General features: G+C 65.4%; 195 protein-coding genes, 1 tRNA gene, 3 pseudogenes and 1 riboswitch. Of the genes and pseudogenes, 53 read left to right on the top strand and 146 right to left on the bottom strand.

The genetic code is table 11. The features are described 5' to 3' along the window. Positions 1-316: 316 nt before the first annotated feature. A complete protein-coding gene (locus ACTJLD_RS33915) occupies positions 317-1,093 on the bottom strand; it encodes an enoyl-CoA hydratase (protein WP_059699742.1) in 777 nt (258 codons plus the stop codon). Between the two features lie 129 nt (positions 1,094-1,222). Here ACTJLD_RS33915 and paaN point away from each other — a divergent pair, with 129 nt between their 5' ends. The 5 genes from paaN to paaK all read left to right on the top strand — a co-directional run bounded on the left by paaN (position 1,223) and on the right by paaK (position 6,847). Then, positions 1,223-2,929: a phenylacetic acid degradation protein PaaN gene (gene paaN, locus ACTJLD_RS33910; protein ID WP_049097931.1), complete on the top strand. Its 1,707-nt coding sequence runs from the start codon at positions 1,223-1,225 to the stop codon at positions 2,927-2,929. Positions 2,930-3,016: 87 nt separating this feature from the next. Continuing rightward, positions 3,017-4,219, top strand: coding sequence for a 3-oxoadipyl-CoA thiolase (gene pcaF / locus ACTJLD_RS33905; protein WP_440660878.1), 1,203 nt, complete (start codon positions 3,017-3,019; stop codon positions 4,217-4,219). Positions 4,220-4,264: 45 nt separating this feature from the next. Continuing rightward, the gene (gene paaG, locus ACTJLD_RS33900) at positions 4,265-5,056 is read left to right on the top strand and encodes a 2-(1,2-epoxy-1,2-dihydrophenyl)acetyl-CoA isomerase PaaG (RefSeq protein ID WP_226190497.1); all 792 of its coding nucleotides are present in this window, start codon (positions 4,265-4,267) and stop codon (positions 5,054-5,056) included. 1 nt (position 5,057) lies between these two features. Further along, on the top strand, positions 5,058-5,510 hold the full coding sequence (gene paaI, locus ACTJLD_RS33895) for a hydroxyphenylacetyl-CoA thioesterase PaaI (protein WP_042973051.1): 453 nt from the start codon (positions 5,058-5,060) through the stop codon (positions 5,508-5,510). A 38-nt stretch (positions 5,511-5,548) separates the two neighbouring features. Beyond that, positions 5,549-6,847, top strand: coding sequence for a phenylacetate--CoA ligase PaaK (gene paaK / locus ACTJLD_RS33890; RefSeq protein ID WP_059498650.1), 1,299 nt, complete (start codon positions 5,549-5,551; stop codon positions 6,845-6,847). 105 nt (positions 6,848-6,952) lie between these two features. On the opposite strand, the gene mltA is transcribed toward paaK, so the two are convergent. Then, complete coding sequence (mltA, locus tag ACTJLD_RS33885; RefSeq protein WP_124840726.1) at positions 6,953-8,185, bottom strand: murein transglycosylase A; 1,233 nt, start codon at positions 8,183-8,185, stop codon at positions 6,953-6,955. A gap of 81 nt (positions 8,186-8,266) precedes the next feature. Next, complete coding sequence (gene apaG, locus ACTJLD_RS33880) at positions 8,267-8,641, bottom strand: Co2+/Mg2+ efflux protein ApaG (RefSeq protein WP_011350820.1); 375 nt, start codon at positions 8,639-8,641, stop codon at positions 8,267-8,269. A gap of 178 nt (positions 8,642-8,819) precedes the next feature. Here apaG and rpe point away from each other — a divergent pair, with 178 nt between their 5' ends. From rpe to ACTJLD_RS33840, 8 genes are all read left to right on the top strand, one after another. Beyond that, positions 8,820-9,506 (top strand): ribulose-phosphate 3-epimerase, encoded by a 687-nt coding sequence (rpe, locus tag ACTJLD_RS33875; RefSeq protein ID WP_011883156.1) that lies wholly within the window; start codon positions 8,820-8,822, stop codon positions 9,504-9,506. A gap of 4 nt (positions 9,507-9,510) precedes the next feature. Beyond that, the gene (locus ACTJLD_RS33870; RefSeq protein ID WP_440660874.1) at positions 9,511-10,275 is read left to right on the top strand and encodes a phosphoglycolate phosphatase; all 765 of its coding nucleotides are present in this window, start codon (positions 9,511-9,513) and stop codon (positions 10,273-10,275) included. 357 nt (positions 10,276-10,632) lie between these two features. Further along, positions 10,633-12,126: an anthranilate synthase component I gene (gene trpE, locus ACTJLD_RS33865; RefSeq protein ID WP_027788470.1), complete on the top strand. Its 1,494-nt coding sequence runs from the start codon at positions 10,633-10,635 to the stop codon at positions 12,124-12,126. 13 nt (positions 12,127-12,139) lie between these two features. Beyond that, the gene (locus tag ACTJLD_RS33860; RefSeq protein WP_027788471.1) at positions 12,140-12,730 is read left to right on the top strand and encodes an aminodeoxychorismate/anthranilate synthase component II; all 591 of its coding nucleotides are present in this window, start codon (positions 12,140-12,142) and stop codon (positions 12,728-12,730) included. Positions 12,731-12,743: 13 nt separating this feature from the next. After that, positions 12,744-13,775 carry an anthranilate phosphoribosyltransferase gene (trpD, locus tag ACTJLD_RS33855; protein ID WP_027788472.1) on the top strand — a complete coding sequence of 344 codons (1,032 nt, stop codon included), beginning with the start codon at positions 12,744-12,746 and terminating at the stop codon, positions 13,773-13,775. Between the two features lie 29 nt (positions 13,776-13,804). Next, complete coding sequence (gene trpC, locus ACTJLD_RS33850; protein WP_027788473.1) at positions 13,805-14,590, top strand: indole-3-glycerol phosphate synthase TrpC; 786 nt, start codon at positions 13,805-13,807, stop codon at positions 14,588-14,590. Further along, a complete protein-coding gene (locus ACTJLD_RS33845) occupies positions 14,590-15,216 on the top strand; it encodes a CYTH domain-containing protein (protein WP_048026371.1) in 627 nt (208 codons plus the stop codon). Before trpC ends, ACTJLD_RS33845 begins: the two co-directional genes overlap by 1 nt. Before the next feature lie 12 nt (positions 15,217-15,228). Next, positions 15,229-16,134, top strand: a complete 906-nt coding sequence (locus ACTJLD_RS33840; protein ID WP_059688471.1) for a uracil-DNA glycosylase — start codon at positions 15,229-15,231, stop codon at positions 16,132-16,134. Positions 16,135-16,267: 133 nt separating this feature from the next. On the opposite strand, the gene ACTJLD_RS33835 is transcribed toward ACTJLD_RS33840, so the two are convergent. The 4 genes from ACTJLD_RS33835 to ACTJLD_RS33820 all read right to left on the bottom strand — a co-directional run bounded on the left by ACTJLD_RS33835 (position 16,268) and on the right by ACTJLD_RS33820 (position 20,915). Further along, positions 16,268-16,864 carry an FMN-dependent NADH-azoreductase gene (locus tag ACTJLD_RS33835; RefSeq protein WP_027788476.1) on the bottom strand — a complete coding sequence of 199 codons (597 nt, stop codon included), beginning with the start codon at positions 16,862-16,864 and terminating at the stop codon, positions 16,268-16,270. 147 nt (positions 16,865-17,011) lie between these two features. Continuing rightward, positions 17,012-18,811, bottom strand: a complete 1,800-nt coding sequence (locus tag ACTJLD_RS33830) for a M61 family metallopeptidase (protein ID WP_060373197.1) — start codon at positions 18,809-18,811, stop codon at positions 17,012-17,014. A gap of 106 nt (positions 18,812-18,917) precedes the next feature. Continuing rightward, positions 18,918-19,646: a DsbC family protein gene (locus ACTJLD_RS33825; protein ID WP_021156966.1), complete on the bottom strand. Its 729-nt coding sequence runs from the start codon at positions 19,644-19,646 to the stop codon at positions 18,918-18,920. Positions 19,647-19,736: 90 nt separating this feature from the next. Then, positions 19,737-20,915: a UbiH/UbiF family hydroxylase gene (locus tag ACTJLD_RS33820; protein WP_027788478.1), complete on the bottom strand. Its 1,179-nt coding sequence runs from the start codon at positions 20,913-20,915 to the stop codon at positions 19,737-19,739. A gap of 246 nt (positions 20,916-21,161) precedes the next feature. On the opposite strand from ACTJLD_RS33820, the gene ychF reads away from it, so the two are divergent. Beyond that, on the top strand, positions 21,162-22,256 hold the full coding sequence (gene ychF / locus ACTJLD_RS33815) for a redox-regulated ATPase YchF (RefSeq protein WP_027788479.1): 1,095 nt from the start codon (positions 21,162-21,164) through the stop codon (positions 22,254-22,256). Between the two features lie 166 nt (positions 22,257-22,422). On the opposite strand, the gene gabP is transcribed toward ychF, so the two are convergent. From gabP to ACTJLD_RS33800, 3 genes are all read right to left on the bottom strand, one after another. Beyond that, on the bottom strand, positions 22,423-23,814 hold the full coding sequence (gene gabP / locus ACTJLD_RS33810; protein WP_021156961.1) for a GABA permease: 1,392 nt from the start codon (positions 23,812-23,814) through the stop codon (positions 22,423-22,425). Between the two features lie 412 nt (positions 23,815-24,226). Continuing rightward, the gene (locus ACTJLD_RS33805; protein ID WP_440660870.1) at positions 24,227-24,571 is read right to left on the bottom strand and encodes an MmcQ/YjbR family DNA-binding protein; all 345 of its coding nucleotides are present in this window, start codon (positions 24,569-24,571) and stop codon (positions 24,227-24,229) included. An 86-nt stretch (positions 24,572-24,657) separates the two neighbouring features. After that, entirely contained in the window at positions 24,658-25,971 is a 1,314-nt protein-coding gene (locus ACTJLD_RS33800) for an MFS transporter (RefSeq protein ID WP_440660869.1), read from the bottom strand. Positions 25,972-26,164: 193 nt separating this feature from the next. On the opposite strand from ACTJLD_RS33800, the gene gcvA reads away from it, so the two are divergent. The 3 genes from gcvA to ettA all read left to right on the top strand — a co-directional run bounded on the left by gcvA (position 26,165) and on the right by ettA (position 29,350). After that, positions 26,165-27,082, top strand: a complete 918-nt coding sequence (gene gcvA / locus ACTJLD_RS33795) for a transcriptional regulator GcvA (protein WP_027788483.1) — start codon at positions 26,165-26,167, stop codon at positions 27,080-27,082. A gap of 101 nt (positions 27,083-27,183) precedes the next feature. Beyond that, positions 27,184-27,492, top strand: a complete 309-nt coding sequence (locus tag ACTJLD_RS33790; protein WP_048023599.1) for a DUF3761 domain-containing protein — start codon at positions 27,184-27,186, stop codon at positions 27,490-27,492. Between the two features lie 190 nt (positions 27,493-27,682). Further along, on the top strand, positions 27,683-29,350 hold the full coding sequence (ettA, locus tag ACTJLD_RS33785) for an energy-dependent translational throttle protein EttA (protein WP_440660868.1): 1,668 nt from the start codon (positions 27,683-27,685) through the stop codon (positions 29,348-29,350). Between the two features lie 134 nt (positions 29,351-29,484). Here ettA and ACTJLD_RS33780 read toward each other — a convergent pair whose 3' ends face one another. Genes ACTJLD_RS33780 through ACTJLD_RS33765 form a run of 4 tightly spaced genes read right to left on the bottom strand, consistent with a single transcriptional unit; the run spans position 29,485 to position 32,798 of the window. Then, on the bottom strand, positions 29,485-30,108 hold the full coding sequence (locus ACTJLD_RS33780; protein ID WP_321883459.1) for an HAD family hydrolase: 624 nt from the start codon (positions 30,106-30,108) through the stop codon (positions 29,485-29,487). Beyond that, positions 30,105-30,656, bottom strand: coding sequence for a cysteine hydrolase family protein (locus tag ACTJLD_RS33775; protein ID WP_321883462.1), 552 nt, complete (start codon positions 30,654-30,656; stop codon positions 30,105-30,107). The genes ACTJLD_RS33780 and ACTJLD_RS33775 overlap by 4 nt, the downstream gene beginning before the upstream one ends. Positions 30,657-30,710: 54 nt before the next feature. Further along, positions 30,711-32,525 carry an aminopeptidase P family protein gene (locus ACTJLD_RS33770; protein WP_027788488.1) on the bottom strand — a complete coding sequence of 605 codons (1,815 nt, stop codon included), beginning with the start codon at positions 32,523-32,525 and terminating at the stop codon, positions 30,711-30,713. An 18-nt stretch (positions 32,526-32,543) separates the two neighbouring features. Continuing rightward, entirely contained in the window at positions 32,544-32,798 is a 255-nt protein-coding gene (locus tag ACTJLD_RS33765) for a hypothetical protein (RefSeq protein WP_027788489.1), read from the bottom strand. A gap of 171 nt (positions 32,799-32,969) precedes the next feature. Here ACTJLD_RS33765 and ACTJLD_RS33760 point away from each other — a divergent pair, with 171 nt between their 5' ends. The 7 genes from ACTJLD_RS33760 to ACTJLD_RS33730 all read left to right on the top strand — a co-directional run bounded on the left by ACTJLD_RS33760 (position 32,970) and on the right by ACTJLD_RS33730 (position 39,073). After that, entirely contained in the window at positions 32,970-33,731 is a 762-nt protein-coding gene (locus ACTJLD_RS33760; RefSeq protein ID WP_027788490.1) for a response regulator transcription factor, read from the top strand. Between the two features lie 26 nt (positions 33,732-33,757). After that, positions 33,758-35,056, top strand: coding sequence for a glutamyl-tRNA reductase (hemA, locus tag ACTJLD_RS33755; RefSeq protein WP_027788491.1), 1,299 nt, complete (start codon positions 33,758-33,760; stop codon positions 35,054-35,056). A gap of 82 nt (positions 35,057-35,138) precedes the next feature. Continuing rightward, entirely contained in the window at positions 35,139-36,221 is a 1,083-nt protein-coding gene (gene prfA / locus ACTJLD_RS33750; protein ID WP_027788492.1) for a peptide chain release factor 1, read from the top strand. 7 nt (positions 36,222-36,228) lie between these two features. Next, on the top strand, positions 36,229-37,071 hold the full coding sequence (prmC, locus tag ACTJLD_RS33745) for a peptide chain release factor N(5)-glutamine methyltransferase (RefSeq protein ID WP_027788493.1): 843 nt from the start codon (positions 36,229-36,231) through the stop codon (positions 37,069-37,071). 67 nt (positions 37,072-37,138) lie between these two features. Next, on the top strand, positions 37,139-37,450 hold the full coding sequence (gene grxD, locus ACTJLD_RS33740; protein ID WP_021161789.1) for a Grx4 family monothiol glutaredoxin: 312 nt from the start codon (positions 37,139-37,141) through the stop codon (positions 37,448-37,450). Positions 37,451-37,470: 20 nt separating this feature from the next. After that, a complete protein-coding gene (locus tag ACTJLD_RS33735) occupies positions 37,471-38,067 on the top strand; it encodes a UbiX family flavin prenyltransferase (protein ID WP_059688460.1) in 597 nt (198 codons plus the stop codon). 214 nt (positions 38,068-38,281) lie between these two features. Next, the gene (locus ACTJLD_RS33730; RefSeq protein ID WP_042976606.1) at positions 38,282-39,073 is read left to right on the top strand and encodes a DODA-type extradiol aromatic ring-opening family dioxygenase; all 792 of its coding nucleotides are present in this window, start codon (positions 38,282-38,284) and stop codon (positions 39,071-39,073) included. Between the two features lie 110 nt (positions 39,074-39,183). On the opposite strand, the gene ACTJLD_RS33725 is transcribed toward ACTJLD_RS33730, so the two are convergent. Next, positions 39,184-40,782 (bottom strand): APC family permease, encoded by a 1,599-nt coding sequence (locus ACTJLD_RS33725; protein WP_021161792.1) that lies wholly within the window; start codon positions 40,780-40,782, stop codon positions 39,184-39,186. Between the two features lie 420 nt (positions 40,783-41,202). Here ACTJLD_RS33725 and ACTJLD_RS33720 point away from each other — a divergent pair, with 420 nt between their 5' ends. Next, the gene (locus tag ACTJLD_RS33720) at positions 41,203-41,406 is read left to right on the top strand and encodes a cold-shock protein (protein ID WP_006477070.1); all 204 of its coding nucleotides are present in this window, start codon (positions 41,203-41,205) and stop codon (positions 41,404-41,406) included. Positions 41,407-41,505: 99 nt separating this feature from the next. Here the strand turns inward: ACTJLD_RS33720 and ACTJLD_RS33715 are convergent, their stop codons facing one another. The 3 genes from ACTJLD_RS33715 to ACTJLD_RS33705 form a co-directional block, all read right to left on the bottom strand. Continuing rightward, the gene (locus ACTJLD_RS33715; RefSeq protein ID WP_027788496.1) at positions 41,506-42,756 is read right to left on the bottom strand and encodes an Hsp70 family protein; all 1,251 of its coding nucleotides are present in this window, start codon (positions 42,754-42,756) and stop codon (positions 41,506-41,508) included. A gap of 186 nt (positions 42,757-42,942) precedes the next feature. Continuing rightward, positions 42,943-43,548, bottom strand: coding sequence for a nitroreductase family protein (locus tag ACTJLD_RS33710; protein WP_021161795.1), 606 nt, complete (start codon positions 43,546-43,548; stop codon positions 42,943-42,945). Between the two features lie 167 nt (positions 43,549-43,715). Continuing rightward, complete coding sequence (locus ACTJLD_RS33705) at positions 43,716-44,999, bottom strand: MFS transporter (RefSeq protein WP_027788497.1); 1,284 nt, start codon at positions 44,997-44,999, stop codon at positions 43,716-43,718. A 220-nt stretch (positions 45,000-45,219) separates the two neighbouring features. On the opposite strand from ACTJLD_RS33705, the gene ACTJLD_RS33700 reads away from it, so the two are divergent. Further along, positions 45,220-45,840, top strand: a complete 621-nt coding sequence (locus tag ACTJLD_RS33700; RefSeq protein WP_027788498.1) for a TetR/AcrR family transcriptional regulator — start codon at positions 45,220-45,222, stop codon at positions 45,838-45,840. A 76-nt stretch (positions 45,841-45,916) separates the two neighbouring features. Continuing rightward, the gene (locus ACTJLD_RS33695) at positions 45,917-46,489 is read left to right on the top strand and encodes a DUF1415 domain-containing protein (protein ID WP_060194591.1); all 573 of its coding nucleotides are present in this window, start codon (positions 45,917-45,919) and stop codon (positions 46,487-46,489) included. Positions 46,490-46,548: 59 nt separating this feature from the next. Here ACTJLD_RS33695 and ACTJLD_RS33690 read toward each other — a convergent pair whose 3' ends face one another. The 4 genes from ACTJLD_RS33690 to ACTJLD_RS33675 form a co-directional block, all read right to left on the bottom strand. Next, the gene (locus ACTJLD_RS33690) at positions 46,549-47,439 is read right to left on the bottom strand and encodes a class I SAM-dependent methyltransferase (protein WP_021161799.1); all 891 of its coding nucleotides are present in this window, start codon (positions 47,437-47,439) and stop codon (positions 46,549-46,551) included. An 89-nt stretch (positions 47,440-47,528) separates the two neighbouring features. Next, complete coding sequence (locus tag ACTJLD_RS33685) at positions 47,529-48,662, bottom strand: methyltransferase (protein WP_027788500.1); 1,134 nt, start codon at positions 48,660-48,662, stop codon at positions 47,529-47,531. Positions 48,663-48,818: 156 nt separating this feature from the next. Then, positions 48,819-49,151, bottom strand: a complete 333-nt coding sequence (locus tag ACTJLD_RS33680) for a YegP family protein (protein WP_027788501.1) — start codon at positions 49,149-49,151, stop codon at positions 48,819-48,821. Positions 49,152-49,323: 172 nt separating this feature from the next. Further along, positions 49,324-49,818 (bottom strand): LEA type 2 family protein, encoded by a 495-nt coding sequence (locus tag ACTJLD_RS33675; RefSeq protein ID WP_027788502.1) that lies wholly within the window; start codon positions 49,816-49,818, stop codon positions 49,324-49,326. A 639-nt stretch (positions 49,819-50,457) separates the two neighbouring features. On the opposite strand from ACTJLD_RS33675, the gene ACTJLD_RS33670 reads away from it, so the two are divergent. Further along, complete coding sequence (locus ACTJLD_RS33670; RefSeq protein ID WP_440660862.1) at positions 50,458-52,626, top strand: M1 family metallopeptidase; 2,169 nt, start codon at positions 50,458-50,460, stop codon at positions 52,624-52,626. A gap of 154 nt (positions 52,627-52,780) precedes the next feature. On the opposite strand, the gene ACTJLD_RS33665 is transcribed toward ACTJLD_RS33670, so the two are convergent. Continuing rightward, entirely contained in the window at positions 52,781-53,701 is a 921-nt protein-coding gene (locus ACTJLD_RS33665; RefSeq protein WP_021161804.1) for a LysR family transcriptional regulator, read from the bottom strand. A 161-nt stretch (positions 53,702-53,862) separates the two neighbouring features. Here ACTJLD_RS33665 and ACTJLD_RS33660 point away from each other — a divergent pair, with 161 nt between their 5' ends. Then, positions 53,863-54,840: a quinone oxidoreductase family protein gene (locus tag ACTJLD_RS33660; RefSeq protein ID WP_060082861.1), complete on the top strand. Its 978-nt coding sequence runs from the start codon at positions 53,863-53,865 to the stop codon at positions 54,838-54,840. A 24-nt stretch (positions 54,841-54,864) separates the two neighbouring features. Continuing rightward, positions 54,865-55,014: pseudogene (locus ACTJLD_RS33655) on the top strand (DUF1427 family protein); the annotation flags it as partial. 16 nt (positions 55,015-55,030) lie between these two features. Here ACTJLD_RS33655 and ACTJLD_RS33650 read toward each other — a convergent pair. Further along, complete coding sequence (locus tag ACTJLD_RS33650; protein WP_124536123.1) at positions 55,031-56,056, bottom strand: transporter; 1,026 nt, start codon at positions 56,054-56,056, stop codon at positions 55,031-55,033. A 206-nt stretch (positions 56,057-56,262) separates the two neighbouring features. Next, on the bottom strand, positions 56,263-57,213 hold the full coding sequence (locus ACTJLD_RS33645) for a phage tail protein (RefSeq protein ID WP_440660859.1): 951 nt from the start codon (positions 57,211-57,213) through the stop codon (positions 56,263-56,265). Between the two features lie 121 nt (positions 57,214-57,334). Here ACTJLD_RS33645 and ACTJLD_RS33640 point away from each other — a divergent pair, with 121 nt between their 5' ends. The 4 genes from ACTJLD_RS33640 (at position 57,335) to ACTJLD_RS33625 (ending at position 64,346) form a co-directional block, all read left to right on the top strand. Further along, positions 57,335-58,180 (top strand): M15 family metallopeptidase, encoded by an 846-nt coding sequence (locus ACTJLD_RS33640; protein WP_021161809.1) that lies wholly within the window; start codon positions 57,335-57,337, stop codon positions 58,178-58,180. A gap of 301 nt (positions 58,181-58,481) precedes the next feature. After that, complete coding sequence (tssM, locus tag ACTJLD_RS33635; protein WP_059699707.1) at positions 58,482-62,426, top strand: type VI secretion system membrane subunit TssM; 3,945 nt, start codon at positions 58,482-58,484, stop codon at positions 62,424-62,426. Beyond that, the gene (tagF, locus tag ACTJLD_RS33630; protein WP_027788508.1) at positions 62,423-63,412 is read left to right on the top strand and encodes a type VI secretion system-associated protein TagF; all 990 of its coding nucleotides are present in this window, start codon (positions 62,423-62,425) and stop codon (positions 63,410-63,412) included. Before tssM ends, tagF begins: the two co-directional genes overlap by 4 nt. A gap of 4 nt (positions 63,413-63,416) precedes the next feature. Then, positions 63,417-64,346, top strand: coding sequence for an OmpA family protein (locus ACTJLD_RS33625; RefSeq protein ID WP_059688450.1), 930 nt, complete (start codon positions 63,417-63,419; stop codon positions 64,344-64,346). 85 nt (positions 64,347-64,431) lie between these two features. Here the strand turns inward: ACTJLD_RS33625 and tssA are convergent, their stop codons facing one another. From tssA to ACTJLD_RS33580, 9 genes are all read right to left on the bottom strand, one after another. Next, positions 64,432-65,553, bottom strand: coding sequence for a type VI secretion system protein TssA (tssA, locus tag ACTJLD_RS33620; RefSeq protein WP_059699704.1), 1,122 nt, complete (start codon positions 65,551-65,553; stop codon positions 64,432-64,434). Between the two features lie 39 nt (positions 65,554-65,592). After that, the gene (gene tssH / locus ACTJLD_RS33615) at positions 65,593-68,262 is read right to left on the bottom strand and encodes a type VI secretion system ATPase TssH (protein WP_301826858.1); all 2,670 of its coding nucleotides are present in this window, start codon (positions 68,260-68,262) and stop codon (positions 65,593-65,595) included. Positions 68,263-68,305: 43 nt separating this feature from the next. Beyond that, positions 68,306-69,406 carry a type VI secretion system baseplate subunit TssG gene (tssG, locus tag ACTJLD_RS33610; protein WP_048023630.1) on the bottom strand — a complete coding sequence of 367 codons (1,101 nt, stop codon included), beginning with the start codon at positions 69,404-69,406 and terminating at the stop codon, positions 68,306-68,308. After that, positions 69,370-71,205, bottom strand: coding sequence for a type VI secretion system baseplate subunit TssF (gene tssF, locus ACTJLD_RS33605; RefSeq protein ID WP_021161817.1), 1,836 nt, complete (start codon positions 71,203-71,205; stop codon positions 69,370-69,372). The genes tssG and tssF overlap by 37 nt, the downstream gene beginning before the upstream one ends. Before the next feature lie 77 nt (positions 71,206-71,282). Continuing rightward, positions 71,283-71,768, bottom strand: coding sequence for a type VI secretion system baseplate subunit TssE (tssE, locus tag ACTJLD_RS33600; protein ID WP_021161818.1), 486 nt, complete (start codon positions 71,766-71,768; stop codon positions 71,283-71,285). 344 nt (positions 71,769-72,112) lie between these two features. Further along, complete coding sequence (locus ACTJLD_RS33595; RefSeq protein ID WP_006477093.1) at positions 72,113-72,616, bottom strand: Hcp family type VI secretion system effector; 504 nt, start codon at positions 72,614-72,616, stop codon at positions 72,113-72,115. A gap of 70 nt (positions 72,617-72,686) precedes the next feature. Continuing rightward, entirely contained in the window at positions 72,687-74,177 is a 1,491-nt protein-coding gene (gene tssC, locus ACTJLD_RS33590; protein WP_006477094.1) for a type VI secretion system contractile sheath large subunit, read from the bottom strand. A gap of 15 nt (positions 74,178-74,192) precedes the next feature. Then, positions 74,193-74,708 carry a type VI secretion system contractile sheath small subunit gene (gene tssB / locus ACTJLD_RS33585; protein WP_027788514.1) on the bottom strand — a complete coding sequence of 172 codons (516 nt, stop codon included), beginning with the start codon at positions 74,706-74,708 and terminating at the stop codon, positions 74,193-74,195. Positions 74,709-74,752: 44 nt separating this feature from the next. Continuing rightward, complete coding sequence (locus tag ACTJLD_RS33580) at positions 74,753-75,391, bottom strand: tetratricopeptide repeat protein (RefSeq protein ID WP_060194599.1); 639 nt, start codon at positions 75,389-75,391, stop codon at positions 74,753-74,755. Positions 75,392-75,764: 373 nt separating this feature from the next. On the opposite strand from ACTJLD_RS33580, the gene tssJ reads away from it, so the two are divergent. The 3 genes from tssJ to icmH all read left to right on the top strand — a co-directional run bounded on the left by tssJ (position 75,765) and on the right by icmH (position 78,604). Continuing rightward, the gene (gene tssJ, locus ACTJLD_RS33575) at positions 75,765-76,376 is read left to right on the top strand and encodes a type VI secretion system lipoprotein TssJ (RefSeq protein WP_027788516.1); all 612 of its coding nucleotides are present in this window, start codon (positions 75,765-75,767) and stop codon (positions 76,374-76,376) included. Between the two features lie 102 nt (positions 76,377-76,478). Continuing rightward, a complete protein-coding gene (gene tssK, locus ACTJLD_RS33570; protein WP_011350756.1) occupies positions 76,479-77,825 on the top strand; it encodes a type VI secretion system baseplate subunit TssK in 1,347 nt (448 codons plus the stop codon). Beyond that, complete coding sequence (icmH, locus tag ACTJLD_RS33565) at positions 77,822-78,604, top strand: type IVB secretion system protein IcmH/DotU (RefSeq protein ID WP_440660852.1); 783 nt, start codon at positions 77,822-77,824, stop codon at positions 78,602-78,604. The genes tssK and icmH overlap by 4 nt, the downstream gene beginning before the upstream one ends. A gap of 92 nt (positions 78,605-78,696) precedes the next feature. Here the strand turns inward: icmH and ACTJLD_RS33560 are convergent, their stop codons facing one another. The 6 genes from ACTJLD_RS33560 to ACTJLD_RS33535 form a co-directional block, all read right to left on the bottom strand. Then, positions 78,697-79,392 carry a DUF7716 domain-containing protein gene (locus tag ACTJLD_RS33560; RefSeq protein WP_440660850.1) on the bottom strand — a complete coding sequence of 232 codons (696 nt, stop codon included), beginning with the start codon at positions 79,390-79,392 and terminating at the stop codon, positions 78,697-78,699. Next, entirely contained in the window at positions 79,389-79,754 is a 366-nt protein-coding gene (locus tag ACTJLD_RS33555) for an immunity protein Imm33 domain-containing protein (protein ID WP_060082856.1), read from the bottom strand. The genes ACTJLD_RS33560 and ACTJLD_RS33555 overlap by 4 nt, the downstream gene beginning before the upstream one ends. Beyond that, a complete protein-coding gene (locus tag ACTJLD_RS33550) occupies positions 79,738-80,247 on the bottom strand; it encodes an SMI1/KNR4 family protein (protein WP_440660848.1) in 510 nt (169 codons plus the stop codon). The genes ACTJLD_RS33555 and ACTJLD_RS33550 overlap by 17 nt, the downstream gene beginning before the upstream one ends. Next, on the bottom strand, positions 80,244-80,732 hold the full coding sequence (locus ACTJLD_RS33545; RefSeq protein ID WP_440660846.1) for a DUF4265 domain-containing protein: 489 nt from the start codon (positions 80,730-80,732) through the stop codon (positions 80,244-80,246). The genes ACTJLD_RS33550 and ACTJLD_RS33545 overlap by 4 nt, the downstream gene beginning before the upstream one ends. A 103-nt stretch (positions 80,733-80,835) precedes the next feature. Further along, positions 80,836-81,435 carry a hypothetical protein gene (locus ACTJLD_RS33540; protein WP_440660844.1) on the bottom strand — a complete coding sequence of 200 codons (600 nt, stop codon included), beginning with the start codon at positions 81,433-81,435 and terminating at the stop codon, positions 80,836-80,838. 269 nt (positions 81,436-81,704) lie between these two features. Beyond that, on the bottom strand, positions 81,705-82,028 hold the full coding sequence (locus ACTJLD_RS33535) for a DUF7716 domain-containing protein (protein ID WP_091924951.1): 324 nt from the start codon (positions 82,026-82,028) through the stop codon (positions 81,705-81,707). A gap of 278 nt (positions 82,029-82,306) precedes the next feature. Here ACTJLD_RS33535 and ACTJLD_RS33530 point away from each other — a divergent pair. Further along, positions 82,307-82,438: pseudogene (locus ACTJLD_RS33530) on the top strand (IS256 family transposase); the annotation flags it as partial. Between the two features lie 344 nt (positions 82,439-82,782). Then, positions 82,783-83,583: a transporter substrate-binding domain-containing protein gene (locus ACTJLD_RS33525; RefSeq protein ID WP_021161832.1), complete on the top strand. Its 801-nt coding sequence runs from the start codon at positions 82,783-82,785 to the stop codon at positions 83,581-83,583. A gap of 57 nt (positions 83,584-83,640) precedes the next feature. On the opposite strand, the gene ACTJLD_RS33520 is transcribed toward ACTJLD_RS33525, so the two are convergent. Together ACTJLD_RS33520 and ACTJLD_RS33515 are read right to left on the bottom strand one after the other, a co-directional pair. Next, positions 83,641-83,844, bottom strand: a complete 204-nt coding sequence (locus ACTJLD_RS33520; protein ID WP_027788527.1) for a hypothetical protein — start codon at positions 83,842-83,844, stop codon at positions 83,641-83,643. A gap of 354 nt (positions 83,845-84,198) precedes the next feature. Then, entirely contained in the window at positions 84,199-84,741 is a 543-nt protein-coding gene (locus ACTJLD_RS33515) for a hypothetical protein (RefSeq protein ID WP_440660828.1), read from the bottom strand. 414 nt (positions 84,742-85,155) lie between these two features. Between ACTJLD_RS33515 and ACTJLD_RS33510 the strand changes: the two genes are divergently transcribed. From ACTJLD_RS33510 to ACTJLD_RS33500, 3 genes are all read left to right on the top strand, one after another. Next, positions 85,156-86,241: a sensor histidine kinase gene (locus ACTJLD_RS33510; protein WP_440660826.1), complete on the top strand. Its 1,086-nt coding sequence runs from the start codon at positions 85,156-85,158 to the stop codon at positions 86,239-86,241. Position 86,242: 1 nt separating this feature from the next. Next, entirely contained in the window at positions 86,243-86,977 is a 735-nt protein-coding gene (locus ACTJLD_RS33505; RefSeq protein ID WP_060082852.1) for a LytR/AlgR family response regulator transcription factor, read from the top strand. Positions 86,978-87,141: 164 nt separating this feature from the next. Then, positions 87,142-87,756: a hypothetical protein gene (locus ACTJLD_RS33500; protein ID WP_124536112.1), complete on the top strand. Its 615-nt coding sequence runs from the start codon at positions 87,142-87,144 to the stop codon at positions 87,754-87,756. Between the two features lie 121 nt (positions 87,757-87,877). Here the strand turns inward: ACTJLD_RS33500 and ACTJLD_RS33495 are convergent, their stop codons facing one another. The 7 genes from ACTJLD_RS33495 to ACTJLD_RS33465 all read right to left on the bottom strand — a co-directional run bounded on the left by ACTJLD_RS33495 (position 87,878) and on the right by ACTJLD_RS33465 (position 95,461). Further along, positions 87,878-88,135 (bottom strand): PAAR domain-containing protein, encoded by a 258-nt coding sequence (locus tag ACTJLD_RS33495; RefSeq protein ID WP_081076294.1) that lies wholly within the window; start codon positions 88,133-88,135, stop codon positions 87,878-87,880. A gap of 14 nt (positions 88,136-88,149) precedes the next feature. Continuing rightward, positions 88,150-89,493 (bottom strand): virulence factor, encoded by a 1,344-nt coding sequence (locus ACTJLD_RS33490; protein WP_440660823.1) that lies wholly within the window; start codon positions 89,491-89,493, stop codon positions 88,150-88,152. A gap of 641 nt (positions 89,494-90,134) precedes the next feature. Further along, entirely contained in the window at positions 90,135-90,323 is a 189-nt protein-coding gene (locus ACTJLD_RS33485; RefSeq protein ID WP_060173904.1) for a pyridoxal-phosphate dependent enzyme, read from the bottom strand. Positions 90,324-90,326: 3 nt separating this feature from the next. Next, on the bottom strand, positions 90,327-90,527 hold the full coding sequence (locus ACTJLD_RS33480; protein WP_440660821.1) for a hypothetical protein: 201 nt from the start codon (positions 90,525-90,527) through the stop codon (positions 90,327-90,329). Between the two features lie 472 nt (positions 90,528-90,999). Continuing rightward, positions 91,000-92,046, bottom strand: coding sequence for a hypothetical protein (locus ACTJLD_RS33475; RefSeq protein ID WP_157379556.1), 1,047 nt, complete (start codon positions 92,044-92,046; stop codon positions 91,000-91,002). A gap of 1,024 nt (positions 92,047-93,070) precedes the next feature. Beyond that, positions 93,071-93,961, bottom strand: coding sequence for a DNA adenine methylase (locus ACTJLD_RS33470; RefSeq protein WP_059636803.1), 891 nt, complete (start codon positions 93,959-93,961; stop codon positions 93,071-93,073). A 21-nt stretch (positions 93,962-93,982) separates the two neighbouring features. Then, positions 93,983-95,461, bottom strand: coding sequence for a hypothetical protein (locus tag ACTJLD_RS33465; RefSeq protein WP_440660818.1), 1,479 nt, complete (start codon positions 95,459-95,461; stop codon positions 93,983-93,985). Positions 95,462-95,760: 299 nt separating this feature from the next. Between ACTJLD_RS33465 and ACTJLD_RS33460 the strand changes: the two genes are divergently transcribed. Beyond that, positions 95,761-96,489, top strand: a complete 729-nt coding sequence (locus ACTJLD_RS33460; RefSeq protein WP_440660816.1) for a hypothetical protein — start codon at positions 95,761-95,763, stop codon at positions 96,487-96,489. A gap of 339 nt (positions 96,490-96,828) precedes the next feature. Here the strand turns inward: ACTJLD_RS33460 and ACTJLD_RS33455 are convergent, their stop codons facing one another. From ACTJLD_RS33455 to ACTJLD_RS33395, 13 genes are all read right to left on the bottom strand, one after another. Then, positions 96,829-97,284 carry a hypothetical protein gene (locus ACTJLD_RS33455; RefSeq protein ID WP_124885216.1) on the bottom strand — a complete coding sequence of 152 codons (456 nt, stop codon included), beginning with the start codon at positions 97,282-97,284 and terminating at the stop codon, positions 96,829-96,831. A gap of 2 nt (positions 97,285-97,286) precedes the next feature. Then, a complete protein-coding gene (locus tag ACTJLD_RS33450) occupies positions 97,287-98,426 on the bottom strand; it encodes a type IV secretion system protein (protein ID WP_059636791.1) in 1,140 nt (379 codons plus the stop codon). 10 nt (positions 98,427-98,436) lie between these two features. Next, entirely contained in the window at positions 98,437-98,733 is a 297-nt protein-coding gene (locus ACTJLD_RS33445) for an EexN family lipoprotein (protein ID WP_232429263.1), read from the bottom strand. A gap of 79 nt (positions 98,734-98,812) precedes the next feature. Then, a complete protein-coding gene (locus tag ACTJLD_RS33440; protein WP_041489594.1) occupies positions 98,813-99,043 on the bottom strand; it encodes a hypothetical protein in 231 nt (76 codons plus the stop codon). After that, entirely contained in the window at positions 98,980-99,714 is a 735-nt protein-coding gene (locus tag ACTJLD_RS33435; RefSeq protein ID WP_080401592.1) for a helix-turn-helix domain-containing protein, read from the bottom strand. The genes ACTJLD_RS33440 and ACTJLD_RS33435 overlap by 64 nt, the downstream gene beginning before the upstream one ends. A gap of 624 nt (positions 99,715-100,338) precedes the next feature. Next, positions 100,339-101,382, bottom strand: coding sequence for a tyrosine-type recombinase/integrase (locus ACTJLD_RS33430; protein ID WP_440660813.1), 1,044 nt, complete (start codon positions 101,380-101,382; stop codon positions 100,339-100,341). Between the two features lie 97 nt (positions 101,383-101,479). Further along, positions 101,480-101,555 (bottom strand) — tRNA-Thr (locus tag ACTJLD_RS33425). 18 nt (positions 101,556-101,573) lie between these two features. Beyond that, on the bottom strand, positions 101,574-102,101 hold the full coding sequence (locus ACTJLD_RS33420; RefSeq protein WP_027788532.1) for a ClpXP protease specificity-enhancing factor: 528 nt from the start codon (positions 102,099-102,101) through the stop codon (positions 101,574-101,576). A gap of 71 nt (positions 102,102-102,172) precedes the next feature. Next, complete coding sequence (locus ACTJLD_RS33415) at positions 102,173-102,784, bottom strand: glutathione S-transferase N-terminal domain-containing protein (protein ID WP_006400565.1); 612 nt, start codon at positions 102,782-102,784, stop codon at positions 102,173-102,175. Positions 102,785-102,877: 93 nt separating this feature from the next. Then, positions 102,878-103,636 (bottom strand): cytochrome c1, encoded by a 759-nt coding sequence (locus tag ACTJLD_RS33410; RefSeq protein WP_440660811.1) that lies wholly within the window; start codon positions 103,634-103,636, stop codon positions 102,878-102,880. Between the two features lie 21 nt (positions 103,637-103,657). Continuing rightward, positions 103,658-105,040, bottom strand: a complete 1,383-nt coding sequence (locus tag ACTJLD_RS33405; protein ID WP_091924937.1) for a cytochrome b — start codon at positions 105,038-105,040, stop codon at positions 103,658-103,660. Further along, the gene (petA, locus tag ACTJLD_RS33400) at positions 105,037-105,657 is read right to left on the bottom strand and encodes a ubiquinol-cytochrome c reductase iron-sulfur subunit (RefSeq protein ID WP_011350741.1); all 621 of its coding nucleotides are present in this window, start codon (positions 105,655-105,657) and stop codon (positions 105,037-105,039) included. Before petA ends, ACTJLD_RS33405 begins: the two co-directional genes overlap by 4 nt. 218 nt (positions 105,658-105,875) lie before the next feature. After that, on the bottom strand, positions 105,876-106,622 hold the full coding sequence (locus ACTJLD_RS33395) for a Nif3-like dinuclear metal center hexameric protein (RefSeq protein WP_027788534.1): 747 nt from the start codon (positions 106,620-106,622) through the stop codon (positions 105,876-105,878). A gap of 21 nt (positions 106,623-106,643) precedes the next feature. Here ACTJLD_RS33395 and ACTJLD_RS33390 point away from each other — a divergent pair, with 21 nt between their 5' ends. Continuing rightward, on the top strand, positions 106,644-107,849 hold the full coding sequence (locus tag ACTJLD_RS33390; protein ID WP_200060218.1) for a Do family serine endopeptidase: 1,206 nt from the start codon (positions 106,644-106,646) through the stop codon (positions 107,847-107,849). Between the two features lie 203 nt (positions 107,850-108,052). On the opposite strand, the gene tatC is transcribed toward ACTJLD_RS33390, so the two are convergent. The 29 genes from tatC to ACTJLD_RS33245 all read right to left on the bottom strand — a co-directional run bounded on the left by tatC (position 108,053) and on the right by ACTJLD_RS33245 (position 129,629). Further along, positions 108,053-108,841, bottom strand: coding sequence for a twin-arginine translocase subunit TatC (gene tatC, locus ACTJLD_RS33385; protein WP_021161848.1), 789 nt, complete (start codon positions 108,839-108,841; stop codon positions 108,053-108,055). 41 nt (positions 108,842-108,882) lie between these two features. Then, complete coding sequence (gene tatB / locus ACTJLD_RS33380; RefSeq protein WP_059698108.1) at positions 108,883-109,413, bottom strand: Sec-independent protein translocase protein TatB; 531 nt, start codon at positions 109,411-109,413, stop codon at positions 108,883-108,885. A gap of 26 nt (positions 109,414-109,439) precedes the next feature. Beyond that, positions 109,440-109,670, bottom strand: a complete 231-nt coding sequence (gene tatA, locus ACTJLD_RS33375; protein WP_021161850.1) for a Sec-independent protein translocase subunit TatA — start codon at positions 109,668-109,670, stop codon at positions 109,440-109,442. 93 nt (positions 109,671-109,763) lie between these two features. Beyond that, positions 109,764-110,129, bottom strand: a complete 366-nt coding sequence (locus tag ACTJLD_RS33370) for a histidine triad nucleotide-binding protein (RefSeq protein WP_021161851.1) — start codon at positions 110,127-110,129, stop codon at positions 109,764-109,766. Between the two features lie 31 nt (positions 110,130-110,160). Continuing rightward, on the bottom strand, positions 110,161-110,553 hold the full coding sequence (locus tag ACTJLD_RS33365) for a DUF4870 family protein (RefSeq protein ID WP_060082836.1): 393 nt from the start codon (positions 110,551-110,553) through the stop codon (positions 110,161-110,163). Between the two features lie 69 nt (positions 110,554-110,622). Next, positions 110,623-110,988, bottom strand: a complete 366-nt coding sequence (locus tag ACTJLD_RS33360; RefSeq protein ID WP_006485344.1) for a phosphoribosyl-ATP diphosphatase — start codon at positions 110,986-110,988, stop codon at positions 110,623-110,625. Beyond that, positions 110,985-111,401, bottom strand: a complete 417-nt coding sequence (gene hisI / locus ACTJLD_RS33355; protein WP_039366640.1) for a phosphoribosyl-AMP cyclohydrolase — start codon at positions 111,399-111,401, stop codon at positions 110,985-110,987. The genes ACTJLD_RS33360 and hisI overlap by 4 nt, the downstream gene beginning before the upstream one ends. Then, on the bottom strand, positions 111,401-112,174 hold the full coding sequence (gene hisF / locus ACTJLD_RS33350; RefSeq protein WP_011350732.1) for an imidazole glycerol phosphate synthase subunit HisF: 774 nt from the start codon (positions 112,172-112,174) through the stop codon (positions 111,401-111,403). The genes hisI and hisF overlap by 1 nt, the downstream gene beginning before the upstream one ends. 108 nt (positions 112,175-112,282) lie before the next feature. Next, positions 112,283-113,038: a 1-(5-phosphoribosyl)-5-[(5-phosphoribosylamino)methylideneamino]imidazole-4-carboxamide isomerase gene (hisA, locus tag ACTJLD_RS33345; protein WP_021161854.1), complete on the bottom strand. Its 756-nt coding sequence runs from the start codon at positions 113,036-113,038 to the stop codon at positions 112,283-112,285. 163 nt (positions 113,039-113,201) lie between these two features. Beyond that, complete coding sequence (hisH, locus tag ACTJLD_RS33340) at positions 113,202-113,843, bottom strand: imidazole glycerol phosphate synthase subunit HisH (protein WP_027788537.1); 642 nt, start codon at positions 113,841-113,843, stop codon at positions 113,202-113,204. Further along, positions 113,840-114,460, bottom strand: a complete 621-nt coding sequence (locus ACTJLD_RS33335) for a MarC family protein (protein WP_027788538.1) — start codon at positions 114,458-114,460, stop codon at positions 113,840-113,842. The genes hisH and ACTJLD_RS33335 overlap by 4 nt, the downstream gene beginning before the upstream one ends. Positions 114,461-114,526: 66 nt before the next feature. Next, positions 114,527-115,114, bottom strand: coding sequence for an imidazoleglycerol-phosphate dehydratase HisB (hisB, locus tag ACTJLD_RS33330; protein WP_011350728.1), 588 nt, complete (start codon positions 115,112-115,114; stop codon positions 114,527-114,529). 65 nt (positions 115,115-115,179) lie between these two features. Continuing rightward, on the bottom strand, positions 115,180-116,253 hold the full coding sequence (hisC, locus tag ACTJLD_RS33325; protein ID WP_021161857.1) for a histidinol-phosphate transaminase: 1,074 nt from the start codon (positions 116,251-116,253) through the stop codon (positions 115,180-115,182). Between the two features lie 145 nt (positions 116,254-116,398). Further along, the gene (gene hisD, locus ACTJLD_RS33320) at positions 116,399-117,715 is read right to left on the bottom strand and encodes a histidinol dehydrogenase (RefSeq protein WP_059698110.1); all 1,317 of its coding nucleotides are present in this window, start codon (positions 117,713-117,715) and stop codon (positions 116,399-116,401) included. 24 nt (positions 117,716-117,739) lie between these two features. After that, a complete protein-coding gene (gene hisG, locus ACTJLD_RS33315; RefSeq protein WP_027788540.1) occupies positions 117,740-118,393 on the bottom strand; it encodes an ATP phosphoribosyltransferase in 654 nt (217 codons plus the stop codon). Positions 118,394-118,401: 8 nt separating this feature from the next. Beyond that, positions 118,402-119,751, bottom strand: a complete 1,350-nt coding sequence (gene murA / locus ACTJLD_RS33310; RefSeq protein WP_027788541.1) for a UDP-N-acetylglucosamine 1-carboxyvinyltransferase — start codon at positions 119,749-119,751, stop codon at positions 118,402-118,404. A gap of 14 nt (positions 119,752-119,765) precedes the next feature. Next, entirely contained in the window at positions 119,766-120,005 is a 240-nt protein-coding gene (locus ACTJLD_RS33305) for a BolA family protein (RefSeq protein ID WP_006477131.1), read from the bottom strand. A gap of 56 nt (positions 120,006-120,061) precedes the next feature. Beyond that, positions 120,062-120,916 (bottom strand): ABC transporter permease, encoded by an 855-nt coding sequence (locus ACTJLD_RS33300; protein WP_226113712.1) that lies wholly within the window; start codon positions 120,914-120,916, stop codon positions 120,062-120,064. Beyond that, positions 120,913-121,839 (bottom strand): ABC transporter ATP-binding protein, encoded by a 927-nt coding sequence (locus ACTJLD_RS33295; protein ID WP_027788543.1) that lies wholly within the window; start codon positions 121,837-121,839, stop codon positions 120,913-120,915. The genes ACTJLD_RS33300 and ACTJLD_RS33295 overlap by 4 nt, the downstream gene beginning before the upstream one ends. Positions 121,840-122,031: 192 nt before the next feature. Then, a complete protein-coding gene (locus ACTJLD_RS33290) occupies positions 122,032-122,307 on the bottom strand; it encodes an STAS domain-containing protein (RefSeq protein WP_027788544.1) in 276 nt (91 codons plus the stop codon). Further along, complete coding sequence (locus ACTJLD_RS33285; RefSeq protein WP_027788545.1) at positions 122,304-122,933, bottom strand: MlaC/ttg2D family ABC transporter substrate-binding protein; 630 nt, start codon at positions 122,931-122,933, stop codon at positions 122,304-122,306. The genes ACTJLD_RS33290 and ACTJLD_RS33285 overlap by 4 nt, the downstream gene beginning before the upstream one ends. Before the next feature lie 111 nt (positions 122,934-123,044). Beyond that, complete coding sequence (locus ACTJLD_RS33280) at positions 123,045-124,010, bottom strand: MlaA family lipoprotein (protein WP_027788546.1); 966 nt, start codon at positions 124,008-124,010, stop codon at positions 123,045-123,047. Positions 124,011-124,041: 31 nt separating this feature from the next. Next, positions 124,042-124,593, bottom strand: coding sequence for an outer membrane lipid asymmetry maintenance protein MlaD (gene mlaD, locus ACTJLD_RS33275; protein ID WP_124673552.1), 552 nt, complete (start codon positions 124,591-124,593; stop codon positions 124,042-124,044). 24 nt (positions 124,594-124,617) lie between these two features. Next, positions 124,618-125,385, bottom strand: coding sequence for a lipid asymmetry maintenance ABC transporter permease subunit MlaE (gene mlaE, locus ACTJLD_RS33270; protein WP_021164333.1), 768 nt, complete (start codon positions 125,383-125,385; stop codon positions 124,618-124,620). After that, positions 125,382-126,203, bottom strand: coding sequence for an ABC transporter ATP-binding protein (locus ACTJLD_RS33265; protein ID WP_014898316.1), 822 nt, complete (start codon positions 126,201-126,203; stop codon positions 125,382-125,384). The genes mlaE and ACTJLD_RS33265 overlap by 4 nt, the downstream gene beginning before the upstream one ends. Positions 126,204-126,287: 84 nt before the next feature. Then, positions 126,288-127,412 carry a thiamine phosphate synthase gene (gene thiE / locus ACTJLD_RS33260; RefSeq protein ID WP_027788548.1) on the bottom strand — a complete coding sequence of 375 codons (1,125 nt, stop codon included), beginning with the start codon at positions 127,410-127,412 and terminating at the stop codon, positions 126,288-126,290. Continuing rightward, on the bottom strand, positions 127,409-128,224 hold the full coding sequence (locus ACTJLD_RS33255; RefSeq protein WP_021163925.1) for a thiazole synthase: 816 nt from the start codon (positions 128,222-128,224) through the stop codon (positions 127,409-127,411). The genes thiE and ACTJLD_RS33255 overlap by 4 nt, the downstream gene beginning before the upstream one ends. Before the next feature lie 38 nt (positions 128,225-128,262). Further along, entirely contained in the window at positions 128,263-128,460 is a 198-nt protein-coding gene (thiS, locus tag ACTJLD_RS33250; RefSeq protein WP_011350713.1) for a sulfur carrier protein ThiS, read from the bottom strand. A gap of 32 nt (positions 128,461-128,492) precedes the next feature. Then, positions 128,493-129,629, bottom strand: a complete 1,137-nt coding sequence (locus ACTJLD_RS33245; RefSeq protein ID WP_440660798.1) for an FAD-dependent oxidoreductase — start codon at positions 129,627-129,629, stop codon at positions 128,493-128,495. Between the two features lie 225 nt (positions 129,630-129,854). Further along, positions 129,855-129,978: riboswitch (TPP riboswitch) on the bottom strand. A 269-nt stretch (positions 129,979-130,247) separates the two neighbouring features. Between ACTJLD_RS33245 and ACTJLD_RS33240 the strand changes: the two genes are divergently transcribed. From ACTJLD_RS33240 to ACTJLD_RS33225, 4 genes are all read left to right on the top strand, one after another. Beyond that, positions 130,248-132,020, top strand: coding sequence for an ABC transporter ATP-binding protein/permease (locus tag ACTJLD_RS33240; RefSeq protein WP_060373227.1), 1,773 nt, complete (start codon positions 130,248-130,250; stop codon positions 132,018-132,020). After that, positions 132,017-132,793, top strand: coding sequence for an SDR family NAD(P)-dependent oxidoreductase (locus tag ACTJLD_RS33235; protein ID WP_059698117.1), 777 nt, complete (start codon positions 132,017-132,019; stop codon positions 132,791-132,793). Before ACTJLD_RS33240 ends, ACTJLD_RS33235 begins: the two co-directional genes overlap by 4 nt. Positions 132,794-133,022: 229 nt before the next feature. Beyond that, positions 133,023-134,285: an MFS transporter gene (locus ACTJLD_RS33230; protein WP_027788552.1), complete on the top strand. Its 1,263-nt coding sequence runs from the start codon at positions 133,023-133,025 to the stop codon at positions 134,283-134,285. Between the two features lie 25 nt (positions 134,286-134,310). Beyond that, complete coding sequence (locus tag ACTJLD_RS33225) at positions 134,311-135,645, top strand: D-amino acid dehydrogenase (protein WP_440660796.1); 1,335 nt, start codon at positions 134,311-134,313, stop codon at positions 135,643-135,645. Between the two features lie 132 nt (positions 135,646-135,777). Here the strand turns inward: ACTJLD_RS33225 and thpR are convergent, their stop codons facing one another. The 5 genes from thpR to ACTJLD_RS33200 all read right to left on the bottom strand — a co-directional run bounded on the left by thpR (position 135,778) and on the right by ACTJLD_RS33200 (position 145,412). Next, entirely contained in the window at positions 135,778-136,356 is a 579-nt protein-coding gene (gene thpR, locus ACTJLD_RS33220) for an RNA 2',3'-cyclic phosphodiesterase (protein ID WP_440660794.1), read from the bottom strand. After that, positions 136,353-137,843, bottom strand: coding sequence for an alanine/glycine:cation symporter family protein (locus tag ACTJLD_RS33215; RefSeq protein ID WP_048025754.1), 1,491 nt, complete (start codon positions 137,841-137,843; stop codon positions 136,353-136,355). Before ACTJLD_RS33215 ends, thpR begins: the two co-directional genes overlap by 4 nt. A gap of 311 nt (positions 137,844-138,154) precedes the next feature. Further along, entirely contained in the window at positions 138,155-139,621 is a 1,467-nt protein-coding gene (locus ACTJLD_RS33210) for a glutamate synthase subunit beta (protein ID WP_021162703.1), read from the bottom strand. An 85-nt stretch (positions 139,622-139,706) separates the two neighbouring features. Continuing rightward, positions 139,707-144,410 carry a glutamate synthase-related protein gene (locus tag ACTJLD_RS33205; RefSeq protein WP_027788558.1) on the bottom strand — a complete coding sequence of 1,568 codons (4,704 nt, stop codon included), beginning with the start codon at positions 144,408-144,410 and terminating at the stop codon, positions 139,707-139,709. 288 nt (positions 144,411-144,698) lie between these two features. Next, positions 144,699-145,412 carry a transposase gene (locus tag ACTJLD_RS33200; RefSeq protein ID WP_006477151.1) on the bottom strand — a complete coding sequence of 238 codons (714 nt, stop codon included), beginning with the start codon at positions 145,410-145,412 and terminating at the stop codon, positions 144,699-144,701. Positions 145,413-145,605: 193 nt separating this feature from the next. Between ACTJLD_RS33200 and ACTJLD_RS33195 the strand changes: the two genes are divergently transcribed. Further along, on the top strand, positions 145,606-146,337 hold the full coding sequence (locus ACTJLD_RS33195; RefSeq protein WP_059698123.1) for an OmpW/AlkL family protein: 732 nt from the start codon (positions 145,606-145,608) through the stop codon (positions 146,335-146,337). 165 nt (positions 146,338-146,502) lie between these two features. Here the strand turns inward: ACTJLD_RS33195 and ugpQ are convergent, their stop codons facing one another. The 12 genes from ugpQ to ACTJLD_RS33135 all read right to left on the bottom strand — a co-directional run bounded on the left by ugpQ (position 146,503) and on the right by ACTJLD_RS33135 (position 158,613). Continuing rightward, positions 146,503-147,267: a glycerophosphodiester phosphodiesterase gene (gene ugpQ, locus ACTJLD_RS33190; RefSeq protein WP_059698125.1), complete on the bottom strand. Its 765-nt coding sequence runs from the start codon at positions 147,265-147,267 to the stop codon at positions 146,503-146,505. A 28-nt stretch (positions 147,268-147,295) separates the two neighbouring features. Continuing rightward, positions 147,296-148,381, bottom strand: coding sequence for a sn-glycerol-3-phosphate import ATP-binding protein UgpC (locus tag ACTJLD_RS33185; RefSeq protein WP_042977269.1), 1,086 nt, complete (start codon positions 148,379-148,381; stop codon positions 147,296-147,298). Between the two features lie 32 nt (positions 148,382-148,413). Continuing rightward, positions 148,414-149,259 carry a sn-glycerol-3-phosphate ABC transporter permease UgpE gene (gene ugpE, locus ACTJLD_RS33180; RefSeq protein ID WP_027788562.1) on the bottom strand — a complete coding sequence of 282 codons (846 nt, stop codon included), beginning with the start codon at positions 149,257-149,259 and terminating at the stop codon, positions 148,414-148,416. Continuing rightward, a complete protein-coding gene (ugpA, locus tag ACTJLD_RS33175; protein WP_027788563.1) occupies positions 149,256-150,140 on the bottom strand; it encodes a sn-glycerol-3-phosphate ABC transporter permease UgpA in 885 nt (294 codons plus the stop codon). The genes ugpE and ugpA overlap by 4 nt, the downstream gene beginning before the upstream one ends. Before the next feature lie 97 nt (positions 150,141-150,237). Further along, positions 150,238-151,572 (bottom strand): sn-glycerol-3-phosphate ABC transporter substrate-binding protein UgpB, encoded by a 1,335-nt coding sequence (ugpB, locus tag ACTJLD_RS33170; protein ID WP_048025746.1) that lies wholly within the window; start codon positions 151,570-151,572, stop codon positions 150,238-150,240. Positions 151,573-151,662: 90 nt separating this feature from the next. Continuing rightward, a complete protein-coding gene (locus ACTJLD_RS33165; RefSeq protein ID WP_021162708.1) occupies positions 151,663-152,871 on the bottom strand; it encodes a deoxyguanosinetriphosphate triphosphohydrolase in 1,209 nt (402 codons plus the stop codon). A 42-nt stretch (positions 152,872-152,913) separates the two neighbouring features. Continuing rightward, a complete protein-coding gene (gene aroB / locus ACTJLD_RS33160) occupies positions 152,914-153,993 on the bottom strand; it encodes a 3-dehydroquinate synthase (RefSeq protein WP_027788565.1) in 1,080 nt (359 codons plus the stop codon). Further along, positions 153,990-154,544, bottom strand: coding sequence for a shikimate kinase AroK (gene aroK, locus ACTJLD_RS33155; protein ID WP_027788566.1), 555 nt, complete (start codon positions 154,542-154,544; stop codon positions 153,990-153,992). Before aroK ends, aroB begins: the two co-directional genes overlap by 4 nt. 40 nt (positions 154,545-154,584) lie before the next feature. Continuing rightward, positions 154,585-156,228, bottom strand: a complete 1,644-nt coding sequence (gene pilQ / locus ACTJLD_RS33150) for a type IV pilus secretin PilQ (protein ID WP_124919746.1) — start codon at positions 156,226-156,228, stop codon at positions 154,585-154,587. Next, complete coding sequence (locus ACTJLD_RS33145; protein WP_440660789.1) at positions 156,225-157,091, bottom strand: pilus assembly protein; 867 nt, start codon at positions 157,089-157,091, stop codon at positions 156,225-156,227. The genes pilQ and ACTJLD_RS33145 overlap by 4 nt, the downstream gene beginning before the upstream one ends. Beyond that, the gene (locus ACTJLD_RS33140; protein ID WP_226182741.1) at positions 157,088-157,696 is read right to left on the bottom strand and encodes a fimbrial protein; all 609 of its coding nucleotides are present in this window, start codon (positions 157,694-157,696) and stop codon (positions 157,088-157,090) included. Before ACTJLD_RS33140 ends, ACTJLD_RS33145 begins: the two co-directional genes overlap by 4 nt. Beyond that, a complete protein-coding gene (locus tag ACTJLD_RS33135) occupies positions 157,693-158,613 on the bottom strand; it encodes a competence protein ComA (RefSeq protein WP_124535689.1) in 921 nt (306 codons plus the stop codon). Before ACTJLD_RS33135 ends, ACTJLD_RS33140 begins: the two co-directional genes overlap by 4 nt. A gap of 225 nt (positions 158,614-158,838) precedes the next feature. Between ACTJLD_RS33135 and ACTJLD_RS33130 the strand changes: the two genes are divergently transcribed. Further along, positions 158,839-161,226, top strand: coding sequence for a penicillin-binding protein 1A (locus ACTJLD_RS33130; protein WP_440660787.1), 2,388 nt, complete (start codon positions 158,839-158,841; stop codon positions 161,224-161,226). A 79-nt stretch (positions 161,227-161,305) separates the two neighbouring features. Here the strand turns inward: ACTJLD_RS33130 and cyaY are convergent, their stop codons facing one another. Next, positions 161,306-161,632, bottom strand: a complete 327-nt coding sequence (cyaY, locus tag ACTJLD_RS33125; protein WP_021161744.1) for an iron donor protein CyaY — start codon at positions 161,630-161,632, stop codon at positions 161,306-161,308. Positions 161,633-161,668: 36 nt separating this feature from the next. Between cyaY and lptM the strand changes: the two genes are divergently transcribed. Beyond that, positions 161,669-161,947, top strand: coding sequence for an LPS translocon maturation chaperone LptM (lptM, locus tag ACTJLD_RS33120; protein WP_021161743.1), 279 nt, complete (start codon positions 161,669-161,671; stop codon positions 161,945-161,947). Positions 161,948-162,023: 76 nt separating this feature from the next. On the opposite strand, the gene msrQ is transcribed toward lptM, so the two are convergent. From msrQ to ACTJLD_RS33095, 5 genes are all read right to left on the bottom strand, one after another. Next, entirely contained in the window at positions 162,024-162,710 is a 687-nt protein-coding gene (gene msrQ, locus ACTJLD_RS33115; RefSeq protein ID WP_176100919.1) for a protein-methionine-sulfoxide reductase heme-binding subunit MsrQ, read from the bottom strand. A 20-nt stretch (positions 162,711-162,730) separates the two neighbouring features. After that, complete coding sequence (msrP, locus tag ACTJLD_RS33110) at positions 162,731-163,726, bottom strand: protein-methionine-sulfoxide reductase catalytic subunit MsrP (protein WP_027788573.1); 996 nt, start codon at positions 163,724-163,726, stop codon at positions 162,731-162,733. Positions 163,727-163,884: 158 nt separating this feature from the next. Further along, complete coding sequence (gene ccsB / locus ACTJLD_RS33105; RefSeq protein WP_060082823.1) at positions 163,885-165,075, bottom strand: c-type cytochrome biogenesis protein CcsB; 1,191 nt, start codon at positions 165,073-165,075, stop codon at positions 163,885-163,887. A 4-nt stretch (positions 165,076-165,079) separates the two neighbouring features. Continuing rightward, positions 165,080-167,296 carry a cytochrome c biogenesis protein ResB gene (locus tag ACTJLD_RS33100; RefSeq protein WP_060060524.1) on the bottom strand — a complete coding sequence of 739 codons (2,217 nt, stop codon included), beginning with the start codon at positions 167,294-167,296 and terminating at the stop codon, positions 165,080-165,082. A gap of 122 nt (positions 167,297-167,418) precedes the next feature. After that, complete coding sequence (locus ACTJLD_RS33095; protein WP_027788576.1) at positions 167,419-168,072, bottom strand: c-type cytochrome; 654 nt, start codon at positions 168,070-168,072, stop codon at positions 167,419-167,421. 214 nt (positions 168,073-168,286) lie between these two features. On the opposite strand from ACTJLD_RS33095, the gene yihA reads away from it, so the two are divergent. Next, on the top strand, positions 168,287-168,946 hold the full coding sequence (gene yihA, locus ACTJLD_RS33090; protein WP_021161737.1) for a ribosome biogenesis GTP-binding protein YihA/YsxC: 660 nt from the start codon (positions 168,287-168,289) through the stop codon (positions 168,944-168,946). A 253-nt stretch (positions 168,947-169,199) separates the two neighbouring features. Beyond that, positions 169,200-170,198 (top strand): porphobilinogen synthase, encoded by a 999-nt coding sequence (hemB, locus tag ACTJLD_RS33085; RefSeq protein ID WP_021161736.1) that lies wholly within the window; start codon positions 169,200-169,202, stop codon positions 170,196-170,198. A gap of 95 nt (positions 170,199-170,293) precedes the next feature. On the opposite strand, the gene dsbD is transcribed toward hemB, so the two are convergent. The 32 genes and pseudogenes from dsbD to ACTJLD_RS32925 all read right to left on the bottom strand — a co-directional run. Continuing rightward, the gene (dsbD, locus tag ACTJLD_RS33080; protein ID WP_175865100.1) at positions 170,294-172,144 is read right to left on the bottom strand and encodes a protein-disulfide reductase DsbD; all 1,851 of its coding nucleotides are present in this window, start codon (positions 172,142-172,144) and stop codon (positions 170,294-170,296) included. Then, positions 172,137-172,463 carry a divalent-cation tolerance protein CutA gene (gene cutA / locus ACTJLD_RS33075; protein ID WP_440660880.1) on the bottom strand — a complete coding sequence of 109 codons (327 nt, stop codon included), beginning with the start codon at positions 172,461-172,463 and terminating at the stop codon, positions 172,137-172,139. Before cutA ends, dsbD begins: the two co-directional genes overlap by 8 nt. A gap of 208 nt (positions 172,464-172,671) precedes the next feature. Continuing rightward, positions 172,672-173,067 (bottom strand): 50S ribosomal protein L17, encoded by a 396-nt coding sequence (rplQ, locus tag ACTJLD_RS33070; RefSeq protein WP_027788579.1) that lies wholly within the window; start codon positions 173,065-173,067, stop codon positions 172,672-172,674. Between the two features lie 148 nt (positions 173,068-173,215). Then, positions 173,216-174,193 carry a DNA-directed RNA polymerase subunit alpha gene (locus ACTJLD_RS33065; RefSeq protein ID WP_006477176.1) on the bottom strand — a complete coding sequence of 326 codons (978 nt, stop codon included), beginning with the start codon at positions 174,191-174,193 and terminating at the stop codon, positions 173,216-173,218. 124 nt (positions 174,194-174,317) lie between these two features. Then, complete coding sequence (gene rpsD / locus ACTJLD_RS33060; protein WP_021161733.1) at positions 174,318-174,941, bottom strand: 30S ribosomal protein S4; 624 nt, start codon at positions 174,939-174,941, stop codon at positions 174,318-174,320. 154 nt (positions 174,942-175,095) lie between these two features. Next, positions 175,096-175,497 (bottom strand): 30S ribosomal protein S11, encoded by a 402-nt coding sequence (gene rpsK, locus ACTJLD_RS33055; protein ID WP_004197937.1) that lies wholly within the window; start codon positions 175,495-175,497, stop codon positions 175,096-175,098. A gap of 28 nt (positions 175,498-175,525) precedes the next feature. Further along, complete coding sequence (rpsM, locus tag ACTJLD_RS33050; RefSeq protein ID WP_006400641.1) at positions 175,526-175,891, bottom strand: 30S ribosomal protein S13; 366 nt, start codon at positions 175,889-175,891, stop codon at positions 175,526-175,528. A gap of 38 nt (positions 175,892-175,929) precedes the next feature. After that, on the bottom strand, positions 175,930-176,046 hold the full coding sequence (rpmJ, locus tag ACTJLD_RS33045) for a 50S ribosomal protein L36 (protein WP_004199844.1): 117 nt from the start codon (positions 176,044-176,046) through the stop codon (positions 175,930-175,932). Between the two features lie 20 nt (positions 176,047-176,066). Further along, positions 176,067-176,285 (bottom strand): translation initiation factor IF-1, encoded by a 219-nt coding sequence (gene infA / locus ACTJLD_RS33040; protein WP_004521905.1) that lies wholly within the window; start codon positions 176,283-176,285, stop codon positions 176,067-176,069. A gap of 8 nt (positions 176,286-176,293) precedes the next feature. Next, positions 176,294-177,643, bottom strand: coding sequence for a preprotein translocase subunit SecY (gene secY, locus ACTJLD_RS33035; protein ID WP_006482915.1), 1,350 nt, complete (start codon positions 177,641-177,643; stop codon positions 176,294-176,296). Between the two features lie 42 nt (positions 177,644-177,685). Continuing rightward, the gene (gene rplO, locus ACTJLD_RS33030; RefSeq protein WP_006482880.1) at positions 177,686-178,120 is read right to left on the bottom strand and encodes a 50S ribosomal protein L15; all 435 of its coding nucleotides are present in this window, start codon (positions 178,118-178,120) and stop codon (positions 177,686-177,688) included. 26 nt (positions 178,121-178,146) lie between these two features. Next, positions 178,147-178,329 (bottom strand): 50S ribosomal protein L30, encoded by a 183-nt coding sequence (gene rpmD / locus ACTJLD_RS33025; RefSeq protein WP_006400644.1) that lies wholly within the window; start codon positions 178,327-178,329, stop codon positions 178,147-178,149. A gap of 15 nt (positions 178,330-178,344) precedes the next feature. Then, complete coding sequence (gene rpsE / locus ACTJLD_RS33020; protein ID WP_006482895.1) at positions 178,345-178,863, bottom strand: 30S ribosomal protein S5; 519 nt, start codon at positions 178,861-178,863, stop codon at positions 178,345-178,347. 14 nt (positions 178,864-178,877) lie between these two features. Continuing rightward, positions 178,878-179,243 carry a 50S ribosomal protein L18 gene (gene rplR, locus ACTJLD_RS33015; protein ID WP_006477183.1) on the bottom strand — a complete coding sequence of 122 codons (366 nt, stop codon included), beginning with the start codon at positions 179,241-179,243 and terminating at the stop codon, positions 178,878-178,880. Positions 179,244-179,255: 12 nt separating this feature from the next. Beyond that, positions 179,256-179,786 carry a 50S ribosomal protein L6 gene (gene rplF / locus ACTJLD_RS33010; RefSeq protein WP_006758786.1) on the bottom strand — a complete coding sequence of 177 codons (531 nt, stop codon included), beginning with the start codon at positions 179,784-179,786 and terminating at the stop codon, positions 179,256-179,258. Between the two features lie 18 nt (positions 179,787-179,804). Next, positions 179,805-180,200 carry a 30S ribosomal protein S8 gene (gene rpsH, locus ACTJLD_RS33005; protein WP_006477185.1) on the bottom strand — a complete coding sequence of 132 codons (396 nt, stop codon included), beginning with the start codon at positions 180,198-180,200 and terminating at the stop codon, positions 179,805-179,807. A 14-nt stretch (positions 180,201-180,214) separates the two neighbouring features. Continuing rightward, a complete protein-coding gene (rpsN, locus tag ACTJLD_RS33000; RefSeq protein WP_011350676.1) occupies positions 180,215-180,520 on the bottom strand; it encodes a 30S ribosomal protein S14 in 306 nt (101 codons plus the stop codon). A gap of 7 nt (positions 180,521-180,527) precedes the next feature. Then, positions 180,528-181,067, bottom strand: coding sequence for a 50S ribosomal protein L5 (rplE, locus tag ACTJLD_RS32995; protein WP_006482882.1), 540 nt, complete (start codon positions 181,065-181,067; stop codon positions 180,528-180,530). 16 nt (positions 181,068-181,083) lie between these two features. Further along, the gene (gene rplX / locus ACTJLD_RS32990) at positions 181,084-181,392 is read right to left on the bottom strand and encodes a 50S ribosomal protein L24 (protein WP_006477187.1); all 309 of its coding nucleotides are present in this window, start codon (positions 181,390-181,392) and stop codon (positions 181,084-181,086) included. Positions 181,393-181,401: 9 nt separating this feature from the next. Beyond that, positions 181,402-181,770: a 50S ribosomal protein L14 gene (gene rplN / locus ACTJLD_RS32985; RefSeq protein ID WP_006482918.1), complete on the bottom strand. Its 369-nt coding sequence runs from the start codon at positions 181,768-181,770 to the stop codon at positions 181,402-181,404. A 316-nt stretch (positions 181,771-182,086) separates the two neighbouring features. After that, positions 182,087-182,359, bottom strand: a complete 273-nt coding sequence (gene rpsQ, locus ACTJLD_RS32980; RefSeq protein WP_006477189.1) for a 30S ribosomal protein S17 — start codon at positions 182,357-182,359, stop codon at positions 182,087-182,089. Beyond that, positions 182,356-182,550: a 50S ribosomal protein L29 gene (gene rpmC, locus ACTJLD_RS32975; protein ID WP_006400652.1), complete on the bottom strand. Its 195-nt coding sequence runs from the start codon at positions 182,548-182,550 to the stop codon at positions 182,356-182,358. Before rpmC ends, rpsQ begins: the two co-directional genes overlap by 4 nt. 9 nt (positions 182,551-182,559) lie before the next feature. After that, entirely contained in the window at positions 182,560-182,976 is a 417-nt protein-coding gene (gene rplP / locus ACTJLD_RS32970; protein ID WP_006482873.1) for a 50S ribosomal protein L16, read from the bottom strand. 2 nt (positions 182,977-182,978) lie between these two features. Beyond that, the gene (gene rpsC / locus ACTJLD_RS32965) at positions 182,979-183,779 is read right to left on the bottom strand and encodes a 30S ribosomal protein S3 (protein ID WP_006482899.1); all 801 of its coding nucleotides are present in this window, start codon (positions 183,777-183,779) and stop codon (positions 182,979-182,981) included. An 11-nt stretch (positions 183,780-183,790) separates the two neighbouring features. After that, positions 183,791-184,120 (bottom strand): 50S ribosomal protein L22, encoded by a 330-nt coding sequence (gene rplV / locus ACTJLD_RS32960; protein ID WP_440660781.1) that lies wholly within the window; start codon positions 184,118-184,120, stop codon positions 183,791-183,793. 12 nt (positions 184,121-184,132) lie between these two features. Then, complete coding sequence (gene rpsS, locus ACTJLD_RS32955; RefSeq protein ID WP_004199273.1) at positions 184,133-184,408, bottom strand: 30S ribosomal protein S19; 276 nt, start codon at positions 184,406-184,408, stop codon at positions 184,133-184,135. A 10-nt stretch (positions 184,409-184,418) separates the two neighbouring features. After that, positions 184,419-185,246: a 50S ribosomal protein L2 gene (gene rplB, locus ACTJLD_RS32950; protein ID WP_006482900.1), complete on the bottom strand. Its 828-nt coding sequence runs from the start codon at positions 185,244-185,246 to the stop codon at positions 184,419-184,421. 2 nt (positions 185,247-185,248) lie between these two features. After that, on the bottom strand, positions 185,249-185,563 hold the full coding sequence (gene rplW, locus ACTJLD_RS32945; protein WP_004199275.1) for a 50S ribosomal protein L23: 315 nt from the start codon (positions 185,561-185,563) through the stop codon (positions 185,249-185,251). Further along, the gene (gene rplD, locus ACTJLD_RS32940) at positions 185,560-186,180 is read right to left on the bottom strand and encodes a 50S ribosomal protein L4 (RefSeq protein ID WP_006477192.1); all 621 of its coding nucleotides are present in this window, start codon (positions 186,178-186,180) and stop codon (positions 185,560-185,562) included. The genes rplW and rplD overlap by 4 nt, the downstream gene beginning before the upstream one ends. Continuing rightward, positions 186,180-186,830, bottom strand: a complete 651-nt coding sequence (gene rplC / locus ACTJLD_RS32935) for a 50S ribosomal protein L3 (protein WP_006482922.1) — start codon at positions 186,828-186,830, stop codon at positions 186,180-186,182. The genes rplD and rplC overlap by 1 nt, the downstream gene beginning before the upstream one ends. 178 nt (positions 186,831-187,008) lie before the next feature. Further along, complete coding sequence (gene rpsJ / locus ACTJLD_RS32930; RefSeq protein WP_004199280.1) at positions 187,009-187,320, bottom strand: 30S ribosomal protein S10; 312 nt, start codon at positions 187,318-187,320, stop codon at positions 187,009-187,011. A 285-nt stretch (positions 187,321-187,605) separates the two neighbouring features. Continuing rightward, positions 187,606-187,770: pseudogene (locus tag ACTJLD_RS32925) on the bottom strand (elongation factor Tu); the annotation flags it as partial.

Raw genomic sequence — 187,770 nt, 5'->3', positions numbered from 1 at the left:
AACCGTGTTTCGCAGCTCGTCAACAACTTTTTACACTACATCGTTGCGACTGCGGGGCTCAACTTCCAGGCCAGCCGCGCGCCCGACACTGCGGCACACCACCAGCTTTGCTTCCCTCTCCCGCGCTGCGTTTCCGTTAGCGCGAAAGAGGCGTGATTCTAAGCACCCGCCCCCATCTGCGCAAGCCCTTTGTGAAAATATTTTGAAAAGCCCCCGTGCGCTGGCGCGCACGGGGGCTGGGGCTCGGCAGGCCGAGGATTATTACATCGACAACCGATACCAACCAGGCACCGGCCACCTACTTCGGGCAGCGCAATCAGCGGTGCTTGAACACCGGCTTCCGCTTTTCAACGAATGCCGCCATCCCCTCCTTCTGATCTTCGGTCGCGAACAGCGAATGGAACAGCCGGCGCTCGAAGTGAACGCCCTCGGCCAGCGTCGTCTCGTACGCACGGTTCACCGACTCCTTGACCATCATGACCGCCGGCAGCGAAAACTCGGCGATCGTCGCCGCAGCGGCAATCGCCTCGTCAAGAAGCGTCGCGGCCGGCAGCACGCGCGACACGAGCCCCGCACGCTCCGCTTCGGCTGCATCCATGAAGCGGGCCGTCAGGCACATATCCATCGCCTTCGCCTTCGACACCGCGCGCGGCAGACGCTGCGTACCGCCCGCACCCGGCATGACGCCCAGCTTGATTTCCGGCTGGCCGAACTTGGCCGTGTCCGCCGCGAAGATGATGTCGCACATCATGGCCAGCTCGCAGCCACCACCCAGCGCAAAGCCCGACACCGCCGCGATGATCGGCTTGCGGATTTCGCGTACCGTCTCCCAGTTACGTGTGATGTAGTCGCCCCGGTAGACATCCATATAGGAATAGGTCGCCATCATGCCGATGTCCGCGCCAGCCGCGAACGCCTTCTCGCTCCCGGTCACGACGATCGCGCCGATGCCATCGTCCGCATCGAACGCCTTCAGCGCATCACCCAGTTCATCCATCAGCGCATCGTTCAGCGCGTTCAGCGCCTTCGGACGGTTCAGCGTAACCAGCCCGACACGCCCCCGGGTCTCCACCAGGATGTTCTCGTAAGCCATCTATTTCTCCTCGATCAATGAAATGAGAAACGCCTCGCACATGCGAATAGTTTGATGCTACCATTCTCCGACCAACCGGTCGGTTAATTAATCGATCCAACCCCTCTCATCGTCCATCAGGCTGCCGCCATGACCCATGCACTGTTCACGAAGCACGAAGACACGCTGAAGCACGCACTCGCCGCCATCGAGAGCCGCGGGTACTGGAGCCCGTTCGCCGAAATGCCGAGCCCCAAAGTGTACGGGGAAAGCGCGAACGCAGATGGCGAGGCCGCGTTCAAGTCATACCTCGACAAGACGTTCGCGCTCGACCAGCCGGCGTCCGGAGAAACGGTCGGCGCGGAACGGTCGCCGTACGGCATCGCGCTGGGCATCCGGTATCCGAAGTCGACGCCAGACGAACTGATCGCCGCCGCTGCCGCCGCGCAGCGTTCGTGGCGTGAAGCCGGCCCGAGCGCCTGGATCGGGGTCAGCCTCGAAATCCTCGCGCGCCTGAATCGTGCGAGCTTCGAGATCGCCTACAGCGTGATGCACACCACGGGGCAGGCATTCATGATGGCGTTCCAGGCCGGCGGCCCGCACGCGCAGGACCGCGCACTCGAGGCAGTTGCCTATGCGTGGGACGAACTGCGCCGCATTCCGGCCGATGCGCACTGGGAGAAGCCGCAAGGCAAGAACCCGCCGCTCGCGATGCACAAGCGCTACACGATCGTCCCGCGCGGCACCGGCCTCGTACTCGGCTGCTGCACGTTCCCGACCTGGAACGGCTACCCGGGATTGTTCGCCGATCTGGCCACCGGCAACACCGTGATCGTCAAACCGCATCCGGGCGCGATCCTGCCTCTCGCAATCACGGTCCGGATCGCTCGCGACGTGCTGCGCGAAGCCGGCTTCGATCCGAACGTCGTCACGCTCCTCGCGACCGAACCCAACGACGGCGCACTCGTTCAGGATCTCGCGCTGCGCCCCGAGATCAAGCTGATCGACTTCACCGGCAGCACGCAAAACGGCACGTGGCTCGAGCGCCATGCCCACCAGGCACAGGTCTATACGGAGAAGGCAGGCGTCAACCAGATCGTGATCGACTCGACCGACGACCTGAAGGCCACCGCCAAGAACATCGCGTTCTCGCTGGCGCTGTACTCCGGCCAGATGTGCACGGCGCCGCAGAACATCTACGTGCCGCGCGACGGCATCCGGACGGCGGACGGCCATGCCAGCTTCGATGAAGTCGCACAGGCAATCGCCGTTGCAGTGCAGAAACTCACCGGCGATCCGGCCCGCTCGGTCGAACTGATCGGCGCGATCCAGAACGAAGGCGTGACCGCACGCATCGACGACGCCCGCCAGCTCGGCCGCGTGCTCGCCGACAGCCTTACACTCCAGCACCCCGCGTTCCCCGATGCCCGCGTGCGCACACCGCTCGTGCTGCAACTCGACGTGGCCGATCGCGAGAAATTCACGCAGGAGTGGTTCGGCCCGATCTCGTTCGTGATCGCAACCGACTCGACCGCGCAGTCGCTCGATCTCGCCGGTGAGATCGCGGCAGAACATGGCGCGCTGACGCTCTCCGTCTACAGTACCGACGAAGCCATCGTCGATGCTGCACACGATGCGGCGGTGCGCGGCGGCGTCGCGCTGTCGATCAACCTGACCGGCGGCGTGTTCGTGAACCAGTCGGCAGCGTTCTCGGATTTCCACGGCACGGGCGCGAACCCGGCAGCCAACGCGGCGCTGGCGGACCCGGCATTCGTCGCCAACCGGTTCCGCGTCGTGCAAAGCCGCGTCCATGTTGCGCCGAAAGCGGCACCCGCGGAAGCCGGTCAACCTGCATAACCCGAATGGTCGACGTGCAAACGCCGCCACGTTCTCTACCATGAACGAATCCGCCACCCGGCGGGTTCGTTGCTCATCGATACGCCCATGACAGACGCCTATATCTGCGACGCGATTCGCACCCCCATCGGCCGCTACGGCGGCGCCTTGAAAGATGTCCGCGCCGACGACCTCGGTGCGGTACCGCTCAAGGCGCTCGTGGAGCGCAACCGTGACGTCGACTGGTCAGCGATCGACGACGTGATCTACGGCTGCGCGAACCAGGCCGGCGAGGACAACCGCAACGTCGCGCGCATGTCCGCGCTGCTCGCGGGGCTGCCGACCGACGTGCCCGGCACGACGCTGAACCGCCTGTGCGGCTCCGGGATGGACGCGGTCGGCACTGCTGCGCGCGCGATCAAGGCCGGGGAGGCACGCCTGATGATCGCGGGCGGCGTCGAGAGCATGACACGCGCGCCGTTCGTGATGGGCAAGGCCTCGAGCGCATTCGCGCGCCAGGCAGAAATCTACGATACGACGATCGGCTGGCGCTTCGTCAATCCGTTGATGAAACAGCTGTATGGCGTCGATTCGATGCCTGAGACGGCCGAGAACGTCGCGGTCGACTACAACGTCAGCCGCGCCGACCAGGATCTGTTCGCGCTGCGCAGCCAGCAGAAGGCCGCGCGTGCACAGCAGGACGGCACGCTCGCCGAGGAAATCGTCGCGGTCACGATTCCGCAGAAGAAAGGCGATCCGCTGGTCGTCTCGCGCGACGAGCATCCGCGCGAAACGTCGCTCGAAGCGCTCGCGAAGCTGAAAGGCGTCGTGCGCCCGGACGGTTCGGTGACGGCCGGCAACGCATCGGGCGTCAACGACGGTGCGTGCGCGCTGCTGCTCGCCAATGCACAGGCAGCGGACCAGTACGGCCTGCGCCGCCGCGCACGGGTCGTCGGAATGGCGACGGCCGGCGTCGCGCCGCGCGTGATGGGCATCGGGCCCGCACCGGCCACGCAGAAACTGCTGCGCCAGCTCGGGATGACGATCGACCAGTTCGACGTGATCGAGCTGAACGAGGCGTTTGCGTCGCAAGGTCTCGCGGTGCTGCGCATGCTCGGCGTCGCCGACGACGATCCGCGCGTGAACCCGAACGGCGGCGCAATCGCACTGGGCCATCCGCTCGGCGCATCGGGCGCGCGACTCGTGACCACGGCGCTCCACCAACTCGAGCGTACGGGCGGCCGCTTTGCGCTCTGTACGATGTGCATCGGCGTCGGCCAGGGTATCGCGCTCGCGATCGAACGCGTGTAACCCATGCACCGCGAGCCTATAACGAAGTCATGAAGGAGACACTGCATGTCCTATCAGGCGATTCAGCTGGATATCGATCGCGCCTCGAACGTGGCCACGATTACCCTCAACCGCCCCGACAAGCTGAACAGCTTTACGCGGGCGATGCATCGCGAACTGCAGTCGGCACTCGATGATGTCGAGGTGGCCGGCGCGCGCGCGCTGATCCTGACTGGCGCGGGGCGCGGCTTCTGCGCGGGCCAGGACCTGGCCGATCTCGACTTCACGCCGGGCGCGTCCACCGACCTCGGCGCGCTGATCGACGAGCACTTCAATCCGCTGATCCGCCGCCTGCAGCGTCTGCCGATTCCGGTCATCGCCGCCGTCAACGGCACCGCGGCCGGCGCCGGCGCGAACCTCGCGCTCGCGTGCGATCTCGTGTTCGCCGCCCGCTCGAGCAGTTTCATCCAGGCCTTCGTCAAGATCGGGCTCGTACCCGATTCGGGCGGCACATGGTTCCTGCCGCAACGCGTCGGCATGGCACGCGCGCTGGGGCTCGCGCTGACCGGCGACAAGCTCGGCGCCGAACAGGCCGAGCAATGGGGCTTGATCTGGCGCGCGGTCGACGATGACACCCTCGCTGCGTCAGTCCGCCAGCTCGCCACCCAGCTTGCGCAGCAGCCGACGCTCGCGATCGCATCGATCAAGCAATCGATGCGCGACAGCGTCACGAACACGCTCGACCAGCAACTCGACCAGGAACGCGACCTGCAGCGCAAGCTCGGTCAGTCGTACGACTATGCGGAAGGCGTGAAGGCGTTCATCGAGAAGCGCGCACCGCGCTTCGAGGGGCGTTGACATGACGGACGCCACTGCCACGCTCGACCCCGACTCGCTCGCCCGTGCCGCCGCGCGAGCCATGTACGACGCCGACGCATGCAGCCGCGCGTTCGGGATGGAAATCGCCGAAGTACGCGCCGGCTACGCGCGCCTGCAAATGCGCGTGCGGCCCGAATTCCTGAACGGGCATCAAACCTGCCATGGCGGGATCATCTTCACGCTGGCCGATTCAACGTTCGCGTTCGCATGCAACTCGTACAACGTGAACGCAGTCGCGGCCGGCTGCTCGATCGAATTCCTGCGCCCCGTGCACGGCGACGACGTGCTGACGGCCGAGGCGATCGAGCAGGCACGCGCCGGCCGCCAAGGGATCTACGACATCCGCGTCACGAACCAGACCGGGGAAACCGTCGCGATGTTTCGCGGCAAATCCGCCCAGATCAAGGGTACGGTCATCCCGGAAGACCGCTGACGTCGACGGCTCGCACATAACAAACACTGGAGACATGCATGACTACCCCGCTACCGCTCGAGCCGATCGAGACCGCCTCACGCGACGAGCTGACCGCGCTGCAGCTCGAACGCCTCAAGTGGTCGCTCCGGCATGCGTATGACCACTCTCCCGTCTATCGTCGCAAGTTCGACGACGCAGGCGTCCATCCGGACGACCTGAAGACGCTCGCCGATCTGTCGCGCTTCCCGTTCACGACGAAGAGCGACCTGCGCGACAGTTACCCGTTCGGGATGTTCGCGGTGCCGCAGGACCAGATCTCGCGCATTCATGCGTCGTCGGGCACGACCGGCAAGCCGACGGTCGTCGGCTATACGGCCGGCGACATCGACACATGGGCGAACCTCGTCGCGCGCTCGATCCGCGCCGCCGGTGCGCGCCGCGGCGACAAGGTGCACGTGAGCTACGGCTACGGCCTGTTCACAGGCGGGCTCGGTGCGCACTACGGCGCCGAACGCGCGGGGCTGACCGTGATCCCGTTCGGCGGCGGCCAGACCGAAAAGCAGGTGCAGCTGATCCAGGATTTCCGGCCCGACATCATCATGGTGACGCCGAGCTACATGCTGTCGATCGCCGACGAAATCGAGCGCCAGGGTCTCGATCCGGTGCAGAGTTCGCTGCGCATCGGCATCTTCGGCGCGGAACCGTGGACCAACGACATGCGCGTCGCGATCGAGCAGCGGATGGGCATCGACGCGGTCGACATCTACGGACTTTCCGAAGTGATGGGCCCCGGCGTCGCGTCCGAATGCGTCGAGACCAAGGACGGCCCGACCATCTGGGAAGACCACTTCTATCCGGAAATCATCGACCCTGAAACCGGCGAAGTGCTTCCGGACGGCGAACTCGGCGAGCTCGTGTTCACGTCGCTGACGAAGGAGGCACTGCCGATCGTCCGCTACCGGACCCGCGACCTCACGCGGCTGCTGCCTGGCACTGCCCGCACGATGCGCCGGATGGAGAAGATCACGGGGCGTTCGGACGACATGATGATCGTGCGCGGTGTCAACGTGTTCCCGACGCAAATCGAGGAGCAGTTGCTCAAGCAGCGCGCGCTCGCACCGCACTACCAGATCGTACTGACGAAGGAAGGCCCGCTCGACGTGCTGACGCTCAATGTCGAGCCCTGTCCGGAGACTGCGCCCGATACGGCGGCGATTCATGCGGCCAAACAGGCGCTCGCACACGACATCAAGTCGCTGATCGGCGTGACGGCCGTAATCAACGTGCTGCCCGTGAACGGGATCGAGCGTTCGGTCGGCAAGGCGCGACGCGTCGTCGACAAGCGCAAGGGCTGACGGCAATCGCTGCGCGTGCACGACGTGCGGTGAATCCGCGGCTGCAAATGAAACAGCCCGATCGGCCAACGCCGATCGGGCTGTTTCATTCCGGGCCGCCTCAAGTCACGAGTTCGGGAACAGCAGCCACATCCGGCCGACCTGCTTCATCCGCCCGGCCTGATCGCCTGCGTCGTCGCCGAGCCCCCAGAAATAGTCGGCCCGCACGCCGCCCTTGATCGCGGAGCCCGTATCCTGCGCGAACACGAGCCGGTTCATCGGCGTATTCGTCAGCGGGCGCGTGGTCTGCAGGAACACCGGCGTGCCGAGCGGGATCGACGACGGGTCGACCGCGATCGAGCGTTCCGGCGTCAGCGGTACGCCGAGCGCGCCGATCGGGCCGTCCGCGCCGCCGTGCGGCGCATCCTCCTTGGTCGGCATGTCGCGGAAGAACACGAACCGCGGGTTCGTGTCGAGCAACGCGTCGACGCGATTCGGGTTCGCCTTCGCCCACGCCTTGATGCCCTGCATCGTCGCCTGGGCGGGCGTCAGTTCGCCGCGATCGAGCAGCCACTTGCCGATCGAACGGTACGGCTGGTTGTTGGTGCCGCCGAAGCCGACCCGCATCACCGAACCGTCGTCGAGCAGCACGCGCCCCGAGCCCTGCACCTGCAGGAAGAACGCCTCGATCGGGTCGTCGACCCACACGAGTTCGTTGCCGTTCAGGATGCCGGCGCGTTCGAGCTGCGCGCGTGCCGGCAGCGCGGCGCCCGCGCGATAACCGGCCGGCCAGCGGTACAGCGCGTACTGATACGGGCCACGACGCACGCGCGAACCATGCAGCAGCGGCTCGTAATAGCCGGTCACCAGCCCGTCGAGCGTACCGTCGGTGTTCGCGAACTGGAACGGCGTGAAATACGTTTCGAAGAATGCCCGCGCACTGCTGACGTCAAGCTCGTCGAGCCGGTCGGCAGCCGCACACGCACGCTGCCAGGCCGGCTGGCGCGCGAGCCGCGCGCAGTTCTGCCGCAACGCGGCCGTCGCGCCGATCAGCGAATCGTCCTGCCAACCCGGCACCTGCTGCCACGCGACCGGCGTGAGTCGCTTCGCGGCGACCTGCCCCGGCACGATCGCCGCGCCGGTCGGCGGCTTCAGCGACGAAGTCCGCGTCGGCGCGCTGCCGCACGCCGCAAGCAGCGCCGCCGCCGCGACCGCTGCCGCCCACCCGGCCAACCGGGGCCCAAACCACATACAATGTCCGTTCTTGATGGAAACCGCCATGTCAGATTTTCTCGACCAATATCCGATGCTCATCTTTGCGCTCGAAGCCTTCGTAGCGCTTGCCCTGCTGATCTTCATCGTCGTGTGGACGTCGTCGGGCAGAAAGAAGCACGCCCGCGGCAACAACGACCGCCAGCCGCGCTGACGCGCTTCGCACGCTCAATGCAGCGTGCGCGGCATGTGGAGTGCGAACTCGTCGACCGGCGCCTCGAAACGCTCGCCGTCTTCCGCCACGCAGAAGTACGCGCCCCGCATCGTACCGACCGGCGTCGCGATCACGGCCCAGCTCGTGTATTCGAAGTGCTCGCCCGGCTGCAGCAGCGGCTGGTGCCCGACGACGCCGAGCCCCTTCACCTCCTGCACGTGGTTCTCGCTGTCCGTGATGATCCAGTGACGCGCGATCAGCTGCGCCGCGACTTGTCCCGTGTTGCGGATCGTCAGCGTGTACGCGAATGCGTATTGACGGCGATCGGGGTCGGATTGTTCCGGCAAGTAGCTGGTTTTCACCGAAACGGTGAACTGATACTGACTCATGATGTTTCCGGTGGAAGGTGACTGTCCGTGCCGGCATGGGCAACGGGGCCGCGGGCGCGCCGCATTGGTTCGGCATTCTATGCGCAATCGGGCCTGGGCCGCACGGCCCGCCGCCGCGCACGGGGTCGCCGGACGGTAGAATGTCGGTTTTGCGCCGCAACGTCCCCGCTCCCCTGCCATGACCCAATTCCGTATCGCTCCCAGCATCCTGTCGGCCGATTTCGCACGGCTCGGCGAAGAAGTCCGCAACGTCGTCGCCGCCGGCGCCGACTGGATCCACTTCGACGTGATGGACAACCATTATGTGCCGAACCTGACGATCGGCCCGCTCGTGTGCGAAGCGATCCGCCCGCACGTGCAGGTGCCGATCGACGTGCATCTGATGGTGCGCCCGGTCGACCGGATCGTGCCCGATTTTGCGAAGGCCGGTGCAAACCTGATCAGCTTCCACCCGGAAGGCTCCGATCACATCGACCGCACGCTGTCGCTGATCCGTGACCACGGCTGCAAGGCCGGTCTGGTGTTCAATCCGGCGACGCCGCTGAACTACCTCGATCACGTGATGGATCGCCTCGACTTCGTGCTGCTGATGTCGGTCAACCCGGGCTTCGGCGGCCAGTCGTTCATCCCGGAAACGCTGAACAAGCTGCGCGAGGCACGCGCACGCATCGACGCGTACACCGAGCGCACCGGCCGCGAGATCCTGCTCGAAGTCGACGGCGGCGTGAAAACCGACAACATCGCGGAAATCGCGGCGGCCGGGGCCGACACCTTCGTCGCGGGTTCGGCGATCTTCGGCAAGCCCGACTACCGCAAGGTGATCGACGAGATGCGCGCCGCGCTCGCTACCGTCGAGCGGAGCTGACGCCGTGGCCGATTCGTCGCTCGCCGGCCATGCGCCGGCCGGGGCTGCAACCGAAGCCGCCCCGATCCGCTTCGCCGCGCCGCGCATCGACGCGGCGCTGATCGATCTCGACGGCACGATGGTCGACACGGCCGACGATTTCACGGCCGGCCTGAACGGGATGCTCGCGCAGCTCGGCGCGCCGGCCACGTCGCGTGACGAGGTGATCGGCTACGTCGGCAAGGGCTCCGAACACCTGATCCAGAGCGTGCTGAAACCGCGCTTCCCGGCCGACGAAGCGCACGCGCGCTTCGACGACGCACTGGCGATCTACCAGACCGAATACGCGAAGATCAACGGCCGCCACACGCGCCTCTATCCGGACGTAGCCGCCGGCCTCGACGCATTGCGTGCGGCCGGCATCCGGCTCGCGTGCGTGACGAACAAGCCGCATCGCTTCGCCATCGAACTGCTCGAGCAATACGGGCTGGCCGATTGCTTCGGCGTCGTGCTCGGCGGCGACAGCGTCGCGCGCAAGAAGCCCGATCCGCTGCCGATGCTGACGGCCTGCAGCGCGCTCGGCGTCGCTCCGGATGCGGCAGTCGCGATCGGCGACTCGGAAAACGATGCGCTGGCCGGCCGCGCGGCCGGGATGGCGACGCTGACTGTGCCGTACGGCTACAACCACGGCAAAGCTATACAAACGATAAATTCGGATGGTATAGTCGATTCGTTGCTGGTCGCAGCTCGCGCAATTACCGCGCACAACACCGGCCGGCCAACCATCTGATTATTTCTTCCATCTGCATGTTTCTGAATAAAAAACGGAGTCTGAGCAGCATCGACCGGGGAGCCTGGCCCTGGCGTCGCTGGTCGCGCTAACCTCTTCGATGAGGTACGCTGAAGCACGTCTTCAGCGCCGTTTTTTATCTCGTTGCGCATCCGCGCGCCGACCGTCGCACCACCTCGAGTTCCACCGCGTCCGAACGCTTGCGTTCAGGATCGGCCGCAGGCTCGCGACGTTCACGCCCGGAGTGCCGGCCGGCAACAGGCACTTCTCGATCGACCGCCCTTTCGCCGACGGCAACCCGCGCAGCGTCAAATGATCCCTGGCGCACGCGCCGCTCGTCCCGAACAGGACCGGAACATGACCGAACTCGAATTCCAATCGCTCGCGAACGAAGGCTACAACCGCATCCCGCTGATCGCGGAAGCCCTCGCCGATCTCGAAACGCCGCTGTCCCTCTACCTGAAGCTGGCCCAGCCCGAACGCGCGGGCGCCAACTCGTTCCTGCTCGAATCGGTGGTCGGCGGCGAACGCTTCGGCCGCTACTCGTTCATCGGCCTGCCGGCCCGCACGCTCGTCCGCACCCGTAACGGCGTGTCGGAAGTCGTGCGCGACGGCCAGGTCGTCGAGACGCATGAAGGTGACCCGTTCCAGTTCATCGAATCGTTCCAGGCGCGCTTCAAGGTGGCGCAGCGCCCGGGCCTGCCGCGCTTCTGCGGCGGTCTCGCCGGCTACTTCGGCTACGACGCGGTGCGCTACATCGAGAAGAAGCTCGCGAACACCGCGCCGCGCGACGATCTCGGCCTGCCCGACATCCAGTTGCTGCTGACCGAGGAAGTCGCGGTCATCGACAACCTCGCCGGCAAGCTGTACCTGATCATCTACGCGGACCCGAGCCAGGCCGAAGCCTACACGAAGGCGAAACAGCGCCTGCGCGAACTGAAACAGCGCCTGCGCACGACCGTGCAGCCGCCCGTCACGTCGGCGAGCGTGCGCACCGAAACCTTCCGCGAGTTCAAGAAGGACGACTATCTGGCCGCCGTGCGTCAGGCGAAGGAATACATCGCGGCCGGCGAGCTGATGCAGATCCAGGTCGGCCAGCGGCTGACGAAGCCGTACCGCGACAATCCGCTGTCGCTGTATCGTGCGCTGCGTTCGCTGAACCCGTCGCCGTACATGTACTACTACAACTTCGGCGATTTCCACGTGGTCGGCGCGTCGCCGGAAATCCTCGTGCGCCAGGAGAAGCGCGGCGAAGACCAGATCGTCACGATCCGTCCGCTCGCCGGCACGCGCCCGCGCGGCAACACGCCCGAGCGCGATGCCGAACTCGCGACCGAACTGCTCAACGATCCGAAGGAGATCGCCGAGCACGTGATGCTGATCGACCTCGCGCGCAACGACGTCGGCCGCATCGCGGAGATCGGCTCGGTGCAGGTGACCGACAAGATGGTCATCGAGAAGTACTCGCACGTGCAGCACATCGTCAGCTCGGTCGAAGGCAAGCTGAAACCCGGGATGACGAACTACGACGTGCTGCGCGCGACGTTCCCGGCCGGCACGTTGTCCGGCGCGCCGAAGGTGCGCGCGATGGAACTGATCGACGAGCTCGAGCCGGTCAAGCGCGGGTTGTACGGCGGCGCCGTCGGCTACCTGTCGTTCTCGGGCGAGATGGATCTCGCGATCGCGATCCGGACGGGCCTGATCCACAACGGCAACCTGTATGTGCAAGCGGCGGCCGGCGTCGTCGCGGATTCGGTGCCCGAATCCGAATGGCAAGAGACCGAGAACAAGGCGCGCGCGGTGCTGCGTGCGGCCGAACAGGTCCAGGACGGCCTCGATAGCGACTTCTGACCGGAGACTGACCATGCTGCTCATGATCGACAACTACGACTCGTTTACCTACAACCTGGTCCAGTACTTCGGCGAACTCGGCGAGGACGTACGCACCTACCGCAACGACGAAATCACGCTCGACGAGATCGCGCGCCTGAATCCCGACGCGATCTGCCTGTCGCCCGGCCCGAGCAACCCGCAACACGCGGGCATCACGCTCGACGTGCTGCGTGAATTTTCGGGCAAGAAGCCGATCCTCGGCGTCTGCCTCGGCCATCAGGCGATCGGCGAGGCATTCGGCGGCCGCGTCGTGCGCGCGAAGACCATCATGCACGGCAAGGTGAGCAAGATCGAAACCGACTGCCGCGGCGTGTTCGCCGACCTGCCGAAGCATTTCGACGTCACGCGCTACCACTCGCTCGCGATCGAGCGCGAATCGCTGCCCGACTGCCTCGAGGTGTCCGCGTGGACCGACGACGGCGAGATCATGGGTGTGCGCCACAAGACGCTGCCGATCGAAGGCGTACAGTTCCACCCGGAATCGATACTGTCCGAGCATGGCCATGCACTGCTCGAGAATTTCCTGAAACAGGCACGCGCCGCAGCCGCGCAAGCCGCCTGACGGGAGCCACACGATGACGATTACCCCGCAGGAAGCGCTGCAGCGCACGATCGAACACCGCGAGATCTTCCACGACGAGATGCTGCACCTGATGCGGCTCATCATGCGCGGCGACATGTCGCCCGTGATGGCGGCCGCGATCATCACCGGGCTGCGCGTAAAGAAGGAGACGATCGGCGAGATCGCCGCGGCCGCGACCGTAATGCGCGAATTCGCGAACCACGTCGAGGTGCAGGACAACTCGAACTTCGTCGACATCGTCGGCACCGGCGGCGACGGCTCGCACACGTTCAACATCTCGACCGCGTCGATGTTCGTCACGGCCGCGGCCGGCGCGAAGGTCGCGAAGCACGGCAACCGCGGCGTATCGAGCAAGTCCGGCAGCGCCGACGTGCTCGAGGCGCTCGGCGTGAACATCGACCTGCAGTCGGAGCAGGTCGCCGCGTCGATCGCCGAAACCGGCATGGGCTTCATGTTCGCGCCGAACCATCACCCGGCGATGAAGAACATCGCAGCCGTGCGCCGCGAACTCGGCGTGCGCACGATCTTCAACATCCTCGGCCCGCTGACCAATCCGGCCGGCGCACCGAACCAGCTGATGGGCGTGTTCCACCCCGACCTCGTCGGCATCCAGGTGCGCGTGATGCAGCGTCTCGGCGCACAGCACGTGCTCGTGGTGTACGGCAAGGACGGGATGGACGAGGTTTCGCTCGGCGCCGCGACGCTCGTCGGCGAATTGCGCGACGGCAAGGTGCACGAATACGAGATCCATCCGGAAGATTTCGGCCTGCAGATGGTGTCGAACCGCACGCTGAAGGTGGAAAATGCCGACGAATCGCGCACGATGCTGCTCGGCGCGCTGGACAACCAGCCGGGCGTCGCGCGCGAGATCGTCACGCTGAACGCGGGCACCGCACTCTATGCGGCGAACGTCGCCGAATCGATCGCGGACGGCATCCAGCTCGCCCGCGAAGCGATCGCGAGCGGCAAGGCCCGCGCGAAGGTCGACGAACTCGTGCGCTTCACGCAGCAGTTCAAGCGCTGACTCCCCTTACGAATCAAGCAGGAATCCACATGAGCGACATTCTCGACCGAATCATCGCCGTCAAGCGCGAAGAAGTCGCGGCGGCCATGCGCAGCGCGCCGCTCGAGGCACTGAAACTGGAAGCCTCCGCGCGCGACCTGCGTGACTTCGTCGGCGCACTGCGCGCGAAACACGCAGCCGGCCACGCGGCCGTGATTTCCGAAATCAAGAAGGCCAGCCCGTCGAAGGGCGTGCTGCGCGAGCATTTCGTGCCGGCCGACATCGCCCGTTCGTATGCGGAGCACGGCGCCGCGTGCCTGTCGGTGCTGACCGACGAGCAGTTCTTCCAGGGCAGCGTCCGCTATCTCGAGGAAGCGCGCGCGGCCTGCACGCTGCCGGTGCTGCGCAAGGACTTCATCGTCGACGCGTACCAAATCGTGGAAGCGCGCGCGATGGGCGCGGACGCGATCCTGCTGATCGCCGCCGCGCTCGACACGCCGCTGATGCAGGATCTCGAAGCGTATGCTCACTCGCTCGGCCTCGCGGTGCTGGTCGAAGTGCACGACCGCAACGAGATGGAACAGGCGCTTACGCTCAAGACGCCGCTGCTCGGCATCAACAACCGCAACCTGCGCACGTTCGAGACGTCGATCCAGACCACGCTCGACATGCTCGACATGATTCCGGCGGACCGCATCGTCGTGACCGAGTCGGGGATCCTGTCGCGCACCGATGTCGACACGATGCGCGCGGCGAACGTGAACACGTTCCTCGTCGGAGAAGCGTTCATGCGTGCCGACCAGCCGGGCGAGGAACTCGCACGGATGTTCTTCTGATGGCGATCGAAAAGGAAATCAAGCTCGCGCTGCCTGCCGGCCAGGCCGAGGCCGCGCGACGCTTCTTCGAGACGCTGACCGGCGAACCCGGCCACGACATCACGCTCGCGAACGTCTACTACGACACGCCCGATCTCGCGCTGGCCCGCTCGAAGAGCGCGGTGCGCGTGCGCCGCGCGCCGCAGGGCTGGCTGCAGACGTTCAAGACGGTCGGCAGCGCGGAAGGCGGCCTGCACCGCCGCCACGAATGGGAGCTGCCGGTCGCCGGCGACGCGCTCGAGATCGATGCGCTCGTCGCGGCCTGCGACGTGCCGGAGGCCGCCGCCGCGCTGAATGACGCGGCCGGCGCGCTGCGTGCGCTGTTCCGCACGGATTTTTCGCGTACGCTGTGGCGCATCGCAATCGGCGGCGCAACCGTCGAAGCCGCGGTGGACATCGGCGAGATCGTCGTCCAGGCGGAACACGAAACGCGCCGCGAACCGATCAGCGAAATCGAACTCGAACTGATCGACGGCCCGGAAGCGGCGCTCGCAACGCTCGCCGCCGAACTGCAGCAGGCGCTGCCGGGCCTCGCTCCCGAAAACATCAGCAAGGCGCAGCGCGGCTACCGGCTGCGCGCGCAATAACACGCATCACGCATGGCAACCCGCAAGACTTCCCGCGCGCCGCAACAGGCGTCGCTGTTCGACGATCCCGTGCCGGAAACGGCACCGGCCGATCTTCCGTCCCCGCCTTCCGAGCCACCCGCGGCCGGGCGCAAGCCCGCCAAGAAAGCCGCCGCATCGGCTGCGGCACCAGCGGCACCGCAGCCTGCCGCCGCCAACGTTCCGCACCTCGCCGCGCAATTCGACGCGCTGCCTGCCGTCTGGCGCGACGTGCTGAAACCCTTTACCGACAGCGACGCGTATGCGCCGCTGTGCCGCTTCGTCGACGACGAGCGTGCGGCCGGCAAGACGGTCTACCCGACCGACGTGTTCCGCGCGCTGCGCCTGACGAGCCCGGACGACGTGAAAGTCGTGATCCTCGGCCAGGATCCGTATCACGGCGACGATCGCGGCACGCCGCAGGCGCACGGGCTCGCATTCTCGGTGCCGCCCGCCGTGCGCACGCCGCCGTCGCTGCGCAACATCTTCAAGGAAATCGCCGCGAACTTCGGTCATGACACACCACGCCACGGCTGCCTCGACACTTGGGCGCGCCAGGGCGTGCTGCTGCTCAACACGGTGCTGACGGTCGAGCGCGGCGCGGCCGCGAGCCATGCGAAGCGCGGCTGGGAGCAGTGCACGGACACGCTGATCCGCGAACTCGCCGGCCGCCATCGCGGGCTCGTGTTCATGCTGTGGGGCGCACACGCGCAGGCGAAGCGCGCACTGTTCGACGCAAGCGCGCATTGCGTGCTCGAGGCACCGCATCCGTCGCCGCTGTCCGCGCACCGCGGTTTCCTCGGTTGCCGCCATTTCGCGCTCGCGAACGACTATCTGGTCGATGCCGGCCGCGAGCCGATCGACTGGCGCCTGCCGGAAGTCGCCGAAACGCTCGCGTAACGCGCTGCCGGTTCCTTCGTGCCGGCAAGCATGCAAAAACGCCGCGTCCCTTTCGGGAACGCGGCGTTTTTTTATCGGGCGATGCAGCAGGTGCGTCGCACCCGCGTCGGCCTTCCTTACGCGTCGGCCTTCCTTACGCGGCGGCGATCGCTTCGCGTGCGCTGGCGAGCGCGGCGCTTTGCGCGTCCGGCCCGAGGTTCAGGCCTTCAGCGTGAATGAAGTTCACGTCTGTCAGGCCGATGAAGCCGAGGAACGAGCGCAGGTACGGCGTCTGGCTGTCGTTCGGCGTACCCAGGTACTTGCCGCCGCGGGCCGTCACCACGTGAACCTTCTTGCCCTTGATCAGGCCTTCCGGACCGTTCTCGGTGTAGCGGAACGTGACGCCTGCACGGGCGATCCAGTCGAAATACGCCTTCAGTTGCGACGACACGCCGAAGTTGTACATCGGTGCGCCGATCACGACGATGTCGGCGGCTTGCAGTTCGGCGATCAGTGCATCGCTCTTCGCGACGATCGCATTCTGTTCCGCGGTGCGCTTGTCGGCCGGCGTGAAGAACGCGCCGAGCACCGATTCGTCGAGGTGCGGCAGCGCATCGGCCAGCAGGTCACGAACCACGACCTTCGCGCCGGGGTTCGATTGTTGCAGCTTTGCCGTCAGTTCGTTGGCCAGCAGCGTGGATTGCGCACCTTGCGAACGCGCCGCGGAATTGATTTGCAGAATGGTCGTCATGTCAGGCTCCAGTAGGGTTGCGCTTCGGTAGCGCGAGTGACGCCATTGTGCGTGGCCGCATGACCGCGAAAAAGCGGGTTCAGGGCGACGGATTGTTGCAACAACAGAACAATCCTCGATCGCGCCCCGATACCCGCCTTCGTACGATCAGCCCTTCAGCCAGGCTTCCCGGGCCTTCGATACCGCCGCCGGCTTCGCGGCCGCCGTCAGCCGGTAGCGCGTGACTTCGGGGCCGTCGAGCTTCAGTTTCGCGGTGCGCAGCTCGTCGCGCCGGAATGCGTGAACCTCGACCTTGTCGCCCGGCCGGTAGCGCGCAAGCAGCGCGTCGAGGTTGGTGCCCGTGACGCGCAGCCCGTCGACCGCGATCAGCGTGTCGCCGGCCGACAGCCCCGCGCGATGCGCGGCACCGCCTTCGTAGACCGCCGCGAACGTGCAGTCCGCACCGCCGCGCAGGCGTGCGCCGATCGTCGGCTTCGCGGCAGCGCCGTTCGCGACATCCGGCGTGAGCGTCACGCCGAACGGTGCGAGCAGTTCGGCGAGCGGCAGGTCGCGCGTGCCGTGCACGGCATCGGTGAACAGGCGGCCGAGCGCGACGCCCGTCGCTTCCTCGATCAGCGTCTCGACTTCGTTTTCCTCGACGCCCGCCTGCTTGCCGCGGTAGAAATCGCGGCCGTAACGCTGCCACAGCAGGCGCATCACGTCGTCGAGCGACTTCCGGTTGCGCGTCTGCGCGCGGATCGCGAGATCGAACGCGAGCGCGACCAGCGAACCCTTCGTGTAATAGCTGACGATCGCGTTGGTCGCGTTCTCGTCCTGGCGGTAGTACTTGATCCACGCGTCGAACGAGCTTTCCGCGACGCTTTGCTTGAGCCGGCCCGTGCCGCGCAGCACGCCGCCGACCGTGCGGCCGAGCGCCGCGAAATATTCGTCCTGCGACATCAGCCCGCTGCGCACCAGCATCAGGTCGTCGTAATACGACGTGAAGCCTTCGAACAGCCACAGCAGCGACGTGTAATTCTCGCGCGTCAGGTCGTACGGCACGAACGCCGCCGGCTTGATGCGCTTCACGTTCCAGGTATGGAAGTACTCGTGACTGCAGAGACCGAGGTACGTGCGATAGCCTTCCGTCGTTTCGGGTCGCCCCTTCGCCGGCAGGTCGGTGCGGTTGCAGATCAGCGCGGTCGACGCGCGATGCTCGAGACCGCCGTAACCGTCGCTGACCGCAAGCGTCATGAACACGTAGCGGTCCATCGGCGCCTTCTTCGATTTCGGCTCGAACAGCGCGATCTGTGCTTCGCACACGCGCTTCAGGTCGGTGCGCAGGCGCTCCATGTCGAGCTGCGTCACACGCCCCGCGATCACGATGTCGTGCGGCACGCCGTGCGCGTCGAACGTCGCCAGCGCGAATTCGCCGATCGTCACCGGATGGTCGGAAAGCTCGTCGTAGTTCGCTGCGCGGTACGCGCCGAACCCGTAGCGCTTCGTGCCGCGCGCCTCGGGCAACGCAGTGCCGACGCGCCACGTGCGGAACGCCGCGCCGGCCGGCTTCCCGATGTCGACTTCACACGGCGCGTCCTCGCGGCCGGCGACGCTCAGGAACACGGCCGTCGCATTGAAGAAGCCGCCCGATTCGTCGAGATACGCGGAGCGCACCGACAGGTCCCACGCGTACACGTCGTAACGCAGCGTCAGCGTGCCGTTCACGGGCGCGGCCTGCCACGTGTGCTTGTCGGTCTTTGCGATCCGCACCTTGCGGCCCGCGTCGTTGAATGCGCCGAGCGTCACGATGTTGCGCGCGAACTCGCGCACGAGGTAGCTGCCCGGAATCCACACCGGCAGCGAAAAGCGCTGGCCTTCGGGGTCGGGATCGGTGACCGTCACCGACACTTCGAACAGGTGCGCGGCAAGATCTTTCGGGACAATCGAATAGCGGATCGGCTGGGTCATCGTGGGAATCGGACGGTCGAATACGGCGGCGGAAACGAAGAGAGGCGCCGGCAGGTCACGCGGGCGCCCCTCGCTGGCCGGGCCATGCGGCCCGGCGGGTGGTCGGTTACTTGCTCGACGCGAGCGCCTGGTTGAGCTGGTCGGCCGATACGGCGCCCGGCAGGCGGCGGCCGTCCGGCAGGAAGATCGTCGGCGTGCCCGTGACGTTCATCCCGCGGCCGAGCGCGAGGTTCTTGTCGAGTGCGGCGGTATCGCAGGTACCGGCGCCGGTCGGTGCGCGATGGTCGAGCATCCAGCTCTCCCACGTTTTCGCGCGATCGGTCGCACACCAGATCGCCTTCGACTTCGCGGTCGAATCCGGCGACAGCACCGGGTACAGGAACGTGTAGACGGTCACGTTGTCGACCGACTGCAGCGTCGTCTCGAGCTTCTTGCAGTACGGGCAGTTCGGATCGGAGAACACCGCGATCTTGCGGGCGCCGTTGCCCTTGACGACCTTGATCGCATTCGCGAACGGCAGGCTCGCGAAGTCGATCTTGTTGATTTCGGACAGGCGGGCGTCGGTCAGGTTCTTGTGCGTCTTGGTGTCGACGAGATCGCCGAGCAGCACGTAGTCGCCCGCCGCATCGCTATAGATGATCTGTGAGCCGAGGTTCACTTCGTACAGGCCCGCGACCGGCGATTTCGACACGCTCTTGATCGGCGCATCGTTGCCGAGGCGGGCCTGCAGCGTGGCTTTCAGCTTGTCGGTGGTCTGGTCGGCCTGCGCGGTGCAGCCAAGCGTCGCCATCGTGACGGCCAGCGCCAGCGACGCGATGCGGATCGTTTTTTTCATCGAAATCTTCCTTCAGCTCAATCGGTGTTCACGGCACAGTGTACGCCGTAACGGAACCGTGTCCGACCGGCGAAGCGGCCGAAGGTTCGATCAGCCGAGCGCAGCCGACACGAGCCAGCGCTTCACGAGCGGCTGCGCACCGACGAAGGCCATGCCCGCATTGCGCACGGCCTTCGCGAGCGAGCCCGGCACCGCGAACAGCCGCTGCAGGCCGTCGGTTGCGACCATCAGCGCGCGGATGTCCTCGCGGCGCGAACGCTCGTAGCGGCGCAGCAGCACCGTATCGCCGAGGTTGCGGAAACTTTCCTTGCCGGCGATCGCGTCGGCAAGCGCCGCCACATCGCGCAGGCCGAGGTTCATCCCCTGTCCCGCGAGCGGGTGGATCAGGTGCGCGGCATCGCCGACGAGCGCGACGCGCGGCGCGATCAGCTTGTCGACCGTCTGCAGCGCCAGCGGGAAGCCGGCGGCCGGCGTCACGCAGTCGAGCGTGCCGACCTGGCCATGAGACACGCGCTCGACCTCGGCCGCGAGCTGCGCCGGATCGAGTGCGAGCAATTCGTCCGCATGCGCGGTGTGCGCGGACCAGACGAGCGACACATGGCCGTCCGGCAGCGGCAGCAGCGCGACGATCTCGCCTTCGTGGAACCACTGGTAGGCCGTCTCGCGATGCGGCAGCGACGCCTTGAAGTTCGCGACGACACCGGTTTGCCGGTAGTCGCGCCGCTCGACTTTGGCCCCCATTTGCGAGCGCACCCACGAATGCGCGCCGTCCGCGCCGACGACGAGATCCGCTTCCAGCACCTGCCCCGACGACAGCGTGAGCACGGCTGCGTCGTCGTGTACGTCGAAGCCCTGCGCGCGCGCCTCGAACCACGTGAGGTTCGGCTGGAACCGCAGCGCGGCGTCGAGCGACGCCTCGACCAGCGACGATTCGGCGATCCACGCGAGCTGCGGCACGGATGCCTGGTACGCGGAGAAATGCAGTTCCGCGTGCGCATCGCCGTACACGCGCATGTCGTAGACCGGTGCGAGGCGGCCATGGTCGAGCGCCTGCCAGACCCGCAGCCGCTCGAGCAACGCCTGCGAACTGGAAGACAGCGCGTAGACGCGCGTGTCGAATACGAGATCGGCGGGGCGCGGCGCGGCCGGCTGGGCGAGCAAGGCAGTCTTGTAGCCGGACTGGGTCAGCGCGAGCGCGGCAGTCTTGCCGACGAGCCCGCCGCCGACCACGGCGACGTCGAAGGAGTGGTGGGCAGTCATGGCGGGCATTATAGCCGCGGGGCCAAACCCTTACGCGGCCGGACTTTGCGGGAAATCAGCAGAATCGCAGGCGGCCGATGCAGCGCGGCGGCCTGCCGCATCGGCCGTTCGGCGCAACCCCGGAATCCGGGGCGTCGGCACGGTACAATAGCGTCTTTGACCGTCGGCCCGCCGCGCCCCAAGCGCCGGCCGCCCTTTTTTCCCGCGCCGCCGTGCCCTGTCCGGCCGCGCCGCCTTACCCGTCCGAAGGATTCCATGAGTCTCAAATGCGGCATCGTCGGCTTGCCCAACGTCGGCAAGTCCACCCTGTTCAATGCGCTGACCAAGGCCGGCATCGCCGCCGAGAACTACCCGTTCTGCACGATCGAGCCGAACGTCGGCATCGTCGAAGTGCCCGATACGCGCCTGAAGGCGCTCTCCGAGATCGTCAAGCCGGAGCGTGTCGTGCCGGCCGTCGTCGAGTTCGTCGACATCGCGGGCCTCGTCGCGGGCGCGAGCAAGGGTGAAGGCCTCGGCAACCAGTTCCTCGCCAACATTCGCGAAACCGATGCAATCACGCACGTCGTGCGCTGCTTCGAGGACGAGAACGTCATTCACGTCGCCGGCAAGGTCAGCCCGATCGACGACATCGAAGTGATCAATACCGAACTCGCGCTCGCCGACCTCGGCACCGTCGAGAAGGCGCTCACGCGCTATTCGAAGGCCGCGAAGTCGGGCAACGACAAGGAAGCGGCGAAGCTCGTCGCGGTGCTCGAGAAGGTGCGCGCGCAGCTCGACCAGGGCAAGGCCGTGCGCGGTCTCGCGCTGTCGGACGACGAAGAGGCGCTGCTCAAGCCGTTCTGCCTGATCACCGCGAAGCCGGCCATGTACGTGGCCAACGTGAAGGACGACGGTTTCGAGAACAACCCGCACCTGGATGCCGTGCGCAAGTACGCGGAAAGCGAAAATGCGCCGGTGGTCGCCGTGTGCGCGGCGATCGAGGCGGAAATCGCCGATCTCGACGATGCCGACAAGGAAGCATTCCTCGCCGACATGGGCATGGAAGAGCCGGGCCTCGACCGCGTGATCCGCGCGGGCTTCAAGCTGCTCGGCCTGCAGACCTACTTCACCGCGGGCGTGAAGGAAGTGCGCGCGTGGACGATCCATATCGGCGACACGGCGCCGCAGGCGGCCGGCGTGATCCACACCGACTTCGAGCGCGGCTTCATCCGCGCGCAGACGATCGCGTTCGACGACTTCATCACGTACAAGGGCGAGCAAGGCGCGAAGGAAGCCGGCAAGATGCGCGCCGAAGGGAAGGAATATGTCGTGCACGACGGCGACGTGATGAACTTCCTGTTCAACGTCTGACCCTTGCATCGGCCGATGCCGTGTGAATCACACGGCATCGCGCAACGCGTGCCCGGCACGAAAAACGAATGGCCCGACGGCAAGCGCCGTCGGGCCATTTTTCATTGCGGGACGTTCCGCCAGCCGGCGGCGAACACCGTGCGTCCGCCGCCGCTTCGTCGCGGCATCACATCGCCGACACCCGCCGCCCCGCACTCGCCTGCGCATCGCGGCCGCGCTTGTTCAGCCACGATGCCAGCAGCACGATCAGCGCCAGCACGGCCGTCGCGCCCACTTCCATACGGTGATCCTCACTCACGAGCATCACGGTCAGCGTGCCGCAGATGAACAGGATCACCAGCCACGTGAGCCACGGGAACAGCCACATCCGCAGCGTCAGGTCGGCGCCGGTCGCTTCGAGCGTCTTGCGCATCCGCAGCTGCGAGATCGCGATCACGAGATACACGAGCAGCGCAATCGCGCCCGACGTCGCCAGCAGGAAGCCGAACACCTGTTCCGGCATCAGGTAGTTCGCGATCACGGTCAGGAAGCCGAATGCGGTCGATGCGAGCACGGCCGCGCGCGGCGTGCCGGTCGAATCCGTGCGGTGCAGAAACGCGGGCGCGTCCTTGCGCTTCGACAGCGAGAACAGCATCCGCGACGCGGTGTACAGCGCCGAATTCAGGCAGCTCGCGACCGACACGAGCACGATCACGTCGATGATCGCCTTCGCGTTCGGGATGCCGATCAGCTCCATCGCGCGCTGATACGAACCGTGCTTCGGCAGCAGCGGATCGTTCCACGGCACGATGGCCGCGACGATCAGGATCGAGCCGAGATAGAACAGCGTGATGCGCCAGATCACCGAGTTGGTTGCGCGCACGATCTGGCGTTGCGGGTTGTCCGATTCGGCGGCCGCGATCGTCACGATCTCCGTGCCGAGGAACGAGAACATCGTCGTCAGCATCGCCGCGAGCACCGCACCGGCACCGTGCGGCATGAAGCCGCCATGGACGAACAGGTTCGATACGCCCGACACCGCAGGGGCGGGAATGATGCCGACGATCGCCGCGCCGCCGATGCACAGGAACACGACGATCGCGACGACCTTGATCAGCGCGAACCAGAATTCGAATTCGCCGTAGTTCTTGACCGAGAAGAGGTTGGTCACCGTCAGCACCAGCGTGATGCCGAGCGCGAAGACCCAGGTTGCAACGCCGGGGAACCATGCATTGAGGATGGTCGCGGCGGCGGTCGCCTCGATCGGGATCACGAGCACCCAGAACCACCAGTACAGCCAGCCGATCGAGAAACCGGCCCAGTGGCCGATCGCGCGATCGGCATAGGTGGAGAACGAACCGCTGTCCGGATGCGCGACGGCCATCTCGCCGAGCATGCGCATCACCAGCACCACCAGCACGCCCGCAATCGCATACGCGAGGATCGACGCCGGGCCGGCTTCCGCGATCGCGTGGCCAGAGCCGACGAACAGGCCCGCGCCGATCACGCCGGCAATCGACATCATCGTCACGTGCCGCTGCTTCAGGCCCGTACCGAGGCCTGTGTTGCTTCCACTCATCTGTCTCTCTCCAAAAAACGGTTCCGGTATGGCCGGGTGTCGCGTGAAGGCAGCAGGGGGAGTTGTCGTTCTTGAATCCGGCTGCGAGCGCGCGTGCATCGCACGCGGGCATGCGGCCGGATGGGACCGTTCGGATCGGCGCGCCGCGCAGTCTGCGAAGCTGCGGGTGCGATGCGGCGCGCGGTACGCCGACGCATCGCGTGCGCCGTTTCCGTCGGCTTTCGTCAGCTGCCTTCGAAGCGAAGGAGTGTAAGCACCAAACGGTTCTTCACTAAGAACCAATTGAAGAATTTCGATGGAACCACTCGTTGCATCGACATCGATCGATGCAACGCTTGTACCCGTTCGGGCCGGCGCGCGAGCCGCGCCGAAAGCGCCCGGCGACGCCGGGCAACAGGCCGCAACCGGCGTGTCAGTTCGCGCCGTGCACCCTCTCGTCGCGCCATTTGGCGGGGACGACGGCCTGCCATTCTCGCAGAAGCAGTTTTTTCACGGCGTCCGGACGGGCCGCCGACAGCCGCACCAGCACGATCGGCCAGCCGATGTAGTGATCCGTCACGTAATACACGTCCGGTTCCGATTCGATCAGCCACGCGCGCTCGTCGGGGCCGACACCTTTCACGACGAGCGTGTCGCCGTCCTCGCGCAGCCGCGCGAGCATCTTGCCCCTCACCTTGAGCGCAGGCGTGCCGTACGACGTACCTTCCTCGACGCCGCGCCATGCCAGCGCGATCTGGCGGACTTCGTCGAATGTCATGAGGCCTCCCGGCTGCACTTCCTCGGTTCACGATCCGGCCACCCTACCGTACCGGAATTCGCGAAGGCACGCCGTGGGACGTGCGCCTATCCGCGCGCCGCACGTGCGGCCACCGGCGCACGCCCCGTCGTCGCGACGATCGCGAAGGCGATCGCATTCGCGGCGGCGCTGGCCAGGATCGGCACGAGATAGCCGCCGCCCGCGTCGTAGATGAAACCGGCCGCGGCCGGCCCGATCAGCGTGCCGAATGCGACGCTCGTATAAAGCACGCCGATGATCCCGCTCACGTTGCGCCCGCCGAAGTAGTCCATCACGACCGCCGGCAGCACGGCGACCCAGCCGCCGTAGAACACGCCGAACACGAGCGCGAACGCAGCAAGCGTCGCAACGGTGCCGGCACCGGCCCACGCGACGAGCGCGACGGCCATGCCCGCGAACATCGCGAGCAGCGACGCACGGCGGCCGAAGCGGTCGGCGAGGCCGCCGAGGAAGAAGCGGCCGGCCGTGCTGCCGACGCCGATCGCGCCGAGCAGCAGCACGGCCGTCGACGGCGCGACACCATGATCGAGCGCGTACGGCACGAGGTGAACGAACGGGACGAACACGCCGAACGAGCAGGCGAGGCATGCGGCGTACAGGCTCGCGAACGGCCGCGACATGACGGCTTCGCGCACCGTCGCGCCGGCAGGCGCCGAAGCGGCGACCGGCTGACGCCCCGCGGCGACGGACACCGAGGCCCCCGCACCGCGCCCGGCGACTTGTGCCCCACTGCCGGGCTCATGCGCAGCCTCCCCGTCCGGCAGCAGCCCCCGTCCGCGCGGGTCGTTCTCGATCAGCAGCGACATCCCCGCGCCGATCACGACCGCGATCACGGCCAGCGTGAAATACGCGCCGCGCCAGCCGACCTGCGCGATCAGCGTGGACGCGAGCGGCGGCATCACCAGCGTGCCGACACCGATCCCCGCGACCGCGAGCCCCGATGCGAAGCCGCGCCGGCGCACGAACCAGCGCTGCACGGCGCCGACCGCCGGTACGTATGCGCAGCCGACGCCGAAACCGACGCCAAGCCCATACGCGACATAGACCTGCAGCAGCGTGTGCGCGGCGCCGGCAGCCGCGAGCCCGGCGCCCGTCAGCAGCATCCCGGCGACGGCGAGCCGCCGCGAGCCGAAGCGGTCGGCCAGCGGCCCGCTGACGATGCCGAAACCGAAATACAGGAAGCCGGCGAGCGAGAACACGAGCGAGATCTGGCCGCGCGACGCGGCGAAGTCCCGCTGCAGCGACTCGACGAACGCACTGAACGTATAGGCGCTGCCGAACCCGACGAACGTGACGGCGAACGCGGCCGCGACCACGTACCAGCCATAAAAGAAATGGCGCGATGCGCCCGGGCGGTTCATGACGATGCTCCTCTCAGGTCCAGCCGGACACGTCACGGCGTCCGGTTTGCCTCGTGGATATAGTTGAACTATGTTGATCGCATTGGTCGCTGCAATGCAGCCCCCAAGCACGCAATGGGATGCGACAACGGTACTCGCGCACACGCGCCGCCTCAAACGATATTTCATCGGCCATTCGCTTTAGAAAAACTCAATGAATCGTTCCCGCCTGCCGCCGCTCAACGCGCTGCGTGCATTCGAAGCAGCCGCCCGCCACCTGTCGGTGAAATCGGCGGCCGAGGAGCTGTCGGTCACGCCCGGCGCGGTGAGCCAGATGATCCGCACGCTCGAGACGCACCTCGGCGTGCAGCTGTTCGAGCGCGTCAACCGCGGCATCCTGCTGACGGCCGCCGGTCGCGACTACCTGCCGCCGGTGCGCAACGCGTTCCGGCAGATCGCCGACGCGTCGCAGCGCGTGTCGGGCGCCGCCGACAGCGGCGTGCTGACGGTGAGCGTCACCCCGTTCTTCGCATCCGCGTGGCTCGTCCCGCGCCTCGCGCAATTCCGGCACGCGTGCCCTGACGTCGACCTGCAGGTCGTCACGAGCCACGCACTCGCGGATTTTTCGCGCGACGGCGTCGACGTTGCAATCCGTCATGGCCTCGGGCGCTACATCGGCCTGTGCAGCGAACGCCTGCTGACGGTGGAGATCGTCGCGCTCGCGTCGCCCGACCTTGTCGCGCGGCTCGGCATGCCGGCGACGCCCGCCGATCTGGTCGGCTGGCCGCAGCTGCATGACGCCGAGCGCAAGGGCTGGCACATCTGGTTCGGCGCGCAGCGGATCGACGATATCGGGCCGCCGCGCGGCCCCGCGTTCGACGACTCGGGCCTGTTGCTGCAAGCGATCGTCGCCGGTCAGGGCGCCGGGCTGCTGCCGGCCGCGATGGTGCGCGGCGAGCTGGCAAGCGGCCGGCTCGTGCAGCTTGCCGACGTCGCGTGGCTCGACGATTTCGCGTACTACCTCGTCTATCCGCCGCATCACGCCGAGCGGCCGAAGGTCGCCGCTTTTCGCCGGTGGATCCTCGAGGCCGCGCAGGCCGACGGCGCGGCCTCGATGTCGGGCGCGGCGTAGCGTCACGCCGCCGCGCCGGCACCGGTCGGGCGCCGATCCGCTAACATGCGGCGCGGGCCATCCGCCCGACATCGATAACAACAAACCGACCGGGAGAGACCATGCCCGCCCTGTTCTGCCGCGCGACACGCATCGCGGCACTGTCCGCCGTCTTCTTCGTCGCCTGCGCCGCGTTGCCCCAACCCGCACACGCGTACCGCGCACCGCCCGGCTACGGCAACGAAGCCGATCTCGACCGTCACGACACGTATCGCAACCGCGACGGCGAAACCGTGCACGCACCCGCGCATTCGAAATCGGGCCGCGTGCCCGAAGGCGCGAGCGCGCGCTGCCGCGACGGCACCTACAGCTTCAGCCGCCATCGGCGCGGCACGTGCTCGGGGCACGGCGGCGTCGCCGCGTGGCTGTGAGCGCGGCCCCGGCCAAAAGGCCAGGTGTCGCGCCAGCGGCAGCCGGCGGCGAAGTACAATAGCCGCTCGCGCCGCCGACACGCGGCGACGCCGCCGCGCCGTGCGCGGCACGCTCCGTACCGAATCACCCGACGCCGCCACGCCCGCGCGCTGCGCGGCAGTCTCAACCATTTCTGACTTTCACACCCAAATGGCCCAATACGTTTTCACGATGAACCGGGTCGGCAAGATCGTGCCGCCCAAGCGCCAGATCCTGAAGGACATCTCGCTGTCGTTCTTTCCCGGCGCGAAGATCGGCGTGCTCGGCCTGAACGGCTCGGGCAAGTCGACGCTGATCCGCATCATGGCGGGCGTCGACAAGGACATCGAAGGCGAAGCGACGCCGATGCCGAACCTGAACATCGGCTATCTGCCGCAGGAGCCGCAGCTCGACCCGACGAAGACGGTGCGCGAAGCCGTCGAGGAAGGCCTCGGCGACCTGTTCCAGGCCAACAAGAAGCTCGAGGAAATCTACGCGGCGTACGCGGAGCCGGACGCCGACTTCGACGCGCTCGCGGCCGAGCAGGCGAAGTACGAAGCGATCCTCGCGTCGAGCGACGGCGGCAGCCCCGAGCAGCAGCTCGAAGTGGCCGCCGACGCACTGCGCCTGCCGTCATGGGATGCAAAGATCGAGCATCTTTCGGGCGGTGAGAAGCGCCGCGTCGCGCTGTGCAAGCTGCTGCTCGAAAAACCCGACATGCTGCTGCTCGACGAACCGACCAACCACCTCGACGCGGAATCGGTCGACTGGCTCGAGCAGTTCCTGGTGCGCTTCCCGGGCACCGTCGTCGCGGTCACCCACGATCGCTACTTCCTCGACAACGCGGCCGAGTGGATTCTCGAACTCGACCGCGGCCACGGCATTCCGTGGAAGGGCAACTACAGCAGCTGGCTCGACCAGAAGGAAGAGCGCCTGAAGCAGGAAGAAGCGTCGGAATCGGCGCGCCAGAAGGCAATCAAGAAGGAACTGGAGTGGGTGCGCCAGAACCCGAAGGGCCGGCAGGCGAAGTCGAAGGCACGTATCGCGCGCTTCGAGGAGCTGAACAGCCAGGAATACCAGAAGCGCAACGAGACGCAGGAAATCTTCATCCCGGTCGGCGATCGCCTCGGCAATGAAGTGATCGAGTTCAAGAACGTCAGCAAGGCGTTCGGCGACCGTCTGCTGATCGACAACCTGAACCTGAAGATCCCGGCCGGCGCGATCGTCGGCATCATCGGCCCGAACGGCGCCGGCAAGTCGACGCTGTTCCGGATGCTGACGGGCAAGGAGCAGCCGGATTCGGGCGAAGTCGTGATGGGGCCGACCGTGAAGCTCGCGTACGTCGACCAGAGCCGCGACGCGCTCGACGGCACGAAGACGGTGTTCGAGGAAATCTCGGGCGGCGCCGACGTGCTGACGGTGGGCAAGTACGAAACGCCGTCGCGCGCGTACATCGGCCGCTTCAACTTCAAGGGCGGCGACCAGCAGAAGATCGTCGGCAACTTGTCCGGCGGCGAACGCGGCCGCCTGCACCTCGCGAAGACGCTGATCTCGGGCGGCAACGTGCTGCTGCTGGACGAACCGTCGAACGACCTCGACGTCGAAACGCTGCGCGCGCTGGAAGACGCGCTGCTCGAATTCGCGGGCTCGGTGATGGTGATCTCGCACGATCGCTGGTTCCTCGACCGGATCGCAACGCACATCCTCGCATTCGAAGGCAATTCGCAGGTCACGTTCTTCGACGGCAACTACCAGGAATACGAAGCCGACAAGCGTGCGCGCCTCGGCGAGGAAGCCGCGAAGCCGAAGCGTCTGCGCTACAAGCCGATCAGCCGCTGAGCGGCGCGGCCCGGGCGCCCGGCACTGCGGTAACGCAGGAACGGGCACCGAGGCTGGTCGCTCCGGAAGCGGGACAACAAAAAACGGGCCGCTGGCCCGTTTTTTTATCCGACGGCTGGCTGCCGGCTTGCCGCTTACGCCAGCGCGCCCAGTTCGCGCAGCCGTGCCTCGGTCGTGGCCGCACTCGTGTGATGAATGCCGTGCCAGCCGAGCGCCGTCGCGGCCGCGGCGTTCTTCGCGTTGTCGTCGATGAACACGAGTTCGTGCGGCGCGATGCCCGGCAAGTGCGGCTCGATCCGCGCATGCATCTCGCGGTAGATCGCCGGATCGGGTTTCACGAGCTTCACACGGCCCGACACGACGATATCCGTGAAACGCCGCAGCACCGGGAAGTTGTCCCACGCATACGGAAACGTCTGCGCCGACCAGTTCGTCAGCCCGAACAGCGGCATCCCCTGCGCGTCGAGCCGGTCGACGAGCGCGGCGCCTTCGTCGAGCACGCCGCCGATCATCTCGTGCCAGCGCGCATAGAACGCGCGGATCAGCCCCTCGTGCGCCGGAAACTTCGCGACAAGCTCGGCCGTCCCCTCTTCGATCGTCTGCCCGCCGTCCTGGCGGACCACCCAGTCCATCGTGCAGACATGCGTGAAGAACCAGCGACGCTCGGTGTCGTCGGGAATCAGTTCCCCGTAAAGGTACTCGGGGCTCCAGTCGATCAGCACGCCGCCGAAATCGAACACCACGGCCTTGATCGTCATGCGAACTCCGTCGCAAGGACGTCCGCGAGCGGGCGCGGCATCACCGGGTTGCCCGACAGCGAATTGTTTTCCCATACGAAGTGATGATGCGCGACGATCTGCGCGGCCGACAGGTGCGTGCGCTCGTTCGTGGTGTGCAGGTCGGACACGACGGTCGTCCGGTAGCCGAGCAGCGCGGCGCGGCGCGCGGCCGAATCGACGCAGAACTCGGTCGCATAACCGCAGATCAGCACCGAACGGATGCCGCGGCGCTCGAGTTGCGCCGCGAGCGGCGTATCGTGAAACGAATCGCTCATCTGCTTGCGCACCCGCCAGTCACCGTTCCCGACGACCAGCCCCGCGTGCAGTTCCCAGCCCGGCGTGCCGGGCACGACGTCGTCGTCCGCGTCGCCGTCGTGCTGCACGAAGCACACGGGCGCGTTCGCCGCACGCGCCGCCGCCGTCAACCGGTTGATGCCCGACACCACGTCATCGAGCCGGTACGCGGGCGTTGCCCGCTCCACCAGCCCGCGCTGCATGTCGACCACGATCACTGCCGTGTCCGCCATCGTCGCCCTCGCTGTTGTTGTTCGGCCGGCACCCGGCCGCTTTCCTGCGTTGCGTCAGATCGGCTGCGTGCGCGCGTCGAGCCACGCCTTGGCATCGCCGCTCAGATGGCGGCCGACGCGCTCGCGCACCGTTGCGTGATACGCGTTCAGCCACGCGCGTTCTTCTTCATGCAGCATCTCGATCAGCACGCAGCGCGTGTCGATCGGGCACAGCGTCAGCGTCTCGAACGCGAGGAAATCGCCGAACTCGGTCTGCCCGGCCGCGCGGTTCACGACCAGATTCTCGATCCGGATGCCCCACTGGCCGGGACGGTACACGCCCGGCTCGATCGACGTGATCATGCCCTCTTCCATCGCCGTGTACGGCTCGGCCGGCGCGTAGTGCGAGATCACCTGCGGGCCTTCGTGCACGTTCAGGAAGTAGCCGACGCCGTGCCCCGTGCCGTGCCCATAGTCGAGCCCGGCCGCCCACATCGGCGCGCGCGCGATCGCGTCGAGCATCGGCGAGCGGATGCCGCGCGGGAATCGGGCACGCGACAGCGCCATCATCGATTTCAGCACGATCGTGAAATCGCGCCGCTGCAGGTCGCTGACGGTGCCGACCGGCACGACGCGCGTGATGTCGGTCGTACCCGTCACGTACTGGCCGCCCGAATCGATCAGCAGCAGCCCGTCGCCGGCGATCGTCGCGTGCGACTCCGGCGTCGCGCGGTAATGCGGCATCGCGCCGTTCGCGTTGAAGCCCGCGATCGTCGCGAAGCTCGGCGACACGTAGCCGGGGCGCCGCGCGCGCGCGGCAGTGAGCTTCTCGTCGATCGTCAGTTCGGTGATCGTCTCGCGGTTCACGGCCTGTTCGAACCAGGAGAAGAATTCCGCGAGCGCGGCGCCGTCGTGCTCCATCGTCACGCGCACGTGCTCGATCTCGGTGGATGTCTTGCGCGACTTCGCGAACGTCGACGGATTCACGGCCTCGACGAGCTTCACGCCGGCCGGCACGGCCTCGAGCGTGCCGAACGTCACGCGGCGCGGGTCGATCAGCAGCGTCGCGCCGTCGGGCAGTGCCGCGAGCGCGGCGCGCGCGGCGTCGTAGGCGCGGACGTCGACGCCGTCCTGCGCGAGCGACGCGGCCAGTGCCGGCGACACCTTGCCGTCGGCGACGAACAGCGTCGCGCGATCGGCGCCGATCATTGCGTGCGCAACGAATACGGGATTGAAGTTGACGTCGGCGCCGCGCAGGTTGAACAGCCATGCGAGGTCGTCGAGCGTCGAGACGAAATGCCACTGCGCGCCTTGCGCACGCATCGCGCGGCGCACTTCGGCCAGCTTGCTCGCGCGCGTCGTGTCGGCCTGCGGCGCCGCGTGCTCGAACACCGCGTCGCCGGGCAGCCCCGGCCGCTCGGGCCAGATCGCGTCGAGCAGGTCGAGGTCGGTGCGCAGCGCGATGCCGCGCGCGTTCAGCGCGGCCGTCAGCCCGCGTGCGGCCGCGACGCCGAGCACCGCGCCGTCGACGCCGACCGTCGCCCCCGCCGCCACGTTCTGCGCGAGCCAGTCGACGTGCGGCGCGCTCTGCTGCCCGCCCGTCATCTTCATCAGTTGCACCCCCGTGCCGGCCAGTTCGGCGTCGGCCTGCACCCAGTAGCGGCTGTCGACCCACAGCCCCGCGAAATCCGCGGTCACGACCAGCGTGCCGACCGAGCCCGTGAAGCCGGACAGCCAGCGGCGGGCCTGCCAGCGCTCCGGCAGATATTCGGACAGGTGGGGATCGGCGGACGGCACGAGATAGGCGGCCAGGTTCTCGCGGGCCATCGCGCCACGCAGCAGCGCGAGACGGGCCGGCACCGGCGAGACTTCGGGAAGACGGGCATTCATGATTTCACCTGAGAGCATTCAGCGACGGGCCGACAGCGCAACCGTCACGGCTACTGCGAGGAACGCGACGCCGGTGCAGACCGGCCATTCGAGCGTCTCGCCATCGTAAAACAGTCCAGAGAGATTGCCGGCCATGCGGGCCGCAGCCGCGCCGACGATACCGGCGAGCACCGCGATCCACCACGCCGGCCGGCCCGTGCGCCGCATCGGATGCAGCCATCGGCCGAACAGCCCGACGGCCGCTCCCAGGACAAGGATTCCAAACCAGTTCATTCGACGCCTTCCATAAATTCGGATTCGTCCCATAGGCGTGAACGTTGCCAGCGGCTAGCATCGATTCATCCATCGAACCCGAGACCAGCCGGGTGCCGCGAACATTCGAGTGTAGGGGCCGACTCGACGTTATGGCAAGCGCGCACCGGCTGCCGTATTGAAGAAATTCTCATGCGAATCGCTCTGATCGATCCGGACGCGCGCCATGCCGCGCTCCTGAACCGCCTGCTCTTTGCGGGCGGTCATGTGTGCCACGCGTTTCCGTCCAGTACGGCATTCTTCGAGTGGCTCGCCGCCAATACCTGCGACATGCTGATCACCGGCCACTGGGCCGGCGACCAGCCGGCCGAGGAAGTCATTCCGCGTGCGCAGACTGTCCTGCCCGGACTGCCGGCGATCGCCGTGATGCAAATGCCGCGCGAAAGCCAAATCGTATCGTGCCTGCACGCGGGCGCCGACGATTGCCTCGTGCGCCCGGTGAGCGGGCCCGAGCTGCTCGCGCGCGTCAACGCGGTGAGCCGGCGCGCCGGCGTGCGCCGGCCGCCGGCCCGCTCACGCGAAATGTATGGCGAATACGCCTTCGACGCCACGCACTGCCTCGTTCGCTTCGACAACGCAATCGTTTCACTCACGCCGAAGGAGTTCCGTTTTGCGCAGTTGCTGTTCGCGAACCTGTCGCGGCCCGTGTCGCGCGCCCATATCCTCGAAACGGTGTGGGCACGCCGCCGCGACATGAAGTCGCGCACGCTCGATACCCACGCGTCCCGGCTGCGCAGCAAGCTGCACCTGCTTCCGGAGCGCGGCTACCGGCTGCTGCCGCTCTACGGCTATGGCTATCAGCTCGACCGCGTGCCGATCGAGCCCCCAAATTCCCGGCCCCGCCACGCCGATGCCCGGTATGCCGCGAGTGAGGAAATCGCTGAAACGCTATAATATGGGGCTAAACGATAGCCCTCGATATGCAACTCCTCACGATCGGAATCAATCACCACACTGCGCCTGTCGCCCTGCGCGAACGCGTGGCGTTTCCGCTCGAGCAGATCAAGCCGGCTCTCGTCACGTTCAAGAACGTGTTTCTCGGCCCCCAGGCGCCCAATACGCCCGAAGCGGCGATCCTCTCCACCTGCAACCGCACCGAACTGTATTGCGCGACCGATGATCGCGCCGCACGCGAAGGCGCGGTCCGCTGGCTGTCGGAGTATCACCGGATTCCGGTCGACGAGCTCGCACCGCACGTCTATGCGCTGCCGCAGTCGGAAGCAGTCCGGCACGCGTTCCGCGTCGCATCCGGCCTCGATTCGATGGTGCTGGGCGAAACCCAGATTCTGGGCCAGATGAAGGATGCCGTCCGCACCGCGACGGAAGCCGGCGCGCTCGGCACCTACCTGAACCAGCTGTTCCAGCGCACGTTCGCGGTGGCGAAGGAAGTGCGCGGCACGACCGAAATCGGCACGCAGTCGGTGTCGATGGCGGCCGCCGCGGTGCGCCTCGCGCAGCGGATCTTCGAAAAAGTGTCCGATCAGCGCGTGCTGTTCATCGGCGCCGGCGAGATGATCGAGCTGTGCGCGACGCACTTCGCCGCGCAAGGCCCGCGCGAACTCGTCGTCGCGAACCGCACGGCCGAACGCGGCCAGCGCCTTGCCGAACGCTTCAGCGGCCGCGCGATGCCGCTCTCGGATCTGCCGACCCGCATGCACGAATTCGACATCATCGTGTCGTGCACGGCGTCGACGCTGCCGATCATCGGCCTCGGCGCAGTCGAGCGCGCGGTGAAGGCACGCCGCCACCGGCCGATCTTCATGGTCGACCTCGCGGTGCCGCGCGACATCGAGCCCGAAGTCGGCAAGCTGAAGGACGTGTTCCTCTACACCGTCGACGATCTCGGCGCGATCGTGCGCGAAGGCAACGCATCGCGCCAGGCTGCGGTCGCGCAGGCCGAAGCGATCATCGAAACGCGCGTGCAGAATTTCATGCAGTGGCTCGACACGCGCAGCGTCGTGCCGGTGATCCGTCACATGCATACGCAGGCCGACGCCTTGCGCCGGGCCGAAGTCGACAAGGCGCAGAAGCTGCTCGCGCGCGGCGACGATCCGGCCGCCGTGCTCGAAGCGCTGTCGCAGGCGCTGACCAACAAGCTGATCCACGGCCCGACGAGCGCGCTCAATCGCGTGAACGGCGCCGATCGCGATTCGCTGATCGACCTGATGCGCGGCTTCTACCAGCACGCGCCGCGCTCGAACGACCAGTCCGGCCACTAGCGCCGGCCGATCGCCCTGCCGCCGGCCGCGCGCCGGCCTATCCTTTCCGAATACCCCTTGCCCGGGAGCGCCGCTCCACACCATGAAGACGAGCATGCAACGCAAGCTCGACCAGCTGTCCACACGGCTGGCCGAACTGAACGACCTGCTGAGCCGCGAAAACGTCACGGCCGACCTCGACCAGTACCGCAAGCTGACGCGTGAACATGCGGAACTTGGCCCGGTGGTCGAACAGTACGCGCTGTGGCGCCAGTCGCGCAGCGACGAGACGGCCGCGCAGGAGCTGCTCGGCGATCTGTCGATGCGCGACTTCGCGGAAGACGAAATCCGCAGCGCGCGCGAGAGCATGACCCGCCTCGAGACCGAGCTGCAGAAGATGCTGCTGCCGAAGGATCCGAACGACGACCGCAACATCTTCCTCGAAATCCGTGCGGGCACGGGCGGCGACGAATCCGCGCTGTTCGCCGGCGACCTGCTGCGCATGTACCTGCGCTTCGCGGAACGCCAGCGCTGGCAGGTCGAAATGATGTCGGAGAGCGCATCCGATCTCGGCGGCTACAAGGAAGTGATCGTGCGGATCGCGGGCCAGGGCGCGTATTCGCGCCTGAAGTTCGAATCGGGCGGCCATCGCGTGCAGCGCGTGCCGGCAACCGAGACGCAAGGGCGCATCCACACGTCCGCGTGCACGGTCGCGGTGATGCCGGAAGCCGACGAAATCGGCGAGGTCGAGATCAATCCGGCCGACTTGCGGATCGACACGTTCCGTGCGTCCGGCGCGGGTGGCCAGCACATCAACAAGACCGACTCGGCGGTGCGCGTCACGCACATCCCGACCGGGATCGTCGTCGAGTGCCAGGACGACCGTTCGCAGCACAAGAACAAGGATCGTGCGCTGAAGGTGCTCGCCGCGCGCATCAAGGACAAGCAGTATCACGAGCAGCACGCGAAGGAAGCCGCGACGCGCAAGAGCCTGATCGGCTCCGGCGACCGCTCGGAACGGATCCGCACGTACAACTTCCCGCAGGGCCGGATGACCGACCACCGGATCAACCTGACGCTGTACCGGCTCGAGGCGATCATGGACGGCGACCTCGACGAACTGATCAGCGCGCTGGTCAGCGAGCACCAGGCCGAACTGCTCGCGTCGCTCGGCGACGCCGACTGAGGTCACGATGCCCGACACGACCGCCGACGAACTGCTGCGCGCGTCCGCGCTCGACGCGGTCGATGCGCGCGTGCTGCTCGCGCACGCGCTTGGCTGGACCCGCACACAACTGATCACGCGCGGTGACGCGCCGCTCGACGCGGCCGCGGTCGAACGCTACCGCACGCTCGAGGCGCGCCGCATGGCCGGCGAGCCGGTCGCGCAGCTCGTCGGGATGCGCGAATTCTTCGGCCGGCCGTTCGACGTGACGCCCGACGTGCTGATCCCGCGCCCTGAAACCGAACTGCTCGTCGAAGCCGCACTCGATGCGATCGACGGGCTGCCGCATCCGGCCGTGCTCGATCTCGGCACGGGCAGCGGCGCGATTGCCGTCTCCATCGCCGCCGAGCGGCCCGATGCACGCGTGTGGGCGCTCGACCGTTCGCCGGCCGCACTCGAGGTCGCGCAACGCAACGCACGCAAGCTGCTGGACGCGCACCGCCCCGGCGGCCCGCTGCACTGGTTGCAGAGCGACTGGTACGCGGCGCTCGATCCTGCGCTCGCCTTCGACACGATCGTCAGCAATCCGCCGTACATCGCGCAGCACGATCCGCACCTCACGCAGGGCGACCTGCGTTTCGAGCCGCGCGGCGCACTCACCGACGATGCCGACGGCCTCAGCGCGATCCGCACGATCGTCGCGGGCGCCGGCACTTACCTGAAACCGGGCGGCACGCTCTGGATCGAGCACGGTTACGACCAGGCCGAGGCCGTGCGCGCCGTACTCGCATCGCACGGCTTCGTCGCGGTCGAATCGCTCGCCGATCTGGCCGCAATCGAACGCACGACAGGCGGCCGCCTGCCGGGCTGATGCCCGGCCCGTCCGGTTGAAATCCGCTATCATTTCGATCTAACGCCCCGCAAACGCAAGGTCAGTCATGGACACCCAACAACGTATCAAGCAAATCGTCGACGAAAACCAGGTCGTGCTCTTCATGAAGGGCAACGCGCAATTCCCGATGTGCGGCTTTTCGGGCCGCGCCATCCAGGTGCTGAAGGCCTGCGGCGTCGATCAATTCAAGACGGTCAACGTGCTCGAAGACGACGAGATCCGCCAGGGCATCAAGGAATTCTCGAACTGGCCGACCATCCCGCAGCTCTACGTGAAGGGCGAATTCATCGGCGGCTCGGACATCATGATGGAGATGTACCAGTCGGGCGAACTGCAGCAACTGTTCGCCGCCGCGTAATACGCCCCGCCCCCTTTTCGATGGCATCTCCCAGCGCGCCGCCACGCCGGCTGATCGTCGCGATCACCGGCGCCACCGGCGCGATCTACGGCGTACGGCTGCTCGACCTGCTGCGCGCCGCCGGCGGCGTCGAAACGCACCTGCTGATTTCGAACGCCGGCTGGCTCAACATCCAGCACGAACTGAAGCTATCGAAGGCCGAGGTCGAAAGCCGTGCGGACGTCGTGCACTCGGTGCGCGACGTCGGCGCGACGATCGCATCGGGGTCGTTCGCGACCGACGGGATGGTGATCGCGCCCTGCTCGATGAAGACGCTCGCGAGCGTCGCGCACGGGCTGTCCGACAACCTGATCACGCGCGCGGCCGACGTCACGTTGAAGGAGCGCCGCCGCCTCGTGCTGATGGTGCGCGAAACGCCGTTCAACCTCGCGCATCTGCGCAACATGACCGCCGTGACCGAAATGGGCGGCATCGTCTTCCCGCCGCTACCCGCGTTCTACGCGATGCCGAAGACGATCGAGGAACTCGTCGACCAGACCGTCACCCGCGTGCTCGACCTGTTCGCGCTCAGTGCACCGATGACGACGCCGTGGGCCGGCATCCGGCCGGCGCAGTAAGCCGCTCGCCGCTTCCGCGCCGTTCTTCGCGCATCTTCATCGATTCATCTGCCTTCCGGCCTGATTCGGCCACCTCAAGCCCCCGTCCGCTCTCGCACTCGCAGAATCGGCCCGATTATCAACCAATACGACTCAATCAAATTCCGCGCGACGGATTTATCAATGCCCGGTGCGCGCCTATAGTCACAGGCAAATCCCTTTGCAGGCCACCACCATGAACCGCTTGCCTTCGCTCTACCTGTCCCACGGCGCCCCGACGCTGCCGATCGACCCGACGCTGCCGTCCGGCGCGTTCACCCACCTTGGCGCCGAATTGCCGCGCCCGCGCGCGGTACTGATGCTGTCCGCGCACTGGGGCACGCAGCGTCCCGTCGCCAGCGTCGCCGCGCATCCTGAAACGATCCACGACTTCTACGGCTTTCCGCAGGCGCTGTACGACATCCGCTACCCGGCGCCCGGCGCGCCCGACGTCGCCGAGCGCGCGGCCGGACTGCTGAATGCAGCCGGCATCGCCACCGCGACGACAGAGCACGGCCTCGACCACGGCGCGTGGGTACCGATGCTGCTGATGTTCCCGGAAGCCGACGTGCCGGTGGCACAGCTGTCGATCCAGCCGCGGGCGGATGCTGCGCACCACTTCGCGCTCGGCCGCGCGCTGCGACCGCTGCGCGACGAAGGCGTGATGGTGATCGGCTCCGGCCAGATCACGCACAACCTGCGCGCCGCCGATTTCGGTGCGGCACCGGAAGATGCGGACCCGCGCGTCGCGGAATTCACCGACTGGTTCGAGGCGAAACTGGCCGCGCGCGACGTCGACGCGCTGCTCGACTACCGTCGGCAGGCGCCGCATGCCGCGCTGATGCATCCGACCGACGAGCATCTGCTGCCGGTGTTCACGGCGCTCGGCGCGGCGGACGACGACTACCAGCTTGGCATCCAGTCGCTCGGCACGTACCAGCGCGTGCTCGCGATGACGAACTACGTGTTCGCGAGCGCGGCCGCCTGAGCGTCGCGCGGCAACCGTCGAGCGCCAATAAAAAGCCCGCCCGAGCATCGCTCGGGCGGGCTTTTTTCCGCTGCTGGCTGCCGCCGCCGAATCCGGCGACAGGTCACGCGTCAGGCACCGACCCCCTCGAGGATCTCGTCGTGCGATTCACGCTCGTCGAGATACTGGGTCCGGTAGCCGGTATTCACGCCCCAGAAGTAGAACACCAGCGAGATTGCGGCGACGATCAGCATGTCCCAGCCGTACGGCAGCACGCCGTAGCCGCCGAACTCCTTGCTGCCGATCAGCGACAGCACGGCCATCGTCGGCAGGTACGCGACCAGCCACCATGCGGCCTTCAGGTCGGCACCCCAGCCGGTCCAGCCCGACTTCGCCTGGAAGTAGAAGTACACCGGCAGCGCGACGATCATCAGCAGGATGATCTCGCCCGTCAGCGGCCACTTCGCCCAGTAGAGGATCAGCGACGCGCAGACGAACGCGAACGGCGCGATCAGCTTCATCAGCGGAATCGACAGCGGACGCTCGATGTCGGTCGCCGAGCGGCGCAGCGCCATCAGGCTGATCGGGCCGGTCAGGTACGAGATCACCGTCGCAACCGAGATCACCGCCGCGAGCGAGCTCCAGCCGCGGAAGAAGAACAGGAAGATGAACGAGACCAGCAGGTTGAACCACATCGCCTGGCGCGGCACGCCGTAGAGCGGGTGCACGTTGCCGAACATCTTCGGCATCGTGTTGTTGCGCTCCATCGCGTAGATCATGCGGGTGGTGGTCGCCATGTACGTCGTGCCGGTGCCGCTCGGGCTGACGAACGCGTCGACGTACAGCAGGATCGCGAGCCAGTTCAGGTTCAGCGCGATCGCCAGTTCGGCGAACGGCGACTTGAAGTTGAAGTGCGACCAGCCCTGCGCGACGTCAGCCGGATTCACCGAGCCGATGTACGCCATCTGCAGCAGTACATAGATCACGAGCGCGATCAGGATCGACGTGATCACCGCGAACGGCACGCTGCGCGACGGGTTGCGCGCTTCGCCCGCGAGGTTCACCGGGCTCTGGAAGCCGTTGAACGCGAACACGATGCCGCTCGTCGCGACCGCGGTCAGCACCGCCGACCAGCCGTACGGCGCAAAGCTTGCATTGGATGCGGTGCCGAGGTTTTCCGGATGGTAGCTCGTCAGCATCAGGCCGAGGATCGTGAGGCCGGGGATCAGGAACTTGAAGATCGTGATCGTGGTGTTCGCCCGGGCAAACGCCTTCACGCCCCAGTAGTTCAGCAAGAAGTAGATGACGACCAGCACGGCCGACAGCAGCAGGCCGGGTGTCGTCAGCTCGCCGTTTACGAACAGCGCATGCGCCCACGGATACGGCCACGTGCTCATGTACTGGATCGACGCCTCAGCCTCGATCGGGATCACGGATACGATCGCGATCCAGTTCGCCCACGCGCTGATGAAGCCGACCAGCGAGCCATGCGAGTAGCGCGCGTAGCGCACCATGCCGCCCGACTCGGGGAACATCGCGCCCAGTTCCGCGTACGTCAGTGCAATCGCGAGAATCACGACCGCGCCGATGATCCATGCGCAGATCGCTGCCGGACCGGCGATCTTTGCGGCCTTCCAGGCGCCGAACAGCCAGCCCGAGCCGATAATCGAACCCAGCCCCGTCAGCATCAATGCAAACGGGCCGATGTTCCGTTGAATAGAACTCTTCACATCCTCTCCTGTGTCTCAAAAAGCATGGTCGGCCCGCGGTCCGGGATCGGCTCGGACTGCACCGCGCACGCATTCTTGGGGGGACGCGTCACCCGATCAGGGCAACCCGTCCGCGCGGCGCGTAGTTTAACGGTTGCACCTCAAGCGTGGCGCCAAAATCGTTCGGCCCCTACAAAAAATTCGCATCGTTTGCAAGCTTTGTAAACCTGATATACGCAATAACCCTGAGTCCATGGAAATACGGTTGACCACGCGGGTGATAAGCCGTATAAAGGACTTCGCAGGATTTCAAGTGGCGAGTGAATTGGTTCTTTCGTAGTTCGCCCATCAACGGTACTCCGGTTGGTCCTATTACCCCTTCCTTGATTTTCCGCACACCATGGGCTTCGGCCCCGTTTTATCTTTTTAGGAACAAGTAACATGGCAACCGGTACCGTCAAGTGGTTCAATGACGCAAAGGGCTTCGGCTTCATCACCCCGGAAGGCGGCGGCGACGATCTGTTCGCGCACTTCTCGGAAATCCGCGTCGAAGGCTTCAAGACGCTGCAAGAAAACCAGAAGGTTGAATTCGAAGTGAAGACGGGCCCGAAGGGTCTGCAAGCTGCGAACATCCGTCCGGTCTAAGCTTGGCGCGATTATTCGTGTAAAAAAGCCCCGCTTCGGCGGGGCTTTTTGTTTTTCGGCGCCGGTCGCCCGGCATGACGGCCTTTCAGCCGCCCGCATTCAGCCGAACAAGCGCTGCGCGTGAATGCCGAGCCCCGTCGCGACACTCGCGAGGCGGTCGCCGAACACCGGCTGCGCATCCGGGAACGCACCCGCGAGCGCACCCGACAGGAACGCGAGCCCCGTCGAGCCGCCGGTGAAATACAGTGCGCCGACGTCGCGCGGCGCGACACCCGCCAGCCGCACCGTCTCGCGCGCGGCATCGACGATGCGGGCGGTGTCGTCGCGGCTCGCATCGACGAGGCGCTCGGCATCGAACGCGATCTGCAGATCCTCTTCCACGTCGTTCAGGTCGATCATCGTCTCCCCGCCCGCCGCGACGCCGATCTTCGCTTCCTCCGCGCGCGCCATCAACGCATGCCCGAGCCGCTGCTCGACCACGCTCGTGAGCCGGTCGTACTGCTGCACATCGCGGTACAGATGCTTCATCAGCTTCAGCTCGCCGAGCCGCTTCGGCGTGTAGACCGTGTTGATCAGGTGCCAGGTCGCGAGATCGAAGTAGATCTTGTTCGGCAGCTCGCGCCCTTCGGGATCGAGCGAACGGTAGCCGAATGCGGGCAGGATCGCGGCCAGCTCGACACGCCGGTCGTAGTCGGTGCCCGCGACGTGCACGCCGTGGTGGGCCAGCACGTCGTCCTTGCGCTCGAGCCGCGCCATCCGCTCGGGCCCGACGCGCACCAGCGAGAAGTCGGACGTGCCGCCGCCGATGTCGGCGACGAGCACGAGGCGCTCCGCCTGCTGGCGCGACTCGTAGTCGAACGCGGCCGCGATCGGTTCGTACTGAAATTGAACGTCCGTGAAGCCGACCGATCGCGCGGCAGCCTCGAGCTGGTCCTGTGCAAGGCGGTCGGCGCGCGGATCGTCGTCGACGAAGAACACGGGCCGGCCGAGCACCGCACGACCGATCGGCGCAGCCGCGCGGGTTTCGGCCTTGTGCTTCAGGTGCGTCAGGAAGCGCGCGATGATGTCGGTGTACGCGATCGCGCTGCCGTCGCCGAGATCGGTCGTCGTTTCCGCGAGCGGCGAGCCGAGAATGCTCTTCATCGAGCGCATCAGCCGGCCGTCGAAACCGTCGATGTAGGAAGCCAGCGCCGCACGGCCGTATTCGACCGTCTCTTCGTCGTTGTTGAAGAAGATCGCGGTGGGCAGCGTCAGGTGGTCGCCCTCGACGGGCGCGAGGCGCATGCCATCGCCGTCGGGCAGCGCCACGGCGGAATTGGACGTGCCGAAATCGATCGCGCAGTAAGTCATGGGAAATTGCCGCAGCAGGGCCGGCGCGAAAACGGAAAGGACGGGCTTTTTAACATGAAGCCCGCGGGATCACAACCGGGGCCGGCCACCGGTGCCGCGCAGCGGGCCCCGGTGGCGACGGCGCGCAGACGGGCGCGCCGGGAAGACAGGCGGACGGGATGCGCGACGCAGTTCCCTCCAGGCAGGTCAGGCCGCCGCGTCGAAGCCCTTCTTCCACGCGCCCGCATAGACGACCTCGCCGATCGCATGACGCGTGCGCGGCGCCTTCTCGCGATCGCGCAGCACGGGATCGAGCTTGTCGACGTTGCCGTAGTGGCCGAGCGAGATGATCGCCGGAATCGCGACGTCGGCCGGAATCGCAAACGCGTCGCGGAACGCCTTCGCGTCGAAGCCGCTCATCTGGTGGGCGGCCAGGCCCAGCGCGTGCGCCTGCAGCACCAGCGACATCGCGGCGGCGCCCGCGTCGTACAGCGCGGTCGGTGCCGGTTCCCCCTTCGGCGTGAGCGTATGCGCGGTCACGGCGATCAGCACGGGCGCCGGCGCATTCCAGCCCTGGTTGAACGGCACCAGCGTCGCGAACGCGCGCTTGAATGCGTCTTCGTCCTGCGTGCGGTCGAATACGATGAAGCGCCACGGCTGCGCGTTGTACGCAGACGGTGCCCAGCGGGCAGCTTCGAGCACCGCGTGCAGATCGCCGGCGCTGACGGGTTCATCCGAATACGCGCGCGGGCTCCAGCGGCCCGCGATCAGATCGTGAATCGAAACAGTGGTGGGAGCAGGTTTGACGGACATGCGGATCCTCGCTGACATCGATGAAGGGGCGCGAACGCCTGGCGAACCGCAAGCATACCCGCTTGAGCCGATCCGCGCCCGATCCTGCCGAGCTATGCAAATCTCCGTGCGTGCATTGGCCGGCCGCCCGCCGCGCGGGCCGGCCGGACACTGCCGGCTTGCCGCGATCAGGCCGCCTGCGCAGCCGCGCGCGACGGGCCGCGGTTGATGCGCAGCACGATCAGCGCGCCGAAGATGCACAGCCCGCCCGAAATCATCGATGCGATCGTGTAGGTGCCGAGGCTCGCGCGCAGCAGCCCTGCGCCGAGCGCCGCGAATGCCGCGCCGAGCTGGTGGCCGGCGACGATCCAGCCGAACACGACCGGCGCCGCGGCCTTGCCGAACACGTCGGTCGCGAGCCGCACGGTCGGCGGCACGGTCGCGATCCAGTCGAGCCCGTAGAACATCGCGAACAGCGGCAGCCCGAAGAAATCGATCCCGAACGCATGCGGCAGGTAGATCAGCGACAGCCCGCGCAGCCCGTAGTACCAGAACAGCAGCACGCGATTGTCGTAGCGGTCGGACAGCCAGCCCGACAGCGTCGTGCCGAACAGGTCGAACACGCCCATCGCAGCGAGCAGCGATGCGCCCTGCACTTCCGTCATCCCGTAGTCGCTGCACATCGCGATCAGGTGCGTGCCGACGTAACCGTTGGTGCTCGCGCCGCAAATGAAGAAGCTGAAGAACAGCAGCCAGAAATCGCGCGAGCGGCTCGCCGTCAGCAGCGTACGGAACGCGACCGCGAGCGGGTTCTCCTTGGTCGCATCGGGCGCGGGCGGCGCATCGGCCGGCTCGCCGTAAGGGCGCAGCTGCACGTCGGCCGGCCGCTCGGGCAACAGGAACGCAACGAGCGGAATCACGATCGCGGCCGCCACCGCGACGACCAGCACGACCGGCCGCCAGCCGTGGCGCTGCGCGATCGCCGCGAGCATCGGCAGGAACACGAGCTGGCCGGTGGCCGTGCTCGCGGTCAGGATCCCCATCACGAGGCCGCGCCGCGCATGGAACCAGCGCGTAACGAAGGTCGCGGACAGCGTCAGCGCGACGACACCCGTCGAGCAGCCGACCATCAGGCCCCAGATCACCACCATCTGCCAGCTCTGCGTCATCATCGACGACAGCGCGACGCCCGCGCTCATCGTCACGAGCGCGGTGAGGATGGTCGGGCGCAGCCCGAAGCGCTGCATCGCGGCGGCCGCGAACGGGCCGGTCAGGCCATACAGCGCGATGTTCACCGAGATCGCCAGCGAAATCGCCGCGCGGCTCCAGCCGAGTTCGCGTTCGAGCGGCACCATCAGCACGCTCGGCGTCGCGCGCGTGCCGGCGGCCGCCAGCAGGATCAGGAATACCACCGCCGCCGCGAGCCATCCGTAGTGGAAGCGCCCGCCGATTCGTGTCACCGCCCAGTTCATCTTCGCGTTCTCCAGTTGGCGGCGCCGGCGCCTCCGCGCCCGCTCCGCCCCACCCAGCCAGGCCACCTCCGCCGCACGCTGCATCGGCTGACCCGGGCCGACGCTTGGCATTTGTCTGTCGATCCGATCGGCATTGTTACCGACCGGTCACAAGTGTGTTGCGATCGTAGTGACCAATCGGTAACATGTCAAGCAATCCAATATGCAGTCGAGGGTCATCATGTCGGGCATCGAGATCGCCAAACCGCCGGCGCGCCGTACGCGCCGGCCGATCGACGGCGCCACCGCGCAGGAGCACCTGCTGCGCGCCGCCGAGGAGCTGTTTTACAGGGAAGGCGTTCGGACGGTGGGCGTCGAGGCGGTCGTGGAACGCGCGGGCGTCAACAAGATGAGCCTGTATCGGCAGTTCTCGTCGAAGGACGACCTGATCCTCGCGTATCTGGAGCGGATGGATGCGTGTTTCTTCGAGCGTCTCGACACAAGCACCGCGAAGCATCCGGGCCAGCCGAAGGCGCAACTGATCCAGTATTTCGTCGACCTGGCCGAGCGCGCGACGCAGAAGGACTATCGCGGCTGCCCGTTCGTCAACGTCGCGGCGGAGTTTCCGGATGCATCGCACCCGGCGCGTGAGCGCGTCGCGCAGAACAAGGAACAGTTGATGAAGCGGCTCGTCGCGCTTTGCGAAGGCGCCGGCGCGCGGCAACCGCAGGCGCTCGCCGATGCGCTCGCGCTGGTGGTCGAGGGTATCTACGCGGCGAGCCAGACCTATCGGCACGGCGAAACGCCGATCGGCACCGCGCCCGCGCTCGTCACGCAATTGATCGAAGCCGCGTGCGCGTGACGGGCCGCGCGCGTCCGCACCCTGCGCGCCCGCTACAATGCGGCCCTCGCCGCCCTTCCGCCCGACTGGTTTCACGATGACCGACACCCGCCCCGAATCGCACGACGACATCCTCGCCGCCACGCGGCACTGGCTCGCGCGCGCGGTGATCGGGCTCAATCTGTGCCCGTTCGCGAAAAGCGTCTACGTGAAGGAACAGGTGCGCTACGCGATCAGCGAAGCCACGACGCTCGAAGACGCGCTCGCCGAACTCGAAACGGAACTGCGCGCGCTCGACGCGGCCGACCCGCAGCAGGTCGACACGACGCTCTTGATCTTCCCGCATGCGTTCGCCGATTTCGTCGACTACAACGATGCGCTGTTCTTTGCCGACCGCCTGGTGCGGCAACTGCGGCTCGACGGCGTGCTGCAGATCGCGAGCTTCCACCCGCACTACCGGTTCGAAGGCAGCGAGCCCCACGACATCGAGAACTACACGAACCGCGCGCCGTATCCGATCCTGCACCTGCTGCGCGAGGACAGCATCGCGCGCGCGGTCGACGCGTTCCCGGACGCGTCCGCGATCTACGAAAGGAATCAGGAAACACTGCGCCGCCTCGGCCACGACGGCTGGCGCGAATGGATGCGCCGGCCGGGCGACGACGTCTGACGCGGCGTGCAACGTGCGGCGTGCAACGTGCGCCGCGTGGCGCACCGCCCGCCCGCGCGTCAGCCTTCGGCCGGCTCCGCGACCTCGCCGCCCGCCGCCGCGGCTTCCGGCACGAAGAAACGTGCGTTCAGCTCGGCAAGCCCGAACATCCCCAGGATCTCGTTCAGCCGCTCGCCGGGCCGCCGACGCGGCAGGTTCTTGTACTGCGCGATGATCAGCTCGTTCTTCATCGAATGCTCCCAGCCGACCAGCTCGGTCACGCTGACCTGGTAGCCGTGCGCTTCGAGCTGCAGGCAGCGCAGCACGTTGGTGATCTGGCTGCCGAATTCGCGCGTATGCAGCGGATGCCGCCACACTTCCGTCAGCGCGTTCGCGAGCGATTTGCCCTTGTTCTTGCGCAGCACGCCCGCGACTTCCGCCTGGCAGCACGGCACGAGCACGATGTGCTGCGCGCGCTTCGCGAGCGCGAAGCGGATCGCGTCGTCGGTCGCCGTGTCGCACGCATGCAGCGCGGTGACGACGTCGACCGTTTCGGGCAGCTTCGGCGACGTGATCGAATCGGCAACCGACAGGTTCAGGAACGACATGCCGCCGAACCCGAGCCGCGCGGCGAGCTCGGCCGAACGCGTGACCAGTTCCTCGCGGGTCTCGATCCCGTACACGTGCGACGCAAATGCCGCCGTGCCGTGCCCCGGCTGCTGCTTGAAGAACAGGTCGTACAGGATGAAGCCGAGATACGACTTGCCGGCGCCGTGATCGACGAGCGTCACGCTGCCGCGGTCGGCCTGCACACCGGCAAGCAGCGGCTCGATGAACTGGAACAGGTGATAGACCTGTTTCAGCTTGCGGCGGCTGTCCTGGTTCAGCTTCCCGTCGCGGGTGAGGATGTGCAGTTCCTTCAGCAGCTCGACGGACTGCTCCGGGCGGATTTCGTGGGTCTTGTTCGACATCGTGAAGCGGCGCCGGGCCACGGTCGGCAGACCACGGCCCGGCGGCGGGAATTCGTGAGGAATGGCGATAGTTTACCGAAAATGCGCGGTCAGGCTCGTGCGCCGAGCCGCCAGAGCGACGTGACCTCGGCGCGGCGTGCCGCGTGCAGCGGATCGTCGGCGTCGGCGGACTTCGGGTGTGCGGGGCGGATGTCTTCGCGGCCGAGCACGACGAGGCCGGCTTCGTCGATCCACTGCAGCAGGGTGTCGCGCGGCCGCAGGCCGAGATGCTCGGCGAAATCGGACAGGATCAGCCAGCCTTCGCCGCCCGGTTCGAGATGGTCGGCGAGCCCCGCGAGGAAACCGCGCAGCATGCGGCTGTCGGGATCGTAGACCGCGTATTCGATCGGTGCGCTCGGACGGGCCGGCACCCACGGCGGGTTGCAGACGACGAGCGGCGCACGGCCGGCCGGAAACAGATCCGCCTCGACGACCTCGACGCGGCCCGCGTGGCCCAGCCGCTCGACGTTCTCGCGCGCACAGGCGAGCGCCCGCGGATCCTGATCGGTCGCGACGATGCGCTCGACGCCGCGCGACGCCAGCACGGCCGCGAGCACGCCGGTGCCCGTGCCGATGTCGAACGCGAGCGACGTCGCCGGCAGCGGCGCGCGCGCGACGAGTTCGACGTATTCGCCGCGCACCGGCGAGAACACGCCGTAGTGCGGATGGATCGGCGCGCCGCCCAGCGCCGGGATCGGCACACCCTTCTTGCGCCATTCATGCGCGCCGACGAGGCCCAGCAGCTCGCGCAGCGACACGACCGACGGTGCGCCGCCCGGGCCGTACGCTTCCTCGCACGCGGCGCGCACGTCGGGCGCGCGGCGCAGCGGGATCGTGTAGTCGGCATCGAGCGGGATCAGCAGCATCCCGAGCGTGCGGGCGCGCTGCGACTGCGCGAGACGATGCAGGTTGAATGCGTCGACGCCCACCGCGGCCTTCGCCTTCTTCGGCTTGCGTTCGACACGGCGCGCCATCGCCTGCACGAGCTGGCGCGCATTCTGGAAGTCGCCCTGCCAGACGAGCGCGGTGCCCTCGCAGGCCAGACGGTAGGCCGCGTCGGCGGTGAGACGGTCGTCGGCGGGCACCGCGCGCTTCGGCGGCTGCACGCCGGCTTCGGAGCGCCAGCGCACGGCATGTTCGGCGCCGTCGGCGTCGGTCCAGTGGAAAACGGGGAAATCGGTCACGCGAGCTCGGCTACGGTTGGCTTCAGACAGGCGGCGCGACAGACGCGCGCCGCGCGGACCACACCATACCGCGCTTTGCCCGCGCGGCAAAGCGCGGGCGACCGCCCCGACCGCCACCCGCGCGATGCTCGCGGCGTGTTGGCGCTGACTGGCCGGTCAGCTCTGGTCGTCGAGCGCGGCGTCCGGCGCGTTCTGCTTCACCGACGCGATGCCGTTCTCGCGGCTCGCTTCGGCCTTGTACAGCTCGCTCGTGCCGATGATCTCGTGATTGCCGGCCTTCAGGTTGAACATGAACTGGCCGTTGCTCGCGGTCTTGCGCTCGTAGCGCGCGTCGTCCGGCGCGTTCTTGCGCACCGACGCGACGCCGTTTTCCGCCGACGCCTTGGTCTTGTACAGCTCGCTGCGCAGAATGATCTCGCCGTTGGCGGCCTTCAGGTGGAACAGGAACTGCCCGTCGCTCGCTTTCTTGATGACGAATTTCGCTGCCATGGTGCCCTCTCGAAAAAGTCGCCCGGCCCTCCGGACTGAGGCAGTCTAAACGCGATTGACGCGCAAGACGTAAGGCACGTGAAGCTCGATCGTCAGGAATCGTCAGACGGCGCCGCGATCGCGGCGCTTCGTCCAGCCCGGCATCCGGCATCCCGCATCGCGCCGGCATCGTCTACCCGCCCCACCCCGGCATCGCGGGCATGCGCAGCGTGCCCGCATCGCTGAAGCGCACAGTGCCGAGCACGCCGCCCGCGAGCCGGCCGCGCAGCGCATACGGCAACTCGCCGCTGGCAGCCGCGCCGGGCAGGTTCCACGCCTGCCGCGCGGCGGCGAACGCCGACACGGAAACCGGCACGTCGAGCACGGCCTCGCCGAAGCGCGGCACGACGCCCGAGCGGTCGCTCACGCCGCTCGCGAACGGCGTGCCGTTCAGGTCGAGCGCCACCGAGATGCCGTCGTATTCGATCGGCGTGTCGTTCGGGTTCTGCACGCGCAGCTTCAGGTTGAAACGCATCTCGAGGCCCTGCCCGACGAGCGGGTCGAGCCCGGCGACCGACACGCGCACGGAATCGCGCGTGAGCCCCGCGCAGCCGCCGAGCAGGAGCACGGCGGCGAACAGCAGCAGCACGGCGCGCAGCGGCGCGATTCGGAACAGGGTTCGTGGCATGGGGGCCTCCTCGCGGCAATCGGTGAGCGGATCGTCGCTGCATTGTACCGAGCGCGCCCCGCACACCGGGTTTCGTAGTTTTCGCGGCCGCACCGGATCGTTAATAGATTAAAACTACGAAAATACCAGCCAAACGGAAAGCGCATTAATGCTTTCCAGCATTCAATGAAGCGCGGCAAATTCAATAGATGCAATTTCTAAATTTTTCGTTTCCTTTACCTAAAACCATCAAGTATATTTACGCATCCTTCGAGCAAGCCGACAAAGCTTGAAGCCGCATGACGGCGATTTTACGGAACGGCGACACGCCTTCCTGCCATCCTGCGGCCCGGCCCGGCCAGCCCCGTAGGTCGTCGGTTCAAGGGAATCGCGCGCCCGCGCAGGGCGCGCGGCTCCGTGTCGTGCGCGCGAAATCAACTCAGTACAACACGCGCCCGGCCATTTTGAACCGGCAAGTTAACCGACATCCGGAAATCCAGAGGGGGCAGTAAACCATGATTACCTTCACGTAGTCGGCCGCCGTCTTTTCGAATAATCCGTCATTGGCATTTTCATCGCTGTTGATTAACGGCGAGGGGATTGTTTTTGCCGGCGTTTTCGCAGCACTGAACGATTCTTTCAACAATCGAGGTTTCAGTCATGTCGATCGATATTCGCAAGATGCGTTATCTGCCGCTCGTCGCCGCGCTCGCACTCGCCGGGTGCGGCGGTGACGACGGCGGTGCAGGCTCCGCTTCCGCGCTCAGCTCCGCCGGCGCGCCGCACTCGGGCTCGTCGCCCACCGTCAACGCGCCGCCGAGCGCATCCAACGTCGACAAGAGCGTGTCGCCTGTCGAGTTGCCGGACACCGTGGTGCCCGTGAACTACCGGCTGTGGTTCCGCCCGAACGACGCGCTGAACGCGTTCGACGGCCGCGCCGACGTCGAGATCAAGGTGCTGAAGCCGGTCAACAACATCGTGATCGCCGGCCACCGGATCAAGTTCACGAACGGCCGCATCACGCTGCAGCCGGGCAACATCCAGCTGATCGCGACGCCGCAGGACAAGGGCGACTTCTACCAGCTGCGCCCCGTGAGCGGCACGATCTCGCCGGGCAACTATTCGCTGCACATGGAATGGTCGGGCATCATCAACTTCAAGTCGTATGACGATCCGGGCACGAAGACGGGCGGCAGCTGCGGCGACGATCCGTATCCGGGCTGCTCGGCCGCGGAAGGCGTGTTCCGCGTCGACCTGAAGGGCACCGACGGCAAGACGAGCGGCGCGATCCTCACGCAGGGCGAAACCAACCTGTCGCGCCAGTGGTTCCCCGGCTGGGACGAGCCGGCGTTCCGCCCGACCTATGAAGTGACGGCCGAAGTGCCGTCGAACTGGCGCGTCGTGTCGAACGCGGCCGAGAAGCCGTCGACCAACGTCGGCGGCGGCTACAAGCTCGTGCAGTTCGAGAAGACCCCGCCGATGCCGTCGTACCTGCTGTTCTTCGGCGGCGGCCTGTTCGACACCTATGAAGACGACTTCACGAGCCCGCTGCCGGGCGGCAAGGGCGGCCTGCACCTGCGCGTGTTCACGCCGCCGGGCATGAGCGACTGGGCGAAGCCGGCGATGGACCGCACCAAGCAGGCGCTCGACTTCTACTACCGCTACACGGGCATTGCGCTGCCGCTCACGAAGTTCGACACGGTGGCCGCGAACGATGCGTTCAAGGAGCAGAAGGACCTGAACTTCGGCGGGATGGAGAACTGGGGGTCGATCCTCGAGTTCGCCGACGACATCCTGCCGCAGCCGGGCCAGCCGATGTCGCACTACGGCAACGAGGTGCTGACGCACGAAGTCGCGCACCAGTGGTTCGGCGATCTCGTCACGACCGACTGGTGGGACAACGTGTGGCTCAACGAGTCGTTCGCGACGTTCTTCGAGACGAAGACGACGATCCAGTTCTTCCCCGACGAGTTCAGCTGGCTCGACCAGGTGAAGAACAAGTACCGCGTGATCAATCGTGACATCGGCCCGAACGCCTTCCCGGTCGCGCCGAACTTCAACGGCTGGGCATCGAACGACTTCGTGCTGAGCGCCAGCGCGTTCACGTACGACAAGGGCGGCCACGTGCTGAAGACGCTCGAGAACTATCTCGGCGAACAGACGCTGCGCAAGGGTTTGCAGCAGTACCTCGTCGACTACTCGTTCGGCAACGGCACACCGAAGCGCCTGTGGGATGCGCTGTCGAAGGAAAGCGGCCAGGCGATCGGCGCGATCGGCGACAGCTACGTCCGCCAGACCGGCGTGCCGCTGATCTCGCTCGACACGCAATGCGACCTGACGAAGAACCAGACGGTCGTCACGCTGAAACAGCAGCCGTTCCCGAACAAGAACGCGTATCCGGGCCTGCAGTGGACGGTGCCGATCACGCTCGCGTACGGCCAGGGTCTCGCGAAACGCACGACGCTCGCGCTGAAGGATACGCAGACGCAAACGCGGATCGACGGCTGCACGGGCGTGGTGGCCGACCCGAGCGGGCTCGACTACTACGTCGTGAACTACAGCGACGCGGCCTGGAGCGGGCTGCTCACGCAGGTCAACGGCTCGACCGATCCGGTGCTGCTCGCGAACCTGAAGAGCGAAGCCGCGCTGCTCGTCGCGAACAACCTCGCCCCGGCATCGCGCTCGACGTCGATCGGCTCGGTCGCATCGCCTGCTGCGATGAAGCTGCGCCAGACGCCGACCTTCGGCGGCATCGAACCGGTGACGAAGGAACGCCCGGCACTGCAATACCAGGGCCTCTTCAAGCCGCGCAAGGTAGTCACGCAGTAACGGTGCGCGCCCGGCCGGTGCCGCGCAGCCTGCGGCGGCCGGCCGGCGTACCGGTTTCTCCGACCTTTGACGGGCCTCGCGTGCGAGGCCCTTTTTCATGCCCGGCGTGCGTCGGGCCCGGCGACACGTCGCCGGCCGTCGCCCGCCGTCGTCGTCACGCCCACGCGGCATCCCACGCCGGCTGCGCGAACCACGTCGCGAGGAACGCGACGAGCCGCGACGCGCGTGCGGTGCCGCGCGCCGGCTGGCGCAACACGTGGATCGTCGCCGGCTCGGGCGCCGCCGCGAACTGCGGTAGCACCGCGCGCAAGCGGCCATCGCGCAACGCGTCCCCCGCGAGCCAGGTCGGCAGGTGCGCGAGACCGAGCCCGTCGATCGCGGCTTCGAGCAACGCTTCCGAATGATTGCTGCGAAACCGCGGCTGCGCCGGCGCGTGACGGCGCTCGCCGAAGCGCCACGCGCCCGGCGGCGGCACCCCGTGCCAGGCGAGGCAGTCGTGCCCGGCGAGCGCGTCGGGCGTATCCGGCTCGCCGCGCCGCGCCAGATACGCCGCGCTCGCGCACAGCACGCGCCGCTGCGGCGCCAGCACGGTTGCGACGAGGCGCGTGTCCTCGAGCGGGCCGATGCGCACCGCGAGATCGACATCGGAGCCGAGCCGCGCGCCCTGCAGATCGACCATGCTGTCGGTCAGCACGAGGTCGACCTGCAGCGCCGGATGACGCTGCATGAACGCGGCCAGCGCGGCCACCAGATGCCGCCGGCCGAACGGCGCCGGACAGTCGACGCGCAGCAGCCCGCTCGGCTCGTCGTGCTGGCTGTGCAGGTCTTCCTGCAGGCCGCGCAGCTCGGCCAGCATCCGCGTCGCGCGCCCGTACAGCAACTGCCCGGCCTCGGTGGGCCGCAGCGCATGCGTGGTGCGATGCAGGAGGCGGATGCCGAGCTGTGTCTCGAGCCGGTCGATGCGCCGCGTGACCGACGACGCGGCGACGCCCAGCCGGCGGGCGGCCGCCGAGAAGCTCTGCTGGTCGACCACGTCGACGAACAGCGCCAGGTGCGGGGAAAGGAAATCGTCCATTCGGTGCCTTCGGATTTGGCTATGCGTTCATCGCAAAACAATCATCCGCTTTTGCGGGTTTCCGCGTCAAACCGGGCCGACTAGACTGCGTTCATCCATTTCACTCGCTGCACGCCCCGCCCCACCGGGCCGCGCGGCAGCCAACCGCCACGGAGATCACCATGCGCAGCATCCGCTTCGACGCCCCCGCCGCCGACATCGAGTCGCTCGACGCGCGGGTCAGGGAAATCGACACGCCCGTACCGGCCGACGGCCAGATGCTGATCGAGGTGCACGCGGCCGGCGTGAACCCGAGCGACGTGAAGGCCGCGCTCGGCCGCATGCCGCACGCGGTGTGGCCGCGCACGCCCGGGCGCGACTGGGCCGGCATCGTGCGCAGCGGCCCGGAAGGCTGGATCGGCGCGCCGGTGTGGGGCTCGGGCGGCGATCTCGGCGTCGGCCGCGACGGCTCGCATGCGCAATGGCTCGTGCTCGACGCGGCATTGGTGCGCCGCAAGCCCGCCGTGCTGACGCTCGACGAAGCGGCCGGCGTCGGCGTGCCGTTCGTCACCGCCTACGAGGGCTTGCGCCGCGCCGGCATGCCGACGGCCGGCGACGTCGTGCTCGTGTTCGGCGCGAACGGCAAGGTCGGCCAGGCCGCGATCCAGCTCGCGACCGCGCACGGCGCGACCGTGATCGGCGTCGAGCGCAGCGCCGGCGGCTATCGCGGCCATGCATCGGGCGACGTGCACATGATCGACGCGTCGAAAGAACCGGTGGCCGACGCGGTGCGCGCGGCGACCGGCGGCCGCGGCGCGGACATCGTCTACAACACGGTCGGCAGCCCGTACTTCGAAGCGGCGAACGCGTCGATGGCGATCGGTGCACGGCAGATCTTCATCTCGACGATCGAGCGCAGCGTGCCGTTCGACATCTTCGCGTTCTATCGCGGCCAGCACACGTTCGTGGGCGTCGATTCGCTGCAGCTCGGCGGCGCCGCGGTCGCGCAGATCCTCGACACGCTCGCGCCCGGCTTCGGCAACGGCACCCTGCGCCCGTTCCCGATCGGCGACGACTACGTCTATCCGCTCGAGCGCGCGCACGAGGCGTATCGCGCGGTGCTGGCCGGCGCGCGCGAGCGCGTCATCCTCAAACCCTGACGCCGGATCACACGGGAGACCGCCATGACGGATTACGTGACTTCGCTCGCGGTGGGCCTCGGCGTCGGCGTGTTGTATGCGCTGCTGCACGTGCGCTCGCCGGCCCCGCCGCTCGTCGCGCTCGTCGGGCTGCTTGGAATGGTGATCGGCGAACGCGCGATCGCGCTGTTGCGCTGACGGGTCGATGCCGCTAGCGGTCGTCGCGCCGGCGGAATGCCCACCACGCGGCGAGTGCCGTGAAGCCCGCCACGAGCAGCACCATCAGCCAGAAGCCGTGCTTGTTCTCCGAGAACGGCACGCCGCCGACATTCATCCCGAAGAAGCCGGCAACGATGTTGATCGGCAGCGCGATCACGGTCACGAGCGTCAGCGTGAACAGCGTCCGGTTGTTCTGCTCGTCGAGACGCGAGCCGATCTCTTCCTGAAGCAGCTTGATCCGCTCGTTGAGCCCGGCCAGGTCGGCGAGCACCAGCGAAAACTCTTCGGTCGACTCGCGCAGCTCCTGCACGTCTTCCACGTGCAGCCACGCGGGCGGTTTCGCGAGCAGCCGGAAGATCGACCCGGGCTCGGGCGCGAGCATGCGCTGCAGGCGCGTCAGCGTGCGGCGCATCGCGCCGAGCTCGATGCGGCTCGACGTGAGCCGCTGCGACAGGAAGCGGTCCTCGATGCGATCGACGTCGACACTCGTGCGCCGCATGATCTGGATCAGCAGGTCGGCCTGGTCGCGCAGCAGGTGCACGAGCAGTTCCGCCGGCGACCGGAACTGCTCGCCGTCGCGCACGCACGCGCGCAGCGTATCGACCGAACGCAGCGGCTTGAGCCGCGCGGTGACCATGATGCGCCGCTCGACGTGGACGAACAGCGTCGCGATCTCCGACGGCGTCAGTTCGAGGTTGAACATCACGTCGTTGACGATCGCGCGCAGTGCGCCGTCTTCCTGCTCGATGCGCGTCGAGCGCGACCCTTCGTGAAGGAATTCGAAGAAGCTGTCGGGCAGACCGAGATGCGTGCGCATCCAGCGCTCGCTCGCGCCGTGCGCGAGATTGAAGTGCAGCCAGACGAAATCGTCCGACGCGCCATCGTGCTCGCGGCACGAGCGCAGCCACGCGGCGGCCGTGTCGGCATCGAGCGTCGCGCCGGATCCGCCCGGATCGAAGCGGAATCCGCACACCATGCCGGACGTATCGGCGCCGTAAGTCTGTACGATCAGGTCCATCGTGTCGAAGGTCGTGCGGCGCGCCGCGCGCCGCGCATCGCGGGTCGCGAGCCCGCGCCGGAAAAGGAAAGGAAACGTATGCCCGACGGGCGTGACGCGCCGGTGACAGCGTCACGCCGCATCATACCGGCCGATTCCGCGCCCCAAAAGCAACGCGCCGCCCAACGGGCGGCGCAGGTGCAGCAGGCCGGCAAACGCGAGACGCGTTACTGCCGCGTCTCCGACTGCGCGGCGCTCGGGCACGCGGGATCCTTGCCCCAGTGACCTTCGCAGACGCGCCAGCGGCACAGTTGATCCTCGAAGAAACCGCGCTCCGAGCATTCCTTCACGCGCGATGCCAGCGAGCCGGCCGTCGCGGCCGTCTTGGTCGGCACGGCCTGCGCCTTCTGCGCGGCGAGTTTCTTGTCGGCGGGCTTCGTGCGCGCGACGAGCGCCGCGAGCAGATCCGCATCCGGATCGTCCTTCCCGGCCGCCTTCGCACTGCGGGTCGGCGTCGCGTCGCGACGCTTCTTCGCCTGCGCGAGCTCGGCCTGCTGTTCCTTGCGATGCTTGCGGGCCTCGGCCTTTGCGTCAACCTTGGCATCGGCCTTCGTGTCGGTCTTGCCGTGCGCCGCGACCTTCGCGTTCTTCGCTGCGTCGGCCTTCGCGGTCTTGGTCGCAGCAGCAGCAGCGGCGGCCGCGCCGGCCGTGCCCGATGCATCGTCGGCGCCGTTGGCGAGCGCGCGCGACAGGCGGCTGTTGTCCGCGGCGGACGCGGACGATGCGGAAGCAACGGTTCGGGAAGCTGCGTCGTCGTTGACGATCGTGGCCGGCTGCGCGGCGGATGCCGCATTTTGCGCGACCTGCACGGCAGCGTCGCTGGCCGCTGCGGCCTTCGCCGGCGCGGCGGCCGCGGGTGCGGCCTCGGCCGTGACGGCGGCGGCCTGCTCGCCCGAATGCTGCATGCGCCATGCGCCCCAGCCACCGACGGCAACCACCAGTGCAACGACGGCCGCGATCGGCGCCTTCAGCGAACGGCGCGGCGGTTCGGCCGGCGGCGTGACACGTCCTTCCAGATTCGCGAGAATGCGCGACTGCTGAGCTCCGTCGCCTGCCGGTTTGGTATCGGACAGCAGGCTGGGCGGAGTTTTCGAATTTGAATTTTCCGGCGCACTCATTCAGCGTCTCATTGAATCCTGGTTTAATTCACCGCGATAATATAGCCCGGCCTCTCGAAGCAGCCTGATTCTAAGAGCAAGCATTGCAAAACACAATCAATTCCAATTTCCGGGGATTTCGTTGATTGCCGTCGCACTCGTCGCCTATTTCGCCCTTGCCGTAGCAGTTGCGGCACTGTTGCTTTTACCGGGTATCCGCGCGACCGTTTTCGAATCCGTCGCCCAGTTTCACGGCCGTCTAACACGCCGTGCGAACGATCGCGCCGCGCGTACGCGAAGTCAGATTGTTAAATCGGCAAGCGTTACGCGAGGCGCTTTAAACGATGTGCAAAATTTACTGGTTCGGCGGCGCTTGATGATTATGGTATCGGCAGGTATTCTTGCGACGCCGCCATTGGTCGCCATTGCGTTACGCGGCCGGCAATTGTTCCAGTACGACGACACGGCGCGCGTGCCCGACGAGAAGATCGCCGCCCTGCTGCAGGGCGAACAGCTCGTACCGCCCCCGCCGCTGCCGCCGGAAGTCTTCGCCACCAAGGAAGTCGAACAGGTACGTCCGGCGCTGAAGGATGCGAGCCGCGACTGGAACCTGCTGGATCCGGATTTCCGTACGCGTTTGCTGCTGGTCTACAAGATCATGCACGAACAATATGGATATGAAATGGCGTTGCTGGAAGGTTACCGGAGCCCGGAACGGCAGAACCGGCTGGCGGCAATGGGCGGCAACGTGACCAACGCGGCGGCCTTCCAGAGTTATCACCAATTCGGGCTGGCGGCCGACAACGCATTCCTGCGCGACGGCAAGCTGGTCATTTCCGAGAAAGATCCGTGGGCGATGCGCGGCTACCAGTTGTACGGCCAGGTCGCCGAACAGGTTGGCCTGACCTGGGGGGGCCGCTGGAAAATGATGGATCTCGGGCACGTGGAATACCATAAACCCGGTTTTAAACTGGGACGCGGCAGCTAGCCAGGGCTGCCGGACAGGAAATAATGAGGGCGGCATGGGGCTTTTTAATATCCCGGCAGGAAACGATATGGGCGGCGCAAAAAATCATGCATTCCGGTGCGCGATTTTTTCCGGCCGCCGCTTCCGTTTTAAATCTCACAGCGTCCTTTCGTTAATGCGCGCGCCTTCTCCGATGCCGCGGGCGCATTGATGCCAGCCCCCTTCATCCCGTTTGACAGCATGGCGACACATCGCGGCGCCACCCTTGCCGCTCGACGCGCCTGCGTCGCCTCACCGAATCGCACCGGAACCTGAACGTCCTATGCAACGCATCCTCAACGTGCTGACTCATCCGCGTACGCTCTCGATCGTCGGGATCGTCGCGCTAGCGGCCATCCTCTTCATCGTCGCCGACATGCTCCAGCTGCCGCTCCTGTGGGCGGCGATCGCGTTCGCGGCGATCCTCGCGCTGTGGCTCGTCGTCGCGCTGTGGCGCCGCTGGCGCGTGAAGCGCGCGAACCAGCAGCTCGGCCAGGTGCTGGAGGAGCAGGCGGAAACCGGCAAGATCGCCGCGCCCGCCGCCGCCGCGCTCGCCCCCGACGCGAAGACGGCCGACCTCGACGTGCTGCGCACGCGCCTGTCGGACGCCGTGAAGACGATCAAGACGTCGAAGATCGGCCAGGTATCGGGCGGCTCCGCGCTGTACGAACTGCCGTGGTACATCGTCATCGGCAACCCGGCCGCGGGCAAGAGCAGCGCCGTGCTCAATTCCGGCCTGCAGTTCCCGTTCGCGGACAAGAACAGCGCCGTGATCCACGGCATCGGCGGCACGCGTAACTGCGACTGGTTCTTCACGACCGAAGGGATCCTGCTCGACACGGCCGGCCGTTATTCGGTGCACGAGGAAGATCGCAGCGAATGGCTCGGCTTCCTCGGCCTGCTCAAGCGCTACCGCCCGAAGGCGCCGATCAACGGCATCATCGTCACCGCGAGCATCGCCGAACTCACCGGCAACCGCCCCGAATTCGCGATCAACCTCGCGAAAAACCTCCGCCAGCGCGTTCAGGAGCTGACGGAGAAGCTCGAGGTGTTCGCGCCGGTCTACGTGATGTTCACGAAGGCCGACCTGATCACCGGCTTCACCGAATTCTTCAGCAGCAGCGACAAGCACGAGTACGACCGCGTGTGGGGCGCCACCCTGCCCTACGAACCCGACGACAAGCGCGACGTGGTCGCGCAGTTCGACACGCACTTCGAGGAACTGTACGAAGGGCTGAAGGAAATCAGCGTCGCGCAGCTGTCGCTGTCGCGCGGCAACCAGCTGTCGCCGGGCCAGTTGAGCTTCCCGCTCGAATTCTCGACGATCAAGCCGTCGCTGCGCGCGTTCCTCGCGACGCTGTTCGAGAACAACCCGTTCCAGTACAAGCCGATCTTCCGCGGCTTCTACTTCACCAGCGCCTTGCAGGAAGGCGAAACCAACAGCGCGGCCGCGCAGCGCATCGCGCAGCGCTTCGGCCTCGACGGCAGCGCGCTGCCGAAGCCGCACAGCGCATTCTCGAAGAACGGCTTCTTCCTGCGCGACCTGTTCTCGAAGGTGATCTTCGCGGACCGCCAGACGGTGCGGCAGTTCGCGAGCCCGACCAAGACCCGGTTGCGCTACGCGACCTTCTTCGGCTTCGTCGCGGCGCTCGCGCTCGCGCTGGGCGGCTGGACCTGGTCGACGATCGGCAACCAGCAGCTCGTCGCGAACGTGCAGGCCGACCTCGACAACGTCACGCGCCTGCAGCAGGGCCGCAACGACCTGCAGTCGCGCCTGCAGGCGATGGACATCCTCGAAGACCGGATCGAGCAGCTCGAGCAGTTCCGCCGCGACAAGCCGGTCTCGGTGTCGCTCGGCCTGTACCAGGGCGACCGTCTCGAGCAGCACCTGCTGACCGAGTATTACAACGGCGTGCGCCAGATCCTGCTGGCCCCCGTGTCGCAGAATCTCGCGTCGTTCATGAAGGACGTGAACGCGCACCCCGAGCAGCTCGTGCCGATGACGCGCCCGCCCGAATCGGGCGCCGTGCAGGGTGGCGCGATTCCGGTCTCGACGAACGCGGCAGGCGCCGCGCCGCAGGCCGGTGCCGCACTGGCCGCGTCCGGCACCGCGCCGGCCGCCGCGCAACAGCCGGCCGCTCCGCAGGGCGGCCTCTACAGCGACGCGTCGCCGACCAACGTGCAGGACGCGTACAACGCGCTCAAGACGTACCTGATGCTGTCCGACAAGCGTCACGTCGAACAGGCACACCTGACCGACCAGCTCGCCCGCTTCTGGCGCGGCTGGCTCGAGACGAATCGCGGCAACATGCCGCGCGACGAGATGATCAAGAGCGCCGAGCGCATGATCTCGTTCTACCTGTCGCGCGTGAACGACGACGACTGGCCGATGATCGACGCGAACCTCGCGCTCGTCGACCAGACCCGCGAGAACCTGCGCCGCGTCGTGCGCGGCATGCCGGCCCGCCAGCGCGTGTACGAGGAAATCAAGGCGCGCGCGTCGACCCGCTTCGCGCCGATGACCATCGCCCGCATCGTCGGCGACGGCAACCAGGGGCTCGTGGCAGGCAGCTACGCGATTCCGGGCACGTTCACGCGCGAAGCGTGGTTCGACTACGTGCAGCCGGCGATCCGCGACGCGGCGACCAAGGAACTGCAGGCGAAGGACTGGGTGCTGAACACGTCGACGCAGGACGACCTGACGCTCGAGGGCAGCCCCGAGCAGATCCAGAAGACGCTCGTCGGCATGTACAAGACCGAGTATGCGCAGCACTGGCAGAAGTTCATGCAGGGCATCGCCGTGCAGGGCTTCAGCAGCTTCGGCCAGGCCGTCGACGGGATGAACCGCCTCGGCGACCCGCAGGATTCGCCGATCCGCAAGATCCTCGAGACCGCGTACGACCAGACGTCGTGGGACAACCCGTCGCTCGCGAACGTGACGATCAAGAAGGCGCAGACGGGTGTCGTGAACTGGGTCAAGCAACTGTTCTCGCGCTCGCCGGCCGGCCAGGTGGCGGCCGCCAACATCGACATCAACGGCAATCCGGCCGAGGTGCCGATGGGTCCGATCGGCCAGGAATTCATCGGGCTCGCGCGGATCGTCGCGGTGCATGACGGCACGTCGATGCTCAAGGGCTACATGGAGTCGCTGTCGAAGGTCCGCACGCGCTTCAACGTGATCAAGAACCAGGGCGACCCGGGCCCGGGCGCGCGCCAGCTGATGCAGCAGACGCTCGACGGCAACGGTTCGGAACTCGCCGATTCGCTGAAGCTCGTCGACGAACAGATGCTGACCGGCCTCACCGATTCGCAACGCAAGTCGCTGCGTCCGCTGCTCGTGCGGCCGCTGATGCAGGCGTTCGCGGTCGTGATCCAGCCGGCCAGCGCCGAAGTCAACAAGGTGTGGAACGCGCAGGTCTACCAGCCGTTCCAGAACTCGCTCGCGACGAAGTACCCGTTCGCGGCGAGCGCGAAGGTCGAGGCCGGCGCCGGTGAAATCGCGCAGGTGTTCGGTCCGGACGGCTCGATCGCGAAGTTCGTCGGCACGACGCTCGGGCCGCTCGCGGTGCGCCGCGGCGACACCCTCGCCGCCCGCACGTGGGGCGACATGGGCATCGGCCTCACGCCGGACTTCACGAACGGCTTCGCGCGCTGGGTCGCGCCGCTCGCGGGCGGTGCGGCAAGCGGCGCGGCCGCGTCGTCCGAGCCGCAGACCGTGTTCCAGATCCTGCCGCAGCCGAGCACGGGCACGACGGAATACACGATCGCGATCGACGGCCAGCAACTGCGCTACCGCAACACGCCGCCGCAGTGGACCAACTTCGTGTGGCCGAACCCGCAGGGCTCGCCGGGCGCGACGCTGTCCGCGACGACCTTCGACGGCCGCACGGTGCAGCTCGTCAACGAGCCGGGCCGCTACGGCCTCGAGAAGCTGATCAACTCGGCGCAACGCAAGCGCCGTCCGGACGGCACCTTCGACCTGACGTGGGCGCAGGGCAACGTGAACGTGTCGGTGACGATGCGCATCATCAGCACGTCGCAACCGTCCGGCGGCGGGGGCAGCGACCAGCCGCAGCAGCAGAGCCTGCGCGGCCTGCAGCTGCCGTCGTCGGTCGCCGACGCGAGCGCGGGCGCCGCGCAGAACGCGACCCAGTCCGGCACGGGCACGCCGGGCGCAGCGCCGGCCGTCGCGGCCGCCAACGCAACGAATGCACAGGGGGCGCAATGACGCAAACCGTACAGGCGCAAATCGCCTACTTCGGCAAGATTCCGTCGCGCGGCGACTTCGTGAAGAGCCCGCACAATCCGCAGTTGCTGCAGACGCTCGACCGCTGGATCGCGCAGGCGCTCGAACTGCTCGCGGAAGATCCGCGCTGGAAGCTCGTCTACGAGGATGCGAAGCCGATGCATTTCGCGTTCCTCGGCTCGCGCAGCAAGCTCGCGATCGCGGGCCACATGGTCGCGAGCCACGACGTGTCGATGCGCCGCTTCCCGTTCCTCGGCGCAACGGCGCTCGAGGTCGACCGGCCGCTCGCGTTCCTCGCGCGCAGCCCGCTGGCGTTCGCGCGGCTGTGGTCGCGCGTCGCCACGCAGATCCCGCCGCTGCTCGGCAAGGACGAGCCGCCCGGCGCGCTGCAGGCGCTCGGCGACACGCAGGTGCCGATCGACGTCGGCGGCCCCGGCACGTCGCATGACGGCACCTTCAACGATTTCGTCGAACACCAGTCGCTGTACGGCCTCCAGGAGATGCTGCTCGACAGCGGTCATCCCGTGCGGCTGCGCGGCGCGATGCTCGCGCTCGGCTCGCTGCTGCGGCCGGTGATGCAGAGCGGCTCGTCGCACATCGAGCGCGGCCTCACGCTGCCGCTGCCGGTCGATCCGTTCTACCGCAGCCTCGTCGCCGCGTTCTGGCTCGAACTGATCGCGCCGTTCGTCGCGCAGGCCGACTTCGAGCTCGCGATCTTCATCGGCACGATCGCCGAGCGCGAACGGCTCATCATCGGCTTCAACGGCGCGTCGGCCAAGACGCTGCTGAGCGTCGTCGACCCGCAGACCTACGCCGCCCACAACATCGACATCGACGATCCCGAGTGGATCGACGCCCATGCGCAAAACGATCACCAGATCAGCAAGCTCGTCAGCTACCTCGACCAACCGCAACTCTCGCTGCGCGTCGCCATCGACGCGTTCCGCGAAGCGTTCATCGGAGGCTGACGGGATGCATCGCATGAATCACGTCCTCGCCGCCCTCCTCGCCTCGGGCCTGTTCATCGGCAGCGGCACGGCCTTCGCGCAGAACACGGGCGCGACGGTCACGCCGGTCGGCAACGGCACGGTCGCGACGACCGCGCTGCCCGCGAACACCGGTGCCGCACCGGGGACGGCGTCAGGCGCCGTCGTGCACGGCACGGCCGGCACCGCGAGCACCATCACGCCGCCGCCCGCGGCCGCGACGCCCGGCCAGGTGGTCGTCGGCGGCAAGGTGCCCGACGAGGCGACCAAGGCCGCCGTGCTGCAGAAGCTGCGCGACACCTACGGCGCGACGAACGTCGTCGACCAGATCGAGGTCGGCGACGTCGCGACGCCGCCGAACTGGAGCGCGAACGTGCAGAAGCTGCTCGGCGCGCAGCTCAAGCAGATCAGCAAGGGGCAGTTGAAGATCAACGGCACGCAGATCGAGATGAAGGGCGAGGTGCACAACGAAGCGCAGCGCCAGCAGCTCGCGAGCGACATGGCGAACACGCTGAACCCGACGTATACGATCAGGAACGGGCTGCGCGTATCGGCGTCCGAACAGGGCGTGCTCGACCAGACGCTCGCGAACCGGACGATCGAGTTCGAAACGGGCAGCGCAACGCTCACGCCGCAGGGCAAGCTGATCCTCGACCAGATGGCGGCCGCGCTCGCGAAGATGCAGAACCGCACGGTCGACATCATCGGCCACACCGACAACTCGGGGAACCGCACGTCGAACATCGCGCTCAGCCAGGCGCGCGCGGATGCGGTGAAGGGTTACCTGATCACGAAGAGCATCCCGCCGCAGCAGATGACGACGACGGGCGTCGGGCCGGATCAGCCGATCGCGCCGAACGACACGGCAGACGGGCGGGCGCGGAATCGACGGATCGAGTTCCGGGTGGGGCAGTAAGCGTAGAGGGATGTCACGGGCCGCTTCGTACGGAGCGGCCCGGCAGGCGACGGGCGGCGGCAGCGATGCGCCGCCCGTTTCGCGTTTACGACTGCTCGTCCGGCCTCACGCCCAGCAGTTCGCGAATATGCGACAGCGAGCCGTCGTCCTTCACGACGCTCTCGAGCCACTTGTGCAGCGGCATGTCGGCCCATTCGGCCGCCTTGTCGGCGAGATACGCGACCGGGCTGTGCGGCTCGGTCTGCCGGAAATAGCGGGCGACCGCGCGCAACTGGTCGACGGCCTGCGCACGGTTCTGGATGCCGGCGATCATCTGCGTCACCGGGGCGCGCGGAACGGGCTGCGGCTGCACGTGAGTCTCCTCGGTCTGAATCGGGTTGCCGAACACCGGCTCGATGCGCTCGGGTTGCGCCTGCGGTGCCGACTGCGTGTGCGGCGCGCTGCCCGTATAACCCTGCTCGCGCGCAAAGCGCTCGGCGAGCCGGTACACGGTCTCGAACGCGTCGCGCGCCTGCCGGAAGCTCGGCGCCGAATCGCCCGCGCGCTCGACGAGCCGCTCCTCGAACGCATCGAGCGCGAATTCGAACGCCTTCAGGTTCGCGAGCAGCGCCGTGTAGAACGCGATCGACGTCACGCGCCGCGACGAATCGATCTGCTCGATCGACGGCTTGCCGCGTGCGATGTCGTCCGCGTGTTCGGGGTCGCGCTTGATGGCCTGCGCGACGTGCTGCGCCACTTCCCAGTCGAGCGTGCTGAACGCGTTCGACGCGCCGTCCGTCAATGGCACCGCGCGCAGCAGCTCCGCCGTGCGGCCGGACAGCCACGCGACGTTGCCGAGCCGGTGCTCGATGTCGTCGTCTTCGGGCAGCGGGTGCACGGTGTCCCAGAAGTCGCGGCACAGGCCCTCGAGCAGCGCATAGCCTTCGGTGAGGCCGGTGATGCCGTCCTCGAGCGCGAGCGCCTCGGTCAGCCATACGGCGAGCCGCAGGTCCTTCGTGCGCGTGCGCAGCAGCTCGCCCGCGTGATCGACGACGAAGCCCCAGTCGGCCTCCTTGATCTCGGTCACCCATTCGCCCTGGTCGAGCGTCGGATCGTCGTAGCGCCGCGCGTCCTGGATCGCGTCGAATTCGTTCGAAAACAGCAGGTCGTCGCCGCTGGGCGACGCATCGCTGATCGGCGTCAGCAGCTCGGGGAGATTGATCGGCATGGTTTCAGTTCATCAATGCTGGGTGATGCGCGGCCGCGCTCATTCGACGGTGTACGTGAATTCGCCGGCCTCGTCCGCGCGCACCGCGATGCGCGCGATGGCCGCGCCGTCGGCGATCCGGCCGAGCACGTGGCCCGCGATCTCCGGCAGCAGCGTGCCGTTCAGGATATGGTCGACGTTGCGGGCGCCCGAATCGACTTCGGTGCAGCGCGCGAGCACCGCGTCGACGAGCGACTCGTCCCATTCGAACGCCGCCTTGTGGTTCGCCTCGATCCGGCGGCGGATCCGCTCGAGCTTCAGCTCGATGATCTCGGCCAGCACGTCGTCGGAAATCGGGTAGTACGGCACGACCTTCATCCGCCCGAGGAACGCGGGCTTGAACGTCTTGTACAGCTGCGGACGCAGCGTCTCGGCAAGGGCATCCGGATCGGGCAGTTCCTCGGCCGGCTTGTTCAGGCACGCCTGCATCACCGCGGCGGAACCGACGTTCGACGTCAGGATGATCAGCGTGTTGCGGAAGTCGATCTCGCGCCCTTCCGCATCGTCCATCGCGCCCTTGTCGAACACCTGGAAGAACATCTCGAGCACGTCGGGGTGCGCCTTCTCGACCTCGTCGAGCAGCACGACCGAATACGGGTTGCGGCGCACCGCCTCGGTCAGCACGCCGCCTTCACCGTAGCCGACGTAGCCCGGCGGCGAGCCCTTCAGGCCCGACACGCTGTGCGCTTCCTGGTACTCGCTCATGTTGATCGTGACCATCTTGCGCTCGCCGCCGTACAGGATGTCGGCCAGCGCAAGCGCCGTCTCGGTCTTGCCGACACCCGACGGCCCGACGAACATGAACACGCCGCGCGGCTTGTTCGGATCCTCGAGGTTCGCGGTCGCGGTGCGCACGCGCTGCGCGATCGCGTCGAGCGCATGGTCCTGGCCGATCACGCGCGCGGTGAGCAGCGGCTGCAGGTTCAGCACAGTGTCGATCTCGTCCTTCACCATCCGGCCGAGCGGAATGCCCGTCCACGCGGCGACGATCTCGGCGACGACGTGGCCGTCGACCTGCAGCGGCACCATCGGCTCGCCGCCCTGCAGCCCGTGCAGCGCCGCGACGCGCTCGGCGAGCTTGTCGCGGGTCGCCTGCACGTCGACCGGCTGGCCGTCTTCCGACGGGCCGCGCGCCTTGTCGAGCGTGTCGCGCAGCTCGGTAATCTCGGCGACGATCGCGCGCTCGGCTTCATACCGCGCTTCGTCCTTCGCCAGTTGTTCGAGCGCCGTGTCGCGCGCGCCGCGCAGCTCGCCGAGCCGCTCGTCGTGCGCCGCGCCGCCGGCCGCCTCGCGCTCCAGCGACGCGATTTCCGCGTCGATCCGCTCGATACGCTTCTTCGTGTCGTCGATCGCCGCCGGCGTCGCGCTGTGCGCAAGCGCGACCTTCGCGCATGCGGTGTCGAGCACGCTGATCGCCTTGTCCGGCAGCTGACGGCCACTGATGTAGCGGTGCGACAGACGCACGGCCTCGGTGATCGCATCGTCGAGGATCCGCACGTTGAAATGCTTTTCCATCAGGCCGGACATTCCGCGCAGCATCGCGGCCGCGAGCGGCTCGCTCGGCTCCTCGACCTTCACGACCTGGAAGCGCCGCGCAAGCGCCGCGTCCTTCTCGAAGTACTTCTTGTATTCGCTCCACGTCGTCGCGGCGATCGTGCGCAGTTCGCCGCGCGCGAGCGCCGGCTTCAGCAGGTTCGCCGCGTCGTTCTGGCCGGCCTGGCCGCCCGCGCCGATGATCGTGTGCGCCTCGTCGATGAACAGGATGATCGGGTGCGCGCTCTTCTTCACCTCGTCGATCACGCTCTTCAGGCGATTCTCGAACTCGCCCTTCACGCTCGCGCCGGCCTGCAGCAGCCCCATGTCGAGCACGTGCAGCGCGACGCCGCGCAACGGCGGCGGCACGTCGTCGGCCGCGATGCGCAGCGCGAGGCCCTCGACGACCGCCGTTTTGCCGACGCCGGCCTCGCCGGTCATGATCGGGTTGTTCTGGCGGCGACGCATCAGGATGTCGATCGCCTGGCGGATCTCGGCTTCGCGGCCGATCACCGGGTCGATCTTGCCGTCGCGTGCGCGCTGCGTGAGGTTGGTCGTGTACGTGTCGAGCGCGGGCGTCTTCGACGGGCCCGCCGCGGGCGCCGCGCCGTCGGCTGCCGGCGCGAGGCCGCCGTCTTCCGTATCGGCCTGGCGCGGTTCGGCCTCGCTCGATCCGGCCATGATTTCGTCGAACTTGTGCTTCAGGTCCGTCACGTTCACTTCCGCGAACTGCGACGACATCCGCTGCGCGAATTGCGCGAGATCCGGCGCGGTCAGCAGCGCGAGCAGCAGGTGCCCGGAACGGATGCGGCCGAGCTGCGAATCGAGCGACGCGATCAGCCACGCCTGCTCGAACAGCGCGATCAGGTGCACGGAGAACACCGGCGTGCGCGTGTTGCCGGTCTTCAGGCGCGTCAGCTCGCGCTCCAGATCGGCGCGCAGCGCATGCGGATCGACACGGCTCGCGCGCAGCGCGAGCGGCAGGTCACCCGCCGGCTCCTCGAGCAACGCGAGGAACAGGTGCTCCAGATCGACTTCGTAGTGGCCGCGCGCCAGGCACGCGCTCGCCGCCCGCTCGGTCGCGTGGCGGCACAGCGGGTTCAGTTTCGTGATCAGGGTCTTCAGAGGCGTGCTCATGGCGTCGATCTCAGGTTCGATTGTGTGTTGTTGTCGTTCGGAATCAGTGAATCACGTGCAGTTCGTAGCGCGCGTCGGAACGGTCCTCGAGCGCGTCCCGCGTGCACAGGAACGCGTCCCAGCCGAGCCGCGAGCCGGCGCCGAGCACGCTCGCGCCGACCTCGGTGCGCTTGAGCACGAGCTTCACCTCGTATTCGAGCGTGACGCCGGCGAGCAGCGTCAGCATCCGCTCCAGTGCGATGGCCTGCGCGCCGCCGGGCAGGAATGCTTCGTAGTCGCGCTTGGACAGCGGGCCGACGACGATCCGCGCGCGCATGTCGCGCTGCCACACGCGCTCGCCGACCAGCGCCGTCGCGCCGAGCACCGCGTTGACCTCGCCGAGCACGCTCAGCTGGTCGGGCGGCACGTCGTACCACTTGCCGACGAACTGGTCGATCTTCACCGGCACGCGGAAATAGTCGGACAGCGTGCGCTGCAGGTATGCGGCCGACATCGGCCGGTGCCGCGCGGCCAGCGCATAACCGGCAACGGCCTCGTCGAGCACACCGCCCACGCCGGCCGCGAGGCTGTCGCGCACTTCGTCGCTCGGCACGCCCGCGATCGCGAGCAGCAGCGGCAGATAGCGTTCGTCGCGATCGAGCTCGTAATGGAACGGCAGCCGGTATTTCTTCCACGCGGCATAGAACAGCGCGGTCGCGCGGTTCGAGAACACGTCGAAGAATGCGCGCGCCGCGTGGTCGCGCTTCAGGTGCTCGCGCGCGATGATCTGCTCGGTGTAATGCAGCGGCAGCGCGCCCTGCCCGCCAAGCAGCCCGAAGAACGCGGGCGTCAGCTCGACGTGGCCGAGTTCGCCGGCCGCGAGCGCGGCGCCGCGCTGCTCGTCCGTCTTCAGTTGCGTGCCGTCGCCGTCGAACGAGCGCGCACCTTCGATCTCGCTCGGCGGAAAGCCGAGCGACAGCGTGTTGCGGAATTCGATGCGCTGCGCGACCACGTCGCCCTGCCGCCACGCGCCGGGCGCATCCGACGCCTGCCGCGCGAACAGCCCTTCGAGCACGCGCACGGCCTGGAAGAACTCGAAGCGGTGCGGTTCGTCGAGCAGTGCGTCGACTACGCCAGGATCGATTCGCCGGTCCGGGGCTTGCATCGGATGATCTCCTCGCCGGTGCGCTTCGACACGACGACTAGTTGAACGAAACTGTTGAGGTGGACGTACAGCCCGAAGAAGCTGTCGAGCACGCGCACGAACGAGGCCAGGCTCGCGCCGACGAAGTGCTCCTCGTCGATCGTCAGGCGGATCTCGATGCCGCGCACGAAGGTCGCGAACGGCTTGCCGGGCAGCCACTGCACGGCGCCGCGCTGCTCGACGCCGGCGAGGCCGTCGATCTGGCGCATCGACACGGCGGTGCGCCGCAGGTCGTACAGTGTCAGCATTTCCTTCAGCGGCGCGAGGCCGTGCGCGACCAGCGACACGTGATTGAGCGCGAGGTGCGACACGAGCCGCCAGTGCGCGGCGCGGCCGCGCTCGAAGCGTACGCTCTGCGTCGGGCGGCGCAGCATCGAGATGCCGCTCGTCTGCGCGCCGCCTTCCTGGAACAGGTCGCCGCCTTCGAGCCCGAACGCGAGCATGGCCGGCAGGTCGCGGTTCGTGCAGGTGAGATCGAGGCTCAGCGTGTCGGTCTGCGGCGACGTCGGCTCGAAATCGATGTCGACGATCGAGATTTCGGTTTCGTAACCGGGGCTCTTCTGCGCGACCCAGTCGTTGCGGCGCGCGAACCAGTAATGGCCGATCCGCGCCGATTCGCCGTGATGCAGCGAGTAGAACGGCCGGAATTCGATCACCGATTCCTCGTGCGCCTGCTGCCTGACGAGCTTCACCGAATCGATCGAGTACACCTCGTATGCGAACGCGCGCCGCGCCTCGGCGATCACCGGGTAGGACACCGCGCGGTGCGTGATGCGGATCGGCTCGCCGTGCTGGCGGAACAGGTTGACGATCGGCGTGCAGAACAGCCGGAAGTGGCTCGCCGTCAGCAGCTCGAGCAGCCGCGCGACGTGCGAATCGCTGCGCACGTCCTGCAGCACGAGATGCAGTGTCGCCCGCTGGCAGCGTCCCGTCGCGCGCGCGATCGCCGCGATGTCGAAGTCGACGAAATCGAACTTGTCGGGGAACGCGAAGTATTCGGTGAGCAGGCGATACGCGGGATGCGATTTCGCCGGGTAGTCGATCAGCGCGTCGTCCTCGTCGAAGCCGGCGTGCGCGATCGGCAGCTTGCGTAACGCGGTCCAGCGGCCGTTGCGTTCGGGCTCGACATACGCGCCGAGCACGTTGACGAACAGGCAGTCGGTCAGCGCGGCGACGAACGACTGCTCGCCGTGCAGGTGCGCGCGCAGCGTCGGCAGCTTCAGCGCACCGAGATCGAGCTGCGCGGCGAGCGACTCGAACGTGATCGAGATCACGCCCGTCGCGTTCGACGGCAGCACCGTCGCGCTCGGCGCGAGCGCGACCGGCGTGTAGCGCGCTTCCGAGATGCGGATCGGCGCGAGCGTCACGTCATAGGCGGTGCGGAACCGGCACTGCACGCCGCGGATCGGGCGGCTCTTCAGCTCGGTACCGCGATCGATCACGACCGGCTCGGTCTGCTGGCCGGGCGAGGCCGGCGTGAACTGCGCGATCGAGCACGACGGGAACGGCCGCAGGTAGTGCGGATAGAGCACTTCCAGCAGCGCTTCGGTGAATTCGGGGTAATCGTCGTCGAGCTTCTTGTTGATGCGCGCGCCGAGCAGCGCGAACGACTCGATCATCCGCTCGACGTGCGGATCCTCGCAATGCTCGCCGGACAGCGCGAGCCGCGCCGCGATCTTCGGATAGCGTTCGGCGAAATCTCGCGAATAGCGCCGCAAAAACGATAATTCGCGCTCGTAATACGGCAGCAATTCTTCCATCGACGACCCCGAACCTCAATATTTCCTGCCGGACCCTGAACCATCACCGGGCGGTCCGGCCCGCTCGGCGGCTTGATTTACTGCATTCTTGCGGCGCGTGCGCGCGTGACCGAATACTGCAGCGTCGACGGCTGCAGCATCGCGTCGAAACTCACCGGCTCCTCGGCCGGGTGCACGACGAGCAGCGCCTGGATCGCGAAATAGAGCGCGTTGGTGGCCTGCTCGTTCAGCTCGAACGTCACCTGCACCTGCTGCAGGCGCGGCTCGTGGCGCGCGATGGCCTGCTGGATCGACTTGCAGATGAACGCGCGGTCGTAATGACTCGCCAGGCTCAGCCCTGCGAAATCGTTCAGCCCGTAGGTCAGCACCGACTTCTGGCACTCCGGCAGCGTGGCCAGCTCGTTCTCGGTGTGGGCGATACGGGTGTTGAGGATCGCCTCGACGTCGCGGGCGACCGTGTTCTTGAGCTCGTCCAGCGACAATTGCCGCATCGCTGCCGAGGCCGGCAGGTGCGGTTCGTCGTCGAAAAGCTTGTCGAGAAAACTGGGTTCGAATCGTTTCATAAGGGCCTGTTTCCGCTAATAACGGGCTTGCGAACGTGTGTTGCCGGTCGTAGTGCAAGGAGTGAGGAGCGCCGTTTGGCCGAGCCAAACAAGCGACGAACGACGCCGCAATACGGCCGGCAACGCACGTTCCCCTGTTTGAAAAAATCATTCGTGGGGCTGGCCCCCAGAAGGGCCGATCGCCGCGTCACGCTCCTCGCGAATACGTCGAGTATTCGCTTCGTCGCAATCCTTGCGCTCGGCCCTTCTGGGGGCCAGCGCAAGCCCGTTATTAGCGGAAACAGGCCCTGATTCACAGCGAAAACGGCAACGGGACGCCGAGCGCCCCGTTGCCGCGACCGACCTTAGACCGCGTAGGTCTTGTCGTTCTTCGTCAGACTCCAGGCGCCTTGCGTGTTGCCGCCCTGGTTGCCGCCGATCTTCTGCTGGGTTTGCTTCCACTGCACGGCTGCGTATTTCAGCGAGAACGTCTCGAGCGGCAGACCTTCCTCGCGAACGCTCGGGGCGATGCTCGAGATGATCACGTACTTGAGCTTGACTTCCAGATACTGCACGCGCTTGCCTTCACCGTCAGCGCGCGAGAAATGAACCGTCACCTCGTCGAACGTGGTACCGCCCGAAGCGTGTTGGTACAGCAGCGGGCTCGACGAATCGATTTCCTTCGTGAAAATCATGTCGCCGTGCTCGCAACGCGTCATCGTGTGACCGCCAGCGGTCGATGCGGTTGCCGAACGCGGCTGAACGATCGAGTGATCCCACGATTTCAGTTCGATCCAGCCCTGGTGGTCCTTGTCCGCGGACTCGCCCTTCACCGCGGGACTACCAAACTGCAAGTGCATATGTAACATGGCCCTTCGACTCCCCAAAGAGGTGGTTTTAACGTCCTACCCAGGCGGCCCGCCCGGGCGATTTACTCGCTTATGAATTTGCCGGTTTGGGCAGATCAGCGACAAGTCGCAGAGAAATCGAGAGTTCGTCGAGCTGAAAGTGCGGGCGCAGGAACGCGACCGAACGATACGAGCCCGGCTTGCCCGGAATCTCCGACACTTGTATGGATGCCTCGCGCAGCGGGAATTGCGCCTTCTGTTCCTGCGACGCATTGTCGTCGAGCAGGACGTACTGCGAAATCCACCGGTTGAGGAAAGTCTCCACGTTCTGCGCCGATGCGAAGCTGCCGATCTTGTCCCGCATCATCGCCTTCAGGTAGTGCGCGACGCGCGACACCGAGAAGATGTACTGAAGCTGGGCGGACAGGACGGCGTTCGCATTCGCGCTGTCGGTGCTGTATTTTTTCGGTTTCTGCACCGATTGCGCGGCGAAAAACGCAGCGTAATCCGAGTTCTTGCAATGAACGAGCGGAATGAAGCCGAGGTCGCTCAGTTCCTTCTCGCGGCGATCGGTGATCGCGATTTCGGTCGGGCACTTCAGCGCGACTTCACCGTCGTCGGTCTTGAACGTGTGGGTCGGCAGGTCCTCGACGAGGCCGCCGCCTTCGACGCCGCGAATCGCCGCGCACCAGCCGAAGTCGTCGAATGCGGCCGTCAGGCGCGCAGCGAACGCCCACGCGGCGTTGCACCACAGGTACTTGTCGTGGTCGGTGCCGTCGACGTCTTCGACGAAGTTGAAGTTCTCCGCAGTCTGGCCGTCCTTCGGATTGAACGGCAGGCGACCGAGGAAGCGCGGCAGCGTCAGGCCGACGTAGCGGGAATCTTCGGCGTCGCGGAACGACTTCCACTTCGCATATTCGACCGTATCGAACACCTTGCCGAGATCACGCGGCTTGCCGAGGTCGGAGAACGACTCGAGGCCGAGCAGCTCGGGCGACGCCGACGCGATGAACGGCGCATGCGCGGCCGCCGCGACGTGCGACATCTGCTCGATGAAGTACATGTCTTCCGGCTGGCGCGAGATCTCGTAATCGCCGATCAGCGCACCGAACGGCGAGCCGCCGAACGTGCCGAATTCCTCTTCGTAGACCTTCTTGAACAGCGCGCTCTGGTCGAATTCGCTCGCGCCCTTGAAGTCGCGCACGAGGTCGCGCTTCGGTGCGTGCAGCGCCTTGATCTTGATCGTCTGGCCGGTGTTGCTTTCCTTGACCAGATAGTCCATCCCGCGCCACGTGCTTTCGAGGCGCTGGAATTCCGGTGCGTGCATCACCGCGGAAAGCTGCGTGGAAATCAGGCGGTCGAGTTCCGCGACGCGCGCGTCGATCGTGGCCGACAGGTTGTCCGACACGATCACCGTGCCGTCGAGCACCTGGTGCACGAGTTCGCCGATCAGGTCCTTCGCACGCGCATGCTCGGAATCGGATTTCGCGACCTTGCTCTTCTCGACGATGTCGTCGAGCAGCGAAGTCCCGGCGGCGTATTCCGCGCCGCTCGCTTGGGCCGCAGCCGTTTGCTGGTTCATCTCAACACTCCGTCGTCATTCGCCGTCTTTGTCGCCGCCGGTGCCCTTCGCGAGCTCCTGCAGCTGCTGCGTGTTCTTCAGCACCTCGGACAGCAGATCCTCGAGCTTGTCGTTGCCGGCGAGCTTGTTGCGCAGGTCGGCGAGCTTCGAGCGCGCCTCGAGCAGGCGGCGCAGCGGCTCGACCTGTTCGACGACTTCGTCCGGGCTGAAATCCGACAGCGAACGGAACTTCAGGTCGACCGCGAACTTGCCGCCACCTTCGCTCAGGCGGTTTTCCACCTGGAACGCGGCACGCGGCTCGATCGCCTTCATCACGTCGTCGAAATTGTCGCGATCGATGTTGACGAACTTGCGGTCGCGCAGCTTCGGCTGCTCGATTTCGGACTGGCCCGCCAGATCGCCGACGACCCCGACGACGAACGGCAGTTCCTTCACCTCGATCGCATCGCCCTTCTCGACCTCGTAGGTCAATTGGACGCGCGGCGGCCGTATTTTCTGCAAGCTTTTCTGAATGCTTTCTTTCTTGGCCATCTCGACGGCTCCCAGGTTAGTTGTGGTTATCGCGTCAGTTACGGTCAGTTGCGCAGGGCGCCGAACGGATCGCCGCCCTTCGGCGCTCCGCCGCCCGACGACGTGTTCGTCGGCGGCACCGTAGCGGTGGTTTCCGCACCCTGCGTCGTGACTTTCTTGTGCACGACCGTGCGGGTCTTCTTGGTTCGGCCACTGGCGCGGGGATTCGTCTCCGGCGGGAACAGCGCCGATTCGCCCAGCGTGTCGCGCAGTTGCTTCGCGAGCGCCTGCGCATCGGACTTCGCGTCGCCCGCGAGCGACGAATCCTGACGCAGCTCGCCGAGCGACTGCGTCGCGATCCGCAGGCCGGCCACGGCCAGCACGCTCTTCGCCTGACGGTCGGTCGCGTCGCGCTGCAGCGCTTCCTGCGCGGCAACGATTGCCTGACCGTAGTGGTTCTGTGCGAACTGGATTTGCGCGATGCGCGACCACGGCTCTTCGCGCGTCGGATCCGACTTCGCGAGCTGCTGATACAGGCCGAGGGCCTTGTCCTGGTCCCCCGCCTTCGCAACTGCGTCCGCATCGGCCAGCGACTTGTTGAACACTTCTGCAGTCGGCGGCGCGGGAGGCTGGCTCGCACAACCGGCGATCACGCCGCAAGCCACTACTACCCCAGACAGTTTTGCGAAGAGACGGTCTTTCATCGTTATATCCACCGGCGCGTGAGTTTTAAATCGTTGAGAATCTGGTTCTTTTGCTTTGCAAGAAGCGCGCGGGTATAGTACCGATCAATTTTTCATAATTCAATCGTCGTGTGAAGAGTAATTCCTTTTAAAACCGGGCGCTACCCCCTCCAATGGCCGCTCGCCGCGGGCTCGCAGCGATTTTTCTTTCGACCGGAATGGGCAAGTTTTACTGGTTGCACGACGCGCCGCCGGGGTGGCGGAAAAAATTTCCGGACGCTCGCCACGACGCGGGCGTGCTTAATAGTTGAACAGTGCAATGCCGGGGATACGCAACGAGCGCGGAAATACCCGGCAGATTTGACAGGGATAAAGGCAGCACGCCGGAAATACGATGAGATCGTTGATGATTCGCTACGCGCTGCCGCTGGTTGCCTGCGCCCTTCTGGCCGGATGCGCGGCCGCCCCGCTGCTCGGCTCGGCCGCGAGCGCCGTGATGTCCGCCGCCGGCATCGGCAAGCCCGAGGTGCCCGACGCGCAGAAGCCGCCGCGCAGCCTCGGCATCACGCTCGCCGCGGCGCCGAACCTGAATGCCGCGACCGACAACAAGCCGCTCGCGCTCGTCGTGCGGCTCTATACGCTGAAGGACCCGACGTCGTTCCAGCAGGCGCCGTTCGACGCATTTACGGATCCGACCAAGGAAAAAGCCGCGCTGGGCGCGGATTTGCTGAACGTGCGTGAAATCACGCTGATTCCGGGCCAGCGCTATACGGCGACCGAAAAGGTTTCGCGCGAAGCGCAAGCGTTCGGCATCGTCGCGCTGTTCCGCGATCCCGCACTACAACGATGGAAACTGACGTTCGACCCGGTGAAGTCGGAGAAATCCGGCATAATCATCGGCCTGCATAATTGCGCGATGACGGTCACCGATGGCACCGTCATCGCACCGCAACAGGGTGCGCCTTCGCAACCGCTGAATTTGCTTTCTTCGGTCTCCTGCGGTTAAACATGACGCACGAATGTCAATTAACAAGAGTTAACAATTGGCGATTTAATTCGGGCACGAACGAATCGATTACATCGCAACGCGACATTAACCGGATTTGACATGAGTTATTCGGCCAAGGTGCTGTGGGGGGAAGGGCTGTTCCTCCGGCCTCAACACTTTCAGCGACAGGACGCGTACCACGAAGCGCGCCTGTTCGAATCGATCCAGGCGATCCAGCCGTACAACTGGGGCGTGCGCTCGGTGCGCATCGACCGTGATGCGCTCGGCAGCAACGTGCTGCGGGTGGCCGAGCTCGCGCTCGTGTTCCCGGACGGCGCGCTGTATGCCGCACCGCAGGCCGACGACCTGCCGCCGCCGATCGCGCTGGACACGCTGCCTGACGGCATCAACGAATTCGTGTTCTATCTCGCGCTGCACCCGCTGCGCGAGAATGGCACCAACTACAGCGACGATCCGGCCGCCGGCTTCATGACGCGTTTCGTCAGCGAGCAGACCAGCGTCGGCGACAACTTCACCGACGCAGCCGAAGCCGACATCACGTTCCTGAAGACGCAGGTCAAGCTGATCGCGCACAGCGAACCGCGCGACCAGCTGCTGTCGGTGCCGCTCGTACGCGTGCGCCGCACCGCGACGTCCGGTTTCGAGATCGACGACAGCTTCGTGCCGCCGTGCCTCGCGATCGACGCATCGCCGATCCTGCACCAGCGGCTGCGCCAGCTCGTCGATGCGCTGCAGGCGAAGGTGAACGCGCTGTACGGCTTTCACCGCGAGCCGTCGAAGAACATCATCGAATTCCGCTCGGGCGACATCGCGTCGTTCTGGCTGCTGCACACCGCGAACGCCGCGTTCGCGACGCTCGCGCACCTGCACCAACACTCGGCGCTGCATCCCGAGCGGCTGTTCCAGGAACTGCTGCGCCTCGCGGGCCAGTTGATGACGTTCTCGAAGGGCTACACGCTCGCGGATCTGCCGGTGTATCGCCACGACGATCCGGGCCCGAGCTTTGCGCGTCTCGACCTGATGCTGCGCGAGCTGCTCGACACCGTGATCTCGACGCGCTACTTCGCGATCACGCTCGACGAGGTGCGCCCGTCGTTCCACCTCGGCCGCCTCGATTCCGGCAAGATCGACGACAAGACCGAGTTCTACCTCGCGGTGTCCGCGGACATGCCGAGCGTCGAGCTCGTCGATGCGGTGCCGGCCCGCTTCAAGGTCGGCGCGCCCGACGACGTCGACAAGCTCGTGCTGTCGGCCATGCCCGGCGTGCGGCTGTCGTACACGCCGCAGGTGCCGCCCGCGATTCCGGTGCGCCCCGGCGCCTGCTACTTCGCGCTCGATTCGCGCGGCGCGCTGTACGAGCGCATGCTGCAGGCCCAGTCCGCCATGATCTACGCGCCGACTGGCATCAATGACCTGAAGTTCGAACTGATCGCGGTCACATCATGAGCTACGCGCCTTCCCTGTTCGGCGACAACGCGCCGCCTCCCCTGCATACCCCGGCGTCGACGGACGCCTCGTTCCAGGCCCGTTCGCTGCTCGACCTGCTGTACGACGGGTTCTTCATGCTGTTCCTGCTCAAGAACGGGAGGGAACCGGATAGCGCGAGCGAGTTCAGCACGCGGATCCAGGAATTCCTGTCGGACTTCGAGCGCGGCGCGAAAAAGCTGAATATCGCGGCCGAGGATGTGTACGGCGCGAAGTTCGCGTTCTGCGCGGCCATCGACGAGATGATGCTGTCGTCGCAGTTCAAGATCCGCACGGACTGGGAACGCCGGCCGCTGCAGCTCGTGCTGTTCGGCGAGCAGCTCGCGGGGGAGAAGTTCTTCCAGTATCTCGAGGAAGGTCGCGCGCAGGGTGCGGCGCGGCTGCAGTCGCTCGAGGTGTTTCATATGTGCCTGCTGCTCGGGTTCCAGGGCAAGTATCTGCTCGAAGGGCCGGAGAAGCTGGCTTACCTCACCGCGCGGCTGGGGGACGAGATCGCGCATATGAAGGGCAAGCGGGCGCCGTTCGCGCCGCATTGGCCGTTGCCGGATCAGATCGCGCATCGACTCAAACGCGAAGTGCCGGTTTGGGCGATCGGGGCGGTTTTTGCGCTGGTGGCGCTGCTCGGGTATCTCGGGCTCAATACGTATCTGAAGGACAAGACGCTGCAGGCGTTGGCGCCTTATTCGCAGGTCATCAAGGTCGGGCCGGAATCGGCCAATTTGACGATTTCGCTGCCTTGAGGGGCGGAGGTTTCTCGGCCTCGCTTCACGATGAGAAAGGACCGCCCCGGCGGTCCTTTTTTGTTGCGACGTCCCATTCGTCGTGCTCGCGGCTACTCGCCGTTCGAATCCAGATCGAGGAAGTCGTCGTGGCGATCGAAGTGGTTGAGACAGCGGACGAGGTCGTCGATCGACGCGCCCGGTTTCTGACGACAGGCCAGATCGACGACGTCCTGGAAGTGCTCGCACGAGTAGCGGAATACGTAACCGAGCTCAGTGACACGTTCGGGGTAGCGCTCGCGATCGTCGTCGTCGACCTGTACCTTGTCGGCGATATAGATCGTCTGCCGCGGACACCAGTCTGCATCGCCGTCATTTCCGTACACATCGTATTGCCACGCCGGATCGTAGCCCGCCGGCCGTTCGGCCTTCGCTCGCACAACCGCGATGAAGTCGGCAAGCGTGAACGTCCTGTTCTTGAAATCTTCAGGGCCGCGAATCTGCAATCCGATGCGCTCGCATTCGATACGCGCCAGCAATCGTTCGGCCCTGTCACGCTCGCACGCCAGCAACCCGGCATCAAGGTCTCGTGCCGGCGCAAGCGCCCGCTCCAGGAACGGACGCGCCGATCCACTGCGTGACGTCTCGCACATCAGATCGCCCAGCGCGACGAGCGACTGGGCGAGTGCTATGCGATCGCCCTCCTGCTCGGCCTCGGTCAGCGCAAGATGCAGCACGGCTTCGCCTCGATCCGTCATGCCATGATCGAGCAGCATCAGCGCCTTGCGAAAGGTCTGCCGCGCACTCATCGCGACGCCTCGTTGCCGGGCAAATCCATCCAGACGTCTTCGTAGCCGGCGTCGTCGATGATGAAACGCGCGCCGGGCGGCAGCATCAAATAGGGCAAGACGAGCGGCAGGTAGGTGGGCAGATGTGCGGCGTGCAGCGGCTGGTAGAAATCGGGCGCGTCCGAATATTCGCCGCAGTGGAAAAACCAGCCGATGTCATCGCCTTCCGACAGCGCGATGCGCGTGCCATAGACAGGCATCCGCCCGAGCGTCGATATCGCGACCGCAACCTTGTGCTCGGGTTCGGCAGCGCGCAGAGCGTATCGCGCACACACGGCCTCCTGGCGCTCACGCCACTCGGCCGGATCATTCGTCAGGTTCATTTCCCGCCCCCTCCATGGCGCCCCGCATCGACAGAAAAGCCGTGAAACTGTCGGATACCGGCGTCGTCTCGCCCGTCTCGTGCGACCAAAGGACGACGACCGGCTCGCACGATGCCGCTGTCCGGTCGTAGTCGAAGCAGTAGTAGTCACCTGTCCCGAACTCGGCAAACGGCAACAAGTGCGAGAAATCGGCATCCGTATGGTCGAAATTGTCTCGCCACGCGCGCCAGCCTTCGTCGTAGCGCCGCACGATCGAATTCCACGTCCTGCGCGGATTGCGCGCATCGAAGACAGGAAACACGGGCAGTCCGCCGAGCGACCGGCCGTTGTTGAGAAGCAGCCATGCGGCGAACGAACGCGGCAACGCGCGGCCGAGCAATGCTTCGGCCGCTTCGATTTCGGCCACGGTCGTGCCGATGGTCGGCGTGGGGGGCATCGGTTGATCTTCCTGTCGGTATCCCCGACATACACGGGTTCGATTTTGCACCGTCACGACTCGAGCCACCAGTCGAGCAGCGTTTCGTCGTTCGGATCCTCGAAGTTCCGGTAGATGTTCGCGTAGTACCAGGCAAGGCCGGTTCTTGCCGTGAAGCCGTCGAAGACGGCACGGATTCGCTCGCCTCCCGCACCGGACGGCACCGATAACGCGAGCGAGCCGCCGTAACGACCATCGAGCGTACCGCCCAGTTCGGATTCGACCTCATCCGCAAGCCGGTTGATGTCGCGATCCGGAATCGCGTCGCCATAGATCTGGATGCAGTAGTTTCCGCCGCGCTTCAGTACCGTGGCAGGACGATCGGGGTCATCCATGCGGACAAGATCGCCTTTCGCGAGATTCAGCGCCAGGCCAGGCGATGCCAGCAATTCGTAGATGCCCGGCTCGACCTGACGCGCGGGAAGTTCTTCATGAACCGGTGCATCTCCGGAGCTACCTGCGTAGACGTGGATCAGGTCGTCATCCTGGTCGGGGTCAAGCATTTCGTTCTCGCCGTACGTAAGACCGTGTTTCAGTCAATCACTCGTGTCACCCGGGGCTGCCAGCGTATTGGCCTGCGCATTGCTTGAGACTGCTCGCCCGCACTCACCCGCCGACCATCTCCAGGAACACCAGCGCTTCCGCATCGGGCAGCGCCTCGCCTATCCGCGACCGGACTTCAGCAAGGAATGCCGGGCGGATTTCATACGTGTCGTCGACGATGTCGCGTGCGTACTTTCCGACGTACAGCTCGCACCAGATACACAGCGCGTGGGCGAAGTGCGTGAGGGATGACGCAACGCGCAATGGTGCCCAGGAGCCCGCGCCGTGGCGGTCGAACAGCACATCGCCTTCCGGGACTACGATAACGGGATCGCCGCCCATCTGACCCAGCACGATCCAGTCGTCGTGCCATCCGGACAGACGCCGGCCAGATGCGTCGACACGATAGCCCGTCTGGCCGATCGCGAAACTCGCCTGGTTGCCGTACAACAGGAGGTCGTCAGCGGTCCAGGGAATCGACAGATCGACATCGTCGAGTGCGCTGAACCATGCAGCAATTTCATCGCTCACGGAGAAGGCGCTCGTGTGCATTGCATGATCGGGCGCAGGTGCGCCGATGCTTGCGTGCACGCCCACCGTGTCGCGAATTTCGACGATGAACTGCTTCAGATCCCGATCGTGCATCGTGCCTCCCGGCGACATGGCGCCTTGTCGAATCGCTTGCGAACGATACCGGTCTCGCGTCTCTCTGTCAGCCGCATGCCGACACATGAATTCACCGAAATCGTCGATGGAGTCATCGGTCGCTAAACGACTTGTGACCTTCGCATCCCGGACAACGTAATGCGCCGCGGGATTGCCGAGATAGACGGTGCCAAAAATGCATCCTCCTCGAGAAATCGAACGAGCGGATCGGCTGCAATCAGGATGTCCCGCCAGGATTTCATGATGACGTGTGGCAAACCACGTCGTCAGAACAGGATGAATTCATCGTTCTCTACGTAAAAGACGAATGCGTCGAGCAACTGCGAAACGCTCGGTTCGTCGATTTGGTCGTGGGCGTTGATCACGATATCTTCGATCGTCGCACTATTCAGCGTGACGCTCCAGCCGGGTTGCAGCGCGATCGAGGACGATGCATCGTCTTCGGCATGTTGCGCGTCTGCCGAGAATGCGCCCTCTGTATCGAGCATCCACGGCTTCGGCGGTAGATAGAGCCAGCCAGAGAAGTCGCCGGGCGTTTCGAGGATCTGCTTCAGGCTGACTACGGTCGTCAGGTCGGTTGTTGCGAGCATGGGTTGTAGGGGGTGGGAGTGACGTTTGGCGGTGCGGATGGCACGGCGTCGTGACATGCACGTGCGATATCGTCGGTAGATTCGTGTGAGCGCCGCAAAGCACGTACGTAGTTCGTCGGCATCACGGAATCGGACATCAGCGCTCGCGCACGATACCGCAAAAGATCGTGATTATGCTAATGAAGCGAGGGGCGAAACCTGCCACCATTTTTTTGCCGGGGCGCAGCTTATCCGATCTTTTGTGTGAGGCATAAACCGAGAGCCAAGGAACCACTGTTATGCCACGCAAACGCAAGGAGGAAGTGACGATTGAACCGGGCACGATGGCTTGAACCTTGGACCCGGCACTGATCAAGCAACTGGTGCCCGGGACGCTGAACCGGTCGACGATCAACGAACGGCTTGCAGCAGGCCAGCCAATCCGCGTCCAGGCGTCCAACTCCGTGCAATCCACTTTCATCATCAATTTGCTGACCCTGAAATCGCAATGAATTTCGAGTGATTTCGCACGTCACTCGCGATACCCGCGCAACAGCTTCTTGCGCGACTCCCCACGCCTTGTACGGCACCTCCCACACGCCAGTCACGCGGCCGGCCGCCCCCGCCCTGCTGAAATCGATCTCAATCAGGGCCAATTCGACTTCCGGCGCGGCGCGGTTGCGAGTAGTGTCTACATGCCCGTATTCCGGCCGCCCCCGGGTTCGACCGATACCCGGCGCTCACCACACACGACACTGACCTCTGGAGATCTGCGATGAAACGTTCGAAGTTCCTGCTGTCGGGCCTGCTGCTCGCGTCGGCCCTCGGCTTCACGGCCGTCGCCGCGCATGCCGACGACCTGCTCGACTCGGTCAAGAAAGCCGGCGTGCTGCGCGTCGGCCTCGAGGGCACGTACCCGCCGTTCAACTCGCGCGGCACGTCCGGCCAGCTCGAGGGTTTCGACGTCGACGTCGCGAACGCGGTCGCCGGCAAGCTCGGCGTGAAGACGCAGTTCATCCCGACCGAATGGAGCGGCATCATCGCCGGCCTTCAGGCCGGCAAGTTCGACGTGATCGTCAACCAGGTCACGATCACGCCGCAGCGCAAGGAAGCGCTCGACTTCAGCGAGCCGTACACGTACTCGGCCGCTCAGCTGATCCAGCGCAAGGACGACACGCGCAACTTCAAGTCGCTCGACGATTTCAAGGGCAAGAAGCTCGGCGTGACGCTCGGCACCAACTACGACCAGATGGCGCGCACCGTGCCGGGCATCGAGGTGCAGACGTATCCGGGCGCGCCGGAGAAGCTGCGCGACCTCGCCGCCGGCCGGATCGAGGCGACGCTCGACGACCGCCTGATGCTGCCGTACATGATCAAGACGTCGAACCTGCCGCTGCGCGCGGGCGCAGTGCTGAACGGCGGCAAGCAGGAAATGGCGATCCCGTTTCGCAAGGGCAACCCGAAGTTCGAGAAGGCGATCAACGACGCGCTCGACTCGCTGCACAAGGACGGCACGCTGAAGAAGATCTCGATGCACTGGTTCGGCAGCGATGTGACCGTGCCGGTCGCGCAATAAACGGCACAGCCTCGACGCGTCACGCGCTTCGTGTCGACGAACGCGTGACGCTTTTTCTCAAGCCGCTTCGTCGAAGCGCGCCAGCAGCATCTGGCCGACCGGTGTCAGCGCCGGGCGCGCGGCCACGGCGTTCATGCGCATCTGCGTATCGTCGACCAGCCGCTTCTCGACCAGCACGGCGAAGGCCGGATTCGACGGATCGACGCTGTCCGGCGCACGTGCAACGCGCAACAGCATCGAGAATTCATGCGGGCTCAGCATGGTCCCTGTCTCCTGATCGTCCGCGATCCGGTTCGAACCGGCGTCGATCGTATCTTCGAATGTAATGGCGCGTGGCATGACTGCCGCGCCGCCGGGAGCGAGATCCCGGCAGGCCTGCCTGCGACGCGGGCACGTCGTCGCGAGCGGGTTGCGCACGTCCCGGCTCCGGCGATGCCGCCGCGACGGGAACGTGCAACGTTATGGGCGCACCATGACGCGACCATGACAGGAAAGCGGGGCGCAAGACAGCGTGCGTTACATGGCGCTTCGATTCGATGCCGATCCCATTGACGAAGACGGATCGCATCGCATGCATGGCCGGCGGTTGCCTGCTCGCCGGTTGTTTCGCGCCCTTCATCGCGGGTCGGCCGAATACGGGAACCCGCCGCTTGCCGATCCGCTCGCATGGCGCATGCAGCGCGCGACCACGTTCACCGCGCGCCCGAGCGTCATCCCGACGAGCACGCCCCATACCGCGAACGACAGCATCACGAAGCCGCTCGTCGCCGCCCACGGCGCGTGCACGGCGACCGCGTAATGGATGCCAGTTTCGGCGACGAACGTCAGCATCAGCGTGACGAGCAGGCTGGCGTCGCCAGGCAGGCGCACGCGCAGGCCCGACGACGCCGGACGGTACTCGAGCCGCCACCGGCTCGCGTGCAGCCAGCCCAGCGACGCGCCGCCCAGGACGGCCGCCAGCGCAATCGCGTTCGCGTCGATGCCGGCATGCGGAAAGAGCCCGTTCAGGCTGACGATGCCGAGCATCCCGAACGCCACCGGCGAGATCAGCGGTCGGGCCGCCGGCACCTCGCGCGGGAAACAGCGCTTGATGCCGATGTAGAGCAGCACGCAGAACATTACGTACACGTAAGGCTTCAGGTGAAGGAGCGCGGACATGGTCGGAGTCGCCTGGTCGGAGTGGACACGGCAACACCGTACTGCGCCGCTCAGGCAGACGGCACAACTTGCGACGGGCGGCCGGAATTTGCGGACGAGTTGCGCGTCGCGGCGATGATCGTCCGGCGAATCGGGACGAATGACGCGCCACCGAATCCGGCCGCCGGCGACGTCCGAGCTGAATGGTCCGCCCTCCCCCGCCGGCCGGCGCTTCGTGCTCGACGCGCAACCGGCAACACTCCGTGTCCTTCCGCAGCGCCTTCCACTACACTCGTGGCGGAAACCGGCCAACCGTCGGCAGCCGACGCGCTTCGTCGAAGCCGCGCGCCGTTCGTCGCAACGCGCGCGTTATCGGCCCGTCCGGCAGTAAGGTCAGGCCATCGGCGCATCGCGCGCCCACCTTCACCCGACACCATGCGAGCCACGTCCGACCCGTCGCCGATTCCGCAGCCACCCGCCGGCGCCCCGCCGCGGCTGCTCCGCGACCCGTTCGCGCTGCTCGCCTTCGCGTGCTTCAACTCGGTCGTCGGTCTCGGTTTCTGGGCGATCCATTTCAACGAACCGCTGCTGCCCTACCTCGTCGTCGCCAACACGATCGGCTTCTGCGCGCTGCTGTTCAGCCACGCCGCCGACCGGCTGCTGCCGCGCAAGCCCGGGCTCGCGCTGAAGACCGTCGTGATTGCACCGGCCAGCGTGCTCATCGGTTTCGAGATATCGGCAGCGATCGTCCGCGGGAACGTGCCGCACGTGTTCGGGCGCGCCCGCCTCGGAACGTGGGACAACTACGGGCCGTCGTTGCTCATCTCGGCGATCCTGTTCGTGTGCGTATCGTTGTTCCTGCAATCGATGCGCATGCGTGCGACGCTCGAGACCGAGCGCCGCGAAGCCGCCGAAGCGCGCCAGGCCGAGACCGCCGCGCGCCTGGCACTGCTGCAGGCGCAGATCGAGCCGCACTTCCTGTTCAATACGCTCGCGAACGTGCAGAGCCTGATCGAGCGCGACCCGGCCCGCGCATCGACGATGCTCGACAGCCTGAACCGCTACCTGCGCGCGAGCCTGCGGCGCACGCGCGATGCGACGTCCACGCTCGGCGAGGAACTCGAACTCGTTGAAGCACTGCTGAAGATCGCATCGATCCGGCTCGGCGAGCGGCTTTCTTATACGATCGACGTGCCGGCGGACCTGCACGCGCTGCCGTTCTCGCCGCTGCTGCTGCAACCGCTCGTCGAGAATGCACTGCTGCACGGGATCGAGCCGTCCATCGACGGCGGCGTGATCGTGATTCGCGGCAGGATGCGTGGAGACAGGCTCGAACTCAACGTGATCGATACGGGCGTCGGCCTCGGCAAAAGCGACACGCGCCTGCATGGCGGCGTCGGGCTCGCCAACGTCGCAGCGCGCATCCGGACGCTGCACGGTGAGCGCGGCCGCGTCTGCATCGAAACGAACGCCGCCGCCGCGCATGGCGTCACCGCTACCCTGCTGATTCCGATCGACTGACATGCCGACCGCCCTCATCGCCGACGACGAACCGAACCTGTCCGCCTCGCTCGCGCAGCGGCTGGGGCAGCTCTGGCCCGAACTGGAAATCGTTGCGATGCCGCGCAACGGCATTGAAACGCTGGCCGCGCTGAATGCGTCGCCACGCCCGGACATCGCGTTTCTCGACATCAGGATGCCCGGCATCGACGGGTTGAAGCTCGCCGCGCTGGCGCCGGACGTGCATGTCGTGTTCGTCACGGCCTACGACGAATATGCGGTCGATGCGTTCGATCGCGCAGCCGTCGACTACCTGTTGAAGCCGGTGACGGACGAGCGGCTGCTGCGGTGTATCGCGAAGCTTCAGCGCGGCGGGCCGGCGCCTGCGCAGGCCGATGCGCTTGCGCAGGCGGCACAAGCAAGAGAAGCGGTGCCGATCCGCTGGCTGACGGTAGGCGTGAAGGATGCAACGCGGCTCGTATCGGTCGACGATGTGCTGTATTTCCAGGCGTCGGAGAAATACACGGAAGTCGTCACGGCCGGCGAACGGCTCGTGATTCGCACGCCGCTGAAGGAGCTGATGCAGCGGCTCGATCCGGAGCGGTTCGCGCAGGTGCATCGCGGCGTGATCGTTGCGTATGCAGCGATCGATCGCATCGAGCGCGACTTGCTCGGGAGATTGCGGATTCGCGTGCATGGGCAGCGGGAAATGCTGCCCGTCAGTCGTGCGTATGCGGGGTTGTTCAGGCAGATGTGAGGGGCGTCTGCTTGCGGCACGCTTAACAAGGTTACGTTCCGACAACGCGTGAACGACACGTTGTCAAACCGCACACCATCCAACACAATCGCGCGATCAGGTTGCACTCGGCTGTATTGCCCCAAGTCGACAAGACACCCTCCCCACTGGCCGGCGCTGAAACGATGAAAACACTGCGTGGATTGACGACATGCGTGGTTGCAACGCTCGTAAGCGGCTGCGTCGCCACGCCTGATCTCATCGGCGAAAACACCGCGGGCATCGCGCCGACAGAAGCGACCGCGATCCTGGTCGTCGTGGACGGCAAGGCATTCGACAGGCCCGAGTACGGCAGCGAAGGGCACGCGTATCTCGCCGGACTGGGTGAAGGCATCCAGGCTGCACTGGCCGGTGTGCCGACGAGAATCGTCGAGCTGGACGAGATGAAGTTCGTGAATCCGGTACCAGCGGCACTGCGGGCCATGAGGCCGAGTCATACGATCCGCCTGTTCACGGAGTCCGGGACCACGCGTAACGGCACGCCCATCAGCGCGACGTGGCAAATGGAGGTATCGAATGTGACGACAACCCTCGTCCCGGCGACCGGCGACAAGCCGGGCGGTACCCGCTACACGATCAAACCGATCTACAAGGCGCGCGCCGATGGGGAGACATGTCTCGATTCGGACAGCTTCGCGAAAAAGTGCGGTGCGGCGATGGGAAAGATGTTTGGCGATACGCTGCGCGCCGCGCATGTGGTGCAGATGAGTGCGGGGACGGCCGCTCAGCCGGCCAACTGAAGGGCCGCGCGGGAATGACGAAGGGCTGCGCCATGCATCGCGCAGCCCTTCGCTGGACAGCGTGGCGGGTAACCGGGCCGAACCCGCTGTCACCTCGACTCGGCCGTCCCGGTCGTTCGAATCACGAGCGCGCCGAAGTCGGCAACGATGAAATCAGAACGGCACCACATGAGGTCTTGTGACCTTCGAACGCCGCATGCGCCCCCTCGATATCGAACTGCCCGTCGCCCTCGACGACGACGCACGGCCCATGTAACGGGCACGTGCAGCGGTCACCGACACGTGCGGGCGCACGCCCCATGACATCGCTGTTCGACGCGCCCGTCTCGACATAACCGCCGTGACTGTGGACGTCGCCCACTCGAATGATTCCTCGCATGATCGGTTATCCGGTCAGTAGGAGTAGCCCTGCATGCCATAGCTGGTGTCGTGACGACGGCCCCACCACGGAAGGTACGCATTGTTCTCGCCACGCGCGCGGAACCAGTCCTTGTCCGCATCGATCGGCACGACTTTCGACGGTGGCAACACCACCACCGCTGTCGGGTGCTGCGCATCCGTCGTCCCCGCCACCAGCACCTTCTCGCCAAGATGATTCGCCCGGCCGATCGCCAGCACCACGTCCGTCAGCGCCGTACCCGCTCCCATCGGGCCCAGCAGCGCCGGCGTATTGAACGTCTGCTTGCTGAAGTTGTAGTCCGGCAACACTTCCGTCAGCGTCTGCGACAACGCGCCGATCCGCTCCGACGCCGCCTCGCCGCCCCGGCCCGCGTCATGCACCACGAAGTTCAGCGACGGCACCGGCACGCCCGCGTTGCGCGCCGCGCCGTCGATCGTGGCCTTCCACGCCTGCACCGTGCGCGTGGTGCCGGCCTTCGCCTCGTAGTCCTTGACGTTGCCCGTCGCCGCGCGGCCGATCCAGGCCAGCGGTTCGCGCTCCGTCTTGAAGTTCGGCCCGACGAGGAACAGCACCACCATGTTCTCGTTGATCTGCGCGTCCTTCGGCGGGAAGCTCGGGGCGTCCCAGTTCATCACCCACGCGCTCTTGTCCGGGTTCGCCTGCAGGTAATCCAGTGCGCGGTTCAGCGATGTGAATCCGGCGTTTGCGCCGCCTTGGTTGACGTGGACGTCGGGCGGGGTGTCACGGCTCCAGAGATCCTGGAAGTATTTGTTACCGATGTTGAACTCCCGGGTAATGCTCTCCTGCAAATAAGCCTGAGCCTCGCCAGCGTCCAGTCTATCCGGCACGGCAAACTCCACATGGATACCAGCCAGTTCACGCCAATCATCCTTATTTTTGGACTTGACCGTGTAGAAATACTTGGCGTTCATCACATAGCGATCGCCGAACAGGCCAAGAAGCTTACTGACGTATTTGTGGTAGAAGCCCTTGAACGTTTCCGTGCCTTGGTTACCGTATACGAGCGCCCCTATTGACTGGAGCTTCGAAAATTTCTGCGGCATCGTCCGAACCATATCGTCGTTCTTGTTCGGCTGAACAAGACCCATTGTCCAGAGAATCTGCCACTCCGTCGGATAGTCGCGTCGCTGCAATGGATTCAGCCACTCCAACCCGACAACTTGTGCGATGAACGGCTGAGCGTTTTCGCTCGTATCCAACGCAGCGGCATCTTTCTGAATCACAGTATCGGCCTGCACCGGCACCACCATCACGACGGCCAACACAACAAACGCCAGAAGCGCACCCAGGAACGATCCTGTAGACAATCGATTCACCCATTCCCCCGAACTCTATTCGTCACGAAACCCGCGTGCAGCAAAAACACTCGAGCTGCACATCATACCCATCGTGGCAATCAATCCACGGAACGGAGTCGAGATCAGCCGGAGTGTTACCCATCCGATCATTGGAAAAATCTCACCGATATCAAGCAAACAACTTGAAAGCAAGTATCAGGAACAGCCTTTACCCATAAACTCAATGCAAGTTGTCAGACACGTCGCAAGGAAATAAACCCTGGATATAACAAAGGACTAAGCGAATATCGCATAGCCCTTTGTTTCGAAACGTGGCGCCCGGGTATGACTATCGCCACTCGCGAAGCCGCCCCCTTCCGCGCACAATCAGCCGCTCCAGCGGTTCTTCGACAAATACTTCAATCCGGAATCGCGGACCACCACTGCAATCGTCCTGCCACGCATCTCGCCGGCCAGCAGCTGCAGCGCCGACACGACGTTCGTGCCTGACGAAAATCCGCCGAAGATCCCTTCCTTCTACTCAAGCTCGCGTGCGATCCGCAGCGGTTCGCCCCCCCTGCAACCGGCAGAAAACCGTCTGCGCGCATGTCGTTCAGAAACGGAAGATCGCTGATCGAATAGGCGCTACCCTGGATCGGATGCTCGGGTCGCGTGACGGGTTACCCCGCGATCGGCGCCGCCCCAACCGGCTCGACGGCATAACAGCGAACTGCAAAATTCCGTTCCTTGAGCGCCTTGCCGACACCGACACCGACAAAGCTACCGTCCGAACAGACAAAATCGACGAACCCGTCGATACGGCCATCGGTCGCCTCCCGGATTTCCGCCCCGGTCGTCCTGTAGTGCACGAGTCAGTTGCCGTCGCGATGAAACTGATCGGAGCGAAACGCACCGCGCTCGGCTTCGATACGCTGAGCTTCGCGGTCGATGAGTTCGAGATCGCCTTGCGACAGCTGTGCGGGAACGGAGTCCGCCAACTGATCGACCCGCATGACTTCCGCGCACAACGCGCACATCATCCTGGCGCGCTCCTCGGAGTTGACCTTCGACATCACCGCGACGAACGGTATGTTCTTGCTATGGAGATTTGCCGGACAGATCGGGCAATGCCGAAGCGATTGGCCGGGCTAACTGTCGCTGCACCGAACAAGCGACAACCCATGGGCCAGTAAAGTGAGCGCTGAAACGACGAAGGGCCGGGAGGAAAACCTCCCGGCCCTTCGTTCAATTTGGTGCCGGCTGCAGGACTCGAACCCGCCACCTGATGATTACAAATTTTCAATTAAATCAATAAGTTACTGATATTTAATGGAAAGTGACCGTAACACATCACATCACAAAGTACTTTGGATTCAGCAACTTAGCGTAATCGAACGAAAGCCGAAAAAACCTGTCCGCGTACCGACATTGTACCGAAATCGACTACCTAACGGCGGTACCCCAGCAGCCCATCGGCTCCCCGTAACCGAGCACTTCGAGCCCAGCCAACCGCTACACGACCGGTCCTACCGAGCAAGACATGGCTCACCTGATCGTATAGTCTTTAGCGACAACCCCGGCCGACGAGCCTGCATTGACCATCGCTGCGCGTACCCATACGACGCGCCCCTCAAGGCGACGAAGGTGGCCACGGCGAAGGTGCATCCGTGGAGATCCGTGAGTCCCCCCTGACGACGCGGCTTTCGGCGATCTCTCCGCTGAGACCTGTAGCACTTTATAGGTAAAAAATGGCGGCTTGCCCTTCGCTGCCCGTTTGGCATTGGCTGCCCGAGAAGGGGAAACATCAATCGTTTCGACATTGGCACAGTTCAACACGCTACAGGCTTGAACCGCCATCGTTACTTCGTCCGAGGCGTCGAGCTGGACTGTAGCAAGTGCCCTATCTACATCGCCGTCGGCACGGATAATCAATTCCTGGAACATCTCCGGCATCACGACAAAAGGTTCCGCACGGAACCTGTAGCCCTTCTCATGCTTACGCCCTACCGCACGAAGCGCATCCTCAGCGATTTGTGTTGCCGGCAGCGGCTGAAAACTCTCATCTACGCGGAATTCGCGAGGAATAAACGTGCCGCCCGCTCCAAATTGCCACAGACGCAATTTATCGACGTAGAAGACCGGGAGCACGAAAACCCCGCCTTCGGGGAAGGCCTGCCTGACTGCCTCTACGCCGGCGAATAGCTCGAATCGGATGTCCGGAAACGGCTGAAACTTTTCATCCAACTCCCAGCATAAGGCGATACGACGAGTCGACTTGCTTTGCTCGAAGCCGTTTAGCTCCGCCTCCCCCTCCCCATCTTTGATCCATGGAGCCTCGAAAGCGACCAGAGGATAGGGAAGACGAAGTAGCTCCAGGTGCGACTCCCTGAGGGAGAGTTCATTCACCAATTGAGCGCAATTCGGCAGCATAAATTTAACAGCGTGCTGCAACATCTCCACGACTACCATAGCGCGATGTGCGGTCTTTGGCATGACACGTGCGTTACGCATACCCTTTACCGCCTCGCGGAGATCATCAATCGCGTCAGAGCAATAATTTGTTGGTTGAATATCGGTCGTCTGTTCTGACATTTGTTCTTCCGGTAAAGGCTGACGGGGTTCCTCCGGCGCGCGCAATCGAACCTTGCGCGAAACTGCTGAAAGAATAAGCAGTGTATCAGGTGGTGATACGCTCTCGTTCCGTATCAGTACGTGATACGTGCTAGTTCTGTATCACCGGCTGACACGGAACGATGTTAACGAATGAGAACAATATCGCCGAGGCTGTTGATACCTCCTCGAACGGGCCCCGCTCGCAATGTGCCGAAACCGGCGAGCAACCCGCCTGAGCTAAAAGGAATCAGCGATGAACTCATGGGGCACCGTTCGCGATCCACTTCGGCTCACTGCCAGTCAGCGCAAAGACAAAAATCGGGAATTTTCTGTCTTTCAACCGACAGCGGTTGTCTTTCGAGGTCCGATTTTTGTCCCACAAATGTCCCGAAAACCGGAATCCGCTGCGGTATGCACTTTGACGACCCCGGCACCCCACTCGTTTCTCCAGGCCCGCAGAGCCTTGGTCTAAGCCGCTGACGGGGCAAGCCCCGCCACCGGCTAAGACCGGGATAAATCGCGCTCGGGCCGCCCTACGGCCGCCCCGACCGCTCAACCCGGCCCCTGTGAGGGCCACCGGCTGAAAAGCTCAGGGTCCACTGGGCCAAGTTTGTCCACAGAAAGAGGGCCCTAGGTTGGATGGGGCGGCGATTTGAAATCCGGCCCACGGTGCGGCTCCTGCGCATCACCTGAAGGGGGCAGTTACCTCTGCACCTTCAGCGGCTCACAGCGCCAATTTTCGGCGAGCGCGCACCGCAGCGCTGAATTAAGGGCTTTTTATCTCATTTGGGCAAGCCGCGCAGCGGCGCGTCAGCCCCGAAGGGCTCGCTCGTGGGGAGCCGGTGGGCGGGTGCGGTATCCCGGCCGGCGAGGCCGGGACTGTCCACGCCCCCGCGGTGTGGGCAGCGCAGCCGTCCACGGGCGGGCGCGGGTGGACCCGACTGCATTCAAAATTCTGGGCGTCGAAGCCTTCAAGAACTGAACTCCGCACTAGCATTGCGCATTATGCGGTCTCGTATGCCTCCCACGGCTGGTGATGTCGCGAATTCCGGCTCGTCATATCCGGCGGAACAAGCCCATCGGAGAAGTACACGAGCTCAGTGCCACGCCGTGCGTTTCCGTGGGCACTGTAATGGAAGTTCATTTCGGCTTGGGTATGACCGTCGTAACATTCTCGGATCAACGGGTGAGCGTCGTAGGAAACCATCCACGGCCGGCGCAGTTTCCGCGTTACCCATTGGGCCAGCTGGCGGTGATCTTCTTCGCTGTGATGGTTCAGATAGAGACCCGGCCCTTTTTCTACGTATGGAGGATCGAGGTAGACCAAAGATTTGCGCGGAAGGTCTGGTTGAAGGTCCTGTAAGAAATCTACCGCTTCCTTGTTGTAGATATGAATTCGAGACCGAAACTGCCCGATAGCGCGGATCCGCGCGACCAACTCATCACGGTTGTATCGGGCATCAAGCTTCCATTGACCCGTCTGGTTTTTACCACCAATTACCCCCGCGTCAAGTATCCCTGACCGATTGGTGCGGTTCAGGAAGAACGTGGCGAAGCCCAAATCAAACAGGTTCGCCTTCGCGCGATTCACCCAGACGGCGCGTTGTTCATGCCACGTGTCCATCGTACAAGGCGTATCGCTGATCTTGGCGCACAACGCGTCGGTACGTTTGGTCACGCTGTACCAGAAGGCGTACACAGCCCTGTCGAGGTCGTTGATGTGTATCGTGCTCACGGTGTAGCTCATCAACAACTCAAGGGCCAGACCAGCACCGCCGCAAAATGGCTCAACGTAGTGGGCATCGTACAGCCGGTTCTGGGCGATCAACCGCTCGAGGTAAGGGCGCAATCGAGCCTTGCCGCCGGGATAGCGAAGGGGGGTACAGTTTGCCATTGGTGGGTACAGCGTGTTTCGTTAGTTTGTCTTCGCTTCCTGCGAACGCGCGATTTCGGCTGCGTGGATCCGCTTCCAAAGCAGATCCATGCCGCCGCCGAGATTATTCCACGTCGATCGAAGATGGTCGGGGCTAAGATCGGTAACTTTACTGTGCGCAGTGGAACTCAGCTCCTCGTAAGCGTCGCGGAACTGGTCGAAGTTCTTTGCGATGTCGATCTTGTCGGACGTGTCAGTGGCGTGCTGGTTTCCCAAAAGATGCTTGGCGGCCGCGTCGATATTGGCCGATCGGTCTGTTGGCTTTCTACCAATGACGTCCCGAACATAAATTTCCGCCGTCAGCTCTTGCAGGCATCGCAGCAACAGCGCACACGCACACGGTGCGTCTTGAACCGACACCTTTTGTTTCAACTCCACAACGATTTCACGGCACTTGGGATTCGTCACGTTGCCAAGCTCATGCTTAGCCAACAGGAACTTTGAAGCACGCTTCTTTCGGATCACGGGGAGCGCGCTGACGACCGCCGGATTTGAACTGGGCGGAGGTGTTGAAGGCGTGACCGCTTGCGAGTTTGTGGCGGCAGCGCTTGGTTTCGGTGGCTGCGGCTTATTCGGTAGAGCGGTCACATTGCCGTTCGGTGCCGTCGGCTGGCTCTGCGAATTGGGCGTGGCCGGCGTCGATTGAGCATCAACCGCGGCTTCAACCTCATCGATGTACGGCAGCATCGTTTTCGCTTCCGCGAAATCGCCACGAGAAGTCACGCGTCCAGTTGCGACATCGTTGGCTACGCGCGCAAGCGCCTTCATAGCGCGTGACGCGTTTTCTCCCGCATTGAACGTACTCTTCCCTATACGACACCCAAACCGCCGCTGAAACTCCTCCGACGTCACGACGCGCTCAAAGCTCGTGATATTGAACGCACTACGATCCAGTTCGTTCATAACTGCGAGGCTGAGCTCGCGTGCGGTGTGCAGACTCTCCAGACATTGCCAGAGACCAGTATTGTCGAACCGGGCAATCTGCAACGCTGACCACGCGCTTCTCCCTGCGCCAAGGTTTTCGCCGGTATGGCGCAAGCGGATGAAGCGATTCGCTTGCTCGCGGCTGTCGAAAATGACGACGTCCACCTCAGTCGGCCAGCGATTCGGAAACTCACTTTGCAGGCGCTTGAAACGGCCCCGCAACGAATGGGAGAGTCCTACGGCCTCCCGTTCGATCAGACCTGGCTGCGAGAGGAGTCGAAGCGCTGCAAGGCGCCGATTTCCGTCGAGAACAACGAAACGATCCCTGGAATCTGTCGGAACCACGTACAGCCGGTCACCCGGATCGAGCATCCCCGCTTCGCAAATGTCTCGCGCTAGTTCATATACTTTCTCGCCGTCTCGCTCGACGGCGAGTAGGCTGCGCAAGGCATCGGTCTGGTTATCCTCGGCGTTCGTCCGCGGGTTCGCGATATCCAAGTCTAGCTGCGTGACGCTCAGTGTTTCTTTTGTGGCCATCTCTAGCTCTTCCCCCGTTTTTCTTTCAGTCGCCGCTGCGGCTCCCTCCTCGATGACGCATATTGTAATGGTTGGGCAACCGGTGTTTAGCGCATCTCGGCCGGACGCCGTTTCTGACGCTACCCTACTGCGTTGCGTTCGGTGGTGGCGGTCGGCGGGATCATTGTAGTGCCATCCGGCGACTTTCGTCTCGCGCGGAATCTCTTATAATTAGCCATGAACCTGGAATACCAAAAATTCCCGCAAAGCCTTATCCAGTAAGGCTTTGACTTGCTGCTGAATCAATTGCCGGAGAAGACATGAGCATGGTCGTAATCAAGGACCGTGCGGCGCTCATGCAGCGCCTCATGGATGCGGTCATTCAGGGCTATCACAGCTATACATCCGGCACCGTCAAGACAGAGCGTGTACACGCTCTCTGCGAAAAATTCTCCGAACGTTATCTGGTTGCGCTGAATCGCAACCAGCTTGCCTATCGACGTGCCAAAGGCCTCGGGAATGCGCGGCTGATACTCGCTGATCTAGGCGATCCAAATAGCCTGCACTGGTGGCTGCTGGTTACGGATGGGACCCACCCAGCTCGAGAAAGAGAGAAAGGCTCGCGAAAAACGCGCGAGGACCTGAAAGATGCGCTGAAACCCGGGGAGCGCATCCATGTCTCCGGTTACGAATTGCTGAAGATGGCGCACGCGAAGGCTGTCGGCGGCGGCGTTCGCTTGACGTGGCGCATGACGGATGAAACCAAACGGCAGTGGCGTTATCAGATCCGCGTTGCGGTTCGCGCCCGACACGCGGATGATGCAGTAGCCCGAGTTACGCGGCTGATGTACAAGGCTCCGCGCTTCGATTCCATCAAGGCCCAGGTCGATAAACTTGCGGATTTTCTACGTGCAGAGTGGGGCAGAACTGGGCACGATGTGCAGCTTCTGAGCATTCCTGCGGCGCTAAAACCCATTCCCCGTGTCGCAAGCGACGGGATACCAGTAGCCGAATGGATCGCCGCGCAGATGCCAGAACAAGCGGCCTGACGAAGGTGAAAAATGAACGCCGGAACGGTTTCCAACCTGATTTCCTGTGGCATCCTGATCGCGGGTCTCGCGTTCGCTTTCTGGTTCACGGTGGTGCTGCCAGATCGTGAAAGACGAGCTAAAAGGCGGTCGGGGGCAACCGAGAAATCGATCGAAAATGGAGGGAGTGACGCGTGAAGCTGGCGAGGCTTCGCATATCTCGGATAGGATTTTTTCGTCGCCAGAGACGTCCTTTCGGTACGTGAACGAACGACAGAGCGAAGAGTAACAGGCGTCGAAGACAGCTTGCGCTACCGCGCGATCAGAGACTAATCGCCGCCCGGAAGCGGCGTTGTGCAGTCAACGCATTAGCGATCGGACGACGTTTATCGGCCACAGCCAGACGTAGAAGAGGCGCAGCTGGAGCCGGCTATTCCAGTTCAGGCAGTAGAATTTCTCGTCCGGAATCACCTTCGCCCACCTGCAAAAGCCCATTCCAACGGCGACGTACAGGACGAAGTACACGACGAGATCGCTAGTTGGGAAGCGCGACAGCAGCCACATCACCGTGAGAGCGATCGCAATATTCACCAGCCTTATCGATAAGGCTTCTCGCGGCGACGTGTTCAAATTGGACTGGAACAGCCGCTTCTCCCGTTGCTCGCTTTCGACCCGAGTGACGTGGTCGGCGATGGTTTCTCCGCGCAATCTGCTCCCGATGAAGGGGACCACGAATCTAAAAATTACCGTCGCGGCCACAACAGCCATGCCTGCAATCACAACCGTTCGAAGTGCGTCATTCGATACCTCGATCATCGTTACGCCCCCCTGTTTTGTGAGCCTTGCGATCCTTGAGCGTAGCTGTATCCGCCTCCGCTAGACGAGTTGCCCCCGGCACTGCCGGTCCCGGAATTCGAGCCGCTACCCGTGCCCGCACTGCCTTGCGATCCTCTAGCGTAGCTGTATCCGCTACCACTCGACGAGTTGCCACCGGCGCTCCCGGCTCCGGAATTCGAGCCGCTGCCCGCCCCTGCGCTGCCGCCGTTGTTACCCCCGGACGGGCTCCCTCCGCCTCCGCCGGAAGCTGCGGAAAACGAGCTCGGCTGCGGCAGGAAACGATCGAAATTTGTCTTGACACCACTCGTCCATCGCGCCGCGAGGTCGGGCAAGACCTTCAACAAACCAAGTGCCATAACGGTGACAAGACCGGCCGTGATGATCGGGCCAATGATGGCCGCGTCCGGGTTCGGCTTGGCCGCGGCCGAGATGGCGCTGTCGTAGAAGTGCATGAAAACACCGAAGCTCATCGCCGTTATCGCTATGAGGATGACGTAGTTCAAGACCGAACCGAGCCAGTTCCCGAAGAGATTGGCGAGCGGCGGGGCCAGCAACATGAAGATGAAGAATGGGCCGAAGCAAACTGAAAGCGCGAGCAGGAACTTCGCAATCAGAATCGAGACAGCGCCCACGCCGCAGATCAGTAGAGTGGAAAGCACGAGCACAATGCCGAGAATGAAAGCCCCAATCCCGGTGCTCGTCAGTAGGCTCGAATTCGCGAAAACCGTCCGCATGACGGTCAGACTGTGGTCGATCGCGCCATCGATCAGGCTTGCTATGGCGCTGTTACTCGCACCCAGGCTCCCGTGTATCAGCAGCTTGGACGCCAGTTCATCGGGCAAGTGGATGGCTGTACTGGCCAGCGTTGTTTCATACAGGCCTCCGGCGCCGGCGATCCCCACAATCGCGTAATACTTGAGGAACTTCTCCACGAGGTGCGTGAGCGGTACGCCGCTCGGCCGCAGCATTGTCGCCACGCCATCTATGACGAGCATAATGGTCAGGCCAAGCGCCGCGAGCGGCGTGACCCATGCAATCATCCGGCTAACGTTTTCGGCGACGATCTGGAGCGTCACAGCATCCATGTAGTCGAATATCTGTGTTACCGCATCGAAGGCCATGGTTCGCTCCTTATTTCTCGCGGGCCGCTTTAAGCGCCGCTTCCTTGCCGTAGAAAGCAACCATCGCGTTTGCTTCTTTTGCGTTCAGGCAGTCTGAGCCTTGCCGCAGGTATTGGGCAGGATCGTTCTCGCATACCTTGAATCTGCTGGCTCGCTCCGCGTCATGCTCGATATACCAAGCCTTGGTGTGATATTCCTGCCCACAGGCGGCCAAAACACAGGCAACCAGGACGTAGAGGCATTTCTTCATATTCACATCCTCCGTGTAACGTTTTAACGTCGTGATGTTGTAGCGTTGTGACGTCATAACTTCATAACTTCACGTCGTAACGTTAGTAGTTCTACTTAAATCTTCTCTGGCTCGAGATTTTTTCCCTGACCTGCTTCTAGCGCAGATTAACCATGCAGGTCTTCACGCCGTCTTTCAGCGAATGGGACAGCAGATCAAGCATCGTGAAATACGCCTCTTGATCGCTCGGATCGACGAAACTGCTCAAGTTGATGAGAAGCTGGAATGCTTCCTGTGTCCTGGAGATGTTGTGCAGCAAGCCTCTCAGACGAGCGACGTTAGCCGCTTCGTGTTGCTGTGAGTTGCAGGTACACTCAGTTCTAGCCATGATTCACCTCGTGGAAGGTGGGTTGTGGTCAGGCCCGTCTTGGTGTTGGTGCACCTTGGCGGGCCGCTTGCTGCGTTGTCCGGGCCTCGCATTGCATTCGCTCCTATCTCCGCTACGCGTGCGGCTAGCGGCGAAAGCGGCTTGTCAGATGGTGGCCCGGCTGCCTGAGGAGTAACGGCAACAGGGATGGCCGCATGTAACTCTCCGGTCTTCGAGTCCCACGTAAGTCCCGCGCCGGGAACGACTTCGACACGAGCGAATGCGTCCGGATCGTGCTCGCCGGTTTCCAATGCGGCTTTGATCCGTGCGATCCATTTCGACAGGCTCCTAGGTACGTAGTCGATGACGATCGAACAGCACTTTCCCTGTTCCGACGTCACATCCAAGCGCTCACGCGCTAGGTAGCATTGCACCCGTCCCTTCTTTCCTACTTTCTTCAGCAAATGAGCCGCTTCGAGCCGCATCAAGGCTTTTTGAACAGTGGCAGATGCCAGCTTCGTTAGATCCATAAGGCGACGAATACTCGGATACCCCACTCCGGTATTGAAATCGGCATGCCATTTGATTGCCAGCCACACGTTTATCGCATCCGACCCAAGCTCCCGAGCGAGACCTGACGTGTATAACTCTCGCTGGACGGTGATGAAGGTAGTATCAACGTGCCCGTGCATACTTATTCCGCGAACAAGTGCGCAACTGCAGCCGTTTTGAACAAGACACGCCGACCGATCTTGATCCGTGCTGGTAGCAACTTGCGAGACACATCGTTATCTCGCGTGAGAGTCACCCGAAGTCCCTCAGGGCTGCGATGCAATAACTCCGCCACCTGAGGAAGAGTCAGCAATGCTCCGTAACGCTCGATGATGTTTTCTTCCGTTGAAGTCACCTGAATAACTCCTTGCTCTTATGCGCAACGGAAGATTACGGTTAATCAAAACAAACAACAAGCTCCAACCAACATCAACACCAAACACACCATAACTTTATAAAGTTATAACTTCAAATCGATACAAAATAAATACATAACAATCAATGATTTATAAAAATCACGGCGCCGAGATTTATCGCCAATTAATTTGTATCTTTTTGTAAATACAAAATCGCAAAGTTATAACTTTATAAATCAACAAAGTTATAGCGCCTTGATACTACAGCGCCACAACATCGCTCGCCGAATAGGAACAAAGGAACGTGTGCATATAATCGGAATTTAGAAAGAGAGCGTGTACACGCTCTCGATAACATCGATCGCGGCTCTCCACGCGATGGCCGTCCAAACCACGCCGGCGGCTGAATCAGGCGCGTCGAAGAGTGTCGAGCTTCTGCACCAAATCTTCAGCTCGTAGGTGCGTGTAACGCTTGAGCATTTGCATCGACTTATGGCCGCTGATCGAGGCCACCTCCTGATCACTCAACCCCGCCTCAACAAGCCGACTGACTGCCTCATGTCGCAGATCGTGGAAATGCAGATCGACCATCCCGAGGTCGCGAACGATGCCGGCCCAGAGCTTCTGGAACACATACGGCTTACGCTTTCCGTCTCGCCCTGGCTCGCCGAAGAACACGAGATCGGTGTCAATGGGCCGTATCGGATTGTCCAGGGCTGCGCGGAGGACTTCGGCTGCCTCACGCGTCAGCGGCACCACACGACTGGAACCGTTCTTTGTATCCCTGAGGGTCACGACTCGCCGATCCAAATCTACTTGCGAGCGACACAAGCCCGTGATCTCGGACGATCGCATGCCGGTTTCGACGGCAAGTCGCACGATCCAGCCGAGCATCGGATTGCAATGGGCGTCGGCGGCCGCGAAGAGACGTTGGTGTTCATCACGACTCAATCGCCGGTCCCGGCCGGCACCGGGACTCGGCTTGCGAACGTTGGCGACGGGATTGAAAGTCAGGCCAATTCCCCACTCCTGAATCGCCATCCGGAAGAGATGCCCGAGCATCGCAAGCTCGAGGCGAACCGTGTTGTTTGACTTGCCGGCCGCGAGGCGTTCGTCGCGATACTTGGCAACGAGCTCGGCACTAACGGCCGCCATCGAATACTTCCCGAAGAACGCCTCCAGGTGCTTCGCAGAAAAGCTCTCGCTGCGCTGCGTGGTCGCCTTCTTGGTAACCGACACCTCTTCCATATACCGCTTCAGCGCGACTGACACCGTGAGTTTTTCGGAGGGAGCACGCGACAGATAGACACCCCGAACCATCTCATCTTCGGTCCGGCGCCCCCAATCCTCGGCGTCACGTTTGGTGCGGAAGGTCTTGGCCGTGGTCGGCCAGCCGATCTTGCGGATGACTGCCTTCCACGTGCCGGAAGGCGTCTTGACGATGGTTGCCATGTACCTGTTCTGAGAGCTGGTTGTACCGAAAATGTACTTTTCAGCGCCCAGAAAGCACAAGGGGTTACGTGAAATTCACGTAACCCCTTGATTCTATTGGTGCCGGCTGCAGGACTCGAACCCGCCACCTGATGATTACAAATCAACTGCTCTACCAGATGAGCTAAGCCGGCGTAGCGCGAGATTCTACCTCATTTCACGATCTTGAGGCGAGGTCTGTTGCCACCTTTCGAACCGTCGCCATCGCCGTCGGTTTTCGGCGGTTCGTCGGCGCCTTCGGAGGGTTCCTCGTTCGCGCCGCGGTCGGCAACCGGCGTCAACGCAGCAGGCGACTCGTCGCGCTGCGCGTCATCCGCCTGCGCGGCTTCTTCGTCGAACGCGCCCGAATCCTCGCCTTCGCCCGCAACCGCATCGACCTGGAACGCCATCCCCTGCCCGTTCTCGCGCGCATAGATCGCGAGCACGTTGGCAACCGGAATCTCGATCTTGTGCGCCTTCCCGGAGAACCGGGCCGTGAACTCGATCCACTCGTTGCCCATCTGCAACTGGCTCGTCGCCTCGAAGCTGATGTTGAGCACGATCTCGCCGTCACGCACGAACTGACGCGGCACGCGCGTCGAGTTGTCGACCCTCACCGCGATATGCGGTGTGTAACCGTTATCGGTGCACCACTCGTACAGCGCGCGCAGCAGATAAGGCTTCGTTGAAATCTCTTGCATCACAATCCTCGAACCCGGAGCGGGCGCGCGGCACGCCGCGCCGCCCTCCCCGTCTTGCCTTCATTGCATCATCAACGACGCATGACCTTTTCGGACGGCGTCAGTGCTTCGATATAGGCCGGACGGCTGAAGATCCGCTCGGCGTACTTCATCAGCGGCGCGGCGTTCTTCGACAGCTCGATGCCGTAGTGATCCAGACGCCACAGCAGCGGCGCGATCGCGACGTCGAGCATCGAGAATTCCTCGCCGAGCATGTACTTGTTCTTCACGAAGATCGGCGCGAGCTGCGTCAGGCGATCGCGAATCGCGAGGCGTGCCTTCTCGTGATTCTTCTCCGCTGCCTTGCCCTTCTCGTTCTCGAGCGTGCTGACGTGGACGAACAGTTCCTTCTCGAAGTTGAGCAGGAACAGGCGTGCACGTGCGCGCTGCACGGGGTCGGCCGGCATCAGTTGCGGGTGCGGGAAGCGCTCGTCGATGTACTCGTTGATGATGTTCGATTCGTACAGGATCAGGTCGCGTTCGACCAGGATCGGCACCTGACCGTACGGGTTCATCACCGAAATGTCTTCCGGCTTGTTGAACAGGTCGACGTCACGGATTTCGAAGTCCATGCCCTTCTCGAACAGCACCAGCCGGCAACGCTGGGAGAACGGGCAAGTTGTGCCGGAATACAGAACCATCATGTTTGCGTTTCCTCAAAAAAGCCGAGGGCCGGCACGCGGCGAACCTCCTTCCGGGGTTCCACCTTGCGCCGGCCCCACGCCGGTCAGGCGTGATTACTTGATATCTTTCCAGTACGCGGCATTGAGCCGCCAGGCCAGGAAAGTCAGGACACCGAGAAAGATCAGCACCCATACGCCGAGGCGTTTGCGGGTCTGCTGAGCCGGCTCGGACATCCAGGTCATGTACGCCACCAGGTCGGCAACCGCAGCATCATAATCCACCGCGGACAGTGTCCCCGGCGTGACCTGCTGGAAGCCGACGAGCGTATGGACCTTCTCGCCCGTCTCCTCGTCCGTCTTGTCTTCGAATTTGGCAGTGCGCTGCCCCTGCAGCTGCCACAGTACATGGGGCATGCCGACGTTCTCGAACACCGCGTTGTTCCAGCCGGTCGGCCGCGTATCGTCGCGGTAGAAGCTGCGCAGATACGTATACAGCCAGTCGCGGCCGCGCGCGCGCTCCTCGACCGACAGGTCGGGCGGCGAGGTGCCGAGCCAGTTCTTCGCGTCGTCAGGCCGCATCGCGACGGACATCGTGTTGCCGACCTTGTCGGTCGTGAACAGGAGATTCTTTTCGATCTCCTTCTGGGATATGCCCAGATCCGTCAGACGGTTGTAGCGCATCAGGTTCGCGCTGTGGCAGTTCAGGCAATAGTTTACAAACAATTGCGCGCCGTGCTGAAGCGAAACGAGATTTTCCGTGTTATCGGGCGCCCGGTCGAGCGGAAAATTACCTTCCGCCCGCACCGCCGGCGCCACCAGCAGCGCACACGCGGTCGCCCCGATCAGCGCGAGTGTCGAAAGCAGTTTCTTCATGTCGTTCTCTCCTCGCTCACGTTAATGGGGCTTGAAGCGCACCCGCTCCGGCGGCTGCTTGAACGTGCCAAGCGGCGTCCAGACGGGCATGCCGAGGAAGAACGCGAAGTAGATCAGCGCGCAACACTGCGCGATCAGCGTGGCCGCCGGCGATGGTGGCCGCGTGCCGAGGAACGCGAGGGTCAGGAACGCCGCGACGAAGATCCCGAGGAACACCTTGTGGAACAGCGGCCGGTAGCGGATCGACTTCACCGGGCTGCGGTCGAGCCACGGCAGGAAGAACAGCGTGATCACCGCCGAACCCATCACGACGACGCCCCAGAACTTCGACTCCGTCAGGTACATGAAGACGACGATCGCAGCGGCCAGCACCGGCAACCCGGCCTTCCACTTGCCGCGCGCGCGGATCAGCGCGAGCACGCCGAGCAGCGCGATGACGATCATCAGGACGATCTTGAACGGGTCGGTGGTCGCGCGCAGCATCGCATAGAACGCGGTGAAGTACCAGACCGGCGCGATCTCGGGCGGCGTCTGCAACGGGTTCGCCGGGACGAAGTTGTTCGCCTCGAGGAAGTAGCCGCCCATCTCCGGCGAGAAGAACACGATCAGTGCGAAGACCATCAGGAACACGCACACGCCGAGGAAATCGTGCACCGAGTAGTACGGGTGGAACGGGATGCCGTCGAGCGGAACGCCGTTCTCGTCCTTCTTCGCCTTGATCTCGATGCCGTCCGGGTTGTTCGACCCCACTTCGTGCAGCGCGACGAGGTGCGCGATCACGAGGCCGACCAGCACGAGCGGAATCGCGATCACGTGGAACGCGAAGAAGCGGTTCAGCGTGACGTCCGACACGACGTAGTCGCCGCGAATCCACAGCGACAGGTCGGGGCCGACGAACGGGATCGCCGAGAACAGGTTCACGATCACCTGCGCGCCCCAGAACGACATCTGGCCCCACGGCAGCAGGTAACCGAAGAACGCCTCGGCCATCAGGCACAGGAAGATCGCACAGCCGAAGATCCACACGAGCTCGCGCGGCTTGCGGTACGACCCGTAAAGCAGCCCGCGAAACATGTGCAGGTAGACGACCACGAAGAACATCGACGCGCCCGTGGAGTGCATGTAGCGGATCAGCCAGCCCCACGGCACCTCGCGCATGATGTACTCGACCGACGCAAACGCGAGCGTCGAGTCGGGCTTGTAGTTCATCGTCAGGAAGATGCCGGTGACGATCTGGTTGACGAGCACCAGCAGCGCGAGGGAGCCGAAGAAGTACCAGAAGTTGAAGTTCTTCGGCGCGTAGTACTCGGAAACGTGCTTTTTCCAGGTGGACGTGAGCGGGAAGCGCTGATCGATCCAGCCGGTGAGACCTGTCGTGGAGACTTCCTTGTTGTCGGCCATCACGCTTCTCCTTTCTCGTCCTTGCCGATCACGAGGGTCGTCGCCGACGTGAACATGTAGGGCGGGATGTCGAGATTCTGAGGCGCCGGCTTGTTCTTGAACACACGGCCGGCGAGGTCGTAGGTCGAACCGTGGCACGGGCAGAGGAAACCGCCCGGCCAGTCGTCCGGCAGGTTCGGCTGCGGACCCGGCGTGAAGCGCTGGCTTGGCGTGCAGCCGAGGTGCGTACACACGGCCATCACGACGAGAATGTTCTTGCGATCGGCCCGCGAGCGATATTCGTTCGCACAATACGCGGGCAACGGCATCGTATAGGGCTTTTCGGTGGTCGGATCGGCCACTTCCTTGTCGGCCTTGACCACGTCGGCAAGCATCGCGTCGGTGCGGTTCAGGATCCACACCGGCTTGCCGCGCCACGGCACGGTCACCATTTCACCGGGCTTCAGCCCGCTGATGTCGACTTCGACCGGTGCTCCGGCCGCTTTCGCTTTCGCGGACGGCGCAAGCGACGCCGCGAAAGGTATGACGGTGGCGACGCCTCCTACGCCACCTGCTACGGATGTCGCAATCAGCCAGGTACGGCGGCCGCTGTCGACGCGTTTCTCTTCCTTGTCTCGCATCACACGCCCCACTTCTGAGTTGGATTTTCCGTCACGACTTTCCATTCCGCCGCTAGTTTGCTCGAATGGAGTCGCCATTTACAAGGCCCGGAGACGAAAATCCCTTCGAAGTGATTGATAGTTAAGGGTTTCCCCCCACTATCGGAGCGATTAAATCATTTCACTATTAAGCATCCGCTACATTGAGAAATTTCGATGCGCTGCCGCAATTCCGGCACTCAGACCGGGTTATGGATATCGATAAAAAGGTGTTCGATACCGAATTCTTCGGACAAGTGAGCGCCGAGTGCCTGGATTCCATAGCGTTCGGTCGCATGGTGCCCTGCCGCAACGAACGCGACGCCGCTCTCCGCGGCCGTGTGCGTCACGTATTCGGACACCTCGCCTGTCAGGAACACGTCCGCGCCGGCATCGATCGCCGCGTCGAAATAGCTCTGCGCGGCGCCCGTGCACCACGCGATGCGCCGCAGCTGCATGTCCGGATCGCCGAGCACGAGCGGAGTGCGGCCGAGCGTGCGCTCGACCTTCGCGACGAAGTGCTCGAGCGAGACGGGCATCGGCAGCGTGGCCATCCAGCCGAGGTCGCCTTCGCCGAAACGCTGCTCGCCGATCAGCCCGAGCCGCTCGCCGAGCTGCGCGTTGTTGCCGAATTCGGGATGCGCGTCGAGCGGCAGGTGGAACGCGAACAGGTTCAGGTCGTTCGCGAGCAGCAGCTTCAGGCGCTGATACTTGCGGCCCGTGATCTGCGGCGGCTCGTTGCGCCAGAAATAGCCGTGATGGACGAGCACGGCATCCGCCCCCCATTCGAGCGCGGCTTCAAGAAACGCGACCGACGCCGTCACGCCGGTGGCGATCTTCTCGATCTTGCGACGCCCCTCGACCTGCAGGCCGTTCGGGCAATAGTCCTTGAAGCGCGCGGTTTCAAGGGTATTGTTCAAGTACAATTCAAGTTCGATCCGATCCATATAAACCTCTAATCCATTCAGATGCTTAGACGCTTCTGGCTGTTCTTCGCGCAGGCGGTTACCGTGCTGCTCGCGCTGATGTTCATCGTCGTGACGCTCAAGCCGCAATGGCTGCAACGGCAAGGACAGCTCGGCAAGCAGCTCGCCACGCCGATCGTTGCGCTGCGGGAAGTCGCGCCGGGCATCGGCGGCGCGCCGGCGACCACGTCGTACGCGGAAGCCGCGCAGAAGGCGATGCCGGCCGTCGTCAACGTCTTCTCCAGCAAGGACGGCTCGCTGCCGCCCGATCCGCGCGCGAAAGATCCGCTGTTCCGCTACTTCTTCGGCGACCGCAACGCCCGCAAGCAGCAGGACGAACCGGCCGCCAACCTCGGCTCGGGCGTTATCGTGAGCCCGGAAGGTTACATTCTAACGAACCAGCACGTCGTGGACGGCGCCGACCAGATCGAGGTCGCGCTCGCCGACGGGCGCACGGCCACCGCGAAGGTGATCGGCAGCGATCCCGAAACGGACCTCGCCGTGCTGAAGATCAACATGACGAACCTGCCGACGATCACGCTCGGCCGCTCCGACCAGTCGCGGGTCGGCGACGTCGTCCTCGCGATCGGCAACCCGTTCGGCGTCGGCCAGACGGTCACGATGGGGATCATCAGCGCATTGGGCCGCAACCACCTCGGCATCAATACGTTCGAGAACTTCATCCAGACCGACGCGCCGATCAACCCCGGCAACTCGGGCGGCGCACTGGTCGACGTGAACGGCAACCTGCTCGGCATCAACACCGCGATCTACTCGCGCTCGGGCGGCTCGCTCGGCATCGGTTTCGCGATTCCCGTGTCGACCGCGCGCACGGTGCTCGAAAGCATCATCACGACGGGCTCGGTCACGCGCGGCTGGATCGGCGTCGAGCCGCAGGACGTCACGCCGGAGATCGCCGAATCGTTCGGGCTTCAGCAGAAATCGGGCGCGATCGTCGCCGGCGTGCTGCAGGGCGGCCCGGCCGACAAGGCCGGCATCAAGCCGGGCGATATCCTGGTCTCGGTCAACGGCGAGGACATCACCGACACGACGAAGCTGTTGAACACGGTCGCGCAGATCAAGCCGGGCACGCCGACCAAGGTGCACGTCGTACGCAAGGGCAAGGAGTTCGACATGAGCGTCGTGATCGGCAAGCGCCCGCCGCCGCCGAAGCAGACGCTCGACGAGCAGGACAGCGATACCGAATGACGTCGGGCGGGCGGCGCGCAGCCGCGTGCCGAACTCCACCGGAAACGAAAAAGGGCAGCCGCATGGCTGCCCTTTTGCTTTGCATCGAAAGACCTTCTTTGCCGGGACGCTGGCCTCGCCGCACGGTTCCGGCCGGCCACGCCACCCGGCCGCTCAGGCCTGGCCGGAAGCCCGCCTGCCGTGCATCGCCCGGCGCGCCGCCATCAGCTGGCGGCTTCGCCGTTCCCCGCCTCGCCTTCCTCGGCCGGCTTCTTCGGCACGAAGAACCGCGCGGCCAGCAGCCCGATCTCGAACAGCACGATGAGCGGCAACGCGAGCATCAGTTGCGAGAATACGTCCGGTGGCGTAACGACCGCCGCGACGATGAACGCGCCGACGATCACGTACGGCCGCATCTCCTTGAGCTTCTTCAGCGACAACACGCCCATCCGGACGAGCAGCACGACGACGATCGGCACCTCGAACGTGACCCCGAACGCGATGAACATCCCGAGCACGAAGCTCAGGTAGTTGTCGATGTCGGTGGTCATTTCCGCCCCGAGCGGCGCGTTGTAGTGCGCCATCACGCGGAAGATCGTCGGGAACACGAGGAAGTACGCGAATGCCATCCCGCACAGAAACAGGAAGTAGCTGCTGCCGACGAGCGGCGCGACGAGCTTTTTCTCGTGCTGGTACAGCCCCGGCGCGACGAACGCCCAGATCTGGTACAGCACGATCGGCAGCGCGATCACCAGTGCGACGAGCATCGTGACCTTCATCGGCACGAAGAACGAGCCGGTGACGTCGGTGACGATCATCTTGCCGTCCTTCGGCAGGTTCTCCATCAACGGCCGCGCAAGCAGCCGGAAGATGTCGGGCGCCCAGTAGACGAGCCCGAGGAACACGACGATCACGGCCGCCCCCGCGCGAATGATGCGATCGCGAAGCTCGACGAGATGGGAAATGAAAGTTTCTTCCGGGGCGTCGCCCGGGTTCTGCTGGGGGTCGCTCACACCGGCCCTCGGTAGGATTGACGAGCGAGCATGCGCTCGGCTCAGAAGAAGCGCGTCGGCCGGCGCAGGCTGGCCGGCTGGTGGCGCGCGACGCGCGCGGCGCCCGACTGCACGTGCGTGCGGCGGGTGGTCGCGCGCTTGTACCAGACAGGCGCAGCCGCCTGCTTGACGCGCCAGTTGCGGCGCTTGGGCGCGAGCGCGGCCGTACTGCCGCGCCACGACGGCGCCGCGGGCGTGTCGGACTCATGGGACCCGGTGCTGCCCGACGCTTCGTCAAGGCCGCCAACCGCGGAATGCCACGTGTCGTTCAATTCCTTTTCGTGCTCGCGCAGGTTGTCGTGAATCGTCGTCTCGACATTGCGCGCGGCCGATTCGAAATCGGTCTTCATCGTCCGCAGCGCGTCGAGTTCGATTTCGCGCGAGACCTCGGCCTTCACGTCGTTGATGTACCGCTGCGCGCGGCCGAACAATGCGCCTGCCGTACGCGCGACGCGCGGCAGGCGCTCGGGGCCGAGCACCACGAGCGCGACGACGCCGATCAGCGCCATCTTCGAAAGACCGAGATCCAGCATCGCGAATGCCTGTCAGCGTGCCGGCGTTACGCCTTGTTCGAATCGGAACGCGTCGTTTCCTTCGCGTTGACGTCGACCGAGCCCGAGCGCGGCAGTTGCTGCGCGTCAGCCGGTGCCTCACCGTCCTTCATGCCGTCCTTGAAACCCTTCACGGCGCTGCCGAGATCGTTGCCGATATTGCGCAGCTTCTTCGTACCGAAAACCAGCGCGACGATCAGCAGCACGATCAGCCAGTGCCAAATGCTCAATCCACCCATGATGAAACCTCTCCTCAACCACGCCGCTACGCGGCGCAAATCGCCGGCAACGTGCCGGCTTCGACTATCGATGCGGGGAAACGCCCCGCGCCGTCAACCCATCCGCTGCCAGGGGCGCGGGCCGGCCAGGATATGCGCGTGCAGGTGGTAGACCTCCTGCCCGCCGCCCGGGCCTGTATTGATCACCGTACGGAAACCCGTTTCGCCGCCCGTATAGGCGACGCCGAGCTGGCCCGCGAGACGCGAGACGAGCAGCATCAGCCGGCCGAGCATCGGCGCATCGGCCTCGCTCGCCGCCGACAGCGTCGGCAGGTGCTGGCGCGGAATCACGAGCACGTGCGTCTCGGCCGCCGGGCGGATGTCGCGGAACGCGACGAATTCGTCATCCTCGTGCACCTTCGTGCTCGGGATCTCGCCTGCCGCGATCTTGCAGAACAGGCAATTCGGATCGTGACTCATGTTGCTCCTGCAGACGCCCGAACGCGACCGGTCAGAACCAGGCCTGCGGATCGAGCGACTTGTTGTCGTTCAGGTACAGCCAACCCTTGATGATACGGTACAGCGTCCAAATCCACGTGACAAACATCACTGCGAATCCGATCACCACGAACATCAGCGCGAACCCGATCACGTACGCGATCAGCGCGCGCCAGAACGTGCGGATCTGCCACTCGAAGTGGGCGGCATACGGCGTACCGGCCACATCGTCGCGCTTCACGTAATTGATGATGATCGCGATGATGCCCGTGACGCCGCCCGTGAGCCAATGAAACGCGTAGAGGCCGTAGAGCACGTGAGTCAACGTGCGCAGCCCGTTCAGGCGTTCGGCGTCCGCGGCCCCCGGCACCGACGGCGGCGGAAACTGACTTGGCGTATCGGTCATGATGCTACCCCCGTTAGATGACAATTCTTACAGCTTACCGCACTGTGGCCATCCCGCGACAAGGGTCTGTCACCCGCCGTTTTCCTCACGCTCGCGACGCTTGCGCAGGGCCTTCTCCTCGATCCCCGACAGCCCTTCGCGGCGCTCGAGCTCGGCGATCACGTCGGCCGGGCTCAGGTCGAAATGCGACAGCATCACGAGGCAGTGGAACCACAGGTCGGCCACCTCGCCGACCAGCGCGGTCGGCGCGCCGCCCTGGCGCACGTCCTTCGCGGCCAGCACGACTTCCGTCGCCTCTTCGCCGATCTTCTTCAGCACCGCGTCGTCGCCCTTGTGGAACAGGCGCGATACGTACGATTGATCGGGGTCGCCGCCCTTGCGGCTATCGATCACGGCCGCGAGGCGCAGCAGCGTGTCTTCGGTCGATTGCGTCATTTGTAGATGTGTTCGGGATCTTTCAGCACCGGTTCGACCGCGACCCAGTCGCCGCTGTCGACGGTGCCTTCGAATTTCTGGAAGAAGCACGAATGCCGGCCGGTGTGGCACGCGATGCCCGACACCTGCTCGACCTTCAGCAGCACGACGTCCTCGTCGCAGTCGAGCCGCACTTCGTGCACGTGCTGCACGTGGCCCGACTCCTCGCCCTTGAACCACAGGCGCTTGCGCGAACGCGAATAATAGACCGCGCGCTGCGTCTCGATCGTCTTCGCCAGCGCCTCGCGGTTCATCCACGCGAACATCAGCACGTCGTTCGTCGACGCCTCCTGCGCGATCACCGGCACGAGGCCGTTGTCGTCCCAGCGGACCTTGTCGAGCCACGCGGGCAATGCATTCGTTTCCGTATTCATCACAGCCTCACCGGGATGCCCTGGTCGGCCATGAAGCGCTTCGCCTCGCCGACCGTGTGCTCGCCGTAGTGGAAGATGCTCGCGGCCAGCACCGCATCGGCGCGGCCGTCCTTGATGCCGTCGGCCAGGTGCTGCAGCGAGCCGACACCGCCCGACGCGATCACCGGCACCGGCACCGCGTCCGACACGCCGCGCGTGAGCGCGAGGTCGAAGCCCGACTTGGTGCCGTCGCGATCCATGCTCGTGAGCAGGATCTCGCCCGCGCCGAGCTCGGCCATCTTGCGCGCCCATTCGATCGCGTCGAGGCCCGTGTTCTTGCGGCCGCCGTGCGTGAAGACTTCCCAGCGCGGCGTCTCGCCGTCGGCCGACACGCGCTTCGCGTCGATCGCGACGACGATGCACTGCGAGCCGTACTTGTCGGCCGCGTCGCGCACGAGCTGCGGGTTCGCGACCGCCGACGAATTCATGCTGACCTTGTCCGCGCCCGCGTTCAGCAGGCGCCGCACGTCCTCGACGGCGCGCACGCCGCCGCCGACGGTCAGCGGAATGAAGACCTGCGACGCGACGGCTTCGATGATCGGCAGGATCAGGTCGCGCTGGTCGGACGTCGCGGTGATGTCGAGGAACGTCAGTTCGTCGGCGCCCTGGTCGTCGTAGCGGCGGGCGATCTCGACGGGGTCGCCGGCATCGCGCAGTTCGACGAAGTTGACGCCCTTGACGACACGCCCGGCAGTCACGTCCAGGCAGGGGATGATGCGTTTAGCTAGAGCCATGATGTTGCGCCAAATGCCGCGATGGGACGGCCGGTTGCGGAAAGCCTCGCGCGAGGCTTCCGTTGGGGCCGCCTGCTGGCAGCCCCGGCGAGCGGGACAACCGCGCGCTTATGCGTTGTCGAGTTCGCCGTTCAGTTCGTCCGCGCGCTTTTGCGCGGCCGCGAAATCGAGATCGCCGGAGTAGATCGCACGGCCGCAGATCACGCCTTCGACGCCGTGCTCTTCCACTTCGCACAGGTTCTCGATGTCCGTGAGGTTCGACAGGCCGCCGCTGGCAATCACGGGGATGCCGACCGCCTGCGCGAGCTTCACGGTCGCCTCGATGTTGATGCCCTGCAGCATCCCGTCGCGGCCGATGTCCGTGTAGACGATCGATTCGACGCCGTAGTCCTCGAACTTCTTCGCGAGATCGACCACTTCGTGGCCCGTGAGCTTGCTCCAGCCGTCGGTCGCGACCTTGCCGTCCTTCGCGTCCAGCCCGACGATGATGTTGCCCGCGAACGCGGTGCACGCGTCCTGCAGGAAGCCCGGATCCTTCACGGCCGCGGTGCCGATGATCACGTAGGACAGGCCCGCGTCGAGATACTTCTCGATCGTCTCGAGGCTGCGGATGCCGCCGCCGAGCTGTACGGGGATTTCATCGCCGACTTCGTCGAGGATCGCTTCGATCGCCTCGAGATTCTTCGGCTTGCCGGCGAACGCGCCGTTCAGGTCGACCAGATGGAGCCGCCGGGCGCCGAGATCAACCCACTTGCGGGCCATCGCCGCCGGGTCCTCGGAGAAAATCGTGGCCTGGTCCATATCGCCCTGTTTGAGGCGCACACACTGACCGTCTTTGAGATCGATGGCCGGAATCAGCAACATAGCAATCGGGTGTCGTCGTGGAAAAAGAAAAGAATCCGGCGCGTACCGGCCAATCCGGTACCGCGCCGTCTCGCTAGTTTAGTACAACTCTTTCGGCGCTTAGGCGCGCGAGCCCCGTAAGACGGGCCTCTGCGGCCCGCCGACTGTGGCACGCACGCGACGTTCACGGTTTCCAGTGTACGAAGTTGCGATACAGACGCAACCCGACCTCCGCGCTTTTCTCGGGGTGGAATTGGGTCGCGAAGAGGTTGTCCCGCGCGACCGCGGACGTAAACGGCGCGCCGTAGGCCGTTTCGCCGACCGTATGCGCCGGGTTGTCCGGCGTCACGTAGTAGCTGTGCACGAAGTAGAAATACGCGTCGTCGGGCACGCCGTCCCACAGCGGATGCGGCTGCGACTGGTGCACGCGGTTCCAGCCCATCTGCGGCACCTTGAAGCGCGAGCCGTCGTCCTGCACGCGGCCGTCGAGTTCGAAGCGCACGACCTTGCCGGGCAACAGGCCGAGGCCCTTCGTGTCGCCCTCCGCGCTCCAGTCGAACAGCATCTGCTCGCCGACGCACACGCCGAGCAGCGGCTTCGTGCGCGAGGCCTCGATCACGGCCTCCTGCAAGCCCGACTCGCCGAGGCAGCGCATGCAGTCGGGCATCGCGCCCTGGCCGGGCAGCACGACACGGTCGGCCGCGCGGATCGCGGCCGGCGTGTCGACGATCGCCACGTCGGCGGCCGGTTCGGCCTTCTTGAGCGCCTGCGCGACCGAGCGCAGGTTGCCCATCCCATAATCCACAATCGCAATCGAAGTTTTCATCTCAGTGCAGGCAGTAGCGCCCTCAGTCCATTGACGATGAATTCCACCGCCAGCGCCGACAGCATCAGACCCATCAGCCGCGTGGCGATGTTGATGCCCGTGCGGCCGATCCAGTTCGCGATCGGCTCGGCGAGCCGCATCGCGACGAAACACAGAAAAGCCAGGGCCGCGCCGATCGCGACCAGCCCGGCCCGCTCATACCAGTGACGCGAGTTCGCCGCGTAAATGATCACCGTGCTGATCGAGCCGGGGCCCGTGAGCAGCGGAATCGCCAGCGGCACGACCGCGATGTTGTCCTTCAGCTCGGCCTCGTGGCGCTCCTCCGGCGTCGATCGCGTGTTGCCGATCTGCGCGTTCAGCATGTTGATCGCCATCAGCAGCATGATGATCCCGCCGCCCACCTCGAGCGACCCGACCGAAATGCCGAAGAAGTCGATGATCTGCTGCCCGAGCAGCGCCGTCACCGTCATCACGCAGAACACCGACACCGATGCGATCCGGATCGTACGCCGCCGCTCGATGTCCGTCTGCTGCGCCGTCAGGCTCAGGAAGAACGGCACCGCACCGATCGGGTTGATCAGCGCCAGCAGCGAAATGAACGATTTGAGCAGATCCATCGCAAGCCGGCGCCGCGCGCCGAAGCCGTGAGGTTGTCCTTGACGCTCCGTCCGGTCAGTTCAGGTTCAGAGGCTGCCCTTCGTCGACGGGATCTGCCCCGCCGCACGCTCGTCCAGTTCCACCGCCGCGCGCAGCGCACGGCCGAAGGCCTTGAACACGGTCTCGAGCTGATGGTGCGCGTTGATCCCGCGCAGGTTGTCGATGTGCAGCGTGACGCCCGCGTGGTTCACGAAACCGCGGAAGAACTCGATCGACAGGTCGACGTCGAACGTGCCGATCCGCGCACGCGTGAACGGCACGTGGAATTCGAGGCCCGGCCGGCCGGAGAAGTCGATCACGACGCGCGACAGCGCCTCGTCGAGCGGCACGTACGAATGGCCGTAGCGACGGATGCCCTTGCGGTCGCCGATCGCCTTCGCGACGGCCTGCCCGAGCGTGATGCCGACATCCTCGACCGTGTGGTGGTCGTCGATATGCGTATCGCCATGCGCTTCAACCTCGAGATCGACCAGACCGTGTCGAGCGATCTGGTCGAGCATATGGTCGAGGAACGGCACGCCGGTAGCCAGCTTCTGCTGGCCCGTGCCGTCGAGATTGAGCTTCACACGGATCTGCGTTTCGCTGGTATTGCGAACGACTTCCGCCACACGCATGGCAATTCCTTGACTGAGTCGATGTAAATGGGGATTGATCGTTTCGCGCTGCGGCGCCCGCAGGCTCAACCGGGCAGCGCGAGTTTCAAAGCGGCCAGCAGGCGCGCGTTTTCGTCGGGAGAACCGACGGTGAGCCGCACGCATTCAGCCAGCAACGGATGCATTTTACTCACGTTTTTGACCAAAACCCGCTCGGTGAGCAGCGCGTCGAACACGGCGGCCGCGTCCGGCACCCGCACCAGCAGGAAATTGCCGGCGCTCGGGAACACCGTCGCGCCCGGCAGCGCGGCCACGGCCTGCGCGAGACGCGCGCGTTCCGCCCGCAGATCGGCCGCCTGCGCGTCGAGCACGCCGAGGTGGTCGAGCAGGAAATCGGCGGTCGCCTGGGTCAGCACGTTGATGTTGTACGGCGGGCGTACCTTGTCGAATTCGGTCAGCCATGCGGGCGAACCGACCAGATAACCGAGGCGGATGCCCGCGAGGCCGAGCTTCGACACCGTGCGCATCACGACGACGTTGTCGAATTCGGCGGCGCGCGGCAGCCACGAGCGCCCGGCGAACGGCTGGTACGCCTCGTCGATCACGATCAGGCTGTGCCGCGCGGCGGCGACGATCCGTTCGATGTCGGCATCGTCGTACAGCGTGCCGGTCGGGTTGTTCGGATAGGCGAGATAGACGAGCGCCGGACGATGCTCGGCGATCGCCGCGAGCATCGCGTCGACGTCGAGCGTCAGGTCGGCCTTCAGCGGCACGCCGACGAATTCGAGCTGCGCGAGCTTGGCGGACAGTTCGTACATCACGAAGCCCGGCACCGGCGCGAGCACCTTCGCGCCCGGCTTCGCGCAGGCCACCGACATCATGCTGATGATTTCGTCCGAGCCGTTGCCGAGCAGTACGTCGCAGGCAGCCGGCACGCCCATCGCGTGGCGCAGCTTGTCGATCAGCGCGGCCGGACGCGGCGCCGGGTAGCGGTTCAGCGCGACCTGCGCGAGGCGCTCGCCGAGCGCCGCGGCGAGCGGTTCGGGCAGCGGGTACGGGTTCTCCATCGCGTCGAGCTTCACGAATCCGCTCGCGTCCGGCACCGGATAGCTCGTCATCGCGAGCACGTCGCGGCGAATGATGTCTTGTGGCGTCGTCATGATCTCAAGCCGGCGTGCGTCGCGCCGGCGTCAAATGATCGGCAAGGCGGCGGCCGCCGCCCTGCACAGGTGTCTCCAGCCCCGGCCTTCGGGGTGCGGGCCGGGCGGCACATTCGCGCCTGCCCCGGCCCCGCGCTGCGTGCGCTCAGTTCTTCATCCGGAATTCGGCGCTCTTCGCGTGCGCCTGCAGCCCCTCGCCGTACGCGAGTTCGGACGCGATCTCGCCGAGCGTCTGCGCGCCTTCGGCGCTGACCTCGATCAGGCTCGAGCGCTTGATGAAGTCGTACACGCCGAGCGGCGACGAGAAACGCGCGGTGCGCGACGTCGGCAGCACGTGGTTCGGGCCCGCGCAGTAGTCGCCGAGGCTTTCGCTCGTGTAGCGGCCGAGGAAGATCGCGCCCGCATGGCGGATCTGCTGGCCCCACTGCTGCGGCTCCAGCGCGGAAATTTCCAGGTGCTCGGGCGCGATGTCGTTCGCGATCCGGCAGGCTTCGGCCATGTCGCGCACCTTGATCAGCGCGCCGCGGCCTTCGAGCGACGCGCGGATCACGTCCTGGCGCGGCATCGACGGCAGCAGCTCGTTGATCGCCTTCTCGACGCGCTCGAGGAACGCACCGTCCGGACACAGCAGGATCGACTGCGCGAGCTCGTCGTGTTCGGCCTGCGAGAAGAGATCCATCGCGACCCAGTTCGGGTCGGTCGTGCCGTCGCACAGCACGAGGATTTCCGACGGCCCGGCGATCATGTCGATGCCGACCGTGCCGAACACGCGGCGCTTCGCCGACGCGACGTACGCATTGCCGGGGCCGCAGATCTTGTCGACGGCCGGCACCGTCGCCGTGCCGTACGCGAGCGCGCCGACCGCCTGCGCGCCGCCGATCGTGAACACGCGATCGACGCCGCCGAGCAGCGCCGCGGCGAGCACGAGGTCGTTCTTCACGCCGTCCGGCGTCGGCACGACCATCACGATCTCGCCGACGCCCGCGACGCGCGCGGGAATCGCGTTCATCAGCACCGACGACGGATACGCGGCCTTGCCGCCCGGCACGTACAGGCCGACGCGGTCGAGCGGCGTGACCTTCTGGCCGAGCACCGTGCCGTCGCTTTCCGTGTACTGCCAGCTATGCGTGCCGCACTCGATCTTCTGCTTCTCGTGGTACGCGCGCACCCGCGCAGCCGCCGCTTCCAGCGCCGCGCGCGCCTTCGGCGCGAGGCCGTCGAGCGCCGTCTGCAGCGCGTCCTGCGGCAGCTCCAGCGCGGCGACGCTGTTCGCGCTCAGCCGGTCGAAGCGGTTCGTGTACTCGAGCACCGCGGCGTCGCCGCGCGACTTCACGTCGGCGAGGATCTGCGCGACCGATTGCTCGATCGCCGCGTCTTCGCTTGCCTCGAATGCGAGCAGCGCGCGCAGCTCGGCGCCGAAGCCTTCGCTCGTCGAATCGAGCTTGCGGATGGTGATGGACATGGGAGTTCCGTTACGGTGATGCGCTCAACCGCCATTCTGCGACGCGCGTTCGAACGCGTCGAGGATCGGCTTGAGTGCCGTGCGCTTCAACTTCAGCGCAGCCTGGTTCACGACGAGGCGCGACGAGATCGCCATGATCTCCTCGACCTCGACCAGATTGTTCGCCTTCAGCGTGCCGCCCGAGCTGACGAGGTCGACGATCGCGTCGGCCAGCCCCACCAGCGGCGCGAGTTCCATCGAGCCGTACAGCTTGATCAGGTCGACGTGCACGCCCTTCGCGGCAAAGTGTTCGCGCGCCGTTTCGACGTACTTCGTCGCGACGCGCAGCCGCGCGCCCTGGCGCACGGCGCTCGCGTAATCGAAGCCGGCCGATACGGCCACCGACATCCGGCAGCGCGCAATGTTCAGGTCGATCGGCTGGTACAGGCCCGAGCCGCCGTGCTCGACCAGCACGTCCTTGCCGGCCACGCCGAAATCGGCCGCGCCGTATTCGACATAGGTCGGCACGTCGCTCGCGCGCACGATGATCACGCGCAGGTCCGGGTTCGTCGTCGGCAGGATCAGCTTGCGCGACGTTTCCGGATCCTCCGTCACCTGCACGCCGGCAGCGGCGAGCAACGGCAGGGTTTCCTCGAAAATCCGGCCCTTCGACAACGCAAGGGTCAACGGCGGGGTCAGCGGCGCGGTCATGCTTGGCTCCCGGAAAGGCGGCGCACGTTCGCGCCGACGGCGGTCAGTTTGGCTTCCATGCGGTCGTAGCCGCGGTCCAGGTGATAGATGCGGTCGACGAGCGTTTCGCCGTCGGCACGCAGCCCGGCGATCACGAGGCTCGCCGACGCACGCAGGTCGGTCGCCATCACGTTCGCGCCCGACAGCTTCTCGACGCCCGTCACGAGCGCGGTGTTGCCGTCGATCGTGATGTTCGCGCCGAGCCGGTTCAGCTCCTGCACGTGCATGAAGCGGTTCTCGAAAATGGTTTCGACGACCTGCGCGGTGCCCGTCGCGACCGTATTGAGGGCCATGAACTGCGCCTGCATGTCGGTCGGGAACGCCGGGTATTCCGACGTGCGGATCGTGACCGCCGACGGCCGGCGGTCCATCTTCACGCGCAGCCAGCTGTCGCCTTCCTCGATCGACACGCCGGCTTCGCGCAGCTTGTCGATCACCGCGTCGAGGATGTGCGGGCGCACGCCCGTCAGCATCACGTCGCCGCCCGCCGCCGCGACCGCGCACAGGAACGTGCCGGCCTCGATGCGATCGGGGATCACCGAATGGCGCGCGCCGTGCAGCCGCTCGACGCCCTGGATCACGAGGCGATCGGTGCCGATGCCGTCGATTTTCGCGCCCATCGCGACCAGCAAGTGTGCGAGATCGCTCACTTCCGGCTCGCGCGCCGCGTTTTCGATCACCGTCTCGCCGTCTGCCAGCGTCGCGGCCATCAGCAGGTTCTCGGTGCCCGTCACCGTGATCATGTCGGTCACGATGCGCGCGCCCTTCAGGCGCTTCGCGCGGGCTTCGATGAAACCGTGCTCGATGCTGATCTCGGCGCCCATCGCCTGCAGGCCCTTGATGTGCTGGTCGACCGGACGCGCGCCGATCGCGCAGCCGCCCGGCAGCGACACCTTCGCCTCGCCGAAACGCGCGAGCAGCGGCCCGAGCACGAGGATCGACGCGCGCATCGTCTTGACGAGCTCGTACGGCGCCACGAGGTTGTCGACACGCGACGCGTCGAGCTGCACGCGGCAGCCGTCGGTCTCGCTCTTCACGCCCATCTGGTTCAGCACCTTCAGCGTGGTGCGCACGTCTTTCAGGTTCGGCACGTTGTCGAGATCGACCGGATCGGCGGTGAGCAGCCCCGCGCACAGGATCGGCAGCGCGGCATTCTTCGCGCCCGACACGACGATCTCGCCCGACAGGCGGTGGCCGCCTTCGATCACGAGCTTGTCCATCCCATGGCCATGCGATTCCCCGTTGGCGGCCGGGTGTGCCGTGGCGACGCTCTGGACGGCGTCGCGCTCGTTGACGGTGACTTGCACTCAGTGAGTTCCGGTTATGCGTTCTGCCATTCGGCGGGCGTCAGCGTCTTCATGCTGAGCGCGTGAATTTCCTGCTTCATGCGATCGCCGAGCGCCGCATAGACGAGCTGGTGCCGCTGGATCGGCCGCTTGCCTTCGAAGGCCGCCGACACGATCGTCGCGAAGAAATGCTGGCCGTCGCCTTCGACTTCCAGATGCGTGCAGGCGAGACCGCCGGCGATGTATTGCTTGACCTGTTCGGGAGTCGGCAACATGGTGTAAGGCTCCTGTCGGCGCGCGCCGCCCGGATGGCGGCCGCTGCCTGTCGATATCAATGACGCAGTTTGTAGCCGGTCGCGAGCAGCCGCATCGCGATCAGCGCGAGCAGCACGAAGAAACCGGTGACGATCGCGAGGCTCGCGAACGGGTTGATGTCGGACGCGCCGAAGAACCCGAAACGGAAGCCGTCGATCATGTAGAAAAACGGATTGAGACGCGAGATCTCGCGCCACACGGGCGGCAGCGAGTGCGTCGAATAGAACACGCCGGACAGGAACGTCAGCGGCATGATCAGGAAGTTCTGGAACGCGGCGAGCTGGTCGAACTTCTCGGCCCAGATCCCGGCGATCAGGCCGAGCGTGCCGAGGATCGCCGAGCCGAGCAGCGCGAACGCAATGATGAACAGCGGCGCCGCGAAATGCATCGGGATAAACCAGATCGTCACGACGAACACGCCCGTGCCGACCGCGAGGCCGCGCACCACGGACGCGAGCACGTACGCGCCGAAGATGTCGCGGTACGACAGCGGCGGCAGCAGCACGAACACGAGATTGCCGGTGATCTTCGACTGGATCAGCGACGACGAGCTGTTCGCGAACGCGTTCTGCAACACGCTCATCATCACGAGGCCCGGTACGAGAAAACTCACGTACTCGACGCCCGGATAGACCTCGACGCGGCCCGACAGCGCGTGACCGAAGATCGTCAGGTACAGCAGCGCCGTCACGATCGGCGCGAGCACCGTCTGGAACGACACCTTCCAGAAACGCAGCAGTTCCTTGTAGAACAGCGTTTGAAAACCGCTACCCGACACTCGCCCGATAGCGCCCGGCTCAGGAGTTTGGAGGGAACGGGGGGGCTTCGCCCCCCCGAGCGAACGCAGTTCGCGTGGGGGTTGTTGATTCATGCCAGTCCCTCGATCACCTCGGCCCCGTTCATCACCTGGACGAACACGTCTTCGAGGTCGGCCTTGCGGACCTCGATCTCGTCGAACGTGCAGCCCGCCGCGCGGCACTGCGCGAGGATCCGCTCGACATCGTCGTAGCTCGACAGGCGCAGCAGGTGCTCGCCCGGCGCGCGCGCGGCCGGATCGGTCTCCAGCCCGCGCAGCTCGGCTGGCAGCGCGCCCGTTGCCAGCCGCAGGTACAGCTGCAGCCCCGCGAAGCGGCGCAGCAGTGCGTCCGTGCGGTCGAGCGCGACGACTTCCCCGCGACGCAGCATCGCGATGCGGTCGCACAGCGACTCGGCTTCCTCGAGGTAGTGGGTGGTCAGCACGATCGTGTGACCTTCGCGGTTCAGGCGCGAGATGAATTTCCACAGCGTCTGGCGCAATTCGACGTCGACGCCGGCGGTCGGCTCGTCGAGCACGATCACAGGCGGCCGGTGCACGAGCGCCTGCGCGACCAGCACGCGGCGCTTCATCCCGCCGGACAGCGCGCGCATGTTCGCGTCGGCTTTCTCGGTGAGGTCGAGATTGGCCATCACTTCGTCGATCCAGTCGTCGTTGCGGCGCAGCCCGAAATAGCCGGACTGGATCCGCAGCGTCTCGCGGACGGTGAAGAACGGGTCGAACACGAGTTCCTGCGGCACGACACCGAGCGCGCGGCGCGCGCCACGGAAGTCCTTGACGACGTCGTGACCGCGCACCGAGATACTGCCTTCGTCGGCCCGGGCGAGCCCGGCGAGGATACTGATGAGCGTGGTCTTGCCTGCGCCGTTGGGGCCGAGCAGACCGAAAAACTCGCCTTCCTCGACCGACAGGCTGACGCCCTTGAGCGCCTGAAGCGATTTGTAGCGCTTCTTGACGTGACGGATTTCTATGGCTGACATGACTGTGCGCGGCGCAAGGGCCGCGACGCCTATTCTGTGCTTGCTGCGAATGAAAATGGGGGCCGGACGCCGATTGGCTGCCCCGCAAAACGCTTGATTATAGGGCAAACCGGCTGGTGGAGCCGGTGCCGGAGGCACGCGGCCTGAAGCGTGCGCGCGCCGGCTGGCGCGGCAGGCTCCGGTCGGACAGGGTCAATGTCGCCCGGTGCCTTCGATGAGCGCGTCGACGCCGTAGGCGCGCGCGAGGCTGGCGAGCTTCGGGGGGAGATTGAGGATGTCGAGGGTCGCGCCGCGCGCTTTGGCGGCACGTTGCCATGCGAGCAGCACGGCGAGCGCGGACGAGTCGAACTGCGTCAGCGCCGCGCAATCGACGGCGGTCGCGCCCGCGCCGATGCGCGCAAGACCGTCCGCGAGCGCGGACTTCGCGCTCGCGACGGTCAGCGAGGAGCCGGCTTCGAAGCCGCTCACGACGCTTGCTTGCCGGCGGCAAGTTGCTGGTTGCGCTGCGTGAGGAACTGGATCAGCCCTTCCACGCCGCTTTGCTGGATCTTCTCGTTGAACTGCTGCTGGTACGTCTGGATCAGCCATGCGCCGAGCACGTTCAGGTCATACACCTTCCAGCCGTTCGACGTCTTGTACAGGCGGTAGTCGATCTGGACCGGCTGGCCGTTGTTCATCGCGACCGTCTTGACCACGACATCGGTATCGGCCGGATCGGCACGGAACGGCGGGTACTGGATCTGCTGGTCCGGCTTCAGTTGCGCCAGCGCGCCCGAATACGTGCGGATCAGCAGCAGCTTGAACTGCTCCTGAACCTGCTGCTGCTGTTCGGCCGTCGCCGCGCGCCAGTTGCGGCCCATCGCGAGCTGCGTGGTGCGGCGGAAATCGGTGTACGGCAGGATGTCCTTGTTGACGATCGTGATGATGCGGTTGGTGTCGCCCTGCTTGATCGTCTGCTGCTTGACTTCGTCGAGCACCTGCTGCGTCGCCGTCTTGATCAGCGCCTGCGGGTTCGACTGGTCGACTTGCGCGTGGGCTGCGCTGCCGAACGAGAACAGCGCCGCGAAAACGGGGATCAGGAACAGTTTTTTCATCATAGTGACCTGCATGAATATGTCGATGCGAAGGTTGGAGCAGGTAGCTTACGCGCAAGTTCGCGCACGCTACCGACTGAATCGTTTCTGGCTGTAACGAATGTAAATCCGTCAGTGCAGACGAATGCTCGGGAAGCGGAACCCGCCCGGCGACGGCGGCGCCACCTGCATCGGCGGCACGTTCGTTTCGCTGGCCGGGTTCGGCGATTCGGCCGTGCCCGAGGCCGGTGCGGCCACCGCCGCGCCCGATGCGCCTGCCGGCGCCGTCGCGCCGCCCACCGCTGCCGCGCCCGCCGTACCGGCCGCGCCGGCTGCCGCCGGTGCCGCGCCGTCTTCCGGCAAGTCGTACTTCGGCAGCGCGTCGTTGCTCGACGTCGCGGCCGCCTCGCCGCGCGCGTTGCTGATCAGCATCTGGCGACGCTGCAGGTACGCGTTACGCACGAACGAATACTTGTCGAGTGCCGCGGCATCCAGCACGTCGCCCGCGCCGAGCAGGTTCGCGCGCGTGTTGACGAGGTTCACGCCGAACAGGCCCCAGCTCAGGCCATCCGGCTTCACGTAGGTGAGCGGGTTGCCGACGTAGTCGACGCCCAGGCCGGCCGTGTCGCGCAGCGTGCTCGGGCCGAGCAGCGGCAGCACCAGATACGGGCCCGACGGCATGCCGTAGCGGCCCATCGTGATCCCGAAGTCGGCCGTGTGCTTCGGCAGCTTCGCGATCGTCGCGACGTCGAACAGGCCGCCGACGCCGAACACCGTATTGATCACGACGCGCATGATGTCGCCGACGCCGTCCGCGATCCGCAGCTGCACGATGTTGTTCGCCGCGATGTAGACGTCGCCGATGTTCGAGAAGAAGTTCGTCACGCTGTCGCGCACCGGCTGCGGCACCACGTACTGGTAGCCCTTCGCGACCGGCTTCAGCGCATACGTGTCGACCGTGTCGTTGAACTTGTACATCGTCCGGTTGAAGCCTTCGAGCGGATCGCCCTTGGTCGGCGTCTGCACGGTCGCGCAGCCGCTCAACGCGGCGACTGCCGCTACCGCCAGCGCGGCGTGCCTGATGCGGATCGTCTGCATGGTCATTACCCTCTTCTATTCTCTCGTGTGGTTATTGGGCCGCGGAACCGGCCACCGCCGACGCCGGCACCGCCACCGGTGCAGGCGCGGCCGGCGCGCCGGCTGCCGGCTTCGCACCGCCCGCATCGGCGGCCTTGCTGTACAGGAACTGGCCGATCAGGTTCTCGAGCACGATCGCCGATTGCGTCATCGTGATCGTATCGCCCGACTTCAGCATTTCGGTGTCGCCGCCCGGATCGAGGCCGATATATTGCTCGCCGAGCAGGCCCGACGTCAGGATCTTCGCCGACGAATCCTTCGGGAACTGATACTGGCCGTCGACATCGATCGTGACAAGCGCCTGGTACGTGTTCGTGTCGAAACCGATCGCCTTCACGCGGCCGACCACGACGCCCGCGCTCTTCACGGCCGCGCGCGGCTTCAGCCCGCCGATATTGTCGAATTTCATCTTCACCGAGTAGGTCGGCTGAAACGAAAACGAGCTCATGTTGCCGACCTTCAGCGCCAAGAACAGCACCGCAAGGAAGCCCACCACCACGAACAGGCCGACCCAGAAGTCGAGAGCAGTCTTTTTCATCGTCATCCCAAAATTTGGCTTGGCTGAGGCTTAGCTGAACATCAGCGCGGTCAGCAGGAAATCGAGGCCGAGTACGGCGAGCGACGCGAACACGACCGTCTTGGTCGTCGCGCGCGACACGCCCTCGGGCGTGGGCTTCGCTTCATACCCTTGAAACAGTGCAATGAAGGTCACGGCGAACCCGAACACGATGCTCTTGATCACGCCGTTGCCGACGTCGGCCCAGACCTGGACCCCGCCCTGCATCTGCGACCAGAACGCACCCGGATCGACGCCGATCAGCACGACACCGACGAAGTACCCGCCGAGCACGCCGACCGCGTTGAAGATCGCGGCCAGGAGCGGCATCGCGATGATGCCCGCCCACAGGCGCGGCGCGATCACGTTCTTGATCGGGTCCACCGCCATCATCTCGAGCGCGGTGAGCTGCTCGCCGGCTTTCATCAGACCGATCTCGGCCGTGAGCGACGTGCCCGCGCGGCCCGCGAACAGCAGCGCGGTGACGACCGGCCCGAGCTCGCGCACGAGCGACAGCGCGACCAGCAGGCCGAGCGCCTGCTCGGAACCGTAGCGGTTCAGCGTGTAGTACCCCTGCAGGCCGAGCACGAAGCCGACGAACAGCCCCGACACGGCGATGATCACGAACGAATAGTTGCCGAGGAAGTGGATCTGCTTCGTGACCAGCCGAGGCCGGCGCAGCAGCGGGAAGAATTCCAGCACGAGGCGCACGAACAGCCGCGTGCCGTAGCCCGCGCGCTCGAGGCCGCCGATGACGTAACGTCCGATCGCGCTGATCATGCGCGCCCTCCGCCGAGCCCGAAATCCGCCGCCAGCGGCGGGCTCGTGTAATGAAATTTGAACGGGCCGTCCGGCGCGCCGTCGATGAACTGCCGCACGCTCGGATCGGTCGACGCGCGCAGCTCGTCGGGCGTCCCCTGCGCGAGCACGCCGCCGTTGGCCAGGAAATACACGTAGTCGGCGATCGCGAACGATTCCGGCACGTCGTGCGTGACGAGGATCGACGTGGCGCCCAGCGCCTCGTTCAGCGTGCGGATCAGGTTCGCGGTGATGCCGAGCGAGATCGGATCGAGGCCGGCGAACGGCTCGTCGTACATGATGAGCTGCGGATCGAGCGCGATCGCGCGTGCCAGCGCGATGCGGCGCGCCATCCCGCCCGACACCTCAGACGGCATCAGGTCGCGCGCGCCGCGCAGCCCGACCGCGTTGAGCTTCATCAGCACGAGGTCGCGGATCAGGTCTTCGGGCAGGTCGGTATGCTCGCGCAGCGCGAACGCGACGTTCTCGAACACCGACATGTCGGTGAACAACGCGCCGAACTGGAACAGCATGCCCATCTTGCGGCGCAGCGCATACAGGCCGTCGCGCGTTTGCGCGCCGACATCGGCGCCGTCGAACAGCACCTGGCCTCGGCGCGCGCGCACGAGGCCGCCGATCAGGCGCAGCACGGTCGTCTTGCCGCAACCCGACCCGCCCATGACCGCGACGACCTGCCCACGCCCGAAGCGCAGGTTCAGGTTGGACAGGACGAGGCGGTCGCCGTAGCCAAAGTCGACGTCGCGAAGTTCCAGCAGGGTCTCGGTAGGAGTGGGGCTCACGGAGCTGACAGTCCTTTTACGCAGAACGCCGAATTATAGGGCCTGCATTGGAATGATGTCGTGACGCCGTTCCGGGCCCTGCGGTCAATGATTGTCAAATTGTCCGGGAAAACATTGCTGCAACGCAACAACAGCAGCCCGATAGTCGGCCGCGCCCGTCACCGCACTGACCACCGCGACACTGCCGACACCCGTCGCCAGCACGGCCGGCAGCGCGTCGAGCCCCACCCCGCCGATCGCGACGAGCGGCACCCGCGCCCCCGCGAAGCGCGCATAGCGGGCAATCCGCGCCAGGCCCTGCGGCGGCGCGGCGACGGCCTTGGTCGCGGTCGCATACACGGGGCCGAGCGCGAGGTAGCTCGGGCGCTCGTGCAATGCCCGCAACATTTCGTAATAACCGTGGCTCGAAAGTCCGAGCCGCAGGCCCGCGCGCGCAATCGCGGCCAGATCGGCCGTTTCGAGGTCTTCCTGGCCCAGATGAACGCCGTACGCCCCCTCTTCCACGGCGATCTGCCAGTGATCGTTGATGAACACGCGCGCATCGGGATGGCGGCGCCCGGCCGCGACCGCGCGTGCGATTTCCCGCCGCAACGTGTCCGGCGTCGCGCCTTTTACGCGCAGTTGCACGGTCCGCACACCGCAATCGAGCACGCGCTCGACCCATTCGGCGTCCGGCACGACCGGATAGAGGCCGAGCTGCGCGGGGCACGGCGCGAACGCGGGTTCCGGCGCGGCCGGCAGCCCGGCGACACGCGGGAACCGCGCGGCGTCGACCGGCCACGCATCGGCGGCGCGCGTTTCGTCGCCGTCGCGCCAGGCCAGCGCCAGCACCAGCGCGTCGACCGGCGCAAAGCCGCAGTCGAGGAACGCGGCGAGCGCGGCAATCCAGTCGTCCGCGAGCGGATGCGCGGCGTCGAGCGCGTAGCGCGCGCCCGCCGTGTGCAGCACCGCACCCTGCTCGTCGAATTCGATCGCGACCGCGCCCGGCGCCGCGGGCCGCGACGCGGCCGACGCGCGTGCCTGCGCGGCGCGGTCGCCGGCCGAAACGATCAGCACGTCGCCGTCGGCCGGCGCGTCGGGCACCGCGACGCAAAGCCGCCACGGCGCGGCGGCGTCCGGCCAGTCGCCCAGCCGGGCGCGAATCCGTTCGGCCGCTTCGGCCAGTTCGTCGGCCGGCGGCCAGAATGCATCGGCGAAACGCACGCTCATGCGCCGCCCCCGTCCTGGTGCCAGAACGGCATCCCGACGACCGGCGTGCTGGCGTGCGCGGTCTCGCGCGCATCCATCGGCCCGGCGAGATACGCGGCACGGCCGGCCTCGACGCCCTGCGCGAACGCACGCGCCATGATCTCCGGGTGCGTGGCCTGCGACACGGCCGTGTTCAGCAACACGCCGTCGAAGCCCCACTCCATCACCTGGCACGCATGCGACGGCACGCCGAGCCCGGCGTCGACGATCAGCGGCACGTCCGGCAGGCGCTCGCGCAGCACGCGCAGCCCGTATGGGTTCACGACGCCCTTGCCGGTGCCGATCGGCGCGCCCCACGGCATCAGCGCCTCGCAGCCGGCGTCGAGCAGGCGCCGGCCGATCACGAGATCCTCGGTGCAGTACGGCAGCACCTTGAAACCGTCCTTGACCAGTTGCGCGGCCGCCTCGATCAGGCCGACCGGGTCGGGCTGCAGCGTGTAGTCGTCGCCGATCAGTTCGAGCTTGATCCAGTCGGTGCCGAAGACCTCGCGCGCCATGTGCGCGGTCGTCACGGCTTCCGCGACGGTCTGGCAGCCGGCCGTGTTCGGCAAGAGCGGCACCGCGTGACGCTTGAGCAGGTCGAAGAAGCCGGCTTCGGCCGTGCCGCCCGTCATCTGGCGGCGCAGCGCGACCGTCACCATCCCGGGGCGCGACGCGGCGATCGAATCGGACAGCGACTGCAGCGACGGATAGCGCGACGTGCCGATCAGCACGCGGCTTGCGAAGGTTTCGCCGTACAGCGTCAGCGCGTCGGCGGAGGTGAGGGACGTCATGTCGTTTTCCTGAAAGAGCGGGGACGAACCGGCGGCGCTCAGCCGCCCGCGACCGGGTGCACGACGTCGAGCTTGTCGCCCGCCGCGAGTGCGCGCGCCGCATGCTGCGTGCGCGCGACGAAGTTGCCGTTCAGCGCGACCGCGTATGGCGGACGCGCACCGTACGCGGCGAGCGCGTCGGCCACCGTTGCGCCGTCGGGCAACGTCAGGTTCTGTTGGTTGATCTGGATGTCCATGAGGCTTCGTCGAATTCGGTCGGCGGTGCGCGTCAGGCCGGCTGGCGCGCGTCGTTGCGGTGATGAAGGAGCGTCGGCCAGCGCTCGGCGCCGCGCCACGCGGCGAACGCGTCGGAATCGCCGAACGCGCCGCCGAGCGCGGCTTCGGCAAGCGCGACGGCCGCGTGCGCGACTTCCGGCGCGATCATGAAGCCGTGCCGGTACAGGCCGTTGACGGCGAGCGTCGACGCACCATCCCAGATCACCGCCGGGCGATGATCGGGCAGCGTCGGCCGGCACTGCGCATTGAGTTCGAGGATGCGCGCCTCGCCGAACGCCGGATGCACGGAGAACGCCGCACTCAGCAGTTCAAGCGCGGAGCGCACGCTGACGGGCGACATGTCCTCGCCCTCCACCTCGGTCGCGCCGATCACGTAGAGATCGTCCTGCTTCGGTGCGATGTAGAGCGGGTAGCGCGGATGCAGCAGCCGCACGGGCCGGGTGAGCCCGATGCCGGGGGCGCGCACGCGCGCGACTTCGCCGCGGATGCCGCGCAACGCGGGCAGCGCGGGTTTCGCGCCGAGCCCGCGGCAATCGATCGTGAAATGCGCGGCGGGCAGGTTCGCATCGTCGATCGTGACGTGCCAGTGCAGGTCGACGCCGCGCTCGGCGAGGCCGGCCGCGAGCGCGCGCAGCGCCTGGCGATTGTCGAGCTGGCCTTCGTTCGGCAGCAGCAGGCCGCGCGCGAAACGGCCCGCGAGCACCGGCTCGGCCGCGTCGACCTGCGCGCCGGCGAGGGTCACGAAACCGCTGTCGAACAGGCCGGCCGGCGCGTTCGCGCGCACGCGCCGCTCGAACAGCGGCGCCTCCGCGCGATCCGCGTGATGCCAGACGACGAGCGTGCCGTGATGCTGGAAGAAGACGGGTTCGGGCAGTTCCGCGAGCCACTGCGGCCAGCGCGCGAGCGACGCGGCGCCGAGCTCGGTGATCAGCAGCTCCGCGCTCGCCGCTTCCGCGAGCGGTGCGAGCATGGCGGCCGCGATCCACGCGGCCGACTGCTCGCCGTCCGGGCCGCCGCGCTCGTAAAGCGCGACGCGATGGCCGTCGCCTGCGAGCCGCCATGCGATCAGACGGCCGACGAGGCCGCCGCCGAGCACCGCGAAATCGGGGCGGGTGTCCCGGACGTTCATCGCGCCCCCTCCGCACGGGCGCGCTCGACGAACGTCGACGCGCACGCGCCGCCGCATGCGAACGCACGCGACATCGGGCCGGGAACCATGCAAAAGACTGAAGATTGTGCGGTCATCATTCCTTCCGTAACGCGCAATGCGCGTACCCAAAAGGACGAAACCGGCAGCAAAGGCCGGCCGGGCGGGACTCGGGCGCTGACCATGTGGGATGGCAGCCAGCGCGACCCGGCGGGATCAGAAACTTCCCTCGCCGGTATTACCCGGATCGGGTGCGAAGGGTCTTTCTCAGCCTCATTGCGCTGCCCGGAACATCCGCCGGCCGCGCTACAAAGCACCCCTGTTTCGTCGTCGGCCATTAGACCATAAAAGCGGAAAGCGCCGCAAACTGTCCCCCTTGCGGCAAATTCGCCGTCGTGCCGCGTCGCTCTGGCACAATGCCCGCAGGCCGGCCGCGCGAGCGGCCGGTTGCCGCGTCACCGCCGGCCTTAAGTGCCGTTTAAGACACGCGGGCGACCATCCGGACGCCCGCCGTCAGTCGGCGCCGCGTCCCGGCATGCCGTATCGCGGCGCGCGCCCGGCTTCGCCCGGCCCGCGCGCCGGCTACTCATCAGGAAGCACATGACCCAATCGATCGATCCCGTCCGCTCCGCCTCCGACGACGCGCCGCAGGACGAGCGCCCGGTATCCGCATGGAGCCTCATCAAGCCCTACTGGGTATCGTCCGAATGGAAAATCGCATGGGGCCTGCTGGTCGCGATCATCGCGATCAACCTCTGCGTGGTCTGGATCAACGTCCGGCTCAACAAGTGGAACGCGGAGTTCTACAACGCGCTGCAGTCGAAGGACGTCCACGACTTCCCGAACCTGCTGATGCAGTTCTCCGCGCTCGCGTTCGCGTTCATCATCCTCGCCGTGTACGGCCGCTACCTGCGGCAGATGCTCGGCTTCCGCTGGCGCCAGTGGCTCACCGACCGTTTTCTCGGCCAGTGGCTCGGCGATCGCGCGTTCTACCGGATCGAACGTGACCGTCTCGCCGACAACCCCGACCAGCGGATCACCGACGACCTTCAGTCGTTCTCGACGACCACGCTCGCGCTGTCGCTCGACCTGCTGTCGACGGTCGTCACGCTCGTGTCGTTCATCACGATCCTGTGGTCGCTCGCCGGCGCGCTGACGTTCTCGCTCGGCGCGACGCCGATCACGATCCCCGGCTACATGGTGTGGGCGGCGGCGCTGTACGCGGTGGTCGGCTCGCTGATCATCCAGAAGGTCGGCCACCCGCTCGTGTCGATCAACTACCAGCAGCAGCGCGTCGAGGCCGACTTCCGCTTCGGGCTGATCCGCGTGCGCGAGAACGCCGAGCAGATCGCGTTCTACGACGGCGAGAAGACCGAGACCGGCAACGCGCAAAACCTCTTCATGCGCATCCGCGACAACTGGTGGCGCGTGATGAAGTACACGAAGCGGCTCACGTTCGTGCTGAGCTTCTACGGGCAGATCGCGATCATCTTCCCGCTCGTCGTCGCCGCGCCGCGCTATTTCGCGGGCGCGTTCTCGTTCGGCGTGCTGATGCAGATCTCGTCCGCGTTCGGCACCGTCAGCGATTCGTTCTCGTGGTTCATCAACAGTTACTCGACCCTCGTCGAATGGCGCGCCACCGTCAACCGTCTGCGCGAATTCAAGCGCGTGATGGGCACGTCGCACCTGAAGGAAAGCCTGTCGCCCGCGACCGAGCACGGCGGCATCAACCTGCATTACGTCGACGGCGCGAAGCTGTCGACGTCGTCGCTCAAGCTCGCGCTGCCGAACGGCAACGCGCTCGCGAACATCGGCAGCGTCACGATCGAGCCCGGCTCGCGCTGGCTCGTGATCGGCAAGTCGGGTTCCGGCAAGAGCACGTTCATGCGCGCGCTCGCGGGGCTCTGGCCGTTCGGCGACGGCGCGATCGATGCGCCGGTCGGCGCGCGGATGATGTTCGTGCCGCAAACGAGCTATCTGCCGATCGGCACGCTGAAGGCCGCGCTCACCTATCCGGCGACCGCCGACGCGTTCAGCGACGAAGCCTGCCGCGACGCGCTGCGCGCATGCCGCCTCGAGGATTACGCCGAGCGCCTCGACGAGACCGCGCACTGGACCCGCGTGCTGTCGCCGGGCGAACAGCAGCGCCTTGCCGGCGCGCGCGTGCTGCTGCACAAGCCCGACTTCCTGTTCCTCGACGAAGCGACGAGCGCGCTCGACGCCGACAACGAGGCGCGCCTGTACCACCTGTTCGCCGAACGGCTGCCGAAGGCCGCGATCGTCAGCATCGCGCACCGCGAGTCGCTGGCCGCGTTCCACGCCGGCACAATCAACGTCGAGCGCGTGAACGACAGCGACAAGGTCGCGGCGTGAAGCCACGCGCCGCGCACGTCGCCCGGATCGCGCTGATCACCGGCGCCGGTTCGGGGATCGGCGCGGCGCTCGCGCGGCGGCTCGCGGCGCCCGGCATCGCGCTGGCGCTGCACGCACGCGGCGCGGACGAAGCGGCACGCGCGCGGCTCGCCGAAGTCGCCCGCGCGTGCACGGCGGCCGGCGCGGAGTGCGTCACGCTCACCGGCGATCTCGGCGAGCCAGGCGTGGCCGCGTCGCTCGTCGATGCCGCCGCCACGCGCTTCGGCGGGCTCGATCATCTCGTCGCCAACGCCGGCTTCGCCGCGCGGCAATCCTTTTCCGGTCTTTCCACGGACGCGCTCGCGTCCGCGTTCGCCGCGATGCCCGGCGCGTTCTCCGCGCTCGCGGGCCGCGCGCGGCCGCTGCTCGAGGCGTCGGCCGCGCCGCGGATCGTCGCGGTCAGTTCGTTCGTCGCGCACCGCTACCGCGCCGACGCGCCGTTCGCGGCCACCGCTGCCGCGAAGGCCGCGCTCGAATCGCTCGTGCGCACCGCCGCCGCCGAATTCGCCGCGCGCGGCATCACCGTCAACGCAGTCGCGCCGGGCTTCACGCGCAAGGACCACGGGCCGAGCGCCGGCAACGCCGACGCGTGGGCGCAGGCCGAACAGGCGACACCGCTCGGCCGGATCGCCGAACCCGACGACGTCGCCGCGCTGATCGCGTTCCTGCTGTCGGATGCGGCGCGACAGATCACCGGGCAGATCGTCCACATCGACGGCGGCCTGACGCTCTGAATCGAGCGGCCGTACGTCGTGCGGATGCGCGGGACGTCGCTGCCACCGACGTTGGCGTGGCACTCGCACGTTCCCGGAACACCCGCCGTTCCACGCCGCCCTCCCACCCTCGCCGCCCGCCGCGCCATCGCGCCCTCGCTCCCGTCTTTTTGGCGCCCCACTCCCCGCCCGTAAAATAACCGCCACGCGGCAGCGCGAGACAGGACGAGACAACAGGGGGACGGCAAGCATGCAGGCATTCCAGTGGTTCGACGAGCTGTCGACACGCGAACGCAGGACGCTGTATGCCGGATTCGGCGGCTACGCGGTCGATGCGTTCGACTTCATGATCTATTCGTTCCTGATTCCGACGCTCATCGCAGCCTGGGGCATGACGAAGAGCGAGGCCGGGATGATCGCGACGAGCTCGCTGATCTCGTCGGCGCTCGGCGGCTGGGTCGCCGGCATCCTCGCCGACCGCTACGGCCGCGTGCGCGTGCTGCAGTGGACGATCGCGACGTTCGCGCTGTTCACGTGCCTGTCCGGCTTCACCCACTCGTTCTGGCAACTGCTCGCGACACGCACGCTGCAGGGCTTCGGCTTCGGCGGCGAATGGTCGGTCGTGACGATCATGATGGCCGAGACGATCCGCTCGCCCGAACACCGCGCGAAAGCCGTCGGCACCGTGCAGAGCAGCTGGTCGTTCGGCTGGGGCGCGGCCGCGATCCTCTACTGGGCGTTCTTCGCGCTGCTGCCCGAGCAGGTCGCATGGCGCGCATGCTTCTGGATCGGCATCGCGCCCGCGCTGTGGATCCTGTACATCCGCCGCAACGTCAGCGATCCGGACATCTACACGGCCACCCGTCGCGCGCGCGACGAAGGCCGCGTGTCGGGCCACTTCCTCGAGATCTTCTCGCCGCCGCACCTGCGCGCGACGCTGTTCGGCAGCGCGCTGTGCACCGGGATGCTGGGCGGCTACTACGCGATCACGACGTGGCTGCCCACCTACCTGAAAACCGTCCGCCACCTGTCGGTGTTCAACACGAGCGGTTATCTCGTCGTGCTGATCGTCGGCTCGTTCGTGGGCTACGTGGTCGGCGCGATCCTGTCCGACCGCCTCGGCCGCCGCGCGTCGTTCATCCTGTTCGCGATCGGCTCGTTCTCGCTCGGCATGGCGTACACGATGCTGCCGATCACCGACACCGCAATGCTGCTGCTCGGCTTCCCGCTCGGGATCGTCGTGCAAGGGATCTTCGCGGGCGTCGGCGCGTACCTGTCGGAGCTGTATCCCGGTGCGATCCGCGGCTCGGGCCAGGGCTTCTGCTACAACCTCGGGCGCGGGCTCGGCTCGTTCTTCCCGATCCTCGTCGGCTCGCTGTCGCAGTCGATGTCGCTCGTGAAGGCGATCGGCCTCGTCGCGGGCGGCGGCTACCTGCTCGTGATCGTCGCCGCGCTCGTCCTGCCGGAAACGCGCGGCAAGTCGCTCGTCGACGATCCGGCCGTCGCGTCCTGAGCAACCGCCACGTTCCGGAAACCGCATGCACGTGATCGTTCTCGGCGCCGGCGTGATCGGCGTCACCACTGCCTGGCACCTGCGCGAAGCCGGTTGCGAGGTCACCGTGATCGAACGCGAGGCCGATGTCGCGCAGGCGACGAGCCTCGGCAACGCGGGCGTGATCGCGCCCGGCTACGTGACGCCGTGGGCCGCCCCCGGGATGCCCGGCAAGATCCTCAAGTACCTGTTCGAGCCCGCGTCGCCGCTGATCTTCCGGCCGACGCTCGAAGCCGCTCAGTGGCGCTGGATCGCGCGCTGGCTGCGCGAATGCGAATTCGAGCGGTTTCGTGTGAACAAGCAGCGGATGCAGCGCATCGCCTATTACAGCCGCGCATGCCTGCACGCGTTTCGCGACCGGCATCCGTTCGACTACGGCGCGAGCCGGGGCTACCTCCAGCTGCTGCGGGGCGCGTTCGACGTGCAGATGGTGCAGCCCGCGCTGAAGGTGCTGCGCGACGCCGGCATCGCGTTTCGCGAGCTCGATGCGGCCGGCTGCACGGCGATCGAGCCGGGACTGCGCTGGGCGCGACAGGCGCCCGTCGGCGGCATCTACCTGCCCGACGACGAAGCGGGCGACTGCGCGCGCTTTACGCGTGAACTGCGGGCGCTGTGCGAAGCAAACGGCGTGACGTTCCGCTTTCACACGGACGTGCAGGCGCTCGACGTTGAAGCGGGCCGGGTGCGCGGCGTGCGGATCGTCGGTGACGGCAACGAGGATGGCGATACGCCGGATCGCGCACGAGCGCATCCGCTCGCATCGAACGCCGGCGGCAAGCAACGCGACGCGCGGCTCGCCGCCGACGCGATCGTCGTCGCACTCGGCGTCGACAGCGCCGCACTGCTGCGGCCGCACGGCATCGACGTGCCGCTCTATCCGGTGAAGGGTTACTCGGCGACGCTCTCCGTCGTCGACGACGAAAAAGCGCCGCACGCCGCGCTGATGGACGAATCGCTGAAGACGGCGATCACGCGCTTCGGCCCGACGCTGCGCGTCGCGGGTACCGCGGAACTCGGCAACCGGCACGCAGCGCTGCGCCGGCAGGCGCTCGATACGCTGATGAAGGTGCTCGACGACTGGTTCCCGCACGCGGCCGATCGCGCATCGGCGCGCTTCTGGGTCGGCCGCCGGCCGATGACGCCCGACGGGCCGCCGCTGCTCGGCGCGAGCGGGATCGACGGGCTCTGGCTCAACGTCGGCCACGGCTCGACGGGCTGGGCGATGTCGATGGGGTCGGGGAAGGTGGTGGCGGATCTCGTCACGGGGCGGGAACCGGAGATCGACTTGTCGGGCCTGACGCTCGCGCGCTACGGCCGGTAGGGCTGGTAGGGCCGGTGGCGCGGTGGCGCGGTGGCGCGGTGGCGCGGTGGCGCGGCTGGCCCGGCTGGCCGGACGATATCGCCGACGCGATACACACCGCGTCCGGCAATCACACCGCGGCGCGCAAGCCGCTCACTGCCGCGCCGGACCGTCCGCCTCGCCGTCCGCCCATGCGATCGGCGCGGACACGACCGGCCGATGCGACACGCCCTCGTGCGACAGCCGGCTTTCGAACAACGTCAGCGCTTCGACACGCACCGCGACCGCCCGCCCGGGCGCACCGCCGTGCGCGGGCTGGCCGACCGCATCGCGCGGCAGCCGCGCGAGCGTCACGTGCGGCCGGAACGGCCGCCGGTCGGCCGGCACGCCGAGTTCGCCCAGCAGCGCGACCAGCCCGGCATTCAGCGCCAGGCAGGCCGGATCGGCCGCGAGCTCCGCGACGATCAGCCTCGCGCGCGGCAGGCTCGGCCACCACGCGATCCGCTCGACCGGCAGCAACGGCAACGCATGGGCGGCCGCGAGCGCGGGCAGATGCGCGGCCAGCGCCTCGCATCGGTCCCGTTCGATCGCGCCGATGAACGCGAGCGTCATGTGCAATTGCGCGGACTGCGTGCGCCGCGCCCCGCGGGTGACCGGCAACGCGTGCAGCGCGTCGCGCGAAGCCGCATCGGGCATCAGCGCGACGAACGCACGGAGCCGGTCGCCGTTCATGACTCGCTCACCGCGGCACGCGGGGTGCGTGCCGTTTGAGCCGAAGCGGGACGCTGCGGCAGCGGGCCGTGCTCGCCCCACACGTCGGCCGGCAGCACACGCGCGAGTTCGGGGATCGTGTTGCGCGTGAACACCGGATCGGCGATGCCCGCCGCGCGCTGGCGACGATAGTCGGCCCATGCGGCGTGCGCATGCTTGCCGAGCGCGAGGATCGCGATCAGGTTGATGATCGCCATCAACCCCATGCTCGTATCGGCCATCGCCCAGACGAGCGGCAGTTGCCCGACGCTGCCGAACATCACCATGCCGAGCACCGCGACACGGAACAGCGGCAGCACGCCGCGCCGCTTCGTGATGAATTCGACGTTGCCCTCCGCATACGCGTAGTTGCCGATCACCGACGAAAACGCGAGGAAGAAGATCGCGACGGCCATGTAGATGCCGCCCCAGTCGCCGACGTGGCTCGAGATCGCGCGCTGCGTGAGCGCCGCGCCTTCCATCCCCGTGCCGACTTCGTACTGGCCCGACAGCAGGATCACGAACGCGGTCGCGCTGCAGATCACGATCGTGTCGACGAACACGCCGAGCATCTGGATCAGCCCCTGCGTGACGGGGTGCCGCGTGCTCGCGGTCGCGGCCGCGTTCGGCGCGCTGCCCATCCCCGCTTCGTTCGAGAACAGCCCGCGCTTCACGCCGATCGCGATTGCCTGGCTGACCGCGTAGCCGGTCAGGCCGCCTGCCGCCTGCTCGAGACCGAATGCGCTCCTCACGATCAGCGCGATCACGTCCGGCACGAGCGCGATGTGCGTCGCGACCGCATAGACCGCGAGCGCGAGATAGCCGATCGCCATCAGCGGCACGATCACCTGCGCGACCGTCGCGATGCGGCGGATGCCGCCGAAGATGATCGGCGCGGACAGCAGCACGAGGCCGAGGCCGACCGTCTCGCGGCTCCAGCCGAACGACGTATGGAATGCGTCGGCGATCGCGTTCGCCTGCACCGCGTTGAACACGAAACCGAACGCGAGGATCAGCGACAGCGAGAACAGCACGCCGAAGCCGCGCGAGCGCAGGCCCGTCTGGATGTAGTACGCGGGGCCGCCGCGATAACTGCCGTCCGGGTGCGACACCTTGAAGATCTGCGCGAGCGTCGCCTCGACGAACGCGGACGACATCCCGACCAGCGCCGTCATCCACATCCAGAAGATCGCGCCCGGCCCGCCGACCGTCAGCGCGACCGCGACGCCCGCGATATTGCCGGTGCCGACACGGCTCGCGAGCCCGGTCGCGAACGCCTGGAACGACGAGATGCTGCCCGGCTCGCCCTTGCTGCCGACCAGTTTCATGCTGAGGAACAGCGCCTTCAGCTGGATCATCCGGAACCGCAACGTGAACCACGCACCGGCGCCGAGCAGCAGCGCGATCAGCACGTAGTTCCACAACACGCCGTTGACGGCGTCGATCAGCCCATGCAGGAGTGCTTCCATCCGGTTTCCTTGTAAATAGGGTCAGTCATGAGCATCGACCGCGAACGCGGCCCGAGGGGCGACATGATATGACAGTTTCCAAGGAACATTACAAAACGAAAGGATTTGGGATGACGAGAAATCGCATCCGGATGTCATCAGGTTAGACGACGCTTCGCGAAAATGATGCGTGTCGGCACGGCAAGGCAGCCCGATCGGACGGCGCCGTCTCGCACGCGAAACCGGCGCGCCCCGGCTGGCGCCGGCCATAAAAATACCGGGCGCCCTTTCGGACGCCCGGCTTTCGTCGAAACCCGCTCGCGATATTCAGCTCAGCGCGGCAGGTTCGAATGCCCCATCAGGTACGCATCGACCGAGCGCGCGCACTGGCGGCCTTCGCGGATCGCCCACACCACGAGCGACTGGCCGCGACGCATGTCGCCTGCGGCGAACACCTTGTCGACCGACGTGTAGTACGAGCGATCGCCTTCGGTCGCCGCACGCGCGTTGCCGCGCGCGTCCTTCGCGACGCCGAACGCTTCGAGCACCGGCGCCGCCGGCTGTGTGAAGCCCATCGCGAGCAGGACGAGATCGGCCTTCAGTTCGAACTCCGAGCCCGGCACTTCCTGCATCTTGCCGTCCTTCCACTCGACGCGCGCGGCGATCAGCTTCTCGACCTTGCCGTTCTTGCCTTCGAGACGCTTCGTCGCGACCGCCCAGTCGCGCTCGCAGCCTTCCTCGTGCGACGACGACGTGCGCAGCTTGATCGGCCAGTACGGCCACACGAGCGGCTTGTTCTCCTCTTCCGGCGGCTGCGGCAGCAGCTCGAACTGCGTGACCTGCTTCGCGCCGTGACGGTTCGACGTGCCGACGCAGTCCGAACCCGTATCGCCGCCGCCGATCACGATCACGTGCTTGCCCTTCGCGAGCAACTGGTCGGCGAGCTTGTCGCCCGCGTTCACGCGGTTCTGCTGCGGCAGGAAGTCCATCGCGTAATGCACGCCGGCGAGCTCGCGGCCCGGCACCGGCAGGTCGCGCGGCGTTTCCGAACCGCCCGCGATCACGACCGCGTCGAATTCTTCCTTCAGCGTGTCCGGAGAAATGGTTTCCTTCGCGAGGCTGCCGATCGACTCGGGCAGCGGATCCTTGCCGATGAACACGCTGGTGCGGAACGTCACGCCTTCCGCTTCCATCTGGCGCATGCGGCGGTCGATCAGCCACTTCTCGAGCTTGAAGTCGGGGATCCCGTAACGCAGCAGGCCGCCGACACGATCGTTCTTCTCGAACACCGTCACGTCGTGGCCCGCGCGCGCGAGCTGCTGCGCGGCGGCGAGGCCCGCGGGGCCCGAACCGACGACCGCAACCTTCTTGCCCGTCTTGTGCTCGGCCGGCAGCGGCTTCACCCAGCCTTCCGCCCAGGCCTTGTCGATGATCGCGTGCTCGATCGACTTGATGCCGACCGGGTCGTTGTTGATCCCGAGCGTGCACGCCGCCTCGCACGGCGCCGGGCAGATGCGGCCCGTGAACTCCGGGAAGTTGTTGGTCGAGTGCAGGACTTCGATCGCCTGCTGCCAGTCCTGGCGGTAAACGAGATCGTTGAAATCCGGAATGATGTTGTTGACCGGGCAGCCGTTGTTGCAGAACGGGATGCCGCAATCCATGCAGCGCGCGCCCTGGACCTTCGCGTCCGCGTCGGTCAGTGCCGCGACGAATTCCTTGTAGTGCTTCACGCGCGTGAGCGGTGCTTCGTACGCCTCGTGGCGGCGTTCGAACTCCAGAAAACCGGTTGCCTTGCCCATAAGGTGCTCTTCTGTTCGGTGTATCGGGTGGGGGAGCCGCGCGCGGCCGTCAGGCGCGCGCGGCATTCGCTATGTCGTTCGTCGCTCAGGCGGCCAGTTCTTCCTTCGCCGCCTTCTTCGCACCGATCTCGCCCAGCGCGCGCTTGTATTCGTGCGGGAACACCTTCACGAACTGGCGGCGCGCCGCGTCCCAGTTTTCCAGCAGCGACTTCGCGCGCGGCGAACCCGTGAACTGGAAATGACGCTCGACGAGCCCCTTGAGCAGCGCTTCGTCCGTCGTGCCTGCGTGCCAGAGTGCGCGGTCGACCGTGCGCTCCTGCTCGGCCTGCTGCAGCACCGGCTCGAGCGCGACCATCGACTTGTTGCACTTCGCCGCGAACGTGCCTTCCGGATCGTAGATGTACGCGAGACCGCCCGACATGCCGGCCGCGAAGTTGCGCCCGGTCTCGCCGAGCACGACGACCGTACCGCCCGTCATGTATTCGCAGCCGTGGTCGCCCGTGCCTTCGACGACCGCCGTCGCGCCCGAGTTGCGCACGCAGAAGCGCTCGCCCGCGACGCCGCGGAAGAACGATTCGCCTTCGATCGCGCCGTACATCACCGTGTTGCCGCAGATGATGTTTTCCTCGGACTTGCCGCGGAAGTCGTTGGTCGGACGGATGATGATCCGGCCGCCCGACAGGCCCTTGCCGACGTAGTCGTTGCCGTCGCCGACGAGGTCGAGCGTCACGCCCTTCGCGAGGAACGCGCCGAAGCTCTGGCCGGCCGTGCCCTTCAGCTGGATGTGCACCGCGTCGTCGGCCAGGCCTTCGTGGCCGTGCTTCTTCGCGATCACGCCCGACAGCATCGCGCCGACCGTGCGGTTCACGTTGCGCACCGGCTGGATGAACGACACGTGCTCGCCGTTCTCGATCGCCGCCTTCGCCTTCTCGATCAGCACGTGGTCGAGTGCGCGCTCGAGGCCGTGATCCTGCACGTCGACGTGACGCGGTGCGACGTCCTCGCACTCTTCCGGCTGGTAGAACACGCGCGAGAAGTCGAGGCCCTTCGCCTTCCAGTGCTCGATGCCCTTGCGGGTGTCGAGCAGATCGGCGCGGCCGATCAGGTCGTCGAACTTCGCGACGCCGAGCTGCGCCATGATCTCGCGCACTTCCTCGGCGACGAAGAAGAAGTAGTTCACGACGTGCTCGGGCTGGCCCTTGAACTTCGCACGCAGCACCGGATCCTGCGTCGCGACGCCGACCGGGCACGTGTTCAGGTGGCACTTGCGCATCATGATGCAGCCCTCGACGACGAGCGGTGCCGTCGCGAAGCCGAATTCGTCCGCGCCGAGCAGCGCGCCGATCACGACGTCGCGGCCCGTCTTCATCTGGCCGTCGGCCTGCACGCGGATCCGGCCGCGCAGGCGGTTCAGCACCAGCGTCTGCTGCGTTTCGGCGAGGCCGAGTTCCCACGGCGTGCCCGCGTGCTTCACCGACGACAGCGGCGACGCACCCGTGCCGCCGTCATGGCCGGCGATCACGACGTGATCGGCCTTCGCCTTCGCGACACCGGCCGCGACCGTGCCCACGCCCACTTCCGACACGAGCTTCACCGAGATGCTCGAGCTCGGGTTCACGTTCTTCAGGTCGTGGATCAGCTGCGCCAGATCCTCGATCGAGTAGATGTCGTGGTGCGGCGGCGGCGAGATCAGGCCGACACCCGGCACCGAGTAACGCAGCTTGCCGATGTACTCGGACACCTTGTGGCCCGGCAGCTGGCCGCCTTCGCCCGGCTTCGCGCCCTGCGCCATCTTGATCTGGATCTGGTCGGCCGATGCCAGGTACTCGGCGGTGACGCCGAAGCGGCCCGACGCGACCTGCTTGATCTTCGAGCGCAGCGAATCGCCGTCCTTCAGCGGAATGTCGCTGACGATCTCGTCGCCGATCACCGACTTCAGCGTCTCGCCCGACTTGATCGGAATGCCGCGCAGCTCGTTGCGGTAACGCTTCTCGTCCTCGCCGCCTTCGCCGGTGTTCGACTTGCCGCCGATCCGGTTCATCGCGATCGCGAGCGTCGCGTGCGCTTCGGTGCTGATCGAACCGAGCGACATCGCGCCCGTCGCAAAGCGCTTGACGATGTCCTTCGCCGGCTCGACGTCGTCGATCGGGATCGCCTTGGTCGGCTCGACCTTGAACTCGAACAGGCCGCGGAACGTCATGTGACGCTTGGTCTGGTCGTTGATCAGGTGCGCGTATTCCTTGTACGTCTGGTACGAGTTGCTGCGCGTCGCGTGCTGGAGCTTCGCGATCGAATCCGGCGTCCACATGTGGTCTTCGCCGCGCACGCGGTACGCGTACTCGCCGCCCGCGTCGAGCATGTCGCGCAGGACCGGGTTGTCGCCGAATGCGTCGCGGTGCAGGCGGATCGCTTCTTCCGCGACTTCGAACAGGCCGATGCCGCCGACCTTCGACGCCGTGCCCTTGAAGTACTTCTCGACGAGGTCGCTCGACAGGCCGAGCGCTTCGAAGATCTGCGCGCCCGTGTACGACATGTACGTCGAGATGCCCATCTTCGACATCACCTTCTGCAGGCCCTTGCCGACCGCCTTCGTGAAGTTGTAGACGGCCTTCTCCGGCGACAGGTCGCCCGGCAGGCCTTCGGCCATCTTCGCGAGCGTTTCCATCGCGAGGTACGGGTGCACGGCTTCCGCGCCGTAGCCCGCGAGCAGCGCGAAGTGGTGCGTCTCACGTGCGGAGCCCGTCTCGACGACGAGGCCCGTGCTCGTGCGCAGCCCTTGCTGGACGAGGTGCGTGTGGATCGCCGACGTGGCGAGCAGCGCCGGGATCGCGACATGCTCGGCGTCCGTCTTGCGGTCGGACACGATCAGCATGTTGTAGCCCGACTTCACCGCGTCGACGGCTTCCGCGCACAGCGACGCGAGACGCGCCTCGATGCCTTCCTTGCCCCAGGCGACGGGATAGCAGATGTTCAGTTCGTATGCGCTGAACTTGCCGCCCGTGTACTGGTCGATCGCGCGGATCTTCGCGATGTCCTTGAAGTCGAGCACCGGCTGCGACACTTCGAGACGCATCGGCGGGTTGATGTTGTTCGTGTCGAGCAGGTTCGGCTTCGGGCCGATGAACGACACGAGCGACATGACCATGTTCTCGCGGATCGGGTCGATCGGCGGGTTCGTGACCTGCGCGAACAGCTGCTTGAAGTAGTGATAGAGCGTCTTGTTCTTGTTCGACATCACCGCGAGCGGCGAGTCGTTGCCCATCGAACCGACGGCCTCTTCGCCCTGCTGCGCCATCGGCGCCATCAGGAACTTCAGGTCTTCCTGCGTATAGCCGAACGCCTGCTGGCGGTCGAGCAGCGCGGCGCCCTGCGTACGGCCGGCCGCGACTTCCTCGGCCTTCGGCTCGATCTCGTCGAGCTTGATGCGCACCGCGTCGATCCAGCTCTTGTACGGCTTCGCGTTCGCGAGGTTGTCCTTGAGCTCCTTGTCGTCGATGATGCGGCCGTGTTCCATGTCGATCAGGAACATCTTGCCCGGCTGCAGGCGCCACTTCTTGACGATCTTCGATTCGGGGATCGGCAGCGTGCCGGCTTCCGACGCCATGATGACGAGGTCGTCGTCGGTCACGATGTAGCGCGCCGGACGCAGGCCGTTACGGTCGAGCGTCGCGCCGATCTGGCGGCCGTCGGTGAACGCGATCGCGGCCGGGCCGTCCCACGGCTCCATCATCGCGGCGTGGTATTCGTAGAACGCGCGGCGGTTCTCGTCCATCAGCGTGTGCTGTTCCCACGCTTCCGGGATCATCATCATCACCGCGTGCACGAGCGGGTAGCCGGCCATCACCAGCAGTTCGAGACAGTTGTCGAAAGACGCCGTATCGGACTGGCCCGGGTAGATCAGCGGCCACAGCTTCGGAAGATCGTCGGCGAGCACGTGCGACGCGATCGCGCCGGTACGCGCGTTCAGCCAGTTCACGTTGCCCTTCACGGTGTTGATCTCGCCGTTGTGAGCGATCATCCGGTACGGGTGAGCCAGCTCCCATGCCGGGAACGTGTTGGTCGAGAAGCGCTGGTGCACGAGCGCGAGCGCCGACACGACGCGCGCGTCCTGCAGGTCGCGGTAGTACACGCCGACCTGGCCCGCGAGCAGCAGCCCCTTGTAGACGATCGTGCGCGCCGACATCGACGGCACGAAGTATTCCTTGCCGTGCTTGAGCTTCAGCGCCTGGATGCGGTGGCTGGCCGTCTTGCGGATCACGTACAGCTTCCGCTCGAGCGCGTCCGTCACCATGATGTCCTTGCCGCGGCCGATGAAGATCTGACGGATCAGCGGCTCGCTCGCCTTCACGGTCGGCGAAATCGGCATCGCGTGGTCGACCGGCACGTCGCGCCAGCCGAGCACGACCTGGCCTTCGGCCTTCACCGTGCGCTCGAGCTCCTGCTCGCACGCGAGACGCGATGCGTTTTCCTTCGGCAGGAAGATCATACCGACCCCATATTCGCCGGCCGGCGGCAGGTTCACGCCCTGCTTCGCCATTTCCTCGCGATAGAACGCGTCCGGAATCTGGATCAGGATGCCCGCGCCGTCGCCCATCAGCGGATCGGCACCGACCGCGCCACGGTGATCGAGGTTCTCGAGGATCTTCAGACCCTGCTGAATGATCTCGTGGCTCTTCTTGCCCTTGATGTGAGCGACGAAGCCGACGCCGCAGGCGTCGTGTTCGTTTTGCGGGTCATACAGACCTTGTGCGGCGGGCACCGCGGCGAGCGGCTGCTGGTGGTCGTTCATGGGGACACCGTCGTAAAGGGGGCCTGGAGGCCGTTGAACCATTTTCTTGTTGCCGTCGATCCCGCTCCCGACGGGAGACGGCGCGGCCGACAGTGGGTGGGCATGCTTCGCCCGGGCCACCGGAATTCGGAATATACGCGACGAATCAAGGGAATAGCAACAAAAACCGCTTGATCGAACCCCAATTAAACGAATGCTTCGATCTGGTGCCGTTTTATTGGGGCCGTATCGTTTTGGTGCAAAAAGAAGCGACGCCCGCAGCGCCGCTTCTGGCCCGCCTTTCCGGCGTTACTGCTGGATCGGCGGCGTGTTCTCGCGCACCTTTCTGGGGCGTCCGCGCGGCAGCGGCGACACGCGCCGGTTCGCCGTGCGCGCCGCCCACTCGCGATAGTTCTCGCCGCCGAGCACCCAGCCTTTCAGCGTCGCCTGCTGCAGCTGGTCGGCCTGCCGCTCGTCGAGCGGCTGCTCACACAGCTCCTTGTACGCGCGCTGGCGGTCGAACGGCGTATTGCCGAGCGCCCAGTAGAGCGGATGGTCGGTGATCAGGCTGTCGACGGTGAGCCCGACGTGATGCCGGTAGCTCGACCAGCGATAGGCCTCCGGCGTCGCGACCAGCTGCGCGCGCACCGGGCTCATCTCGACGACGCGGCTCGCGAGCAGGAAATAGCGCTCGCCCTCGATCACGGTCGCGCGATAGCGGCCTTCCCACAGGGTGCCGCGCCGCGAATAGCGCCGGTTGAAATGCGCGACGTAGCGGCGGCCGACAGCCTGCATCGCTTTCGGCAGGCTCGCCTCGTCGCTCGGCGTGACGAGCAGTTGCACCTGGCGCGGCAGCAGCACGTAGGCGTGCACCGACAGGTGATGATCGCGCGCGGCGGCCTTCAGGCAATCGATGAAGAGTTCGTAGTCCTGGTCGTCGACGAACGCGGGTTGCTGATCCAGGCCGCGCAGTATCACGTGCTGCGGCTGGTCGGGAACGTAGAGTCGTGCTAACCGTGCCATGCTGAATGTCCGTTTGAACGCGTTAGGAAATACCCGAGGGTCCGGAAATGCGCACTTGCACAGAATGCCCGTCCTGTCGGTGCGCGGATGCGTACGGTCGTACTAATCCTAGGGTGAAAACTCTAACTTACGAGCTTGTTTGGTTTTAAACGCAGTCGTCATAATGAGCACGCCTTAGATCGGAGGAGACACAATGAAACGAAAACTGGCCATTACGGGGGCTGCAGCGCTCGCATTTACGTTTGCGGGCGGTACGGCACATGCACAATCCGCAGGTGATTTCTACGTCAGCACCGGCTGGCTGCACCTTGCGCCGCAGGACAGCAGCGACCCGCTGTTCCTGTACGGCGTAGGCGGCACGCCGATCAACCAGTCGGTTCCCAACACCGGCGCCGGCATCAGCGACGCCGACACGCTCGCACTGGCAACCGGTTACTTCGTGACCGACCACATCGCTACCGAGTTCATCGCCGGCATCCCGCCGAAGTTCGACATCACCGGCAAGGGCCAGTTCTCGCGTTTCGGTACGCTCGGCCGTGCGTACCAGTGGAGCCCCGCGCTCCTCCTGAAGTACTACTTCAACGACGCCAACGCGAAGTTCCGTCCGTATGTCGGCATCGGCGCTTCGTACATCTGGTTCACCGGCGCAAAGATCACGAACAGCGCATTCGAGAACGGCGTGCTCGGCGGCCCGACCAACGCGCAGACCAGCAACCAGTGGGCGCCCGTCTTCAACGCCGGCTTCACGTACAACTTCACGAAACACTGGTTCGCCGGCTTCTCGATGTCGTACATCCCGGTGAGCGTGACCGCGACCTTCACGACGGCCAAGCGCACCCAGGTCGGCACGCTGACCGAAACGTCGAAGGCTCACATCTCGCTGAACCCGATCGTCACGTACCTGAACGTCGGCTACCGCTTCTAAGCGTAGTCGAATATTTGGGGAATGGTTAATCCTGCTGCAATTTGTAGCGGATTTTTCCTGACGTAACGTCTCCACGATGTAAAACGCCCCGGCGGAAATCCCGCCGGGGCGTCGTTTTTTTGTCTCAGGGTCTTCCCGTACGCGCCGTCGCGCGGGGGCATTCCGCTACGCGATGTCGTCCAGCGCATCGGGGGCAATCAGGTCGATCCGGTCCGTGCAGACCGCGTCGACACCCCAACGCGCAAGTTCGCGAGCCCGTTCGAGGTCGTTCACCGTGTAAACCAGGATGCGCAGGCCGGCCGCCTTGATCGCGCGCACGAGCGGTTCATCCAGCCGTTTGTGGTCTGCATGCAACGAAACGCAGCCGAGCGCGCCGACAACCTGCGCATGCCAGTCGTCCGGCACGGCCTCGTAAAGCATCCCGCGCGGCAGCGCCGGCGCCGTCGCGCGTGCCTGTTGCAGCGCATCGAACGAGAACGACGACAAGAGCGGCGCCACCGCGGCATCGCGCCAGTACGCGGCCGCGTCGGCCGCCACGCGCTGCCCGGTCTCGCGCTCGCGCCCCGGGCACGGCTTGATCTCGACGTTGGCGGCCAGCCCGTGCGCGATGCAGCGCGCCGCCGCCGCCTCGAGCGTCGGCATCCGCTCGCCCGCGAAGCGCGCGTCGCGCCACGCGCCGGCATCGAGTGCGGCCAGCGCCTCGTATCGCATGCCCGCCGCCGGCCCGTGACCGTTCGACGTCCGGTCGACCGTGTCGTCGTGCAGCAGGAACGTCACGTCGTCGGCCGACAGCTTCGCGTCGAATTCGACCATCCGGTGGCCACGGCGCGCGCCCTCGTCGAGCGCGGCGAGCGTGTTCTCCGGCGCGAGCGTGCCGCCGCCGCGATGGGCGACGACGCGCGGATAGGGCCAGTCGGTACGGGTTGTCATCGTCGGTCTCCCGGCAGGTGCAGCAGGTTCAGCCGGCACGCTTGCCGGTCTCCGGATCGAAGAAATGCAGCCGGTGCGCGGGCAGTGCGGCGGCCAGCGCCGTGCCGCGCGCGGGGCGGTCCGCGTGCGGCAGGCGCACCGCGACGTCGTGGTTGCCCCAGCGGCCGTGCGCGAGGTTGTCCGCGCCGAGCAGCTCGCACGAGTCGACCGGCAGCGTCGCCTGCGCGACGCCCGGCTGCGGTGTCATGTGCTCCGGACGCACGCCGAGCACCCAGTCGCGCCCGGTAGCGATCTCGGCGCCGATGCCGGGCGAACCGGCGACCGGCAGCGCGGGGCCGCCGCCCGCGACCGTAAACGTCGCGCCGTCGTCCGACAGCCGGCCGTGCATCAGGTTCATCGCGGGCGAGCCGATGAAGCCCGCGACGAACACCGTTGCCGGCTTCTCGTACACGTCGACCGGCGCGCCGATCTGCTCCGCGTAGCCGCGGTTCATCACGATCACGCGCTGCGCGAGCGTCATCGCCTCGATCTGGTCGTGCGTCACGTAGACGCTCGTCGTCGCGAGCCGCGCATGCAGCCGCTGGATCTCGAGCCGCATCTGCACGCGCAATTTCGCGTCGAGGTTCGACAACGGCTCGTCGAACAGGAACACCGACGGCTCGCGCACGATCGCGCGCCCCATCGCGACGCGCTGCCGCTGGCCGCCCGACAGCTCGCGCGGGCGCCGCGCGAGCAGCGGCTCGAGTTCGAGGATCTTCGCGGCCGCCGCCACCCGCGAGTCGATCGTCGCGCGCTCGATCCCGCGGATCTTCAGCCCGTAGCCCATGTTCTGCGCGACCGTCATGTGCGGATACAGCGCATAGTTCTGGAACACCATCGCGATGTCGCGATCCTTCGGCTCCAGCGTGTTGACGACGCGCTCGCCGATCGCGATCTCGCCGTCCGTCACCGTCTCGAGCCCCGCGATCATCCGCAGCAACGTCGACTTGCCGCAGCCCGACGGGCCGACCAGCACGATGAATTCGCCGTCGGCGATCTCCACGTCGATGCCATGCAGCACGTGCTGCTTGCCGTCGTAGGATTTCCTGACGCCCTTCAAGCTCAGCGCAGCCATACCTGGTCCTTCTCCCGGTTACCGTCCGTGGTTCATTTCTCGGAATCGACGAGGCCGCGCACGAACCAGCGCTGCATCGCCAGCACGACGACGAGCGGCGGAATCATCGCCAGCAGCGTCGCCGCCATCACGTATTGCCATTCGGTCGCGGCGTCGCCGCTCGCGATCATCATCTTGATGCCCACCACCGCCGTCGACAGCGATGCCTCCGTCGTGATCAGGATCGGCCACAGGTACTGGCTCCAGCCATAGATGAACGTGATCACGAACAGCGCCGCGATGCTCGTCTTCGACAGCGGCAGCACGACGTCCCAGAAGAAGCGCATCGGCCCCGCGCCGTCGATGCGCGCGGCGTCCATCAGTTCGTCGGGCAGCGTCATGAAGAACTGCCGGAACAGGAACGTCGCGGTGGCCGACGCGATCAGCGGCAGCGTCAGTCCGGCATAGGTGTTCGTCAGGTGCAGCGTCGACACGACCTGCACGGTCGGGAAGATCCGCACTTCCACCGGCAGCATCAACGTGACGAAGATCAGCCAGAACGCCGTGTTGCGAAACGGGAAGCGGAAATAGACGATCGCGTACGCGGACAGGATCGACACCGCGATCTTGCCGACCGAGATGCCGAGCGCCATCGCGAAGCTGTTGACGAGCAGGCGGCCGAACGGCGCCGTCGCGGCGCCGCTGCCGTGGCCCCAGATATAGGCGATGTTCTCGAACAGGTGCGTGCTCGGCACGAGCGACAGCGGCACCGTGAGCACTTCCTGCGCGCTCATCGTCGCCGCACAGAACGCGACGTAGACGGGGAACACGATCAGCACGACGCCCGCGATCAGCACCGCGTGGCAGAACAGGTCGAAACCCTTGCGATTTTCGATCATGCGTATTGCACCCTGCGTTCGACGAAACGGAACTGGATCACCGTGAGCCCGACGACGATGATCATCAGTACGACCGACTGCGCGCCGGAGCTGCCGATGTCGAGCCCCTGGAAGCCTTCCGCGTAGATCTTGTAGATCAGCGTCTTCGTGCTCTGCGCGGGGCCGCCGCCGGTGGCCGCGTCGATCACCGGGAACGTGTCGAAGAACGAATAGACGAGGTTGACGACCAGCAGGAAGAAACTGGTGGGCGACAGCAGCGGCAGCACGAGATTGAAGAAGCGTCGCACCGGCCCCGCGCCGTCGATCGCCGCCGCCTCGATCAGCGAACGCGGAATCGCCTGCAGGCCCGCGTAGAAGAACAGGAAGTTGTAGCTCACCTGCTTCCACACCGACGCGAGCACGACGAGGAACATCGCCTGCCCGCCGTTCAGCGCGTGATTCCACACGATGCCGCCCTTCGCGAGCGCATAGGTGATCAGGCCGATGCTCGGATTGAACAGGAACGCCCACAGCACGGCGGCGATCGTCGGCGCGACCGCGTACGGCCAGATCAACAACGTGCGATATGTGCGCGCGCCACGGGTCACGCGGTCCGCGCACGCGGCGAGCAGCAGCGACACGACGAGCCCGCTCACCGTGACGAGCGTGCTGAACACAAGCGTCGTGCGGAACGAATCGAGATACAGCGGATCGGCGAACAGGTGCGTGAAGTTCGCGAAGCCGACGAATTCACTCGACGTGCCGAACGCGTCCTGCATCTGCGTCGACTGCCATAGCGCGACGCCGGCCGGCCACAGGAAGAACACGGCGGTGATCGCGAGTTGCGGCGCGATCAGCAGGTACGGCAGCAGGCTCGTGCCGAAACGGGAACGGGATTGCATCGCGGATATCCGGTCAGGCGAAACGGAAAGGAAACCGCGCCGCCGGCCGGCCCGCACGCTTGCGCGGCGCGGCCGGCGGCACGAACGCGATGCGCGCTCAGCTGCCCGACTTCTCGAAGCGGCGCAGCAGCTCGTTGCCGCGCGAGGCCGCCGAATCGAGCGCGTCCTTCGGCGATTTCTTCTGCGCCCAGACCTGTTCGAACTCCTCGTCGACGACCGTGCGGATCTGCGGCATGTTGCCCAGGCGCAGCCCCTTCGTGTACGGCAGCGGCGGCTTGTTCAGCATCTGCTTGATCGCGGTTTCGGCGCTCGGGTTCTTCGCGTAGAAGCCCTGTTCGCGCGTCAGGTCGTATGCCGCCTTGGTGACCGGCAGGTAACCCGTGTCCTGATGCCACTTCGCGGCGACGGCCGGCGATGCGAGAAACGCGAGGAATTTCGCGACGCCCTTGTAGGTCGCCGGATCCTTGCCCGCCAGCACCCACAGGCTCGCGCCGCCGATGATCGCGTTCTGCGGCGCGCCCTTCACGTTCGCGTCGTACGGCATCATGCCCGTGCCGAAGCTGAACTTCGCGAACTTCTGCAGGTTCGCGAGCGCGCCCGACGACGTCGTCATGATCCCGCAGTCGCCGCTGTAGAACTTCGCCGATGCTTCGTCCTTGCGGCCCGCGTACGTGAACGTGCCGTCCTTCGCCATCTGCTGCAGGAACGACACGTGCGCGATCTGCTGCGGCTTGTTGAATTCGAGCACGGCGTCCGTACCGTCGAAGCCGTTGTTGCGGCTCGCGAACGGCAGTGCATGCCACGCGCTGTAGTTTTCGAGCTGGATCCAGCCCTGCCAGCCGGTCGTGAAGCCGCACGCCATCCCCGACTTGCGCAGTTTCTCGGCATCGTCCTTCACGTCGGCCCACGTCTTCGGCGGCTGGTTCGGATCGAGCCCGGCCTTCTTGAACGCGTCCTTGTTGTAGTACAGCACCGGCGTCGAGCTGTTGAACGGCATCGACACGAGATGGCCCGTCTTCGCGTCGCTGTAGTAGCTCGCGATGGTCGGCACGAACGCCTTTTCGTCGAGCGGCACGCCGGCCTGCCTGAACACGTCGTAGACGGGCACGACGGCCTTCTTCGCCTGCATCATCGTGGCCGTGCCGACTTCATAGACCTGGAGGATCGCCGGCGCATTGCCGCTGCGGTAGGCCGCGATGCCGGCCGCGAGCGCCTGGTCGTAGGTGCCCTTGAAGACCGGCACGATCTTGTAGTCGCTCTGCGACGCGTTGAACTGGTCGGCGATCGCGTTGACCCGCTCGCCGAGCGCGGCCTCCATCGCATGCCAGAACTGGATTTCCGTCGCGGCGAGCGCCACGTGCTGCACCCCGAACATCAGCGCGCCGCCGAGCGCGATCGAACGAACCAGTGTCCCCGCAGGCTTCTTCTTCATCGACCTCTCTCCTATGAAAACGTTACCAACAGCGTGTGCAACATTCCCATCGCCATTGAACCGGCGAAGTCTAGTGATCGTTTGTGACAGTCAGTTGTCGTTGATGACGAACAGGCGCTGATACTCCTTCAGCGCGAAGCGGTCGGTCATGCCGGCGATGTAGTGCGCGACGAGGCGCGGCTGCTGCGCGGCGTCGTCGGACTGGTACGGCGGCGGCAGCAGCCGCGGATCGTCGATGAACGCATCGAACAGTCCGGTGACGACGCGCTGCGCCTTGCTCGCCATGCGCATCACCTTGTAGTGGCGATAGAGGTTCTTGAAGAGGAAACGCTTGAGGGCGGCCGCCTGGGCGGCAACGGATTCGCTGTGCGACACGAGCGGCGGCGCCGCGCGCACGTCGTCGAGCGACGCCGGTGCGACGCGCGCGAGATTGCGCGTCGTTTCGTCGATCAGGTCGACGATCAGCGTGTTGATGATGCGACGCACCGTCTCGTGCACGAGACGGCGGCCTTCGAGGTGCGGGAACTCGGCGAGCGCCGCCTCGTAGTGGCGCTGCCACAGCTCGACTTCCGCGAGCTGCTCGATCGTGATCAGGCCGGAACGCAGGCCGTCGTCGACGTCGTGGTTGTTGTACGCGATCTCGTCCGCGATGTTGGCAAGCTGCGCTTCGAGCGACGGCTGGCGGCCCTGCAGGAAGCGCTCGCCGAGCGCACCGAGCTTGCGCGCATTCTCGCGCGAGCAGTGCTTCAGAATGCCTTCGCGTGTCTCGAAGCACAGGTTCAGCCCGTTGAACGCGCCGTAGTGCTCCTCGAGCTCGTCGACGACCGCCAGGCTCTGCAGGTTGTGCTCGAAGCCGCCATGCTCGCGCATGCAGGCGTTCAGCGCGTCCTGCCCGGCATGGCCGAACGGCGTATGGCCGAGATCGTGCGCGAGCGAGATCGCCTCGACGAGATCCTCGTTCAGGCGCAGGTTGCGCGCGACCGAGCGGGCGATCTGCGCGACTTCGAGGCTGTGCGTGAGACGCGTGCGGAACAGGTCGCCTTCATGATTGACGAAGACCTGTGTCTTGTATTCGAGCCGGCGAAACGCGGTCGAATGGACGATGCGGTCGCGGTCGCGCTGGAATTCGGTGCGCGCCGCCGGTGGTGTTTCCGGATGGCGGCGGCCGCGCGACTGCGACGCGTGTGCGGCATACGGAGCGAGATGGGCTTCCAGCGCCGCCAGTGTCGGCGGCTCGGCAACCGGCGCAGCGGATACGCGGCCGGCTTCGGGCAGTGTGCTGCTGGATGTCTCGCTCACGTCTCCTCCATGTCAGGGGCGCCGTTGCATCCGGGCCGCCCGTTAGCGCGTCGTCTGCGCCAGTGTAGCGAATACGGCTTCGTCCGGCGCCTGCGTGATCAGCGTATCGCCGAATCGCTTCAGCAGGATGAACTTGATCGCGCCGGCCTCCGCCTTCTTGTCGACGCGCATCAGGTCCATGTAGCGCGCGTCGCCGAGCGCGGGCCCGCGGGTCGGCAGGTGCGCAGCCGCGATCACCGCATCGAGGCGCTGCCGCGACGCTTCGTCGAGCAGGCCGAGCCGCACCGACAGGTCGCCCGCCATCACCATCCCGCAGCCGACCGCCTCGCCGTGCAGCCACTCGCCGTAGCCGAGCCCGGCCTCGATCGCATGACCGAACGTGTGGCCGAAGTTCAGGATCGCGCGCAGGCCGCCTTCGCGTTCGTCGGCCGCCACCACGCTCGCCTTGATCTCGCACGAGCGCTTCACCGCGTGCGCGAGCGCCGCCGGGTCGCGACGGTTCAGCGCGTCGACGTTCGCCTCGATCCAGTCGAAGAATGCCGCATCGGCGATCGCGCCGGTCTTGATGATCTCGGCGACACCGGCCGCCAGTTCACGGTCGGGCAGCGTCGTCAGCGCGCCGATGTCCGCGATCACGGCCTGCGGCTGGTAGAACGCGCCGATCATGTTCTTGCCGAGCGGGTGGTTGATGCCCGTCTTGCCACCGACCGACGAATCGACCTGCGACAGCAGCGTCGTCGGCACCTGGATGAACGGCACGCCGCGCATGTAGCATGCGGCCGCAAAGCCCGTCATGTCGCCGATCACGCCGCCGCCGAGCGCGACGAGCGTCGTCTTGCGGTCCGCGCGGTCGGTCAGCAGGCCGTCGAAGATCAGGTTCAGCGTCTCCCAGTTCTTGTACGCCTCGCCGTCCGGCAGCACGACCGTCGACACGCGCTTGCCGAGCGGCGCGAGCGCCGCGCGCAGCGCGTCGCCGTAGAGCGGATCGACCGTCGTGTTCGTGACGATCGTGACGGAAGAACCCTTGATGTGAGGCGCGAACAGCTCGGCGCGGCCGATCAGGCCGGCGCCAATGTGAATCGGGTAGGCGCGGTCGCCCAGGTCGACGTTGACAGTAATCATGCTTGTAGCGGCTTGGCGATGACGCCCGCCAGTTCGAGTTGCATCAGCACCATGTTGACGAGACCGTTGACCGACGGACGGCCGGTCTCGATGACGAAATCCGCGCATTCGCGGTACAGCGGGTCGCGCACTTCATATAGCGCTTCGAGGCGCCCCTTCGGGTCTTCGGTCTGCAGCAGCGGGCGGTTTTTGTCCTTGCGCGTGCGCAGCCACAGGTCGTGCGGGTTCGCGCGCAGGTAGACGACGATACCGTTGCTTTTCAGGCAGTCGCGATTTTCCGGGCGCAGCACCGCGCCGCCGCCCGTCGCGAGCACGATGTTCTCGCGCTGCGTGAGATCGGCGATGACCTGCGTTTCGCGATCGCGAAACCCGGCCTCGCCCTCCAGCTCGAAGATCACCGGAATGCGCGCGCCCGTACGGGCCTCGATTTCGTGGTCGGAGTCGAAGAACGTCCTGTCGAGACGACGCGCGACCGCACGGCCCACGGTGGTCTTACCCGCTCCCATAAGGCCGACGAAAAATACGTTTGCATGTGGGTCCCGCGCTTGCAACGGCTTCCTCTGCTTCAATCTTGCTGGTGTGTGGCGCAGCTTACTGGCAAAGCGGCTGCCTTGTCGAGCCTGCGCCGGCGGCTTCCGGCCCCGTTTTATCGGCATCCGCGCTGCCCATGCCGCGTGCATCGCAGCGCGCATCGACGACCGTCGGCGTGATGAAGACGACCAGTTCGCTGCGCTGGTCGCGTTGCGCGCGGTGCCGGAAAAGCGCGCCCAGAAACGGTATTTTGCCCAAGAGCGGCACGCGCGTCACATCGTTCCGGTTCAGTTGCTCATAGATCCCGCCGATCGCGACCGTCCCGCCGTTCTCGACCTCGACGCGCGTCTGTACGTGCTTCGTATGAATCGCCGGGCCGGCCGCCGTCGGCTCGCCGACGCTGTCCTTCGTCACGTCCAGGTCGAGCACGACGCGCCCGTCCGGCGTGATCTGCGGCTCGACCTCGAGCTTGAGCGTCGCCCGGCGGAACTGCACGCCGCTCACGCCATTGCCCACCTTCGCCTGGTACGGCAGCTCCGAACCCTGTTCGACGATCGCCTTGACGCGATCGGCGGTCACCACGCGCGGGCTCGAAACGATCTGGCCCCGCCCCTGCGCCTCGAGCGCGCTCAGTTCGACGTCGAGCACACGGCTGAGCGGCGCGGCAAACAGCGTGAAGCCGGCGGTCGCCGCTTCGAAGCCGCCGAGCGGCCGCCCGGCAAGGTCGAGCGCGTTGCGCGCGCCGCTCGTGAACGAGGCGCTTTCGCTGGCGCTCTCGCCCGACGGCGGCCGCGCCTGCGCCCTCAGCGCGACACGTGCGCCGAGATTGCGCGAAAAGCCTTGCTCGCCCTCGACGATGCGGGCCTCGATCCGGACCTGCCGCGACGGCCGGTCGATCGCATCGATCAGGCTCGCGATCTGGTCGAGGCGCGGCGCGAGATCGGTGACGAACAGCAGGTTCGTCCGCGGATCCGCCGCCGCGGCGCCGCGCTTCGACAGCAGGCGCTGGCCGGTTGCGCCGGCCAGCAGCCGTTGCACGTCCTGCGCGCGCGGGTAGCGCAGCGCGAACGTCCGGCTCGCAAGCGGCTCCAGATCCGCGGCCCGCGCGTGCATTTCGAAGCGCTCGCGTTCGCGCGCCGCCAGCTCGGCCGCCGGCGTGACCCATATCACGTTACCCCGCCGCGACATCGCAAGCCCGTGCGTGTCGAGCAGCGTGTCGAAGGCATCGCGCCAGCGGACATTGTTCAGACGTAACGTGACGGTGCCGCGCACCTGCTCGCCGACGACGATATTGAGCCCGGTGAACCGCGCGAATGCGTCGAACGCGGCCGCAAGCCCCGCTCCCTGCAGATTCAGCGAAATCCGCCGTGCGTCGTCCGCATCGCCCGGGTGCCGCGCGGCGGCATCGCCCATCCGGGCCGGCGGCGCCAACGGGATCGGCGGCCCCTCCAGCCCGGGGGCCGGGGCGGCGGCCTCCGCCTGAAGCGCCGTGCGAGCCGCCTGGTCGAACGGCGGCGGGCCGGCCTCCGCAGATGCGGGGCCGTCCGCCCCGTCCACCGCGCCTTGGGGCAACGGCAGGCCCGGCACCGGCATCTCCATCGATGCTGCTGGCCAGACGGCCGGCAGCGGCGGCAACGAGGCGCTTGCTCCGGCCGCCGTCAATCCGGCCCAGACGGCGAGCGCCCGACATCCGTGCTTCATCATGGGTGCCTCCCGTCGTCCAGAGCGACTCGGTACGCGCCATCCGCCGTCGCGAGCGTCACGGCGACGGGATCGACTCGCACCACCCGCGCGGCCCCGAGGGCTTCGCCGGGCACCAGGGCAGCGAATGCGCCGCCACCGTCGTCGAACAACGCGAGACCGGCACGCCTGTCGCGAATCGTGCCGGCCAGGCGGGCAGCCGCCCCCTCCGCTTCCGACGAGCCGGCCCCGCCGAACGGATCGGCGCCGGGCGCGTCGGCCAGAACCGGCGTCTCCCCGCCCTTGGACGTCATCGCCGGCAACCCTGGAAACACGTCGACCGCCATTTCCACACGCGCGGCCTCCTTTCCTCGTTCGACACGCAGCGTGGTCGGCACCGCCAGCACCGGAAAACGCGCCAGCCATCCGACCATCTGCAGCAACGCGCGAAACCCGCCATCCGCGACGATGCGCACCGAGCGCTGCCCTTCCGGCACTGCCCCCTCGGCGCGCAGCGGTTCGATCGATACGCCGCGCAGCCCGCTCGACGCGGCGTGATCGGCCAGCTCCAGCATCAACGCGGCCCATTCCGGCGCACGCGACGAGCGATCGCCGTCGGCCGCCGCCGGATGCGCGTCGTGTTGCCGTGAAGCGGCTGCGAGAACACGCCGCGCGTCGGCCTCTTGCTTCTGCGCCGCCGCCAGCAACGCGCGGCTGCGCGCGAGCCCGCTCCAGTCCGCGGCATTCGCCAGATGAATGCCGCCCGTCAGCACGGCCGCGAACGCGAGCACGCAGCCTGCGATATGCGCGGTCGCCGGCGACACGCGCCGCACGCCGTTCCGCCATCCTCCGCGATACGGTGCGGGCCGATGCGCGAGCGCCGTCATGCGCCACCTCCCGATGCTTTCCGGGACGGCATCGCGTCGTGCCAGCGCAACTGGGCCGAGAACCGGAACGGCATCCCGCCGGCAGCGACCGGTGCATCCGGGGCTGGCTTCAACGCATCGATATCGATCCGCCAGCCACGCTGCTCGCGCGCCATCCCCGCAAGCCATCGCGCAGCCGCCCGGTAGCTCACGGCGCGGACATCGAGCACGGCACCGGCCGACGTCGTGCGCAGCGCATCGAGCCGAACCGTGCCGTCGTGCACCTGCGCCAGCGTCGCCAGCAGCCCCGCGACGTGCCGGTAAGGTGCGGCGCGCGCGGCCGCCTGCGCGTCACGCTGCGCGACGACGGCCGCCGCATTGGCGGCGCGTGTCGCGGCGCCCATCTGCGGCTGCAATTGCCGCAGCCGCGCCTCCACGATTGCGCGCTCCGCATCCACACGCCACCGCGCCCCGCTGGCGGCACCCGTCCACAGGCCGGCGCCGAGTACGCCGAGCAGAACCGCCGTACCGCACTGCGCGGCCCGACGACGTCGCAACGCCCGCGCCAGCCGCTCCCGGTACGGCAACAGGTTGAAGCCGCCCGGCTCCGCATGGAGGGCCGTCATTCCCACACCCCGCGCAATGCCAGCCCGAATGCAACAGCCAATGCCGGGCCGCCCGGCATGCCGGTGGACAGGCACGATTGCGCGCCCCAACCCGCGCAGTCGAACGGCACCGCAACCGCGCCGACCACGTCGCCGATCTCGGCGACGGACGTATCGAAGCGGGCGATACGCCGCTCGTCCCCGGCCACGAGGACACAGCGCACGGCCCCGAGCGCGCGCCGGCGCAATGCATCGGAAAACGCCCCCGGCACCGCGCCGGACAGCGTCAGCACCGGTACGGCCGACGGACCGTCGATTCGCCAGCCCTGCACGCCCGAGTCATGGAACCAGAGCGCCGCACAGGGACCCGCCTGCGCGTCGAGTTCGCATTGCGCCGCATAGCGCAACGCACGTAGCGCGGCGGCCGATTCGCCGTCGACCACCGTCAGATCGACACCGGCTTGCGCGGCCACATCGACCCGCCGTTCGATCAGCGCGAGCGAGGCCACGGCAACCTCGATCTCCCCCGCACCGCCCTCCTGCCGCCAGTCGAACGCGAGACTGTCCGGCGCGAGCCCCGAAATGCGTTCGGCCGCCTGCCGCGCGGCGTCCTCGATGTCGTCCCGCCCGGCCAGGTCCAGCATCGCGGTGCGCATCTCGTCATCGGGCAACGCCATCACGCCGCGCGCGCCGCACCGCACGTCGGCCGCCGACAGTCTCGACACGGCCGCGGCCAGCGCCCGCGCGACCGCCGCCCAACGCGCATCCTCCGGGCCGCCCGCCAACCCGACCGGCTCCCGCTCCAGCCCCTCGACGCACACCTCGGCGCCCCGGCCGCGCCGGCTCAGCACGACCACCCTCACCTCGTCCGCACCGACGTCGATTCCCGTCGACCGGTGCCCGCCCTGCGCAAACCGCGCTCGCCATCTTCCCGCCATCCCAGCCTCCCGAGATCGTCGCGGCCCACGCCGCGCTTCCGGGACTGATTCTGCAAAACGGCGCGTCGGGCCGACAGTCGGCCTAACGGCCAGCATCCGCTCGCGACGGCCGCGCGCGGGCTATGCTGGAAGCACGCCGGCCCGCGGCTTCGGGGCGGGCGGCCCCCGCGTCAGGACCGGTCTTACCGGGCAGCTATAATCGCGGGACTGTTTTCCGGTATGCCTATGCAATCCACGACTCCTACGTCCCCGCCTCCCGCCCCGGAGCCGAAGAAGCGGCCCTGGTGGCAAAAAGTCCTGCTCGGATTCGCCACGATGTGCGTGGCGCTCGTCGTGGCCGGCGGCCTCGTGCTCGGCTACGCGCTCGTCGTCGCGTGGCCGAACATGCCGTCGCTCGACGCGCTGACCGACTATCGCCCGAAGGTGCCGCTGCGCATCTATACGTCCGATCACGTGCTGATCGGCGAATTCGGCGAAGAGCGCCGCGACGTCGTCCATTTCAAGGACGTGCCCGACTCGCTGAAGAAGGCGATCCTCGCGATCGAGGACGCGCGGTTCTACGATCACGGCGGCGTCGACCTCACCGGCATCGTGCGCGCCGGCTTCGTCGCGCTGACGAACGGCCATGCGTCGCAGGGGGCGAGCACGATCACGATGCAGGTCGCGCGCAACTTCTTCCTGTCGAGCGAGAAGACCTACACGCGCAAGATCTACGAGATGCTGCTCGCGTACCGGATCGAGCGTGCGCTGACGAAGGATCAGATTCTCGAGGTCTACATGAATCAGATCTATCTCGGCCAGCGCGCATACGGCTTCGCGAGCGCCGCGCGGGTCTACTTCGGCAAGGACCTGAAGGACATCACGCTCGCCGAAGCGGCGATGCTCGCAGGGCTGCCGAAGGCGCCGTCCGCGTACAACCCGGTCGTGAACCCGAAGCGCGCGAAGGTGCGCCAGGAATACATCCTGCAACGGATGCTCGAGCTGAACTTCATCTCGCGCGAGCAGTACGACGAGGCCGTCGCACAGCCGCTCGTCGTCAAGGGTCCGGGCCGCGATTTCAGCGTGCACGCCGAGTACGTCGCGGAAATGGTCCGACAAATGATGTACGCGCAATACCACGAGGAAACCTACACGCGCGGCTTCAACGTCGTCACGACGATCGACTCCGCGGATCAGCAGGTCGCCTATACCGCGCTGCGCAAGGGCATCATGGATTACGAACGCAGGCACGGCTATCGGGGGCCGGAAGGCTTCATCGAGCTGCCGGCCGGCGCCGACGACCGCGAACAGGTGATCGACGATGCGCTGCTCGAACACCCCGACAACGGCGAACTGATTGCAGCGGTCGTCACGGCCGCAAACCCGCGCCAGATCACGGTCGCGTTCATCGACGGCAGCAATGCGACGATCGAAGGCGACAACCTGCGCTTCGCGTCGGGCGCGCTGTCGGCCAATGCGCAGCCGAATCGCCGCATCCGTCCGGGTGCGATCGTCCGCGTCGTGAAGAACGACGCCGGCAAATGGTCGATCACGCAGTTGCCGCAGGTCGAGGGGGCGTTCCTGTCGATCGTCCCGCAGGACGGCGCGATCCGCTCGCTCGTCGGCGGCTTCGACTACAACAAGAACAAGTTCAACCACGTCACGCAGGCGTGGCGGCAGCCGGGTTCGTCGTTCAAGCCGTTCATCTATTCGGCGTCGCTCGACAAGGGCCTCGGGCCGGCAACGGTGATCAACGACGGTCCGCTGTATTTCAGTGCGGCCGAAACGGGCGGCCAGCCGTGGGAGCCGAAGAACTACGGCGGCGGCTTCGAAGGCCCGATGTCGATGCGCACCGCGCTGCAGCGTTCGCGCAACCTCGTGTCGATCCGGATCCTGAACCACATCGGCACGAAGTACGCGCAGCAGTACATCACGCGCTTCGGCTTCGACGCGGAACGCCATCCGGCGTACCTGCCGATGGCACTCGGCGCGGGCCAGGTCACGCCGCTGCAGATGGCGGGTGCGTATTCGGTATTCGCGAACGGCGGCTACCGCGTCAATCCGTACCTGATCGCCGAAGTCACCGATCCGAACGGCGCGATCGTCGTGCGCGCGCAGCCGCTCGTCGCCGAACAGAATGCGCCGCGCGCCATCGACGCGCGTAACGCGTACGTGATGAACAGCCTGCTGCAGAGCGTCGCGCAACGCGGCACGGGCGCACGGACCAACGTGCTGAAGCGCACCGACCTCGCGGGCAAGACCGGCACGACGAACGACTCGCACGACGCGTGGTTCGCCGGCTACCAGCACACGCTCGCCGCGATCGCGTGGATCGGCTACGACAATCCGCGCAGCCTCGGCGATCGCGAAACGGGCGGCGGCCTGTCGCTGCCCGTCTGGATCGACTACATGGGTGCCGCGCTGAAGGGCGTGCCCGAGTTCAAGCCGACGATGCCGGACGGCGTCGAATCGCTCGGTGGCGAGCTGTACTTCACCGAGTTCGCGCCGGGTCACGGTTTCGTGTCGACGGTCGGCGTGCCGCAAGCGCCAGCCGCGCAGAACGTCGATGCGACCGTGCCGCACGTCGACGAGCAGGAAAAGCAGGACATCATGAACCTGTTCCAGGCGCATTGACTCTCGGCCCGGACATGAAAAAAGCGCCCCGCGGGGCGCTTTTTTCGTTGGGTCACGCGTCGGGGCGGGGCCCCGATCGTCATGCGCTGAACGTGATCGGCAGGCCGGCCTGCTGAGTCGCGTATTCGGTGAGCGCCGAGAAGAACTCGGTGCCCGTGCGCGTATCGCGCCATGCGCCGTCGATGAACCGGTAATGGAAACCGCCGGCCTTCGCGGCGATCCACACTTCCTTCATCGGCGGCTGCAGGTTGACGATGATCTTCGAGCCGTTCTCGAACGTCAGCGTCAGGACGCTGCCGTTGCGCTCCAGATCGATGTCGTGATCGCCGTCGTTGGCGTCGTCGACGGTACGCTCGACGGCCGCCAGCACGGCCTCGGCACGGGTCAGGTATTCGGTATCGGACATGCTAAACTCTATCGGTTCAATTGTTCAGGGACGATCATGCGAGTCGTTTTCCGGATGAGCGCGATTGTAGCGGCTTTGGCGATTCTTGCCGGCTGCGGTCAAAGCGGCGCGCTCTATCTGCCCACCGTGCCTCCGCTGCCCAAGCCACTCCAGCAGCAGGACACACCGCCGTCGGACGTGAAGCCGACCGATGAAAACGCGTCGTCCGACAGTGTGCCCGATTCGTCCGGCACGCCGCTCATGCTGTCGCCCGAATTGTCGAGCGGGGCATCCGCCACGGCTGCACCGGCATCGAGCCCGGCCGTCGCGAAGTAACGACGCGCCGCCCGCGCAGGCTCGCGAAACGAGGCGATGACTTCCCGGTCATCGCCTTTTGTTTTTGGCTGCGCCGTCACGCGCGCACGCGCCGCCATCCCCATGCAGCCAGCCGCCAGCCGAGCAGCGCGACGACGATCGCCGCATACAGCTTCGGCTGCGCGAGATTGTGCTTGCCGGCCCTCATCCACCAGAAGTGCAGCACACCGAACAGCGCAATCGCGTAGATCGCGCTGTGCAGCGTCGCCCAGTGGCGGCCGAGCCGGCGCACCATCGCGCGCGGCGACGTTGCCGCGAGCGGAATCAGCAGCACGAACGCGGCGAAACCGACCGTGATGAACGGGCGCTTGCCGACGTCCTTCAGGATCGAGACGACATCGAACCACTTGTCGAACCACAGGTAAGTCGTGAAGTGCAGCGTCGCGTAGAAGAACGCGAACAGCCCGATCATGCGGCGAAAGCGCAGCAGCGCGGCGAACCCCGTCATGCGCCGAAGCGGCGTGACGGCGAGCGTGACGCACAGCATCACGAGCGTCCAGAGGCCCGTCGAGCGCGTGATGAACTCGATCGGATTCGCGCCGAGCCGGTCGGTCAGCCCGAACAGCACGAGACGCGTGAGCGGATAAAGGCCCGCCGCGAATACCAGCACCTTGGCCGGCGCGAGCCAGCGCGGCGCGGCGGGGCGGGTCGCGCCGGCCCGCACGGCACGTGCAGCCGGGCCGGCGCCCGCTGCACGCGCAGGCGTCAGCGTCGAAGGAGGCATGTCGTTTCTCACCTTCGCCCTCAGAAATTCTTCTTCAGGTCCATGCCCTGATACATCGACGCGACCAGGTCGCCGTAGCCGTTGAACATCAGCGTCTTGCGCTTCGGCGTGAAAAAGCCGTCTTCGCCGATGCGCCGCTCGGTCGCCTGGCTCCAGCGCGGATGATCGACGTTCGGGTTCACGTTCGAATAAAAGCCGTACTCGTTCGACGCATACGTGTTCCAGCTCGTCTTCGGCTGCTTGTCGACGAAGCGAATCTTCACGAGCGACTTCGCGCTCTTGAAGCCGTACTTCCACGGCACGACGATACGCACCGGCGCGCCGTTCTGGTTCGGCAGCACCTGCCCGTAGACGCCCATCGTCAGCAGCGTCAGCGGATTCATCGCCTCGTCCATCCGCAGCCCTTCCGAGTACGGCCAGTCGAGCACGGGTGTCGACAGGCCGGGCATCTGCGACGGGTCGGCCAGCGTGATGAACTGTACGTATTTCGCATTGCCGGTCGGCTGCACCCGCTTGATCAGCTCGGACAGCGGCACGCCGATCCACGGGATCACCATCGACCATCCCTCGACGCAGCGCAACCGGTACACGCGCTCTTCGAGCGGCGCGAGCTTCAGCAGCTCGTCGAGATCGAACACCTTCGGATGCAGCACCTCGCCCTCGACGCTCACGCGCCACGGGCGCGGCCGCAGCGTGCCCGCATTCTGCGCGGGGTCGCTCTTGTCGGTGCCGAATTCGTAGAAGTTGTTGTAGGACGTGATGTCCTTGAACGGCGTCACCTTGTCGGCCGCGACGAACTTCGGGTTCGTTTTCGCCGCGAGCTTCGCTGCCCGCGCGTCGGGCGACGCATAGGCGGCAAATGCCGCGCCGCTGCCGCCGAGCAGCCCGCCCGCCGCCGCGAGGCCGGCCGCCTGCAATACGCGCCGCCGGTTCTCGAAGACCGCGCGCGGCGTGATTTCGCCGGGCGCGATATCGCCACCGGTGAGTACGTTCAGCAAAGGGCGTTTGATCCACATCGTGCTGCTCCTCCTGCCTGCGCCGCGCGCAGCTTCATGGGCGTTCGACCGGCCTCATCTTGCGCCGTTCGCCGGCCGGACCGCCCGTCCGTTACAAAAGAAAACCGCCGGGCACGCAGTGCACCGGCGGTCTCATAGTCGGACGAGCAGCGGGAATCTTACAGCTTGCCGTAGCTGTGCAGCCCGGACAGGAACATGTTGACGCCGAGGAACGCGAAGGTCGTCACGAGCAGGCCCGTCAGCGCCCACCACGCGGCCACCGTACCGCGCAGGCCCTTCATCAGGCGCATGTGCAGCCACGCCGCATAGTTGAGCCACACGATCAGCGCCCAGGTTTCCTTCGGGTCCCAGCTCCAGTAGCCGCCCCATGCCTCGGCCGCCCACAGCGCGCCGAGGATCGTCGCGATCGTGAAGAACGCGAAACCGACCGCGATCGACTTGTACATCACGTCGTCGAGCACGTCGAGCGTCGGCAGGCGATCCGCGAGCACGCCGCGCTCCTTCATCAGGTACGCGACCGACACCATCGCCGACAGCGCGAAGCTGCCGTAGCCGATGAAGTTCGCCGGCACGTGGATCTTCATCCACCAGCTCTGCAGCGCCGGCACGAGCGGCTGGATCTGCTGCGCATCGCGCGCGACCGAGTACCACATCAGGAAGCCGACCGCCGCGCTGATCACCAGCAGCACGAACGCGCCGAGCGAACGTGTCCCGTAGTGGCCTTCGTAATACAGATAGAGCAGCGCGGTGATCAGGCTGAACAGCACGAACACTTCATAGAGGTTCGACACCGGAATGTGCCCGACATCCGCACCGATCAGGTAGGACTCGTACCAGCGCACCATCAGGCCGGTGAAGCCCATCAGCACGGCGACCCACGTGAGCTTCTGGCCGATCGCGGAGCCCGATTCCGAGCGCGCGAGCAGGCCGATCCAGTAGAAGATCGTCGCGAGCACGAACAGCGCGCTCATCCACAGGATTGCCGACTGGCTCGACAGGAAGTACTTGAGGAAGAACGCCGAATCGGCGCGTGCGAGATCGCCCTGGTAGATCTGGATCGACAGCAGCGCCAGCACGGCGATCGACGCCATCATCAGCCGCGCGGGCTTCCAGCGCCAGCCGAGTGCGACGAGCGCCGGCACGGTGCCGATCATCACCGCCTTGTCGTAGTAATCCATGTGCGCGTTGTAGTGCACGAGCGCATAGCCCGCGCCCACCACGAGCGCCAGTGCGAACAGCCAGTCGAGCAACGACAGGCGCGCGAGGAACGGACGATCGTCGAACAGCGGTGCCGTGACCGGCGCCTGGGCCGACGCCCGATGGGAAGAGGAAACTTGCGTGAGATCCATGATGTTACCGGGTGGAATTCTCGGAATCGGAACCGCCGCCGGCAGGCGAACGGGCCGTCGATGCCGCACCGGCCGGTGCGGCGTCGCGAGGTGCGGCGTGCAAGGCGGCACCGGCCGCGTCGCGCGTCTGCACGTATTCTTTCTCGAAATCGAAGGTCTTGCGGGCCGTGGACATTGCCATCACCACATCGACGCCCGAACCGGCGTCCTTCAGCCAGAACCAGAGGCGCCGCTCGCGCACGTAGAACATCGAAAAGATGCCGGCGACCAGCAGCAGGCTGCCAAGATACACCAGATTCTTGCCGGGTGCGCGCGTCAACTGAAATACCGAAGCTTGCACCTGCTTGAATGAGTCAAGCTGCAAATAGACCGGCGATCCATACAAAAAGCTGTCGGATAGCGCGTTGATCGCGTTCTGTACGAAACGGATCGTATCGGTGCCCTGCTGCGCCGCCGGCTCCCCCGCACGCTCGCGCGCGATCTGCCAGACCTCCCACATCGAGCCTTCGAGCATCCGCAGCAGCAGGCTCGCGGCCTTCTCCTGCTCGGCCTTGGGCACCGAGCGGTCGATGAACGTCGCCACGGCCTGGAAGCCGCCGATCGGCTGGCCGTCGGCGCCGCGGCCGACGCTGTCGTCGCTCGCCGCAAACAGGGTCAGCACCTTCAACGCGCTGTCCTGCAGGCGGCCGCGCAGCGATGCGTCGGTGCCCGGCAGCGAACGCTGCGCGAAGCGCGCGGCGGCTTCGGCGCGCACGGAAGGATCCTCGAGCGCGGCGCGCAGGTGCATCCATTCTCCGATCGAATCCTGGCTGTCGGCCGGAATCCGCATGTAGCGGAACGGGTCGTTCGGGCTCGTGCGCACGCCGGCGAGGAACACGCGCTCGCCGTTCATGTCGACGGGCAGCATGTAGTTGTTGAATTCGCGCGCCTGGCCGTCCTTGCCGCGGATCTTGTACTGCACGGACGGGCCGATGTTGTGGAGCTGCGTCGGCTTCGACGTCTTCGCGCCGGAGCCGAGCCGTTCGTCGAATACTTCCTTCAGCGAGCTCGTCGTCGCCACACCACGCACGTCCGGCTTGCCGTTCGCGTCGGCCATGTTCTCGACGTTGATCGCGCGGAAATCGGCGAACTCGATCGTGTCGCCGTCGGCGCCCGGCATCTGCAGCGGCGCCGAACTGCCGATCGTGCCCTGCACGGGGAAGGTCTTCGCGTTGCCGCCCGTCATCGGATAGGCCGTCATCTGCATCTGCGAGCCGCCGTCCTGGAAGCTCGACTGGTAGATCGACACGCCCTTGTACGTGAACGGCTTGTTGACCTCGACGCGCGCCGGAATTTTCCGGCCGGTCTCGCGATCGATCACGACGATGTCGCTCGCGAACAGTTTCGGCATGCCCGTCGTGTAGTAGTCGACGATGAACTTGTTGAGCTGGATCGAGAACGGCAGGTCCTGGATCAGCGAGCCGCTCGGCTGGTTCAGGATCGCGGTCGACACGAACTGGCCCTCGGGCACCCATGCGTAGCCGCGGAACGTCGGGTTCGACGCGGACAGGCGATGGTCGGGCGAGATCTCGCTGATCGTCGCGCTCGTGTTGACCGGGCTCTTGCCGAACATCCACATCTGGAATTTGATCGGCAGGTTGCTGTCGAGCAGGCCGCCGATACAGATCACGACGATCGCGAGGTGCGCGGAGATATAGCCCCACTTGGTCATCGCGCCGCGCTTCGCGGAGATCAGCGTCGCGCCGTCGTTTTCACGCACGACGTGCTTGTAGCCGGCCTTGGTGACGAAGGTGGCGAGCGTTGCCGTGACGGTCGCGCGCGTGCCGGAAGCCGTGTACTCGGCCTTGTGATGGAAAGCCCGCAGGCTGCCTTCGCGAACCTTGTCCTTCCAGCTCTTTGCATCGGCGAGCATCTTCGGCGCGTTGCGGATCACGCACAGCGAGATCGACACGACGAGGAAGATCAGGATCAGCATGAACCACCACGCGCTGTACACGTTGTACAGGCCGAGCGAGCGGAAGATGTCCGCCCAGAACGGCCCGAACTGGTTCACGTAATTCGGATACGGATCGTCCTGGGTCAGGACCGTGCCGATGATGCTCGCGATCGACAGCACCACCAGCAACGCAATCGCGAAGCGCATCGAGCTCAGCAGCTCGACCGCGCGCTTCGACGCACCCTGACTCGACTTCGACTGCAACCCCGACGTGGTAACGCTCATTCAAACTCCGACTGACAACAAAAAAGGGCAAGGCGGCCGCGACTGCGCGGCGCCCCACCCTTTTCTTGTTCTGACTCCGGCCGCCCTTCGGGCGTCCGGTCATTTCATTCGCGGCTGACCGCTCAACGCAGGCCCGCGATGTAATCCGCGACGGCCTTGATCTCGTTGTCCGACAGCCGCGTCGCGATCTGATGCATCGCCTCGTTGTTGTTGCGCGCGCCGGCACCCTGCTGGAACGCGGTCAACTGCGCGACCGTGTAATCGGCCCACTGTCCAGACAGACGCGGGTACTGAACCGGGAGACCCTGCCCTGTCGGCCCGTGGCAGCTCGCGCAGGCGGGTACGCCCTTCTCCGCGATGCCGCCGCGATAGATCTTCTGGCCGATCGGCACGGTCGCCGCATCGCGTGCGGTGCCGAGCTTCGTCGTCTGCGACCCGTAGTACGCGGCGACGTTGCGCATGTCGTCCGCGCTCAGCGCGCTCGCGAATCCGACCATCACTGCGTTGGTCCGCACCGGCCCCTTCGCGCCCGGCTGCGTCTTGAAGTCGTTCAACTGCTTGACCAGATATTCGGGATGCTGGCCGGCAAGCTTCGGGAAACTGCCCGACGCGCTATTGCCATCGGCACCGTGACACGATGCGCACACCTGCCCGGCAATCGCCTTGCCGCGGTCGAGATCCGGCTTTGCCGCCTCCGCCGCGTTTGCCTCCGCTACGAAACCTACGAACCCTGCTGCAACCTGAAGCACCATCAGAGACTTGCACAGTCGATTCATTCGCACACCCTGTTTCGTCTTGTGGGAATTTGAGGTTCTGCAAAAAACGACGGCGTTCAGTCTACCGCAGAAGCCACATAAAAGCGCGAGGCAGGCGCCCGGTGGCCTTCGGTAAAACCGCCGTATTGTACAATATCGCGTTGAAAGCTCCCGCGCCTATCGGGGCTACCCCGCCTCCACCAAGCGGCTCGCGCCGCCCGTCCTTCCGGTTCCCATGGCCTTTCTGCTCCATCAAGCCCGCTTCTACACGACCGTCAACCATCTGCGCGACCTGCCGCCGACGGTCCAGCCGGAAATCGCGTTCGCGGGTCGCTCGAATGCCGGCAAGTCGACGGCGATCAACGTGCTGTGCAACCAGAAGCGGCTGGCCTTCGCGTCGAAGACCCCTGGCCGCACGCAGCATATCAACTACTTCTCCGTCGGCCCGGCCGCCGAGCCCGTCGCGAATCTCGTCGACCTGCCCGGCTACGGCTACGCGGAAGTGCCCGGCGCCGCCAAGGCCCACTGGGAAATGCTGCTGTCGTCCTACCTGGCAACCCGCTCGCAGCTTTGCGGCCTGATTCTGATGATGGATTCGCGCCGCCCGCTGACCGACCTCGATCGCCGCATGATCGAGTGGTTCGTACCGACCGGCAAGCCGATCCACACGCTGCTGACGAAGTGCGACAAATTGACGCGGCAAGAAAGCATCAATGCGCTGCGGACCACGCAAAAGGGGCTCGATGCGTATCGTGACCAGGGCGTCCAGGGCAAGCTGACGGTCCAGCTGTTTTCCGCGATGAAGCGCACGGGCCTCGACGAGGCGCACGAACTGATCGAGAGCTGGGTGCGGCCGTCCGCCGCCGACGAAAAAAGCGAGCCTGTAGCACAATGATCGGGCAACGCGCGGCCGGGATCGGCGGCGCGCACCTGACGGCGCCTGCGGATTCGGCCGGCTCATAAAAAAACCCGCCGTTGAACGGCGGGTCAAACAGCCTAATCGAAAAACGACAGGCACCCGCTCAGGGAGGAGAAGCGGGGAGCTGCACGCGACGCGTGCCGCTCGATCGCTATCATATACCAACGCTCCCGAAAATGACCGAAGGGTTCCGCAAGGTCCTTCTTGCCCTGATTTCTACCCAATCGCCATGAGCTTTCATCCGCTTCATCGTCCGCGCCGGATGCGCCGCGACGACTTCTCCCGGCGCCTGATGCGCGAAAACCGCCTGACCACCGACGACCTGATCTATCCGGTATTCGTCGTCGAAGGCACCAACGAACGGCAGCCGGTGCCGTCGATGCCCGGCGTCGAACGCGTGTCCGTCGATCTGCTGATGCATGTCGCCGAACAATGTGTCGAACTCGGCGTGCCTGTGCTGTCGCTGTTCCCGGCCATCGAGCCGTCGGTGAAAACGCCTGACGGCCGCGAGGCAGCCAACCCGGAAGGCCTGATCCCGCGCGCGGTGCGCGAGCTGAAGAAGCGCTTTCCCGAACTCGGCGTGCTGACCGACGTCGCACTCGATCCGTACACGAGCCACGGCCAGGACGGCGTGCTCGACGAGAACGGCTACGTGATCAACGACGACACGATCGAGATCCTGATCGATCAGGCGCGCGCACAGGCGGAAGCCGGTGTCGACATCGTCGCGCCGTCGGACATGATGGACGGCCGCATCGGCGCAATCCGCGAGATGCTGGAAAGCGACGGCCATATCCATACGCGCATCATGGCCTATTCGGCCAAGTTCGCATCGGCGTTCTATGGCCCGTTCCGCGACGCGGTCGGCTCGGCGTCCAACCTGGGCAAGGGCAACAAGATGACCTACCAGATGGACCCGGCGAACAGCGACGAAGCGTTGCGCGAAGTGCGCCTCGACATCGACGAAGGCGCCGACATGGTGATGGTCAAGCCCGGCATGCCGTACCTCGACATCGTGCGCCGGGTGAAGGACGAGTTCCGCTTCCCGACCTACGTGTACCAGGTGAGCGGCGAATACGCGATGCTGAAGGCCGCCGCGATGAACGGCTGGCTCGACCACGACAAGGTCGTGCTCGAATCGCTGCTCGCGTTCAAGCGTGCGGGCGCCGACGGCGTGCTCACGTACTTCGCACTCGACGCCGCACGCCTCCTGAAAGCGCAGCGCTGAGCCACGCGCCGGCAGCGCCACGAAAAACGGCGGGACACTTCGGTGTCCCGCCGTTTTCATTTGCAATCGGTGTACAAGCCACCGACAAGCGTGCGCTACACCGTTGGTACCGCCGCGCGATCGAGACTGCGCAGAAACGTCTCGGCAGCCTGATAGCCGACCACACGGCCGATTTCGTTGCCGTTGCGATCGAAGAAGATGATGCCGGGCGGCCCGAACAGGTTGAAGCGCTTGAGCAGCGCCTGGTCGTCCGGATTGTTCGCGGTGACGTCCGCACGTACCAGGTGAAGCTGCGCGAGCCGCGCCTGCACGCGTGCATCCGTGAACGTCAGGTGCTCCATCTCCTTGCAGCTCACGCACCAGTCGGCGTAGAAGTCGAGCATCACGGGCTGGCCCGACGTCTTCAGCAGCGCGTCGAGTTCGCCGCTGGAGCGCACCGAAGCGAACGCCGGCCCCTGCTGCCCGGCAGCCGCACCGGCTGCCGACACATCACCCGACGCGACCGTGCGCGCAGCAAGGACAGCCAGCGGTTTCACGGGGTCGTTGGAGCCCGCTGCAAGACCGACGAGCAGCGTCGCCGCCCAGATCGCGAGCGCGGCGCCGAGGCCACGGCCGAGGCGGCGCCAGATCGACGCGGCGCCGGCATGCGGCGTGAACAGGCCGAGCGCCGCGGCCGCGATGAGCAGCCACAACGCAGCGAGCACCATCTTCAGGCCGCCGGCAAGCACCGGCCACACGATCCACAGCGCGGCCGCGAGCAGCACGATGCCGAAGAACACCTTCACGCCGTCCATCCATGCACCTGCGCGGGGCAGCACCGTACCGGCACCGATGCCGACCACGAGCAACGGCACGCCGAGCCCCAGCCCCATCGCGAACAGCGCGGCACCGCCGAGCAGCGCATTGCCCGTGTGTGCGATGAAAGCGAGCACCGCGAACAGCGGCGCCGTCATGCATGCGCCGACCACCAGCGCCGACAACGCGCCCATCGCGGCAACCGCAACGAAGTGACCGCCCTGTCGCGCGCTCGACACTTCGGCTGCACCGTTCTGCCAGCGCGCGGGCAGCGCGATGTCCTTGCCCGAAATCAGCGAAACCGCGAACGCGGTGAGCAGCACGCCGAACGCACCGAGCACCCACGGGTTCTGCAGCCACGCGCCGAGGCTCTGGCCGACCAGCGCCGCGGCGATGCCCAGCACCGTATAGACGAGCGCCATGCCGACCACGTACGTCAGCGACAGCGCGAAGCCGCGCGCATGCGTCGCGCGCGTGCCCTGACCGATGATGATCGCCGACACGATCGGGATCATCGGGTACGAACACGGCAGGAGGCTCAGCACGACGCCCGCGACGAAATACAGCGCGACGATCGTGAAGAAGCCATGCCCCTCGAGCAGCGACTGCGCGAAATCGGCGCTCGTGACCTTGTCGAACCAACTGCCCTCGGCTGCCGCATCGCCGGAAGACGAGGCCGCACCCAGTGCGGCGCCGTCGACCTTCACGACGTGCTCGGCGGGCGGATAGCAGATCCCTTCATCGGCGCAGCCCTGCGACGTCACCGCGAGCTCGAACGGCCCCGACGCCTGCTTGACGGGCACGTGAACGACGACTTCGTCACGGTAGGTCTCGACGTTCTTCTGGAACGTCTGATCGAACTTCACATGGCCGGCGGGGAACTGCGGCTCGCCGAGCGTCGCCTGCCCGCTCTTCACCGCAAACGCGAACCGCTCGCGGTACAGGTAATAGCCGTTGGCGACCTTGAAGCGGACGTCCACCTGCCCCGGCGATTCGCTCGCGCTGAACTTGAACGCCACCGACGGATCGAGGAAATCGTCGGCCGCACGCGCGACCGACAGGCCGCCGCCGAGCACGAGCATGAACGACAACAGGACTGCGAGGAACCGCAGCGCGCGCACGCGCACGGAAAGCGCCATACCGTTAAACATGAAATAGACGTTGAGTTTCGCTGGTCACCCACTGGCCGTAAGCGGCCGAGGCCGTCGCCTGCCACGAGACGATTTCAGGTGTCTCGTATGGATGATGCGCGAGAATAAATCGCTCCAGTTCGAGCGCCCGCACGGGGCTCGTCTTGAACAGCAACTGGATCTCGTCGGCCGTTTCGACCTTGCCCTGCCAGTGATAGCGCGACCTGATCGCACCGAGCTCCGACACACACGCGGCAAGCCGCGCATCGAGCGCACCGCCGGAAAGCGCCTCGGCGGTCGCGGCATCGGGCACCGTCGTCAGCATCAGCATCACTATCATCCGCGCCCTCCTGGCTGGTCTATCGACTCCTGGCTCCTGCCGGCGCGCGTTGCCCACCCGGGAGCGCACCGGCTGCCCCGTATCGTAGCGCAGCCCGCGCAACACTGCCGGCACCACCCTGCGACAATCGATCGCAGCCGCCGCTTCAAAAACAAAAAGGGCCAAGCAATTGCTCGGCCCCTTTCAGATACTGCTGCGTACCGGAAGCTTATTCAGCTTCTTGCACGGTTTCCGTTTCGTCGACTTCCGGACGATCGAGCAGCTCGACCAGTGCCATCGGTGCGTTGTCGCCCACGCGGAAGCCGAACTTCAGCACGCGCAGGTAGCCGCCCGGACGGTTCGCGAAACGCGGACCGAGCACGTCGAACAGCTTCGCCACCGAGTCACGATCGCGCAGGCGGTTGAACGCCAGGCGACGGTTTGCCAGCGACGGCTTCTTGCCGAGCGTGATCAGCGGCTCGACGACTTTACGGAGTTCCTTCGCCTTCGGCAGCGTCGTCTTGATGACTTCGTGCTCGATCAGCGAGTTGGACATGTTACGGAGCATAGCCAGACGGTGGCTGCTCGTGCGGTTCAGTTTCCGCAGACCATGACGATGGCGCATTTCAGTTTCCTTGATTCAAAGTTTTGATCCAGCTCTTCTATCGCACCTCGATGGGTGCACGGGCCGGTAACGAAAAAAGCAAGATGCGGATTTTAAAGGAAAATCCGCATCTTTGCCAACTACAGCAACAGCAGCGCTACAAGCGGGCTTACTTGTCGAGACCAGCCGGCGGCCAGTTTTCGAGCTTCATGCCCAGCGTGAGACCGCGCGAAGCGAGCACTTCCTTGATCTCGTTGAGCGACTTGCGACCGAGGTTCGGCGTCTTCAGCAGCTCGTTTTCCGTGCGCTGGATGAGATCGCCGATGTAGTAGATGTTCTCGGCCTTCAGGCAGTTCGCCGAACGAACCGTCAGCTCGAGATCGTCCACCGGACGCAGCAGGATCGGATCGATCTGCGGTGCACGCGACGGCGCTTCGGCTGCCGTTTCCGTGCCTTCCAGCGCCGCGAACACGGACAGCTGGTCGACCAGGATGCGGGCCGATTGACGGATCGCTTCTTCCGGCGTGATCACACCGCTCGTTTCGATGTTCATCACGAGCTTGTCGAGGTCGGTACGCTGCTCGACACGTGCGCTTTCGACCGCATAGCTCACGCGGCGAACCGGCGAGAACGATGCGTCGAGGACGATGCGGCCGATGATCTTGGCCGTGTCTTCGCCGTAGCGACGGACGTTGCCGGGCACATAGCCGCGACCCTTTTCGATCTTGATCTGAACGTCGAGCTTGCCACCCTTCGACAGGTGCGCAATCACGTGATTCGGGTTGATGACTTCGCAGTCGTGAGCCAGCTCGATATCGCCGGCCGTGACAACGCCTTCACCTTCCTTGCGCAGCGTAACCGTCACTTCGTCACGGTTATGCAGCTTGAACACCACGCCCTTCAGGTTCAGCAGCAGGTTGACGACGTCTTCCTGCACGCCATCCAGCGTCGAGTACTCGTGCACCACGCCCGCGATCGTCACTTCGGTCGGCGCGTAGCCAACCATCGACGACAGCAGCACGCGGCGAAGCGCATTGCCCAAGGTATGGCCGTAACCGCGTTCGAACGGTTCCATGACCACCCTCGCGTGGTTCTCGCCCAGCGATTCCACGGCGATGATCTTGGGTTTCAGCAAACTGGTTTGCATGGGCTTTCCTTTTCAATACCCTCGGCTCGTTACACCGATAAGGCTGACCGGTAACAACCAGAAAATAAACAGCCGAGGCCCCTCCTTGCGCAACGCAATCGGGGTACCTCGGCCGTCAATCGGATTAACGCGAATACAATTCGACGATCAGGCTTTCGTTGATGTCGCCTGCGATTTCAGCGCGTTCCGGCATTTGCTTGAACGTGCCTTCGAACTTCTTCGCATCGACTGCAACCCAGCTCGGCATGCCGCCTTGCTCGGCCAGCGACAGCGCTTCGACGATACGCGCTTGCTTCTTCGCCTTTTCGCGGATCGCGACGATGTCACCCGCCTTCACTTGCTGCGACGGGACGTTTGCGACAACGCCGTTCACGGTGATCGACTTGTGGCTCACCAGCTGACGCGCTTCAGCGCGGGTCGAGCCGAAGCCCATGCGATACACGACGTTGTCGAGGCGCGACTCGAGCAGTTGCAGCAGGTTTTCACCCGTGTTGCCCTTGCGGCGGTCGGCTTCAGCGAAGTAGCGACGGAACTGACGCTCCAGCACGCCGTAGATGCGCTTGACCTTCTGCTTTTCACGCAGCTGCGTACCGTAGTCGGACGTACGTGCGCCCGAGGTACGGCCGTGCTGGCCCGGCTTGCTGTCGAGCTTGCACTTGTCGGCGAGCGAGCGGCGTGCGCTCTTCAGGAACAGGTCGGTGCCTTCACGGCGGGACAGCTTGGCCTTAGGGCCGATATAACGTGCCACTTTGCATTCCTTTATCAATCAGTCACGCGGATCGAAATCCGCGCTAGTTCGCTCCCTTTGGGGCGAACGGTGGGCTTAGTCAATCAAAAAAGCAACGCCCGTCGACGCTACGCGGCGACAGGCAATGTGCCAGCACGAACGTGCCAGCACACCTTTAGATACGACGACGCTTCGGCGGACGGCAGCCGTTGTGCGGAATCGGGGTGACATCCGAAATCGCGGTGATCTTGATGCCGAGGCCGTGCAGTGCGCGCACTGCCGACTCACGACCCGGGCCCGGGCCCTTGATCCGCACTTCCAGATTCTTCACGCCGTATTCCATCGCGACGCGGCCAGCCGACTCGGCTGCGACCTGGGCAGCGAACGGCGTCGATTTGCGCGAGCCCTTGAAGCCCTGACCGCCCGACGTCGCCCATGCCAGTGCGTTGCCTTGGCGATCGGTGATCGTGATGATCGTGTTGTTGAACGACGCGTGAACGTGAACCACGCCTTCAGCGACGTTCTTCTTAACCTTCTTGCGAACGCGTTGCGCCGCGGTGTTCGAAGCCTTAGCCATTACGTTTTCCTGTAACTGTCAGTTCCGCTTACTTCTTCAGCGCTTGCGCTGCACGACGCGGACCCTTGCGAGTACGTGCGTTCGTACGCGTACGCTGACCGCGCATCGGCAGGCCCTTGCGATGACGAACACCACGGTAGCAACCGAGGTCCATCAGGCGCTTGATGTTCATCGTCACTTCACGGCGCAGATCGCCTTCGACGACAAACTTGCCCACTTCTTCACGCAGCTTTTCCAAGTCTGCGTCGGTCAAGTCCTTGACCTTCTTCGAAAAATCGACGCCAGCTGCCACGCAGATGCTGCGCGAACGGGTGCGGCCGATACCGAAGATAGCCGTCAGGCCGATCTCGGTATGCTGGTGATTCGGGATGTTAACCCCTGCGATACGAGCCATTGTTTTTCCTCAAACAAAAAGCGCAAACAAACGCGCGGTCAGCCTTGGCGCTGCTTGTGGCGCGGATCCGAGCTGCAGATCACGCGAACGACGCCTTTGCGCTTGATGATCTTGCAATTGCGGCAAATGCGCTTAACCGATGCCATCACTTTCATGATAATACCCTTTTTTCAAATCACTTCGCCCGGAACACGATCCGCGCACGAGACAGATCGTAAGGCGTCAATTCAACCGTCACCTTGTCGCCCGGGAGAATGCGGATGTAGTGCATCCGCATCTTTCCGGAGATATGCCCCAACACGACATGGCCGTTTTCCAGCTTCACGCGGAAGGTAGCATTCGGGAGGTTTTCGATCACCTCGCCTTGCATCTGGATTACATCGTCTTTGGCCATAGTCCTTATTAACGCATTGGGATGTTGCCGCCCTTGAAGTTAGCCTTCTTGAGCAGTGACTCATACTGTTGCGACATAACGTACGACTGCACCTGCGCCATAAAGTCCATCGTGACGACGACAATGATCAGCAGCGACGTTCCACCAAAATAAAACGGCACGTTCCAGCGCAGTACCAGGAATTCCGGCAGCAGACACACGAAGACGATGTAGATCGCACCGGCCAGCGTCAGACGCGTGAGGATGCGGTCGATATATCGTGCGGTCTGATCGCCCGGACGGATACCCGGAACAAACGCGCCGCTCTTCTTCAGGTTGTCTGCGGTTTCCCTGCTGTTGAACACCAGTGCGGTGTAGAAGAAGCAGAAAAACACGATCGCCAGCGTGTACAGCAACACATAGACCGGCTGGCCCGGCTTCAGCGCTTCCGCAACGTTATGCAACGTGTTGGAAATCCAGCTTCCCGTCGGCTGACCGGTACTGAACCAGCCGAGAATCGTTGCCGGGAACAGAATGATCGACGACGCGAAGATCGGCGGAATCACACCCGACATGTTCAGCTTCAGCGGCAGATGCGACGACTGCCCACCGTAGATCTTGTTGCCGACCTGGCGCTTCGCGTAGTTCACGAGGATCTTGCGCTGCCCGCGTTCGATGAACACGACCAGGTAAGTCACCGCGGCAATCAGGACGACGATGATGATCGCCGAAATGATGCTCATCGAACCCGTACGCACCAGCTCGAACAACCCACCGACGGCATTCGGGAACCCTGCTGCGATCCCGCCGAAGATGATGATCGAGATACCGTTGCCCAGACCACGCTCGGTAATCTGCTCGCCGAGCCACATCAGGAACATCGTGCCGGTAACCAGCGTCACGACCGTCGTCAGACGGAACAGCATGCCGGGATCGGTGACGAGGCCCGGCTGGTTTTCCAGCGCAGCCGCGATACCGAACGCCTGGAAGGTCGCGAGCACGACGGTGAAATACCGTGTGTACTGCGTGATCTTCCGTTGCCCTGCCTGCCCTTCCTTCTTCAGCGCCTCGAGCTGCGGCGATACGATCGCCAGCAACTGCATGATGATCGACGCCGAAATGTACGGCATGATCCCCAGCGCAAAGATCGTGAAGCGGGAAAGCGCGCCACCCGAGAACATGTTGAACATGCCCAGGATGCCGCCCGCCTGGCTCTGGAACAGCTTAGCCAGTTGATCCGGATCGATGCCCGGCACGGGAATGTGCGCGCCGATGCGATAGACGATCAGCGCCAGGAGCAGGAACATCGCTCGCCGGCGCAGATCGCCGAATTTCGCCGTGCTTCGACCGGGTTTTGCAAGACTCGGGCTGTTAGCCAAGTACCTTCTCCGATGAATGCAAATGACGACGCGCTACGCGTGTCACTCGGCGAACGAACCGCCAGCCGCTTCGATCGCAGCACGCGCACCCTTGGTGGCACCGAGACCCTTCACGACGATCTTGCGCTTCAGCTCGCCCGTCGCGATGATCTTTGCGCTCTTCGTCAGCTCGCCGACCAGGCCGGCTTGCTTCAGTGCGAGCAGATCGATCTCATCGACCGGCAGCTTCTCGAGGTCGCCCAGGCGCACTTCACCGACGAATTCCTTCGTCAGCGACGTGAAGCCGCGCTTCGGCAGACGACGTTGCAGCGGCATCTGACCGCCTTCGAAACCGACTTTGTGGAAGCCGCCCGAACGCGATTTCTGACCCTTGTGACCACGGCCAGCCGTCTTGCCGAGGCCCGAACCGATGCCACGGCCGACGCGACGCTTGGCGTGCTTGGCGCCAGCTGCCGGCTTCAGGTTATTCAATTCCATATCAACTCCTTGATCCGTAGGGCCGCTTACGCGATGACCTTAACGAGGTACGAGACCTTGTTGATCATGCCGCGGACCGCCGGCGTGTCCTGAAGCTCGCTGACCGAGTTGAGTCGGCGCAGGCCCAGGCCACGCACGGTCGCGCGGTGCGATTCGCGGGTCCCGATCAGGCTCTTAACGAGCTGAACCTTGACAGTTTTTTCAGACATGGTGACCACCCGGGCTTAGCCCAAAATTTCTTCGACGGACTTGCCGCGCTTCGCCGCGATGTCTGCCGGGGTGGACTGCTTGCGCAGACCGTCCAGCGTGGCGCGAACGAGGTTGTACGGGTTCGTCGAACCGTGGCTCTTTGCCACGACGTTCTGAACGCCCATCACGTCGAACACTGCGCGCATCGGGCCGCCGGCGATCACGCCCGTACCTGCCTTCGCCGGAGCGAGGAGGACAGCCGATGCGCCATGCTTGCCGTGCACTTCGTGTTGCAGCGTGCCGTTCTTGAGCGGCACCTTGAACATGTTGCGGCGAGCTTGTTCCATTGCCTTCTGGACAGCGACCGGCACTTCCTTCGCCTTGCCCTTGCCCATACCGATGCGGCCATCGCCGTCGCCAACCACGGTCAGTGCGGCGAAGCCGAGAATACGGCCACCCTTCACGACCTTGGTCACGCGGTTGACCGAAATCATCTTTTCACGAAGGCCGTCGTCGCGCTCGTCAGCCTGAACTTTCGCTTGCATCTTTGCCATGACGAATTCCTTCCTTAGAACTTGAGCCCAGCTTCGCGAGCTGCCTCAGCCAGCGCCTTGACGCGGCCGTGGTAGCGGAAGCCCGAGCGGTCGAAGGCGACGGATTCGATGCCGGCAGCCTTTGCCTTCTCGGCAATACGCTTGCCGATCAGCGTCGCGGCATTAACGTTGCCGCCCTTGCCCGACTTGTCGGCCAGTTCAGCGCGCACTTCTGCTTCGAGCGTCGACGCGCTGGCGAGCACCTTGGTGCCGCAGGGCGAGAACACTTGAGCGTAGATGTGCGTGTTCGTGCGATGCACGGCGAGACGCGCGACCTGCAGCTCAGCGATCTTGATACGCGTCTGGCGAGCGCGGCGCAGGCGAGATTGAGTCTTATCCATGATTGCGCACCCTTACTTCTTCTTCGTTTCTTTGAGGATCACAACCTCGTCGGAATAGCGCACGCCCTTGCCCTTGTAGGGCTCCGGCGGACGGTAACCGCGAACTTCCGCAGCTACTTGACCGACTTGTTGCTTGTTGATCCCCTTGATCACGATTTCGGTTTGCGTCGGGGTTTCTGCCTTGACGCCTTCCGGCATCTGGTGCACCACCGGGTGCGAGAAACCCAGCGACAGGTTCAGCTTGTCGCCTTGCGCTTGCGCACGATAACCGACGCCAACCAGCGTCAGCTTGCGCTCGAAACCCTTGGTCACGCCGTGCACGGCATTCGCGATGATCGCGCGCATCGTGCCCGACAGTGCATTTGCTTCGCGGCTTTCGTCCACCGGCGACAGGTTCAGCGTGCCGTCGTTGTTCGCCACGTTCACGAGCGGATTGATCGCTTGCGTGATGGTGCCCAGCGGGCCCTTGACGGTGATCGCACCGTCGGCCAGCTTGACTTCCGCGCCTTGCAGCGCGATCGGGCTCTTACCTACTCGAGACATGTTTCTCTCTCCTCGGCTTTAAGCGACGTAGCAGATGACTTCGCCGCCGACGCCGGTAGCGCGCGCCTTGCGGTCGGTCATCACGCCCTTCGGCGTCGACACGATTGCCACGCCCAGGCCGTTCATGACCTGCGGAATGTCGTTACGGCCGCGGTACACGCGCAGACCAGGCTTCGACACGCGCTCGAGGCGTTCGATGACCGGGCGACCTGCGTAGTACTTCAGCGCGATATTCAGTTCGGACTTCGCACCTTCCGCCTTGACGGCGAAATCGTCGATGTAACCTTCGTCCTTCAGGACTTGCGCGATTGCAACCTTGACCTTCGACGAGGGCATCGCAACCGATACCTTCTCGACCATCTGCGCGTTGCGGATGCGAGTCAGCATATCGGCGATAGGATCACTCATGCTCATTTACGTTTCTCCTATTACCAGCTCGCCTTGGTCAGGCCAGGAATCTCGCCACGGAATGCGATTTCACGAATCTTGTTACGCGCGAGGCCGAATTTACGGAACGTGCCACGCGGACGGCCCGTGATCGCGCAGCGGTTACGCTGGCGGGTCGGGTTTGCGTTGCGGGGCAGTTGCTGCAGCTCAAGGCGTGCTTCGTAGCGCTCTTCTTCCGACTTGCTTTGGTCTTCGACGATCGCCTTCAGCGCATCGCGCTTTGCTGCGAACTTCGCGACCAGGCGGGCGCGCTTCTTTTCACGTTCGATCAGTGCCAGTTTAGCCACGGTAACCTCAGTTTCTGAACGGGAACTTGAAGCTGGCGAGCAGAGCCTTTGCTTCGTCGTCGGTCTTCGCAGTCGTCGTGATGCTGATGTTCAGCCCACGCAGTGCGTCGATCTTGTCGTAGTCGATTTCGGGGAAAATGATCTGCTCTTTCACACCGATGTTGTAGTTGCCACGGCCATCGAAAGCACGACCCGACACACCACGGAAGTCACGCACGCGGGGCAGGGCAACCGTCACGAAACGGTCGAGGAATTCGTACATTGCACGGCCACGCAGCGTCACCATCGCGCCGATCGGGTAACCCTGGCGGATCTTGAAGCCTGCGATTGCCTTGCGTGCCTTCGTCACGACCGGCTTCTGACCAGCGATCTTCGTGAGGTCGCCGACGGCGTTCTCGATGATCTTCTTGTCAGCGATCGCTTCGCCAAGACCCATGTTCAGCGTGATCTTGGTGATGCGCGGCACTTCCATGACCGACTTGTAACCGAACTTCTCGATCAGGCCGGGCACAACCTTTTCTTTGTAAAACTCTTGAAAACGAGCCATTTTTTACTCCGCTGCGTCAGGCGCTCAGTACGGCACCGGTCGTCTTCAGGAAGCGAACCTTCTTGCCTTCCTCGACCTTGATGCCAACACGCGACGCCTTGCCATTCGCGTCGACCAGTGCGACGTTCGAAATATGCAGGGGCATCGTCTTCGCTTCCACGCCACCCGTCGTACCCTTCATCGGGTTCGGCTTCACATGCTTCTTGACGAGGTTGATACCTTCAACCGTCACATGCTCTGCACCGACAGCCAGCACGACGCCGCGCTTGCCCTTGTCCTTGCCAGTGACGACGATGACTTCGTCACCTTTGCGAATCTTGTTCATCGCGACTCCTTACAGCACTTCCGGCGCCAGCGAAACGATCTTCATGAATCGTTCGCTACGCAGCTCACGCGTCACCGGCCCGAAGATACGGGTGCCGATCGGCTCGAGCTTGTTATTCAAAAGCACAGCGGCGTTGCCGTCGAACTTGATCAGCGAGCCGTCTTGACGGCGCACGCCCTTGGCGGTGCGGACCACCACGGCGTTGTAAATTTCGCCTTTCTTCACGCGCCCGCGCGGCGTTGCCTCTTTGACGCTCACCTTGATGATGTCGCCAATGCCGGCATAACGACGCTTCGAGCCGCCGAGCACCTTGATGCACAGGACTTCACGTGCACCCGTGTTGTCGGCTACTTCGAGCCGAGATTCGGTCTGGATCATGGTTTGTCTTTCCCAACTTAATCCGGATGCACCACCATGATGCATTCGGTCAGTCTTGGTCCCGTCAGCCAATCGGCTGCTTGGGTTGGAACAGCAGCGACGGCAAACGAAACCCGCCATCGCAATTCGGTGAATCTTTCGGACAGGCAGGCGCCAGTCCGCTTCCCCCACCAACTTCGCCCGCGACGGGGCTCCCATAAAGAGGGAAGACCGGGATTATAACAAATAATCCCGGTCACGCAAGCAAAAACTTTGCGATTTCAAGCACTTCGTGGAGAAGTGCCTGTTACTGCCTACTGCCTACTGCGCTGCCCGCTTAGATGACGCGAGCTGCTTCGACGAGGCGCGACACCGTCCAGGCCTTCGTCTTCGAAACAGGACGAGTTTCCTGGATTTCGACGAGATCGCCTTCGTTGTAGGTGTTCGCTTCATCATGCGCGTGGTACTTCTTCGAGCGCACGACATACTTGCCGTAGATCGGATGCTTGACGCGGTGCTCGATCAGCACGGTGACGGTCTTGTCCATCTTGTTGCTGACGACCCGACCGACCAGCGTCCGCTTCAGCGAGGTTTTCACGCTATCGTTCATTTCTGGTTCGCCTTCTGAGTCATGACGGTCCGCACACGTGCGATGTCGCGACGAACCTTCTTCAGCTGGCTCGTGTTCGTGAGCTGCTGGGTCGCGAGTTGCATGCGCAGGCCGAATTGCGCCTTCAGCAGGTCCGCCAGCTCCTTGTTGAGCGCGGCCTGGTCTTTCTGGAGAAGTTCGGAAGCCTTCATGTTTTCTCCTTAGGCGCCGAGCTGGCGCACGATGAATGCCGTCTTGAGCGGCAGCTTGGCTGCAGCCAGACGGAACGCTTCGCGTGCCAGTTCTTCGGTTACGCCGTCCATTTCATAGAGCATCTTGCCCGGCTGAATCTCGGCGACGTAGTACTCCGGGTTACCCTTACCGTTACCCATACGCACTTCGGCCGGCTTCTGCGAAATCGGCTTGTCCGGGAAGATCCGGATCCAGATGCGGCCGCCACGCTTGATGTGACGCGTCATTGCACGACGTGCCGCTTCAATCTGACGTGCGGTCAAACGACCGCGACCGATCGCCTTCAGGCCGAATTCACCGAACGACACTGCGTTGCCGCGCGTCGCCTTGCCGGTGTTACGACCCTTCTGCTCTTTACGATACTTTCTGCGTTTCGGTTGCAGCATCGTTATTCTCCAGTCTTGCCGTCTTCGGGCTTGCCGGCGCCGCGGCGCGGTGCGCCACGACGAGCACCCGGAGCGCCGCCTTCGCCGTCACGGCGCGGACGACGGTCGCCCGGACGCGCATTGCGACGCGGACGCTTGTCTTCGGCTACTTCTTCCACCACCGGTGCGTCGTTGCGGCCGAGCGTATCGCCCTTGTAGACCCACACCTTGACGCCGATGATCCCGTAAGTCGTCTTCGCTTCCGAAGTCGCGTAGTCGATATCAGCACGCAGCGTGTGAAGCGGCACGCGACCTTCGCGATACCATTCCGTACGAGCGATTTCGATACCGTTCAGACGGCCCGCGCTCATGATCTTGATGCCCTGGGCACCCAGACGCATCGCGTTCTGCATCGCACGCTTCATCGCGCGACGGAACATGATCCGGCGCTCGAGCTGTTGCGTGATCGAGTCAGCGATCAGCTGAGCATCGGTTTCCGGCTTGCGGATTTCTTCGATGTTGACGTGAACCGGAACGCCCATGCGGCGTTGCAGTTCCGTCTTCAGCTGCTCGATATCCTCGCCCTTCTTGCCGATGACCACGCCCGGACGCGAGCTGTAAATCGTGATGCGCGCGTTCTTCGCCGGACGCTCGATGACGACCCGACCGACCGAAGCGTTCTTCAGCTTCTTCTTCAGGTACTCACGAACACCGATGTCTTCCTGAAGCATCGCCGCGAAATTGTTGTTGTTCGCGTACCAACGCGAAGCCCAATTGCGGCTGACAGCCAGGCGGAAGCCAGTCGGATGAATTTTCTGTCCCATCGTATGGCTCCTTAATTCCCGACCGTCACAGTGATGTGACAGGATTGCTTCTCGATGCGGTTACCGCGGCCCTTGGCGCGCGCGGTGAAACGCTTGAGCGATGCAGCCTTGTCGACGTAGATGCTCTTGATCTTGAGCTCGTCGATATCGGCGCCTTCGTTGTGCTCCGCATTCGCGATTGCCGACAGCACAACCTTCTTCACGATGCCAGCCGCTTTCTTCGGCGAGAACGTCAGAACGTTCAGCGCCTTGTCGACCGGCAAACCGCGGATCTGGTCAGCCACAAGGCGCGTTTTTTGCGCCGAGATGCGGGCACCGCGATGAGTTGCTTTCACTTCCATCTTGATTGCCCCTTATTTCTTGGCCTTCTTGTCGGCCGCGTGACCCTTGAACGTACGGGTCAGTGCGAACTCGCCAAGCTTGTGGCCGACCATGTTTTCCGAGATGTACACCGGAACGTGTTGACGGCCGTTGTGAACAGCGATCGTCAGGCCGATGAAATCCGGCAGAATCGTCGAGCGACGCGACCAGGTCTTGATCGGCTTTTTGTCGCGCGAAGCTGCAGCCGCCTCAACTTTCTTCAGCAAATGGGCGTCGCAGAACGGACCTTTTTTTACAGAACGTGCCATTGCCTACTCCTTAACGCTTGTGACGGCGCTGGACGATCATCGTCGTCGTGCGCTTGTTGCTACGGGTGCGATAACCCTTAGCCGGCGTACCCCACGGGCTAACCGGATCGCGACCTGCAGCCGTCTTGCCCTCACCACCACCGTGCGGGTGATCAACCGGGTTCATCGCAACGCCACGCACCGTCGGGCGGATACCGCGCCAGCGGTTCGCGCCAGCCTTGCCGATCTGGCGCAGGCTATGCTCTTCGTTGCCGACTTCACCGATCGTTGCACGGCACTCGATGTGCACGCGGCGGATTTCGCCCGAACGCAGACGAACCTGCGCGTAGACGCCTTCACGTGCGAGCAGCATGGCCGACGTACCAGCCGAACGCGCCATTTGCGCGCCCTTGCCCGGCAGCATCTCGATGCAGTGGATCGTCGTACCGACCGGAATGTTGCGGATCGGCAGCGTGTTGCCTGCGCGGATCGGCGCTTCCGAACCCGACATCAGCTGTTGGCCGACGGTCAGGCCCTTCGGGGCGATGATGTAGCGACGTTCGCCGTCTGCGTAGAGCACCAGCGCGATGTTCGCGCTACGGTTCGGGTCGTACTCGAGACGCTCGACCTTTGCCGGGATGCCATCCTTCGTGCGACGGAAATCGACGATACGATAGTGTTGCTTGTGACCACCACCCTTGTGACGCGTGGTGATACGGCCATTGTTGTTACGGCCGGCGGTCGAGCTCTGCGAGTCGAGCAGTGCCGCGAACGGCTTGCCCTGGTGCAGGTTCTTGTTGACCACCTTGACCATCGCGCGGCGACCCGGCGATGTCGGCTTAACTTTAACGATTGCCATGATTACTTGGCCTCCGCTTCAAAGTTGATTTCCTGGCCGGGCTTCAGGCAAACGTACGCCTTCTTCACGTCCTTGCGGCGGCCCATCGAACGGCCAAAGCGCTTTTGCTTGCCCTTCTGAACCAGCACGTTGACGGAATCAACTTCAACCTTGAACAGCAGCTCGACAGCCGCCTTCACTTCCTGCTTCGTGGCATCCGGTGCGACTTCGAACACGACTTGCTCGTTCTTGTCGGCAACCAGCGTCGCCTTTTCCGAGATCACCGGTGCGAGCAGGACCTGCATCAAACGATGATCGTTCTTGCGAATCTCGCTCATGACAGCAACTCCTCGATCTGGGCGACCGCAGCCTTCGTGACCAGCACTTTCTTGAAGTAGATCAGCGACAGCGGGTCAGCGTAGCGCGGCTCGACAATTGCCACGTGCGGCAGGTTGCGCGATGCCAGGTACAGGTTTTCGTCAACCGTGTCGGTGATGATCAACACGGAGTCGAGACCCATGGTCTTGAATTTGTCGGCCAGCAGCTTGGTCTTCGGCGCTTCGAGGATGATGTCCTCGACGACCGACAGGCGGCCTTCACGGGCCAGCTGCGAGAAGATCGAGCAGAGACCTGCGCGATGCATCTTCTTGTTGACCTTGTGCGAGAAGTTTTCTTCCGGCGAATTCGGGAAGATACGACCACCGCCACGCCACAGCGGGCTCGACGACATACCGGCACGAGCACGGCCCGTACCCTTCTGGCGCCACGGCTTCTTGGTCGTGTGCTTGACTTGCTCACGGTCCTTCTGTGCGCGGTTACCCTGGCGAGCATTCGCCTGGTAAGCGACGACGACCTGGTGGATCAGCGCTTCGTTGTAGTCACGACCGAACACGACGTCCGACGCGTTGACCACTGCACCTTCCTGACCATTTTCGTTCAGGAGCTTGAGTTCCATTATTTCGCCCCCTTGGTCTTGACGGCCGGCGTCACGAAGACCTTGCCGCCCTTCGCGCCCGGAATCGCACCCTTCACGAGCAGCAGCTTGCGCTCTGCGTCGATACGAGCGATTTCGAGGTTCTGCACCGTCACCGTCACGTCACCCATGTGACCCGTCATGCGTTTACCCGGGAAAACACGACCCGGATCCTGCGCCATACCGATCGAGCCCGGCACGTTGTGCGAACGCGAGTTACCGTGCGTCGCACGGCCGGAGGAGAAGTTGTAACGCTTGATCGTACCGGCGTAGCCCTTACCGATCGACACGCCTTGCACGTCGACCTTCTGGCCCACTTCGAAAAGATCAGCACCGACCACGGCGCCATTCGACAGCTCAGCTGCCTTGGCCGCGTCAATGCGGAATTCCTTGAGGATTTCACCGGCTTCGACACCGGCTTTGGCGAGATGACCTGCCAGCGGCTTCGTCACGCGCGATGCACGACGGGAGCCGAATGCAACCTGCACGGCCGTGTAGCCGTCGGTTTCAACAGTCTTGATCTGCGTCACGCGGTTGTCCGACACGTCCAGCACGGTGACGGGAATCGAATCCCCTTCAGCCGTGAAGATACGGGTCATGCCAACCTTGCGACCTACGAGTCCAAGGCTCATCATTTTCTCCATTCCCGACTGCGATTGGTCGGGGCTGATTTACAAAATGCCGGGCACGCAAGGCCCAACTTTTTTACGCGAATACGCGAAAAGCCAAGCAGTATAGCCCGACTCCTCGATTTCCGCAAGCAATACAAAGACTTAGCGCCACCCGACAAGCCGGTTGGCGCCGGAAGCCTTACTGCAGCTTGATTTCCACGTCGACGCCAGCCGGCAGGTCGAGCTTCATCAGCGCGTCAACCGTCTTGTCGGTCGGATCGACGATGTCCATCAGGCGCTGGTGGGTACGGATTTCGAGCTGATCGCGCGACGTCTTGTTGACGTGCGGCGAACGCAGGATGTCAAAACGCTGAATGCGCGTCGGCAGCGGCACCGGGCCACGGACGATTGCGCCAGTCCGCTTCGCGGTATCGACGATTTCGGCAGCCGATTGATCGATCAGACGATAGTCGAAAGCCTTCAGGCGAATGCGGATTTTCTGTTGCTGCATGACGATTCCTTGAAAAGAGCGAGGCGATGTTGCACCGCCGGACACCAAAAGAACGCGAAACCTGCTGCCTGCGGGGAGCGAAGCGACAGGTTCCGAACGGTACTTCCACTGCTAAGCCCGCGATTCTACACGAAAAATCGGAGAGGTGGTGCGGGTTTGTCAATGTGCGTGACGGCACGCCATAAAGAAAAACCGGGTGCCAGCGCAAGCTGAACACCCGGTTTCGACGGTACAACTGCATACCGCGGGATCGCGGATCCCGGAAGGATCCGCGGATCGTCGATCTTAGTCGAGGATCTTGGCGACGACGCCGGCGCCGACCGTACGGCCACCTTCGCGGATTGCGAAGCGCAGACCTTCTTCCATCGCGATCGGTGCAATCAGCTTCACCGTGATCGACACGTTGTCGCCCGGCATCACCATTTCCTTGTCCTTCGGCAGCTCGATCGA

It is taken from the genome of Burkholderia sp. 22088 (assembly GCF_052045915.1).
GTDB classification, from domain to species: Bacteria; Pseudomonadota; Gammaproteobacteria; order Burkholderiales; family Burkholderiaceae; genus Burkholderia; species Burkholderia cepacia.
The sequence above is the reverse complement of the archived record's forward strand: the minus strand, read 5'-3'. Positions and strand labels throughout refer to the sequence as shown.

Bases quoted from the DNA above. Each gene is read 5' to 3' on its own strand.
- ACTJLD_RS33915 (WP_059699742.1), bottom strand. From the start codon at position 1,093: ATGGCTTACGAGAACATCCTGGTGGAGACCCGGGGGCGTGTCGGGCTG.
- paaN (WP_049097931.1), top strand. From the start codon at position 1,223: ATGACCCATGCACTGTTCACGAAGCACGAAGACACGCTGAAGCACGCA.
- pcaF (WP_440660878.1), top strand. From the start codon at position 3,017: ATGACAGACGCCTATATCTGCGACGCGATTCGCACCCCCATCGGCCGC.
- paaG (WP_226190497.1), top strand. From the start codon at position 4,265: ATGTCCTATCAGGCGATTCAGCTGGATATCGATCGCGCCTCGAACGTG.
- paaI (WP_042973051.1), top strand. From the start codon at position 5,058: ATGACGGACGCCACTGCCACGCTCGACCCCGACTCGCTCGCCCGTGCC.
- paaK (WP_059498650.1), top strand. From the start codon at position 5,549: ATGACTACCCCGCTACCGCTCGAGCCGATCGAGACCGCCTCACGCGAC.
- mltA (WP_124840726.1), bottom strand. From the start codon at position 8,185: ATGAAGATCAGCAGGGCAAGCGCTACGAAGGCTTCGAGCGCAAAGATG.
- apaG (WP_011350820.1), bottom strand. From the start codon at position 8,641: ATGAGTCAGTATCAGTTCACCGTTTCGGTGAAAACCAGCTACTTGCCG.
- rpe (WP_011883156.1), top strand. From the start codon at position 8,820: ATGACCCAATTCCGTATCGCTCCCAGCATCCTGTCGGCCGATTTCGCA.
- trpE (WP_027788470.1), top strand. From the start codon at position 10,633: ATGACCGAACTCGAATTCCAATCGCTCGCGAACGAAGGCTACAACCGC.
- ACTJLD_RS33860 (WP_027788471.1), top strand. From the start codon at position 12,140: ATGCTGCTCATGATCGACAACTACGACTCGTTTACCTACAACCTGGTC.
- trpD (WP_027788472.1), top strand. From the start codon at position 12,744: ATGACGATTACCCCGCAGGAAGCGCTGCAGCGCACGATCGAACACCGC.
- trpC (WP_027788473.1), top strand. From the start codon at position 13,805: ATGAGCGACATTCTCGACCGAATCATCGCCGTCAAGCGCGAAGAAGTC.
- ACTJLD_RS33845 (WP_048026371.1), top strand. From the start codon at position 14,590: ATGGCGATCGAAAAGGAAATCAAGCTCGCGCTGCCTGCCGGCCAGGCC.
- ACTJLD_RS33840 (WP_059688471.1), top strand. From the start codon at position 15,229: ATGGCAACCCGCAAGACTTCCCGCGCGCCGCAACAGGCGTCGCTGTTC.
- ACTJLD_RS33835 (WP_027788476.1), bottom strand. From the start codon at position 16,864: ATGACGACCATTCTGCAAATCAATTCCGCGGCGCGTTCGCAAGGTGCG.
- ACTJLD_RS33830 (WP_060373197.1), bottom strand. From the start codon at position 18,811: ATGACCCAGCCGATCCGCTATTCGATTGTCCCGAAAGATCTTGCCGCG.
- ACTJLD_RS33825 (WP_021156966.1), bottom strand. From the start codon at position 19,646: ATGAAAAAAACGATCCGCATCGCGTCGCTGGCGCTGGCCGTCACGATG.
- ACTJLD_RS33820 (WP_027788478.1), bottom strand. From the start codon at position 20,915: ATGCCCGCCATGACTGCCCACCACTCCTTCGACGTCGCCGTGGTCGGC.
- ychF (WP_027788479.1), top strand. From the start codon at position 21,162: ATGAGTCTCAAATGCGGCATCGTCGGCTTGCCCAACGTCGGCAAGTCC.
- gabP (WP_021156961.1), bottom strand. From the start codon at position 23,814: ATGAGTGGAAGCAACACAGGCCTCGGTACGGGCCTGAAGCAGCGGCAC.
- ACTJLD_RS33805 (WP_440660870.1), bottom strand. From the start codon at position 24,571: ATGACATTCGACGAAGTCCGCCAGATCGCGCTGGCATGGCGCGGCGTC.
- ACTJLD_RS33800 (WP_440660869.1), bottom strand. From the start codon at position 25,971: ATGAACCGCCCGGGCGCATCGCGCCATTTCTTTTATGGCTGGTACGTG.
- gcvA (WP_027788483.1), top strand. From the start codon at position 26,165: ATGAATCGTTCCCGCCTGCCGCCGCTCAACGCGCTGCGTGCATTCGAA.
- ACTJLD_RS33790 (WP_048023599.1), top strand. From the start codon at position 27,184: ATGCCCGCCCTGTTCTGCCGCGCGACACGCATCGCGGCACTGTCCGCC.
- ettA (WP_440660868.1), top strand. From the start codon at position 27,683: ATGGCCCAATACGTTTTCACGATGAACCGGGTCGGCAAGATCGTGCCG.
- ACTJLD_RS33780 (WP_321883459.1), bottom strand. From the start codon at position 30,108: ATGACGATCAAGGCCGTGGTGTTCGATTTCGGCGGCGTGCTGATCGAC.
- ACTJLD_RS33775 (WP_321883462.1), bottom strand. From the start codon at position 30,656: ATGGCGGACACGGCAGTGATCGTGGTCGACATGCAGCGCGGGCTGGTG.
- ACTJLD_RS33770 (WP_027788488.1), bottom strand. From the start codon at position 32,525: ATGAATGCCCGTCTTCCCGAAGTCTCGCCGGTGCCGGCCCGTCTCGCG.
- ACTJLD_RS33765 (WP_027788489.1), bottom strand. From the start codon at position 32,798: ATGAACTGGTTTGGAATCCTTGTCCTGGGAGCGGCCGTCGGGCTGTTC.
- ACTJLD_RS33760 (WP_027788490.1), top strand. From the start codon at position 32,970: ATGCGAATCGCTCTGATCGATCCGGACGCGCGCCATGCCGCGCTCCTG.
- hemA (WP_027788491.1), top strand. From the start codon at position 33,758: ATGCAACTCCTCACGATCGGAATCAATCACCACACTGCGCCTGTCGCC.
- prfA (WP_027788492.1), top strand. From the start codon at position 35,139: ATGAAGACGAGCATGCAACGCAAGCTCGACCAGCTGTCCACACGGCTG.
- prmC (WP_027788493.1), top strand. From the start codon at position 36,229: ATGCCCGACACGACCGCCGACGAACTGCTGCGCGCGTCCGCGCTCGAC.
- grxD (WP_021161789.1), top strand. From the start codon at position 37,139: ATGGACACCCAACAACGTATCAAGCAAATCGTCGACGAAAACCAGGTC.
- ACTJLD_RS33735 (WP_059688460.1), top strand. From the start codon at position 37,471: ATGGCATCTCCCAGCGCGCCGCCACGCCGGCTGATCGTCGCGATCACC.
- ACTJLD_RS33730 (WP_042976606.1), top strand. From the start codon at position 38,282: ATGAACCGCTTGCCTTCGCTCTACCTGTCCCACGGCGCCCCGACGCTG.
- ACTJLD_RS33720 (WP_006477070.1), top strand. From the start codon at position 41,203: ATGGCAACCGGTACCGTCAAGTGGTTCAATGACGCAAAGGGCTTCGGC.
- ACTJLD_RS33715 (WP_027788496.1), bottom strand. From the start codon at position 42,756: ATGACTTACTGCGCGATCGATTTCGGCACGTCCAATTCCGCCGTGGCG.
- ACTJLD_RS33710 (WP_021161795.1), bottom strand. From the start codon at position 43,548: ATGTCCGTCAAACCTGCTCCCACCACTGTTTCGATTCACGATCTGATC.
- ACTJLD_RS33705 (WP_027788497.1), bottom strand. From the start codon at position 44,999: ATGAACTGGGCGGTGACACGAATCGGCGGGCGCTTCCACTACGGATGG.
- ACTJLD_RS33700 (WP_027788498.1), top strand. From the start codon at position 45,220: ATGTCGGGCATCGAGATCGCCAAACCGCCGGCGCGCCGTACGCGCCGG.
- ACTJLD_RS33695 (WP_060194591.1), top strand. From the start codon at position 45,917: ATGACCGACACCCGCCCCGAATCGCACGACGACATCCTCGCCGCCACG.
- ACTJLD_RS33690 (WP_021161799.1), bottom strand. From the start codon at position 47,439: ATGTCGAACAAGACCCACGAAATCCGCCCGGAGCAGTCCGTCGAGCTG.
- ACTJLD_RS33680 (WP_027788501.1), bottom strand. From the start codon at position 49,151: ATGGCAGCGAAATTCGTCATCAAGAAAGCGAGCGACGGGCAGTTCCTG.
- ACTJLD_RS33675 (WP_027788502.1), bottom strand. From the start codon at position 49,818: ATGCCACGAACCCTGTTCCGAATCGCGCCGCTGCGCGCCGTGCTGCTG.
- ACTJLD_RS33670 (WP_440660862.1), top strand. From the start codon at position 50,458: ATGTCGATCGATATTCGCAAGATGCGTTATCTGCCGCTCGTCGCCGCG.
- ACTJLD_RS33665 (WP_021161804.1), bottom strand. From the start codon at position 53,701: ATGGACGATTTCCTTTCCCCGCACCTGGCGCTGTTCGTCGACGTGGTC.
- ACTJLD_RS33660 (WP_060082861.1), top strand. From the start codon at position 53,863: ATGCGCAGCATCCGCTTCGACGCCCCCGCCGCCGACATCGAGTCGCTC.
- ACTJLD_RS33650 (WP_124536123.1), bottom strand. From the start codon at position 56,056: ATGGACCTGATCGTACAGACTTACGGCGCCGATACGTCCGGCATGGTG.
- ACTJLD_RS33645 (WP_440660859.1), bottom strand. From the start codon at position 57,213: ATGAGTGCGCCGGAAAATTCAAATTCGAAAACTCCGCCCAGCCTGCTG.
- tssM (WP_059699707.1), top strand. From the start codon at position 58,482: ATGCAACGCATCCTCAACGTGCTGACTCATCCGCGTACGCTCTCGATC.
- tagF (WP_027788508.1), top strand. From the start codon at position 62,423: ATGACGCAAACCGTACAGGCGCAAATCGCCTACTTCGGCAAGATTCCG.
- ACTJLD_RS33625 (WP_059688450.1), top strand. From the start codon at position 63,417: ATGCATCGCATGAATCACGTCCTCGCCGCCCTCCTCGCCTCGGGCCTG.
- tssA (WP_059699704.1), bottom strand. From the start codon at position 65,553: ATGCCGATCAATCTCCCCGAGCTGCTGACGCCGATCAGCGATGCGTCG.
- tssH (WP_301826858.1), bottom strand. From the start codon at position 68,262: ATGAGCACGCCTCTGAAGACCCTGATCACGAAACTGAACCCGCTGTGC.
- tssG (WP_048023630.1), bottom strand. From the start codon at position 69,406: ATGCAAGCCCCGGACCGGCGAATCGATCCTGGCGTAGTCGACGCACTG.
- tssF (WP_021161817.1), bottom strand. From the start codon at position 71,205: ATGGAAGAATTGCTGCCGTATTACGAGCGCGAATTATCGTTTTTGCGG.
- tssE (WP_021161818.1), bottom strand. From the start codon at position 71,768: ATGAAACGATTCGAACCCAGTTTTCTCGACAAGCTTTTCGACGACGAA.
- ACTJLD_RS33595 (WP_006477093.1), bottom strand. From the start codon at position 72,616: ATGTTACATATGCACTTGCAGTTTGGTAGTCCCGCGGTGAAGGGCGAG.
- tssC (WP_006477094.1), bottom strand. From the start codon at position 74,177: ATGAACCAGCAAACGGCTGCGGCCCAAGCGAGCGGCGCGGAATACGCC.
- tssB (WP_027788514.1), bottom strand. From the start codon at position 74,708: ATGGCCAAGAAAGAAAGCATTCAGAAAAGCTTGCAGAAAATACGGCCG.
- ACTJLD_RS33580 (WP_060194599.1), bottom strand. From the start codon at position 75,391: ATGAAAGACCGTCTCTTCGCAAAACTGTCTGGGGTAGTAGTGGCTTGC.
- tssJ (WP_027788516.1), top strand. From the start codon at position 75,765: ATGAGATCGTTGATGATTCGCTACGCGCTGCCGCTGGTTGCCTGCGCC.
- tssK (WP_011350756.1), top strand. From the start codon at position 76,479: ATGAGTTATTCGGCCAAGGTGCTGTGGGGGGAAGGGCTGTTCCTCCGG.
- icmH (WP_440660852.1), top strand. From the start codon at position 77,822: ATGAGCTACGCGCCTTCCCTGTTCGGCGACAACGCGCCGCCTCCCCTG.
- ACTJLD_RS33560 (WP_440660850.1), bottom strand. From the start codon at position 79,392: ATGAGTGCGCGGCAGACCTTTCGCAAGGCGCTGATGCTGCTCGATCAT.
- ACTJLD_RS33555 (WP_060082856.1), bottom strand. From the start codon at position 79,754: ATGAACCTGACGAATGATCCGGCCGAGTGGCGTGAGCGCCAGGAGGCC.
- ACTJLD_RS33545 (WP_440660846.1), bottom strand. From the start codon at position 80,732: ATGCTTGACCCCGACCAGGATGACGACCTGATCCACGTCTACGCAGGT.
- ACTJLD_RS33540 (WP_440660844.1), bottom strand. From the start codon at position 81,435: ATGTCGCCGGGAGGCACGATGCACGATCGGGATCTGAAGCAGTTCATC.
- ACTJLD_RS33535 (WP_091924951.1), bottom strand. From the start codon at position 82,028: ATGCTCGCAACAACCGACCTGACGACCGTAGTCAGCCTGAAGCAGATC.
- ACTJLD_RS33525 (WP_021161832.1), top strand. From the start codon at position 82,783: ATGAAACGTTCGAAGTTCCTGCTGTCGGGCCTGCTGCTCGCGTCGGCC.
- ACTJLD_RS33520 (WP_027788527.1), bottom strand. From the start codon at position 83,844: ATGCTGAGCCCGCATGAATTCTCGATGCTGTTGCGCGTTGCACGTGCG.
- ACTJLD_RS33515 (WP_440660828.1), bottom strand. From the start codon at position 84,741: ATGTCCGCGCTCCTTCACCTGAAGCCTTACGTGTACGTAATGTTCTGC.
- ACTJLD_RS33510 (WP_440660826.1), top strand. From the start codon at position 85,156: ATGCGAGCCACGTCCGACCCGTCGCCGATTCCGCAGCCACCCGCCGGC.
- ACTJLD_RS33505 (WP_060082852.1), top strand. From the start codon at position 86,243: ATGCCGACCGCCCTCATCGCCGACGACGAACCGAACCTGTCCGCCTCG.
- ACTJLD_RS33500 (WP_124536112.1), top strand. From the start codon at position 87,142: ATGAAAACACTGCGTGGATTGACGACATGCGTGGTTGCAACGCTCGTA.
- ACTJLD_RS33495 (WP_081076294.1), bottom strand. From the start codon at position 88,135: ATGCGAGGAATCATTCGAGTGGGCGACGTCCACAGTCACGGCGGTTAT.
- ACTJLD_RS33480 (WP_440660821.1), bottom strand. From the start codon at position 90,527: ATGTCGAAGGTCAACTCCGAGGAGCGCGCCAGGATGATGTGCGCGTTG.
- ACTJLD_RS33475 (WP_157379556.1), bottom strand. From the start codon at position 92,046: ATGTCAGAACAGACGACCGATATTCAACCAACAAATTATTGCTCTGAC.
- ACTJLD_RS33470 (WP_059636803.1), bottom strand. From the start codon at position 93,961: ATGGCAAACTGTACCCCCCTTCGCTATCCCGGCGGCAAGGCTCGATTG.
- ACTJLD_RS33465 (WP_440660818.1), bottom strand. From the start codon at position 95,461: ATGGCCACAAAAGAAACACTGAGCGTCACGCAGCTAGACTTGGATATC.
- ACTJLD_RS33460 (WP_440660816.1), top strand. From the start codon at position 95,761: ATGAGCATGGTCGTAATCAAGGACCGTGCGGCGCTCATGCAGCGCCTC.
- ACTJLD_RS33455 (WP_124885216.1), bottom strand. From the start codon at position 97,284: ATGATCGAGGTATCGAATGACGCACTTCGAACGGTTGTGATTGCAGGC.
- ACTJLD_RS33450 (WP_059636791.1), bottom strand. From the start codon at position 98,426: ATGGCCTTCGATGCGGTAACACAGATATTCGACTACATGGATGCTGTG.
- ACTJLD_RS33445 (WP_232429263.1), bottom strand. From the start codon at position 98,733: ATGACGTCACAACGCTACAACATCACGACGTTAAAACGTTACACGGAG.
- ACTJLD_RS33440 (WP_041489594.1), bottom strand. From the start codon at position 99,043: ATGGCTAGAACTGAGTGTACCTGCAACTCACAGCAACACGAAGCGGCT.
- ACTJLD_RS33435 (WP_080401592.1), bottom strand. From the start codon at position 99,714: ATGCACGGGCACGTTGATACTACCTTCATCACCGTCCAGCGAGAGTTA.
- ACTJLD_RS33430 (WP_440660813.1), bottom strand. From the start codon at position 101,382: ATGGCAACCATCGTCAAGACGCCTTCCGGCACGTGGAAGGCAGTCATC.
- ACTJLD_RS33420 (WP_027788532.1), bottom strand. From the start codon at position 102,101: ATGCAAGAGATTTCAACGAAGCCTTATCTGCTGCGCGCGCTGTACGAG.
- ACTJLD_RS33415 (WP_006400565.1), bottom strand. From the start codon at position 102,784: ATGATGGTTCTGTATTCCGGCACAACTTGCCCGTTCTCCCAGCGTTGC.
- ACTJLD_RS33410 (WP_440660811.1), bottom strand. From the start codon at position 103,636: ATGAAGAAACTGCTTTCGACACTCGCGCTGATCGGGGCGACCGCGTGT.
- petA (WP_011350741.1), bottom strand. From the start codon at position 105,657: ATGCGAGACAAGGAAGAGAAACGCGTCGACAGCGGCCGCCGTACCTGG.
- ACTJLD_RS33395 (WP_027788534.1), bottom strand. From the start codon at position 106,622: ATGGATCGGATCGAACTTGAATTGTACTTGAACAATACCCTTGAAACC.
- ACTJLD_RS33390 (WP_200060218.1), top strand. From the start codon at position 106,644: ATGCTTAGACGCTTCTGGCTGTTCTTCGCGCAGGCGGTTACCGTGCTG.
- tatB (WP_059698108.1), bottom strand. From the start codon at position 109,413: ATGCTGGATCTCGGTCTTTCGAAGATGGCGCTGATCGGCGTCGTCGCG.
- tatA (WP_021161850.1), bottom strand. From the start codon at position 109,670: ATGGGTGGATTGAGCATTTGGCACTGGCTGATCGTGCTGCTGATCGTC.
- ACTJLD_RS33370 (WP_021161851.1), bottom strand. From the start codon at position 110,129: ATGAGTCACGATCCGAATTGCCTGTTCTGCAAGATCGCGGCAGGCGAG.
- ACTJLD_RS33365 (WP_060082836.1), bottom strand. From the start codon at position 110,553: ATGACCGATACGCCAAGTCAGTTTCCGCCGCCGTCGGTGCCGGGGGCC.
- ACTJLD_RS33360 (WP_006485344.1), bottom strand. From the start codon at position 110,988: ATGACGCAATCGACCGAAGACACGCTGCTGCGCCTCGCGGCCGTGATC.
- hisI (WP_039366640.1), bottom strand. From the start codon at position 111,401: ATGAATACGGAAACGAATGCATTGCCCGCGTGGCTCGACAAGGTCCGC.
- hisF (WP_011350732.1), bottom strand. From the start codon at position 112,174: ATGGCTCTAGCTAAACGCATCATCCCCTGCCTGGACGTGACTGCCGGG.
- hisA (WP_021161854.1), bottom strand. From the start codon at position 113,038: ATGTTGCTGATTCCGGCCATCGATCTCAAAGACGGTCAGTGTGTGCGC.
- hisH (WP_027788537.1), bottom strand. From the start codon at position 113,843: ATGAAAACTTCGATTGCGATTGTGGATTATGGGATGGGCAACCTGCGC.
- ACTJLD_RS33335 (WP_027788538.1), bottom strand. From the start codon at position 114,460: ATGGATCTGCTCAAATCGTTCATTTCGCTGCTGGCGCTGATCAACCCG.
- hisB (WP_011350728.1), bottom strand. From the start codon at position 115,114: ATGCGTGTGGCGGAAGTCGTTCGCAATACCAGCGAAACGCAGATCCGT.
- hisC (WP_021161857.1), bottom strand. From the start codon at position 116,253: ATGACGACGCCACAAGACATCATTCGCCGCGACGTGCTCGCGATGACG.
- hisD (WP_059698110.1), bottom strand. From the start codon at position 117,715: ATGTCCATCACCATCCGCAAGCTCGATTCGACGAGCGAAGGCTTCGGC.
- ACTJLD_RS33305 (WP_006477131.1), bottom strand. From the start codon at position 120,005: ATGTTGCCGACTCCCGAACAGGTCAAGCAATACATCGCCGGCGGTCTC.
- ACTJLD_RS33300 (WP_226113712.1), bottom strand. From the start codon at position 120,916: ATGAATCAACAACCCCCACGCGAACTGCGTTCGCTCGGGGGGGCGAAG.
- ACTJLD_RS33295 (WP_027788543.1), bottom strand. From the start codon at position 121,839: ATGTCAGCCATAGAAATCCGTCACGTCAAGAAGCGCTACAAATCGCTT.
- ACTJLD_RS33285 (WP_027788545.1), bottom strand. From the start codon at position 122,933: ATGAAAAAACTGTTCCTGATCCCCGTTTTCGCGGCGCTGTTCTCGTTC.
- ACTJLD_RS33280 (WP_027788546.1), bottom strand. From the start codon at position 124,010: ATGCAGACGATCCGCATCAGGCACGCCGCGCTGGCGGTAGCGGCAGTC.
- mlaD (WP_124673552.1), bottom strand. From the start codon at position 124,593: ATGACGATGAAAAAGACTGCTCTCGACTTCTGGGTCGGCCTGTTCGTG.
- mlaE (WP_021164333.1), bottom strand. From the start codon at position 125,385: ATGATCAGCGCGATCGGACGTTACGTCATCGGCGGCCTCGAGCGCGCG.
- thiE (WP_027788548.1), bottom strand. From the start codon at position 127,412: ATGAGCGTGCGTTTCGCCGATGCATTCTGGCCGCCGGCCGACGAACTG.
- ACTJLD_RS33255 (WP_021163925.1), bottom strand. From the start codon at position 128,224: ATGACGTCCCTCACCTCCGCCGACGCGCTGACGCTGTACGGCGAAACC.
- thiS (WP_011350713.1), bottom strand. From the start codon at position 128,460: ATGGACATCCAGATCAACCAACAGAACCTGACGTTGCCCGACGGCGCA.
- ACTJLD_RS33245 (WP_440660798.1), bottom strand. From the start codon at position 129,629: ATGAACGTCCGGGACACCCGCCCCGATTTCGCGGTGCTCGGCGGCGGC.
- ACTJLD_RS33240 (WP_060373227.1), top strand. From the start codon at position 130,248: ATGACCCAATCGATCGATCCCGTCCGCTCCGCCTCCGACGACGCGCCG.
- ACTJLD_RS33230 (WP_027788552.1), top strand. From the start codon at position 133,023: ATGCAGGCATTCCAGTGGTTCGACGAGCTGTCGACACGCGAACGCAGG.
- ACTJLD_RS33225 (WP_440660796.1), top strand. From the start codon at position 134,311: ATGCACGTGATCGTTCTCGGCGCCGGCGTGATCGGCGTCACCACTGCC.
- thpR (WP_440660794.1), bottom strand. From the start codon at position 136,356: ATGAACGGCGACCGGCTCCGTGCGTTCGTCGCGCTGATGCCCGATGCG.
- ACTJLD_RS33215 (WP_048025754.1), bottom strand. From the start codon at position 137,843: ATGGAAGCACTCCTGCATGGGCTGATCGACGCCGTCAACGGCGTGTTG.
- ACTJLD_RS33210 (WP_021162703.1), bottom strand. From the start codon at position 139,621: ATGGGCAAGGCAACCGGTTTTCTGGAGTTCGAACGCCGCCACGAGGCG.
- ACTJLD_RS33205 (WP_027788558.1), bottom strand. From the start codon at position 144,410: ATGAACGACCACCAGCAGCCGCTCGCCGCGGTGCCCGCCGCACAAGGT.
- ACTJLD_RS33200 (WP_006477151.1), bottom strand. From the start codon at position 145,412: ATGGCACGGTTAGCACGACTCTACGTTCCCGACCAGCCGCAGCACGTG.
- ACTJLD_RS33195 (WP_059698123.1), top strand. From the start codon at position 145,606: ATGAAACGAAAACTGGCCATTACGGGGGCTGCAGCGCTCGCATTTACG.
- ugpQ (WP_059698125.1), bottom strand. From the start codon at position 147,267: ATGACAACCCGTACCGACTGGCCCTATCCGCGCGTCGTCGCCCATCGC.
- ACTJLD_RS33185 (WP_042977269.1), bottom strand. From the start codon at position 148,381: ATGGCTGCGCTGAGCTTGAAGGGCGTCAGGAAATCCTACGACGGCAAG.
- ugpE (WP_027788562.1), bottom strand. From the start codon at position 149,259: ATGATCGAAAATCGCAAGGGTTTCGACCTGTTCTGCCACGCGGTGCTG.
- ugpA (WP_027788563.1), bottom strand. From the start codon at position 150,140: ATGCAATCCCGTTCCCGTTTCGGCACGAGCCTGCTGCCGTACCTGCTG.
- ugpB (WP_048025746.1), bottom strand. From the start codon at position 151,572: ATGAAGAAGAAGCCTGCGGGGACACTGGTTCGTTCGATCGCGCTCGGC.
- aroB (WP_027788565.1), bottom strand. From the start codon at position 153,993: ATGATTACTGTCAACGTCGACCTGGGCGACCGCGCCTACCCGATTCAC.
- pilQ (WP_124919746.1), bottom strand. From the start codon at position 156,228: ATGATGAAGCACGGATGTCGGGCGCTCGCCGTCTGGGCCGGATTGACG.
- ACTJLD_RS33145 (WP_440660789.1), bottom strand. From the start codon at position 157,091: ATGACGGCGCTCGCGCATCGGCCCGCACCGTATCGCGGAGGATGGCGG.
- ACTJLD_RS33140 (WP_226182741.1), bottom strand. From the start codon at position 157,696: ATGACGGCCCTCCATGCGGAGCCGGGCGGCTTCAACCTGTTGCCGTAC.
- ACTJLD_RS33135 (WP_124535689.1), bottom strand. From the start codon at position 158,613: ATGGCGGGAAGATGGCGAGCGCGGTTTGCGCAGGGCGGGCACCGGTCG.
- ACTJLD_RS33130 (WP_440660787.1), top strand. From the start codon at position 158,839: ATGCAATCCACGACTCCTACGTCCCCGCCTCCCGCCCCGGAGCCGAAG.
- cyaY (WP_021161744.1), bottom strand. From the start codon at position 161,632: ATGTCCGATACCGAATACCTGACCCGTGCCGAGGCCGTGCTGGCGGCC.
- lptM (WP_021161743.1), top strand. From the start codon at position 161,669: ATGCGAGTCGTTTTCCGGATGAGCGCGATTGTAGCGGCTTTGGCGATT.
- msrQ (WP_176100919.1), bottom strand. From the start codon at position 162,710: ATGCCTCCTTCGACGCTGACGCCTGCGCGTGCAGCGGGCGCCGGCCCG.
- msrP (WP_027788573.1), bottom strand. From the start codon at position 163,726: ATGTGGATCAAACGCCCTTTGCTGAACGTACTCACCGGTGGCGATATC.
- ccsB (WP_060082823.1), bottom strand. From the start codon at position 165,075: ATGGATCTCACGCAAGTTTCCTCTTCCCATCGGGCGTCGGCCCAGGCG.
- ACTJLD_RS33100 (WP_060060524.1), bottom strand. From the start codon at position 167,296: ATGAGCGTTACCACGTCGGGGTTGCAGTCGAAGTCGAGTCAGGGTGCG.
- ACTJLD_RS33095 (WP_027788576.1), bottom strand. From the start codon at position 168,072: ATGAATCGACTGTGCAAGTCTCTGATGGTGCTTCAGGTTGCAGCAGGG.
- yihA (WP_021161737.1), top strand. From the start codon at position 168,287: ATGGCCTTTCTGCTCCATCAAGCCCGCTTCTACACGACCGTCAACCAT.
- hemB (WP_021161736.1), top strand. From the start codon at position 169,200: ATGAGCTTTCATCCGCTTCATCGTCCGCGCCGGATGCGCCGCGACGAC.
- dsbD (WP_175865100.1), bottom strand. From the start codon at position 172,144: ATGTTTAACGGTATGGCGCTTTCCGTGCGCGTGCGCGCGCTGCGGTTC.
- cutA (WP_440660880.1), bottom strand. From the start codon at position 172,463: ATGATAGTGATGCTGATGCTGACGACGGTGCCCGATGCCGCGACCGCC.
- rplQ (WP_027788579.1), bottom strand. From the start codon at position 173,067: ATGCGCCATCGTCATGGTCTGCGGAAACTGAACCGCACGAGCAGCCAC.
- ACTJLD_RS33065 (WP_006477176.1), bottom strand. From the start codon at position 174,193: ATGCAAACCAGTTTGCTGAAACCCAAGATCATCGCCGTGGAATCGCTG.
- rpsK (WP_004197937.1), bottom strand. From the start codon at position 175,497: ATGGCTAAGGCTTCGAACACCGCGGCGCAACGCGTTCGCAAGAAGGTT.
- rpsM (WP_006400641.1), bottom strand. From the start codon at position 175,891: ATGGCTCGTATCGCAGGGGTTAACATCCCGAATCACCAGCATACCGAG.
- rpmJ (WP_004199844.1), bottom strand. From the start codon at position 176,046: ATGAAAGTGATGGCATCGGTTAAGCGCATTTGCCGCAATTGCAAGATC.
- infA (WP_004521905.1), bottom strand. From the start codon at position 176,285: ATGGCCAAAGACGATGTAATCCAGATGCAAGGCGAGGTGATCGAAAAC.
- rplO (WP_006482880.1), bottom strand. From the start codon at position 178,120: ATGGAATTGAATAACCTGAAGCCGGCAGCTGGCGCCAAGCACGCCAAG.
- rpmD (WP_006400644.1), bottom strand. From the start codon at position 178,329: ATGTCTGAAAAAACTGTCAAGGTTCAGCTCGTTAAGAGCCTGATCGGG.
- rpsE (WP_006482895.1), bottom strand. From the start codon at position 178,863: ATGGCAAAGATGCAAGCGAAAGTTCAGGCTGACGAGCGCGACGACGGC.
- rplR (WP_006477183.1), bottom strand. From the start codon at position 179,243: ATGGATAAGACTCAATCTCGCCTGCGCCGCGCTCGCCAGACGCGTATC.
- rplF (WP_006758786.1), bottom strand. From the start codon at position 179,786: ATGTCTCGAGTAGGTAAGAGCCCGATCGCGCTGCAAGGCGCGGAAGTC.
- rpsH (WP_006477185.1), bottom strand. From the start codon at position 180,200: ATGAGCATGAGTGATCCTATCGCCGATATGCTGACTCGCATCCGCAAC.
- rplE (WP_006482882.1), bottom strand. From the start codon at position 181,067: ATGGCTCGTTTTCAAGAGTTTTACAAAGAAAAGGTTGTGCCCGGCCTG.
- rplX (WP_006477187.1), bottom strand. From the start codon at position 181,392: ATGAACAAGATTCGCAAAGGTGACGAAGTCATCGTCGTCACTGGCAAG.
- rplN (WP_006482918.1), bottom strand. From the start codon at position 181,770: ATGATCCAGACCGAATCTCGGCTCGAAGTAGCCGACAACACGGGTGCA.
- rpsQ (WP_006477189.1), bottom strand. From the start codon at position 182,359: ATGAACGATAGCGTGAAAACCTCGCTGAAGCGGACGCTGGTCGGTCGG.
- rpmC (WP_006400652.1), bottom strand. From the start codon at position 182,550: ATGAAGGCTTCCGAACTTCTCCAGAAAGACCAGGCCGCGCTCAACAAG.
- rplP (WP_006482873.1), bottom strand. From the start codon at position 182,976: ATGCTGCAACCGAAACGCAGAAAGTATCGTAAAGAGCAGAAGGGTCGT.
- rpsC (WP_006482899.1), bottom strand. From the start codon at position 183,779: ATGGGACAGAAAATTCATCCGACTGGCTTCCGCCTGGCTGTCAGCCGC.
- rplV (WP_440660781.1), bottom strand. From the start codon at position 184,120: ATGGAAGTGAAAGCAACTCATCGCGGTGCCCGCATCTCGGCGCAAAAA.
- rpsS (WP_004199273.1), bottom strand. From the start codon at position 184,408: ATGGCACGTTCTGTAAAAAAAGGTCCGTTCTGCGACGCCCATTTGCTG.
- rplB (WP_006482900.1), bottom strand. From the start codon at position 185,246: ATGGCAATCGTTAAAGTTAAGCCGACATCGCCGGGTCGCCGCGCGATG.
- rplW (WP_004199275.1), bottom strand. From the start codon at position 185,563: ATGAGCGAGATTCGCAAGAACGATCATCGTTTGATGCAGGTCCTGCTC.
- rplD (WP_006477192.1), bottom strand. From the start codon at position 186,180: ATGGAACTCAAGCTCCTGAACGAAAATGGTCAGGAAGGTGCAGTGGTC.
- rplC (WP_006482922.1), bottom strand. From the start codon at position 186,830: ATGAGCCTTGGACTCGTAGGTCGCAAGGTTGGCATGACCCGTATCTTC.
- rpsJ (WP_004199280.1), bottom strand. From the start codon at position 187,320: ATGCAGCAACAGAAAATCCGCATTCGCCTGAAGGCTTTCGACTATCGT.